Below are 181,306 nucleotides of genomic sequence, written 5' to 3' on the forward strand. Positions count from 1 at the left end.
GATCGCCCACTACATTCACGGCCGCACGACACCAGGTCACTCCGGTCGCACCCAGGACGTCACCAACCCCGCCACCGGTTCGGTCATCGGCAAGGTGGCCCTGGCCAATGTCTCGGAAGTCGACGCCGCGGTGCAGTCGGCAGCGGCTGCATTTGCGGCCTGGTCGGCAACGCCGCCGCTACGCCGCGCCCGCATCCTGTTCAAGTTCCTGGCGTTGCTCAACGAGCATCGCGACACCCTGGCGCGGATGATCACCCGCGAACACGGCAAGGTTTTCACTGACGCCCAGGGTGAAGTGACGCGCGGTATCGAAGTGGTCGAATTCGCCTGCGGCATTCCGCAGTTGCTCAAGGGTGACTACACCGAGCAGGTCTCGACCAACATCGACAACTGGACCATGCGCCAGGCGCTGGGGGTGGTCGCCGGCATCACCCCGTTCAACTTCCCGGTGATGGTGCCGATGTGGATGTTCCCGGTGGCCATCGCCTGCGGCAACACCTTCGTGCTCAAGCCGAGTCCGATCGACCCTTCGCCCTCGCTGTTGATCGCCGAGCTGTTCAAGGAAGCCGGGTTGCCCGATGGCGTGTTCAACGTGGTGCAGGGTGATAAAGAAGCGGTCGATGCGCTGCTCGAACATCCGGATGTGAAGGCCGTGAGCTTTGTCGGATCGACGCCGATCGCCAACCACATCTACGAGACCGGTGCCCGCCACGGCAAGCGCGTGCAGGCGCTGGGCGGGGCGAAGAACCACATGGTGGTGATGCCCGACGCCGATATCGACCAGGTGGTCGATGCACTGATCGGCGCGGCTTTCGGCTCCGCTGGGGAGCGTTGCATGGCGATCTCGGTGGCGGTGTTCGTCGGTGACGTTGCCGACAAAGTCATGCCGAAACTGGTGGAGCGAACCCGCACGCTGAAGATCCTCGAGGGCATGAACCTCGCGGCCGAGATGGGCCCGATTGTCTCGAAAGCGGCGCACCAGCGCATTACCGGCTACATCGAGCAGGGTATTCGGGAAGGGGCTGAGTTGCTGGTCGACGGTCGTGGTTTTGACGGCGCCCAGGCCGGTGCGAATTGCGCCGAAGGGTTCTGGCTCGGCGGCACGGTGTTCGACCATGTCACCGCCGACATGAAGATCTACCAGGAGGAAATCTTCGGTCCGGTACTGGCCTGCATGCGCGTCAAGGACTTTGCCGAAGCGATCGACCTGGTCAATGCCCACGAATTCGGCAACGGCACCGCGTGCTACACCCGTGACGGCCACATCGCCCGCGAATTCGCCAGCCGCATTCAGGTGGGCATGGTCGGCATCAACGTGCCGATCCCTGTGCCCATGGCCTGGCACGGTTTCGGCGGTTGGAAGCGCTCGCTGTTCGGCGATACCCATGCCTATGGCGAAGAGGGGGTGCGCTTCTACACCAAGCAGAAATCGATCATGCAGCGCTGGCCGAACAGCATCGCCAAGGGCGCCGAGTTCGCCATGCCGACCTCCAGGTAAGGATTGACGTTTTTGGGTTGGAGGGCGTGTAGGCGCGGGCTTGCACGCCGTCCGTTGTCCCGGGGGGCGAACTCCTCGCTCCCGATTTTTTCCAAGGTACGCACTATGTCCAATTCACTGTTGTCCCTGCTGAACATTGAACGGCCCATCCTCCAGTCGCCCATGGTCGGTGTCTCCACGCCCAGGCTCGCGGCGGCAGTATCGAATGCGGGTGGATTGGGTTCCATTGGTATCGGGGCAAGCAGCGTCGGGCAGGCACGCGACATGTTGCGCGAGACGGCTGCTCTGACGGATAAGCCGTTTAACGTGAACCTGTTCTGCCATCGACCTGCCGAGCATGACCCTGTTCGGGAGTCGCAGTGGCTGGGCGTTCTTGCACCTTTTTTTAGTGAATTCGATGCGGCTGCACCGACGGCGCTGCGTGAGATCTACACCTCGTTCGTCGAAGACTCGGACATGTTGCAGATGCTGCTGGAAGAAAAACCGAGGGTGGTCAGCTTCCATTTCGGCTTGCCGCCGCAACCGGCCATCGATGCGCTCAAGGAGGCCGGCATCATTCTGCTGTGTTCCGTGACCTGTCTGGCCGAGGCGCAGATGGCAGAGCGCGCCGGTGTGCATGCGCTGGTGGCGCAAGGCTACGAAGCCGGCGGGCATCGCGGGGTGTTCGACCCGCGGGAGGACAGCGAGATGGGAACCTTTGCCCTGGTGCGGCTGCTGAGTGGCGCCTGCGAACTGCCGATCATCGCCGCGGGCGGCATCATGGACGGCGCTGGCATCAATGCGGTGATGCAATTGGGTGCCAGTGCCGCGCAGTTGGGGACAGCGTTCATTCTCTGCCCCGAGTCTGCCGCCAACAGCGCTTATCGAGAGGCCTTGAAAGGTCCGAGGGCCCATCAGACGCGGGTCACCAGCGTCATTTCCGGACGGCCGGCCCGGGGGATGGTCAATCGCAACTTCACGTCGCTGGAGGCCAGTGCCACGGTGCTGCCGGACTATCCGCTGACCTACGACGCCAACAAAGCCCTCAATGCGGCGGCAAACGCCAGGGGCAACACGGACTTTGCCGTGCAATGGGCCGGGCAGGGTGCGCCACTGGCTCGCGAAATGCCTGCTGCGGCATTGGTGAATTGGCTGGTGGCGCAGATGAAGTGCTGCGTCGTTTAGCGGTCAGCACGCGTTATCGTTAACGACCATCGGCGGAACGCCGCCTGAATTACTGACTGCCGGTTGCACGGTTCTGGGAATTGTATTTCGAAAGGTTGTTGAATTCTTCTTCAAGGTACAGATCTGCCGGACTCGGGCCACGCGCCGCAATCAATTCGATGTCCGCAGTTACAGCGATAAGACGTTGGCCAGCCTTGGCGTTCAGGGCCCGGCCAGCGGTGAGTGCCTTTCGTTTTGCGCCTGACATGATGACTTCCTTGTAGTTGTTTGAAACTAATCAATAACGCCAGGTTGTAACTAATTCAATCCTTTCATTTGGCTTAACTGAGACAATTTATGACAACTAAGCCAGCGGTTGGCAGGCCCTCGGTGACTTGTCGGGACAGTCACTGTGCCGGGATGTCAGGAGGCAGCTCACTGCCGCTGTTCGGCCACCAATAGCAACGACTGCGGCACCGGACTTTGCGGGTGTTGCGGCTCCTGCAGGCTGGCCAGGCGATAGCCGGCCATGTCCAGCGCATTGAGCCAGCTGGACAAGGTGCGGAAGTACCACGGCATGGGTTGCCACGGCCCTTTGAAACTGGCGAAAGTCTCTTCCCGCCAGCCGTCCTGATAGTCGCCGGCGGCCACGGCCCAGGGGTGCAGCGTCTGGATCACCAACGCGCCGCCAGGGGCGAGCAGGGCGTTCATGGCGCTCAGCAGGGGGATAATGTCCTGATGCAGCAGGGCGAAGTTGGCGCAGATCAGGTCGTAGTCGCGACCGATGTCTACCCTGGCTTGCACCAATTCTTCATAGGTCGCCCGATGCACCTGCGCAGTGCCCGCTGCTCGTGCCGCCTCGACCAGCGTCGCATCACCGTCCACGCCGACCGCGTCGATGCCGCGTTTTTCCAGCTCGCGCAACAGCCAGCCCTCACCGCAGCCCAGGTCGAGCACGCGTTCGGGTTGGCGGCCGAGCACCGCCAGCACGATGGCCTGGTTGGTGACATTGAGGCGGCTTTCGATGGCGCCGGTGCGGATCGCTTCGATCCAGGCTTGGGCGTTGTGGTTCCAGCTTTGCAGCAGAGTGGATTCCGGGGCGGGCATTTCGTTGTCCGAAGCAGTTGATGGTGAAAGGGCGGGTGAGGCGACGTTGCCCTGTCCGCGCCGGGCTGGCGGCGTCTGGGCTGACGGCGCGTCCGTTGAAACTGTAGTCGCCTCTTCAATGACGCGCACAAGCAAGGGGATTACCTGTGCGCGCAGCTTACATCCAATAACGCCTGACCGCGCCCGGTTGGCCCGGCACTGGATCCTGCTCCGGAAACGTCAATTGCTCAATGTTTCGCAGTTGCTCGGGGCTCGGTGCTTTGCGACAGATATCGGCGTGCTGGCCTGGTGGGTAAGCTCCAACCACCAGAAAGTCATCACTGGCCCTCAGATTGCAGTGGCCGGTGCCGGCGGGCAACAGTAAGACATCGCCGGCGCTGACTTCCAATACCCGACCTTCCGGGCCGCCGAGCATCACGTGAGCGTAGCCGCTGGCGATGCCCAGCACTTCATGGCCCTGGGTGTGGTAGTGGTGGTAATCGTAGATCCCGTCGCGCCATTGCGGCGGCCAGCCATTGGCGTTGAATATTTCCTCGAACAAGGCCGTCGGGTCACTGCCTTCAGCGGCAATCGCCTTGATGTAAATCAGCACCGGCAGGCGAGGGTTGTTCGGCACCCAACCGTTGCGTTGCAGCAGCAGGGTTTGCAAGGGAGTATCGACAGCTTGCGACCTGTCCATCGGAGATCCTCCGCGACTTCAAGAGCCCTTTTTATTTAGAGTCACCATTCAGGAGTGACATTCAGGGCTCTGGGGTCGTTCAACAAATACTCCGAAAAGGTGCAGAAACCCCTGGATCTCTTGAGGAACCGGCTTGTCGGCGAAGGCATTGTGTCAACAACGATCTCAAGCATGCCGCTACGCAGTCGATGCCGGCGTGATCAAGTCCTTCGCCGGCATCGCTGTGTTGTCGGCCATTGTTACTGGCTGGAACGAACGGCCCCGCCGTCAATCAACAGGTTCTGCCCCGTCAGGTAGCCGGCATGGCTGCTGCAGACGAAGGCGCACAGCGCGCCGAACTCCTCGGGTGAGCCAAAGCGCCTGGCAGGAATTTCGCTGCGGCATTCATCGAGGAATGCCTCACTGTCCTGCCCCGACTCATCGGCCGCCGCGACCAGGTTGTCACGCAGCCGATCGGTGTCGAATGAGCCCGGTTGCAGGTTGTTGATCGTCACATTGCGACTGGCAATGGTGTCCTGCCGGGCCAGTCCTGCGATGAACCCGGTCAGGCCACTGCGTGCGCCATTGGACAGACCCAGGCTTTCGATGGGGGACTTCACCGCGCTCGAGGTGATGTTGACGATGCGGCCAAACCCGCGTGCGGCCATACCGTCTACCGTGGCCTTGATCAACTCGATAGGGGTCAGCATGTTGGCATCCAGCGCCTTGAGCCAGACGTCACGGTTCCACTCGCGGAAATCCCCGGGAGGCGGGCCGCCCGCGTTGTTGATCAAAATATCGAAATGCGCATGGGCCTGCAGCGCGGCCGCCCGGCCTTCGGGCGTTGAAATGTCACCGGCCACGGCGATGACCGTCACGTCAGGATTGCTGGCCCTGAGCTGACGGGCGGTTTCATTCAGCGTCTGTTCGCCTCGGGCAGTGATCACCACGTTCACGCCTTCGTTGACGAGTGCCTGTGCGCAGGCCTTGCCCAGTCCTTTGCTGGCCGCGCATACCAGGGCCCAGCGTCCGGCTATTCCAAGATTCATAGGTGTTTTCCTGAAAGAAGGAAGCTCAAAGTAAGTGATTGCCTACGCATGATTCACGGCGGCAGCCAGGTTTGGCGTTTGGGCACTGATGCCCATGAAGCGCCGCACTCGCTCTCCTTCAGGATCGCATCGAATGGTTTCAGGTGCAGCATCCAGTTGGACCTTGCCGTTCTCCATGAACACCACACGGTCGGATATCGACATGGCGAAGTCCATTTCGTGGGTGACAATCACCATGGTCATGCCTTCTTTGGCCAGGTCGCGAATCACGTTCAGCACGTCGTTGACCAGTTCCGGGTCGAGGGCCGAGGTCGGTTCGTCGAACAGCATGATCTGCGGTTCCATTGCCAGGGCGCGGGCGATCGCCACGCGTTGTTGCTGCCCGCCGGAGAGCTGGTGCGGGTACTTGTGGGCATGGGCCAGCAGGCCGACCTTGTCCAGCAGCGCATAGGCACGGTGTTCGCTCAGCTCGCCCGGGATGCCGTGGTAACGCGGCGCCAGCGTGACGTTGTCGAGAATGGTGCGGTGGGGGAACAGATTGAAATTCTGGAACACCATGCCGATGTGCCGCACGCCTTTGCGCAGGCGGGCGCTGTTGGGCTTGTCCGACGGCTCGATGAATTTTTCACCGAACAACAGAATGTCGCCGGTATCGATGCTTTCTAGGCCGTTGACCGTGCGGATCAGCGACGTCTTGCCGGAACCGGACGGGCCAATGATCGAAACCACTTGGCCGTATTCGACATTCAGGTCGATACCCAGCAGCACTTTGTGCGTGCCGTAGCTCTTCTGGATGTTCTTGAGTTGCAGGATCGGCGTGTTGTTGCTGCCGGCCACTTTGGGCGCGTTGTCGGGCAAGGCTTCGGCGCAGGCCTTGAGCTTGGCCACGGCGGCCGCGTCGAGGGTGTGCGGCTTGCGGAAGTTCAGGTCCAGGTAGCGTTCCAGACGCTGCAGGAAATAGCCGAACACGGTGACGATCAGCACGTAATACACCCCGACCGCCGCCAGGGTTTCCATGACCAGGAAGTTGGTCGCGTAGAGGCGTTGGCCGACCGTGAGAATCTCGGTGAGGGAGATGACCGAGACCAGCGACGTCAGCTTGACCACCGTGATGTATTCATTGATCAGCGTCGGCAGCGAGATACGGAATGCCTGGGGGATCACGATCAAGCGCTGCATGCCGAACAGGCCGACACCCAGCGCGCGCCCGGCTTCCTTCTGGCCCTTGGCCACGGAGATCAGGCCGCCACGGTGGATTTCGGCCATGTACGCCGCTTCCGTGACCACCAGGGCCAGCAAGCCGGAGTAGAACGGGTCGGACAGAATCGGGCCGCTACCGGGAAACAATTGCGGCAAGTTGTAGACGAAGACCACCAGCACCAGCAACGGGATGCTGCGGAAGAACCAGATGTAGGCCGCCGCGGGAGCGCGCACCAAGGGCGACTGTGACAGCTTCGCCGTCGCCAGGAGAAAGCCCAGCAGCATGCCGATGAACCAGGCCAGGGCACTGAGCTGGATGACCGTGACGCAGGCCTTCCAGAAGTCCGGCAGGGAGAACAGGGAGAAAAAATACGACCAATCGAATTGCATAGGGCACCTCAATCTGCCGCCCGAATGCGCGGGCGGCAGATGACCGGACTACAAGGACACGTACTTAGTTGGCAGTCGGTTCTTCCAAGCCATATTTCTTCAGAATAGCGGCGTATTCGCCGCTTTTTTTCGTTTCTTCGAACGCTTTTTGCACCGCCTGGAAGGTTTCGTCGTTACCTTTCTTGACGAAGATGCCCAGGGTCTGCTGATAGATCGGGTGCTCGGTGGTGATCACCACGCGACCATTGGTTTTTTCCGCGATCATTTTTGCCGCGCCAGCGATTTCAACCTGGGCCTGAATGTTCTTCGACAACAGGGCCTGGGTCACTTCCGGCGCAGAAGGGTACTCGCTGACGGTGATGGCGCCTTTGTTGTTCGGCACGCAGTACTCATCGGAGAGCTTCTTGAATTCCTTGACCCAGGTGGTGCCCTGTTCCAGGCCCAGTTTCAAGCCGCACAGGTCTTCAGGCTTTTTCGCATTGATTTCGCTGCCCTTGGGCACCATCACCGCGGCGCCCGTGTTGGCATAGGCGATGGTCTGGGCCTGAGTCTGGCGCTCCGGGGTGATGTACATGCCGGAAATGATGGCGTCGTACTTGCCGGAGTTCAGGCCCAGGATCAGGCTTGGGAACTTGGTGTCGACGAACTCCACCTTGGCATTCAGGTGCTTGGCCAGGGCGGTGGCCAGTTCCGGGTCCGAGCCCACCACGTTTTTGTCCTTGTCGTAGGATTCGAACGGTGGGTAGGTGATTTCCATGCCGACCTTGAAGGTGTCTGTTGCTGCCATGCTCAACGAAGCACTGAGCATGCCGGCTGCCAATACGGTCATGCGCAACAGGGTGTTTTTATTATTTGTCATTGTTTACAGACTCCGGCGTAGGTAAGGGTGTGGCTGGAAAGGTTGATCAGGACGGTTGGGCCTGATTTTTTAAATGTCCGAAACTGGCGGGTTTGCGTGCCTTCTCTGGCATTTGTACTTCTCCATTGGCCACCCTCTGGCGCAGGTACTGATAAGTCTGCAGCGCCTGGCCATACATGTGTTCGCCTATCGTGATTTCTTCGTACTCCTGGCCGGCCTGGGCGAAGGCGGGCAGTGGCTTGATCTGGGTGTGATAGTCGCAAGCATAAAACAGCGGGAAGGAATAACGTTCTTCGCTCACGCTGCGTACCCGGTGCGCCGTCGCCACGAATGCGCCGGCCGTCATCACTTCAAGCATGTCGCCGATGTTGACCACAAAGGCATCGGCAATCGGTGGCGCATCGATCCACTGGCCAAGATTGTTCATCACCTCAAGGCCTGGCTTGTCGGCCAGGAGGATGGTGAAACACTCGTAATCGGTGTGTGCACCAATGCCCGGTGCGTCATGGGCGGCCCCGTCGAAGGGGTAGTGGATCAGGCGCAGCTTGGACGGCGGGCGGGTGACCAGGCTGTCGAAATAGTTTTCTTCCAGGCCCAGGGCCAGGGCGAAGCCGCCGAACAGACGCCGACCCAAGGCGAAGATCGCTTCATAGTAGGCCTGTACCGCCGCCTTGAAGCCTGGCAGCTCTGGCCAGTCGTTGGGCCCCAGCAACGGGGTCCTGGCCAGCACCAGCGGGTCATCGGCCGGGACTTCGAAGCCGACGTCGAAGGCTTCCTTGTGGTCCGGCTTGCCCTTGGAATAGACCTCTTCGCCTTCGGGGACAAAGCCCTTGTGGGTTTTCGAGGTGCCGATGTAGTGCTGCATCTTGGTGTCGAAGGGCTGGGCGAAGAAGTCCTTGGCCGCCTTGCGCAGGTTGGTGATCAGCTGCGGATCGACACCGTGATCGGTGATGTAGAGGAACCCGACGTCGCTGGCGGCGCGCCCCAATTGTTCGGCCACGGCCAGGCGGTGTTCCAGCTCAAAGCTGAACAGACCGGCGATATTGACCACCGGGATCTGCTTGAAATTGGCTGTCTGTGTGTCAGTGCTAACGCTGTTGTTTTTATTGTCAGGCATGACGCATCGGCTCCCTAAGGATGGCTTGAGTGGCTGAAACGGCTGAAGTGTTCACGCTCGGTCTTGCCCATCCACACGTTCAACGACCACAGATCGGCGACCGGTACGTTGGTGAAGGGCAAGTGATGCAGGTAGCCGTCGGCGCCGAATTCCGGGGTCAGGGTGCTGACCCGGTAACCGCGGGCTTGTTGCGAGCGCCAGATGCTTTCCCAGTGCTGCTGATGAAAGGCCAGTTCTTTGGCATATTCCGGCGCCGCCGGGTGCGGGACTTGCGGGCCCTGGTCATAGCCGACCCGGGCCTGGATGTGGTGAACCCGCTCGATGAAGGCGCTCAGATCATCAGCCGGGTCATTCAACAGGCGCTCGCAAGTGACCACCCAATGGCTGATGTCGCTGGTGAACAACAGCTCGGGCAGTTGCCGGATCAACTCCAGGGTCACCCAAGGGTTGAACAGCGAGCGCGAGCGGTGGGTTTCGAAACTGCAGACCTGGCCGTGCTTGCGCGCCAGTTCCAGTGCCTGACCGAAGAACTCCACTTGTTGTGCCAGGGACCAGCGATCATTGCCTGCCAGCACGTTGACGAAACGTGGGCTGAGCTCGGCGGCCCAGGCGAGTTTCTGCTCAAGGTCATTGAGGTGAACGGCCGGCGTCGCCGATTGGTCCGGCAGTACGTCGTACGCGGTAAAGACGGTGCTGATGTAGCCGACGCGATTGGCCTGGAGGAAAGCGGCGAACTCGGCCCGTTCCCGGGCGTCCAGTGGCAGGCGTGCTTCCATTCCGTCAAAGCCGGCCTGCAGCAGCTCTTCAAGCGCCTGGGCCTTGCTGGCGGTGTAGCCCCACAGCGTGCGGAAAATTTCCAGCTTCATTGGTGATCCTCAAAAATCCTGGGCCTGCTGCAACTGCACTTCAGCGGAGCCGGACGGCAATCAAGGGCCGGCAACGACAGAGGATCTTCGAGTCGGGTCTCTGCGTGATGGCTCCCACTCAGCGCTGCCGTGGCCTGTTCGCTGTGGGGCCGATGTTAGGCACAGGCGGCGGCGCGAAAGAATCTGAAAGTTCAAATGAATACTTCAGAGTTTCGTCAACAAATAGCTAGCTAATGACCACGATTTTCAGGCGACATTTTGTCGATGAGCAGGTGTCTACGCTCGCTATTGGTGCAAAGTGCCACTGTTGAGGCATCATTTTGAAGAGTCCCAAGCGACAGCGGACCACGCCAATCAGCTCGGGAATCTCTGGTTCGCGACTACGCTGAAAATGGCGGATCGTCGTTCATGGGGGACCCACGCTCGCCTTGCATCCGTCCCGGGAGCGCCTAATGTCATCCATCACCACGCGCCTGGTGGCGCTTTTGGTTCTGTGCCTGACGCTTGAAGTGGCAGCCCAGAGCAATGTCTGCCCCGACGGCGAGAAACAAGTGTGCCTGGATGGCTGCACCTGCCTGCCAGACCTGGAACAACTGATTGGCCCGGTGCCAGATGGCGTCGTCCAGATCGCCGCACCTGCCCTGGCACTGTGGCTGACCCAGGCTCGCACTGAAGCCGCCAAGGCCGGCACCCAACCCATTCCACCGAACATCCGCGAGAAACTGCTGCGCTGGTACGACCCCGGCGTCCTCGATGCCGCGCGCTACACGGTCAGCGACAGTGAACAATTGAACGCCGCCAACGCCATGCTGCAAAACCCCGATGTCGGCGCCGTGACGCTGATTGACATCATCCTCTTCCGCGACGCTCAAGACGCCGAACAGAACTTCGCGCTGTGGGCGCACGAACTCAAGCATGTGCAGCAGTATCAGGAGTGGGGCGTCGATGGATTCGCCCAGCGCTACACACAGGATTTCAATGTCGTGGAGGCGCCGGCGTATGCGATTCAGGCTGAGGTCAGGCGCGCGGTGCGCAAAGGGACCGACTGAAGGGCTGGGGGGCTGTCTGACCACCGGATCGACCTGTCCCCACATCACGTGAGCCATTAAAAAAAGCAGCCCTCAGGCACCGATAACATCGTTTCTCGGGGGCACGGCTTTTCAATATATTGGCCGCCAGATCCGGTGAGTGACTCAACACTCGCCGCCCTCAGTGCGAGTAGTCTTCATGAATAAAAAACCAGGCAGCGCAGCGTTGGTCAATGCGGGTTCGGGGACCCGGGCAGTTTGGGGCGGAGAACAAGTCAGGCATCCCTACAATGCCACTCAAACCCCGATTGTCGTCAGTGCCGCCTATGGTTACGACGACATCGACGTCTGGTACGACGTCGCTCTGGGCAAGGCACCAGGCTTCATCTACAGCCGCATGGGCAACCCGACCGTCGAGACCCTCGAGGCAAAAATTCGCGAGCTGGAACTGGCCGAGTCTGCCGTGGCTTTCAGCAGCGGCATGGCGGCGATCAGCAGTGTGCTTTATACCTTCCTGGCCCATGGCGATCGGGTGGTGTCGACCAAGGACAGCTATGGCGGCACCAACAAGATTTTCGAAGAGTTCCTGCCGCGCACCGGGGTGAGCGTGACATTGTGCGAGACGTTCGATCACGAAGAAATCGAACGTGAAATCGCCAAGGGTTGCCAACTGGTGTACCTGGAAACGCCCACCAACCCGACCCTCAAGGTCTTGGATATCCAGCGTCTGGTCGCCGCCGCCAAGCGTGTCGGTGCGGTGGTGGTGGCTGATAACACGTTCGCCACGCCGTTGAACCAGAACCCGCTGGCGCTGGGTGTGGACGTGGTCATTCACAGTGCGACCAAGTTTCTCAGCGGGCACGGTGACGTGCTGGGCGGCCTGGTGTGCGGCAGCGAAGTGTTGATGGCCAAGGTGCGTCATTACCGGGAAATCAACGGCGCAGCGCTTGACCCGTTCTCCGCCTACATGATCATTCGTGGCATGAAAACCCTGGTGTTGCGCATGCGTCAGCAGCAACGCAGTGCCCGCGCTCTGGCAGAGTACCTGTGCACCGAACCCTTGGTGGAGTCGGTCAATTATCCCGGCTTGCCCGGCCACCCGAATCACGCGGTGGCGTGCGCGCAAATGTCCGGTTTTGGTGCAATCGTCAGTTTTGTAGTGAGCGGCGGCATGGACACGGTCAAGGTGCTCTTGCCACGCCTGCGTTTCGCCCACTGCGCGGGCAATCTCGGTGCGGTGGAAACCATTTATGGCCCGGCCCGGACCACCAGCCATGTCGAGAACACGCTGGAGGAGCGACTGGCCCTGGGCATCTCCGAAGGGCTGGTGCGGATTTCCGTCGGTATCGAAGACACCGACGACCTGCTCGACGACCTCAAACAGGCCTTCGCTTTTGTCAGAAGTTCGGGCAACTCAGCGGTACTGGAAAACACACAACTTTCAATTAATGAAACGTGTGCAGGGATAGCAGGTTGAAGATTTAACGTTAATACCTCACTGCAAGGATTTAAGTGGGGAGTTCATGAAGTGGAATAATAATAAAACCTGATGGCGCCTTATTTTAACTCTGCCCAGTCAATTATCGCAGACGCTAATTCGTGCCCTGATAACTTTCATGAGAACAACCATGTCCATAAAAGAACAACAACTTGATACTCGCTCGGGTTTTAAACAGGAAATGCAGACGCGCCATATTGTCATGTTGGCATTAGGTGGCGTCATTGGTACCGGGCTGTTTCTCACGTCCGGTTATACGGTCAACCAGGCCGGCCCCCTGGGCGCGGTGATCGCTTACATCATCGGCGCACTCATGGTTTACATGGTGATGATGTGCCTGGGTGAGTTGGCGGTGCAGATGCCGGAAACCGGCTCGTTCAGTACGTATGCCACCCGGTTTCTCGGGCCTGGTACCGGGTATACGGTGGCCTGGTTGTATTGGCTGACCTGGACAGTGGCCATCGGTTCTGAATTCACCGCCGCCGGCATTTTAATGGTGCGCTGGTTCCCGGAAACGCCCGTGTGGATCTGGAGTGCGTTGTTTGCCGGTCTGGTGTTTCTAACCAATGTGATTTCGGTGCGCCTGTTCGCCGAGACCGAGTTCTGGTTGTCGCTGGTTAAAGTGGTGACCGTGATCGTGTTCTTGATGATTGGCGGCGGCGCGATTCTCGGTCTGCTGCACATCGAGCAAAGCCACAGCATCGGCTTGAGCAACTTCACCCGTGAAGGGCTTTTTCCGACCGGATTCTTGCCGATTGCAATGACGTTGCTGGCCGTATCCTTTGCGTTCTCCGGCACTGAATTGATTGGTATTGCCGCAGGCGAAACCAAAGATCCACAACGCAACGTGCCGCGTGCCATTCGCACGACCGTGCTGCGCCTGGCGATCTTTTTCGTGGGGACCATTTTCGTTCTGGCGACCCTGTTGCCTCGTGAACAGGCCGGTCTGGTCGAGAGTCCCTTCGTGACGGTGTTCACCTACATCGGGATTCCATACTCGGCCGACATCATGAACTTCGTGATCATCAGTGCCTTGCTGTCGGCCGCCAACTCCGGGTTGTATGCCGCGTCACGGATGCTCTGGACGTTGAGTGACCAAGGGCACCTGCCCAAGCAGTTCTCGGCCCTGACTCGCATGGGCACGCCGCTCAACGCGATTATCGTCAGCATGGCGGGTGGCGCAGCGTCGTTGCTCAGTAGCGTGTTTGCTGCCGATACCATCTATCTGGCGCTGGTGTCGATCTCCGGGTTGGCGGTCGTGGTGGTGTGGATGAGTATCGCGGCGAGCCAGATTGCGTTCCGCCGTCACTATGTGGCCAATGGCGGTGATATCCGCGACTTGAAATTCCGTGTCCGGGGCTATCCGTGGGTGCCGCTGGGAGCGCTGGTCTGCTGCACTCTGGCCTGTGTCGGGATTGCCTTCGATCCTGAGCAACGGGTGGCGTTGTACTTCGGTTTGCCCTTCATCGCCTGGTGCTACTTCGTGTATTACATTACGCGCAAAAGCCGCGAGCGACGCTTGTCGGTTGCCCCCTTGGCACAACCGTCCGATGCGTTCTAGTCAGCGCCGACGGGATGGGCAAGCGTGCTCGGTGGAGGGGGCGTCCAAGAGGTTCAAGCCATGAAACAAAAGACGCTACCCCCATTGAACTGGCTGCGGGCATTCGAGGTGTCTGCCCGCTGTTTGAACTTCACCCATGCTGCCGAAGAACTGTGTTTAACCCAGGGCGCCGTCAGCCAGCAGATCCGCCAACTGGAAAGCCATCTTGGGGTGGCGCTCTTCAAGCGCCTGCCCCGTGGCCTGGGACTGTCGGAGGAAGGCCAGGCGTATCTGCCGGTGGTGCAGGACGCAATCACCCGACTGGCCGTGGGGACCAACGAAATTTTCGGTCAGCACAAACGTCGGCCGATCAAGGTGCGCGGCAGCCTGGCGTTCTTCGTGCACTGGCTGGCGCCCAAACTGCAGGCGTTCAGCCAGGCTCATCCCCATGTGGATATCCGTTACATCAGCAATATCTGGGTCAAGGAGCTGGATGGCGAGGACGACATGGAAATTCGCTGGGGCCACGGTCAATGGCCTGGCCTGGTGTCGCAACGCCTGACCTGGGACACGCTGTTCCCGGTCTGTTCGCCGGGGCTGATGGCGAAGTCGCCGCTGACCGTCCCTGCGGATGTATCGAACCATCCATTGCTGCATGTGCTGGGTTACGAAGAGGGTTGGGGTTACTGGTTGAACATGGTCGGTGCACACGGCGTCGACTTTTCGACCGGCATGCAATTCGACACGTTGATCTCCACGTTGCGCATGGCCGAGTTAGGGCAGGGGATCGCCCTGGCGCGCTCCTCGATGGTCGATGACATGCTTCGCGATGGACGATTGGTCGAGCCCTTTACCCAGCGGATCGAAGCCAGCGAGTCTTTTTACCTCGTACGCGATTCCGGGGCCGAACAGCACCCTGACGCGGCGATATTTTCCACCTGGCTGGTCGAGCAGGCACATCGTTTCAAATGAATGGCCGGAGCCAACCATGCGTTATGTAAGCACCCGAAATTCGGCCGTGCAGGTCGATTTCGAAAAGGTCGTGTTGTCGGGAGTCGCCGAGGAAGGCGGGCTGTTCGTACCGCTCCAATTGCCGCTGTTTGAATCACAGGACATTGCCAATTGGTCGACCCTGTCCTATGACGAACTGGCCTACAGAGTGATAAGCCCGTTTGTGGGTGAGGCGATCGCCGAAGCCGACCTCAAGCGCCTGCTCAAAGAGGCCGGCGGCCAATTCCGTCATCGCTCCCTTGCACCGTTGCACCAGGTCGACCGTAACGAGTGGGTGCTGGAGTTGTTCCATGGGCCGACCCGCTCCTCGAAGGATTTCGCGGCTCAGTTGCAAGCACGGCTGGTGCAGCACTTTCTGCGTCAGCGCGGGCGTAGCGGGGTGGTGATCGGTGCCACCAACGGCGATACCGGGCTGGCGGCCATCGAAGCGTTCAAGCACTGCGAAGAAACCACCGTGATGGTGTTTTACCCGGAGGCGGGCGTGCCTCAGGACCAGCTCCGGGATCTGCAGGCCGTGGCCCACCCGAGGGTTCATCGGTTTGCCGTCAATGGCAGCTTCGACGAGTGCCAGACCATCGTCACCCGGCTGTTGCGGCAGTGGTCATATGCGCAGCACGAGGCGATCAGTTTCAACTCCAGCAACTGGGTCAGTGTGCTGGCGCAACTGGTGTTTTATTTCCATGCGGTGTTGCAGCTGGGAGGCGGTCAACGACCAATCGGTTTCAGCGTGCCAGCCGCGAGTTTTGCCGAGGTGTATGCCGGCTACATCGCGCAAAAAATGGGTTTGCCGATCACCCAGTTGATCGTGGCGACCAACCAGAATGACGCACTGCATCAGTTGTTTCAGAAGAACCACTACAGCCGGTCGCGGGCCAACAAGACGTTGTCGCCGGCCATGGATCTGTCGATTTTTGCCAATCTGGAACGGTTTGTCTGGGAGCTCTACGGGCATGACGATCAGGCGGTGAATGCCCTGATGGCAGGTTTCGAGTCCAACGGCGAGATGGTCATCGCCAACGAGTCGTGGTTGCAGGCACGGATGATCATTGACTCCTATGCGGTCAGTGATGAGCAGACGCTGAAGGAAATCACTTCGCTGTATCGCGACACCGGTTACGTCATCGACCCGCATACCGCCACCGGCGTCCTGGCGGCCAGGTTGTATCGTCGAAGCCTGGTCGCGCCCATGGTGACCCTGGGGGAAATCTCACCGGTCAAGTCAGCGGCGCTGCTGGGTGAACTGGGCATCAGCCTGCCGATGCCGCAACGCGAGGTCGCGGCCCAAGGGCAGGCGCAGCTTTACCGGATTGAGCCGGACGATCTCGATACCATCCATGCGCTGCTGAACGCGCTGTGAAGACACGGCAACAGGAGGCCAAGTGAAGCGAATTCTGGACCCTCTCGACGAACACATCATCGCGCAGCTACGGCTCAATGCCAGGGCCGCGCACGCCGAGTTGGCGGCCAAGGTCAACCTGTCGCGCAATGCGGTGCGCCAGCGCATCGAGCGACTTGAACGTGACGGTGTCATACAGGGATATACGGTAAAAACCGGGGAGGGGCGCCAGGCCGCTTCGGACATTAACGCGGTGATTTTCGTGTACCGCTACGACCGGATGCGCGGCCAGGAAGTACTGCAGGCGCTGCGGGCAATTCCGGAAGTCCTCCAGTGCGATGTGATGAGCGGCGAGTTCGACTTGATGCTGCGGGTCGGCGCGGCGAGCCCGCAGCGGGTGCACAAGGTCTGGACTGAAATCGCCGCATTGCCAGGGGTGGAAAACACCGTGACGTCCTTCGTATTGTCGTCTGTCGTATAGCCCGTTTTCCGTGCTGCCAAAAGCCAACCTGTGTTGGCTTTTTTTATGCCTTCAATGATTTGCAGTTCAGGGATTGCGTTACCTGCGCGCGGGTACATTCCCGGGTAGGAGCCAGCCTGCTGGCGATGGTCGTTAACGATGAGGCGGGTGGCCTGGTTAAACGCGGCGCACTGGAGTCCATCGCGAGCAGGCTCGCTCCTACAGGTTTTGCGTTACCTGTGCGTGAGTAGATTCCTGTGTAGGAGCCAGCCTGCTGGCGATGGTCGTTAACGATGACGCGGGTGGCCTGGTTAAACGCGGCGCACTGGAGTCCATCGCGAGCAGGCTCGCTCCTACGGGTTTTGCGTTACCTGCGCGTGGCTACATTCCTGTGTAGGAGCCAGCCTGCTGGCGATGGTCGTTAACGATGACGCGGGTGGCCTGGTTAAACGCGGCGTATTTGAGTTCATCGCGAGCAGGCTCGCTCCTACAGGGATTGCGTTATCGGTGTTTCCCGGGATTGCGCGAGGATCTTTTTTGATGCCTGAAACTTTGCTCCGGCGCTGGTCAAAACGCCCACAAAATAGAGCAAATTGGCCTATTTCACTGCCCTGGCCTGACCCCTAACCTAGTGCTCAACAACCCATCACCCGGATCAGGGGGCATAACAAAATGACTGAATACAAATTGGCGCTGGTTGGCTTTGGCGGTGTTAACCGGGCGTTGGCTCAACTGATTGCCGAACGCAACGAACAGTGGAAAACCGAGCTGGGCTTCACCCTGAAAATTGTTGGCGTGACCGACTTGTTTCTCGGCTCGATCATTGGCCGTGAAGGATTGGACGCCGGCGTGCTGACCCGATTGCCGGCCGCCAAGGGCGCTTTGGCGCAGCTACCGGGGGGTGAAGCGACAGCCCTCAATGAAGCGGTGATCAAGGACTCGGGAGCGGACATCATTGTTGAAGCCACCTTCACGAACCCGGTAGACGGTGAGCCGGCGACGTCGTTCTGCCGTTGGGCGCTGGAGGGCGGCAAGCATGTCGTCACCACCAACAAGGGGCCCATTGCCTTGCACGGTAGCGAGCTCAAGGCATTGGCCCGACGTAACAACGTCGCCTTCGAATACGAAGGTTCGGTGATGAGTGGCACGCCAGTCATTCGCCTGGCCAGGCAGGCGCTGGCGGGTAGTTCCATAGGTGGTTTCGAAGGGATTCTCAACGGCACGTCCAACTTCGTTCTGACTTCCATGGAAGGTGGTCTCGGGTTTGCGGAGGCCGTGGCCAAGGCGCAGGAGCTGGGTTACGCCGAAGCCGACCCGACCGCCGATGTCGAGGGGCATGACGTGCGCCTCAAGGTGGTGATCCTGGCCAACGAACTGCTGGACGCCAAGCTCACTGTCAGCGACGTCACCTGCAGCGGCATTTCGTCCCTCAGCCTTGGCGACATCGAACAGGCCCGGCAGGACGGCGCTCGCTGGAAGCTGATCGGCGCGGCGAAACGCCAAGCCGACGGTTCGATCAGTGCCAGTGTCGAGCCGCGTCTTTTGAGTAACGATCATCCGTTGGCCAGTGTTTGTGGCGCGACCAATGCCGTGTCTTTTAGCACCGGGCTGCTCGGCGCCGTGACGGTTTCGGGGCCGGGGGCCGGGCGCACGGAAACAGCGTTCGCGTTGCTGTCGGACATCATCAGCATCCATCAATCCCGTGCACACAACCAGGAGTAAGCCTGTGAAACTATCGCGCCTGGCTCTGGATATCGTGGAGCCGCCCATTGAAGTCTTGAACCCGTTTGACGGCTCCGTCATCGGCAGCGTTACCAATGTCTGCGCGTCGCAGGTTCCACAGTTGCTGGAGACCGGGCGTCGGGGTGCCCGGGCTTGCGCCGCGCTGGCGCGTCATCGTCGGGCGCGCATTCTCGAGCAAGCGGCGATCAACATCGAGCATGAGGCCGGCGCGTTTGCCAGGCTGATCGTCGCCGAGGCCGGAAAGACTCTTAAACAGGCGGAAAAAGAGGTCAAGCGCTGCATCAACACCCTGAAGTTGTCGGCCGAGGAAGCCAAGCGCAATGCCGGCGAGGTGGTGCCGTTCGATGCGTATGAAGGGTCCGAATCGCGTCAGGGCTGGTTTTCTCGCGAGCCGTTGGGCCTGGTCGTCGCGATCACGCCATACAACGATCCGTTGAATCTGGTGGCGCACAAGCTCGGTCCGGCCATCGCGGGCGGTAATGCGGTGATTCTCAAACCGTCGGAGCTCGCGCCGTTGTCGGCCATCAAGCTGGTGTCCTGTCTGGTCGCGGCGGGCTTGCCGGAAACAGTGGTGACGGTCGCCACCGGTGGTGCGGAGCTGGGCAAGGCGTTGGTCGCTTCCCGTGACGTGCGGATGATTTCCTTTACCGGCGGCTTCGTCACCGGGGAGCAGATCGCCCGCACGGCCGGATTGAAGAAACTGGCCATGGACCTGGGCGGCAATGCGCCGGTGATCGTCATGGGGGACTGCGACCTGGAGGCTGCCGTCGAGAGTTGCCTGTCCGGCGCCTTCTGGGCGGCGGGGCAGAACTGCGTAGGCACTCAGCGCTTGCTGATTCAGGCATCGATTTATGAAGCCTTTCGAGAGCGTTTCGTCAGCAAGGCCCGAGCGCTGGTGGTTGGCGACCCCTTGCTGGCCGATACCGATATCGGGCCGATGATTACGACGCAAGCGGCACAGAATGCCGAGCAAGTCGTGAACGAGGCGTTGCAAGCGGGCGCGACTTTGCTTTGCGGCCACCGGCGCCAGGGATCGTGCTACGCCGCGACTGTGCTGGAAAACGTCGATCATTCCAGCCGGCTATGGCGCAATGAAGTGTTCGCTCCGGTGGTGGTCCTGCAGTGCTTTGAATCGTTCGACGAAGCCATCGATTTGGCCAATGAACCCGAATACAGCTTGCATGCGGGGATATTCACCAATGATCTGGCGACGGCGATGAGCGCCGCACGGAGGATCGAAGCCGGCGGGGTGATGATCAACGACTCTTCCGATTACCGCTTCGATGCGATGCCGTTTGGCGGTTCGAAGTACGGCAGCCTGGGCCGGGAAGGGGTGCGTTTTGCCTATGAGGAAATGACCCAGCCCAAGGTGGTGTGTTTGAACACCTTGGGTTAGACGATTCAGAAAGGTCTGGTCAGGTCGTAGGGCGTTGGGCAGGTTTGGTCACCTGCCCGACGCTTTTTTATTTAACGGGAACGGGGGCAGGCGGTAGCGCCGCGGCAGCAAGAACTCCGAGCAGGCTTGGATTCTCGACAGGAATGCAATGTATAAAATTAATGAATTTTTATTATCGCTTTTCATGACCTAAGTTGATTCAAGGACATGGAGAACCGCCTTGAAATCACTACCACTCAACTCAGCCGAAAAGTTTGATAACACACGGGCCAATGAGTACGGACGACAGAGCCGTATCGCACTGGCAGGTTATGACGCCTGTCAGGACTTGGCGGCGTGCATGCTCGCGGCAAGCCTTGGCAGTAGGGGCTCTGCAAAAATACTGGTTGTCGGCGCTGGCGGTACGGCGCAAGAGATCATTGCAATGGCCGGGCTTGAGCCGGGGTGGCGCTTCACCGCCGTTGATCCATCCGGGCCGATGCTTGAAGCCGCGAAACAGCAGTTGGCCGCAAACAACCTGCTGGAAAGAACGGATCTGCATCTTGGGCACGTTGAAGATTTGGCGGCAGATGAGTCCTACGACGCAGCCACTTTGATCGGTGTGCTCCATCATCTCGATGGCGATGATGCCAAAGGACAAGTTTTACGATCCATTCAAGCTCGTCTGAAACCAGGGGCTCCGCTGATCGTCGCAGGCAATCAATATGCCTATGCCAGCCAGCCATTACTCCTCGCTGCCTGGGGGCAACGCTGGCGGCAGCACGGAGCCAGCCCGGATGAAGTGAAAGTCAAACTGGGGAAAATTCTTCAAGGCGCCGACCCTCCACATTCTGAGGCGGCGGTTCAAAAGCTGTTGCATGACGCGGGGTTCGGGGACGCTACCCGTTTTTTCAGCAGCCTGTTCTGGAGTGCCTGGTTGACGTGTAAAACAGTCTGAACAGGGAGGTGAGAGGCAGTGACCAGCCGTGCACGGCCAATCATGGTTACAACGCGTGTCGGTCAAATCCGATGCAGTCGCGGATCAGAAGCAAAGCAAGCAGGCGGCAAGTGGAGCGCACTTCGCAGCCGATGATCAGACCGTTTGAACTCTCTCAAATCAGGCGCAATCGTACCCATACAGTGTCAGGTTTTGCCTGTCAGGAGAGGATCAAATGAAACGTACAACGGCATTGATTCTGGCGTTATCAACCACCTTGCTGCTCGGTGGCTGCTGGCCTTACTGGCATGATCATGATGGCCACGGCCATGATCATGGTCGCTACTATGGTGGCGAGCGGGGCGGTGAGGAATACCACCGTAATTAGCCTGTCTGCGCATCAGGATCAAGGTGCGCAAGCAAAGAGGATCGGGTGGGCTAACCAGGTTCGTCCTGACCACCCAGACCTCCGCATTGACAGATACAATGGCGCCGCTTGATCAACCGGCACCCGATGCAATGGGCTGCACCCCGTCCCATCCTGCTTCCCTGCTGGCCCACATGAAGATTGTTGCCCCAGGCCAGACAGAAGGGCCGCTTTTTCAATAAAATCGAACCCTGACTGCCATTGATCTGTGTCTACAGGATCAAGGGCAATTCATACTGCCTGTCTACCACCACTCATTCCTCCAAGATCGACACCCATGCCTGAAGAGTTCGAAGTTCCCAGCCCACATGAGCAGCATATTGAGCACACCACCCATCATGCGCATGCACAAGGCGACGGCTTTGCCAGCAAGATTGCGGTGATGACAGCCATCATGGCGACCGTCGGTGCCTTGATGAGCTACCAGGCCGGCTCAACGGAGAGTGAGGCGGCCATGGACAAAAACAACGCCGCCATCCAGAAGACCGAAGCCGCCAACGAGTGGAATTACTACCAGGCCAAGTCCAGCCGGCAGAACCTGTCGGACCTGGCGAGCCATCTCCCGGGGCTGGATTCCGCCCACTATGCCGCTGAGGCGCGGCGGTATGGGGAACAGAAAGAAGAGGCGCGCAAGAAGGCCGAGACACTCGAACAAGCGGCACGCGAGTGGGACGAGAAGTCAGAGCAGGTGCTGCATCAGCATCACCGCTGGGCCCAGGCAATGACGGCGATTCAAATCGCCATTTCGCTGGCGGCCATTACTTTGCTGACGCGTAAGGAATGGCTCAAGCGGGTCTCGTTTGGTGCCGCCGGCGTTGGCGTTTTGTTGGGTTCGATGGCCTGGCTGCATATCTAAGCGCGGCGACCAGCCGTTCGCTGGCTGAATATTCCCGGGGATTTCGAACGCATGGACGCGATCCACGGTCACTCAGGCAACCCGGCCAGGCGCAGTCCATCGGCGAAGCGTGCAAAATCCTCGGGACGCTGGATCGGCAACCAGCCTTTCAGGTTGCAAAGGCGCAAGGCGGGATCCAGCTCCCGTAGCCGCTGCATTGCCAACCTCGCTTTATCCATTCGTCCACTGAGGGCATGACTGGCCGCCAGCAGGGCCACCGGGGGCAGGAAACTGGGCAGGTTGCCCAAGCCCTTTTCCGCCCAATCCGTCGCGAGATCCAGGCGTCCGGCGAAGAAGTGCGCCAGGGCCATCCCGACCTGCATCCTGAACATTTCCGGGTCCAGCGGACTCAAGCGGACAGCATGGGTCAGGTGCTCGATGGCGGCGTCTGTTTCACCACGCAGTGCGCGCAGGATGCCGCCCAGGAACCAGGCCGGGGCGAGGTTGGGATTGAGCAGGCGTGCCCTGTCGAGCAAGGCAATTCCGCCGTCCACATCTCCGGTGAGATGGCTCAATGCATGACCGCCTCGGGTCAACGCGACCGCATCATCCCGGCCAAGCGTCACCGCCAGACGCGCAAGCCGTACCCCCTCAGCGATCTCTTGCGCCTGATCGGTCATCCAGCCATTGATCTTGCGCCAGAAGTGGCACCAGGCGGCCATGCCATAGGCCGAGGCAAATTCCCCATCGAGCTCGATGGCCTTGTAGAACAACGGCAGCGCCTCGTCGAGGGCTTCCCGGGTGCCGTTGTGCAGTTTTGCCATGGCGCGCAAATAGTAGTCGTAGGCGTCCAGGCTTTCCGTCGGTTTGCGTTTGGCGCGTTCGATTTCTGCCCGTTCGAGTTGCGGTGCAATGGCACCGACGACGCTTTGGGTGATTTGATCCTGCAGCTCGAAGAGGTCATTGAGCGCGCCTTCGAAACGCTCCGCCCAGATATGCGTCCCGCTCGTCGCATCGATGAGTTGCCCGGTGATGCGTACCCTGTTTCCGCACTTGCGCACGCTGCCTTCGAGCAGGTAGCGAACGCCCAGTGCCTGGCTGATGCCCTTGGCGTCCACCGTCTGCCCCTTGTAGGTGAAGCTCGAATTGCGCGCGATGACGAACAGCCAGCGGATACGCGACAGGGCAGCGATGAGGTCTTCCACGATGCCGTCGGCAAAATACTCCTGCTCCGGATCGCCGCTCAGATTCTGGAAGGGCAAGACGGTAATCGAAGGTTTGTCCGGGAGGACGAGCGAGGAGGGCATTTCCTTCGGCGTTGTGGGCGAGTATTCGTCGATGGCAGGCCGGTCAGACTGCCGCGCTTCACCGTTCCCGCCGACCCTGATCTGGCCGACGAAGCGGTAGCCCTTGCGGGCGACGGTGCGCAGCAGGCGCTGTTCCTCACCGGTATCGTCAATGGCCTTGCGCACCGCATTGATGTGACTGGTGATCGTCGACTCCGAGACGATCCGGCCGTTCCATACCGCCTTGAGCAGGTCGTCTTTGCTGAGAACGCGATCGGGGTTGTTGACGAACAGCAGCAACAGATCGAACACCTGCGGCCCGACGGTCACGACTTGCCCGCGCAAGGTGAGTTCCCGACGCTCCTCATCGAGCAGGTAGTCTTCAAACACGAATGGCAAAGTGGGGATCCCCTGGCGAAGCGCCCTCAACTCCGTGTCCCAGGCGGCTGACGATTAGTAGTGGATATTGATGATACGGCAGCGCAAAACCCGCCGCACTGTCTGCGGCCGAGGCAAGCTCGGACTGTGGCGTCTTTGGACGAAAAACCAAGGCTCAGTGGAGGGAAACCCACAGCTGGCACAAGGACTTCGTTCACCCACGCAGGCAACCTTCTCTTACACCGACGCAATGGTTGCAGTCGACACGTGGAGAAAGCCCATGAAGATCGTCGTCATCGGAGGCTCCGGCCTCATCGGATCAAAACTTGTGAAGAACCTGCGCGAGCGCGGCCATGACGTGCTCGCAGCGAGCCCCAGCACGGGCGTCAACAGCATCACCCGCGAGGGCCTGGCCGAGGCGATGGACGGGGCCGATATCGTCGTCGACGTGGCGAACGCGCCGTCGTGGGAGGACCAGGCCGTCCTTGAGTTTTTCCAGACATCGAGCCGTAACCTGCTGGCCGCCGAAGCGGCTGCCGGGGTCCGGCATCACGTCGCGCTGTCGATTGTCGGGACCGAGCGGCTGCCAGAAAACGGCTATTTCCGGGCCAAGGTCGCACAGGAGAACCTGATCAAGGCATCCGGCATTCCTTACTCCATTCTGCGTGCCACGCAGTTCTTCGAATTCGTCGGCGGCATTGCCGATTCGTTTACCGTCGGCGAAGAACTTTGCGTTTCGCCAGCGCTGATCCAGCCGTTGGCGTCCGACGACGTGGTGGCGGCACTCACCGACGTCGTGCTGGCCGCGCCGCTCAATGGCACCGTCGAAGTCGCGGGGCCCGAGGCCATGCCGATTGACGAGCTGATCAGGCGTTTTCTGCGGGCCACTCGGGATACTCGCCGGGTCGTACCGGACGTACACGCGCGCTATTACGGCGCCGTGCTTGACGATCAATCGCTGACCCCCGGCCACAACCCGCGCCTGGGGACGATCCGTTTCGAAGACTGGCTCAACCAGTCAATGGCGCAAGCAAGCCGCTGAAGCCTCCAGCAACAGCTCAGGAAGGCGTCGCCCCGATCATGGGGCGCGCCGTCATCACACCTATCCACGAAGGAGTTTTGCCATGGTTACCCGATATCTATTGGCTGCGGCTTTCGCAGCACTGTCGATCGGCACAGCGTCGGCCACTGAGCCGCCCCCCGGCAAGGTGACCGTCGTGTTTGACCGTCCCATTCCCAACATCCCCGGCAAGAGCATGAAGGGTGTGGTCGTCGAGTATGGGCCGGGCGCCGCATCGCCATCCCACACCCATCCGAAAACGGCCTTCATCTATGCCACGGTGCTGGAGGGGGCGTTTCGCATCAAAGTCAAAGGCCAGCCGGAAAAGATCTACCACGTCGGCGAAAACTTCGTAGAGGAGCCGGGCTCCGTGCACGAAGTCAGCGCCAACGCCAGCGACACCGATCTTGCACGCCTGTTGGCCGTGTTCGTTCTCGACACCGGCGAACAGACGCTGGTCACCCCCATCAAGAAATGAGCGGGTCAACGTGCTCATAAAGGCTCGACAGCAGCGTCAGGGCGGCAGACCAGTGCTGCCCTGGCATTCCTTTGTCCTGGTTTTGGGAAGGGTGCCGGGGGGTAAGAAACAGAGGCAAAGCGTGTATGACGGCATGGTGTTGGACATACACAATGACCCGAACAGGCAACATGACTTTTTCTTCATGTTCAGCAGTCGCGTTGAAGCGCCGTCTACACTCAGACCCTATAAGACACACCTGCCGCAACCGGCAAGTTGCGGTGATAGTTATCGGGTCCTGCCACTGCGCATACACTCCGAGAGCAGTTCAATGAAACTGAATGACGCTCTGCACAGGGATAATAACAATGCGGATTTACTGCGTCTTATAGCGGCATGCGCCGTTATCTGGGGGCATGCTTACGCGCTGGTTCCAGGGTCTACGACGACAGAGCCTATTGGGCAGTTACTTGGATTTGACTATTCGGGATCGCTGGCCGTTGAATTCTTTTTTTTCTTGAGCGGTATTCTTGTAACGAATAGCTGGATAAACAATAGTTCACCCCTTAATTTTATATTGGCTCGGTTTTTTCGGGTGTTCCCGGCCGTCCTTGTCAGCGCGGCCGCTTGCGTGTTACTGCTTGGGCCGATGCTCACCACACTGCCGCTGAATAGTTATTTTTCTAATAGCACCGTTTTTACAGCAATATTTCGCCACCCCTATGTCGAATATTCTTTGCCCGGCGTGTTTGAACATAGCAATAACCCGCTGACCAATGGATCTATCTGGACGATCCGATATGAACTCATTATGTACGCCATGTTGCTGGCCGCAGGGCTCTGCGGAGTATTCCGTCATAAGCTCTTCGCAACGGTGGTTCTAATCTCAATACTTGCCATTTCAATGTTTTTCCCGGAAGAAGTTGAAATGATTGGCCTGATGAACGTCAATATTGGCGGTCGCCTCCCGGCCTTCTTTGCCTTTGGCGCTCTTCTTGCGCTTTACAAAGATCAGGCAAGTATCAATATCCGTATCGTTTCCGGTTTAATTCTCTTTGCCTGGATCTGCCGGCATGGGTCGGCGTTCCAGTTTGTGTTTTATCCGGCATTTTTGATAACGGCGCTTTGGCTGATGACCACCGAGCCAATCAAGGCATTGCGGCTTCCAGGCGACTTTTCGTATGGTGTTTACGTCTTCGGATGGCCAATACAACAGGTCATGGCCGCTGTTTTCCCGAATTTCGGCGTTCATGCAAATCAGGTTGTTACGATCGCTGCATCTCTCGCGTTGGCCAGTATTTCCTGGTTCGTAATTGAAAAGCCCTGTATCCGCTATGGTCGCCAGTTAGGTCGGTATTTTGCTGCGCATAGTAGCCGTGAAGCCAATGCAGAGGCGACGCTGGTGACGGTTCGTAGACCCAGCGAATAACGACTGGCATGTGAGTCGTCACTGCGCCAAGAGGGGGGCTATGTTTTCAGTGTTTTCTAAACCACTTGATCAAAGATCATCGGGCCTGAGTGGGTTTTGCCCCAACACATTTTTTTGGATTAAACACTGGATACTCTCCCGCGGTTAAACAGCCACAACCGATGCAGCCTTCCAGGCTCGTCGACAGCATGGTTAATTGGCCGTTACATCACGCGTTGAAAAATAAAACGTGAGAAACCACAGAATCAGGGCGGTAGCGCTGATCAAGGCGCCCAGCAGGCTTACCGCCATCCAGCCCCATAGCGCATAAACCTGGGTCGCGGCGGCGGCTCCCAGCGCGCTACCGACCGAGTAGAAGCACATGTAGGCGCCGACCATGCGACTTTGGGCGTCGGGTCGTGCAGCAAAAATCAGGCTCTGGTTGGTGACGTGAACCGCTTGCACCGCGAAGTCGAGCAACACGACGCCGCAGACCAGCGCGATCAGGGACGTCTGGGCAAACGTAATGGGCAACCAGGACAGCGTCAGGAGCCCCAGCGAAATACCGGTCACTCGTTGCCCCAGGCCTTGGTCGGCCCAGCGACCGGCTCTACTGGCGGCAAGGGCACCGGCGACGCCGGCCAGTCCAAACAGGCCGATGGCAGTGTGTGAAAGCGACAGCGGCGGGGCGCTCAATGGCAGCACCATGGATGTCCATAGCACGGAAAAAGCGGCAAAGATCAGCAAGGCCAGAAGGCCCCTGACGCGTAAAGTGCGTTCGGTGATGAACAGTTTGAAGAGTGAACGCATGAGCGCCAGGTAGGTGTCCTGGCGCTTTGGCGGCGCAGTGAAAGGCGCCACTTTCCACAGCACCGCCGCGATGGTCAGCATCAATCCCGAGGACACGAAGTAAACGGCGCGCCAGCCCGCCATATCCGCAATCAGGCCGGAGGTAAACCGCGCCAGAAGAATGCCCAGGACAATTCCACTGGTTACCGTCCCGACTGCCTGCCCGCGTTGTGAGGGGGTTGCCAGCACGGCGGCGTAGGCCACCAATACCTGAACGACCACTGCCAACAGGCCCATCATGATCATGGCACCCAACAGGGCCAGCCATTGCTGTGCTGCACCGACCGCCGCGAGCGCCACCGCCGACAGCAGTACCTGCGTCAGAATCAGCCGTTTACGGTTTACCAAATCGCCCAGCGGGACTATGAACAGCAACCCCAACGCGTAACCGACTTGAGTGGCCGTCACCACGACTCCGATCATCGATGAGGCCACGTTCAGGCTCCGGGCCATGGAGTCGAGTAACGGTTGTGCGAAGTAAACGTTGGCGACTGCCAGTGCGCAGGTGACAGAAAACAATAACGTGAGCGACGGCGAAAGCCCTGGATACCGGTCGGACCTGCTGCTGTCGCCGGTATCCGAAGGCGGCAATCGCGCAGGCTGTGTGGAGAACCGTTTGGTGGCTGAGTCGGCATCTGCTGTCATGTACACCTCCATGGCGTTAAACTGGTTTCAATTAAAAACTGGATTCCATTGTTGCGGCATCTGGTTTTTAATTGCAACCACATTGTTCAAGGTCAATAAGATGGAAGAAGACGCCGCACCACAGATCAGCGAATGCCCGGTAGCCAGAGCACTGGAGGCCATCGGGGATCGTTGGTCGCTCATGATCATCCGCGACGCTTTTGATGACATTCGCCGCTTCAGCGAATTTCAAAAGAGCCTGGGCGTGGCCAAAAATATCCTGGCATCGAGACTCAAGACGTTGGTTGAGGTCGGGGTTTTCGATGTGCGACCGGCGTCCGATGGCAGCGCCTACAAGGAGTACGTCCTTACGGAAAAAGGACGGGAAATCTTTCCGGTGGTGGTCAGCCTGCGGCAATGGGGCGAACGTTACCTGTTCAAGCCGCAGGAGACGCGTTCCGTGCTGATTGACAAAGCGACCGGACAGCCTCTGATGCCGATTGATGTCCGCTCAGCAGACGGTCAGAAGCTCGGCCCGTCTGACTGCCACAGAGTGAGACGGGTTGGCGGCGAGTCGTGAACCGACAGCCGACCCGCCTCCCACTGATCGTCAGGCAAATCGAGCTTCATTTGACCTGATTCGATGGATAAAGACCGGCAAGTCGCGCAATCACGACGCCCACGTAAAAAACGCCTGAAAACTCTTCGACCATCACCAATGAACGAGCGTGGTTGGTCAATGGGAGGACATCTCCGTAACCGGTGGTCGTGAGCGTCGTGAAGCTGAAATAGATCAGTTTGAAGAACGTACCGGGCTGCATGAAGTCGAGGCGGCCAGGGCCGAATGAACCCGCGCTGGATATCTCGACCAGGGCATAGATGAAGGACCAGACGAAGGCCAGCATGATGTAACCCGCAAGCGCGCCATGCAGCTTGTCGGCGGTTATGGGCCCGCGCCTGAGAACATAGCGAATCACGCTGCTGAACGAGACGGTAAGAGACACCGTATAAGCGATCCCGGCAAGATCAAGAATCTTGATGCTTTCAGTCCACAACGCTGCCCATAGAAGACCGACCCCAAGCAACGCCAGGCCCAGTTTGAGGATGACTCCCCGCCGAGTCTGCCCGGCCGCGAAGGCACCCACGAGCAGCACGATTGAAGACACAATGCCGAGCAACGTGCGCGCAAATATGCCCTCCTCAAGAAAGGGAAACAGCAGGATCAATCCCAGTAAGAGCAGCAATAGATAGGTGCAGGGCCCTTGCCCTATCAGCAACTGAGCCAGGTCCGCGTCGGTTTCGGCTTTATCCTGCGAATCTGTCATACCGGTTTCCCTGAGAGGTCATGACCCATGGTGGATTCTAGCTACGGCTACCTTTCAGCGCTTTGAGGTTTCAGATCCCATGCCTTGAGTTTTTTTGCAGCGGTTCCGAAAGGCCCCAGTTGGTAAACGGCCGCGCCGACGGGTGAGAAGACAAATGATTGGAATGGCTCGGCATTCATTTTGTCGAGATAGTCACGTGGAGCAACTCCCGTGCTCACATGGGGATTGAAATGCTCGCCAGACATTTTCGGGACGAATGTCGATACGTACTGGATGAGCGCCGCGTCATTGCCGGGATCGTCGTGCGCCGCGGTGAACGCTTCAATCGGGCCGGTTTCTACGGTGAAAGGCTCAACCGCGGCAATGATGTCCTCTTGCAACTTGATGATTTCCGGCGTTGGCCTCGCGCAAATGCCGGCGACCCCGAGCGCTCCAGCGGGCGCGTAATAGTATTTGAACGCCTCCAGTTTCATGGCGCTCACATGGGCGCTCAGGAGAACCTTTTCCGCAGCGGCATAGACCTTGTCCAGATCCTCCGTGCGGACGAAACGCTGAACCAGCGTGATGTGCGGCCGGTGTTCGGCATCCAGGGCGAAACCTTTCGGAAACACGGCGAGCAGTCGGGCGTTATTGGCGTCGGAGTGCTTGAGCATCGTGCTGTCGGGCTCCAGGAGGATGTCGATGGCGGTGACCCTGGACGGCGCGCCGATCGCGGTAAACGCCAGCATACAAGTCACCAGGGCGGCCAGAATCGTTTGTACACCTAGGGTTTTCATCGGTGCGGCTCTCAAGATAGAGGCCGCGCCCAGTGATCAGGGGGCGGCTCCGGAAGGAAGGGGAGCGGCAGCCTGGATCAGGCTGCCGCGGTGTCGCTAGTTAGGCATGGGTATGGTGATGCCTTCCTTCTCCAGGTCCTCCCGTACCGACTGGAATTTCTGGTACTTGGAAATTTCGATCGGGCCGTCGTAGGTCATGCTTTGTATTTTCCGTGGGGGATACTGAACATAGGTTTTCATCAACTTGGCGATGGCTGAGCTGATGGGTACCAGGGTCCAGGTGCGCTCAGTGTAGTTGTTCATGAAAATGTCGTAGCGCTCCTGAGGATCCTGCAGCAGGTCAAACACCTGCGGCACCGTCGCCACGTATTTGGTCGGGCCTTTCCAGCCCTGGTTGGTGTCGACGGCCAGCCCGCCTGTCACGGCGCCATCGTCGCCACGCAGGTTGAACACTGCCTTGTAGTTACCGACACGCGCGGCACCGGGCGACAGCTCGTTCTCGGTGAAATAGAACCACTCTTTACGCGGGTCAGGGCCGGTGCCGAGCAGCACCGGGGTCATATCGTAACTGTCGAAGATGATCGGTTTACCTTCGCGGTCTTTCTCCGGCAGCTTGATGCCGGCCACAGAAGCGAAGGTCGCCATCAAATCGAGGCCACCGATGATGTCGTGATTTTTGGTGTTCGGTTTGATTTTTCCCGGCCAGGCCATGATGGCCGGAACCCGGTTGCCACCCTCGCGCACCGTACCCTTGGTGCCACGGAAAGGCGTGTAGCCAGCGTCCGGGTACACATCCTGCCACGCACCGTTATCGGTCGTGTAAACCACCAGGGTGTTTTTATCCAGTCCCAGTGCCTTCAGCTTGTCCATGATGCGGCCGATGCGGGTATCGAGCTCAACCACGGAGTCGGCGTATTTCGACTTGGAGATCGATTTGTGAACGAACTCCGGCGCCGGCATGTTCGGCTGGTGCACCTTCATGAAGTTGACGTTGATGAAGAAGGGTTTATTGGATTTGGCCGCCGTATCGAGAAACTCCATCGTGGCTTTTTCCACATAGTTGTCGAAGAACGGAATGCCGACCACACCGGGTTTGCCATCTACAACCGGTGTGTCGACGTACTGACCGTTGATCTTGAACTCCTCTACCGCTTTTTCACCGGCTTTTCCCGACAGTGCGCCCCGTGTCACTTTGGCAAACATCGCGCGGGTTTCATCATCCATGTCCGGGAACCATGTAGGGTCCGCGTAGGTGTAGGCGTTCAGGTGATACAGGCCGACGTATTTCATCACGTCGTAACCTTGAGCATTGGGCAGGGCGTAATCATCTTCGCCCAAGTGCCACTTGCCGGTGAAATAGGTGTCGTAACCACCGGTTTTGAGTACCGAGGCCAGTGTCCATTCCGCCGCTGGCAAGCCACCACCCTGACCCTGAAAGGCCACCGTGGTCATGCCGCTGCGGTTGGGGATGCGCCCGGTTTGCATGGCGGCCCGGCCTGGTGTGCAACTGGGTTGCGCATAGAAGGAGAAGAAGGTGGTGCCTTCGGCGGCGAGTTCATCAATGTTGGGCGTCGGCATGCCTCGACCTACACCCCCGCCATAAGGGCCCAGGTCACCGTAGCCGGTATCGTCGGAGACGATGAACAGGATGTTTGGTTTTTCGTTTTGTGCGGCCTGGGCAAAGCCATTCAGCGCCATCAGCAACGAACACATAACGTAAAATCCGGGGCGATTTAGATGCCTTTTCATGTCTGGTTTCCTTTCTCAAAAGTCGATCCTTTGCTCACCCAACAATGCGATGAGTGCAAGCCAAGGACCCTGCGAGGGACCACCCAATCAACAGCCTGGACAGTTCTGGAGACTCGCTAACGTCGAAATAGAAATTCCCGCACACTATTCAGGGTTAACGTCGAAGCCTAGTACGAATGGAATCTTCTGGTATGGCGTTTTGGAGTCATTCGTCGACTTTGTCGCTCACCGTTCGCTCTGCTTGTGCGTTGGGCGTGTTGGAAGCCGTTTGTCAGTGACCGCTGTTGGCTGCTTCCTGTCATCGATTCAACCAAGCCACAAATCAGCTAACCGCTCCGATCAGGCCGCCCAGCGCAGCCCAGCGACACTCAGCAGGATCGAACCGATCCAGAAAAATCGCCAGAACGACACTCCGTCACCCAGCCAATACATGCCAACGATGGCTGTGCCGGCAGCGCCGATGCCGGTCCAGACGGCATAGGCGGTGCCTACCGGCAGAACCCGCAATGCCATCGTCAATAAATACAAACTACCAGCCAGCACCACGAAGGTTGCGGCGAGCAGCCAGGGTCGTTCCAGGCCATTTGCGGATTTCAAGCCGATGGCAAAGGCGATTTCCAGGAATCCGGCGGCGATCAAGAGTAACCAGGAAGAGGTGTAAGTCATTCGACAAGACCCGTGGTGGCAAAAAAAAAGCGAGCCGATGAAGGCTCGCCAAAGGGAGGTAAACGTTAGTTGGCCAACAATTTGCCCTTGAACAGACTGGCCAGGGTTTTCACGGTCAGCACGCTCAGTGCCGCAGTGAGGAACAGCAGGATCGCAGCCGCGATGACCATCAGTGCGGTGTTGTCCTGGGCATGGGCATATTTCAGTGCCGCATTGCTCAGGGCCGCGATGGGAAAGCTGATGGCCCACCACGAAGGGGCAAAGGGCACATCGCGACGGAACACTTTGAAGCTCAACACCACGAACAGGAACAACCCGAAGTAGAACAACACACTGGCAAACCGGTCGATCTCGCCGAACACGTTGGTGTACGCCAGGAAGCCGACTTCAAAGGGCGCAATCAGCACCATCAGGGACGGCACCATGCCTTTGGCCAGGGCGGCTTGATGCACCAGCCGCGAAAAGATCCGGGTGTAGAAAACCAGTGCCAGCACCACACCCACGGCGAGGGCAAACAGGTTGAACTCCGCAGCCCAGGCCATGGGCATGTGCGCACCGGTTACGGCGATGTCGAGGGTGGCAACGCCAGGGATCAGCCAGGCGGGTACTGCATTCGATGGATCCTGGCCACCCGACAACAAGCGTGAAGCCACCAGGCCGGCGAGCAACACAGTCAATACGCTGCCCAGTATCCACAATGCCTGTCCGAGCCATTGGCTGTGGGGTGCTGCTACGGCGGAAAGCAGGAGCAGTGCGATGGTAACGGTGCCGAAAAAGTTGCTGGCGATGGGGTGATTGAATTCGGCCCGTACCGCTTCAGGGTGCTTCCACCACTTGGTCAGGTAACCCAGGGTCAGCAGCACGAATGCAAGGCCGGCAAACGCACCAATCGCTTCACCCAACAGGCCACCAACGCCGTAGAACTGACCGCTCAAGCGCCAGGCCAGACCCAGGCCTGCCAGGCCCATGACTGAACCGAACAGATTGATGGGCAGGTTTTTGATGGATGTCGTGCCACGCGTGACCGATTGAGTTGCAGCGATGGTAGGGGTGTATGCAGTATTCATGGCAGTCTCCCGTTTGACTGAATTTGCTGTTGGAGCTATTTTCAGCCAAACAGGTTGTGGCTGAAATAGTCGCATAGCGACATATTCAGCCAATGATTCGACGAGGACAGACATCATGCGCATCACCCTGCTGGCATTCCCTCGTGTACAGCTGCTGGACGTGGTGGGCCCAGCAGATGTCTTCGCCGAGGCGGCTAAACAGCTGGGCAATCCACGGGCCTACCGGGTCGAAGTGATCGGCACCCACAAAGGGGTGATCAAGGGCTCCAGCGGTTTGAAGCTCAGCATCGACGAGACATTCGAAACCTATAAAGGCAGGATCGACACCTTGCTTGTGGCCGGCAGCCCGCACATCGAGGAAATCGCCTTGAACCCCGAGTTGCAGCGATGGCTGTGCCGGCAGGCGAAAACCGTGCGGCGTATCGGCTCGGTCTGTAGCGGTGCTTTCCTGCTGGCCGCCGCTGGCCTGCTCGATGGACGCCATGTCACGACGCACTGGAATTCCAGCGCGAAACTTGCCAGGGAACACCCGCAAACCCACGTCGACCCCGACAGCATTTTCATCAAGGACGGCAATGTCTACACCTCGGCGGGTGTCACCGCCGGCATGGACCTGGCGCTGGCACTGGTGGAAGAGGATCACGGCAGGGAGCTGGCGCTGAGCGTCGCCCGTGAGATGGTGATGTTCTTCAAGCGACCTGGCGGCCAATCGCAATTCAGTGCGCAACTGGCCGCGCAAACCGCCGAGCGCAGTGTCATCCGAAATGTTCAGGACTATGTTGTCGAACACCTGAAGGCCGACTTGAGCGTGCCCACCCTGGCCGCACGCGCCGGCATGAGCGAGCGCAACTTTGCTCGCACCTTCAAGGCTGAAACCGGCTCGACGCCGGCCGAGTTCGTCGAGCTGGCCCGCATCGATGCGGCCAGACGGATGATCGAGGATTCGGATGTGTCACTCAAACGTCTGGCCGATAACGTGGGCTATGCCAATACGGACGGATTCAGAAGGGCGTTCATGCGGCGTCTCGGGGTCGGGCCGAGTGATTATCGAAAGCGCTTTTCATCCGGCACTCAAGCGCCGTGACAAGCCACTATGACCATCAGCGCGAGAAAACAGGCCAGCTGAATGCTGAAGAAGGTAAATCGCACCGCCACGAACCTGTTGGTCTGCACATGGGACACGTGCACCAGAGACTGAAACACGCGGGCGATCAGGACGAGTATGGACAAGCCGTTCACCGCCGGGCCATTGAGACCCAGGGCTGAAATCACGAACACAATCACGGCAAAGACGGGCAGGTTTTCCACACAGTTGGCGTGTGCCCTTGTCCCGCGTCGGTACCAATCCTGGCCTTCGAGTTGATCGCTGCGGAACGAGGCGATGGGAACATTCGAGAACAGGATGGCGACCCAGCGATACACCCCGACGGTTGCCATCAACAGCAGCAACGTCCAGGCCGCAAAGCCGAGCAGCATCCACATCGGTATCGTCATGGCAGCCATCCTCAGTGGGTCATTTCAACGCATCAGCCCGCCGCCCGTGACCGGCGGGCTGCCGGCCGCGCGCGGTCGATCAATGGCTCATAATGGGGGCCAGGGCGGTCTGGATCCTGGCCATCTGTGCCGGCGTCGTCATGTGCGTCAGCAGCCGGCCGAAGTGCGGGTGCTGCACGCCAGAGATGATGTATTGCCAGCGATAGGCGCTCAGCACGCAGGCTTTGATTTGCGCTGTCTGATCGTCACTGAGCGATCGTGAAAGCTGTCCAGTGAAGTAGTCGGCGTCGGCTGCCGATTGTGCCTGCAGGATTGCGTCGACAGCCGCCACCAGCGCAATCAGATCGTTCACTGCCTGGTCACATTCGGCCGGGGAGAGCTTCGCGTGCTCGGCCTTCCATTCCAGTTCATCGAGTACCACGTGCCGGCTTTCATCCATCCAGTGAAACTTGAAGACGTCCTTGAACAGCGGGCACAACTCCTCGCGCGGGGCGATGCTTTGCGCGTAGTGGGTTTGAACGAACAGCTCGATATGACAGGTCAGCGCCAGCACCGACCAGGTGCTGGCCGCCAGTACCGCGCGCGCCACTTCGTTGGGATCGGCCACTTGACGATACCCGGCAGGCAATTGCGAACCCATCATCGTTTCGATGCGCCGGAACAGCTCCTGGTGCTTGATTTCGTCGTTGGAAAAACGCACCAGCGCTTCGAGTGCCAACTGATCGTCAAAGACATGGGCGCGACCTTGATCGAGCATTTTGGCGCTGATAAAGCGTTCGACCAGGCCAAACAGGTACGCATAGGTTCGGCCCTGAATCTGGCTGAGCAGGCGCGCCTCGTCCGCGGCGAGAAAGGTCAGGCGGTCGACCCGCGACAGCCTGTCGGGCAAGAATTTGCGCGAAAAGTCGAAACGCCGGTCCTGCAGCAAATCGCGATCGATCTGCCATTCGGCTTTTTTCGATGACTTGACCATTTGCGCATAACGGGCGGCGTTGCCCGACTCTGCGCCGGGTAGGGTAGCGACGGTATTCATACAGATCTCCTGCTGCCATCGTCGAATTGGAATGGGGCAAAACGGTTGCTCACGCAGCTCGTGATCAAGGGTGAAACACCTGGGGGATCGTCTCGATCACTGAGTCCGCGTTGGTGCTAATCTAGGCCTCGCGGTCCAGGCGGTTAATGATCAGTCCGCCTGATTACTTGCTCGGGACTCCGGAAAGGAGGGCAGGCAATTGCTGGATGCGTTTTCTGATGTCTTGCGTGTGATTCGCCTGTCTGGCGGGGTCTTCCTCGAGTCGGAATTCACGGCGCCCTGGTGCATCAACGGTCGAATCTCTGCCGACGCCTGCAAGCCGTTCCTGACGGCACCTCGACATATCATTGCTTCGCACTTTGTCGTCTCGGGGCACATGCAATTGCGGATCGACGGTGATGACACCATCGACGTGCGGGCAGGCGAACTCATTCTGCTGGCGCGCAATGACGCTCATACCTTTGGCAGTGACCTGAGCATGGCACCCATGCCTGCGGGCGAAATCATTCAACCGCCAGAAGCCGGCAGCATTTCTCGAATCAAGTACGGTGGTGGCGGCGAGGCGACGCAGTTGTTATGCGGATTCCTCGGTTCCGAAACAGCCTTCAGCCCGCTGCTTTCGTCGCTGCCATCCTTGTTGAAACTGGACCTGCGCGCGACGGCTTCCGGCGCCTGGATCGAAAGCTCATTCCGTTTTGCCGTCAGTGAGATCGCGGCAGGGCGCGTCGGCTCGACAACGGTCATTGCCAAACTATCGGAATTGCTGTTCGTCGAAGCCGTCAGCCAGTATGTCGCGAGCCTCCCGGCCGAGCGGCGCGGGTGGCTGGCGGGTTTGCGCGATCCGCATATCGGGCGTGCACTGGCGCTGCTCCATGCGCGTCCGGTCGAGGGCTGGACGGCAGAAGCGCTGGCCCTCGAAGTGGGCATGTCGCGCTCGGTATTCGCGGAGCGCTTCACGGCATTGGTCGGACAGCCGCCGATGCAATATCTGACCCTCTGGCGGATGCACCTGGCGGCGCAACAGTTGCGCGAAGGTCACGGTAATGTGGCGCAAATCGGCTTTGCCGTTGGCTACGAATCCGAAGCCGCGTTCAGTCGCGCCTTCAAACGCCAGTTCGGCACATCCCCCGGAACCTGGCGCAAGCAATCAGCCTGAACAGACGAAGATCACCCCTGCAGGCCAGTCCCGCCAGTCAGGCAAATACCGCAACGGCATCACTTTTTCGCAGGTTTACGGCTGGCAGGGGTGTGCAGGTACGACATGACGCTTTCAGTCAGTTCGGTTGCCAGTTTGACCGCTTCTTTATTGCGCGCCATCACGCCGGCGACCAGGCCTTCGATCAGGGCCAGCACGGCGATGTTGGAACTGGTCAGCACCGGGTGATCGCAAGGCGCAAACAGCGTGTGTTCGGCAATGCCGGTGAGCGGCGAGGCAGGTGAGTCGGTAATGGCCAGCACCGATGCGCCACGTTCATTGGCGAAGCGTGCCAGTTGCAAAGTGTCGATGGAGTAGCGCGGCAGGGAGATCGCCAGCAACACGTCCTGTTCATCGATCGCGGCCAGTCGGTACGCGGCATTTTCGTTGCCACCTTCCATGCTGATGGCCGTGGCGTCGGCACAGAAGGGCATCAGGGTCGAGGCGGCGAGGCCGGCGAAGTAAACACTGTTGCCGAAGCCCAGGATGTAGATTTTGCGCGCTGTGGTCAGGCGCGTGATGAAGGCTTCGAAGGTGTCGGCGTGGTTGTTGGACGCCGCCGTGGCCAGGTTGCTGCCGGCGCTCTGGAGTTGTTCGTGCAGGCCGAACACGCCGCCCGGGCGAAGGGCCAGTTCGTTGCGCAGTTTGTCGACCGGCGACACCATCTGCTGCAAGGTGGTGACCAGTTCGGCTTTCATTCCGCTGTAGCCACCGAGGTTCAGTGCCTTGGCCAGGCGGTTGACGGCAGCCGGTGAGGTCAATGTTTCGTGGGCCATTTCCTCGATGGTCAAGGTCGCGGCTTTGAGTGGGTGACGCAGGATGAAGTCCGCCACCTTGCGTAATGACGGCGGCAGCTCGGAAACGATTTCCGTCAGTTTGCGCATGACTGGCGCGGCATAGACCGTGGTGTCTTTCGATGGGGTGGGCATATCCAGCTCAACGGTTCCTGAAGGTGGGAGAAGGGCTGTGCCTGATGCCCTGACAAGGTTGGCTTGAGTGTATCCGAAGCAAACCCTGTCGGGGCAGCGCCGATCAGTGGGTGGGCGCCGGCCTTACTTCAAACTCCCGGCCAGAAACTGCTGGAGGCGTTCGGACTGCGGGTTGACCAGCACTTCACGCGGATCGCCGCGTTCCTCGACAACGCCCTTGTGCAGGAACACCAACTGGTTCGAAACCTCACGGGCAAAGCCCATTTCGTGAGTCACCACCACCATGGTGCGGCCTTCCTGCGCCAGGTCCTGCATGACTTTAAGCACTTCGCCCACCAGTTCGGGGTCGAGGGCCGAGGTCGGCTCATCGAACAACATCACTTGCGGTTCCATCGCCAGTGCGCGGGCAATGGCCACGCGCTGCTGCTCGCCACCGGACATATGCGCCGGCCAGGCGTTACTGCGGTGGGCCACACCGACTTTGTTCAGGTAGTGCTCGGCCTTCTCCCGTGCTTCTTTCTTGCCCAGACCCAACACGTGCACCGGGGCTTCCATGACGTTTTCCAGGGCGCTCATGTGTGACCACAGGTTGAAGTGTTGAAACACCATCGACAGTCGTGAACGCATGCGTTGCAATTGCCTGGGTTCGGCCGCCTTCAGCCCGCCGAGCTTGTTGGTCACCAGTTTCAGCGGTTCGCCATCGAGCACAATGTTGCCGGCGTCGGGTTGCTCCAGCAGGTTGATGCAGCGCAGGAAGGTGCTTTTTCCCGAGCCGCTGGAGCCGATGATGCTGGTCACGTCTCCGGCCCGGGCTTGCAGGGACACACCCTTGAGCACCTGGTGGGCGCCGTAGCTTTTGTGCAGGTCCTGAATTTCAAGTTTGTACATGGTTGGAACTCTCTGGCATCAGTCGCTGAGCAAGCGGCCTTGGCGAATAGGGGTGGAACCGGCGACCTTGGCCAGCCACAAACCGGGCTGGGCAAAACGCAGGCGCTCGCGGGCATAGAGGATGCCGTCGGTGCTGGCACGCACCACGCTATGGCGGTCGTTCAGCGGATCGATGACTTCGAACAGTGGATCGCCGACCTTGACCCGCGCGCCCAGCGGTTGCAGGAAGCTCACCACGCCCGGATGTGGCGCATAGGCGTACTGCGCGCCGGCGAAGGGCATCGCCTCACACCGGGACGGTGGCGCTGCCGGCCATTCACCACTGATCAGGCCTTGCTCGGCGAGATAACCGAGAATGGCCTCGGCGTTTTCGACGCATTGCTCGCGTTCGGTGTCCGCCATGCCACGCAATTCGATGGTGGTGGCGGCACACGCCAGGGGAATGTTGGCATCAGGGAACCGTTCGCTCAGGTGTAACCATGGAATCGCGCACGCCTCGTCGAAAGCATTGCCACCCGCACCCTCGGCCAGCAGCGTGACCCCGGCTCCCAGGCGCGCAGCCAGTGACTGCAAGCGCGGCCAGTGTTGCGGCATGGTGTAAAGCAGCATGATCGACTCGAAATCGCAGTGCAGGTCCAGCACCACATCGGCATCACAGGCGTGTTGCAGCAACACTCGCCGCAGACCGTCGAGTTCCGAGGTCGCTGTCGGCAGGTCGTTGAGGACATCCGTCATGGCGCGGCGGATCAAGGCGACGTTGGCGTCGGCATCGTCGCCCAATCGACCTTCGAGCAACGGTGCAACGGCATCGACCAATTCCGGAAAGTCGCGATTGAAGTTCTTGCCGCTGGAGAACTCAAAGCGCCCCTGATGGGTGGCCTGGAACATCTGGGCGATACCGATGGGGTTGGCCATTGGCACCAGTTCGATCACCCCGGTCAGGCGACCCTGTGCTTCCAGCTCCAGCAGGCGGCGCTTGAGTTCGACGGCGACGCGCATGCCCGGCAGTTCATCGGCATGCAGCGAGGCCTGGATGTAGGCCTTGCGCGGTCCGCTGCCGAAGCGCAACAGCGACAGCGTTCGTTCGGTGCCCGAGGCACTCCACGGCAACAGGTATTGAATGTGCTCCATAGCAGCTCCTTAGTGCTTGCGCGGTGCCAGATACGCCAGCCAGCGGCGCTCGGCCAGCTTGAACAGACGCACCAGAATGAAGGTCAGGGCGAGGTAGATAAGCCCGGCGGTGATAAACGCCTCGAAGGGCAGATAGAAACGTGAGCTGACCGTGCGGGCGGCGCCGGTGATGTCCACGAGGGTGACGATGGAAGCCAGGCTGGTGGTTTGCAGCATCATCAACACTTCGTTGCTGTATTGCGGCAATGCCCGGCGCAAGGCCGACGGCAGGAGAATGCGCTGATACAGGGTCAGGCGTGACATGCCCATGGCCCGGGCGGCTTCGATCTCGCCCTGCGGGGTGGATTTCAAACTGCCGGCCAGCAGCTCTGCGCTGTAGGCGCTGGTGTTGATCGCGAAGGCCAGGCAGGCGCAAAAGGTCGCGCTGGAGAGGTAAGGCCAGAGCGCGCTTTGACGCACGGCTTCGAATTGCGCCAGGCCGTAATAGATCAGGAACAATTGCACCAGCATAGGCGTGCCGCGAATCACGTAGGTGTAGAGCCAGGCCGGGAAGTTGATCAGCGGTGAACGCGACACCCGCATCAGCGCCAGTGGAACCGCCAGGACCAGGCCCAGGGCCAGGGAAATCAGCAGGACTTTGAGGGTCAACAAGGCGCCGTTGAAATACAGCGGCAGGTTTTCCCAGATCAGGTTGTAGTCGAGCAGCATGGGCCGGTTCCCCTCACAATTCGGCGGCTTTGAAGCCGGCCGAGTAGTGTTTTTCCAGTGAGCGCAGTCCCAGCAAGGACAGGCTGGTGAGCATGAGATACAACGCCGCGACGACGATAAAAAACGTGAACGGCTCATGGGTGGCGTCTGCGGCGTTCTTGGCTTTGAACATCATGTCCTGCAAGCCGATCACCGAGATCAGGGCGGTGGATTTGGTCAGCACCAGCCAATTGTTGGTGAAGCCGGGAATCGCGAAACGGATCATCTGCGGCACCTGAATCCGCCAGAACACCTGCACGCCGCTCATGCCGTAGGCCAGGCCGGCTTCGGCCTGACCCTTGGGAATTGCCATGAAGGCACCGCGAAAGGTTTCCGAGAGGTAGGCACCAAAGATGAAACCCATGGTGCAAACGCCCGCGATGAAAGGGTTGATGTCGATGTAGTGGGTGTAGCCCAATCCCAATGCCATGCGGTTCACCAGATCCTGGCCGCCATAGAAGATCAGCAGGATCAACACCAGGTCAGGAATACCGCGGATCAGGGTGGTGTAGCTTTCCCCGAGCATGGCCAGCCATTTGAGCGGTGACAGGCGAAAGGCCGCGCCGATCAGGCCCAGGGCAATCGCCAGGGACATGGACGTCAAGGCCAGGTTTATGGTCAGCCAGGCGCCATCGAGAATGCTCGATCCATAGCCGTGGAGCATGATGAAGTTCCTCAAGCGAGCGCCGCGAGGCGCGCAAGACATGCCCCGAAAAACGCCCGCAATGTGCAGGCGTCGGGGCTGGGGTAGGGCTTACTCGCCGTAGATATCGAACGCGAAGTACTTGGCCATCACTTGCTGGTACTTGCCATTGGCGCGAATGGCATCAATCGCGGCGCTCAGGCGCGCAACGTTGGCGGTGTCGCCCTTGCGCACGGCGATCCCGGCGCCTCGGCCGAAGTATTTGGGGTCGTTGATGTCCGGCCCGACCAGCGCGAAGCCCTGGCCCGCCGGTGTCTTGATGAAGCTCTCGTCGGTGGCGACGATGTCGGCGAGGGTGGCGTCCAGACGGCCCGAGGCCAGGTCGAGGAAAGCCTCATTCTGTGAGCCGTAACGCACCACGACGACGCCGGCTTTTTCCAGTTGCTCGGTGGCGAACCGGTCGTAGGTCGAAGAACGTTGCACGCCGACTTTCTTGCCCTTGAGGTCCACCAAAGGGTCATTGATCACGTTGCCGGCCTTCATCGCGAACTTGCCCGGCGTGTGGTAGTACTTCTTACTGAAGTCGACCGACTTCATCCGGTCTTCGGTGATCGACATCGACGACAGCACGGCATCAATCTTGCGCACCTTGAGCGACGGGATCATGCCGTCGAACTCCTGAATGACCCACTCGCATTTGACCTTCATTTCTTCGCACAGAGCGTTGCCGATGTCGTAGTCGAATCCGCTGACGTTGCCCTCTGGTGTCTTGAAGGAAAAGGGCGGGTAGGCGGCTTCGATACCGATACGCAGGCTGTCTTCGCCGGCATGTGCCAGGAAGCTGAAAGCGCACAGCGCCAGAGCACCTAGAAGTTCTGTCTTGTTCATCTTGTTGACTCCTTGGGGGGCATTTGGGGGACGGGTGCCCGCCATCCGGGTTGGCGCGGTGGATCAGTCCTGTGATCGGCGAGGCTATAAATGACACATAAAAAATCCATAATCAACATTACTGAAAAAAAACATATCAACTTGAGGTGTGACAAAACCACCCCGGCGGAGCTGGCCGGGCAGTCATGGACCAGGGCGATGCTTGCCAGCGCGTAACGGTTTATCGATTTTCAAGCCCGATTCAGGAAGCCGGGGACCACCGACATTGAAGTGCTCCGACCGGAGGTCGATGTTAATAAATGTTATTTTGAAAAAATACTTCACATAATCTGTTCATTGGTGGATTATCTGACCTATTCGACTGGTGCTGATCCTGTCTGCCTAAGCCCTGTCTGCAACGCGGCCAACGTCTGCGCCTTGCAGGCGTTAATGCAGTCGCTGCTTTCCTCTGGAGTACCCCATGAATAACAAGAATGTCGGTGTTGTCGGTCTGGGCGCGATGGGGCTGGGCATTGCCCGCTCGTTGTTGCGCAGCGGTTTCAATGTGCATGCCTGTGATGTGCGTACTGCCGTAACCGAGCAGTTTGCCGGGGAGGGCGGCGTGGCGTGTCCGTCGCCGTCGCACATGGCCGCTGAGTGTGATGTGATCATTACCGTGGTGGTCAACGCCGAGCAGACCGAGACCGTATTGTTTGGTGAGGGTGGTGCCGTGGCCTCTCTGCGGCCGGGCAGCCTGGTGATCGGCTGCGCCACGGTCGCTCCGACTTACGCCGTGGATCTGGGGCAGCGTCTGGCTGCGTTGGGCTTGCTGTACCTGGATGCGCCGATTTCCGGCGGCGCGGCCAAGGCCGCCGCTGGCGAGATGACCATGATGACCTCGGGCCCGGCCGACGCCTATGCCAAGGCTGAGTCGATCCTGGCGGGCATGGCCGGCAAGGTGTATCGCCTGGGTGACGTCCACGGCCTGGGTTCAAAGGTCAAGATCATCAACCAGCTCCTCGCCGGGGTGCATATTGCCGCTTCTGCCGAAGCCATGGCGCTGGGCCTGCGTGAAGGGGTCGATGCCGATGCCTTGTATGAGGTGATCACCCACAGCGCCGGTAACTCCTGGATGTTTGAAAACCGCGTACCGCACATTCTCAAGGCCGATTACACGCCATTGTCCGCGGTGGATATTTTCGTCAAGGACCTGGGCCTGGTGCTCGATACCGCCCGGGCCAGCAAATTCCCGCTGCCGCTGTCGGCCACCGCTCACCAGATGTTCATGCAGGCATCCAGTGCCGGCTTCGGCCGTGAGGACGACTCGGCGGTGATCAAGATTTTCCCGGGCATCGAATTGCCGACTGCCAAGCCTGAGTCCGTTTGAGGAACACCCATGACTAACTCCACCGCACGCCCGTTGCTGGGCTGCATCGCCGACGATTTCACCGGTGCCACGGACCTGGCCAACATGCTGGTACGCGGCGGCATGCGCACCGTACAAAGTATCGGCATCCCGAGCGCGGAAGTGGCCGCCGGGCTTGACGCCGATGCGATCGTAATTGCCCTGAAATCGCGTACCACGCCGGTCGCCGAAGCCGTCGAGCAATCCCTCGCGGCGCTGGCCTGGCTACGCGAGCAAGGCTGCGAGCAGATCTTTTTCAAGTATTGCTCGACGTTCGACTCCACCACGGCCGGCAATATCGGCCAGGTCAGCGAAGCGCTGCTGGCCGCACTGGGTAGCGACTTTACCCTGGCCTGCCCGGCGTTCCCGGAAAATGGCCGGACGATCTTTCGCGGTCATTTGTTTGTGCAGGATCAACTGCTCAACGAGTCGGGCATGCAGAATCACCCGCTGACGCCGATGACCGATGCCAACCTGGTTCGGGTGCTGCAATCGCAGACCCGTCTGAATGTCGGCCTGTTGCGCTACGACACCGTTGCCCGTGGCGCTGAACAGGTGCGGGCGCGCATCTCCGAGCTGAGGGCTCAAGGTGTCGGCATGGCCATCGCCGATGCGTTGTCGGACAGCGATCTGTACACCCTGGGTACCGCCTGTGCTGACTTGCCATTGTTGACCGGTGGTTCGGGGCTGGCCTTGGGACTGCCGGAAAACTTCCGGCGTGCCGGCAAGTTGCGCGACCTCGACGCCTCGAAGCTGCCGGCCGTGCCCGGCGGGGAAGTGGTCCTGGCCGGCAGTGCTTCGATCGCCACCAATGGACAAGTGGCAGCCTGGCTTGAAGCCGGTCGTCCCGCTTTGCGGATTGACCCATTAGCCCTGGCGGCGGGTGAACCGGTGGTGGCGCAAGCCTTGAGCTTTGCCCGGGATCACGATCAAACCGTATTGATCTACGCCACCAGCTCACCGGAAGACGTCAAGTCGGTACAGCAGCAACTGGGCGTCGAGCAGGCCGGTAGCCTGGTGGAAAACGCCTTTGGTGAAATTGCCCAGGGTCTGCGCCAGAGCGGCGTACGCCGTTTCGTGATCGCCGGTGGCGAAACCTCGGGTGCCGTGGTCCAGGCACTGGGTGTGCAGTTGCTGCAGATCGGCGCGCAGATTGATCCGGGTGTACCGGCGACCGTCAGCAGTACCGACGAACCTTTGGCGCTGGCACTTAAATCGGGCAACTTCGGTGGCCGCGACTTCTTCAGTAAAGCCTTGAACCAACTCGCCCAGGCCGGAGGTTCGCAATGAGTGGTGCAGTGAGTCACGAAAACGCCCTGCGCGACGAAATCTGCGAAGTGGGCCGCAGCCTCTACCAGCGCGGTTACACCGTTGGCAGCGCCGGCAACATCAGCGCGCGCCTGGACGACGGTTGGTTGATCACGCCGACCGACGTCTGCCTCGGACGCCTCGATCCGGCAACCATCGCCAAGGTCAACCTGGCAGGCGAATGGGTGTCCGGTGACAAGCCTTCAAAGACCCTGGCGTTGCATCGCCAGGTCTACGACCGCAACCCGAATGTCGGCGGCGTGGTGCATACCCACTCCACCCATCTGGTGGCGTTGACGCTGGCCGGTGTCTGGCAGGCGGACGACATTCTGCCGCCTCTGACGCCGTATCAGGTCATGAAAGTCGGGCATATCCCGTTGATTGGCTACCAGCGCCCCGGTTCGCCGAATGTGGCCGAGCAGGTCGCGCGGCTGGCCAACAGCGTTCGCGGCGTGATGCTCGAACGGTTGGGCCCGGTGGTCTGGGAGAGCTCGGTATCCAAGGCCAGCTACGCCCTGGAAGAACTCGAGGAAACCGCGCGGCTCTGGCTGATGAGCCATCCCAAGCCCGAACCGCTCGATCAGGCGGCGCTGGATGAGCTGCAAGCAACCTTTGGTGCGCGCTGGTAAAGCGTTGGCTTGACACGATAGATCGATAACGCAGGCTCCGCCCGGGAGACGCACAGCGACTCCTGACGGCCCCGGCTTGCCTGAAAAAACAATAACAACAGGAAATCCAAGCATGACTCACCTTCACTGCGGCATGTCCAGATCCATTGGCAGTAGCGTTTCATTGACCCGGCGGGGAGGGTGGGTGAAATGAGCCCGTTAATCCTGATGATGACCGCAGGGGCAGGCATTGCGCTGTTGTTGTTCCTGGTCCTCAAGTACAAGTTCCAGCCCTTCGTCGCCCTGATGCTGGTGAGCATTCTGGTGGCGCTGGTGGCCGGGGTGAAACCGGCCGATCTGGTCGCCACCATCGAAGGCGGCATGGGCAAGACCCTGGGGCATATCGCGATCATCATTGCCCTGGGCGCGATGATCGGGCGGATCATCGAACTCTCCGGCGGCGCCGAAGCGCTGGCCAAGACGCTGATTACCCGATTCGGCAACCGGCGCACGCCCCTGGCGTTGACGATTGCCGGCTTCATGGTCGGGGTGCCGGTGTTCTTCGAGGTTGGCGTGATCATCCTCATGCCGCTGGCCTATGGCATTGCCCGGCGCGCGCGCAAGCCGCTGTTGATGTTCGCGCTGCCGATGTGCGCGGCCTTGTTGACCGTACACGCTTTTCTGCCACCGCACCCCGGTGCCGTGGCCGCTGCCAGTCAGTTGGGCGCGGACCTGGGTCGCGTGCTGATGTTCGGGTTGCCGATCACCGCGCTGCTTTGCTATGTCGGCTACCGCGTGGCCGGGCGCATGACCCGCCGGGTGTACCCGATGACCGACGATATTCGTGCCGAGGTCTATGGCCCGCATGTCACCAACGAAGACCTGGCCGCCTGGACCAATGGCAACGACAGGAACCCTGAGCGAGCGGCTGAAGCCGTATCGCACATGGGCCTGGAAGAGTCGACCAGCAGCATCGTTTCCAGATTGCCGCCGGCCCCCGCACCGGGTTTTGGTCTGATCGTCAGCCTGATCCTGCTGCCCATCATTCTGATTCTGCTGGGGACGCTGTCCACCTCGTTGCTGCCTGCCGAATCGACGCTGCGCGGCATCATGACGGTGCTCGGCGCTCCGCTGGTAGCGCTGCTGATCGACACTTTGCTCTGTGCCTGGCTGCTGGGTTCGCGTCGGGGCTGGAGCCGTACCCAAGTGTCTGACGTGATCGGTTCGGCCTTGCCCGGTGTTGCCATGGTGATTCTGATTGCCGGTGCCGGTGGTGTGTTCGGCAAGGTATTGGTGGACACCGGTATCGGCGCCGTGGTTTCCGATTTGCTGCGAACTACCGGTCTGCCGGTGCTGGCGCTGGGCTTTTTGCTGACCATGCTGTTGCGTGCGGTACAGGGTTCGACCACGGTGGCGCTGGTGACCACGGCCGGTATCATCAGCCCGCTGATTGCGACCCTAAACCTCACCCCGAACCACATGGCCCTGCTGTGCCTGGCCATGGGCGGTGGCGGGTTGGCCATGTCCCATATCAACGATGCCGGTTACTGGATCTTCACCAAGCTTTCCGGGCTGAACGTGGGTGACGGCCTGCGCACCTGGACGGTACTGACCACGTTGCTCGGCACCCTGGGTTTCTGTATTACCCTGCTGATCTGGCCTTTTGTCTGACGCTTAATTTCAGGAGCTACCATGCCTCGTTTTGCTGCCAACCTCAGCATGCTCTACCCGGAACATGAGTTTCTGGATCGTTTCGCCGCCGCGGCTGCCGATGGCTTCGAAGCGGTGGAATACCTGTTCCCGTACGACTACAGCGCTGAAGAACTCAAGCAACGCTTGAGCGATAACGGCCTGGTACAGGCGCTATTCAATGCACCGCCCGGTGACTGGGCGGCGGGGGAGCGGGGCACGGTGTCGTTGCCGGGCCGGGAGGTTGAATTTCGTAGCGGTTTTGATCGCGCCCTGGATTACGCCAGCGTGCTGGGCAATTCACGCATCCATGTCATGGCGGGGCTATTGCCCTCCGAGAGTGACCGGGCGCGGCATCACGGCGTGTACCTGGAAAACCTTGCCTACGCCGCCGCCCAGGCCGCCAAGGCCGGCGTCACCGTATTACTCGAACCGATCAATACGCGGGACATGCCGGGTTTTTTTCTGAATCGGCAAGATCAGGCCCTGGCCATCTGCAAGGAAGTGGGGGCCAGTAACCTGAAGGTTCAGTTCGACTGCTACCACTGCCAAATCGTCGAGGGCGACCTGGCCACCAAGTTGCGTCGTGACTTCGAGGGTATCGGTCACATCCAGATCGCCGGCGTGCCGGACCGGCATGAACCGGACCTGGGGGAAGTCAACTATCCCTATCTGTTCGAGCTGATCGATCAGCTGGGTTATGACGGTTGGGTAGGGTGCGAGTACCGGCCGCGTGGCAACACGTCTGCCGGCTTGCAGTGGTTGCGCGACTGGAAGGCGCGCCAGGCGTAACAGCGAAGATCGATCACGGGCTCTGGCGGATGCAAGAGCCCGTTTTTTTTAAGCCGAAATATTCTCGGACGGCAGTAGCAGTTCGACACCCTGCTTGCGAATGCCATCGGCCGCCGCAGGGGTCAATGCGTCATCGCTGATGATCATGTCGAACTGCTCGAGCCCGGCGATCTTGTACATGCTGAAGGTGCCGTATTTCGAGCTGCTGGCCACCAGCACCACTTGCGAAGCCGATTGCATCGCGGCTTGTTTGACCTCCACCTTCAGCGCCGAAGGTGTGGTCAGTCCGCGACGCAAATCCCATGAGCTGGTCGAGATGAACGCGATGTCGGTGACGACCTGACGCAATGTGGCAACCGCCAGGCTACCCACGCACGATTGATTGGAGTGATCCAGTTGCCCGCCGGTATGAATCACCGTGACATGGGGCGCATCGATCAGTGCCTGGACAATGCCGAAATCGTTGGTCACCACCGTCATGCCGGACAGCGCCTTGATGTAAGGGACAATTTCCAGCGTGCTGGTGCCCGCATCCAGGTAAATCGCCATGTCGGCGTGCAACAGGCGCGAGGCCAGTCTGGCCATGGCCTGCTTCTGCGGCAATTCCACCACCGCCTTGAGCTGATGGCTGGGCTCGCTGTGGAGCTGGCTGGCGATCCGCACGCCACCCGTTACCGAATAAGCACGACCTTCCTGCTCCAGCAACGCAATGTCGCGGCGTATGGTCATGTGCGAACAGTCGAACATTTCCATCAATTGATGAACGCTCAGCACCTGATGCTTGCGCAACTGTCGCAGCATCGATTCACGACGCTGTTCAGGGATCATCGGTGCGGCGCTTTCAGCGGCGATGTCCTTTTGACTTGGCATTCGGGCTCCAGAATGAAGAAATCCGCAGACGGGTAAGGCGGGCAAACATAGTAGCGAATCTGCGACCGTATCAGTAGCGCGACGAGGGGATGGCACCTTGCTCAGCGGTGGCGGGTGACTCATGGCGACGGCATTAAAAAAAACGATTGCTGCGAAGTCACTAGAATCAAGGGGACGCAGTGACCAGGCACGCCGACGTGCGGCAGGTTCTTTGCAACGCGCGATCCCTTTTGAGGAACCCACAACGATGTTCAACAAGTGGCTGGATCCGGCGCTATTGCTGCTGACTACCCTGTCACTGCTGGCGGGTGGCATTGCGCAATTTGCTCAGAGGCCTGAGTGGGCGGCGATGTGCTGGCTCTCGGGAAGCCTGGTCATGGCCCTGGTGCTGCTGGTGGAGATCGTCAGGCGCCTGGCCCGGCGCGAGGCCGGTGTGGACTTGATCGCTCTGCTGTCGATCGGTGCGGCCCTGGTGTTTGAGCAGATGCTGGTGGCGGCGGTCATTGCCTTGATGCTGGCTTCCGGGCGTACCCTGGAATTCTTCACTGCGCAACGCGCCGAGCGTGAGCTACGTGCACTGGTCGATCGGGCGCCACGCTTTGCCTGGTTGCAGGAGCTGAACGACTTGCGCCAGATACCGGTCGAGCAGATCCAGCCGGGTCAGACGTTGCTTGTACGTCTGGGCGAGGTGGTCCCCGTCGACGGCCGTCTACTGAGCCCCACGGCAACGCTGGACGAGTCTGCACTCACTGGTGAGTCGTTGCCGGTCACCCGTCGGGAAGGCGAGCCGTTGCGCAGTGGCGTTGCCAATGCCGGCGCGCCGATCCAGTTAATGGCGACGCAGACGGCAGCGCAGAGTACTTACGCCGGGGTCGTGCGGCTGGCCGAGGCCGCACGACGCTCGCGCGCGCCTTTCGTGCGCCTGGCCGACCGTTATGCCTTGCTCTTTGTTCCGCTGACGCTGCTGATGGCCGGACTGGCCTGGCTTTGGAGTGGCGATCCTTTGCGGGCGCTGGCGGTGCTGGTGGTGGCCACGCCCTGTCCTTTGATCCTGGCGGTGCCGATCGCGATCATGTCCGGTATCTCCAGGGCGGCGCGGCGCGGCATCCTCGTCAAGGACGGCTCCACCCTGGAAGCGCTGGCAGGGGCCAAACAGCTGTTTCTCGACAAGACCGGCACCCTCACCAGTGGCCACGCCCGCCTGCAGTCGGTTGAGGTCAATGGCCAGGTCGATCCACTGCATCTGCTGGGCCTGGCCGCTTCGCTGGCGCAGGCCTCGGTGCACCCCATCTCCCAGGCCATCGTCGAAGCCGCGCGTCAGCGCCGATTGCCACTCAGCGCCCCGCAAGAGGTGGCAGAAAGCCCGGGTTCCGGTCTTTGCGGATTGATAGAGGGCCAGCGAGTGCGTCTCGGCACGCTGTCTTTTGCTCAAACCGAGGCGTCGGTCAGCGATTGGGCCACAGCCATGTTGCGCCATATGGACTACCTGGCCTGCGGTGGCAGCTTCGTTGAAGTGGATGGGGCCCTTGCCGGCCTGCTGGTTTTCTCGGACAGCCTGCGTCGGGAAACCCCACAAACCCTTCGCCGGCTGCGCAACAACGGCATCGAGCGGATCGTCATGCTCACGGGGGATCGCCTGGAAACGGCCGAAATGATTGCGCTGTCCGCCGGCATCGACGAACTGCGTGCCGGGTTGACCCCGGAAGAAAAGGTGCGTGCCGTGCAGGAGGGCTGCACGCGCGCCAGCACGCTGATGGTCGGCGACGGCATCAACGACGCACCCGCGCTGGCGGCGGCCACCGTCGGCGTGGCCATGGGGGCCAGTGGTGCCACTGCCTCCGCGGAAGCGGCGGGTGTTGTGCTGCTGGTGGACCGTCTGGATCGTCTGGTCGAGGCACTGCAGATTGCCCGCCGTACACGCCATATCGCTGTGCAAGGCGTGCTGGCCGGCATGGGACTGTCGTTGCTGGCCATGACGGTGGCCGCCCTCGGTTACCTGCCACCGCTCGCCGGCGCCGTGGTTCAGGAAGTCATAGACGTGGTCATCATCTTCAATGCTTTGCGTGCATTGGGGGCGTCGCCAGGACCGGGCCTGCGGCGACTGGCCGGCGAACACATTGATCGACTGCAGGATGAACACCGCCAACTCAACAAAGTGCTGAGTGATCTGCACCAGTTGGCCGGCAATTTCGCCCGGCGACCGCTTGAACAAGCGCAGACCGATCTGCTGGAACTGGTCGACAAACTGCAAGCCTCGCTCGCCAGCCATGAACGGGACGATGAGAACACGCTATACCCGCTGCTGACCCTGAGCATGCCGGGCGAAGACCCCTTGTCGGCACTGAGCTACGGACACCGCGAGATTTTTCGCTGCATCCATTTGCTGACGCGCATGAGCAACGACTTCAGCGCCGACCCGACCACTGTGCCCGCCGAAGAGATTCAGCATCAGTTAATTCGCCTGGATACCCTGGTGCAGTTGCACTTCGACCAGGAGGAGGAACTGTTCCGCTATCTGGACAGGCGCTGAAGGGCCTGGCGGACATTTTGGCGTCATCGCCGGGAGAGAAGAGGACCGGTATTGGCTTATCTGCGGGCGAGCCCCTATATCTCTCACCCGTAGTTCTTAAAATAGCCTGGTGATTTCATTCAAGACCCGATCCTGGGTTTGAGTATCTGGCCTGTGGCGATAAGCGACTGCGAAAAAAGCAACGCCTTCGTAGTCGCAGCGAATCGCAAAAGTCATGCCTTCGCGCAACCCATAGACGGATCGGTCTCCTGCCTCAACAAAATATCTCGCTTTTGTAAGAGCCGCCGTGGCGTGTTCCAGGCATCCCGTTTGGCTAAGTGAGTGTTGTAGCCAACTGGTAGTGACTCGCACGGACGAAGTCGCGCTGTCATCGATAGGTGGTCGGGTCATAGCTTTATTGGGTGCAGTCTCGTGACTGCTGCAAGCGGTCAGTCCCATTGAGATAACACCCAGTAAAAAGCCAAAACGAACGCTCGAATGCTTAAGTGGATTTCCCATGGTGGGGCGCACCTGTGACGACCTGCGATGAATGAAGTGGCAATTACTAACGTAATAGCGGGTTTCTGATCTTTTGCTATCTGTGTTCATTCATCACGACGAGAAGCGGCGGGGGAGGCTGTCCGCTTCTGGCCGATTTGAGCCTGTTTGGAAGGGGAGCCGTCGACCGGTTCTGTTGGCCGGGAAACCACTCAATGTGGTGAGCAGGTTCTCCGCTAAAGGCCGTGTCTGAGTTCATGTGATCTGAAAATCCGGCTTTTTCAACAGCATCGACCCTTGGCTGTCCTTCATTTGCAGTAGCTATCGGCCTTTTGTTGAACTATCGATCCCTCTATTTAGGGAACAGGAATGTTGCTGCGGCGCGTATGCCATGATCTGGTGTATCGGTGGGGTTGGTGACGTATTTACGATAGCCCACTTGAAACTGCACAGGACGGCTACCAATTTTAACAAGTTGGGAAACCATAAAATTCAGCGGCACTGTCCATTCGTTGATTTGACCGTCATAAGTAGATTCACTGTTGATGGCATAGGTGGTATGGGTACTGGTCGTAAAGGAGAGGAACGGCTGCAAATAGGTAGAGTCGACATACTGGCGACCAGATTGCCCGGCAAAAGAATCGAGGTGGTTAACCAGGGCGCCGTACGTCCAGCCATTTTGCTGTCTGAGCAAAATGGCCGTTGGCCCCGCACTCCATTTTCCCGAACCAAGCTCTTCTTTATTAGCCGTGGGTATCAGCACAGCGACACCTGCCCCCCAGATCCAGCCATTTGCCGAGGGTGCTTTGGGCGAGTAAAAAAAACTTTGCAGGGTGTCACCAATTCCCGATGCCCCATTGTCGCCAGGCATGACTGATTGGTAATTGACTACGGGCAAGATAGTGCGAGAGATAATATTCGTATCCGCATCCAGCTCAATCGGGAATACGGGTTGAATATTGGTGATATTGCGTCCGGCATTATTGGGTCCCAGACCACTATCGTGATTGTACTGTATGGGAACGCTGATCAAGTTTGCTACTGGGTTGTTCAGTTTTTTTGCCAGTTCAGCTTGTGATTCTTCAGCCAATACATAACCTGGCGGAAACACAAGAGCCAAACTCATTAACACAGGCAAGAAACGGATAATCGGCATGGGTTGGCCTCTTTGGTTAACATAGCCCTGCAGCAGTCTGTAAGTTTAAGTCCCAACCTTGAATTGATTCGCCGCTTTGCCAATAGGCGATGCCGTCGATACTCGGTGTCTGTAGCTCATCATCCACATGTTGTGGGCGCTGATATTAAAACGACCAATATCATCACCCCTGATGACCAAGATATTGGGCTTCTTATCTGCAGCGTGCACCGCAAAAACTGACAGTGAAAGCAACCCAAGCAAGCCAGTCTGTCGGGGTAAGTACATGGAACAATCTCCTCTCGGCATTTCAAGAAATGCGAGTCCCGAATTGGCCACTCGTAGTCCTGAGAGGCTAGCCAATGATTCGAGGCCTTTCCACAATCGAAGATTTATTTCCTTTTTTACGACAGCAACCTAAGCGTCTTGTTTTCCTGGTAGGGAACGTCCCATCGATCAACATGCAGCAGCCGGATGGGATTAGCATTGGATTCCATTGCGCTTGACGCACCATCCCACCGCCGCGAGAAGACGTGGATTTCAATCCCGTGTTCATACCGTCGAGTTTCAATGCACCTCATAAGGACAGTTAATGGGTGGGCGCACCCCCAGCAGGTACGAAGGGGGTACTTGATATTTATCAAGTCCGCCTACCTACGTTCGTCGAAACTCTTTACCCAAGGGCGTCGGGGCATACAGAGAAGATCAACCCGTAGATACACGGTTTGGCATCCACTAAAAACCGAACAACCTCGGGATTTTTTGACCCTGACTGATGCTGTCAACTCCGGTCGAATAGAAGCGTTGCTTGAGCAATAGCGATTCGTAGCAGGTTAGACCTGTTTCCCGAAAGGCAGTATATGGGTCATACCCTCTCAAGACTGGATGTCTACCTGTCGGGCTAACGTCCGGAAGGAGCACTGATGTATTCGAGCATCTTTTTCGCATGGGGGCTGACGGCCATTACCGTGGTCGTACATGCCGTCGGTCTGGCCTTGATGCTAAGGTTTCTGTCCCGCAGAAAAAATGTACTTTTAAGGCAACTAGGCGCTATTAGCACGCGGTTGGTATGGATTGTCTGCTACATGATCATGCTGCATGTGATCGCCATCTCGATCTGGGGGACATTCTATGTGTGGCAGGGATCTCTGCCTGATTTCGAAACGGCGTTTTACTTCTCTGGAGTGACCTACGCGACCATCGGCTACGGTGATGTGGTGCTGGTGAAACCCTGGCGTCTGTTTGGGCTGATGGAGGGGTTGACGGGCATCATCATGTGCGGCTTATCCACGGGTGTGTTTTTCGCCGAGGTCAATCATATTTACCAATTGATTCATACAAACATCGACGGTGGCGAAAAACCCTAAGGTACTGCGGCCCAGGGCGTGGCTACTATGTGGCCCTGATCAGGGTTGGCTCATTAGCTTGATAGCGCTCGATCGCTGCGTGGGCGGTGAACAACATACGCTCCCCCCCAAGTTTTTCGTCGAGCCCGGCACGTCGTACCATTTCAAGTACACCAGGGTTCAATCCCGCCAGCCAGAGACTGGCACCGAGTTCGCCCAAGTTTTTTTCGCCTTCAATCAGTGCCTGCAGTGCCGAGTATTCGATGTCGGGAACGGCGCTCATGTCCCAGACAACCACATGTGGATGATACTGCGCCTCCAGCGCGATGACCTGCTCCCTCACATAGTCCGCGTTAAGAAAAAACAGACGTCCCTCCGGTCGCACGATCAGCAGCCCCGGGAAAGTCTCGTCATCGGGGTGTTCATCCGATAACGGCCGCAGCACGTCGGTGCCGCGTTTGCGACCAAGGACGTACACATGCGGGCGCGCAGTCTGATAGGCCAAACTGACCAGTGATACGACGATTGCCACCGTGATGCCCTGCAGCGTGCCAAACAACAGCACACCCAACGTGGCGACGAGCGCCCAGTGGAACTCCATCGGGCGCACCTTGCGAATAGCCAGGAATTCTCGTGGTTGAATCAGCCCGACCGAGTAGTAGATGACGATAGCCGCCAATGTGGCGTGAGGCAGATACCCGAGAATTCCGGAAAGCAGCAGCATCGTGGCGAAAGCCATGCCGGCAGTGACAATCGAGACCAGTTGAGACTGTCCTCCCGTGGCGCGTACAACCGCCGTCTGCGAAGTACCTCCCCCAGCGGGCATCGCGCCCAGCAGTGCGCCCCCGAGGTTACCCAGTCCGGTAGCGATCAACTCGCGGTTCGCATTGATCGGGGGGTCGCCTGGCCGGACAAAGGCACGACCTGCCGCAATCGTTTCGGTAAAGCTCATCAGCGCGATCCCGAGCGCACCCGGTGCCATTTGTTCAACCAATGTGAGATCGGGCAGCGTGAATGGGGGTAACCCTTCGGGAATCAAGCCGACTGTCGAAACGCCGAGAGCCTGTAGGCCGAAGTACCATGAGGCGGCGATACTCCCTGCCACCACAACAAGCGGCGCTGGCGAATGTGACCACAGGCGTCCCATTGCGATGAGGATCAGGAACGCCGCTGCAGTAACCACGAGCGTGATCAGAGAGCTCCCGGGCACGTGATGCACAATGTTGAGGAGATCGAGAAAAAAACCTTGTTTGGCAATGTGGATGCCGAGGAGTTTTGGTACTTGATCCAACACGATCACAAGGCCGACACCTGCTTTGAAGCCGCTCAACACCGGGGAGGAAATGAAGTTCGCAAGAAATCCCAGGCGTATCAGCCGCGCCAACAGCAGCATGGCGCCCACCAGCGCGGTCAGTGTTGCCGTTGCCGTGATCAGTTTCCCGGGGTCCCCATCGGGGACCGCCAGGCCGATCTGTGCACCAGCCAGAATCCCCAGCGTGGCGGTGGTGCTAACGCTGAGCACCCGCGACGAGCCCAGGAATGCGTAAATCAACATCGGGACGAGGGCCGTATACAGACCGACGGCAACAGGCAAGCCGGCGACTGTCGCATAGGCCATTGCCTTGGGCAGTACGACAGCCGCGGCCGTGAGACCTGATACGACGTTGAGGCGAAGTGACGCCTTGTCAGAGTGAGCTGTGTTTGAGGCTTTCAGATGCAGTTTCACACGGCCGCTCCTGATGGGGTCTGTTGCCTAGAACGCCCAAAGACGCTTGGCATTCGCGCTGAGGCGGGACTGACTCGCAAGCTTGTTTGAAAGGCCGGTGCAACGCGGACCTTTGATCAGCTCATGCTCTTGGTTAACCTTCACGTTCTCTCTCCTCGGAAACGCCTTTTGCGGAAACAAAAAACTTCACGCCGAAGTGAGCTTCGATACCGCTAAAAATTACAGACAGCTCTGTAACGCGTTCAGGTGTTTTTCGTAAAACCAGTTGTTGTCCACCAGAGCGTAGTACTTGGCGACCGAACCTGATGCCTCTGGCTGAATATCGACAAAGTACGCCGAGTGAGCGGTGAACACCGTGTAGCCCCTATCCTTGCCTGGTTGCTGCGACGCTCCCAGCTCTCCTCCGATTTCCTTTTGGCTCTGCCATTTGGACTCGACGCATTTTGCGAGGACTTCATCGGTCTTTTTTGAATACAGAACCTTGCGCGGACCTTCGTTACGCACCTCATTCACTGTCGGCGCCATACACCCCGCCAAAAGCATCAACACCACACACCCTATTGAAATCCGCATGATTTTTCCTCTCCTCCAGGCTGTGACTTCAGAGTGGTAGGTTCAAGCATCCTGCGCAAATTCAAAGCCGGCAAACATGAGTTTCCCAATCGCTGCTACCAACATATGAAAAGCACCCGGTTAATCCGGTGCTCCTCAGCTAACTGGGTCAACTTGTTCGGGAGGATCGTTGTGCAGGATGGCATCGTCATGCATCGGAGTCTGTGCCGAATTCGTGCTATAGACTTGAGTAAAATCAAACATTCCCAATAAACGCATCGATGCGTTCCCAAAGAGTTAAAAACTCTTGATACGCAACGCGTTCAATTTCCAGTCTCGGTATGCTTTCCATATACACATCCATTTATGTCATCGATGACCGAATCCTGCTGACGCTGGACAGATGCGACGATGCGCGTTTTGCCGTTGCTGCATTCGTGACCGACCGCTTTGGGGCCAGGCGGTTTAAAAACACCGCCCAAAAATCGAAGTGCGTACTCCTCGGACCTGTTCGATAGACAATGCAACTTCACTGGCTTTAGCGGGGGTGGAAATGTTCAGGGAGTAATGCGACCTCCCTGACATGCCTTTCGCCATTACATCTGTCTGTCGTTGCGCGCAGCAACCGCTACGGTGGTCGGGGAATCAGCAAGTGAAACGAATTGTCGTGTCGCGCCATCAAGCGCATCGATGCAACCTGCCTCAATGTCGTAGACCCAGCCGTGCAGATTCATTCGCCCCTGCTCAAGCGCGAGTGCCACCGATGGGTGTGTACGCAGATTCGCCAGTTGCGCGATGACGTTTTCGCGCACGAGGCCATCGAGCTTCGCGCGAGGCGAGTCGAACTGATGCGCCGCGTTAATCGCTTTCGCGGCGTCCGAGTGACGTAGCCAGTTAGCGACAGCCGGAAGATGGTCCAGACACGTGCAGCGTGAAATCGCGCCCATCGCTCCGCAGTCCGAGTGGCCACAGATCACGATGTCCTGTACGCCGAGCACTGCGACCGCATATTCGACGGTAGCCGATACGCCGCCCGGTTCGGGACCATACGACGGCACGATGTTGCCGGCGTTGCGAATCACGAACAGCTCGCCCGGTTCGCGCTGTGTAAGGAGTTCAGGCACAACACGACTGTCCGAGCAGGTGACGAATAACGCTTTCGGATTTTGTGTCGTCGCGAGCTGTTTAAAAAGCTCGACGCGTTGCGGATAGACATCGCGCTGAAAACGCAGAAAGCCGTCAATAATGTCACGCATGGAAATCTCCAAACCCAAGTGCCGAATGAAGGCACGTACTCGTGCCACCGTGGCCATTAGTATCGCAGACCTCAAGCGCAATTTGCTGTACTCGATCAGCGGTGGACTCCGAGCCGAGACTCACGCGGAGGATGTGCGAAGCACCTTGGCAGCTGCCATTTGTCTTTCACTGGGCGGAAAGGTGGTGAATTGCCGCGGTATTTATAAACACCCTATGACCGCATCTGGCCGGTTGTTGCCTGTCGCGATGGGCAGCAATCGACTCCAGAACGGCCCTTCGTCCGCAAAGCTGCACCCCATGCCACTTCAGCAGCGTAGTCTTCGTGGGCAGGCTTTGGATCTTGACGCAGGACCGGCTAACGGGAGTCCCCCATTTCCTCATTTCGCGCCGAACAGCATCGTCCAATAGATGCCGTTGTCGCTACGCGAGTTCGCGGCATAGGCCGCGCCAACCTGGGTAAACATCGGGTTCATCAGAATGGCGCAATGCCCGGGGCTGGCCAGCCAGCCTTCCATAGCCTTGCCCGGCGAACGCTGCCCGGCGGCGATGTTCTCTCCGATCTGCCGGCCACCGTAGCCGGCGGCCTTCGCTCGGTCCCACGGCATATCACCGTTGGGGTCCTGGTGCGCGAAGTAATTGTCGTTGGCCATCGCCCGGCTGTGCCCCTGCGCCGCAGTCCCCAGGGCGGCATTCCAGGTCAGCGGCGGTGCAGCGGCGAAGCGCTGACGACCACACAGGCGCGGTTTCGCCCGTGCCGCGTTGACTTGTGCCAGCAACGTCTTGCCCGCCGCTCGCGGGTCGTCCACTTGCCCATCGAGCAAGGGCTGCGCCAGCACCACCTGCCATTCACTCTCGTCGCGATGCACGCCAATATCGGTGAACCGGGTATCGAGCAGGGCCCCACAGTAGCGGCTCTGGAGCATGTCAAAGGCCTCCTCGGCATCTTCAGCGTCTTCCAGACGGATCGTCCGCACAGACACCGCCTGATAGCCGGAATCCTTCAACGTTTCCCGGGTAACGCCTCCATAGCCGATCGGCAAGGCCAGGCTCGACTTCAGAGCCAGCGGCGTCAAGGCTTGGACCGTGCGCCCCGCGCAGCGCTGCGGTTCGGCGCGGTAGTCGTTGATGTCCTCCACCAGTTGCCTTTCCTCGCCGGCATGGGCGGGACTGGCGAACAGGGGGAGCAAAGGAATAAGGCAGAGCGAGAAAACGCAGGAGGTGCGAACGGTCTGGTGCATGAGGCGGGCAGCTCTGATGGGATGACGACGGTAATGGCGATAGTGGGCTGAGGAATGACCGAAGAGCGTTTCGCTGTATTGGCTCGCAAATGGATTCCAAAGCTGGGCTAAGACTGTGGGCCTCAACACAAGTTTCACGAGCAAAGGGGGGAATTTATTGTTGGAGTCGTGCGTCAGCTCCTGGCCGTTTTCTGCCTGCTGTGAAGGGTGAGTCCACCCATTGCAGTCATTCACGAACGCCTGGGCTCGCATTCACAGGCAGCAGAGCGAATGACTTGAGTCGCCAGTCAGGATCGGAGCGGGTCGCACCCCTTAATAAGCACTCGGGTTGGTGGCAGCCGCTGAGGACAGCTGCGCAGATGATTCGTCATTCGCTTGTTCACCAAGGACGCCGACTATCTCTTCGGTGTGCTCGATGTGGCGGAGTGTGCCTGGCCCTCGAACACTGTGCCCCACACCTTGATGTCGCGAAGCCCTTTCACGCCAACGTCATAGGGGTCTTTATCGAGTACGGCAAAGTCGGCGAGCTTGCCTGATTCAATACTCCCAATCTCGTTTTCCATGCCGATCACATAAGCGGCGTCGATGGTGATGGCGCGGATGGCCTGATCCAGTGTCAGTCGCTCGGTGGGGGCAAACACTTTTGCGCTCAGGGTTTCACGGGACGCGGCGGTCCAGGCCAGGAACAGCGGTTCTGCGGGTGCCATGGGGAAGTCCGAGTGCAGTGCTACCGGCACATTACGCCTTGCCAAACCGCCCAATGGCGCAATGCGCGCGGCGCGATCAAAGCCGAGGCCCGTCTCGGCATAGCGGTCACCCAGGTCATAGAGATAGAAGGGGTTGGCCGAGACCTGGGCGCCCAGCCTGGCTATGCGTCGCGACGTGCCGTCGTCGGCATAACCGTAATGCTCGATAGTGAAACGATGATCTGCGCGCGGTTTTTCGTCCTCCAGGGCCTGCAATGTGTCGAGCACCATTTTGGCGCCACCGTCGCCATTGGTGTGCACATGGATCTGGTAACCGGCGTTCCAGTAGCTGCGGGCAAATTCGGCAAATGCGTCAGGCTGGGTAATCCACTCGCCTTTGTGTCCATCGATATAACCCGGATCGCCGATCTGCATGGCCTGCGAGAACATTGCACCATCGGCAAACAGCTTGATGGCATTGTTGAAGACCAGATGGCGCGTGTTCTGATCCTTCAACTGGCCGACCAGTTTCATCGCCGCGTCGGGGCTCTTCAGGGCGAGGCTGAGCTTGTAGACATCGGGTGTCAGGCGCACCCGAATCGGCGAGTCCGCGGTATCCATGGTGCGCTTGAGGGCGGCCATTTCCATGTCCCAATTCGTGCTGCCGGTGGACAGGTCTGCCACTGTCGTCACGCCATTGTAGGTCAGGTAGTCACGCGTCTTTAAGTAGGCCGGGTCAACTGAAACGGGGTCGAGCAGACTGCCTGCCAGATAAGGCAAGACCACGCTGAACATGCCGTCTTCCCAGAAATGGCTGTCCTTCCAATTGATCTGTGGGTGATCCTTGTACTTGTCTTCGTCCAGCCCCCTGGACCTTAGCAACGCCATCATGGGGGTATTGAAGTACACCTCGTGCATGGAGCGTTGCAGCACCATGATGGGTACATCCCTGGAGATGCCGTCCAATACTTCGCGCGACAGCTCACCGTGGGTGTCTGCGCTGAAACCCCAGGTCATGAATATCGGCGCGTCTTTGTTGCGCTCGGCAAATGCTGTTTCAAGGGCTGCCCGATAGGCTTTCTCACCAAGGGTGGCGGGCGTCTTATGGCCCATCACGTTCCAGGGTTCGGGGGTGATCCAGACGGTCTGAAAGGCGATTGCTCCAAGCATCGGATGCATGTGCGGGTCAATCAAGCCAGGCATCAATACCTTGTCCTTGAACTGGGAGTCGACCTTGTACGGTTTACCCTTCAACCAGGGGGCGAGGTCTTGCAGAGAGCCGACGCTGAGGATCATCCCGTCGCGCACGGCGACGGCAGTCGCGTTTGGTCGTGTCGGGTCCATCGTGACAATCTTTTTCGCGGTGAAGACGGTAATCGCGCCTGGATCTTCTTGCGCCATGACGGTGCTGACCGCCATCACGGCCACCAACGCGCACAGGGTCGATTCAAGGGTCGGTTTCATTGATGCATTTCCTTTGCGGGACAGCCGAGGGACGCGTGCTCGCGTTACATACCCGAGTTTGCGCAATGGTCACTTTCAATGCGCATGAGTATGTATAAGCCCTGCCAGACCAAGCGCCCGACTTGCGACCATGAAGCAAGCATCCGACTCGACACACCCGGTTATCGCGTCTGCCTTCAGAGCGGTATCGCGTCGGTAAACGGTCTTGCCTTCCTTGATCGTCTCAAGCACCTTGATTTCGGCAATTTTCAGCGGATTTACAGTGAGCAAATTACCGTCAAGCACTGCAAAGTCAGCGAGCTTTCCTGCCTCGAGCGAGCCCTTCGATTTCTCTTCGAAGTACTGATAGGCCGACCAGAGCGTATGGGCTTTTAGCGCCACCAATGGAGTGGTTCGATGTTCGGGACCAAGCACCTGGCCGCTACGAGTCACGCGATTGACCGTTGAAGAAATAACCCGCAGCGCATCAGGCATCGCCACCGGCGCATCATGGTGCGAGGTGAAAATCATGCCCCGCTCGATGGCCCAGCCCGTCGGTGAGATGTTGGGCGCACGATCAGGGCCCAATACCGAGTCTCGATGCCAGTCACCCCAGTAATAGGTGTGCATCGGGAAAAAAGACGGAATGATGCCCAGCGCCTTGAATGATTCGACCTGATCCAGGCGCGCGGTCTGCGCATGTATGGCGACCGGGCGGCGATCAGCCATGCCATATTTCTTTTCAGCCGCACGCACAGCGTTGATGAATTGGTCGATGGCGGCATCGCCGTTCACATGCGCCAGAACTTGCCAGTTATTGTTGAAAGCTTGATCTACGAAGCCGTTGACCTGCTGGTCAGTGAACGCAGGGTAGCCGTGATAATCCGGTGGCTGTCCGGCTGGCACTTTGTAATAAGGTTGAGTGAGCCATGCGGTTTTACCCTGCGGCGAACCGTCAAGCGTGAGCTTGATCCCTCCGAGACGGAAGTGACCTGAATAGGTGCGTGACAGCCAGGGCGCCTTCATTGCCTCCGCGCCCACGGTAATATCGGGATAAGCCACTACGTCGATGTCCAGCTTGCCACTGTTGGCCACCGCTTCCATGGTGGTCACCGAAGCGAGCGATGCTTTGCCTTCCTGTGCAGTGGTGTAGCCGAAGCGCTTGTATAGATTGACGCCTGCTGCGAATAGCGCCTTGTTGGCATCCGGACTGAGTTTGCCCATCAGGCCGAAGAGCTGGCTAAAAAAAGCGTTCTCTTCGAGCACCCCATCAGGTTCCTGGCTGCCTTTCTTGCGCCGAATGACGCCGCCGGGAGGGTTTTCTGTGCCCGCATCAAGCCCAAGGATCGCCAGGGCTTTACTGTTCATGGCCCCCAGATGACCGGATTGGTGCACGATCACCACCGGTAACGTGGTCGAGACTTGGTCCAGATCGTCGCGTGTTGGATGGCGCTGTTCTTTGAGTTGTGCATCGTCATAGCCAAACCCGACAATCCAGCCGTACTCGGCGGTGAGCTTCTGGTTCTGCTCGGCCCAGGCCTTTAGCGCAGCCTGCAATTGGGCAATGTCGTTCACACCACCGTCCGGACGCGGCAACAGATTGGCGGAGATCGCCTGAATGCCGGTATTGAACACATGGCCATGCGGATCGATGAAGCCGGGCACCAGGGTGTTGCCAGCCAAGTCGACCAGCTGAGTCTCGGGGCCCTTGTACTTCATGACCTCGTCGCGATATCCGACGGCGAGAATGCGGCCGTCCTTGACTGCAATTGCCTCAGCCTGCGGCTGAAGCTCATTGACGGTGATGATGTCACCGCCTGTGTAGATGGTATCGGCAGTGGCATTCGCCCCAGCCTGCGCCTGCGCCTCCAACGAGTGCGTGACAACCAAGGTCAGTAAGGCGCATCCAATCGCTTTCGCTGTCAGCTTCATTGTTGGCTCTCTCGCACTGAAATGACGAATGTTAGGTATTTCGATGAATACTGGCCGGCTTGTTTGACGGGTTTTGCCGCTCTGTAAAAAATCAGGACTGGATCGCTCCTGATTTTCAGGCAGATACAAGAGTCGTCTTTCGGCGGTGTACTCAAGTGTCGGATCCAACACCCTAGCTCCCGAGTAAGCGATAGGCTTGATACAGATCAAGTAAAGACACTTATGACAGTGAGAGCCTGGCAGCGGCGATGTGCGTAAAAGTGGCAAGTTTTTCGCGTGAGCTAACGAAGCCTGGACCGATTGCGGACATTCACTATCGCCATCTACAACCGCTGGATGTCATCAAGCACAGCCCTGGCAGCACGCGTACCCATTGGTTAATAGCCTGAAATATCCCGATGGATACGGCGCCTGTTGCGCGAGGGCGGGGGGGCTGAGGGGCGTTTGATCCGAATCAAGCTGATTTGCACAAGACGCGTCGATAGTCCGACTATGCTAGAGCGAAGCACGTCATCGAAGATATTCCGTGTTCACTTTCGCTGCACGTGCTGTGTTTCCGGGGCGGGCATCTCCCGGCGCTTGCTGGCGTTTTCCTCTCCACTCGGGAATGGCGAAAACAGGGTGAAAATTATGGTGGCGCTGACCAGGAAACCTTCGACAGCCAAGTCGAGCGACACCGATGTCGGCCTGCTTCCCGAGCTTCGATCACGGGCCGAGCGAGTCGCAGAGGGTCAAGCGCTGCGCGAACGCGTGCCGCGAAGCAGTCATGCCTCCTGGTTGCAACCGGCCAAACGCCGCGACCCCATCGCGATACTCGAACAATCGAGCAAGGGTCGCTTGCCAGAGCTGCTGCCCATTCGCTATGGCCGCATGCTGCACAGTCCGTTTACCTTTATGAGGGGCTCGGCGGCACTCATGGCCCACGACCTCGCGACCACGCCCAGCATCGGCATCCGGGTCCAGGCCTGTGGCGACTGTCACCTGCTGAACTTCGGTTTGTTCGCCACCCCCGAGCGCAACCTGGTCTTTGACATCAACGACTTCGACGAAACCTTGCCCGGGCCCTGGGAGTGGGATTGCAAACGACTGGCCGTCAGCTTTGTCTTGGCTGCACGCGATATTCACCTGTCCGCCGCCGAGGCCCGGGACTCCGTTCTCGAGTGCGTTTGCGCCTATCGGCAACGCCTGCGCGAATACTCCCGGATGAGTCCTATGGAGGTCTGGTACGCCCGCCAGGATGTGGAAACCATCACGGCCATGGCTCCAAAAGGACAAACCAGAAAGAATCGCGAGGAGATCGCCGAAAAGGCCCACGCACATGTAGCAGAGCATCTGTTTCCGAAAATTGTCTGCGAGGAAAGTGGTCACTATCGCTTCATTGAACATCGACCGACCCTTTTCCATGTCGCTGAAGCGCAATTCGAAGCGCACGTTCATGATCGGCTTGCCGACTACCGACAATCGCTGCCTGATGAGCGTCGGGTGCTGTTGGATCGTTACCGCCTGGAAGATTTCGCCATGAAGGTGGTAGGCATTGGCAGCGTCGGAACCCGGTGCTATATCGTGCTGCTCGTGGACAAGGACGGTCATCCGCTGTTGCTGCAATTCAAGGAAGCCTGCCGCTCCGTCCTGGAACCCTATTGCGGCAAGAGCCAATATCAACTGCAGGGCCAGAGAATCGTCGTCGGCCAGCGGCTGATGCAGTCTGCCAGCGACATCTTTCTGGGGTGGGTGCGCGGTCGGCAGCAGCATGATTTTTTCGTACGCCAGTTACGCGACATGAAGTACACCGCTCCGGTGGAAAAATTCTCGGCCGCGCAGCTCAAACGCTACGCGCAGGTGTGCGGATGGACACTGGCCCGGGCACATGCCAAGTCCGGAGACGCAGCGAGCATCAGCGGATATCTGGGTGGGGGCGATGCATTTGAGCTGGCTCTGGCGACGTTTGCCCAATCCTATGCGGATCAGACCGAGCGCGATCATGCGGCCCTGGTCGAAGCTGTACGCGCCGGACGGATTCAAGCGCAGATCAATGAGTAACCCGTTCTGGTCAATGGAGCCCGCTTGCTGGAGAGAGCGGGCAGTCTATGCGCCGACAGAACCCGCAAGCCCTGATACTTCCACGCCGACGTCACGCCAGCCGCCTTACTGGGGCTCCTTGGCCTGGCGTTCATAGGCGCTGAACAGATCGTCTAGCACCGGGAAAATCGCGCTCTCGCCCAGCAACTGCTTGAAGTTGTAACGCGAATGAGCCGCCACATCCGGCATGACGTTGACTATCAGCAGGCGTACGCCCCGGGCCTTCAAGGTGGTGGCCAGGTTGCGGATGGTTTCCGCGGCCGAGTAATCGACATCATCGATCGCCGAACAGTCGATACAGAACCACCGCAAGCCGGGCATGGCCTGCTCGACCAGATGGTTGACTTCTTCGCTCAGCTGGCGGGAGTTGGCGTAGTACATGCTGTGGGTGAAGCGGTAAATCAGCAGGCCGGGTCTTGCCTGGGCACCGCTGGTCAGTACTACTGGATGCAACTTGCCTGACTCGGAAAAGGCCAGCAGAACGTTCTTCGGGTGATAGCCTCTGCGCAGATGGTCGATGATCGACAGCACCATCGCCAGAATGATGCCTTCCTTTACCCCCACGAACACCACGGTCAACAGGGTGATCAGTGCGACCCAGAACTCGTTTCGGCGCTGCACGTAAATGCTCTTCAGGCTTTTGAAATCCGTCAGTTCGATACCGATCATGAACACGACGGCAGCCAGAACGGCCTCCGGCATGTAAGCCAGGGGGGCGGTGAGGAACAGCAGCACGATCAGCACGATCAGTGCTGTCACCAGCAGTGACAGTTGGCTTCGCCCCCCGGCACTATCGACCATCTGGGTCTTGGTCGGACTGCCATTGACTACGAAAGTCCCCGACAGCGCGGCACCGACATTGGCGATTGCCAAGCCGATCAGATCGGTATTTTCACTGAAGGACTCGTTGTAGCGACTGGCGTAGGCGCGAGAGGTGGCGGCACTCTGGGCGAGAATAACCACGAACATGGCAAAGGCCGTTGGCATTAACCGGCTGAGCAATTCCAGGCTCCATTGCACGTTGGGCAGAGCGAAGTGGGGCAACCCGCTCGGCACAGAACCGAGAACCTGCATGTATGCGCCAAAATCAAGCGCCCAGCTCAGAGCGATTGCACCCACCACGGCAATGAGGGCTCCCGGAATCTTGTGCGACAGCTTCCGGCTTCCGACGATCACAATCAGCACCAATAGAGCCACACCCAAGGCATACCCGTTGACCTGATTCAGTCGCTGCAACGTCGACCAGAGCTTACCGAGCACGCCATGGCCATCTCCCGGCAAACCGAGCATGCCATCCAGCTGCCCCAGTGCCACTTGAATCCCCACGCCGGTGAGAAAGCCGACAAGCACGGTGCGTGAGAGGAAGTCCGCCATGAAACCCAAGCCCGCCAGGCGGGCGAGAATCAGCAGCCCGGCAGCCATCAGCGCGAGCAATTCGGCAAGGGCCAGGTATTCGTCCGATCCGGTAGCCGCGAGCCCTACCAGAGCCGCTGAAAGAATGGCGGCTGTCGCCGAGTCGGCGCCAACCACCAGATGTCGCGATGACCCGAAGAGGGCGAACAATATCGTAGGGATGAGCAGGGTATAGAGCCCGGTCACCACTGGGGTGCCGGCGATCTTCGTATACCCCATCACCTCGGGAATCGCGAGCGCGGCCAAGGTGAGACCGGCGATAACTTCCGCGGGAATCTGCTTCAGGCTCAATGGCAGCAGACCTTGCAGGACGGGTAGGTGAAAGCTTTTGTGTTTATCAGCGTCGGCCATTTTGCGATCCATATTCCCGGTTCAGGAATTGCTGGCTTTCTAGTCCCCGAATGTCAGTCTAGGCGGTTCTGAAACATGCACAAACAAGCTCACCCGCTGAATTGCACGACCAGCCAGGCGGTGACCCGCAATAAGCTCCCTGCCTGAGTTCCACCCGACCTCGGGTCCAATGCCTTTACCCTGCAGGATGAGCGTGCATCAGGACTTGTGATCGTTTTCAGCTTTCGAGTGAACTATCTGATAAATGTGATTAACAACTGCGAAGAAGAAGCCCGTGGATAAGCCGCACATGAGTATGCCGATCAAGCCCTCGGTCGGCCCGAACAACCGCCACGGTTTCGCGAGCGTCACGTCGCCGTAACCAATCGTCGCGTAAGTCACCCCAGAGAAGTAGAACGCCGTTTCAATATCGGGCAGGCATTTTTGCCACAGATAGAACATCCCCCAGATCGAGATCTCTGACATATGGAGCAGAATCAGGTAGCAGGCCACCCATACCAGTCTATTAATGATGGCCCAGAGGCGGTGTATATGCAGCGTTTCCAACCGCGCCAGAGCCTTCAGTATCAAAGCCAGGCCGATTGCATGCACCACCACGGTGATGGCCGCCAGCGCCCATGCGAAGAAGATAATTGAAGGCATCGGCGTTCCTCATGGAGGCTGTGACATGGATCGATTACAGCCCTCGCAGATACTCCGGCGAAGAGCATCCAATTGGCGGGTCAACGCGAGAGACCTTGACTGACCAACTGTTGGGCTGACGCTCTTGAGCATAGTGCACTGAGAATCCCTGCTGTTTCCTCGGTGACCCATGCACCTGACGGCGTTGCTCGGTTGTTTGCATCAGGCTGCGCAATTTGAGAGTCGCTTGCGCAATCGGGGAGGTTGGCAGGCGGTGCAATCGCTAGTTTAGGGCACATCCAAAAACAAGACCTTGCTATAGGAAGGCTTATGCAACACAGGCTTGCTGACCCCCTCTGTGTGCTCCGTGCAATCCAGCCAGTGGCGGTTGCTCTCGCCCAGGTTGCTCCACTGCCCGAACCCGGCCCGCCGCGCCGGCCTGAGGGCCACCGCTTTAGAGTCGACTAAGGGAAACCTTTAGCCAGGTTGAAGATTTCCCCCCGGTGGATGCTGTTCGTCTTGATATCGGCGCGACGCCTGCTGGCTTACCTTGCGTACCCAAGTGTCGTGTCCTCGCAGCGGACTGTTCCATGGATCTCGCCTGGCGTTTTACCCCATAACAAAAAGCCAATGTTTTTCGTTTTTAGTTTGATCCTGCTCCTATAAATACAGTGCCCAGGCACATACAGATGTGGAGATGTCAGATGTATCAGGTGAAGCAATCTTGCTGTGGGCTCGGTATTGTCTGCGTGTTGGGAATTATCTGTTCGCCATTGGCAGCCCATGCCGATGTTATTGATGACAGTCGCTTAAAAGTAGATACCCGTAACTTCTACCTGTATCGCAACTACACCAATACCAATGCGCCGGTTTCTGAAGTGGATAGTTGGTCTCAGGGTTTCGATGCGCAGTTTACCTCCGGTTACACCGACACGGCCCTGGCCATCGGTCTTGATGTGGATGCGCAATACGCCTTGCGCCTGGACTCATCGGGCAACGACGGTTCGCTGCCCTACAGCGTCAGTGACCAGCAGACGGCCGATGACTACAGTCGCGCCGGTGCGACCTTCAAAATGCGCTACAGCAAGACCGAGTTGAAGGTCGGCGATCTGCGCCCGCAGTTGCCGGTGGCGTTCGATGACACCAGTCGGCAGCTGGACACCATCTACCAGGGAGCCGTGGTCGAGTCCAGGGAAGTCGAGGGGTTGGCGCTGACCGGCGGCCGTTTCTGGTCGGCCGTGACACGGGAATCTTCCAATCACGAGAAACTGTATAAGTTTGGCTCCACCGATAATCTTGACAGTGACGGCCTGGACTTTGGCGGGGCCACTTACGACATTACCAGGAACCTGCAAGTCAGTTATTTCTATGGTGTCTTGCACGATATTTATAAGCAGCACTATTTTGGCCTGATGCACATGGCTGAGTTGGGTAATGGCTACAAACTTAAAACCGACTTGCGTTACTTCAATAACAATGAAGATGGTCGTGCGTTAGACGGGGCGATCGATAACCGCTCCTACGGTGCCTTGTTCACCTTGCTCAAAGGCGCTCACATGTTGGGTGTCAGTTACCAGCGCATGCTGGGTGACAGCGTATTCCCGACCATGAATGGTTATATCCCGCAACCCTATCTGGTGCACTGGTCGTCCCTCGGGTTCGTCCGTCCGGAGGAAAGGTCCTGGGGGGCGCGCTACAGCTATGACTTTGCCGGGATGGGCATGCCGGGCCTGAAGTTCTACACCCGCTACATCAAGGGCACTAATTGGGATCGCGGCGGCAACCTGAGCGACAACCAGGAAAGCGAGCGCTATCTGGGGCTCAACTACGTGGTGCAGAGCGGGGCGCTGCAAGGCCTCGGGCTGGACCTGCGCAACATCGATGTGAAACAGAAGTACGGCTACGACTACAACGAGTTCCGTGTCGCCACGACCTACACCTGGAAGTTCTGGTAAGCCCGGAACAACCGGCGATCGACCCCATAACAATAAGAGGCCTGACCATGTTCCAATCCATTGTCCTTTGCATCTGCCCCCCAACTTCCCAGTCGGTGTCCTGTGCACCGTCACCCGCCGTGCTGCGCTCATGAGCGGATTCCAAGAGGAGCAAATGCTGATGAATATCCAGGTCGATAACGCGGTCCTGCAACAGAAGAAAACCTACATCTACGAGTGGTACGTGGTGGGCCTGTGCATGGTCGCCTACATCTTTTCATTTGTGGATCGGCAGATCCTGGCACTGATGATCGAACCGATCAAAGCCGACCTGCAGATCAGCGACACCCAGTTCAGCCTGCTTCACGGGCTGGCCTTTTCGTTGTTCTACGCCTTCATGGGCATGCCCATCGCTTATCTGGCCGACCGCTTCTCGCGTCCGAAGATCATTGCCGTCGGCGTAGTGTTCTGGAGCCTGGCGACTGCCGCCTGCGGTACGAGCAAGAACTTCCTGCACATGTTCCTCGCCCGCATTGGTGTCGGCGTCGGCGAAGCTGCCCTGTCGCCTTCGGCCTACTCGATGTTCAGCGACATGTTCCCCAAGGAGAAGCTGGGTCGTGCCGTGGGCATCTACTCGATCGGTTCGTTCGTGGGGGGTGGCCTGGCCTTCCTGGTCGGCGGCTATGTGATCGCCATGCTCAAGGACATGAACACCATCGAAGTCGCCTTTCTCGGCGCGATGAAGGCCTGGCAACTGGCGTTCTTCATTGTCGGGCTGCCCGGCATGGTGGTTGGCTTGTTGATCTGGCTCACCGTGCGCGACCCGGCACGCAAGGGCTTGCAGGTCGATGCGCAGGGGCGGGCGAAGAAGGTCGCGCTGAGCGATGGCTTGCGTTTTCTCGGCCGCCACCGTGCCACCTTCGCTTGCCATTACCTGGGCTTTTCGTTTTACGCCATGGTGCTGTTCTGCATGATGAGCTGGAGCCCGGCGCTGTATATCCGCAAGTTCGGCCTGTCGCCAATGGAGGCGGGCTACATGCTCGGCACCGTGCTGTTGCTGGCCAACACCGCCGGGGTGTTGTTCGGTGGATGGCTCACCGACTACCTGTCCAAAAAAGGTCATCAGGACGCCGCCATGCGCACCGGCGTCATCGGTGCCCTCGGCATGGTGGTGCCAGCCATCCTGTTCCCGCAAGTGGACCAATTGTGGCTGTCGGTGAGTCTGTTGGTGCCGCCGATGTTCTTCGCTTCGTTCCCGATGCCGGCCTCCACGGCGGCGATGCAGATCCTCGCGCCGAACCAGGTGCGCGCACAGGTCTCGGCCGTGTTTCTGCTGATAAGCAATCTGCTGGGATTGGGCCTGGGCACGACGCTGGTGGCGCTGTTGACCGACCGCTACTTCGGATCGCCCGCGGCAGTGGGGTCATCGATGTCGCTGGTGATCGCCGGCGCGTCGGCATTGACCGTGCTGCTGCTCTGGCGTGGTTGCCGCCGTTTTCGAGAAAGTTATGCCCGGGAGTATCCGGCCGGGGCTTGATTGGTCATAGTCCATGATCGGCACTTCGGCCTCGCTCCTTTCTATAGGGAGCGGGGCCGCTACGCTCCGGATCGGGAGAACCCTTGATGTTGAATGACGTACACCTGCTGGAACGGCACAGCCTGCTCAGCTCGGCCGATTACCGTGAGATCAAGGACAAGGTCAGCCATTATCTGTGCCCGCACAGCTTTAACGTACTGCGTGACGAGCCGATCCACACCCGGCTCAACGGCGTATTCTTCGGCGAATCGGCGCTGCTCGACTTGTGCTATGGCGCGCCGGTGGAGATCAGCATCGGCGATATTGCCGATCAGTATCTGTTTCGCATTACCTTGCAGGGGCATTGCGAGGTGGCTCATGGGCGCCGTAGCGCGGCGATGCAGACGGGTTACCTGAGTGTTTCCTCGCCGTTCGCGCAAAGCCGCATCGTGACCGATGGCAAATGCCGCAACCTGATCCTGCGCGTCGACCGTGATGCCCTGGAGGCGCAACTGCAACGACTGCTCGGCCGCAGCCTGCGGCAGTCGGTGATCTTTGATGTCAGCGTCGACCACCTGAGCGCCGGCGCTGTCAGTCTCTATCACACCCTGGACTACATCTGCCGGCTCTACGGCAGCGGTGTCGACGGTTCGCGTCTGGCCAGTGGCCTGTCCGAATACCTGATGCAACTGCTGCTCACTCAACTGCCGCATAACTACTCCGCCGATCTGTTGATGGACTCGCGCGCGCCGCTGCCGCACCACGTGAAAAAAGCCCGCGACTACATCGAGGAGCACCTCGACGAGCCGATCAGCCTGGCGACGCTGAGCGAGTTATGCGGCGTGTCGGTCCGTACCTTGCAAAACGGCTTCAACCAGTTTCTCCAGCAAGCGCCGGTCGAGTACATCCGTGAGCGTCGCCTGGCGGTGATCCATGAATCGCTGAAGCAGGGCCGCGCTGGGGAAACCGTCACCGACATTCTGTTGCGTCACGGCATCAACAGCTTCGGGCATTTTTCCAGTGCCTATCGGCAACGCTATGGCTGCCTGCCGTCGGACACCCTGCGCCGACAGAAGCATTGAGACTTCTGCGCAATCCGTCGATCGGTTGCGCAATCCGATAAGTCGCAGTCGGTACAGCCCGATAGCATCGAGTCTCTTACAAGAGGAGTGACTCCATGAATATTACGGTGCTGGGTGGTGGACACGGCTGTTACGCCGCTGCTGTTGAAATGGCTGAAAAGGGGCATCAGACCCGCCTGTGGCGTCGTGACGGCGCAGCGCTCAAGGAACTGTTGACCATCGGTAGCCTGACCATCAAGGACTACCAGGGCACTCGCCAACTGTCCGTCGGCAAGCCAGGCGACAAGCTGTCGCTGACCGACAACCTGGCCGAGGCCCTGGGCGACGCGCAACTGATCATTATCCCGTTGCCGTCGACCTCCCACGAAGATTTGGCCAGACACGTGGCACCGCACCTGCACGACGGTCAGGTGGTGTTCCTGCCACCGGGCACTTTCGGCAGCTATGTATTCGCTAAGGCCATGGCCGATGCCGGCAACCAGAGCAAGGTCGCGTTCGCTGAAACCGGTACGCTGCCGTACTTGGTGCGCAAGCATGGCGCCAGTGACTTGGTGATCAGCGGCTACGCCACACGCCTGCCGACTGGCGTATTCCCCAGCAAGCTGTCCGGGCACGCCTTCTCGGTGTTGCGCCAGGCCTACCCGAGTGTCGAACCGATTGCGGACGCCCTGAGCGGTGCGCTGATGAACGCCGGTCCCGTCATTCACCCGCCGCTGATCATGATGAACGCCGGTCCCCTGGAACATTTCGAGGCCTGGGACATTCACAACGAAGGCACCCAACCGTCGATTCGTCGTGTGACCAACCAGCTCGATGCCGAACGCATGGCCGTGCGCGAAGCGCTGACCTACGGCGCGCCGCACTTTCCCCTGGCCGATCACTACAACACCACCGAAGGCGACGAGTGGATGTACGGTCGCGGTGCCCACGGCAAGTTGACCGACAGCGGCGACTGGCGCGAAGAAATCGACCTGCGCACACATCGCTACATGCTCGAAGACACGCGCCTGGGCCTGTCCTTCCTGGTTTCCGTCGGCCGCTGGGCCGGTGTGCCGACGCCGGTGGCGCAGGGCCTGCTGAGCATTGCCTCGGTCGTCGCCGGTCGTGATCTGTACGCCGAGGGCCGCACCCTGGAAAACCTCGGCCTGGCCAGGCTTGACCGGGTGCAAATGACCGAGCTTCTGACCAGGGGCTACAACTGATGAACGCTGTGTTGCCCCATGTCAGCGTGGTCGGCGCTGGCCGGATGGGCGAGGGCATCGCCCTGGCCTTCATCCATGCAGGCCTGCCGGTCACCCTCATCGACATCAAGGATCGTGCCGAGGATGAGCGGCACGGCTACTTCGAGCGTGTGCGCGACAACATCCGCAGCGAACTGCAGATGCTGGTACGCCTCGGTATGCTCCAGACGGATCAGGCGGACATCGCGATATCCCGATTGTCGCTGCAATCGCGATCCGAGGCCGCAGAGGCATTGCGCCTGTGCGATCTGGTGTTCGAAGCGGTGCCGGAAGTCGTCGAAGTCAAGCAGCAGACTTTCGCCTGGGTCAGCGAGCATGTACCGGCGTCGACCATCATCGCGTCGACCACCTCGACCTTTCTGGTCACCGAGTTGAGCGAAATGGTCAGCGAACCGCAGCGTTTCGTGAACGCGCACTGGCTCAATCCCGCGTACCTGATGCCGCTGGTGGAAGTCAGCCGCAGCGAAGCGACCTGCCCGCAGGTGGTCGAACGGCTACTGCAATTGCTCAAGCGGATCGGCAAAGTGCCCGTGGTGTGCAACCCAGTGGCGGGCTACATAGTGCCGCGCATCCAGGCACTGGCGATGAACGAAGCCGCCCGGATGGTGGAAGAGGGCGTGGCCAGCGCCGAAGATATCGACACGGCGGTACGCGTCGGCTTCGGTTTGCGTTTCTCGGTGCTGGGCCTGCTTGAGTTCATCGACTGGGGGGGAGGCGACATTCTCTACTACGCCTCGCGTTACCTGAGTGGAGCGCTGGCACCGCGCTTCGAGTCGCCACAGGTGATTGCGGACAATATGCAAAACGGCCGCAATGGCTTGCGCGATGGCCAGGGTTTCTACGATTACCATGACCTGGACGTGGACGCCTACAAACAGCAGCGTCTTGGCGCCTTTGTCCGCCAGCTGGCGGTGTCAGGGCTGACGCCGGCATTCGAAGGCGCCTTGAGGCAGGCTTGAGCATCAGGGGACGGAGGGATGCAAGGGGTCGATTTTTGCCTGTTAGGGGAGGGCAGGGATCGACCCATGGCTGCCGGTCAGTTGTATCTTCGGAACCAAGGGCAATTCGAGGAACCCATGCATGGGGAAAGTTAGTACCTGCTAATTGGATTCCAGGCTCGGATTTCGCGTAGCTGCACGCAAAAAATGCATTGTCAGCAGTCAGTACGAGGCAGCCTGGAAGCACCGGCTTTTTCAACGCAATCGGCCGAAAGCCGTCTTTCAAGAAGATTCATATATGCACTCGTCAAGCTTCCTTGATCAGGTTCAGATTCAACCACAAGAAAGGCTGACGCCTTCGAGGTGGGCGCTTTAGTTCATATATGAGGGAGAAGCTTTCGTAGGCGTCCAGCCAACTCACCTTTCACTCACAGCTACATGGCGCTAGCAGTAATGTCCGATACACTCCTGTGACAGCATTTCTTACAGAACCCAGGTTGTGCGTCCGATTAGCTATTTACATGTGGGGTTTTGATGTGGCGGAAAGTTGATCGTGTCGTCATTTTAAGTCTAATGCTTACAAGCTGCTTTCTACCCGTATCCGCAGAGCCGGCGCCTCCCGATCCTGGTCAGGCGATTGGCCGTTCGTTGTCAATTATTCGTTCAGCAACACCAGAGCAGCCGCAGGTCCTGAAAATTCTTTTTTACGGGCAGTCGATCAGTACGCCGAAATGGACCGACCAGGCTATTGCGACGTTGCGAGCCAAATATCCCGACGTGGCCTTCGATTACCGCAACCTCGCACTGGGGGGGTGGGGCGCCGTTCTCTTGGAGCAGGCGGTTGCTCGCGATGTGGAGGAAGTCTATCCCGATCTGATCGTTTTCCACGCTTACGGCGATCACCGGGCCTACGAACGAATCATACGGACCCTTCGCTCAAAGACGGCGGCTGACATCATCATTCAAACCGACCACGTCGTAAATCCGCTTGAACCCGTGTGTGACGCTGGCTTCCATCTTCAATGGTCGCCGCCCGAGGGCTGTGTGGGCCATTTCTGGTTCAAGCAAAGGAACTGGGAGGAGTTCATGTCGGGTGTCTGGGAACCCGCCCTGGCGGCGAAATATGACCTTGCACTGGAACCGCGCCGACAGCGCTGGAATAGCTATTTGCAGGAACATAATCTTCAAATAGCCGATCTTCTCGCCGATCCCCCGCACCCCAACGCCGAGGGGTGGACCCTCATGGCTAACCTGTTCACCTCTTGGGTCGAGGAACTCGGGGATCGTTTTCAAAATAATGGCTGGAGCACTTCCGGCCAGGTTCGGAGTTTTAATCCGCCGGTCCCTGGCGAAAAGACCCGTTATGAGTTTTATGGGAACCGCGCCGAGCTCATTGCCGCGGGGCCCCTGGACGGAAAAGTGAGTCTCACAATCGACGGAAAGGACCCGCGCGATCTGGACGGCTGCTGGCAGACCAGCCGCGTGACGCGTTTGACGAATGTTCCGGATTGGCCGGCCCTGACAAAAGTCGACGTCCGCCTGTCTTATCGAGAAGCGGATATCTGGACGCTTCGGGTACGGAATCTCGACAGTTCGCAAGAAAATTTCGACTTTGACGTCCAAAGCGCTCGTACAGGGGAAGAGGGAAGCGGCTCGGGCAAGGATGTTTTCACGTCGCGCTCGGGAAACGTCACCATACAGCCGGGCGCCTGGAACCTTTCCTATGCCAAGGCAATCTCCGGGAAAGGACTCGAGGAGGAACAAAGCTTTCAATGGGAGCGACGCTTCGTCTGCGCAGACGAGCTGCCGACTGCCCTGGCAAATGGCTCGGTGCAGCAGCGTCATGTACTGGCAACCGGCCTTCCCAATACACATCACGTTATCGAGTTAACGGTTCCTTCTGATACGCCAGCGATTTCGGAATTGCGCGCTTATCGGCCACCGCTTGTTGACTGAAAATCACGCCGCTCGGACGAGAAGCGTCCGTGCATACAGCTTCCGATGCAGCCGGTGGTCATAACGAATGCAGATGACTGGGGCGAAGCAAACAGGTGGTCATGTGGATTGCAACTTCGCAGTTGTCCCCGAAATGGCACCTTGGGCAGATACGTCGGTATTCCTCAGTCTCAGCTAAGTATTGCCTTGTATCTTTTCTTTCGCGCAAGTTCAGCATCGCTTGTCCCGATCAAAAAACCGGGGGACAACGCATGGTTCCATGACGAAGTGATGCGATGAGTAAAAGGCTATGCGTTTTTATACTCAAACTTCAATTCAATGATCGTGTGAACTCGGCTCCAGGAGCGACTCCTGCTAAATAGAGTTTTTATTTTGGTTTAACTGTTTTTTGACCTTTCGCTGTGCAACCTGCGCCCGCCCGTCATTGCGGTACTGCTGCGGGTTGTCTCCCTACATGACTCATGGCTGTTTATTCAGCGTGATACCCAAATACCCTTATCTGATCAGGAACGTGTTTTCTTAATGAGTACCCATATCAATCTGAACAAGCTGCCGGAAATAACCCTGGCTTTCTGGGTTATGAAAATCTGTGCCACCACCCTCGGCGAAACCGCCGGTGATCTGCTGTCCATGACCCTGAATGTGGGCTACGCCATGAGTTCGCTGATCCTGATTAGCGCCTTTGTGGTGACGCTTGGCTTGCAGCTGTTTTCCAGGCGTCATAATCCGGTGCTGTACTGGATCGTGATTCTTTCCACCAGTACCGCGGGTACGACAATGTCGGACTTTATGGACCGCACCCTCGGCTTGGGCTATGCCTCGGGCTCGCTGATTCTCATCAGCCTGCTGATCACGATTTTTGCCGTCTGGCGCCTGGGCGAAAAAAGCCTGTCAGTGGACAGCATCCACACCACCAAGGGTGAGCTGTTCTACTGGACGGCCATTCTGATTTCCAACACCTTGGGTACGGCGCTGGGTGACTATCTGGCGGATGACTCGGGCCTGGGCTTTGCCGGTGGTGCACTGTTGATCGGCTCGGCGATTATCGCCGTCGTGCTGGCGAAGTTTTACACCCGTATTTCCGGCGTGCTGTTGTTCTGGGTGGCATTTGTTCTCACCCGGCCCTTCGGTGCAACCCTTGGCGACTTCCTGACCAAGCCCCATGAAAAAGGTGGTCTGGACTTTGGCACCGTAGGATCCTCGTTGGTACTTGCCGCGGTCTTGGTAGTCCTGGTGGCCTTCGCCGCAAAAGCCCGCCAAGTGGAAGAAGTGTACGGTTAACGCCTGATAGGCGTAGGCCGTTACCGGTGTGAGGTGATAGCGATAGCTGGACCTTGGCAGTTGACCAGAAAGCCCGCATACGCGGGCTTTCTGCTTTCCAGGTTACATGGCTGCGGGCGTGCCAGGACGATTACGTTGCAGAAGAAAATCCGCTGCGAGGACCGAGCGCAACGTCGAGTTGAAGTGACTGACGGGGCGTTTGGTGCCTCAGCGCCCGCTGATGAAAGGCTTATCTGACCTGCGGATTTCCAGCATCCAAGGCAAAAGTATGTGCGGCCGCCTCTATCCGTTCTTCGAGTTGGGCAATGTAGGCTTTGGCGTCCTCCAGGCTGGGGAATGAAACAGCCGTCTCGCCAAGCCAGACTTTGCAGGCGCTTCCTTGCTCATTGGTCTCAATAGTGATTTTCATTTGCAAACCCTTTGCTGTCGAAGTGGCGGAGGTTAGCGCACTTTTTAGATGATTCAAAATGTATCGAAGGCTCTATATCGGGCGTTTCAAGGTGATTTGATACGGGCCGGTTCGTTGAGCTCTTGAACGTTCTGGAAGGGGCAAACTAATACGGCTGCTCAATCCGATATCTCTACCGTGACTGCAACGCACACGGATGGGCGGGCATTGAAAGACTGAATGAGTGCATGCCTCTAAAATGACTCAGTGCGTGAACTGCACTTTTCGCTCTTTCGATATGTGGTCGGTGAAGGCACAATGCGTGTCCTTTTTTGGCAGGCCCCGCCGGAGGCTCTGAAAATGATCAAAACACCCTATTACCTCATCGATAAGCAGAAGCTTCTGGTCAACATGCAGAAGATCGCCTACGTGCGCGAACAGTCCGGAGCCAAGGCCTTGCTGGCGCTCAAGTGCTTCGCGACCTGGTCAGTGTTCGACTTGATGCAGCAATACATGGACGGCACCACGTCGTCTTCGCTGTACGAGCTCAAACTCGGTCGGCAGAAGTTCGAAGGCGAGACCCATGCCTACAGCGTGGCCTGGGCCGACGACGAGATCGAGGAGATGCTCGAGAACTGCGACAAGATCATCTTCAATTCCATCAGCCAGCTGCAACGTTTTGCCAAGCGTTCAGAAGGCAAAATCCGCGGCCTGCGGGTCAACCCGCAAGTAAGCAGCTCCGATTATCTGCTGGCCGACCCGGCGCGCCCGTTCAGCCGTCTGGGCGAGTGGGACCCGGTGAAGATCGAAGGTGTCATCGACCAGATCTCCGGTTTCATGTTCCACAACAACTGCGAGAACAGCGACTTCGGCCTGTTCGACCAAATGCTGTGCACCATCGAAGAGCGCTTCGGCGAGCTGCTGCACAAGGTCGACTGGGTCAGTCTGGGCGGCGGCATTCACTTCACCGGTGAAGGCTATGCGCTGGACGCGTTCTGCGCGCGGCTCAAGGCGTTCTCGCAAAAGTACGGCGTGCAGGTCTACCTGGAGCCGGGCGAAGCGGCGATCACCAACAGCGCCTCGCTGGAAGTGACCGTGCTCGACACCCTCTACAACGGCAAGCACCTGGCGGTGGTGGACAGCTCCATCGAAGCCCATCTGCTTGACCTGCTGATTTATCGCCTCAACGCCAAGCTGGCGCCGAGCGAGGGTGATCACACCTACATGGTGTGCGGCAAGTCGTGCCTGGCCGGGGACATCTTCGGCGAGTACCAATTTGATCGTCCGCTGGCCATCGGCGATCGACTGTCGTTCATCGACACTGCGGGTTACACCATGGTCAAGAAGAACTGGTTCAACGGCCTGAAAATGCCATCCATCGTTGTGAAACAACTCGACGGTACAGTCGAAGTGGTTCGCGAATTTGGTTATGAAGACTACCTGTCCAGCCTTTCGTAAATCGGACAGATAAAGGAGAGATAACGCAATTGAAAAAGAACGTTCTTATCATTGGTGCAGGAGGTGTCGCCAAGGTGGTGGCCCACAAGTGCGCGCAGCACAACGACGAACTCGGTCGTATTGCCATCGCGTCGCGCAACATCTCCAAATGCCAGGCCATCATCGACAGCATCAAGGCAAAGGGCAGCCTCAAACAGCCTGCTGACATCAAGGCTTTCGCGCTGAACGCCCTGGATGTCGAAGCGACCAAGTCGCTGATCCGCGAAACCGGATCGCAAATCGTCATCAACGTCGGTTCCGCGTTCCTCAACATGTCGGTGCTGCGTGCCTGCATCGATACCGGCGTGGCCTACCTGGACACCGCCATTCACGAAGAGCCGGGCAAGGTCTGCGAGACGCCGCCCTGGTATGGCAACTACGAGTGGAACCACCTCGAAGAGTGCAATCAGAAGAACATCACCGCCATTCTGGGTGTGGGTTTCGACCCGGGTGTGGTCAACGCATACGCCGCGCTGGCGCAACAACAGTATTTCGACCGCATTGATTCGATCGACATTCTCGACGTCAATGCCGGTTCCCACGGCAAGTATTTCGCCACCAATTTCGACCCGGAAATCAATTTCCGCGAATTCACCGGACAGGTCTGGAGCTGGCAGAACAGCCAGTGGACCAGCAACACCATGTTCGAAGTCAAACGCACCGACGACCTGCCGGTCGTAGGGGCGCAGAACCTGTACCTGACCGGCCACGATGAAGTGCACTCGCTGTCGAAAAACCTCGACGTGCCCAACGTGCGTTTCTGGATGAGTTTCGGCGAGCACTACATCAATGTGTTCACCGTGCTCAGGAACCTCGGCCTGCTCTCGGAGCAACCGGTCAAGACCGCCGAAGGCCTGGAAGTTGTGCCGCTCAAAGTGGTCAAGGCCGTGCTGCCTGACCCGAGCTCGCTGGCACCCGGCTACACCGGCAAGACCTGCATCGGCGATCTGGTCAAGGGCACCAAGGATGGACAACCGCGCGAGGTGTTCATCTACAACGTGGCCGATCATGAAGACGCCTTTGCGGAAACCGACAGCCAGGGCATTTCCTATACGGCTGGCGTGCCGCCGGTGGCCGCAGCGCTGCTGGTCGCCCGAGGCGAGTGGGACGTGCAACGTATGGTCAACGTCGAGGAGCTGTCGGCTGAGCCGTTCCTCACGGCACTGGACATGATGGGCCTCCCGACCCGCATCAAGGACGAGAATGGAGACCGTCCCTGGAACGCCTGAAGTTCACTTAGCCTGTGAGCCTCATTGCCCGCTCCAAAAAAAAGCCGCTCACTGAGCGGCTTTTTTCGTTTTTTGTCCCGCCCCGAATAAGGTTTACACCTTCTGACTTCTTTTCAGGAAGGTGCAATAGATCCTGGCACGAAGCGCAGTCAGCGAAATTACACGCTGGCTTTTAAATTGTCGGTCGTCGACCAGGTCGAGGCAGACAACAGCGGTCTTTCCACAGTGGCCCAGGCGGCAGGCATGGGAACCGTGACCGAAGAAATGAACTGGGGGAAATATCCACGGACACAATCCCAGTCCTTTACAAAGCAGTCGCACGCGCGGCTTGTTCGAACCGTTCGCACAAGAAATCCAGCAATGCCCGTACCCGTGGCGCCAGGTAGCGGCTGCGGGGGTAGAGCGCGTACACGGGGGCTTCGTCCGATTGCCATTGCGGCAGCACCAGACTCAAGCGTCCCGCCGCCAGGTCCGCGCTCACGTCCCAGATTGATTTGAGGACGATGCCGTGGCCGTCGATCGCCCATTGGCGGGCCAACGCGCCGTCGTTGGTCTCGCGCGCAGCTTCCAGAGGCACCTTGAACAGCATCACTTCCTCGCCACGGTGCAGGCGCCATTCGCTGGACCAGCCCGACTGGCCGGCGACAATGTGATCGAACTCGGCCAACTGCTGAGGATGCTCAGGCGTGCCCTTGCGTTGCAGATAGCTCGGCGCGGCGCACAGGATGCGGCGATTGGTGGCCAGGGGGCGGGCGATCAATGAGCTGTCCGGCGGCACGCCAAAGCGGATCACCAGGTCGACATCGTCCGCGATCAGGTGCGACAGCGAGTCGGACAGCAGCAGCGCCGGCACGACCTGGGGATAGCGGGCGGTGAATTCATCGAGCCAGGGATTCAGCACATGTCGGCCGAAATCCGAGGTGGCGGACACCCGGATCTTGCCGCGGATTTCCTTTTTCTCCGCCGACAGCGCCGCTCGCGCATCGTCCAGCGCCTGCAACGCCTGGCGGCAATGTTGCAGGTAAATCCGCCCCTCATCGGTCAGCCGCAGCTGGCGGGTAGTGCGCTCGAACAGGCGAGTGGCCAGCGAAGCTTCGAGCTTGAGCAAACGGGCGCTGGCGGCCGCTGGCGACAGCCCCAGCTTGCGCCCCGCAGCTGAGAGCCCGCCCAGTTGGGCCGCTTCGACAAACAGGCGGATGGCTTCGAGGTTGTCCATCATTGTTCCAGTATTTTTGAAAAACCATCAAAGACTAGCCTAATTATCAAATCTGATCAGTAGTCGCAGACTGAGTCCATCCACTTCATTTGGCTCAGGAACGCTCACCATGACGACCCCTTCAACGTTGTTTGAACCCATCGCCTTCGCCGGCCTCAATGCCCCTCACCGGGTCGTGATGGCACCCATGACCCGGGCGCGCAGCAGCCAGCCCGGTGACATCCCCAATAGCCTCAACGCGCAGTACTACGCCCAGCGTGCATCGGCGGCCTTGATCGTGACCGAGGCGGCGCAGATATCCCCGCAGGGCAAGGGTTATTCCTTTACCCCCGGCATCCACACCGAAGCGCAGGTGCAAGGCTGGCAGGGCGTGACCGAGGCGGTGCATGCCGAGGGCGGTCGCATCTTCCTGCAGCTGTGGCACGTGGGGCGCTTGTCCCATCCGGACTTCCATCAGGGCGCACTGCCAGTGGCGCCGTCCGCCGAACCCTTTGAAGGACAGATCTGGAAAGTCGATCCGGTCACGGGGGAGGGCGGCATGTTCGATAGCCCGACGCCTCGCGCGCTGACCAAGGCTGAGATCGCACAGATCGTCGACGACTTTCGTCAGGCCGCGCGCCGGGCGATACGGGCCGGTTTCGATGGCGTGGAGATCCATGGCGCCAATGGCTATCTGGTGGATCAGTTCCTGCGCACCACGTCCAATACGCGGACCGATGAATACGGTGGCTCGCGCAGCAACCGCCTGCGTTTTCTCAAGGAAGTGGTCGACGCGGTCAGCGATGAAGTCGGGGCCGAACGCACGGCGATCCGCCTGGCCCCCTTTCTGACCGCCCGTGGCATGGCTTGCCCGGACATCCTCCCGACCATACTCGAAGCGGCCGAGTACCTGCAGGCCAAAGGCATCGGCTATCTGCATCTGGTCGAAGCGGACTGGGACGATGCACCGGTGTTCACCGAGTCGTTTCGTCAGGCGATTCGCCAGCGTTTCACTCGCCCGATCATCGTCGCCGGCAACTACGACCTGGCTCGCGCCGAGTGGGTCATCGGCAAGGGCTACGCAGACCTCGTGGCGTTCGGCAGACCCTTTGTGGCCAATCCGGATTTGCCCCTGCGTCTGGCGCAGGACCTGCCTTTGGCCCCGCTTGATCCCGCCACGCTGTTCGGCGGCACGGCCAAGGGCTACAGCGATTACCCCGCCATCACCACGGAAGAAACCCCATGCGCTTGCTGATCACTGGCCTGTTGGCCGCCGCTGTCACTGCTTCGGTTCTGGGCCAACAGGCAGCCGCCGCAGAACCCACGCTGATCACCCCCGAGGTGCTGATTGCCGATCCCGGCGCCAAACCTGAACAGGTCCAGGCGCAGACCCTCGCGGCACGGCGTTACGCCACGTTCTGGTCGTCCGGCGATCCGGCGCTGGCCCGCCAGGCACTGGCGCCCGACTTCATGGATCGCGCCTTGCCGCCGGGACGGGCACAGGGCATCGCCGGGCCGCTGGCGGCGTCTACCGCGTTCCATGCGGCGGTGCCCGACCTGAACTGCGAAGTCCGGCAGATGATCGTCAGCGGCGATCGGGTGGTGTCGTTCCTGCGCTTCACCGGGCACTTCACCGGCACGTTCAACGGCGTGAAAGGCCAGGGTCAGGCGGTGAATTTCATTGCCACCGACATCTACCGCATCGCCGACGGCAGGATCGCCGAAAACTGGCACCTGGAGGACAACCTGACGTTCCTGCAGCAGATAGGCGTTATCGCTCCATGACATAGGTGCCGGGTGCAGGGCAGAGGGGCGGGTACTTGCGCGAGCCGAGCTTCTTCGGCGCCGGCCGGCTGTCGCCCGAGCGCTGCCCGATCCATTCGCGCCAGTGCGGCCACCAGCTGCCTGACTGACGCTCCCCGGCGTTCTGCAGCCAGGTTTCCGGGGTCTCGGCGGCGGCAGGCGCGGCGTAGTAGAACGACTTGGGGTTGCCCGGCGGGTTCACCAGGCTTTGCAGGTGGCCGGCGTTGGACAGCACGTAGATTGTGTCCTCGCCAAACAGCCGGGCAGTGCCGTAGCAACCCTGCCAGGGGGTGATGTGATCGGTGGTACCGCCCACCACGTAGGCGCCCACCTGCACCTGGGTCATGTCGATCGACTCGCCGGCAATCTCCAGGGTGCCGGGATTGCTGTAAGGGTTCTGCTGGATCAGGTCGAGGTAGTCCGCGTGCAGTTGGGCGGGCAGGCGCGTGGTGTCGTTGTTCCAGGCGAGGATGTCGAAGGCCGGTGGCTTATTGCCCAGCAAGTAGTTGTTGACCCAGTAGTTCCAGATCAGGTCGTTGGGCCGCATCCAGGCGAACATGCGGGCCATGCCCTGGCCGCTCAGCACGCCCTTGCGCCGGGAGCTGGCTTTGGCCGCGCGCAGGGCGGACGGGGTGGTGAACAGCCCCAGGGTGGTGTCATCCAGCGCCGAGGGCATGTCGAGCACGCACACCGCCCAGCTGGTATTGGCCACCTTGTGGCCTTCGCCACGGGCCGCCAGCCAGCCCAGATAGGCCGCCAGCGTGATGCCGCCCGAGCAGGAGCCCCACATGTTCACATCCGGGCTACCGGTGATCCTGCGCGCCACGTCCACCGCCTGGTCGAGGCACAGCGCGTAATCGGACAAGCCCCAGTCACGGTGCTCACGGGTGGGATTGCGCCAGCTGATGATGAAGAGGTTCACACCGCTGTCCTGGATCCACTGGATCAGGCTTTTCTCCGGGGACAGGTCGATGGCGTAGTACTTGTTGATTTGCGGCGGCGACATCACCAGGGGCCGGGCGTAGATATTTGCGGTGGTGGGCGCGAACTGCAACAGCTCGAACATCTCGTTGCGAAACACCACGGCGCCCTTGGCCGTGGCAATGTTTTCCCCCACCTTGAACGGCGTACTGTCCACCTGTCTCGGGAGCCCGCGGTTGGTCAGCATATCCTCGCCGAACTGGCGGATGCCCCTGGCCAGGCTCATGCCTCCAGTGTCCACCAGCTTGCGCAGCGCCACCGGATTGGTCAGCGGCGAGTTGCTCGGTGCCACTGCATCGGCCAGGAGCGTTGCCACGAACCGGGCCTGGCTCTTTTCCAGCGGGGCCAGGTCGGTGGATTCGATGAAACGGGTCAGCTCACTTTGACCGGCCAGGTAGCTCTGCAGCAGTGCGCGCAGGAAGGCGTTGGATTGCCAGGCCGGATCGGCGAAGCGCTTGTCCTTCGGGTCCGGCGCGATGCTGGAATTGCCGCCGACGATGCCGCGCAGTTCCTTCAGGTAGCCACCCAGATGCGCGCCAGCCTTGAGCGGCGAATTGGCCACGGCCTTGAGCAGGTAACCAGCCGAGCCGGCCAGATCCGCCGCGCGTACGCTGACCAGCGGATTGCCTGCCAGGGTCTGGTTGGCAGCTGTGCCGATCAGTTCTTGTTGCCGGGTGTCGTCCGGGAGATCGCTATCCTTGCGCGCGTGACGCTTTCGGCCGGTCGCCGGAGGGCGCTGGGAGGGGGTAGCGGTCTCGCTCGTTCGGGTGGATCTGCTCATGGCGGCCCTCGTGTCAGGTCTTGTTGTTTTGCACCGACTCTAGGGGGCAACGGGGGTGGTCATTTCGCATCGCACGACAGCGAATTTTCATTTCATGACAAGGGCGATCGCGGGGTGCGCAGAAACCACTCAAGTGTGATTCCACGGTAGTCGATCAGACGCGGACAGCGGCGGACTCAATCCACTCGCCAAGGAGTAGGTCTTGATAAAGGCGTAGTGACGGAAGTTTGTCAGGGCTGAATCCAGAGCCATTGGACCACACCGCATATCCGGTTAGTCTTGCCAGCACCACAGTGCTGAAACTCAACGGGAACTCACTCGGGTGATCAAACCAATAGTGCTACTGCGTCGCCGTTTCACCTCCATACGCTGGCGCACACGGGTGACGCTCTGGGCTGCCGCCACCCTGGCGGGGCTACTCGTCGTGATGTTTGCCCGGCTGGCCGACCTGGCACTGACGCAGTTTGCGCAACAGACCGCCGAACGACCTTGGTTGCCATTTATTTATACGCCCTTGGTCGGCATGTTGGTGGTGTGGTTGACCACCCGCTTTTTTGTCGGCTCCCAAGGCAGTGGCATTCCCCAGGTGATCGCCGCTACGCGCTTGGCGCACCAAGGCAAACCCTTGGACAAACTGGTGTCGCTTCGGATTGCCTTCGCCAAGATAGGCCTTGGCACGCTAGCGCTGACCGGTGGTTTTTCCGCTGGGCGCGAAGGTCCGTCGGTGCAGGTCGCGGCTTCGATCATGCATTTTTTCCACCGTTACCTGCCCAACGCGCGAATCATCCGCAGCGAGGACCTCATTCTGGCCGGAGGGGCCGCAGGCATCGCGGCAGCATTCAATACGCCGTTGGCCGGTGTGGCCTTTGCCGTAGAGGAGCTGGGGCGCAAGCTGGAAACCCGTACAAGCGGGGTCTTGCTCAGCACGATTATCCTGTCGGGGATGGTGGCTATCGCTTTGCAAGGTAACTACAACTACTTCGGTCACTTCGATATTCACGAGATTGGTCTGGATATCATCGTCCCGGTGGTGTTGACCGGGATTGGTTGCGGGCTGTTGGGCGGATTGTTCAGCCGGATGTTGTTATGGCCCCAGCGCCATCATCGATTCGTTCTCTGGGAATGGCGTCGCGTGCATCCCGTCTGGTTCGCCGGCGCGTGTGGAATGATCGTGGCGATATTGGGCTGGTGGAGTGGCGGCATGTCATTTGGCAGTGGATACGGAATCACGTCCCAGATCATCGTGTCCGATGTCGGCTTGCCATGGCATGCACCGATCACCCGTTTTCTCGCGACAGTAGTGACGTACTTCTCCGGTATCCCAGGCGGCATTTTTGCCCCGTCCCTGGCCGTGGGTGCTGCCGTGGGTGCTAACGTCGCGGACTTCTTTGGCCTGGCGACGCAGCCGATCATTGCATTGTGCATGGTCGGTTTTCTGGCCGCGGTCACACAGTCCCCGATCACCTCGGCCATCATCGTGATGGAGATGATCGACAGTCACGGGATGGTCATCAGCCTCATGGCGGTGGCATTGATAGCCAAAGCGGTCAGCGCACGAATGGGGCCCGAGCTGTATCAGCAACTGGCTCGCGGATTTCTGCACTCGTCGGACAATGACGTAATCGCTCGAAAGACTAGCCAATAGGGTGTTCTGGCGGATCCGGGGAAGCGATTTGCGACGAATCAATCCCTGACTCAACGTATATCGGCCCAAGCGGGATCGCTGGAATCATGCGCCACGCTTCAGGGCCCTGGCGCACATTCGGGAGAAGAGGGGGCGATCCAAGTCATACCGTCGCCAATCATCACGCCCCCTGAAAGGCTTCGTTGGAAACCTTTTTTGATAGCGCTGAAGGGTGCACGTGTCAGTAAGACGCGTGCACGGTTTTCCCTTACGGTTCTAACACGGCATTCGGGCGACCAGCGTCATATTCGTCGCAGATCAACGCCTTGGCCGGCAGTGCCCAGGGCAAGATGAGGCCTTAGTTAACCATCACCTCGTCCAGTGCCTGCTCGAGGGTGCTGACCGTGCGTTCGATATTGTGCAGCTTTTCGAGTCCGAACAGACCGATGCGGAAGGTCTGGAAGTCGGCCGGCTCGTCGCATTGCAACGGCACTCCGGCGGCGATCTGCAGGCCGTGGTTGGCAAATTTCTTGCCGCTCTTGATGTCGGCATCATCGGTGTAGCTCACCACGACGCCTGGGGCCTGAAAGCCGGCTGCGGCCACGCTTTTGATGCCTTTACCAGTCAACATGGCGCGCACCCGATCGCCCAGCGCCTGTTGTTCGCCGCGGACCTTGTCGAAACCGTAGGCTTGCGTCTCTTTCATCACTTCGTTGAACCGCGCGAGGGAATCGCTGGGCATGGTCGCATGGTAGGCATGTCCGCCCTGTTCGTAGGCCTGCATGATCTGAAGCCACTTTTTCAGGTCGCAGGCGAAGCTGCTGCTCTGCGTCTGCTCGATGCGCTCGAGGGCCAAAGCACTGAACATCACCAGGGCGCAGCAAGGGGAGGCGCTCCAGCCTTTCTGCGGTGCGCTGATCAGCAGGTCGACTGCGCATTTGTGCATATCAACCCAAATCGTGCCTGAGGCGATGCAGTCCAGCACGAACAGGCCACCCACCGCATGCACGGCGTCGCCGACGGCTCGCAGGTAGTCGTCGGGCAGCATGATCCCTGATGAGGTTTCAACGTGGGGGGCGAAGACAATCTGCGGCTTCTGCGCCTCAATGGCTGCGAGCACTTCGTCCAGGGGGGGAGGGGCGTAGGCAGCCTGGCGACCCGTGTCGACCGGTCGGGCTTTCAGCACCGTGGTGGCTGCCGGGATGTTGCCCATCTCAAGGATCTGGCTCCAGCGATAACTGAACCAGCCATTGCGTATCACCAGGCATTGCTGGTCGGTGGCAAACTGTCGCGCCACCGCTTCCATGCCGAACGTGCCGCTGCCCGGGACCACCGCAACAGCCTGGGCGTTGTAGACCTGTTTCAGGGTCCTGGAAATGTTCTTCATCACGCCTTGAAATGACTGCGACATGTGGTTGAGCGAGCGGTCGGTGTAGACCACTGAGTACTCGACCAGCCCCTCGGGATCGATACTGGGATATAGCTTTGACATGGAGTAACTCCTTTGGCAGAAATCTCAGTGGTATTGACCCTGCCCCAAGCCTTGGCAAATGACAAGATTGCTCGTGATTGAATGGCGACTTCTGTCGAGCGGTTGGCATCATCCGTTAAGAAGGGTGGCAGCCGAACCGAAGCTGGCGGTCAGCATTGGCTGAAATTAGCCGATTAGGGTCTGCTGCGAACGCTCCTGGCCAATTGCTACCCGCCATCCATCCCTCACCGGTTCATCATCTCGCCATGATGCATATCGCCCTCCATCGCGTCCTTGCCATGGTCGGAAAGCTGGGCGTCAAACCACTGGTGAAGCGCCGCTATCAAGGCTGGATTCGAGGTCTTGAAGAGCAATTGGGCGCCGCCTTCGATGTCTGTGTACTCGATCGCAATCTGTCCAGGCTTGGCGGCTTTCAGGTCAGCCAGGCCAGGCATGTCCTGGCCATGGATGTGCGCCGGGCCTGAAAAGTCTCCCTTGAGAAAACGCTCGTGAATTGCCTGGAGATGCTGGCGAATCAACTGGACTTGGGCAGCATCTCCGGGCGGCTTGGCGACCACTTGCTGAATGCCGCCTTCAGCGGTCTTGGTGAAGACATGGGTTGTCGCTGCGAGGCTGAACGGCATGACATCCTGGCCGCGACCCGCCACCTCGGCTTGCCGTTGTGCGTCGACGTCCGAATGCTCCACGGGCTGAGCGTGAAGGTTTGCGGCAAGCGCCCAGAGCACTGTTGAGGCGATGGCGGTTTTTAGCATGGTCTTTCTCCAACAGGGGCAGGGCGTCTAGCGATGCCGGCGCTTCAGTCCAGCTGTCACGCTCGCAACAGCGGGACTTGGGTGTCGGCGACCATCAGCGACTTTTTGATCAGCCACGCAAAGGGCTCGATGAGACCCATGCACACCCACTTACCGGATCAATCCCTCACTCAGCGTATCGGCCCAGGCGGCACTGCTGGAATCATGCGCCACCCTTCGGGGCACTGGCGCACATTCGGGTAGTAGCCTCGGGCGGAATCGCAGTAGTACCAATTGGCGGCGGGAGGAGGGGCGGTTGGCGCTGAAGCCGTAGTCCCGGGAGGTGGGGCAACCATCACTGGAGGTGGGCTGGCCTGGTAGTAGTACACCGGCGGGGCCGGATAGTAATAAACCGGATAGGCGGGGTAGTAATACGGGTTGAAGACGTGCGCGGCTTCCCAGCCCAGGCCCAAACCAATGCCCAGACCCCACCATCCGGCATCCCCGCCGTGACCGCCATGTCCACCGCCATGGGCCTCGGCATTGGTCGGCAAGGCGAGACTGGTCGCCAGCAGGATGATGCCTGCCAACACACATCGGCCGATCAGGCTTGATTTGTTCATTTGAGTTCATCTCGACACCAAGGGGTCGATTTGAGCATAGGAGCCGACAGGGTGGAGAATCTGATCCATATCAGTAAACGGATAGACGGGCGAACAAGGGGATGGATGGTCAATCGCGACCGCATATCGGGGGCCTACGGTTACGCTAGAATCCGCCGGCTTGTGCAGCCTCGGGGCTGCTCGGTAATTTGATTCGCGTCACTGCCTATCAGTGATCGGGTCTAGTGCGAGTGCTGAAGGCTCCACGTTTTCGGAGACCGAATACGATAAAGCCTTCACCCAATCCCCCGGCCACCGATCCGACCGCTCCTGAAACATCGAGTCCTGCCTGACTGAAAATCCAGCTCGCCCCTTACAACCCCCCGCAAGTCGACTTGACTTGCTGAGGGTGTATAGAGCCATGGGCCTGGATGCACTGTGATGAGCACTCAGACAATCTGTTCAAGACTCTTAAGCTTGTATCCGTTCTTGCCGGGAGATGGGCCTAACGGTAGCGGGAGGCAGGTGTACCTGTTTGGGTCGCCGCGAAAAGTGCACCGCGAGCAGTGTCGTAGGTGCTCCACAGGGACGCGTCTTCGACGGACGGGAAGGTGATGGCCTCGCCTTTATCCAGGCCCGCCAGTGCAGCATCCACGCAATCCTCTGCACTCATGATGGTGTCTTGTCCAAGGGCGGACAGTGGTATGCCCGAGACGCCTTCAGTCCAGATTTCTGTAGCAGTCGATGCCGGCAGGACGACCTGGAGCCTGACGTTCGACTTGGCTTTGGCCAGCTCATCCTGAATGCCCCTGCTGAAGGCCAGCACGAAAGACTTGGTGCCACTGTAAACAGAGCTGACTTCCCAGGAGTGGACCGACAATACCGATGCTACGTTGATGATGGTCCCTTGGTTGCGCGCTTTGAAAGCCGGCAGCACTGCTTGAGTCAGCCGTGTCAGCGAAATGATGTTCAGTGCAATTTGCGACAGCGAAACCTCAACCGGCGTATCCGCCAGAGTGCTGAAACGTGCGACACCAGCATTGTTGACGAGCAGTCGTACGCTGTCATCGCTGGCAAGTACTTTTTCCACCTTGGCCACGTCGGCTTCTTTTTCCAGGTCGGCAACCAGGCTCTGGACGCTGACGCCGTGCTTTTTGGACAGTTTTTCAGCCAAGGCTGCCAAGCGATCAGCACGGCGGGCGACCAGAACAAGGTCGTAACCGCGAGCAGCCAGGCGGTCGGCGTAGACGGCGCCAATGCCAGAAGATGCGCCTGTTACAACAGCAGTTTTTTTAGACGAAGACATATTTTAACCTCTAACGTTGAGTGCTCAAGCAATTGATTGAGGGCTCAAGTTTATGTTGGGGAGGGCGGGGCTTGTCAATAGTGTTGTGCTCAACCATTATTTGGGGATGAAAAAAATCTCCAGTAAATCAACCGCAACGACTACCGCCCCAGATAACAGGGCCGAAGAAAAACTGGCCTTTGTGGACCTCGTGTGCACCAACACCGCGCTCAGGCGTGCAGCCCGACGCTTGGGGAATCTGTACGACGACGCTCTGGCGCCCTTGGGACTGAAATCAACACAGGTTTCGCTTTTGACGGAAATCACCAGGATGGCGTCCGCAAACGAGGGCCAGGCGCCCACGCTGCAGGATCTGGCGCTCAAGCTTGCAATCCAGATTTCAGCGCTTACCCACGCCCTTAAGCCTCTAGTGCGAGACGGTTTGGTTGAGCTGAGGATTGATGAGCAAGATAAGCGTGCAAAACGTGCAGTGTTGACGCCATCAGGACTCGAGCTTTTGCATGAGGCAATTGTGTATTGGGCCACCGCCAATGACCGCGTGGAGGAGGTACTCGGCCGTGATTCGGCTGCTTCACTCCGGGCCGCAGCTGATTACGTGGCTTCAGACGAATTCCTCTCGGCCTATCTTGGAGATGATCAGGCGTGAATTCCGGTGTAAGACAGGGGCGGCATTGCGCCGCCCCTGTTCAAGTGAAGGGCAGCAAACGGCCGTGAGAGCCAAGTTTTTTCTTGTGAGTAACGTCGAGGTGCCAGGCAACAGGCAGCCAGTACCGTGACAGCACAGAACAAGGCAATTACAATTTGATTAACATCCCGCGATTTGAGCGATTGACTACCCCATGGAAAGCAAGACTGCGCGCCTCACGGTGCTCATAGATCCCGTCAAGAAAAAAGCGTTCGAGGAACTCTGTGCAGCACAAGACCTGACGTCTTCGCAGGTTGTCCGGCAACTGATTCGTGACTATCTGGCCACTCACGGCGCCAGCTATACGACCAAGAGCAAGCATGCCGTCAGCACCAAGTCATGAGCCAACACTGGCCGTTAGTCTCTAGAGGGTCGATGTACCTTCTACGTGACTGACAGCTTTGGCCAGTGCGGTGTTGAAGTCGGCGTGGTAATGCTCCGGGCCAATTTCTTGCAGGATACCCACCCTGTCTAGCTTGCTGAGCACCTTCTTATTCGCTTCGCAGAGCTTTACCACGATATTGCGCTTGTGCAGCTGCTGAATGACCTCCTCCAGCACTTGCAGGCCCGTGATATCCATAAACGGTACGCGTTTCAGGCGGATAATCAGCAGGCGTGGGTCTGTATGGGTCTGTGCCAGGACACGCTCGAAAGTCTCGGCCGCGCCAAAGAACAGTGGCCCTTCAATCGTATAAATCAGTATCCCCGGCGGCAAGTGTGCATGGCCATTGGCTCTCAGCTCTACTTCAAGCTCGTGCTCGACGACCTGTTGCACCTCCACGGATGAAGCCATGCGACGCATGAACTGCAACATGGCAAGAATGACACCGATATTCACGGCGATAACCAAGTCACTGAACACTGTGAGGCTGAAGGTGATGAGCAGAATCGACACGTCTGCGCGCGGGGCTCGCTGGACCATGCGCTTGAAGTGTCTCAACTCGCTCATGTTGTACGCGACCACGAATAGAATGGCGGCCAGGGCGCACAGTGGGATGTTCGAGGCTAAAGGTGCCAGAAACAGAATAATAAGCACCAAGGTGATCGCGTGCGTAATGCCGGCCAGCGGGCTTGTGCCGCCGTTACGGATATTGGTTGCGGTGCGGGCAATGGCTCCGGTAGCGGCGAAGCCGCCAAACAGAGGCGTGACCAGATTAGCCACTCCCTGACCGATCAGCTCCTGATTGGAGTCATGCTTGGTGCCCGCCATGCCATCGGCCACCATTGCAGACAGAAGCGATTCGATTGCTCCAAGCATGGCGATAGTGAAAGCCGGACCAATCAAATCGATGACCCGAGACAGCGTGATTTCAGGCAGGCCAAACGCTGGAAGACCTTGAGGTATGCCGCCAAATGCGCTGCCAATCGTGGCTACCCCCTCGAAATGAAAGGTTGACTGTATCGCCGTAGCTACCGTCATTGCGACCAGCGGGCCAGGCACCCGTTTGAGGCCGGGTATTTTGGCCGCGGTGATTACCAGAAAAAGACTGAGTGCAGCCAGCAGGGTGGTGGCGATATGAAGATCCGGGAGCGCCTGTAGCAAATGCCAGAGCTTTTCATGGAAGTGCTCTCCACTGATCGTCGGTAAGCCGAAAAAGTCTCTCCATTGCCCGACCCAGATGATCACGCCGATGCCGGCGGTAAATCCGACGATCACTGGATCGGGGATAAACTTGATGATTGCACCAAGCCGGGCGACCCCGAGCAATAACAGCATGGCGCCCGCCATCATCGTAGCGATTTGCAGGCCGTCAACCCCATGCTTGGTCGTGACGCCCGCCAGAATCACGATGAACGCACCTGTTGGCCCAGCAATCTGTAAGCGGCTCCCCCCAAAGAGCGAAACCAGCAGGCCGCCAATGATTGCGGTGTAGATGCCTTGCTCAGGCTTGACGCCAGATGCAATGGCAAACGCCATGGCCAAGGGGAGCGCCACGATCCCGACGATCACGCCAGACACCAGATTGCGCAGCCAGTGCTTTCGACCCAACAACCCCGCCTTCCATGCCTCACCTATCGCAATCACGGCTAGCTCCTCAGTGCATGCATGTGCATAATATTAACATGCAGTGATAATTTAAATACCTTGGAACCACTGCTTCGTACGGCTGGAGATATTGCCTGTAAAGCTCGGACGGAACTGAGTGGGCATACACTGCATATAGAGAATTTTGAGAACGCGCTTAGCGTGGTGACAGACATGAATCGCAAAGATGTGAAAAGCAAGCATGCCGAAGGCGTGACCTTTGACACCCATTTGATCGCAAACCCGACCAATCCCAAGGAGTGGATCGTGTTCTTCAAAAAGGACGCCGGGAGGAGTTATTTTTTGGTTGATGACAATGAAGAGGTCGAGTCTTTCGGACATCTGGATGACTTGATTGCCGAGCTTCGAGACTTGGGCCTCAAGACCGCTGAAATCCATTTTTGACCTTTGGATGACGACTTGGCGACGCTGCCAGGTTCAAGGAGAGAATCGAGGCAACGCATGTTTACCCTCGACCTTCACGTCACCTCGATGGCCGACATCAAGGCCACGCCGCGCACACCCTGCACCCTGTTCAGCGTCGACCCCGAGGCCACGGCCGAAACCCTGACCGGGTGCTGGATCAGATCGATCCGCGTGAGTAGAGCCCCCAGGTCACGCGAGAGTCAAAACGGCAGGGGCGGCATTGCGCCGCCCCTGTTCAAGTGACGGGCCACTGCGGCACAAGCCGAAGCAACCCATCCTCTACCTGCGTTTCACTTCAGGTCGAAGCGATCCAGGTTCATCACCTTGGTCCACGCCGCCACGAAGTCATGGACGAACTTCTCTTGCGCCCCGGCGGTGGCATAGACCTCTGCCAGCGCCCGCAGCTGCGCGTTGGAACCAAATACCAGATCGACACGAGTGGCGGTCCACTTTGGCTGGCCGGTCTTGCGGTCGCGACCTTCGAACTCCTCATTGGCCTCCGAGACCGGTTTCCATTCCACCCCCATGTCCAGCAGGTGGGTGAAGAAGTCGTTGGTCAGCGCTTCCGGCCGCGTAGTGAAGACGCCGTGGGCGGTTTTTCCGACGTTGGTGTTGAGCACGCGCAGGCCACCGATCAGCGCGGTCATTTCCGGTGCAGTGAGGGTCAACAGTTGCGCCTTGTCGATCAGCAACTGCTCGGCCGGTACGCGGTAGCGGGTCTTGAGGAAGTTACGGAAACCGTCGGCAATCGGTTCGAGGAAGCCGAACGACTCGACATCGGTCTGTTCCTGGCTGGCGTCCATGCGCCCTGGCCTGAAAGGCACCGTGACGTTGTGCCCGGCGGTTCGCGCGGCTTGTTCGACACCGGCACCGCCGGCCAGCACGATCAGGTCGGCCAGCGACACTTTCTTGCCACCTGTGTTGAACTCCTTCTGGATGCTTTCGAGTTTCGCCAGCACCTTCGCCAGTTGTTCCGGCTGATTGGCCTGCCAGGACTTCTGTGGCTCCAGGCGCAGGCGCCCGCCGTTGGCACCGCCGCGTTTGTCGGAGCCGCGGAAGGTAGAAGCCGCCGCCCAGGCCGTGGAGACCAGCTCTGACACGGTCAAGCCCGAGGCCAGCACCTTGCTCTTGAGCGCGGCGATGTCGCCGTCGTTGATCAGTTCATGGTCGAGCGCAGGGATCGGGTCTTGCCAGAGCAGCTCTTCGTCCGGCATTTCCGGGCCGAGGTAGCGCGAAAGCGGCCCCATGTCGCGGTGGATCAGCTTGTACCAGGCGCGGGCGAAGGCGTCGGCCAACTGGTCGGGATTGGCCAGGAAGCGACGGGCAATGGGTTCGTAGATCGGATCGAAGCGCAGGGCCAGGTCCGAGGTGAGCATGGTCGGATCACGCCGCTTGGACGGGTCATGGGCATCGGGAATGATGCCGGCGCCCGCGCCGTTTTTCGGTTTCCACTGGTGCGCGCCAGCGGGACTCTTGGTCAGTTCCCACTCGAAGCCGAACAGGTTCTCCAGATAGTTGTTGCTCCATTTCGTCGGGGTGGTGGTCCAGGTGACTTCCAGGCCGCTGGTGATGGTGTCGGCCCCTTTGCCGGTGCCGAAGCTGTTTTTCCAGCCCAGGCCCTGTTGCTCCAGGCCGGCCGCTTCGGGCTCGGGCCCGACGTTGTCGGCAGGGCCGGCGCCGTGGGTTTTGCCGAAGGCGTGGCCGCCCGCGATCAGCGCCACGGTTTCTTCGTCATTCATGGCCATGCGGCCAAAGGTTTCACGGATGTCCAGCGCTGAAGCGACCGGGTCCGGTTGGCCTTCCGGGCCTTCCGGGTTGACGTAGATCAGGCCCATTTGCACGGCGGCGAGGGGATTCTCCAGATGACGCCCGTCCTCGGTACGGCTGGCTTCGTTTTTTCCCGGTTCTGCGACGAGTGGCACATCGCCGGGTGCTTGCACCGGCTTGTTGTCATCTTTGCCGTAGCGCGTGTCGCCGCCCAACCATTTGTTTTCCGAGCCCCAGTAGACGTCTTCATCCGGTTCCCAGACGTCCGCACGGCCGCCGGAAAAACCGAAGGTCTTGAAGCCCATGGATTCCAGGGCGACGTTGCCAGTCAGTACGATCAGGTCGGCCCAGGAAATATTGCGGCCATATTTTTGCTTGATCGGCCAGAGCAGCCGGCGCGCCTTGTCCAGGCTGACGTTGTCCGGCCAGCTGTTGAGTGGGGCAAAGCGCTGCTGGCCGGAGCCGGCGCCGCCTCGACCGTCACCGGTGCGGTAAGTACCGGCGGCGTGCCAGGCCATGCGAATGAACAGGGGGCCATAGTGGCCGAAGTCGGCCGGCCACCAGTCCTGCGAGTCCGTCATCAGCGCGTTCAAGTCATGTTTGAGCGCCACAAAGTCCAGGCTCTTGAAGGCCTCGGCATAGTTGAAACCCTCGCCCATGGGGTCGGACAGGGGCGAGTGCTGGTGCAGGATCCTCAGGTTCAGTTGGTTGGGCCACCAGTCGCGGTTCGTTGTGCCACCGCCGGCGGCATGATTGAACGGGCATTTCGATTCAGTTGCCATGTGTGCGCTACCCTCGGTCGTGTCCATGCCGCCATCCGGCCCGGTGTGGGCAGGAAAACGGCAAGTGAAATCAATGACTCAGGCGGCGGGCCCGGCAGGTCGATCAACGGATCGTCGGGGCTACGCGGGTATTCATGACAGCGGCAGTCGATGTGCCAACAGATCACCCACGGTACGCCTGGTCGGTTTCTGACTCATTCTTGTCTCGATACAGGTCTCCGCCGGCCAGAGTGCACCGGCAGAAGCTAATGCTAGTCGCCCGTTGGCGAGTCAGCTAATAGTCGCAGTATTGGCAGGTGATAGGCGCAATCTCTCAGCCCTTCACAGACTGTTGCAGGCGCCGCCGGGCAATGTGCCACAATAGTTGTTCGTTACGGCATCACGATCAGGCGGAATGAATGGACGGCCTTGGTTTTCGGCACGAGCAGGATCGCTACATTGCGCAGCAGGTGCAAACGGATCGATTGCATCAGCTGTTTCGCCAATCGGTTTCAGCGGTTTTCGGCAGTTTTCTGGCCGTGATCATGTTGTGCTGGCTGTGTTGGGAGCGGTTTGATCACAACGTGGTTTTCTGGTGGATAGCCCTGCTGACGGGGGCGACGTTATTACGCCTGCTGATGTTCGCAGTCTATTTTCACAGCCCGCCAGCGCAGCGCACGCCGCAGCGCTGGGAACGCAGGTACTGGCTGACGCTGATATTGTCCGCCAGCATCTGGGGCGCTGGAGCCCTGGCGGTCATGCCCAGGGACGACCTGTTGGCCCAAGTGCTGGTCATGCTGTTTACCGTCGGCATGTCGGTCAGTGCGGTGTCCTGCTACTCGGCCTACCGCTACATGACGGTGGTGTCGATTTCCCTGGTGCTGATGCCTTGCACCCTGTGGCTGCTGTTCCAGCCGTCAACCCTGCAAACCGGGGTGGCCGTGGCGGTCATGGTGTTCGCCTCATTCGTGTTCAGGGCCACCAGCAGCCTGGCCAATGCGGTGGAAACCGCCTTTCGGCTGACCCGGGAAATGGAACTGGCCCACAGCATTTCCACGCGCGCGGCGCAAACCGATGAACTCACCGGTCTGAAAAACCGGCGGGCTTTTTTCGAACACGCCCAGCATCTCTACAGCCATTGCCGAAACTACCAGTTGCCGCTTTGCGCGGTGATGCTGGACATGGATCACTTCAAACACATCAACGACACCTACGGGCATCAGATCGGTGACCAGGTCCTGCGGCAAATGGGCGTGGTGATCGGTCAATCCTTTCGCGAGAGCGACGTCCACGGTCGATTGGGCGGGGAGGAGTTCGCGGTCTTGCTGCCCAATACCTCCATCGAGACCGCCCAGGCCATTGCCGAGGACCTTATCCAGTCCATTTCCGGACTGATGACCGGCCCGGTTCACTGCATAACGGCCAGTGTTGGTGTCGCGGCCATGGCGCCCGGCGACAATGATTTGCACAGCTTGATGTGCAACGCCGATAAAGCCCTGTACCGCGCCAAGGCCCGTGGGCGCAACCAGGTCGCGGTGGCTGAGTAGCCCTTGACGGCAGTCGAAGCCGATCGGGTTTCGATTGCTGCCATTGGTCAATACGACATTGATCTATAGGCGCATAAGGACTATTTTTGAGTCTGTAGAGTCAAGAAGAGTATCCGACATGTCCGTCGCCGTGCAGACCCAGGGATTCGACAAAAGCCAGTGCGTGACCGGTTTGCGGGCCGCTGTCGGCATCCTGGAAAAATGGGCCGCGTCCAGCGAGCAGGCCTGCCGCATCCTGCGTATTTCCCGCAGTACCTACACTCGCGCCAAACAGCGTGACCCGGATTGGTCGGTGGCGCTGGATGCCGACCAGATGCAGCGCATCAGTTTTGTGCTCAACATCCACGCCGCGCTGCGGCTGATCTTTGATAACCCGGAAAACGTCTACGGCTTCCCGGCGATGGCCAACGACAACGAGTTCTTCAATGGCCGGACCCCGCTCGATGTGATGTCCCAGGGCGACATGATTTCGCTGTACGAGACGTTTCGGCGGATCGATGCGTTGCGGGGCGCGCAATGGTGAGGGTGGAGCAGTTGCCGGCGTTTGCCGGCGAACAACTGCAAGCCTGGCGGCTGGTCAATTCGAAGTTTCCGCCGATTGCGATATTCGATGACGTCGCCGACGCCGATGAGTTTGACGTGCTGTACCAGATCCAGGCACTGACCAATCCGCGGCTGAAAAACGAGGTGGGCCACCTTGAGTTGATACCCAGGGCGGAAATACCGTTCGGCATCCCTGGCTGTTCCTACGCGACAGCGCCCTTTACCCATGTGAATCCGGCGGGCTCGCGCTTCAGCGATGGCCGTTTTGGCGTGTTGTACCTGGCCGATTCCATCGACGCGGCGCTCGCCGAAGTGCAGCATCACCAGAGCCTGTACTGGTCGAAGGTGCACAACCTCAACTACGAGCGCTTTGTATTTCGTGGTTTGTCCTGTTCTTTCGTCGATGCGGCGATGAAAGACGCAACATCCATCCCGATGACCGATCCGCTGTATGCGCCGGACGACTACACCGATTCCCATCGCTTTGGCAGGGCCATCAAGGACGCAGGCTGTCCGGGCCTTCGCTACCATTCCGTGCGGATGCCCGGCAGTCACTGCTGGGCGCTGATGACCCCCAGGCCGGTGTTATCGATTATCCAGACCGCCCATTACGAGATGGTCTGGAACCGGCACATCACCAGCGTCAGCAAAATCAGCGAAGCCTGAACTCAGGCCTTGACCCAGCGTTGGCGGCTCCAGCTGCTCAGCGAATCGACGGCGAACACCAGCAACAACATGGCCAGAATCACCGTGCTGGCTTGCGCTTCCTGGAACAGGCTGAGGCTGACATACAGCATTTGACCCAGGCCGCCCGCACCGACGAAACCCAGCACACTGGCCATGCGGATGTTGTTCTCCCAGCGGTACAGGACGTAAGCCAGCAGTTGCGGCAGCAGGTTGGGCAGGGTGCCGTAACAGAACGCCCACAACGCGTTGCCGCCTTGCAGGCGAATCGCTTCGGCCGGTTGCGGCGGGGTGTTTTCCAGGGCTTCGGCGAACAGGCGACCGAGCACGCCGGTGGTGTGCAGCGCCAACGCCAGGGTCCCCGCGTTGGGACCGAGCCCGGCGGCCAGCACCATCAGCGCCGCCCATACCAGTTCCGGCACCGCGCGCAAGGCATTGAGCAGCAGGCGCGAAGCGCTTTTGAAGGGCCAGCCGAAGCGCCCGGCGGCGGGCAGTGCCAACAGCAGGCCGAACACCGCCGCGAGCAGGGTACCCAAGGCCGACATGGCGATGGTTTCCAGGGCGCCACGGCCGATGGCTTGTAGATGACCCGCGCTCAGGTCCGGGCTGAGAAATCGCTGCGCATAGGCGCCCATCTGTTTCAGATTGCCGCTGGCGCCCAATTCGCCGAGGTCGATGCCCAGGTAGCTGAATGAAGCGACGATGGCGACACCGATGCCAAGCAGCAGCACCAGATTGATCAGGCGATTCATGCCAGCCTCCAGCGCAGCAGGCGGCTGAGTTGATCGGCGAGCAGTACCAGCACGAGGAACGTCAGCAACAGGCTGGCGACTTCACCGCTGGCGAACATGCGCAGCGACAGGTCCATCTGCTGGCCCAGGCCACCGGCCCCGACGAACCCCATCACCACGGAGGCGCGAATCGCGCATTCCCAGCGATACACCGTGTACGACAGCAGCTCTGCCGCGACATTGGGCAAGATCCCGTAGGCAAACGCCGCGAGCCGGCCACTGCCCGCTTGCAGCAACGCGTGGGTCGGGCGCTGGTCGACCGACTCGAAAATCTCTGCATAGACCTTGCCCAACATGCCGCTGTAGGTGATGGCGATGGCCAGCACCCCGGCCGTCGGACCGAGGCCGACCGCACGCACGAACAGCAGGGCCCAGACGATTTCCGGCACGCTGCGCAGGAAGATCAATAACCCGCGCACCGGCCAGCGCAGCAGTTGTGCCCAGGGACCCGGGCGTCCGGCACGGGACGCCGCCGACAGCGACAGCGCCCGGCTGGCCAGCAGGCTGGCGGGGACGGCCAACAACAACGCCAGGGCCATGCCCGCCGTGGCGATCGCCAGTGTCTGCAAGGTCGCTTGCACCAACAGTTGAAGGAATTCTTCGCCGTGGGCCGGAGGCCAGAAGGCGGAGACGAAACGGCCTATCTCGCTTTGACTGTCACCGGCCAGCAGCACGCTCAGGTCCAGCTCGCTGAAATGGATGCCTGGCCACAACAGGGCAATCGCCAGCAGGCTGAGCAGCAGGCGGGGCAGGGCGGCGGGGTCGCGGTTGTCTCGCGTCAGCATCGGGGTATCTGCACGCTCAAGGGCGGCGGAGCAACCGGGGAGAATTGCAGTTGCTCGTTGGCGTAGAGCTTGTCGAGCAGGTCGCGGTCGACCTGGCTGGCCGGCAGGTCAAACAGGATCTGTCCGTCGCGCAAGCCGATGATCCGCGAAAAATGCGCCAACGCCAGTTCCACCGCATGCAGGCTGGCGACCAGGGTGACGTTGTGTTCGCGGGCGTGGTGGCAAAGGACCGACAGCGTGTGCTCGGCCAGCACCGGGTCCATGGCTGACACCGGCTCATCGGCCAGCAGCACCTCGGGCGCTTGATACAGCACGCGGGCAATGCCCACGCGCTGCAATTGACCACCGGACAATTGCTGGCACTGCGCGAACAACTTGTCGCTCAGGTCCAATCGGGTCAACGCCGCGCGAGCGCCCGGAATGTCCAGCGGATGCACCAGGTTCAGCAGGCTTTTGCCCAGCCCCCACTGACCGATCTTCCCGGCCAGCACCGCCGTGACCACGCGTTGGCGGGGCGGAAGCGGTGGTGCCTGATGCACCAGGCCGATCCGCGCGCGCAGGCGCTGACGCTGCCGGGCAGACAGCTGCCAGGCCCGCTCGCCCAGCACCTGCAGTTCACCGCTGCTGGGTCGCAGGGCGGTGGCCAGCAGGTTGAGCAGGCTCGACTTGCCGGCACCGGACGGGCCGATGATGGCCACCTGTTCGTTGGCGCCGATGTGCAGGTCCAGGCCCTGCAACGCATGGACACCGTTACTGTGGGTGAGGCTGACGCCATTCAAGTGCAATGTCATTTGAGCAGGTCGGCGGCGCGCGCGGCTTCCTCGATACCCTTGTAGTTCTCGGGGTTGGTTTCGATGAAGCGGCTGGCGGCTTGCAGGTCCAGAATCTCCTTGTCCGCCGGTTTCGCCGGATCGAGGGCGAGGAAGGCGGTCTTGATCTTCGCCGCGAGGGCCGGATCCAGGGTTCCGCGCACGGTCCAGTTGTAGTCGAAGTAGGCCGGGGTGGTGGCAAACACCTTGACCTTGGTGGTGTCGACCTTGCCGGCCGCCACCAGTTTTTCCCAGACGCTGGCGTTCAACACCCCGGCGTCGACCTTGCCGGCCTGGACCCAGGCCACCGTGGCGTCATGGGCGCCGGAGTAGCCGACGCGACTGAAATAGGTTTCCGGCTTGATGCCATCCTTGAGCATGAAATAGCGCGGCATCAGGCTGCCCGAGGTCGAGGACACCGAACCGAAGGCAAAGCTTTTGCCCTTGAGATCGGCCAGGGATTTGACGGCCGGGTCGGCGGTGATGAATTTGCTGGTGAACTGGGCGTCCTGTTCACGCTGTACCAATGGGATGGCATTGCCGGTTTTCAGGCGCGCCTGCACGAATGTGAAGCCTCCGAGCCAGGCCAGATCGATGCGATCGGTGGCCAGCGCCTCGACCACCGCCGGATAGTCGCTGACCGGTACGAACTCGACCTTCATCCCCAGCTGCTGCTCCAGGTAGGCGCCCAGTGGCTTGAACTTGCGCAGCAGTTCGGTCGGAGCTTCATCAGGAATCGCGCTGACTTTCAAGGTGTCGGCGGCGTGGGTCAGCAGGGTGCAAACAGACAGGGTCAAGCCGACGGCCAATGCCAGGGTACGCTTGAGCATGGAGGTTCTCCGGTGCATTTACGGAAAAATGACGATGCGCCCATTGCCAGCCAATTGCTGCCGGGCGCTTTGTGAGGGTAGACGAATCGGAACGAGAGGAGGGCGAACGTACAGAGCGATGGTCGTTCGGTCAAGGCCCGCTCCTACAGGCAATACTGTTCAGTTAAGAGATAGAGCGAGCAATCAAAAACCTGTGGCGAGGGAGCTTGCTCCCGCTGGACTGCGCAGCAGTCCCATTTTTGGGGGCGCTTCGCGCCCCAACGCGAGCAAGCTCGCTCGCCACAGATGCAGTATTCGTCCTTAACTGAACAGCATTGCGCTCCTACAGCAGACGGCCGTGGAACGCCGCGTCGAAAATTTCCGCCGCGCCGGCCCGGGTGATCGGCAGCGGGTTGCCGCCGGCCGACGGATCGACAACGGCCATGTCCGCGATCAGGCCGGCCTGTTTGTCGTCCACCCCCAGTTCAAACAGGGTGTGGGGCACGCCGATGTCCTTGCGCAATTTGAGGACGAAGGCCAGAAAGCTGTCGAAGCCCGGGGAAGGCAAGCGCAAATAAGCGGCCAGGCGGGTGATGCGTTCTTCAATGGCCGGGCGATTGAATTTCAGCACGTAGGGCATCAGGGTGGCGTTGGTCATGCCGTGGTGGGTGTCGTACAACGCACCAATCGGATGGGCGAGGGCGTGCATGCCGCCCAGGCCTTTCTGGAAGGCGGTGGCTCCCATCGCCGCGGCCGCGAGCATTTGCCCGCGCGCGTCGAGGTCCGAAGGGGTGTGCACCGCCCGCACCAGTGCGTTGGTCACCAGGCGCATGCCTTCGACCGCAATGCCATCGGCCATGGGGTGGAATCCCGGCGCACAGTACGCCTCCAGGCAGTGCGCCAAGGCATCCATGCCCGTGCCGGCGGTGACTTTGGCCGGCATGCCGACGGTCAGGGCCGGGTCGCTGATGACCACGCGGGGCATCATTTTCGGGTGGAAGATGATGCGTTTGGAGTGGCTCGCCTCGTCGATGATCACCGCCGCACGGCCCACTTCAGAGCCCGTACCCGCCGTGGTCGGCACTGCGATGACCGGGGCGATGCGGCTTTCATCAGCGCGGGTCCAGTAGTCGCCGATGTCTTCGAAATCCCAGACCGGGCGGGTCTGGCCGCTCATGAACGCAACGAGCTTGCCCATGTCCAGGCCGCTGCCGCCGCCGAAGGCGATCACCCCGTCGTGTTGGCCGGCGCGCCAGGCGTCGAGTCCGCCGGCCAGGTTGGCTTCGACCGGGTTGGGCTTGAGGTCGCAGAACAGCGCGACGCCCAGACCGGCGGCGCGCAGGGCATCGAGGGCCGCCGTGGTGATCGGGGCCCGTGCCAGGCCACTGTCGGTGACCAGTAACGGTCGCTGGATCCCCTGGCTGCGACAGACCTCGGCCAGCTCGGTGATGCGGCCGACACCGAAGCGAATGCTCGTGGGGTAATTCCAGTTTCCGGTCAGGCTCATGGCTCAGATCTCGTGGCGCAGATGGAAGGATTTGGCACGGGTCAGGTGTTCATAGCCCAGCCGCGATAAGGTCACGCCGCGCCCGCTGTTCTTCACGCCGGTCCAGGCCAGGGCCGGGTCCAGGTAATCGCAGCGATTCATGAACAGAGTGCCGGTGTCGATCTCGTCGCCCAGGCGTTCGGCGGCGGCGAGGTCCTGGGTCCATATCGAGGCGCTGAGCCCGAACTCGCTGTCGTTCATCAAGGCGAGCGCCTCGTCGTCGCCGCTCACCGGTATGATGCCGACCACCGGACCGAAGCTTTCATCGCGCATGACGGACATGTGATGGGTGACATCGACCAGCACCTGCGGCGCCAGATAAGCACTGCCCGGCACATCGATGGGGAAGGCCATCGGATCGATCAGCGCCTTGGCGCCCTGGGCCAGGGCCTCGGCGATCTGGGCGCGCACGAAGACCGCCGCGCCGGGCGTCACCAGCGGCCCGAGCGTGGTGGCCGGGTCCAGTGGATTGCCCAGCACGTACTGACGGGTCAGGTTGGCGAAGCGCTCGATAAAGGGCAGATAGATTTTTTGATCGACATAAATGCGTTCGACGGCGCAGCAGCTTTGCCCGGAATTGAAGAAGCTGCCGTCCACCAGGTTTTCTACCGCATGTTCGAGGTGGGCGTCGGCCCGCACGTAGGCCGGGTCTTTGCCGCCGAGTTCCAGGCCCATGCCGAGGAAGCGTCCCGTGGCCGCGCTTTCCATGGCCCGGCCGGCGTCCACCGACCCGGTGAAATTAACCTGTTGTACCTGTCCGCCGGCAATGATCGCGGCGGTCTGGTCATGGTCGAGCAACAGGTTCTGGAACAAACCGCGCGGCAGTTGGGCGCGATGCATGGCGGCGGCAAACCGTTCGCCCACCAGCAGGGTTTGTGAAGCGTGTTTGAGGATCACCGCGTTGCCGGCCATCAACGCCGGGATAATCGTGTTGACGGCGGTCAGGTAGGGGTAGTTCCACGGAGCAATCACCAGCACCGTGCCCAGCGGTTCACGTTTGATCAGCCGGCGAAAACCGGCGATGGGCGTGGGTTCAACCGCTGCCAGGGCCTGCGGCGCAATGGCGATCATGTAACGCGCGCGTTCCTCGAAACCCCGCAGCTCGCCCGCGCCAAAACGCACCGGACGGCCCATTTGCCAGGCCAGCTCCGGGATGATCTCGTCTTTCATGGCCAGCATCGCGTCCACCGCCGCGCTGCAAAAAGCCGCGCGCTCGCTCAGTGGCCGGCGTTTCCATTGCGCCTGGGCGACCTTGGCCGCCGCCAAGGCCTGTTCGATCTGCGGCGCCTCGGCATATTGGCGCTCGGCGTAAACCCGGCCATCCACCGGCGAAATAAGCTGAATAGTCGAAGACATGTCGGTCTCAATAGCGCTCGAAGCCGCGCTGCAATTCCCAATCGGTCACCCGCCGGTCGTACTCTTTCTGTTCCCATTCGGCGGTGTGCACGTAGTGGTCGACCACTTCATCACCGAAGGCTTCGCGCAACATGCTCGAACCCTGGAGGGCGGCACTGGCCTCGCGCAAGGTCTTGGAGACTTCGGGCAGTTGCTCGTCGAGATAGGCATCACCCTCGAAGGGTGGGGCGAGGTCGAGTTTCTCGTCGATCCCCGCCAGCCCGGCAGCGATCAACGCGGCGAAGGCCAGGTAGGGATTGAGGTCGGCGCCGCCAATGCGACATTCGATGCGGATGGATTTGCTGCCCTCGGCGCACAGGCGAAAGCCGGCGGTGCGGTTGTCGCGGCTCCACACCGCTCGGGTCGGGGCGAAGGTGCCGGCCTGAAAGCGCTTGTAGGAATTGATGTAGGGCGCGAGAAAACAGGTGATGTCGTTGGCGTATTTGAGCTGCCCGGCCACCCAGGAGCGCATCAGTTTCGACATGCCGAACTCGGCCTTGGCGTCGTAAAAAAGAGGTTTTTTGGCGTTCTTGTCCCACAGCGAATTGTGGATGTGGCTGCTGGAACCGGCGGCGTCATAGCGCCACTTGGCCATGAATGTAATCGCCTTGCCCTGCAGTTGCGCGATCTCCTTGCAGGCATGCTTGATGATGACGTGATGGTCGGCCATGGTCATGGCATCGGCATAACGGATGTTGATTTCTTCCTGGCCCGGTCCCCATTCGCCCTTGGAGTTTTCCACGGGAATGCCGGACGCCTGCAGGTGCTTGCGAATCGCCCTCAGCACCGGCTCTTCGCGGGTGGTCTGCAGGATGTTGTAGTCTTCGATGTAGTGACCCGCGGTTTTCGGCTTGTGGTAGTTGCGCTTGTGGATGGCTTCGTAACTTTCGTCGAACAGGTAGAACTCCAGCTCCGAGGCGAACATGCCGGTGTAGCCGCGCTCACGCAGACGCTCGACCTGTTTTTTCAGGATCGCCCGGGGGCTGTGCGGCAGGTCCCGTCGATGGTGATGGTCAAGCACATCGCAGAGCACCAGCGCCGTGCATTCAAGCCAGGGCACTTTGCGCAGGGTGCGCATGTCTGGCTTGAGCACAAAGTCGCCGTAGCCTTTGCTCCAGCTGGCGGCGGCATAACCGGGCACCGGCTCCATGTCGATGTCGTCGGCCAGCAGGTAATTGCAGCAGTGGGTTTCTTCATGGCCGCTGTCGATGAAAAACTCGACCTGAAAGCGCTTGCCGACCAGTCGCCCCTGCATGTCGACCATGCACACCAGGACGGTATCGATTTCGCCAGAGGCGGCAGCACGCTTGAGTTCATCAAAGCTGAGGAGAGGCTCGGTCATCACGGCAAGTCCTGCGCAAATGGTGTTGGGCCTGTCTGAGTTAGCTGTTGCAGACGCTCTCCAGAAAAACCCAAAACCTGCAGATGCGAGCATCGTGAGCAATAAGCTGCACTAAGCTTAGCCTACTGTCGCTTTTCGCAAGTTTCGCTGATCAAAGCCTTATAAATTGGCTTGAACACTGCCGGGAATGGACCCTTCGGTGCAGGCCGGCGCGGGTTCGCGAGGAGAAAAGAAATGGCAAAGAAGAACGAGCACAACACCTACCGTCACCTCAAACAGCAATACCCGCAGTACCTGGACGCCGTGGAGGCGTTGGGTGCGGCCGTGCGTGAGGCGGGGCCGCTGGAGGAGAAAGCGGTCCAGTTGATCCAGCTTGGCGCCGCGGCGGCCATCCATTCCGAAGGCGCCGTCCACAGTCATGCCCGGCGGGCCGCGCAAGCGGGAGCAACGCCGGAGGAAATCCGCCACGCGCTGATCGCATTGACCAGCACGATCGGTTTCCCTACTGTCGTGGCCGCCATCAGTTGGGCGCAAGATGTGATGGACGAGGTGGCACCCTAGTCCCAACTGCCTGGCATCGCGTTTCACCAACAGATTACGGAGTGGGTCGGGCATTGATCGAACGACGGCAATTCAGCGGAGGCATGAAGGGCAAGAACCTTCGCTATCTCAATGAGCACACAGGCGACCTGCGAACGGTTCGAACAGGATTCCTGTTGCTTGAACATTTCTCGTTGCCTGCGTTTACCCAGGCGCTGGATACCTTTGTCACGGCGAATCTGCTGCGCCCGGGGGCTTTTGCTTCGCGAACCTTTGGCCTGAACGACGGCGAAGTGGTCAGCGATCTGGGGTTGGTGATCCGGCCCGATGCCCGGCTCGACTGTGCAGAGATCAAAGCGCTGGACCTGCTGGTCATTTGCGGTGGCTATCGGACGGAACTGAAGGCCAGTGACGGGTTTGTCACCCTGCTCAGAACCGCATCGGAGCAGGGCGTCAGTCTGGCTGGCTTGTGGAACGGTGCATGGTTCCTGGGCAAGGCCGGTTTGCTCGAGGGTTACCGCTGCGCCATTCACCCCGAGCATCGCCCGGCGCTCGCGGAGTTCTGCAAGGCCACGCAGGTCAGCAGTGAGCCCTATATCATCGATCGGGACCGGCTCACGGCGTCCAGTCCTTCCGGGGCGTTCCACATGGCGCTGGACTGGATCAAAGGCCTGCACGACAAGGCGCTCGTCGAGGGCATCGAGGATATCCTGGCGTTCGAGGAGTCTCGTTACCGACGCATCAAACCCACCGAGAACATCTGTGTCAGCGCGCCATTGCGCGAGGTGGTCAAGTTGATGGATGCCAACCTCGAAGAGCCGCTGGAGCTGGAACAACTGGCGGTCTACGCGGGGCGTTCGCGACGACAACTGGAGCGTTTGTTCCGCGAACAACTGGGCACGACGCCGCAACGCTATTACATGGAGCTGCGTATCACGGAGGCGCGCCGGCTGCTGCAGCACACCGAGCTGTCCCAGGTCGATGTGCTGGTGGCCTGCGGATTCGTTTCACCCAGCCATTTCAGCAAGTGCTACAGCGCCTACTTCGGTTACCGGCCGTCGAAGGAAAAGCGCCTCGTCAAATAAAACCCGCTCCTGAATCAGCGCGAACGAGCCTGTCGAATCGGCGCCTCGATACCCGCGATTTTGCGCAACAGCGCTGTGCCGATTTCGTCATCCTCCGCGGCCAAAGCCATCAAGCCAGCCAGCCTTGAACAGACCATCCTGAGCGGTCTGTTCAAGGAGATGACCATGATTCAACTGAGCCTGATCGAAGCCCGAGAGCTGGCCGAATCGATCCTGTTGCACAACGGTTTTAATCTGGCCCATGCGCAAGCGGTGGCGGCGACGGTGATCGCCGGCGAGCGAGATGGCTGCGCCTCCCATGGCTTGTACCGGGTTCTGGGGTGTGTGAATTCCCTGCGGGCCGGCAAGGTGTCGGCCACGGCCGAGCCGCAGGTGATCGACCAGGCGCCGTCGATCGTGCGGGTGGATGCCGGGGGTGGCTTCTCGCAATTGGCGTTCCAGGCGGGGTTGCCGTTGCTGGCGCAGAAAACCCGAGCCAATGGCATTGCCGCTCTGGCGATCAACCACTGCGTGCATTTTTCCGCGCTATGGGTGGAGATCGAGCAACTGACTGCAGAGGGGCTGGTCGCGCTGGCGTGCAACCCGAGCCATGCCTGGGTAGCGCCGGCCGGGGGGCGCGTGCCGGTGTTCGGCACCAATCCCATTGCCTTTGGCTGGCCGCGTGGGGAACAGGATCCCTTTGTGTTCGACTTTGCCACCAGCGCCATCGCCCGCGGCGACATCGAACTGCACCGCCGCGCCGGCAAGGCGATCCCCGAAGGCTGGGGCGTGGACGCGCAGGGCCAGCCGACAACCGACGCCAACGTGGTGCTCGACAGCGGCGCGATGCTGACGTTTGGCGGGCACAAGGGCTCGGCGCTGGCGGCCATGGTCGAGTTGATCGCCGGGCCGTTGATCGGTGACCTGACCAGCGCCGAATCGCTGGCTTACGACGCTGGCAGCAAGTCTTCGCCGTACCATGGCGAACTCATCATCGCACTGGATCCCCGACGCTTTCTGGGCGACTCGACGCAGGAGCATCTGGCCAGGGCCGAAGCGTTGTTTCAGGGCATTGAAGGGCAGGGCGCGCGTTTGCCGTCGCAGCGCCGTTATGCGGCGCGAGCGCGCAGTGTGGTGGAGGGGGTGCAGATTCCCGAGGCCCTGTACAACGACCTGAAGGCACTCCTGACCTGATTGCAACGGCACGCCACTTGTCCCACCAGGCGCGAGCTTGTTCCGGGCGGCGCTCCGACGATAGGGGGCCATTGATTCAGTCTCTTTGTCGACTGACACGCCGCTATCGCGAGCAAGCTCGCTCCCTCAGGTTGATTGAGTTCCGTCAGTGGAGGACGCGCTACAACACGGCCTGCACTCTCGACCCTGACCGCCCACCTTGAAACCACCCAAAACCCTGGGAGCCAGTGTGTGGGCCCGGCACTAATATGATTTGCCATGGTCAATAAAGCCCGCACCGATCCTCATCGGTCGCATGGCTCGACGCCGACCGCGTTCGCCTCGGTATTTTGATCAAGGACAGTGAAAACATGCTCGCCGCCATATAATCCGCACCGCCTTCACCGGGTTCCGTGAATCGGGACTCGCGTTCGTTTGCCCCTCCATCCACATCGAAGATTTAACGCATGTACCTACGCAAAATTGCAGTTGGGCTGTCGGCCCTTGTTTTGCTCTCGTCCGGGGCACAAGCCCGCGGTCTGATGGATTTCATCAAGCTGCCCACCCAGCATCAGGAATCGACATCGCGCTCGGGGTCGATCAGCCAGGCCGCGGCCCTGGACCTTTATTCCAACAAGCAGAAGCAGGCATCGTTTGACGGCTGCGCCGATCTGTTCCCGGCGGCGAAACCGCTCAGCATGGCCACTGTGTCGGCAACGATGAAACCCCTGGCCCTGTGCTCCGACAACTTTGCGGTGCTGTACTCGCAAACCAGCAAGACGCCGCTGATCGTGGTCGAGCGCCTTAACGCCGCGCAGCTGCAGGACGCCAAAGGGGAGGAGCGCACCAATCAGTTCTATCCGGACCCACGCATTCCCAAGAGCGGGCGGGCCGAGTTGAGCGACTACCGTAGCCAGCATCCGGCGGTGGACCGTGGCCATCAATCCCCGGCCGCCGATGCACCGAACCCCAATGCAATGGCGCAGTCCTTTGCGCTGTCGAACATGGTGCCGCAAGACCCCACCAACAACCGCAAGATCTGGAGCAAGGTCGAGTCTGATGTCAGGAAGTTCGCCCAGCGAGCCAATGGTGATGTCTATGTCTTTACCGGCCCGCTCTTTGATTCAGGCCACGCCACCGTAGGCGACAACAAGGTGTGGGTACCGACCCGCCTGTTCAAGCTGGTCTACGACGCATCGTCCAAACGTGCCTGGGCCTACGTGCTGCCCAATGCCGAAACCCGTATCGAGCGGCCGATGGACTATGACGCGTTCGTCAAGAGCACCGGGCTCAACTTGCTGGGCAATCTGCCGGTCTCGGGTTCGGTAGGGCGTACCTGACGGCTGATTTGTTACCTGGTTGCGCCTCATTAATGAGATGACGAGCAGGCTGACCTGCGACGAGTACCGCGAAGAACCTTTTCTGGTTGTGGCTTCACAATCCTTGGTGTTAGCGGCAATACCGGAAAAGGCGGGTGCTCACGCGGGTCAGTGTGCCTTCATCAAAACAGCACAGTCAGCACATCAATTTGCTTGTGGGGCGTCAGAAAAATGTCCAGAAATGTTCTCCCCGTTTTTCACCTCAGGCCGGCGATTGTAGTCGAGCTTGCAGCAGGCCCTTAACTGTTCGCATTACGACGGCGTTGGCTTCTTCCATGTATCCGACCTGCTTGAGCGCCTCTTCCAGTTCCCCACGATCATGTGCTTCCAGTGCGGCCTGACCGCTGCTATGCACCTGTCGATGAGAAACCTCCATGCGCCGGAAGCCGACGTCGCGTTGCTGTCCCTGATTCTGTTCGCCGTAGTACCACTGACCGAACAGGCATTGGGTTTCATCCGGCAACGTCAGTGGCGCGTGGGGTTTTGGATTGAGCAAGCGGTCGTAAACCGTGACTTTTAGCGTCAGCTCTTGCAGGTTAGCCAGTTCTATGTCGGACAATAAGTGCGACTGATCAATCTCTCGCTGCATCTGTTGCGCTTGTCCATACATACCGGTCATGGTTTCAGCGGTCTTCTCAATGACTGCACTGAAATCATTAGAAACTTTGCTCTGCTGCGAAATGGCCTGTTTCGCCCGGCCAATTTCCTCCTGAATCGCCGAGGTTTCCTTGACGATTTCACGGGTGGCTTCAGCCGTTTTTTCCGCCAGCAAGCGCACCTCACCGGCCACCACCGCGAAGCCACGGCCGGTATCCCCCGCGCGGGCTGCCTCAATGGCGGCATTGAGTGCCAGCAGGTTTGTCTTGCGCGCAATGTCACTTATGAGGTCAACGATTCGATCGATCTCGCTGGCACGACCGACCAGATGAGTTATTACCCCTTCGAGCGCTTGGAGGCCGGCGGCCATGACCCGAGACTGGTCCTGCAAATGATCGACTTGCTCGCGGTTATCGATGGCCGCGCTGGCTACCGCTTCGGCACGCTTGTAATTGAGTTTGAGGCGCTGGTTGAGCATCGAGAACGACTCGCTGACCGGCTCCAGCGAGTTGCCACAAGTTAACAAGTGCTGTGCCAGGCCACGAAAAAAATCACGGTCGCGCAGTTCATTCGCACGGATCGCAAGTAGTCCTTCATCGACCATCGCTGGCACCGGCTCAGTTATGGGCGCGACGCTGTCTGCAAGCGCTTTTTTGCGCCAAATGAAATTCATTCCAAATCCCCCAACGACCGCGCGTCAAAAAGCAGAACCATACAAATGAACCCGATTGGATCAAAAGACCAATAGTGCGAAATGCTGGGAGACCACACGGTAGTGGCCTTTTTCCACATTGCCGTTGCCCTATACTTTTTCCGTTTCACCAGAAGCCATAAGTAAAAAGGCTGACTTCGCTTGCCTCAAACCGTGTCGATTTCTTGATAAGGAAGATTTTATGAGCAATATCGAACTTGTACCTGGTGGTAGCTTGATTGTTCCTACCGCGGAAGCGGGTCGTCAGTTAGCCGTGAAAATGGCTCGATTGACGATTAAGACCACCCAGCCTGATGACGCCGTTCGCTCGAGACTGCGGCCGGTCTATGCCGAAGATCCGGCAATGCTGCTGCAGGTGGCACAGATCGTCGCCACCGAATTTGCAGTGATCGCCGCTGCAAACAACTATTGGCGCGAAGTGCATTGATCTTTCCTCGAATGCGATTTTTGAAGTGTGTGAGGCTCCTTTGAGCCTTACGAAAAATATCTAACCAAGTCAGGGCAAGCCTTCCATTTGGGATGTTGTAGAGCCATCCATCAGTAGCAGTGGGCGACTGACCAACTAGTAGGGAGGTCAGTCGCCCATTTTTATCAAAGCGGTGCGCGGCCAATTGACGCCCCGCCGTCGACGAACAAGGTTTGCCCGGTGATAAAGCTGGCCTCTTCCGATAACAGAAAGGCAATACTCGCGGCCAGTTCATCCGGTTTCCCCAGTCGGTTCATGGGTACCATCGCCAGAAAACGCTTTTCTGCCTCGCTACCGGCAGCGGTGTTCTCGCGAAACATTTCGGTCTCCACAGGACCGGGGGCAATCGCGTTGACCGTAATGCCGGTACGTGCAAGCTCCAGGGCCCACGTGCGGGTGAAGCTTATCATCGCGCTTTTCGCCGCCGCGTAGGTGCTGCGTTCGGCGACCCCGAGCACAACGAGACTAGACAGATTGACCACTCGCCCCCAACCGCGGGCACGCATACCTGGGAGCGCCGCCTGTACGGTCTGAACCGCAGGCCGCAAGTTCAGGGCCAATGCATCTTCGAGATCGTCCAGATCAATCTCGCCCAACTTTCCAAGACGAATGAAGCCAACATTATTGACCACGCCGTCGAATGCAAAGCGTTGAGTCAGTTCCGTCAAGACTTGATCGGTGGCATGGCGATCGCTGAGGTCGACCGAAATCAGAGTGCCTGGAAAGCTCGGATCATCGGCTCGACGGGCTAGACCGACCACGTGATGGCCCGCAGCGGCCAAGCGCTCGGAGAGAGCACGTCCTATGCCTTTGCTGGCGCCGGTGATGAGAAAAGTACGTTGTTGCATGGTAAGCCTCCTTAAGGGGCATAGTGGGAAAAGTCAGTCGAAAGTCGCAGGGCGCAGGAACGCTTGCATCGCAAGCCATAACGCTTCGCTCAACAGGGCTAAAACAATCGCGGCACCGCCGATACAGAACAGCAGCACATGGTTTCCATGGGTGTTGGCGAACAAAAAGGAATAGGCGTAGCCGGCGAGCGCCTGGAACAGCGCAAAGATGATGGTGGCCCGGCTCCAGGCGGCACCTTGTGCGACGGGATCGCCGGTCAGTTGCTGCTGCACCCGACCAAACGTGATCGGCACGATGCCCGGTGGAAAACTGCCAATGACCAAAATCGCCAGAAGCAAGAACATCGTTTGGCTGGAAAGCACTAGAACCATGATGGCGAGCAGTTGGCCCATCAACGCCGTTCGATTGCTTGCGGCCAGCCCGATACGATCAGCCAATGCACCATAAGCAACAGGACCGACGATGGCGCCGAGGCCGTAGACCACCCAAAATGTAGCGGCGGCGTGAGTGCCCCATCCGATCCCCCGAGCAATGTAATCAACCAGGAAAATCATCGTTGGAACCAGCGCCACAGCCATCAGGGCGTACTGCACATAAACCAGTCCCAACTCCGACGTACGAGGATTCTTATCTGAAGTGATTGGGGCATCCGTCAAAGTGATTGAAGGCCAGCCTGACCAACTGAGAGCGGTCAGCAGCAAGGCAATCATGCCTAAGCCCATCCAGGTCTGACGTAGGCCCAACCCCAGCAACAGCGGTACCAAAGTACCCGAAGCGGCAATACCCAATCCCAGCCCCAGGAAGATCGCACCGCTGGCCAGTCCTTTACGTGCTCCGGACAAATACGGCAGTACGGCGCCAGCGGCCAACACCATGATCACCCCTCCGGCCAAACCGGATACAAAGCGCCATGCGAAAAACCAAACGATCGACAACGGGATTGCACAAGCGAAAAAAGAAGCCGCGACCAGCAACATCATCCATCGGAGGTTGCGCTTTGCTGAAAGCAAGCGAGCCAGTGGGCGACCGCAGAATGCACCGACCAGATAGCCGACCAGATTCGCCGCCCCGAGACAAAACACCTCATTGGCGCCGAACCAATGCGCGTCTATCAGCGCCGGAACTAACGGGGTATAGGCAAAACGCGCGAGGCCAATGCCTACAAGACTGGCGCACAGTCCAGCGAGAACAGCGTGCAACGGGTGGGGTTGAGTACGGCGCATTGGACGCTCCAGTTTCACGCACAGGAAGCAATAGGTTGAGATCTGTGATTCATGTTTGACAGTCATGTCATGTTTGACAGTGTTGACATGTTTGACAGGAGTGTCAAGATCCTTCCATGCGAGTTCACACGGGAGATTCACCATGGTTGGAATACGTCAGTTCAACGAAGATCAAACCCTCGACCTGGCCATGGAGTTGTTCTGGCGACAGGGATTCGGAGCGACATCAATGCCTCAGCTGTCAGAAGCTACAGGCGTGTTGCGGGGTTCGCTGTACAACGCCTACGGCGACAAGCAGGCGCTGTTCCTCGAAGTATTTGCTCGCTATCAGGCGCGATTTCTGGCGTCCGCGCGCCAAGCGCTGGAGGAACCGAACCTGGAACGAGCACTAAAGGATTTTTTCGCCTATACCATTGCCTCCATGACGCAAGGCAATCCCTCTAGAGGCTGTCTGACAACCAAGACGGCTATTGACGAAACGGCTAATAGCGAGCCAATTCGCCAAGCGTTACGCGATTTGCTTGATGGCTTAGAGGCCTTGCTGATGGAGCGTTTCGCAATGGATCAGGCCTCCGAGTGCCTAGCCTTGGAGCCAACGGCAGCGGCACGCCTGGTCATCACCCTGACGCGGGGCATCGTGGTAATCGAACGACTCTACCAAGACGCAGAGCGGCTGAAAGAAATCGCCAATTCGTTAGTCGAGGTTCTGTTGCATCCTCAAAATAACTTCACAAATACAGCCAACCAATCGTGAGAGGTATCCCATCGATTGCGTCCTGCAATTGACCAACAGTGCAGTTAACGGTGTCTATAACCGATCCACACCTCCCTCACGTTTCCGTGCTGCAGATCCACGTTTCTACGAGTTATTGGAGGCATTCAGACGGATTCAGCGCTCCGAGTCGCTGGGGGGACATCAATTAACGAAGGTAACCATCGCGAAAATCAAAGCCAACGAACATTCCGCCTACTAGTGACGGCAAAGGAGTAATGAACATGTGGTATTTCGCCTGGATGCTTGGGGTCGGTTTTGCATTGCTACTGGCGATATTGAATGCGATGTGGGGCGAGAACGAAGCTGGCCGAGCGTTGAACGACAATGACGAGACACTGTCAAGATGCCGTGTGTCGCTAACCCTCAACCAACCTCACACATTCATCTGCTGAGTTTGGTTATCGCTTTAGCGATCATGCTCGCTTGTACGCTCTATCCCCCAATGATGGCTGCCTCTAATGGAAAGCCTGACCATGCTCTGGCTACGGCATTGTTCACAGCCATGTAGCCTTTGTGAGAGGTGCGGGTTTTGTTCCGCAGATGCTCATCTGGCGTTGGCTTTTCCAGGCTGGACCTGTTTTTTCGCTTGCAGTTGCTGGTTGGTTAAAGTTTCTACATTGAGGATTGACGACAGGAGAAGCAGCACTACCAAGCTATAACTTGATGGCGCTCGCGCAGTCAGTGATAGCTTGGTTTCGTCTGAACTGGCTCATTCAGTACCTTGGCCGAGTATCACTCCGTTCACCTTTTGCCCGTAGAGATTGACCCCATCATTCTCATGAAATTTTAATCGGGTCTGCTCGACAGAGCCGGCAATCATCCTTGGGTCTTTTGGTCGTTCGTGGCTGTTCATATAGGCTGCAACGTGCCACGCCTCATCGGAGGAGAGTGTTCCACCCTTACCTAATGGCATATTCGATTTTATGAAGCCGGCAGCGGTATTGATTCGATGCATTCCCGCCCCCCAGTTGAATGAATCTTTACCCCAAAGTGGTGGAAACACATAGTCGCTTCCTGCTCTCTGGCCTTCACCTTCAGCTCCGTGGCATACAGAACACTGCTTGGCGTAGATAGCCTTTCCCTTGGCGAGATCGAAGCCTCCGGCTGGTTCAGGAATCTCGGGATAAGAACGTCCGGGCAGTTGTTGTCCTGTAGGGGCACCCGTTGCGAGCCAGTATGAGTATGCGGTAAGAGCAGCGATGACTTGACTGTCCGCTGGAGGCGGTTTTCCGTTCATGCTGAACTGAAAACACCCTTGCAAGCGCTCAGCGTAGGTATTGACCTTGTCGTTCTTTTTTCGATAGGCCGGGTACATTGTGTAAGCCCCCCAAAGAGGCGCAGAGTCAGCTTTTCTTCCCTGTTCTAAATGGCAGTTGGTGCAATTTAATCCGTTTCCTACGAACTCGGATGCATTGGCTTTCGTATCTACAAAGATTGCGTGGCCTTGCTGGACTAATCGACCAAAAGCATTGTCAGGTAGTGTCTCCTCCGCGGGAGGGGAAAATCTGGGAGCCTTATTCTGAGTTGGATTAGGGCTTTTGGGTGGCGCGGTTGGTTCTACAATTTCAGTAGCACAAGCCATTGATATGATGTTGAAAGTAATAAGTGCAGCGATGATGGGTTTCATGGCCAGGCCTCTATTTACTGAGATCAGCAAAATATTGGGAAACAGCCTCGACCTCGGTATCGGTGAGTGAGCGCGCAATGTGACCCATGAGATCGTCTTGATCATTTTTTCGAGTTTGCTGCCGCCAGGTATTCAGTTGTGATTTGAGGTACTGAGCCGACTGGCCGGAGAGCGGCGGAAAGGTGGCACCGACACCGATGCCACTTGGACCATGACAAGCTACGCACTCGGGAATATTTCGATCCCATGCGCCTCTCAAGGCCAGGATTTCTCCGGGGCCTTTTGCTGCGTGCGCGCGAGTCACTGGTTTTACCGCTGGACTCGGCATCTTGGCGAGCATCACTGCGAGGGCTTTTGAGTCGTCTTCGCTCAATGCCTGAGCGATTGGCTGCATGATTGGATTGCCTCTAGTGCCTGAGCGGAAATCAGAGATTTGCTTCGTCAGGTAATCAGCAGGCAGGCCTGCAAGTCTTGGAAAACCTGCCGCAGGCATACCTAGACCGTCTGCACCATGACAGGTTGAACAGGCTATGACCCCTGGATTAGGCCCTCCTTGGGAGAATATTTGTTGTGGGTCCACTGCAAAAGCGGGTTCCGTAAATGCACCGGATAAAATACAAACTAATGCCCATCGCGAGATTTTCATCGACTAACCTCATTGTTATTTTCATAACAGGCGTTTTGAGTAATTAGGTTAGTCGTAACATAGGAGGATCTTGTAACTTCTTTTGGGCAGTAATGTATCGACGCCAACGCCGAATTGACCTACGTGCTAACTCAAGACTGACCCATCTCCAAACCTTACAAATTCACTAAACGCAATGGTTCGCGAGGAACAGACTGGATCAGTGACATTTCGGCAACCGGGTCCATTCGGCATAGGCGTTAACGGGCAATTTGGGAGGTTCGACTTTTTAAAAAAGTGGCCAGAAATAGCCATTCTTTGGCATCTATTACAAGAGCAAGCAACACAGCAAACATGTCCCCGCAGTCCTGCACCTGGTTGATATGGCTGAAACCTTGGGCATTTGCAGATATCACCGCATATGCTCGTATGCGCCAAAGACAAGGTAGATGCCCAAGCAACACACGAAGAGGCCGAACAACAAGCGCAAGTGTGGCCCGCTGATATGACTCGCCAGGCGAGCGCCAAACCATGCGCCCAGAAACATGGTAATGGCGATGATGATAGCCGCCGGCACATTCACGTTGCCGTTGCGGTAGTACTCGAACGCAGCGGCGAAACCAATGGGCGGCAGCAATACGGCAAGAGATGTCCCTGTCGCCATGTGCTGGGTAAACCCGGCGCAGTAGATGAGTGCTGGCACGACGATCAGCCCGCCGCCCACACCGAATATCCCGGCCGCGATGCCGCTGGCGGTTCCGATCAATACAAACAGCAACCATGCAGACATTGGCATCTCCTCAAAGGGAACACTGGTTTACTGGTGTGACGATACCATTCGGCCGCGAACCTGACTGACTGGACGTAATAGAGTTGTTTCGTGCTGGGCAGCCAGCCCTCGCTGGCTGCAAGTGTTTCTAATAGGGTAGGCCTTCCTCAATGGGTAGCGCCAAGTCTCGGGACCATTCGTTCCAGGAGCCGAGGTAGAGTCGAACGTTCCTGATTCCGGCTTCTTCCAATGCCACAACGGTATTGGCAGCACGTAGGCCTTTGAAGCAAAAACAACCACAGGTGTATCGGGGGCGATTCCTAGCGTAGCGCACTCCGCGAGAATCTCGCTGACGATTTGAACATCAGCCCCTGAGCGGTCGGCTTCATCATCCGGAACCACTCCAGCCAGACAGAGCCAGGAATGTGGCCCTTACGCGGGCAGATATCTTTTCCAAGGGCGATGAGCTTTCGCCGATCCATTCATCAACCCAGTACGTCGAGTTTCACTAAGTTGGGGTAGCAACTATCCGTTTCATTTCGCCCAGGTCGACGAAGAGGCTGCGTTCTCCATTGGCAGAAGGAAACGTGGCAGGGACAGGCGCGGAAGTTTCACTGGTACTGGGAAGTCCTGCGTTGCGCCAAGGGCTGTAGCCGCCATGCAGAATCTTGATTTTGTCGCGAGGGTATCCGAGATAGCGGAGTAGCACATAACCCTGCAGGACTGTCCAAATCCAGTGGTCATGGATTGCTCAAATACAAGCGCCTCCCTGCCAGACAAGCCTGCCTTCGCAAACGCCTGGGCGAATACTTCATGCAACTTAGCCAGGCCCTCAAGTCTGATGTCAGAAAGTTCGCCCAGCGAGCCAATGGTGATGTCTATGTCTTTACCGGCCCGCTGTTTGATTCAGGCCATGCCACCGTCGGCGACAACAAGGTGTGGGTACCGACCCGCCTGTTCAAGCTGGTTTATGACGCATCGTCCAAACGTGCCTGGGCTTACGTGCTGCCCAATGCCGAAACCCGTATCGAGCGGCCGATGGACTATGACGCTTTCGTCAAGAGCACCGGGCTCAACTTGCTGGGCAATCTGCCGGTCTCGGGTTCGGTAGGGCGTACGTGACGGCTTGATGGGCTGCCCCCCAAAGGTTGGCTGCAACCTTTGGGGGCTTCATTCAGTTCCGGTGGCCGGGTTGATTGTCATTGGCGTGACTCATGGGTTCTTTGGCCAGTCCCACTCACAACAGCAGTCGATGATGCCGTGCTTCAGATACGCATTGATCGTAAGCGCCAAAAACAACTCCAACATGGCCACACCACATGCACCCGTTACGACAAAGCCTGCACAACGAACTGCACGCGCGCCCGTCACTGTATTTCGATGAGCCGGCCCATGTATTTCATCTGGCCTTCCTCGGCAACGAACAGGCATGCAATGCCTTCCTGCAAAGCTGCGGCCTTGACGCCCTCGACCTGAATGCCGCCCAGGGCATTACCCGGCTGGAAGGCCACGCGCTGAAATGGGAGCGCCATGCCGAGTTCTTCACCCTGACCCTGGTGGTCACTTCCTCCCGCGATGACCTGACCTGGACAACCTTGCCCGAGTTGTTGGCGTGCAAGGTCGAAGCGCATTTGCCGGCGCTGATCAACTCGGTGCAGATCGTGGTGCGGGGTGAAGCCGGGCTGGACCTGTCCCGCTATGGCTTCAAGGACCCTTGCGGTTCCTGCGTGGGCGGTGGCGATGCGGTGGTGTGGAGCGATTTTCGTATCAGCGAGGACGGCGCCAACCACCTGTTGTTCGTCAACCGGCGCCTCAACGCTTACCGCCAGGGCCGAATGATTCGCCGCCTGCTGGAGATCGAGACCTACCGGATGATGGCCTCGTTATCCCTGACCATGGCCAAGACCCTGAGCGCGCAGCTCGATGAGTTTGACAAGACCCTGGTCACGCTCTCGGAACGCAACGCCGATCCCCATGGCAGTAATGCAAAGGCGCTGCTGGCGGATATTTCCAACCTGTCGGCGCAAGTGGTCAGCAGTACCGCGAAGACCCGTCACCGCTTCAGTGCCACACAGGCCTATGCGCAACTGGTGTTCGAGCGTTTGGGTGAGTTGCGCGAAACTCACGTCGGCGACTGCCAGCGTCTTGGTGTGTTTATCGATCGCCGCTTCAAACCCACCGTCAGGTACTGCACCGCCACTGAACAGCGCCTGGAGCACTTGGCCGAAAGCGTGGCCAACCTGGGTGATCTGCTTCAGGCACGGGTCCAGGTCGAAATGGAAGAACAGAATTCGGAAATTCTCAAAAGCCTCAACGCCCGCGCCGATGCGCAGATCAAGATCCAGCGCGCCGTGGAAGGCCTGTCGATCATCGCCATTACCTACTACTTGCTGAATCTGCTCAAGTTGGGCTACTCGGGGCTGCACCTGCTCGGTGTCGCCGTGGCGCCGCGCGAGGCCATGCTGGCCATGACGCCGTTGGCAATCGGCATCCTTGCGTTGATCGTGCTTCGCATCAGGAAAGTTAAAGGGCATTGAGGCGATCAGGCCCGCTGCAGCGGTTACCGGTGCACCTGCGGGAGAGGGCAGCTCGTTGACTTGGTCGGGGGCTTTGCGTGAAGGTGGGCGACGGTCGGCAGGCATCCCCTCAGGGTGTGCCTGGCGCATAGGGATCAACCGCTAAACGACCGCTCTCAAGTCTGGAGGCGCTGGGCATTCTTGTCCGCTTTCGGCCTGGGGCACAGAAGAAGGGCTTGAGGAAATCATTCACCGTTCGCGAGCTGAAAAGTATGGACACTGAGGCATTGCTGGCATTTGAAATGCGCAACCGTGCCTGGTTCGAATCTCAAATTGATGCGCGTGACCCTTCGTTTTATTCATTGCAAGGCGTCGCCGAGCACATCGAGAGCTATTTGTCCGACTTTGCTATGGGCGCCTGGCACCCGTTTGTGATCGAGGATTCCAGCGAATGCATCGTGGGCCGGGCCAATTTGAAATGCATCGACTTGTCGCAGCGTTCTGCGCAGGTAGGCTACCGGATCGATCAGCAGGCCTGCGGAAAGGGGCTGGCGACCCTGGCGCTGAGGCATCTGATCGAGCAGGCAAAGGTGCGCTGGGATCTCAACCAGTTGATTGCTTATGTGTACGAAGAGAACCTGGGCTCCCGAAAAGTCCTGGATCGCTGCGGGTTCTTGCCTGATCAATCAGGGCCTGACGACCAGGCCGGGGACGAATGCCGATTCGTTCTTTCGATTTAACTGGCTCAAAGAAATGACCCAAAGCAGACCGACACATCGGTCATGGCGCCCCTTGACCGGGGCGTTTGCATGTCATGGCGGCCATTTGAATTCAGGCGCAAAGCGATTAATATACGATCCATATGCATTTCATATAGTGAATATCATGGGTATCGTAAAAATTTCAGAAGACATGCACGAAAACCTGCGCGTCGCCAGCGATGCGCTGAGTCGCTCGATCAATGCTCAAGCTGAGCACTGGATGCGCATCGGAATGCTCTCGGAGTTACATCCAAATCTTGACCACAGCGAAATCTCGCGCCTGCTGATTCGTGCCGAACTGGCCGGCGGCCTGGATGTAAAACAACTCTGTGCGCTGGCGGATGTCTCGCAAGGCTCGCCATCCCTTGCAACCTGCGGAGCCAAGCCATGAAGGCGAACGTCAAGATCAACACGCCCGCCGACATCGCCAAGTCACGCGCTGCAGGCGCGCTGGCCGCCGAGGTACTGGCCATGATTACCCCCCATGTGAAAGCGGGAGTGACCACCGACGAACTCGATCGGATCTGCCACGACTACATCGTCAACGTGCAACAAGCCATACCGGGCAATGTCGGCTATCACGGCTTCCCGAAAACCGTGTGCGCCTCCGTCAACGAAGTGGTTTGCCACGGCATCCCTTCGAACAAGCCGTTGAAGGATGGCGACATCGTCAATATCGACATCGCGGTCATCAAGGACGGTTGGTATGGCGACACCAGCCGCATGTACTTCGTCGGCGAGCCCAGCGCGCAGGCTCGACGGTTGGTCAAGACCACCTATGAAGCCATGTGCGCCGGCATTCGAGTCGTGCGCCCCGGGGCGACGCTGGGCGATATCGGGCATGCGATTCAGGCGGTCGCGGAAAGGGATGGTTTCAGTGTCGTTCGCGAATACTGCGGGCACGGTATCGGCAAGGTCTACCACGATGAACCGCAAGTCCTGCATTACGGCTATCCGGGCCAGGGGCTGAAGTTGAAGGCCGGGATGATTTTCACCATCGAGCCAATGCTGAACGCCGGAAAGCGCCATGTGAAAACCCTGGCGGATGGCTGGACAGTGATCACCAAGGATTACTCGCTATCGGCCCAGTGGGAGCACATGGTGGCGGTCACCGACGATGGCTTCCAGGTGTTGTCGGCCTGGCCCGATCACAGCGATGAATACCCGGCCATCGGTATCTAGCCCATCCAGTCAATGGAAGACAGCAGCTGTCTTCCATTGGATCTTGGCTGTGAGCGCAATGCTTACAGACCGTGCTGCCCATCAGGCGGCACGATCGCGCCGCCTTTCATCACCACTCTCCGCCTGACCAAATCGAACGATGTATTGGCCAAAACGGCACTCATAAAAAATCCAACCCATTGATAATCAATACAAATTTTTACAAATAAGCTCAACTTATATTTGAAATACAACAAATCGATTTTGATTATTTGTTGGAAGTTGTTTTCATCGGCCCATGAATCATTCCCTTACAAAAACAACGCAGGAGAAGATCATGACCAAAGCCGAATTTCCCTCCCAACATCAACCATTGGCCGTTCCGGCATTGGGTGAACCCTACCTGCTGACACCAGGCCCCCTGACCACTTCAAAGGCCACCAAAGAAGCCATGCTCCGGGATTGGGGCTCATGGGATGGCGCCTTCAATACGCTCACTGCACAAGTTCGCAAGCAACTGCTGAGCATGGCTGGCGTCGAGGACGACAGTTTCGCCTGCGTGCCTCTACAGGGCAGCGGCAGCTATTCGGTGGAAGCCGCCCTGGCGAGCGCCATTCCCCGTGACGGTAAAGCCCTGGTGTTGATGAATGGTGCTTACGGCCAACGGGCGACCAAGACGCTTGAGTACCTGGGGCGCGACTACATCACCCTGGACAAGGGCGATTATCTGCCGCCGCAGCCAGAAGAAGTGGATGCGCTGCTCAACGCCAACCCCGACGTGACCAACGTGTTCATCGTCCATTGCGAAACCAGCTCGGGCATCCTCAATCCCCTGCGTGAAATCGCAGAAGTGGTCGAAACCCACGGCAAGAGCCTGATCATTGATGCGATGAGTTCGTTTGGCGCAGTCCCCCTGAGCGTCGACGACATTCGCTTTGACGTGCTGGTGTCCTCGGCGAACAAGTGCATCGAGGGTATTCCCGGTTTCGGCTTCGTGATCATCCGCCGCGCTGTGCTGGAGGCCGCCAAAGGCCGCGCCAATTCGCTGAGCCTCGATCTCTACGAGCAGTGGGTCTACATGGAGCGTACCGGTCAATGGCGCTTCACCCCACCGACCCACAGTGTCGTTGCCTTTCACAAAGCCCTGGAGCAACACCAGGCTGAAGGTGGCGTGCAGGGTCGTCTCGCACGCTACACCCGCAACCGCGACGTGCTGGTCGCCGGGATGCGCAAGCTGGGCTTCAAGACGTTGCTGGAAGATCGCTGGCTGTCGCCGATCATCACCACCTTCTTCAGCCCGGAGCATGTCAACTTTGAATTCAAGCGCTTCTACGAAGAATTGAAAGCGCGTCAATTCATCATCTACCCAGGCAAGTTGACCGTGGCTGACAGTTTCCGCATCGGCTGCATCGGTCAGATCGATGAACACATCGTCCACCAGCTCCTGCGCGCCATCGCTGACAGCCTTCTTGCGATGGGTGTGGAACTGGAAGCGGCTTAACCCACTTCCCCCTTTCGGGTCGCCGCCACTCTGGGTGTGTCGGGGCGGGTGTTGGGATCGCACCTTCTTTACGGCGACCTCTTTTTTCCATGGATCTGGTCATTCACAGCCGGCAGTGCCGAGCAGGAGCCAGCGATATCGCCTACCCATAATCTGACGTCTGAAGCCAGAAGCCACCAACCCTGAACCTCGCCTGCTGCCATTCAAGCAGTTCGCCGGGACGGGTTGCGGCACCCAAAACAAAAACAAAAACAACTTTTTGCGCTGTACGGCAACCCATACGGGATCAGAAGACCATGAACAACATCACAGGCGCTTCAGCGAGCGGCTGGAAATCAATCCAGCGCTGGCGTGTACAGATTTTCCTCATTACCTGGGTGGCCTACGCCGCCTTCTACTTCACGCGTAAAGCCTTTTCCGTCGCCAAGCTCGGCATCGGCGAAGACCCGACTTTCATGCTGGAAAAGGCCACCATGGCCAACCTCGATGCGCTGTACCTAGCGGCCTATGCCGTGGGGCAGTTCCTCTGGGGCAACTTCTCCGACCGCTTCGGTCCACGTGTCGTCGTCTGCGGCGGCCTGGTGATATCGGCCCTGGCGGCCCTGGTCATGGGGACCTACGCCACCATCCCGATCTTCGTCACCTGCACCCTGATCCAGGGTCTTGCCCAGTCCACCGGATGGTCAGGCCTTTGCAAGAATATCGGCAGCTTCTTCACCACCACTGAACGTGGTCGCGTGCTGGGCTACTGGTCGACTTGCTACGCATTCGGTGGCCTGGTCGCAACGCCCTTTGCAGGCTGGTGGGCCTATTCATACTCCCACGACTGGCGTATGGCGTTCATCAGCAGCGCTGCCGTGGTCATGGTCGTGGCCGTGCTGTTCTTCCTGCTGCAACGCAACACGCCACAAGACGTCGGTTTGCCGCCCGTTGAAATCGTGCCTGACAGCGGTGCCGACGTGCCCCGTGAAAGCCTTCTGGCAGGGCTTCGCAGTGCAGTGAAGAACCGCACCGTGCTGGTGCTGGGCGTTGCCTACTTCCTGCTTAAACCCGCGCGCTACGCCATCCTGCTCTGGGGACCGGTGATTATCTACGATCGCATGCCAGCGATCGGCAAAGTGGCCTCCGCCATCGTGCCAACAGCCTTTGAGTTGGCCGGTCTGGTCGGTCCAATCCTCATTGGTTATGCCTCGGACAAACTGTTCGGTGCCCGTCGCATGCCTGCCTGTGTCATCAGTCTCGCGCTGCTCACGGTGTGCCTGGCGCTGTTCGTGCCTTCGATGCAAAGCGGCAGCCTGTACATGGTGGTCGGCCTGCTGTTCATGATGGGCATGACGCTTTATGGGCCCGACTCGATGATCAGCGGCTCGGCGGCGATCGATTTCGGCAGCAAGGACGGCGCGGCTTCCGCGGCCGGCTTCGTCAACGGCTGTGGCTCGGTGGGCGCCATTCTCGGCGGTCTGCTGCCGGGTTATTTCGACACCATCACGGTGTTCCTGGTGTTCACCGGCGCGGCGCTGGTGGCCAGCGTGATGCTGATTCCGTTCTGGAACAGTCGCCCGAAAACCCTGGAAGTCCTGGACAGCTTTCAATCGGTCGGGCAACCGGCGGTCGTCGGCGCCAAGGCCTGATTCCAGCGCCTCATTTTCAATGTTCCACCTACTGGAGACATCGCCATGAACTACAAGAAACCTACCAAGCTGCAAGCCGTCGTACTCGACTGGGCCGGTACCGTCGTTGACTTCGGCTCCTTCGCACCCACCCAGATTTTCGTTGAAGCCTTTGCCGAGTTCGGCGTGAAGGTTTCCCTGGAAGAAGCGCGGGGCCCGATGGGCATGGGCAAGTGGGATCACATCCGCACGCTGTGTAATGAGCCGCAGATTGCCGAGCGTTTCCATACCGCCTTCGGCCGCCTGCCGACCGACGATGACGTGACGGCCCTGTACGAGCGATTCATGCCGCTGCAAATCGAGAAGATCGCCTTGCACTCGGCGCTGATTCCGGGTGCGCTGGAAGCCATCGAGATCTTGCGCCACGAGGGACTGAAGATCGGTTCCTGCTCGGGTTATCCGGCCGTGGTGATGGAAAAGGTCGTGGAGCTGGCCCGGGAAAATGGCTACGTGACCGATCACGTCGTGGCCACCGATGAAGTGCCTAACGGGCGCCCGCATCCCGCCCAGGCACTGGCCAACGTCATCGCCCTGGGCATTGATGACGTCGCGGCCTGCGTCAAGGTCGATGACACCTGGCCGGGCATCCTCGAAGGCCGCAGCGCAGGGATGTGGACGGTCGCGTTGACCTGCTCCGGCAATGCCCTGGGACTGACCTACGACGAGTTCGTGGCGTTGCCTTCGGACAAGCTGGCCATCGAGCGCGCACGCATCATCGCGATGTTCGAAGGCTCACGCCCGCATTACTTCATCGACACCATCACCGACCTTCCCTGGGTGGTTGAAGACATCAACGCGCGCCTGGCGCGTGGCGAGTCGCCACAAACGTTCTGATCGCACCTGACTGTGACCGGTCGCCGCCACGCGGCCGGTTATAGCGGCGCAAACGAGCAGCCAACTGATAACAACAAGTGAGACCCATCATGATATACGCCCAACCTGGCACCCCCGGTGCTGTCGTGTCGTTCAAGCCTCGTTACGGTAACTTCATCGGCGGCGAGTTCGTCGCGCCGGTCAATGGTCAGTACTTCACCACGACCTCGCCGGTCAACGGCCAGGTCATCGCCGAATTCCCGCGTTCCTCAGCCGAGGATATCGACAAGGCGCTGGACGCCGCCCATGCCGCTGCAGCCGGGTGGGGCGCCACCTCGGTGCAGGCGCGCTCACTGATCCTGTTGAAAATCGCTGACCGGATCGAACAGAACCTGGAAGCCCTGGCACTCACCGAAACCTGGGACAACGGCAAGGCCATCCGCGAGACCCTCAACGCCGACATCCCCCTGGCCGCCGACCATTTCCGCTACTTCGCCGGTTGCCTGCGCGCCCAGGAAGGCAGCGCTGCCGAAATCGACGGCAACACCGTGGCCTATCACATTCATGAACCGCTGGGCGTGGTCGGTCAGATCATCCCGTGGAACTTCCCGATCCTGATGGCCGCCTGGAAACTCGCCCCGGCCCTGGCCGCCGGCAACTGCGTGGTGCTCAAGCCTGCCGAACAGACTCCGCTGGGCATCACCGTGCTGGTCGAGCTGATTGGCGATCTGCTGCCACCGGGCGTGCTCAACGTGGTGCAAGGTTTTGGTCGCGAAGCCGGTGAAGCCCTGGCCACCAGCAAACGCATCGCCAAGATTGCGTTTACCGGCTCGACCCCGGTCGGCTCGCACATCATGAAATGCGCCGCCGAAAACATCATTCCGTCCACCGTGGAGCTGGGTGGCAAGTCGCCGAACATCTTCTTCGAAGACATCATGCAGGCCGAACCAAGCTTCATCGAAAAGGCCGCCGAAGGCCTGGTCCTGGCGTTCTTCAACCAGGGCGAAGTCTGCACCTGTCCGTCCCGTGCGCTGGTGCAAGAGTCGATCTACGACGAATTCATGCAGGTGGTGATGAAGAAGGTGGCGCAAATCAAACGCGGCGACCCACTGGACACCGACACCATGGTCGGCGCCCAGGCGTCCGAGCAGCAGTTCGACAAGATCCTTTCGTACCTGGAAATCGCCCAGCAGGAAGGTGCGCAAGTCCTCACCGGCGGCGCGGCGGAGAAGCTGGAGGGTGGCCTCGCCAGCGGCTACTACATTCAACCGACCCTGCTCAAAGGCCATAACAAGATGCGGGTGTTCCAGGAAGAAATCTTCGGGCCCGTGGTGGGCGTCACCACCTTCAAGGATGAGGCCGAAGCCCTGGCCATCGCCAACGACACCGAGTTCGGCCTGGGCGCCGGCCTCTGGACCCGCGACATCAATCGCGCCTACCGCATGGGGCGCGGCATCCAGGCCGGTCGCGTGTGGACCAACTGCTACCACCTGTACCCGGCCCATGCCGCGTTCGGTGGTTACAAGAAGTCTGGCGTCGGCCGTGAAACCCACAAGATGATGCTCGACCATTACCAGCAGACGAAAAACCTGCTGGTGAGCTACGACATCAATCCGCTGGGCTTCTTCTAACCCCTCTTGAAATGAGGTGAGTCCTTCGCTGCGATGCAGCGAAGGCATCCGCCAGGGCTGGATGCTCCGGTACTTGCGCTGTTGGCCTTGATTGATCCTTTGGAGTCTGCGATGAAAATCCGTTACAAGGTGAGCCTTGTGGCTGCCGGTGTGCTGTTGGTGACGACAAGCCTTCTATCGCTGGTTCAGGTCAGGCAGATACGTACGATTTTGCGTCACCAGGTCGAGGCGAGCATCTCGGAGTCGAGCAATGCGGTGGCACGTCAGATCGAAAACTGGCTGAACGGCAAACTGCGTCTGATGGATCTGGCGTCCCAGGCGATCGACCGCCAGTACAGTGTGCAAACGACTCAACGAATCATTGATTCGCCCACTCTGAAAGACGAATTCAAGTTGGTGTTCGGTGCCCTGGAGTCTGATGGCAAACCCATCAAGAACACGGCGGCCTGGAATCCAAAACCTGATTATGACGGTCGCATCCGCCCTTGGTACGCGACTGGAAAGGCCAGTAGCCAAGCCGTTTTAACCGAACCCTACAAGGATTCCACCACCGGTGAAATCCTGATCTCGGCTGTCGCGCGGATCAGCGACGCGGGGCAATTGCTCGGGGTGTTTGGCGGTGACATTCGCCTGACTACGGTTGCCGACGCCATCAATACCCTGGATTTCGGTGGGGCCGGTTACGCGTTCCTGCTCAGTAAAAGTGGCAACATCATTTCGCATCCGAACGCGGAACTGAACGGCAAGCCCTTTAGCCAGCTTTTCGCAGGCAACGTCCTGCCCCTCGACAGTCAGCTTCAGGAGGTCAGCAGCGATGGAAAGTCGCTGCTGGTGTCGTTCATTCCGCTGTCCGATCTCAAGGGCATGGATTGGTACATCGGTGTGGTACTGGATCAGGACATCGTCATGGCCGCAGCCCATACCCTGAGTTGGCGCGCCGTGATCGGTACAGGCCTGGGCGTGCTGCTTAGCCTGTTGGTGTTGGGCCTGTTGGTAAGGCGGCTGCTGCGGCCTCTGGATCAACTCAAGGATTCGTTGGCAGACATCAATCGGGGCGAGGGTGACCTGACCCGGCAACTACCCGTGGTTGGTCATGATGAAATTGCGCTGGTCGCCGGGGAGTTCAACCAGTTCCTGCAGAACCTGAAAGCGCTCATCGGCGATGTGAAAAACAGCTCGCGACACGTTCGAGAGAGCACTGCCGCGACGTCCTGCGAAGCCGATCAGGCCGCCAATCGCGTGCAAGTTCAACTGCAGGAACTGGATCAATTGGCCACCGCCATGACCGAGATGGCCTCGACCGCCGAAGATGTCGCGCGTAACGCGCAAACCGCTGCCGAAGCGGCCATCGCGGCTAACGAAGAAACAGCAGGCGGGGTCGCTCTGGTTTCCAGGTCTACGGGGGCCATCAAGCGTCTGGCCGAAGAGATGGACGCCACGGGTCATGCGATCAATGAGCTGTCCACGCTCAGTCAAAGCATTGGCTCCATTGTCGCGGTCATCACCAGCATCGCCGACCAGACCAACCTTCTCGCACTCAATGCGGCCATCGAGGCGGCACGGGCCGGCGAATCGGGACGCGGGTTTGCGGTGGTGGCTGATGAGGTGCGCTCACTGGCCTCGCGAACCCAGCAATCGACCCAGGAAATACGCGAGATGATCGACCAGTTGCAGACGGGCGTAAGGCACGCCCAGGTGCGAATGCAGCAGAGCCGCGACACGGCCAGCAAGACTGCCGGGGATGCCGATGCAGCCAATGACACCCTTGAGCGCATACGTGCGGCCATCTATCGCATCAATGACATGAACCTGCAGATTGCCGCGGCGGCTGAAGAGCAAAGCGTCACGACCGAGGAAATCAATCGCAACACCACGAACATCCGCGATATCAGTATCGAAGTCTCCGGCAATGCGGACAAACAGGTTCGCCAATGCTCAGCGATGGTAGACCACGTCGGCCAGCAAGACGAGCTGCTCAGTCGCTTCCGGATTTGAGTTTTGCCATCGCCCGAATGCTTGGGTTGCAACCCCGCGACAGACCACAAAAACAACTATTCCACCGAGGTAAGAAAGATGAGTGCGGCTTCCCTGTATCCCGTTCGTCCCGAGGTTCTGGCCAACACGCTGACCGACGAGGCGACCTACAAGGCCATGTACCAGCAGTCGGTCGTCAACCCCGACGGCTTCTGGCGCGAGCAAGCCAAGCGCCTCGACTGGATCAAGCCGTTCACCACGGTGAAGCAGACGTCCTTCGACGATCACCATGTCGACATCAAGTGGTTCGCCGACGGCACCCTCAACGTTTCCTACAACTGCCTCGACCGTCATCTGGCCGAGCGCGGTGATCAAGTCGCGATCATCTGGGAAGGCGATGACCCGGCGGAGAGCCGCAACATCACCTACCGCGAACTGCACGAACAAGTCTGCAAATTCGCCAACGCCCTGCGCGGCCAGGACGTGCACCGCGGCGACGTTGTGACGATCTACATGCCGATGATCCCCGAAGCCGTGGTTGCCATGCTGGCCTGCACCCGGATCGGCGCGATTCACTCGGTGGTGTTCGGCGGTTTCTCGCCCGAAGCCCTGGCCGGGCGCATCATCGACTGCAAGTCGAAAGTGGTGATCACCGCCGACGAAGGCATTCGTGCCGGCAAGAAGATCCCGCTCAAGGCCAACGTCGACGACGCGCTGACCAACCCGGAAACCAGCAGCATCCAGAAAGTCATCGTGTGCCAGCGCACCGGCGGCAACATCAAGTGGAACCAGCACCGCGACATCTGGTACGAAGACCTGATGAAAGTGGCGGGCACCGTGTGCGCGCCGAAGGAAATGGGCGCCGAAGAAGCGCTGTTCATCCTCTACACCTCCGGTTCCACCGGCAAGCCCAAGGGCGTGCAGCACACCACCGGCGGCTACCTGTTGTACGCGGCCATGACCCACGAGCGCGTGTTCGACTACCGCCCGGGTGAAGTCTACTGGTGCACCGCCGACGTCGGCTGGGTCACCGGGCACTCCTATATCGTCTACGGCCCGCTGGCCAACGGCGCGACCACGCTGCTGTTCGAAGGCGTGCCGAACTACCCGGACATCACCCGGGTGGCGAAGATCGTCGACAAGCACAAGGTCAACATCCTCTACACCGCCCCGACCGCCATTCGCGCCATGATGGCCTCGGGCACCGCTGCCGTGGAAGGCGCCGACGGCAGCAGCCTGCGCCTGCTCGGTTCGGTCGGCGAGCCGATCAACCCGGAAGCCTGGGACTGGTACTACAAGAATGTCGGTAAGTCCCGCTGCCCGATCGTCGACACCTGGTGGCAGACCGAAACCGGCGGCAACATGATGAGCCCGCTGCCGGGCGCCCACGCCCTCAAGCCGGGTTCGGCGGCCCGTCCGTTCTTCGGCGTGGTGCCGGCGCTGGTGGACAACCTGGGCAACATCAGCGAAGGCGAGGCCGAGGGCAACCTGGTGATTCTCGATTCGTGGCCAGGCCAGGCACGTACGCTGTACGGCGATCACGACCGCTTCGTCGACACCTACTTCAAGACCTTCCGTGGCATGTACTTCACCGGTGACGGCGCCCGTCGCGATGCCGACGGCTACTACTGGATCACCGGTCGCGTGGACGACGTGCTCAACGTCTCCGGCCACCGCATGGGCACCGCCGAGATCGAAAGCGCCATGGTCGCCCACCCGAAAGTCGCCGAGGCGGCGGTGGTTGGTGTGCCGCATGACATCAAGGGGCAGGGGATTTATGTCTACGTCACGATCAATCGCGGCGAAGAGGCGGACGACAAACTGCTTGTTGAACTGAAGAACTGGGTGCGTAAAGAGATCGGTCCGATTGCCTCGCCGGACGTCATCCAATGGGCGCCGGGTCTGCCGAAAACCCGTTCGGGCAAGATCATGCGGCGGATCCTGCGCAAGATTGCGGCGGCCGAATACGAGGGATTGGGGGACATCTCCACCCTGGCCGATCCAAGTGTGGTGCAGCACCTGATCGATACCCACAAAACCATGAACGCTTCATAAACAAAAAAGCCAAGTCGGTTATGAAGCGGCGCCCGGTCAGTGATCGGGCGCCGTTTCCTGGTGCATCGCGCCGTCGGGCGGCGACACACCTGAAATAAACCCACCCGGACCAGTGGCATGTCCTTTAGCCGACACAGGCTGGCTTGTTAGCGTTAGTCGGTAATCCATCAGCGGGTTAGAGTCGCCGATACCTTCCTGGCAAAACCGGATGATCCCGATGACGCGCCCGCGCTTTTTACCCGACAACTTCACCCTGACCCTGGTCGGCGTGGTCCTGCTCGCCAGCTTGCTGCCTGCCAGTGGCCAAGTGGCGGTGGGCTTTGGCTGGTTGACCAATATCGCCATTGCCCTGCTGTTTTTCCTGCATGGCGCCAAATTGTCCCGCGAATCGATCATCGCCGGTGCCGGTCACTGGCGCTTGCATTTGCTGGTGTTCGGCCTGACCTTCGTGCTGTTTCCGCTGCTCGGCCTGGCGCTCAAGCCTGTCCTGTCGCCGTTGATCGGTGACGACCTGTACATGGGCATGCTCTACCTCTGCGCGCTGCCGGCCACGGTGCAGTCGGCGATTGCCTTTACTTCCCTGGCACGCGGCAACATTCCGGCGGCGATTTGCAGCGCGGCGGCGTCCAGCCTGTTCGGGATTTTCCTCACGCCATTGCTGGTGACGCTGCTGTTGAACGTGCACGGCGACGGCGGCTCGACCGTTGATGCGATCGTGAAGATCAGCGTGCAACTGTTGCTGCCGTTCGTTGCCGGGCAGATCGCACGACGCTGGATCGGCGCCTGGGTCGGGCGCAACAAGAGCTGGCTGAAGTTCGTCGATCAGGGCTCGATTCTGCTGGTGGTCTACGGGGCTTTCAGCGAGGCGGTAAACGAAGGCATCTGGCATCAGATTCCGTTGCGGGACCTGGCCGGGTTGGTGGTCGCCTGCTGCGTGGTGCTGGGGCTGGTACTGGCGGCGTCTACCGTGCTGGGCAAGGCCTTTGGCTTCAATCAGGAAGACCGCATCACCATTCTCTTTTGCGGCTCGAAAAAGAGCTTGGCCACCGGGGTGCCGATGGCGCAAGTGCTGTTCGCCGGCAGCACCATTGGTGTGTTGATCCTGCCGCTGATGTTGTTCCATCAGATTCAACTGATGGTGTGTGCGGTCCTGGCGCAGCGCTACGCTAATCGCCAGGAGTCGGTGGCTGAACTGATGGGGCAGGTCGATCCTTGAATGACACGGGCCGGGATTTGAATCCCGGCTCAAACATTCGACGTCGATGCACCCGGGGTTCGCGTGGCACCGCTGCGCACTTCCCTGGCGGTGCAGCCGAAGTGCTGGCGGAAGCTTCGGGTGAATTGCGCCTGATCACTGAATCCCCAACGCATGGCCAGTTCACCGATCGACAGGTGGCAATTGGGGTCGTGCAGGCCTCGGTGGACCGCTTCGAGACGGCGCAGACGAATCCATTCCCCGAGGCTGTAGGGCGTGCTGTTGAAGAGTTTGTGCAAATAGCGCACGGACAGTCCGCAAGCATCCGCGATGACTTGTGGCGCCAGGTCCGGGTTGCCCAGCTGCTTCTCGACGTATTGCTCGATGCGTTGCAAATGCATGGCCGCCAGGTTCGAACTTTCACTGTTGAGCACTCGCTCATCGTCGCGCAAGGCCATTAGCAAGGTTGAAAGTGCCTGCTCCAGCAGCATGTGGCGGGCGGGTTCGTCGCATTCGTCGAAGCGGGCGGCGCACATCGCCAGTTGATCGACGAAGATTCGCCCGAGTGCGCGCTTGGCATCGAAGCAGAAGCGGGTGTAGCGCTCGGCCCCGCGCAGTTGCCCATGCAAGGCGCGCTCGGGGAGCTTGAACACCCAGAGGTCGTTGTCGCTGGCGTAATGAAAGCGGTAGGGCGCATCGCCCCGTTCGAAGATAAACCCCCCGGGCTGGCAATGCAGGGCGCGGCCGTCCTGTTCGAAATGCACTTCGCTGCGACGCGGTACGGTGACCAGGTAGCAGGCTTCGCGATCTTCACTGACCTGGGCTTTGCTGCGTGAATAGCCCAGCTGACTGGAGCGCAAGCGTGACAGGGTCAGCGGGGTGCTGCCGGTTTCCCAGATCTGCAGGCTGCCACTGAAGGCGCTGCTGGGGGCGAACTCCAGGGATAAAGGGAAATAAGCGTTGCCGATGGCCTGGGACCAGAGCGGCTGGCGTTGACTGTCGGGCCAGGAACGGGTGGAAAGTTTGTACGCCATGGCGGCCCTCGTATCTTTTTATTATGAGGACGGTGCCGAGGTAACGAACCCTCGGCACCGCTGGTTTGCCATCATTTGCCAATGCTTACGGGCGGTCAATCACCAGGTGTCAGCCGGTAGGTGGCCGAGGGTGCCAGCGTCGCCTGCCAGCCCGGGGGGACGACGATGTTGGTGGTCGTCTCCTCGATCACACAAGGGCCTTGCACGGTTTGCCCCGATTGCAGGCGATCGCCGTTGTACACCGGGGTTTCCTGCCAGCTCGACTGGGCGCTGAACAGCATCGGGCGGTAGCCGCTCGCCTGGGGCGCGACGTTTTCGCCGGGCAGCGGCAACTCCGGCATCGGTGGGCGTTGCAGGCGCGCAATCACCGAGCATTCGAGGTTGACCAGCTCGGCGGGACTTTCAGGCTCACTGTAGGAAAACAGCGCTTTGTGCCGCGTATGAAACGCTTCCCGTAAGGCCACCAGACTCGACGGATCCAGCTGATCGCAGGTCAGCTCGACGCTGCATTCGTGAATCTGGCCGAGGTAGCGGATCTCCAGGTTATACAGGCACTCCACGTTGTCGTCGGCGCCGAAACCATCGTCTCGCAGGTCGGTCATGCCGCGCTCGCGCAGGTCGCGCAGCGTCTGATTGAGTAACGGCAGGTCAACCAGATCGTCGTCCAGGCGCATCGGCAGGGTGGCCAACTGGTCGTATCGGATGTCCGAGAGAATCTGACCGTAAGCGCACAGCCCCGAAGCCACTTTCGGAATCAGCACCACCTGGCTGCCGATTTCCTCGGCCAGACGCATGACGTGCATGCCCGCCGCACCGCCGGCGCCAATCAGGGCGAAGTCCCGCGGGTCGTAACCGCGCTCTACCGAGACCCGGCGAATGCCGCTGACCATGTTCAGATTGACCAGAGTGATGATGCCGATGGCCGCACGTTCGACGCTGATGCCCAAATGATCGGCGATTTTGCTGCGGATCGCGTCGATGGCCGCCTTGCGATTGAGGCGGATACTGCCGCCCAACAGCGCGCCGTCGGCCAGGTAGCCCAGGGCGAGGTTGGCGTCGGTCACGGTGGGCTCGGTGCCGCCCTTGCCGTAGCACACCGGTCCGGGGTTGGCACCCGCACTGCGCGGGCCGACCTGGAGCATGCCGAAGTCATCGAGGTAGGCAATCGAGCCGCCACCGGCGCCGAGGGTTTCCACTTGGATCATTGGCACACCGATGCGATAGCGCAGGAAATCGGTGTCCTTGCTGAAGTTGGTGCGCCCGGATTTGCTCAGGGTGATGTCGAACGACGTGCCACCCATGTCCACGGTGATCACGTTATCGATGCCGAATGGCTGCGCGACACACAACCCCGCTTGCGGCGCGGAGGCCGGGCCGGAGTTGATGGCATTCACCGCACGCTCTCGCATCACCACGCCCGGCGCCAGGCCGCCGTTGGACTGGAAGTAGCGCGTCGGTTGTTGCGCGCCAAGCTCTTCGAACAGCGCGTCGATCCGTTCGATGTAGCGGCCCATGACCGGGCTCAGGTAGGCGTTGACCACCGCGGTCGAGGTGCGGGTGTATTCGCGGATCTGCGGGAACACTTCGCTGCCGGTGCAGACGAATACCCCCGGCAATGCCGCGCGCACCATTGCGGCGGTGCGCAATTCATGGTCCGGGTTGCGCACTGACCAGACGAAGGAAATGGCTACCGCTTTCACGTCTTGTTCGCGGAAATACTCGATGGCCTGGCGAATCGCGTCTTCATCCAGCGCGGCGTGTTCGCTGCCATCGCTGAGCATTCGCCCGCCGATGGGCCGGCGCAGGTGGCGCGGCACCAGCATGAACGCCGGCGGGTAGCTGGCGTCGTAGCGATGCCCGTCTTCCTTGTGGCCCAGGCGGATTTCCAGGCTGTCTTCATGGCCGTCGGTGCACAGCAGGCCAACCTTCACTCCGGTCTTTTCGATCAGTGCGTTGAGGGCCACGGTGGTGCCGTTGATGCACAGGTCACAGTCGCCAATGATCTCGGCCGGCGTGCGGCCGATGGCGTCGGCGATCTGCGCCAGGCCGTTGCGGATCGCGATTGTGCCGTCCTGGGGCGTGGAGGGCGCCTTGAACAGCTGCACGTTGCCGCTGCGGTCGGCGAGGATGAAATCGGTGAAGGTGCCGCCGGCGTCGATGCCCAGACGATATTGTTGCTTGCTCATGATGAGGGATTCCAGATTGCTCAAAGGGGCCGGGCTCGATTAGTTCGCCGCACGGCAGGCGCTGGTCGCGGCGTCATCGACCTGGCCGTTGCTGTCGATCACCACGCCGTATTCCAGCCGGGCGCCGTCGCGGGACACCAGGCCGTTGCGCACATCGTTGACCACGCTGGCCACCGGGCGGCGCAGCGGATTGCCGTAGCCACCGCCGCCGGGGTTGACGTTGATCACCCGTTCGCCCGGCTGCGCGGTGAGTTGCGCGTTGTAGATGAAAGACTGTTCCTCACCGTCGGCCTTGCGGTGGATCAGCCGCCCCAATTTCGGTTCGAGCAGGACGTTGTTCGCGCCCGCAGCACCCGACGTCGGCAGTTGCCGGCCCTCGCCAAAGCCCACCACCGTCATCGCATGGTTCAGCGGTTCGATTTCGATGCGCGTGCCCGAGCCACCGCGAAATTCGCCGGCACCGCCGCTGTCGGTCATCAGGCTGTAGCGATGGATGAGGATCGGGTAGGCGTACTCCAGCAACTCGATGTCACCGGACATCAGTGCGCCGAAACAGCACAGCGGACCGCACGCCGGCCAACCGTCCATGGCCTTGTTCGCACCGGCACCGGAGATGATCGAAGCGAGCACCATGGTCACGTACTCGTCGTTGCCATTGCGCGGGTCGTGGCCGGCGATGTTGATCCCGCTGGCGTGGCCCCAGGAGGCGGTCACACGGTCGGGCGCGGCTTGCTCCAGGGCCTGGCGCACCGCATCGGCCAGGGTTTCCATCGGCGTGGTGGTGCTGTTGACGTGGGGCGCCGGTTCCCGGGCGTTGCACAGGGTGCCCGGTGGGCCCAGATCAACGGACACGCAGCGGTACAGCCCTTCGTTGTAGGGCGGTGGCACCTGGGCGAACATCATCAGCCCCAGGTAAACCCCGGACACCGAGTTGCCGGCGTACGAGTTGATGAAGTAGGGCACCTGGGGCGGGCTTTCGATGAGGATGTGCGCCTCGTCGCCGCGAATCTCCACCTGCGCGGTGATCGACAATTCACCCAGCCCATGGCCCGAGTCTTCCAGCACTGCGGTGCCGGTGTAAAAGCCGTCCGGCACATCACGCAGCAGGGCACGCATGTGCCGGTCCGCCATGTCTTTCAACTCGGCGATGCACGCGCGCACCTGCTCCACGCCGTAGCGATCGAGCAGTTCGAGCAAGTGCCGTTCGCCGACGTTGCAGGCGCCGTATTGGGCGTTGAGATCGCCTTCCTGATAGGCACGGGCGCGCATGTTGGTCAGCAGCAGGTTGATCACGTCCTCGCGGCGCTTGCCCCGTGACCACAGTTTCACCGGCGGGATGCGCAAGCCTTCGGCGTAGATTTCCCTGGCGTCGGGGTTGTAGCCGGCGGGCACCGGGCCGCCGATGTCGGTCAGATGACCTTTGCAGACGGCCCAGAACACCAGCTCGCCCTGGTAGAACACCGGTTTGTACATGCAGCAGTCGAGGATGTGGCTGCCCATGTAGGCGGGATCGTTGTGGTAGATCACATCGCCTTCCTCGACCTCGTCACCGAAGAATCCGGCGACGCATTTCATCGCCGGAATCAGCGAACCGAGGTGAATCGGGATGTCCTGGCCTTGCAGGATCATTTCCGGAAGGTGGTCGAACAGTGCGTTCGAATAGTCGTGAGCCAGGTTGAAAACGCTCGAACGACCGGTTTTCTCAAGGGTGATGGTCATTTCGCGCTGCGCGGTTTCCAGCGCGCCTCGCACGACGGCCAGGGTGATCGGATCTACTGTACTCATGGGTCACCAGAAATCTTGTTGTTATCCAGGTGAAGGTCAGGACGAATGTCTAACCCACGACATCAAACTACGCGCTCGAACCGGTGGTCGGCTTGGCGCAAAGTGCACTGGAAATTGATTGCCCGTGCACTGTTGGTTGGTTTGTGTTCGCCTGAAGATGGTTATTAGAGAACGTAGGGATCAGCCACAACTGGCGCGCACGAACCAGCTGCGCCGGGCGTTGTTGAGCAGTAACCAGTAAGTACTGAAGGCACTGATGAAGGTCACGGGGGCCGACCAGGTAGCCAGTGTCGGATGGCCACAATTGAGCAGCGCAATGCCCAGGGCGGCGGCAAGAAACCAGGCCCCGAGACCGCAGGGATTGAAGGCACTGACCCGATCCACCTGGTATTCGATCCGGTCCTGGAACAGCTGGCTGTAGCGTGGCGAGAAAATGTGCGCCAGGGCGATCGCCACCCAGGCCACCACGAAGATGCTCTGGTACGACAGGGCCTGCAGGATGTAGTCGAAAACGTTCAGGCGCATCAGTGTGTAAACCAGAGCCCCGACGGCAATCGTCCAGGCGATGTAAGGCACTTTCGCCAGACCGATGCCGCCAAAGAAGGCCTGCATGTTGGTGGCCGCGAGGTAGAAATTTGCCGAGTTGATGCGCGTCTGGCTGACCCAGACGAAGATCAGGCCCCAAATCCCCATCAGCTCGATGATCGCCATCACCACCGACACCTCGCTCAGGCCACCGGGGGTGGGAATGGTCCCGGTGAGGAAGATCCCGACCAGGCCATTGATCAAAAAGGTAAAGGTGTAGAAGGGCAGGCCGAAGTTGAAGCGGCCATGGTAGGTGGCGTCTTCCTTGCGGCCGAAACGTGCGTAGTCCCAGGTGTACATCATCAGGATCCACACGCCCATGAAGTAGCAGAAGCAGTCCCACCAGCCGTTCACTACCGGACCGCTCGCCGGGCCCATTTGCAACCAGGCCGCGCTGTAGCCGTATTGCCCGATGGTCACCCCCACCAGCGCGACCAGACCGATCAGATAGAAGGGCAGCAGTACGCCGTTGAGCTTGTCCATCCAGTTTTGCACGCTGCCTACAATCAACGGCACGCTGTACAGCACCACCAACAGGTACGCCTGATTGATCGACAGCGAGGGCACATACTGGTGGATCGCAATGGCAATCACCGAGCCTTCAAACACGCTGTAATAGGTCGCGGTGGCGAAGAAGATCAAGGTGGCGAGGACCGCGCCCTTGCGCCCGAACAGCACCCGCGAAAACAACGCGACCGACAGTCCGGTCTTGATCGCATAACGCGATATCACGCCGTTGATGGCCGCGTAGGTGACGACCGACAACAGCAGGCCGACGATCGCGTTTTGAGTGCCGAAGGTCATTGCCAGCGTGGCAGAAACGACAAGCCAGAACATCGCGCTGCAAATGCCCCACCAGGCCATCGTCAGCGAGCGTTTACTCATGCGGTGTGTGTCGGCAACGGCGGTGACCGAAAAGTCGTTGCTGTTGCCCTGTTTCGGGAGGATGGCGGCCATGGTTCTTCTCTTGTTTTTGGATGAAGAACCCGGATGGTAAGAGGCCTGTGGCGCCGGATGATTGCGGTTGGCGGCCCTGTCTTTTGTCATGGAGTGAAGTGGTGGGGACGATGATCCTGCGTCACCGATCCGACAGTTGCCGGGCCAGTGACGAGGATTGATCCAGATGAAGCCGGTTATCGATTGAAGCGCTCGACCAGCGAGTATTGGGTGGACGCGGTCCGGGTCAGTTCCTTGCTCAGGTCCGTCGATTGATGCGCTTGCCCCGAGGTCTGATCGGCCAATTGGGCGATGGTGCTGATGTTGCGACTGATCTCTTCGGCGACGGCGGATTGTTCTTCCGTGGCGGCGGCAATCTGGCTGGCCATGTCGGTGATATGGGCGACCGCTTCGCTGATTCCGACCAGGGCCTGGTCGGCCTCAAGCACCCTGGCCACGCCTTCCTCGGCCTGCCGGTGACCGGACTCCATGATCTGCACGGCATTGTTGGACGAGGTCTGGAGCTTGGTGATCAGGTCATGGATCTGGGTGGTCGATTGCGAGGTTCGCTGTGCCAGCTGGCGTACCTCATCGGCCACGACGGCGAAGCCCCGGCCCATGTCGCCGGCCCGTGCCGCTTCGATGGCGGCGTTGAGTGCCAGCAGGTTGGTCTGGTCGGCGATGCCTTTGATCACGTCGACCACGGTGCCGATTTCGTTGCTGTCCCTGGCCAGTTGCGCCACGGTCTGGCCGGTTTCGCCGACGACAGCGGAAAGGCGTTCGATGGCTTCGCGGGTGTCCCTGGCGACTTCGCGGCCGCGGCTGGTCAGCAAGTTGGCTTGTTGGGTGGCATCGGCCGTGCGCTGGACGTGGCTGGCGACTTCCTGGGTGGTCGCGGCCATCTGGTTGATCGCGGTCGACACCTGCTCGGTTTCGACACGTTGGCGGTCGAGGCCCCTTGAGCTGTCAGTGGCCAGCAGGTCGGATTGTCCGGCCAGCGCACTGAGTTGCTCGGCTGAATCCTGCAGGCGCGTCAGACAGGTCTTCAGGCGAGCCGTCTGGCTGACGAAAGCGGTTTCCAGGCGCGCCTGGAGCCCACGCTCGCCGCTGTACATCTGGGCGATCAAGGCATCGGAGGTCGACGGTTCAACCATCTGCAACAAACGCTGTGCTCCTTGCTTGTGCCGGTGTGCGGCGAGCAGGCTGATGGGCACGGCCAGGCCTGCGGTCAGCGCAATCGCCACGGGTGCACTGAAGAACAGGCCGCCCAGGGTGCTCGCCAGTCCCATGGCCAGGAACGGCAGGTAATCCACTAGCAGCGGTTGCCAGGTGTCCCGGTGCGCGATGGCCGGTTTGCCCTGGCTGATGCGCTTGTACAAGGCTTCGGCGCGACGGATCTGATCCGCTGTGGGCTTGACCCTGACCGACTCGAAGCCGGTCACTTCGATGCCCTCGAAAATGGGCGTGACGTACGCGTTAACCCAATAGTGATCGCCATTTCTGGAGCGGTTCTTGACGATCCCCATCCAGGGCTGGCCTTGCTTGATAGTGCCCCACATGTGAGCGAACACGGCGGGGGGGACATCGGGGTGGCGGACGATGTTCTGCGGCGCGCCGATCAGGTCGGCTCGATCAAAGCCACTGATTTCGACGAAGGCGTCATTGCAGTAGGTGATGACCCCGCGAACATTGGTCGTCGAGATCAGTTTTTGCTGAGGCGCGAGGGGGATCTCGCGTTGCGTGACCGGCTGATTATTTCTCATTCCGATGACTCCTTGGTTCCTGTAGACAGGCCATCGGCAGTCAGTCGCAAAAATTGAGTCAATAAACTGAATAAAACTCATATATAACAATGAGTTGCATTTGACTTTTAATCTGATTTGTCATGAGTTGCGGCCGGACGTGGCGCGACGCCATTCCAGCCAGTGGAAAGCGTAGACGCAGGGCGGGGGAAAAACAAAAAAGCCCGCTGGGGGGCGGGCTCTCTTTTTGGGGTCAAATCCTTTTGTGAACTCAATTTGCGCTCGCTGATGTGAGCGTTTCGTGAAAAGCATGTCAGCGGATTGGAAAACGTGCGCGCCATGCCAGGGAGGCGACGAGAGGCTTCGTTTGTCCCGCGAACCTTGCCATTGCCCCTGAACCGGCAGCGGACTGGCTTGCTCCTTCAGGGCAGCAAGCAGGTCGCTGCGTGATCAAATGGCCCGCTGATTCACTCGCTGAGTCAGTTCTAGTGCCGACTCCTTGCGCTCCGAGTAGCGATCGACCAGCTCCGGGCGATTGCGCAGCAGCAGGGTGAACTTCATCAGTTCCTCCATGACGTCTACCACCCGGTCATACAGCGCCGACGGTTTCATGCGGTTGTCTGCGTCGAACTCCAGAAAGGCCTTGGGCACGGAGGATTGATTGGGAATGGTGAACATCCGCATCCAGCGCCCCAGCACGCGCAACTGGTTGACCACGTTGAAGGATTGCGAGCCGCCAGAGACCTGCATGACGGCCAGGGTTTTGCCCTGAGTCGGACGAATGGCGCCCATTGCCAGCGGCACCCAGTCAATCTGTGCCTTGAACACCGCCGACATGGCGCCGTGGCGCTCCGGCGAGCACCACACCTGGCCTTCCGACCACGTCATCAAGTCGCGCAACTCCTGCACCTTGGGATGATCGGAGGGCGCATCGTCGGGCAGCGGCAGGCCGGAGGGATCGAAGATGATGGTCTCTGCGCCCATGAGCGTCAGGATGCGTGCCGCCTCTTGCGTCAGCAAGCGGCTGAAGGAGCGTTCGCGGGTCGATCCATACAACAGCAGGATGCGTGGCCTGTGCCCGGGTTGCTCATGTTGCGCGAGCTGCTCGGCGCTGGGTGTGTCGAACAGCGACAGGTCCAGACTGGGAAAGTCGTCCGGGGTTTGCGGGGGGTATTCGTTCATTGCATTTCTCCGATGCGGTCCAGCGCCGGCTTGAGTTCCGTTGGGGCGAGGGTGTCGAAATCGAGGGCGAAGAAGGCTGCGAAGCGACGGCGGATTTGCGCAACCGTCGCGTCAAATGCGGCCTGGATTTGTTCGTCGCTGCCTTCTACTTCAGAGGGGTCGGCCAGGCCCCAATGACTCTTGACCGATGGCCCGAAGTACACCGGGCAGGGCTCGCCGGCGGCCTTGTCGCAGACCGTGATCACGATGTCGGGCGGACTGTCGGTGAAGCTGGAAGAGTCTTTGCTGTAGAGCGCCGAGGTGTCCACGCCCAGACCTTGCAAGGTGCTCACCGCGCGTGGGTTAAGGCGCCCGCTCGGGAAGCTGCCGGCGCTCACGGCCGTCATCCCGTCCGGAGCCAGGTGATTGAACAGGCCTTCGCTGAGCACACTGCGGCAGCTATTGGCGGTACACATGAACAGGACTTTCATTATTTCTCCCAGGCGTGGACGCTCAGTCGCGGGGCCTTTGCGGTTAGGGTCAGCAGCAGGCCTGGCGAACCGGCCGGCCTTCCATGGAAGCGAGTCGCTCGGTGTCGCGCCCGGCCCAGGCCGGATTGGCCTTGAGAGTCACTTGGAGAACGTCCTGAACCCACTGCGGCAATTGCGGGTGTAGGCGGTAGTAAACCCACTGGCCCTGGCGGCGATCCTCAAGCAGACCGCAGGCGCGCAACTGTGCGAGATGGCGGGACACCTTGGGCTGACTGTCATCCAGGGCCCAGATGAGTTCACACACGCACAGCTCACCCTCGGCGCACAGCATCAGCATGATCCGGGCGCGGGTCTCATCGCCCAGGCACTTGAAGACAGCAGGGGGGGACAGGCTCATGGAATGTCGCATCTTATGTGTAAATATGAATATTCGAATATACGTATATGTAGAGTCCGAGTACAGACGCGCGTACGGACAAGATCCAGCGCGTGACTTCAATGATGGCCGAAAAGGCGTATTGCCGAACCGCGCGGGTGCGCGCCAAGACTGGCGTTCCCGGCCCCTGCATTCGGACAGGCCGGGATCGACAGAGGGATCGGTTTTTCAGTCAGCCAGTTCTTCGGGCGAAATCACCCACACGCTGCAGGGCATTTTGTACAGAAGCTCCTCCACTGTGCTGCCGATCAACCGGCCGAGGCCATGGTGACCCACTCGGCCCATGACGATCACGTCAATGTCATAGGCATCGGCGAAGCTGGCAAGCACCTTCGCCGGGTTCCCCATGATCATGTGTTGATTCTCTGGCGGGATGCCGTTGCGTTCGCTCAGCTCGCGGAAGGCTTCGCCTTGCGCGTCGTACAGGGTCTTGGCCTTGCGTGAGGAGAAGAACCCCGAGCCATCGGCAAAACCCAGTTCATCCGCGCTGATGGTGGACAGGTCGTGGGCATAAATCACATCGAGCTGGGCGTTGCAGGTGCTCGCCAGTTTTGCTGCCTCGCGCAGAATCCGGTCGTTGAAATCCTTGTATTGGCCATCGCGGTGGAAAGGGTCGACCGCCGCGACAATCTTGCGTGGCAATGCATGAAGCATATGACTGACAAAATGCAAAGGCACCGGGCACTCGCGCAGCAGGTGGACATCAAGGGGCGTGAACAGCAGGCGTGACAGCCGCGATTCGTGATGCAGGGCCTTGATCAAGGCCGCCATGGGTTGCTCCTTGAGGTGAACAAGGATTTCCTGCAAGGGTTTTTCGACCCAGACCACTTCGGTGGTGACGTGCACCCCGATCTTGCGCAGGGGGCGGGCCTGGTCTTCGAGCCATTGGCGATGGCGCTCGACATAGCCGATGCGCATTTGCTCCCGCGCCTGTTCGTTGACCATGCCGGCGGTCGCCAGGCCTTCCAGGTAATCGAAGGCCACGATGTGCAGTGCCGCGTCCGAAGCCTTGGCCAATGCTGCCGCCCGGTCGAAAGCAGGACTGTTTTCCATCAGGGGTGAAACGACCAGCATGAAACGTGATTGTTCAGACATGACAAATCTCCCAAGCGGACGAGCAGAACGGTGAAGCCTTGTGCTTATCCTGCGCGTGGTCCCGAGGGCCGGGTTGATCTTTGTCAAACGCTTGCGCGGCGCGAAAAGGCTGTCCGACGCCCGGTCGGTCCGCCACGGTTTCCATCCAGCAAAAGTTGACCCTGATCAATCTTTAACCCCTCACGGCGGCGCAGTCTTGGGAGCAAGCCAAATGCAGCGGGACGGCGTCATGAAGGTGGCAATGGCACCTTGTTGGCACGCCGGACGCGCTCGAGATTGACGGAGGAGACCATGATCATTGAAGTGTCCGAAAAGCCGGTAAGCCGCGGCTGGACTGTGCAACTGGACGCCCTGGAAGTGAATTTCAACAGCCTGGAAGAGGCGCAGGCGTTCGTCGCCCAACTGAAGGCCCGTATCGATGCGCCGCATGTCTGGCCCAGCACCACCGGCCACAAGACATTCACTGCATCGACCCAGGGTAGCCGGGCTGTCTGTGCGGTTGAGTAAATCCCGAACATTGAATCGCCCCGTGATGAACCGTTGGCCGGTCCATCACGGGGCGATTTTTTACAATTGAAGACGGTGAATGACCTGACGGCTGTCATCGGGATCATTTTGCGTCTCGAAACCCAGTGCCTTGGCCAGGTCGCGCATCGGCGAATTACTGGCGCTGTCCACCGAGTACATCTGGTGATAACCGTTCCTGCGCGCGGCCTTGATCAGATGCTCCATCAATAAGGTCCCCAGGCCCAGGTGCGTCCATTCATCGGCGACCGTCACTGCGCATTCGCATTCATGTTCGCCCGTGGCGCAATAGCGGCTGACGCCGATCTCGATCAGTTTGCCGTCCTCGTGGACCATGGCGATGTACGCCACGCGATGCTTGTTATCGGTGTCCATCAGTTGATCAAGCATGGCGGTCCCGGGTTCGTTGACCTGCGCAAGAAAACGCATGTGCCGGGACTCGGGCGACAAGCGTTTGATAAAGGCGTATTCACGGTCGCGGTCCTTTTCCGCCAGTGGCCGGATCAGCACGTGGCGCCCGTCCTTGAGGGCTTCGATCCAGTATTTTCCAGTGACTGCGGCGTAGGCGGCCGCCGCCCGATCATTGTGGTCTTTGACCGTAAGCATGGTGGGATCCTCCAGCGGGTTGGCGAGATTGGCGCGCCGTGGCGAACCAAGCGGTTGATTCCTTTGTACGCCGCTGATGGTGCGTGGAACTGATCTGGATCAGAGACTTGTGTCGGCAGGCCTTCTTTGATCGGTGTCTGATGTAGATCAAGCACAGGCGGGCGACAACGAGCAGTCTTGGACTGTGCCGGCGTATTGCGACCGGTGTCGAGCCGAGGTGTGTGATGGGTCAATATCAACGTTTGCTGCTGATCGCCGACCAAACCCTGCATTCGTCTCCCGCCTTGTTGCGTGCCGTGGCGTTGGCCAAGGCGAGCGGCGCCGCGCTGGATGTCCGGGCCTTTGTCGAACCGGCGCCGGTGGTCCATTTGTGGGAAGAGAAAGTCGACGATGCCACCTATCAACGCTATTTGCGCCGGGTGCGCCGCTGGATAGCCGACGAAGTCGAGCGGCTCAGTGGCCAGGGCCTGGAGGCGACGGTTGAAGTGGTCTTCACCACCCATCCGTTGCCAGACATCTTGAGGGCCGTCGAGGAGCTCAAGCCGGACATGTTAATCAAGGATGTCAGCCTGGAACCGGTACTCAAGCGAGTGTTCATCACACCGCTCGATTGTCACCTGCTGCGCGATTGCCCGGTCCCTGTGCACTTGGTCAATCAGATCCGTTACGGGTTGCCGCACCGGGTGCTGGCAGCAGTGGACCCATTCGATCCTTCCACGCAAATCAATGGCCTGAACGACACGATCATTCAAACCGCCCATGCACTGGCCCTGGCGTGCGACGCGCCACTGCACCTGCTTTACGCCTATGACCTGACGCCGGCGTTCAATGGCGATGCGCCGCTGGTCAGTGGTGGGTGGGGCGTGGATTTCGTCGAGGAGTTGCGCGAATCCCTGCACCTGGCCTTTGTCACCCTGGCGGATCGCTACGGTATCCCGCCCGAACGGCGGCATTTCGTGATGGGCCTGCCGGTGCCGGTGATCAGCGAGTTTGTCGAGGAGTACCTGGTCGATGTGGTCGTCATGGGGACGGTGCATCGAGTGGGAATCGACCGGCTGATCGGCAGCAACACCGAGCGCGCCCTGTATTCGGTGCCGGGCAGCATTCTGGCGGTCAGGCAGTCAGTCAAGGCGTAAGCACGATGGCGCCATTGAATTGACCGGCCCTGAGGAACGCCAGTGCCTGATTGGCATCGTCCAGGGCAAAATAGGTGACATCACTGTGCACCGGCGTGTGCTGCAATTCCTTGAAGAACGCCAGGCCGTCCTCACGGGTCAGGTTGGCCACCGAGCGAATGCTGCGTTCGCCCCACAACAACCGATAGGGGAACGTCGGAATGTCGCTCATGTGAATGCCGGCGCAGATCACGCAGCCACCCTTGGTGGTGACGGACAGTGCCATGGGCACCAGCGCACCGACGGGAGCGAAAATCAGGCTGGCATCGAGCAAATGCGGGGGAGGCTGGTCTGAAGGACCGGCCCACTCGGCGCCCAGCGATCGTGCATAGGCCTGGCCACTGCTGTCGTCCGGGCGAGTGAAGGCATACACCTGCTGCCCGCGCCCGCGCGCCACTTGAATGGCCAGGTGGGCGGCGGCGCCGAAGCCATAAAGGCCCAGGTGCCGGGCGCCCCTGGCCATTTGCAGGGCCCGAAAGCCGATCAGCCCGGCACACAGGAGCGGGGCGGCCTGGGTGTCGGAGAGCGCCTTCGGGATGGGGAAGCAGAAGCGCTGGTCGGCCACCGTGTACTCGGCGTAGCCGCCGTCCAGATGACAACCGGTGAAGCGGGCTTGGTCGCAAAGGTTCTCCTGGCCCGCGCGGCAGAAGTCGCATTCACCGCATGTCCAGCCCAGCCAGGGCACGCCCACTCGCTGGCCGATCCACTCGGGTGCGACGTCCGGGCCCAGCGCCACCACTTCACCGACGATTTCATGGCCCGGGACCCGGGGCAACACCGCTTGCGGCAATTCGCCATCGACCAGGTGCAGATCAGTGCGGCACACGCCGCACGCCAGCACTTTGATTAATAGCTGGAATGCAGCGGGGGTCGGAATCGGGCGCTCTTCCCGTTGCAGCGGCTGGCCGGGCGTATGCAGAACCATGGCGCGCATGATGACTTTCCCGGTGTGCGGTGCTATTGCAGCGGGCGATGACAGCCCACGACCAGTTGTTTGAGTCCATCCAGGTTTTGAATCCTGACCTCGCGCCCGTTGATTTCCGCCAGGCCCTGATCACGCAGATGGGCGATGCCTCGGCAGATGGTTTCCAGCCGCAACCCCAGGTAGGAGCCGATTTCCTCGCGGCGCATTTTCAGGACGAAGTTCCTGGGCGAGAAACCTCGCATACTCAAGCGTTGCGACAGGTTCAGCAGAAAGGCCGCCAGGCGCTCATCCGAGTTCATGTTGCCCAGTACCATCAGCATGTCGTGATCACGCACGATTTCCCGGCTGAGGATTTTGTTCAGGTTGTGCTGCAGCGACGGCAGTTCCCCGGCCAGTTTCTCGAGATGCGCGAAATGGATGGGGCAAACTTCGCTGTCCTCCAGCGCGATCGCGTTGCAGGCATGCAAGTCGGTGCTGATCGCGTCCAGACCAAGCATCTCGCCGGGCATCTGGAACCCGGTGACCTGTTCCCGGCCATCGACCGAGAGCACGCTGGTCTTGAAGGAACCGATGCGCACCGCGTACAGCGAGCGCAAGGGGTCACCGGCACGGTAGAGGGCTGCGCCTTTTTTGACCTTGAAACGTTGCGCAATCAGCGTATCGAGACGTTCGACTTCCGAGCCCGTCAAACCAATGGGCAGGCACAACTCGACAACGCTGCAACTGGAGCAGGCCGTTTTCAGTTGATGAGCTTGATAGGGGGGGGGCTTCAGGCATTTCATCCGGTCCTCTGTCTGAACATTCAGGATAGTGCCTGCAAGTTAACGAGTCGGTGACAGGGGCAAGTGACTGCGGGTTAGTCGACGAATGGACTGTTTTGTACAAGTTTTCCTGTCAATTTTACGATGTTGAGATGCAGCTGCTTTAACGCTGCCGACCCGAGTGCTATTTGCTCTTCCAGTATTTCTGCATTTCAAGGAACAGAAATGACGCGGTCCAGGAAATCAACACCAGGCCGGTGAGTGCCTGCAATCCGGTCAAATACTTCAAGTTGCCCACGGGGGAAATATCGCCAAAGCCAATGGTGGTGTACGTGGTGAAGGAAAAATAAACGCAGTCCATGAATGAACCGTCGAAGTTGCCGATCAGGCTTCCCCATTCACCGGCGCGAGCCATCAGGTAATAGACCAGCGCGAAGCACCAGACTTCAACGGCGTGGGCCATCAGGGCGCCGAATACGCCGACGACAATCCTGAACCGGCTCCAGAGCTTGAGGCGTGGCAGCCAGTCGTTCAGGCGCAACAGGCATTCGTAGTGGATCACTACGGCAAGGACGACCACCAGTGTATTGATCAGCGTGACGGCCAGCATGGCGAACCTCTCGCAGCAGGGGTGATCCTCGATTGTTTTTACGCCAGCGCAATACGGCGGCCTTGAGCTATATCAACAACGCCTCTGTGAGCCAGGACCATTGTGCTCAATAACCAGAGGGCACTTGGTTGACCTATATCAGAATCCTCACATGCCAGCGCCGGATACTTGAACCATCGTCCGATGCTGTTCCTGCGTTAGAGGCGAGCTGCGCAACGGACTGCCGATGAGATGAATGTCCGCAGCGCCGGGACGGCGGGGAAGGGGACTCCAAGTCACGGGCGGTTGAATGAAGCCCAATGGATCAAGGGCTTGTGACCAGGCAGATAACGCGCTTCCAGGACGAGGTATGTCATGCTGAAACTCAAACGCATCCTGTTGATAGCACCCAACGAAATGAGCCGCACCCCGGCGTTTGATCGGGCGAACGCCTTGGCCAGTGCAACCGGTGCGTTGTTGCACATCGTCGCGTTCAATTATGTTCAGACGCTGGCGGTGGCCGGCTTGTTTGATCATGACGCGATGTACCAGGCCCGGGAGGGCTATCTGCAGGTGCATCGGCAGTGGCTGGAGCAGCAAGCCCGGCTACAGCGCTGCACGGGCTCGCAAGTCACTACGGAAGTGGTGTGGGCCCCGGCCAGCCTGGCGCATGTGCTTGAGTACGTGAATGACTTCCGTCCGGATCTGGTGATCAAGGACGTTCATCATGTGCCTGCACTTAACCGCGTGTTTCATCGTCCACTGGACTCGCTATTGCTGCGCGACTGCCCCGCGAATCTGCACCTGGTGACCGACGGCAACCATCCAAAGCCGCTGAAAATTCTCGCGACTGTCGACCTGTCCCATCTCGAAGACCTGACCCAAGGCTTGAATGACCGGATCCTCGACGTCGCCTCGACCCTGGCCGCTTCCTGTGGCGCCGCCCTGCATTTGCTCAACGTGAGCCACTGGTCAGTGCTGGGCGATGCCGTGAGAAGCGTGCCGACAATGAGTCTGGATGACAGTTTGCGAGACGCGCTCAACGATGCCCAGGAAGAAGCTTTTGATGTGCTTGCCGAACGTTATGGCATTGGCGAAAGGCGCCGCCATCTGCTGACGGGCATTCCTCATCAGGTGATTACGCGGTTCGCCCGACAAAACGCCTTCGACATGGTCGTGCTGGGCACGCTCTACGAAGGCGGGATCGACCGTTTCATCGGCAGTACCGCCGAGGGTGTGTTGAACCGCGCACCCTGCAGCCTGACTATCGTCAAGCCTTGGCGATGGCTTGACTGAAGCGCTATCCATCACGGCTGCAGGTACAAACATCAACGGTTGTCGATCCTGAAAAGTTGATGACCGCGTTAAAAGGCCACGCCAATTTTTATGCCGTACTCATCCCGGGTCTGTTTGTCGAGGTCGGTCACCGCAAATCGACCGTCCAGGTCGTAATTGAAGCGGTTGTAGTAGAGGGATGCCATGAGCGGAATCGTTCCTTGTTGATTAAACAGGAGGCTCAGCTCGACATAAGGATTGGTGTTGTCTTTCAAGTCCAGCGTCTCGCTGCTGACGCCATGGAGTTTGAGTTGCGAATCACCGCTTATCAGCCGTCGAACCCCTGCCTCAAGACGCAGGGTTGCGGTGCTGAACTGGTGGTTGTAGCCCGCCGCGGCTTTAGCGAAAGAAGTGCGGCTGGTCAGATCAACGTCGTATTTTCTGTTGTCCGGACTGAACCGGTTCCACTTGTATCCCGCGCCCAGCAAGACATCTAAAAAATTGTGCGCATCCAGTGCCGTGCGCCAGCCAAGATCCAGGTCCACCTGGCCATCCTTCACTTTCTGGTTCTGCTTTTCAGAGTACTGGCCAGTGATTTCTGCCAGATAAACAAAGCCGGTCTGAGCGGTCATCTTGTTGCCATAGTTGAGAAACAATCCTCCTTCGGGCATGTGTTCGGTGCTCGAGCTTTTCTGCCCGTCGAATTCGAGAACGCTGTAGCTTCCCAGTAAGCCAAAGGAAAATATCGGATCTGTAGGCGGGGCGGCACTGGAGAAGTTGGGGGTGGTTGCGGCAAGAAGAGAAGTGACAACAGCAGTAAGAATGGTCCTTTTCATAAGAACTCCATCAGTACGCTTCAGGTCTGGGTGACCGACACTTACAACGATAGTCGCTTTTTTTTTTCGCGATCAGTTATTGGAATGGAAACCATTAAAAGTGACAGTCAACGAAGAGCGGGGCTGCGCTGCCCAACAGCGGTTCGTTGTCTGGCGCGTTATGACCGGCGCGACTTGAGGGCGTGTGGTCAGTGCCTGCACTCGGCCAACACCACTTGGCAGGTGTTCGGCGTGCCGCCGGAGTGGCTGGCATAGCGAATGCAATTGTCCATGGATTTCTGGCGAGCGATGTTCAAGGTGTCGCCCCAGGCCAGGCCGCCCTCGCCGGCCGTGGGCAGGGCTTTGGCGTAGCAGTTTGAACCCGTGCTTGAAGTGGCATGGCGAGAGGTGCCTGCTTTGCCCGCACACCCGGTCAACGCAAGGTTGATGGCCAGCAGGGAGAGCAGGGCGCATGACGCGCATTGGCGTGCGGTTATTACTGTCATGGGTGTTCACCTGCAAATTGGCCAGAGGCGTGTGTGACCACGCTCCCCTCAGTTTAGAGGGTGTTGCAGCGACTGGTTGAATTCACGGACCAGTGTCACCGACAGCCACATTGGCGGGGTTGGGCGAGACATCCTTGTCTCTGCTGATACGTTGTTCATTGCCGCGCGCGGCCGTTCGTCATGTCGCCAGGGGCAGGGCGTAACACTCTCGTCAGTCCAGATCCTGCGCCTGATGCCGTTCAGGCACCTGGCTTGCTTCATCCCCCCACGTCCGATTCACTCGCTGGCCACGAATGACCGCTGGCCGTTTGGCTATTTCCTCGGCCCAGCGCTGTACATGGGTGTATTGCTGCGCGTTCAGAAATTCGGCGGCGGAGTACACGTTGTTGCGCACCAACTGGCCGTACCAGGGCCAGACCGCAATGTCGGCGATGGTGTAGCGCTCGCCGGCCAGGTAGGGGCTTTCGGCCAGGCGGCGGTCGAGCACATCCAGCTGACGCTTGGTTTCCATCGTAAAGCGGTTGATCGGGTATTCGAGCTTCTCCGGCGCATAGGCATAGAAATGGCCGAAGCCGCCGCCGAGGTAAGGGGCCGCGCCCATTTGCCAGAACAGCCAGTTCAGGGTTTCGGTGCGACCGGCGGGATCGGTGGGCAGGAAGGCTCCGAATTTTTCCGCCAGGTACAGCAGGATCGAACCGGATTCAAAGACGCGGATCGGCGGCTCCACGCTGCGGTCCAGCAGCGCCGGGATCTTCGAATTCGGGTTGATCTCGACAAAACCGCTGGAAAACTGCTCACCCTCGTTGATGCGGATCAGCCAGGCATCGTACTCGGCACCGGTGTGCCCAAGCGCCAGCAGCTCCTCCAGCAGGATGGTCACCTTCACGCCATTGGGCGTCGCCAGCGAGTAAAGCTGCAACGGATGCTTTCCTGTCGGCAGCGTCTTGTCATGGGTGGGCCCGGCCGTCGGGCGGTTGATGCTGGCGAACTGGCCGCCAGACGGGGCGGTGTGTTTCCAGACTTTGGGAGGAACATAGGACGCTTTACTCACGAATTGCACTCCATGGAGGGTTGCCTGTGATCACTGGATTTCCGACCGTAAGCCTCCCGACAGGACGGCTGTGCCGGTAGGTCGTAACCGCTTCAGCCGGCAGCATACGGTACTCCCGGTCCTTGATGCGATGCCGGTGCCGTCTGGCCGAAACCCGCCACTGCAAGTTAAAGACAACAGACAGAAGCACAAGACTTCCCGCTGAAAAGCCGGATAATGGCGGCCAAATTGTTTAGCTCGTTATTCTGGTAATCGCACATGGAAATCAAGGTCAATTTTCTCGACAACCTTCGACTTGAAGCCAAGTTCGATGACTTCACGGTGGTGGCCGATCAGCCCATTCGCTACAAGGGCGACGGTTCGGCACCGGGTCCGTTCGATTACTTTCTGGCTTCGTCGGCGTTGTGTGCGGCTTACTTTGTGAAGTTGTACTGCGAAACCCGCAACATTCCCACCGACAACATTCGTCTCTCACAGAACAACATTGTCGATCCGGAAAACCGCTACAACCAGATTTTCAAGATTCAGGTCGAGTTGCCGGCGGATATTTCCGCCAAGGACCGCCTGGGCATTCTGCGTTCCATCGACCGTTGCACGGTGAAAAAAGTGGTGCAAACCGGGCCGGAGTTTGTGATCGAGGAAGTGGAAAACCTCGATGCCGATGCCCAGGCGTTGCTGATGCCTGGTTCGGCTGAGCAGGCCGGCACCTATATTGTCGGCAAGGACCTGCCGCTGGAGCAGACCATCGCCAACATGTCGGGCATCCTGGCCGAGTTGGGCATGAAGATCGAAATCGCTTCGTGGCGCAACATCGTTCCCAACGTGTGGTCGCTGCATATCCGTGATGCGCACTCGCCGATGTGCTTTACCAATGGCAAGGGCGCGACCAAGGAAAGCGCGCTGGCGTCGGCGTTGGGCGAATTCATCGAACGCCTCAACTGCAATTTCTTCTACAACGATCAGTTCTGGGGAGAAGACATCGCCAACGCGGCGTTTGTGCACTACCCGGATGAGCGCTGGTTCAAGCCCGGCCCGAAAGATGCGCTGCCGCCGGAAATCCTCGACGAATACTGCCTGGAGATTTACAACCCGGATGGCGAGTTGCTGGGCTCGCATCTGTATGACACCAACTCCGGCAACACGCAGCGTGGCATCTGCTCGCTGCCATTTGTGCGCCAGTCGGATGGCGAGGTGGTGTATTTCCCGTCCAACCTGATCGAAAACCTGTTCCTCAGCAATGGCATGAGTGCGGGTAACACGCTGGCCGAAGCTCAGGTGCAATGCTTGTCGGAAATTTTCGAGCGCGCGGTAAAACGCGAAATTCTCGAAGGTGAGCTCGCACTGCCTGATGTGCCGCAAGAAGTGCTGGCGAAATACCCTGGCATCCTGGCCGGGATTCAGGGCCTGGAAGCCCAGGGCTTCCCGGTGCTGGTGAAAGATGCGTCGCTGGGCGGGGAGTTCCCGGTGATGTGCGTCACCCTGATGAACCCGCGTACCGGCGGCGTGTTTGCTTCGTTCGGTGCCCACCCAAGCCTGGAGGTGGCGCTGGAGCGCAGTCTGACGGAATTGCTCCAGGGCCGTAGTTTCGAAGGCCTGAACGATCTGCCCCAGCCGACCTTTGAAGGTCAAGCGGTGACCGAGCCGAACAACTTTGTCGAACACTTCATCGATTCCAGCGGTGTGGTGTCGTGGCGCTTCTTCAGTGCCAAGGCGGATTTCGAGTTTGTCGAGTGGGACTTCTCCGGCCAGGGTGAAAACTCCAATGCCGAGGAAGCCGCGACCTTGTTCGGCATTCTCGAAGACATGGGCAAGGAAGTGTACATGGCGGTGTATGAGCACATCGGCGCGACGGCCTGCCGCATCCTGGTACCGGATTATTCGGAAATCTACCCGGTCGACGATCTGATCTGGGACAACACCAACAAAGCGTTGTTGTTCCGCGCCGACATCCTGAACCTGCATAACCTGAGCAAAGTCGGCCTGCGAACGCTGGCCAAGCGCCTGGAAGACAGTGAACTGGATGACTACACCGACATCACCACGTTGATCGGCGTCGAGTTTGACGACAATACCGCCTGGGGTCAGTTGACGATCCTGGAACTGAAGCTGCTGATTTATCTCGCCTTGAAGAAATTCGACCAGGCCAAGGATCTGGTGGAGGCCTTCCTGCAGTACAACGACAACACCGTCGAGCGCGGGCTGTTTTATCAGGCCCTCAACGTGGTGCTGGAAGTGGAACTGGACGACGACCTGGAGCTTGGCGATTACGAGGTCAACTTCCGCCGGATGTTTGGCAACGAACGGATGGACGCGGCGATCGGCTCGGTGGACGGCAGCGTGCGCTTCTACGGCTTGACGCCTACGAGCATGAAGCTCGAAGGCCTCGACCGCCACTTGAAGCTGATCGACAGCTACAAAAAGCTGCACATGGCGCGGGCCAATGTGACGGCTTTGTCCATTTGATAGCGCCCTTTGGGAGCTGGCTCGTCGGGTCGCCGCATCGCAGCGATGGTCGTCAAGGGTAACGCGTGTAACCTGGTTAACCGCGGCGCACTTGCGCCCATCGCCAGCAGGCTGGCTCCTACAGGTATTGCGTGGCTTGTATGTCCTGCAAGCCATTCAATTCAATCACGCAGGCCTCATCAAAATCCGGGTTTTCATTGATACCGCCCTTTGCATAACCGCGGGCGTTGCAAATGACCCGGGTGTTGCCCACCCGATAATCGAAGCTCCCATGGGTATGGCCGTGGAGCCAGAGCGCCGGCTGCCAGACCTTGATCCGCGCTTCTAGATCCGAGACAAAACTCGAGTTGATCGGCGAATTGGTAAACGCCGGGCTGATGCTCGACCGTGTCGGGGCGAAATGCGACACCACCACCGTCGGGAGGTGGCTGTCGCGGCTGAAGCATTCCTCCAGCCAGGCGACCGTCTGCAGGAACACCAGCTGGGAGATGGCGGGCGTAAACAGATCCGGGAAGTCGGGGGATACCTTGATGTGGCTGAAGTCGCGGATGAGCTTCGTCGCCATCTCGATACCCTGTGCCCGATCCTCCGGCTTGTCGAACAACCGATAATCGGACCACAGGGTACAACCCAGGAACCGCACGCCTTCGTGGACATATTCCGAGCGTTCCAGCACGTGAATCCTTGTGCCGTAGGTCAATCGGTTCAAGTGCTCGTAGGTGGAGACCAGATCGCTGCCATAAAACTCATGGTTGCCTGCCACGTAAACGATCGGAGCAGGGCAGGATCTGGCCCACTCGATCGCCGCTGCCGGCCGGGCGATATCCCCGGCGAGGACCACGATATCGGCCTCCACCTGGGGGAACGGTATGGCGTTGACGGAGAGGTGAACGTCGGACAACAAGGCAATGCGCATTGATCAACTCCTGCCTGATGGGGCATTCAGTCCACTCAACTTACGCGTTGATCAGCGGCGGCGACAAGCCGGGAGGTCCCCTCTCGATGCCGGTATGGCGATAAGAGGGGACGCGAGCACTCCCTAGGCGAACGCGCTTTGCATGACCAGGTGTTGTTGCTCGAGGTGCATGTTCATGTTGCCGGGCACGGTGGAAGCGCCCGGTGGCGGTCCTTCATCCGTGGAACTGGTCAGTAGTGTCTCCAATGCCGGCGGCTTGGGTTCGTTTGGCATGCAATCACTGGAGCCGCACCAGATGATTGAAGTGGTGCGGCAGATCCGTCAGGCCACGAGCAAACCCTTTGCGATCAACCTTTGGATGTCCAATGCGCAGGAGTCAGCGCCAAGTCCCGCCGATGCTCGCCAGGCAGGCGCGTTGCTGCGTCCGTATTTATGCAGCATCGACGACCTTGACCAAAGCTTTCACCGGTCGCCTGGCCAGAAGCCTGACGAACCGGATGACCCGCGAGATGAATCACGGCGACTCGCACATCGCGCCTTATCCTGTCCAGGCCTGGTTCATGGGCAGCCTCGCGAAGCTGGCGGTCGGGCAGGGCCGCGAGGATTTCGGTTCGTTGTCTACCGGGCAATCCGTCGTGCTGATTCGTCACGACAATGCGCGGGAATTGATGGACGAACTCGTCAGGGAAACGCCGAAGGTTTTATGCAGGGTCTGTTTGCGTGAGTGATGAATTGAGGTCGCTGAAGATCAAGCTGTGGGAGCGAGCCTGCTCGCGATGGCGTCTTCGCTGGCAAGCCAGCTCCCACAAGGACCGTAGCCGGGCCCGGTTTTTGAGGCCGCTGAAGATCAAACTGTGGGGCTGAGCCTGCTCGCGAAGTACCTGGCCTGTTTACTTCAGGTACCAGCCCCAGGGTTGCTCACTGACGTACTCGGTGATCTGTTTGACCTCCAGATAATTGTGCAGCCCCCATTGCCCGAGCTCACGGCCGATCCCGCTGTGTTTCATGCCGCCCCAGGGCGCTTCGACGAAGGTCGGTTGCGAGCAGTTGACCCAGACAATCCCGGCGCGTAACTGGTTGGCGACCCGTGCGCTGCGTTGCAAGTCGGCGCTCATCACCGCGGCGGCGAGGCCGAAGCGGCTGGCGTTGGCCATTTGCACCGCTTGTTCTTCGGTGTTGAAACGCTTGATGCACAGCACCGGGCCGAAGACTTCCTCGCGCCAGAGGATGCTGCTGTGTCCCGGTTCGTCGAAGATCGCCGGCTCGATGAAGTAACCCTCCGGCAAATGCGCCGGCCGCCGGCCTCCGGTGAGCAGGCGCGCGCCACTGGCCAGGCCTTGATCGACAAAGCCGAGCACCTTGTCGTACTGGCCCTGGCTGACCAGTGGCCCCAGCAGCACGCCAGGCTCAAGACCGGGGCCGATGGTGATCTTGCGGGTTGCTTCGACCAGGCGTTCGATCAACCTCGGGGCGATGCTGTCCTGCACCAACAGACGCGAGGTGGCGCTGCACACCTGGCCCTGGTTCCAGAAGATCCCGAACAGAATCCACTCCACGGCGGCTTCGACATCCGCGTCGTCGAAGACAATGAACGCTGACTTGCCGCCCAGTTCGAGGCTGATGTTCTTGATGTCGCGGGCCGCCGCCGACATGATTTTAGCCCCGGTGGGCACGCTGCCGGTGAAGGCCAGTTTGTCCACGCCGGGGTGCTCGGTAAGCGGACTGCCAGCCTCGGTGCCGAGCCCGGTGACCACGTTCAGGACACCCGCTGGCAGGCCGATGCGGTCGGCGGCGGCGGCCAGTTCCAGCGCCGTCAATGGCGTCAGCTCGGACGGCTTCAACACCAACGTGGCCCCCGCCGCCAGGGCCGGAGCCACTTTCCAGGCGGCCATCAGCAGCGGGTAATTCCACGGGATGATCTGCCCGGCCACGCCAATCGGTTCGTGGCGAATACGGCAGCGGAAACGGGCGTCCGGCAGGGCCAGTGGCTGGTCCTGCTGTTCGTCGAGTTCACGGGCCAGACCGGCGTAATAGCGAAAACAGCCAATCGCATCGCCGATGTCCCATTGCGCTTCGGGCAACGGTTTACCGTTGTCGCGCACCTCCAGTTCCGCCAGCGCTGACTGGCCACTTTCCAGTTCATCGGCCAGGGCCTCCAGCCACTGCGCTCGCTCGGCACCGCTGGTTTGGCTCCAGCCATTGTCGAAGGCGCGCCTGGCCGCGCGCACGGCGTGGTCGACGTCTTCTTCAGTGCCGGCCGCCACGCGGTGGAATGTTTGCTCGGTGGCCGGATCGACGACCTCCAGATAGCCGCCCAGGTCCGGGCTGACCCACTCGCCGTTGATGTATAGCTGATCACGCATGGTGCGACTCCTGGACGCCGGTCTGGCGGTTTTGCAGAGAGCGGGAAGTGAATAACAGTGCCAGGGACAGACAGATGATCACCGTCGAGATCGCGTTGATCTCAGGGGTCACGCCGCGGCGGATGGAAGAGAAAATGTAGATCGGCAACGTCGTCTCGGAACCGGCGACGAAGAAGGCGATGATGAAGTCGTCGAAGCTGAAGGTGAACGCCAGCAGGAACCCGGCCATGATCGCGGGGCTGATTTGCGGCAGGGTCACCCGCCAGAAGGTTTGCATGGGCGGGGCGTACAGGTCGGCGGAGGCTTCCAGCAGCGCCTTGTCCAGAGAGTCGACACGGCTGCGCACGATCACCATGACCAGTGCCATGGTGAACAGCGAGTGCGCGGCGATCACAGTGAAGAAGCCCATGTTCAACCGTGGCACGCTGGGCATCCAGCTCGCCAGCAGCGGGTTGATCAGGTCGAACAGGCTGATGAAGGCGATCAGCGTGGAGATGCCGATGACGATGCCCGGGACGATGATCGCGCAGTAGGTCAGGGCATCGAACAGCAGGCGAACCTTGCGTCCGGCACGCTGCAGACCGAACACCGCGAGGGTGCCGAACAGCGTCGCCATCACCGCCGAGCACAGGGCAATGAAGGCGCTGTGACCGAGGGCTTCCATGATGAACGGGTTGTCGAAGGCGCGGCCAAACCATTGCACCGAGCAGCACTCGAAGGCCAGGCCGCTGCGCCCGGCGTTGAAACTGAACAGGATGATCAGGGCAATCGGCGCGTAGAGAAACAGGTACAGCGAAGTCGAATAGCTGCGCAGCCACATGTCACAGGCCTCCGTCGGCAGGGCGGCCGCCGTAGCGCGCCACGAGCTTCAAATACAGGCCGATGATCAGCAACATCATCGCCACCAGGGTCATTGCCAGCGCGCTGCCGAATGGCCAGTTGCGCGACTGCAGGAACAGGTCGACCAGCGCGTTGCCGACGAAGAACACCTTGCCGCCACCGAGAATGGCCGGGATCAGGAACTCGCCCATCAGCAGGATAAACACCAGCATCACCCCGGTGATGATCCCCGGCGCAGAGAGGGGCAGGGTGATCCTGCGAAAGCTTTCGAAGGCACTGGCGCCCAGGTCCGCCGAGGCCTCGAGCAGGCGCTTGTCGAGTTTCTCCAGGCTGACGTAGATCGGGAACACCATCAGCGGCAGGTAGCCGTAGACGATGCCGATCAGCACGGCCCAGGGCGTGTTGATCAGTCGTACATCTTCCAGGCCAAGGCTGGCCAGCAACGCCGGAATGCCCTTGCCGCTGAGGATGAAAATCCACGCGTAGGTGCGGATCAGGAAACTGGTCCAGAACGGTACGATCACCAGCGTCAGCAACAGCGAACGGTTTTTGCTGACCTTGACGGCGAGGAAGTACGCCAGCGGGTAGGCCGCCACCAGGCACACCAGGGTGCCCAGTGGCGCCAACACCAGCGTGTTGCCGAACGCCGCCGCCCGCGAACCGAGGTTCAGGTAGTTGGCCAGTGTGAAGCCCCCGGCATACCCGCCCACGGCGCTGCGCTCGCCGAAACTGAAGACCAGGATGATCACCAGCGGCATCAGTAACAGCAGCAGGAACCACAGGGTCGAAGGCAAGAGCATCAGCAGGGTGATCCGCCGGCCGAGGTTGTGCCTTGGGCGCACCTCGACTGACAGGGCACTGCCTGGCTGCACCGTTTGCGGGTGGGCGGCGGCGTTCATGGGCGACTCCTCGTTGGCCATGGCAAATGATCAGGCGGATTTGAAACGGGCCATCAGTTCGGCGCGGGCCGGGCTGGTGAGCGTCGCTGCCGCACCGAATTCCAGTGGGCTGAGGGCTTCGGCGGCCGGGTACATGATCGGATCATTGAGCATGGCCGTCGGCAGCAGCGCATCGACCCGCTTGTCACCGCTCGGGTAGCCGTGGCTCAGCACTTCGAGCTTGTTGTGCTGCGGGTCGAGCAGGTAGTTGATGAAGGCGTAGGCGGCGTCCTTGTGCTCCGAGTTTTTCGGAATGGCGAAGAAGTCGCTCCACAGCTCACCGCCTTCCTTGCCCAGCTCGAACTGCATCTGCGCGTTGTCGCGATGCAGCTGCGAGGCGTCACCGGTCCACGACATGGCCAGCCAGGCATCGCCGCTGCGCATCGACGGCTGGATGTCTGAGTTGATGGCGAACAGGTGTGGCTTGACTTCGATCAGCAGTTTTTCGGCATCGGCCAGTTCTTTCGGGTCCAGGGAGTTGAAGCTGTAGCCGAAGCTTTTCAGGGCGTTGCCGATGGCGGTGAGTTGATAGTCGTGGACCATGGTGCGGCCGCTGGCGGGGCCTTGGGCGGCGGCCCAGAATTCTTTCCAGCTGGTCGGGCCGTTCTTCAGCTTGCCGGTGTCGTAGAGCATGCCGGTGGTGCCCCAGTTCTTCGGCACCGCATAAACCTTGCCGTCGACCGTGCCCTGGGCCATGAACTTCTGCTGGAACGCCGAGGCATCGAAATTGGGAATGCGCGACAGGTCCAGCGGTTCGATCAGACCCAGGCCGACGTAGGTGCTGATGGTGTAGTTGGTCGGCACCAGCACGTCCCAGCCACTGCCGCCGGCCTGCAACTTGGCGAGCATTTCTTCGTTGGAGCCGAACACGCTCATCGACACCCGTGCCCCCGTGGTCTTGGCGAACGCGTCGAGGTTTTCCTGACTGTGGTAGTTCGGCCAGGTCGCCAGCGACAGGCGATCCCCGAGCTTGCCTTGCTCGGCGGCCTCGGCTGAGGAGGTCAGCAGGCCGGGCATGTGGGTGGCGACCACCGCCGCGGCGATTCCGAGGCCGGTGCGGCCAAGAAAGTCGCGGCGACTGATCGAGCCGTTCTGCCAGCTGCGCAGGGTTTTGATAAAGGTCTTCTGGTCCATAGCACGCTCCCCATCCGGTTGATGAAACGAATCGACGACTTACAACGCCATGGCCAGGCCATTGGCGTGATCCCAGCCGACGCGCACTGCCGCGCCGTGTTCGAATGCATTGGTGCCGTGGTCCTGCTGGCGCGGCACGCGCACACAGACCACGCCGAAGGCCTGGGTGCGCACGCGGTATTCGGTGGTGTTGCCCAGGTAAATGCGGTCCTCCACACAGCCGTGCAGGGTCACTTCCCGCGCCATGTCGGCGCTGGCACCGGCGATGCTGATCAGTTCCGGACGCACGGCGATGCAGCCTTCAGAATTCGCGCTCAGCGCCTTGCCGGTGGGCGTCAGCGGGCTGGACAGTTCCAGACCCTGCTCGGTGCGCAGAACCACCGAGCTGCCGTTCAGATGGCGGACGGTGCCGTTGAACAGGTTGGACTCGCCGATGAAGTCAGCCACGTAGCGGCTGGCCGGTGCCTCATACAGCTGTTCCGGGGTGGCGGTCTGGATGATCGAGCCGTTGTGCATCACGCTGATGCTGTCGCTCATGGACAGGGCTTCTTCCTGGTCGTGAGTGACCAGCACGAAGGTGATGCCCACTTCGCGTTGCAGGCGCAGCAATTCCGACTGCATCTCCTTGCGCAGCTTGCGGTCAAGCGCCGCCAGTGGCTCGTCGAGCAGCAACACGGTGGGCTTGTTGACAAGCGCCCGGGCCAGGGCCACGCGCTGTTGTTGACCGCCTGAAAGCTCACTCGGCTTGCGCTGGCCGAAGCCGCTGAGGCGCACCATTTCCAGGGCTTCATCGGCCATGCGCAGCTGTTGTTTTTTGTCGGGGCGCGGCGTGCGATAACGCAGGCCATAGGCAATGTTCTGCGCCACGGTCAGGTGCGGAAACAGCGCGTAATGCTGGAACACCATGTTCACCGGCCGCTCGAAGGCCGGCACGCCGGCCACGCTCTTGCCCGCCAGGCGCACTTCACCGCTGGTGGGCTGTTCGAAACCGGCGATCATGCGCAAGGTGGTGGTTTTGCCGCAGCCCGAGCCGCCGAGGAAGGAATGGAACGAACCGCGCCGCACGGCGAAATTCAAACCATTGACGGCCTGCACCTGGCCATAGCGTTTGACCACATTGCAGAATTCGATATCGCTTGGCAGGTTGTCGTTCACGAGGCGGGCTCCCTTGCAGTGATGAATCATTGCGTCGGGGGCCAAACTAACAATGAGGGTTTTGCGGCGTATATATCCCTTGGGGGATAGAGTCGTTTTCAGGTGTCAGACGTCGACGACCAGTTCCTGGCCAGTGAGGTCGCGGATAAACAGCCCGAGCAATTCCGACTGGCTGCCGATGCCGAGCTTGGCGTAGATATTCTTGCGATGGATTTTCACCGTGCCCGGGCTGATGTTCAGTTGTTCGGCGACCGAGGCGCTGGAGTGACCGCGCAACAGCAATTGCACAATCTCCTGCTCGCGCCCGGTGAGGATGTGCGCGCCGAACTGGTCGAAGGCTTCGCGGATCTTGAAGTCCAGATCCTGCGCAGGTCGCGGTTGCTGGGCCTGACGCAGGCGCCAGGCTTCATTGATGACCTGCTCGACCACCGCTTGCGCGCACTCGACCAACTGCATTTCGTCACGGCTGAATGCGCAACTGGCCGAGGAGCGCATCAACGACAGCACCGCCGTCGCACCGGCCCCGAGGTCGACGAAAAACGCCACTTCCTCTGCCAGACCGGTTTGCTGGTAGTAGGTCAGGTAATACTCGCCGAGGTAAAAGTGGTCGGGCGCAAACTGGCGCAATCGCCACAACCCGGGCGCCTGCCCACGCGTACAGGCCAGGTAGAACGGATCAAGCAAATACGGCCCGCACTGATAGTCGTCGACATACACCGCGCGCTTGTCCGCCGAGAAGGTGTCGAACAACGCCAAGGGTCGGTGATTGCCTTCGTAGACGAACAAGACGAAATGATCGACCGGGCATACTTGCCGCAACCAGTGGCTAAGGCCCGACAGCCGCGCATGCCCGGCGGGCAGGTCCAGCAAGTGGGCGACACCGGTGGTCCAGAGTTTCAGTTCCTTGGGGCGCATGGTGACTTCAGGCAGGGGTGGATCGCGACAAGATGCACAAAGTACGCCATGGCGGCGTTGGCCTTGTGGAGCAGGGCAGGTCATGGAAAAAGCGCTGAGAAAATGCACCGCAACGGGGCCGGGTGTTACCGAGTGCTACAACTTCGGTTAATGATTCACCCCGTCGCGCAGGGGACGGCAAACATCGGGCTGACGAAAAGTGTCGGTTTTGGCGCCGGCCGATTAAAGATCAAGTGTGGAGACAGCTGCCGCTGTGTCGGGGTTTTGTACCTGTTTGATCCAGGTATCCAGTTCCTTGACCATCTTGTTGACCTCGCTGTCTTGCTGTTCCGAAGGGCGAATAATTGCGTTCCAGGCAATGTCCAGACCGTCATTCAGGGCGGCCCAGGCCAGTTCCCCGCGCTCCAGGCTGGGGGTCACCAAATCCCGTTGCAAGATGCTGATTCCGTACCCTGAGCGAACCAGTTCGACGATGGCTTCGATCAACTCCACGGTGATCATGCGCCGCGGCAAGATGCTGGCGGGGGCGAAGAAGCGATCATATTCCCAGCCACTGGCGCGATCGGTCGAATAGGTCACCAGGTTGTAGGTCTTGAAGTCTTCGGCATAAATATTCTTTCTTCCTGCCAGAGGATGATCGGTGGCCATGATCGCAATCAAGTCGTCGCGAAACAGCGGCAACTTGGCGACACCGCTGGGCACCATGCCGTCATCAATGATGGATACATCCAGCCGGCCCTGCATCAAGCTCGCGTAAACGTCGTTGCGCGGCACGGTCACCAGGGTGATTTCGATGTCCGGACGCAAGTTCGAATAATGCTTGATGAACTTGGGGATCCAGCGGAACGGGCCGTAGGAGGTGACGCCCATGCGCACGAAAGCGGTGACACCGCCGGCCATGGATCGAGCTTCGGACTCGGCCTCGTTGAGAATCGCGATGATGTCTCTGGCGGCGCGCTCCAGGCGCACGCCTGCGGGGCTGAGCCTCAGTTTGCCTCCCGAACGTTCTGTCAGGCTCACGCCGATGCGCCGCTCCGCCTCGCGCATACGGTGACTGACGGCGGAAGGGGTCAGCCATAAGCGTTCGGCAACGGCGGTCACTGAATCGACTTCCGACAGGGTTTGCAGCATCACGAGGTGATCCAGGGTAAGTCTCATAGGTGGGCGCGACCTGAAAATAATTCACAAATTTGCGTAAAATAATGAGCGTGACTTGTTTTTTGCTCCGGTGCAATCTGGTTTCAGCAACAACAGCCCACCGGAGAACAACAAACATGACAACGCTTGCCTTCACCCCTGCAGTCGCTCTGGGCGATATTGTCGACCTTGAGCGTTATCCCATCACCGATCGAAGCCATCCGGCGTATCAGCAACTGGTCACCCGCAGCCAATCGTTGCTCGGCGAGGAAGGCGTTGCGATCTTCCCGGGGTTTGTCCGTGATGATGTGGTCGGCACCCTGGCGGATCAGACCCTGGCGCTGCACCCGCGAATGTTCCATTTCCGTGAAAACCACACGGTTTATTTCAAGCCCCAGGACGAAAGCGTTGACCCGGCGCATCCACTGCGGCGGTTGATGAGCACCGAGAAAGATACGGTCGCCTACGCCGATATCCCGACAGACCATCTGATCCGGCAGATTTACCAGTCGGACGAAGTGCTTTCGTTCATTCGCGATGTACTGAATCTGGACGTGCTCTATCGCCATGCGGATCCGTTGGCCGCACTTAACCTGCAGGGCTTTACGGCGGGGCAACAGCTTGGCTGGCACTTTGATCGTTCCGACTTCAGCGTGACGCTGTCTCTGCAGGCGGCGACTGCCGGTGGCGACTTTGAATATGTACGCATGCTGCGTAACGAGAACGACGATTGCTATGACGCGGTCGGGCAATTCCTCGACAACCCGGCCACACAGAAAATAGAAGTTCTGCCGCAGGTGCCCGGGACCCTGACATTGTTCCGTGGTCGTTACTCGCTGCACCGAGTGACGCCGGTGGTGGGGGATAGGCTCAGGCTCAACGCGGTATTTGCCTACGTGGATCAGCCCAATGTCGAGTTCAGCGACTATGCGCGCAAATTGTTCTACGGACGTACGTCGGTAGAGCCGCTGGTATAGGTTCGGCACCCCTTACAATAAAAACAATCGATTCACTTCTTCGCTTCACGTGTTTGCACAGGCACTTGCCACCTTCGATCGGTGGTCTCGTTTGCCGTTTGTGCCGCACGCAACAGCTCGCTGCCCCCAATAATAATTTCGGAGCGTCTGATCATGAAATACAGGAAGAATTTGCTGGCCTCGTTACTCACTCTTGGCGTGCTCGTTGCCAGTGCTTCAAGCCAGGCGGCAGGGTGGTGTGACTCGGGCAAGCCGGTGAAGTTTGCCGGTCTGAACTGGGAGAGCGGGATGCTGCTCACCGACATCATGAAGATTGTGCTCAAGGAAGGTTACGGCTGTGCAACCGACGAGTTGGTCGGCAATACCATCATTCTTGAGACCGCTCTGGCCAGCAACGACATCCAGGTATTCGGCGAAGAGTGGATGGAGCGCAGTGAGGTCTGGAAAAAGGCGGCGGCGGCCGGCAAGGTCATTGCGATTGGTTCGCCGATCATCGGTGCGGTCCAGGGCTGGTACGTGCCGCGTTATGTGGTCGAAGGCGACGCGAAACGCAACAAGCCGGCGCGGGCGCCAGACTTGAAGACGGTCGCCGACCTGAGCAAATACCCCGAGGTTTTCCGTGACGCGGAAGAACCGTCCAAAGGCCGCTTCTACAACTGCCCGGCGGGTTGGATCTGTGAGCAGGAAAACACGGAGATGTTGAAAGACTACGGTCTTGAAAACACCTTCATCAACTTCCGCCCTGGAACCGGTGCTGCCCTGGATGCCGCGGTACTGTCCAGCTACAAGCGTGGTGAACCGGTGCTGTTCTACTACTGGTCGCCGACGCCACTGATGGGACAGATCGATGCGATACGGCTGGAAGAAAAGCCGGGTGTCGACAAAAACGTGGTGACCAAAGTCGGCATTTCCAAAGCCTTCAATGAGCAGGCCCCCGAGCTGGTTGCGGTGTTGGAGAAGGTCAATATTCCCATCGAACTATTGAATCAGAACCTGGCGAGGATGACCAAGGAACGCATCGAGTCGCCCAAACTGGCCAGAATCTTCCTCAAGGAACACCCTGAGGTGTGGCACGCCTGGGTGGATGAAGCCGTCGCCAGCAAAATCCAGGCAGCGCTTTAATCGGCAATGAGGGCAAGGATGCCCGGCGCCTTTAACGTTCTTGCAAACACCCATCACTACTGCGTTTTCTCGCTTCTGTTGCCAGAGGCGGTCTTTTTTTGCGTGCGGAATTTTATGAACAAGATCAAATCACGAGCGGCTGTGGCCTTCGCGGCGAACCAGCCCCTGCAAATTGTCGAAGTCGATGTGGCACCTCCGCAGGCTGGAGAGGTGCGGGTCCGGATCGTGGCAAGCGGTGTCTGCCATACCGATGCCTTTACCCTGTCCGGTGCCGATCCGGAAGGGCTCTTTCCGGTGATTCTCGGTCATGAAGGCGGCGGTATCGTCGAAGCCGTCGGTGAGGGTGTGACCTCCCTGGCGGTGGGCGATCATGTGATCCCGCTGTACACCCCGGAATGCGGCGAGTGCAAGTTTTGTAGATCCGGCAAGACCAACCTCTGCCAGAAGATCCGTGCCACGCAGGGCAAAGGCCTGATGCCGGATGGCACCAGTCGCTTTTCCTACCAGGGCCAACCCATTTTTCACTACATGGGCACTTCGACCTTTTCCGAATACACCGTGTTGCCGGAAATCTCCCTGGCGAAAATCCCCAAGGATGCGCCACTGGACAAGGTCTGCCTGCTCGGTTGCGGCGTGACCACCGGCATCGGTGCGGTGCTCAACACCGCCAAGGTGCAAGAGGGCGCCAGCGTGGCCATCTTCGGCCTGGGTGGCATCGGCCTGGCGGCGATCATCGGCGCCACCATGGCCAAGGCCGGCCGCATCATCGCCATCGATATCAACCCGGCTAAATTCGAGATCGCCAGGCAACTGGGCGCCACCGACTTCATCAACCCCAAGGATCACGCCAGGCCCATCCAGGAAGTGATCGTCGAGATGACCGAAGGTGGCGTCGATTACTCCTTCGAGTGCATCGGCAACGTCCAGTTGATGCGGGCGGCGCTTGAGTGCTGCCACAAGGGATGGGGTGAGTCGGTGATTATCGGCGTCGCCGGTGCCGGTCAGGAAATCAGTACCCGTCCGTTCCAGTTGGTGACCGGTCGCGTCTGGCGCGGTTCGGCTTTTGGCGGCGTTAAAGGGCGCAGCGAACTGCCCAGCTATGTCGAGAAGTCCCGGACGGGCGAAATCCCGCTGGAGACCTTCATCACCCACACCATGGGCCTGGAAGACATCAACCGGGCCTTCGACCTGATGCATGAAGGCCGCAGCATCCGCACCGTCATTCATTTCGATCGCTGATTCAACCGGCCTGGCGCGGGTCCTGGACTGACGGCGCCCGGTCGACAAACGCACTACCCACCCACCGTGTTTTTACCCGAGAGAGCATCACAATGAGCATCTTTACCCATGTCACTGTCGGCACCAACGATCTGCAAAAAGCCCGCGACTTTTACGACAAAGTACTCGGCGCCCTGGGCCAGAAGCGCCTCGCCGACCTGGAGGACAATGGCTCGATCTGGGGCCAGGACGCGCCGTCCTTCTTCGTGCTGAAACCGGCCAACGGCGCCCCGGCCAGCGTGGGCAACGGTGTCACGGTCAGCTTTGAAGCGCCGGATCGCGCCGCGATCGATGCCTTCCACGCCGCCGCGCTGGCCAATGGCGGCACCGACGAAGGTGCACCGGGTCCTCGTGGCTGGGCACCGAATGCCTATGCGGCTTATGCCCGCGACCTCGACGGCAATAAGCTGGCGGCGTATTGCTTCAAACCTGCCTGGTAAGCTTCGGGGCGAGGCTTGATTCAAGCCTCGCCTTTCACGACTCGACGAAATCGACCCTTGGTCGCCTCTCCACTGCTCAGGCCTTTTAAGGTGTCTACTGCTTATCAGGGCCTGCAGATACAGAGAGGAGCGCATGATGAGCAACGAACAGATGGCACCTGAAACGAAGGGGGTTGCGGTGCAGTTACTCGCAACGATCGACCTGGGGCCCGAGATCGAGGGCATGGCCGGGCGCCAGCTTAGAATGCGGATGGTGACCATCGAGCCTGGAGGCGTGTTCGGGCCGGTGCACAACCATATCGATCGGCCGGGCATCGTCTACATATTGCAAGGAACGATCACTGACCATCGCAATGGAACGGCCACGGACTATGGTCCGGGAGTGGGTTGGCCCGAAGACCGGAACACCACTCACTGGCTTGAGAACAGGGGAACAGTCGCGGCGTGTGAGATCTCGGTCGATATTGTCAGGCAAACGTAAGCTCAAGCCGGACATCCTCACGGGCAAGCCGACGGGCGTTTGCGGCGGCACCGCTTAAGTCGGCTTCATCACTCTTCTTCTCTCAACACATTGATCCGCCCCGATTTCTCTGCGGCCAGCAGCTTGGCGTGGTCTTTGGCATTCTGATCGGCATAAGCGAGGGCAAATTTGCCGATGGCCTGGTCGAAGGAATCCGTCTTGCCCAGGTAGCCGCTGATGAGCGCGGCATCCCCTGATTTGGCGTGGGCACGGGCCAGGGTCAGGCCGCACAATTCGGCGTACAACTTCATTCGCACGGTGGATATGTTCTCGATGGGCGCTGACATTTTCATGTCACGCAACTGACGGACAAAGAAGTAGCGACCGTTCTGGCCGCGTGTCCAGCCCAGGAAGATATCGCTGGACGACTGCATCAGGCGCTGCCCGGTGACGACGCGCTGGCCCTGATTCTCGTACTCGCTCTTGCCCGCATGGGGCGCCAGCACCGAGGGACAGGCTTCCTTGAATTGCAGGAGCAACGGGTGATTTTCCGCGGAAAAGAACAGGCCGACGAAACAATAGGTCCCGACGCTCCCGATCCCGACGGCCTTGACGGCAACATCTTCGAGGCGATAGCGATCGAAAAGCACGCGCCGTTCATGGGGCAGCGACAATCGATAATCCTGCAGGGCCAGGCGCACGTTTCGCATGAAGCCTTTTTCATGCACATGAAAAAGTACCGGGGGTTGATCGATCAGGCGCCGCCGTCCACCGACTTCGCTGCTGATCTTGGGATAGAGGTAATCGCCGACACGCAGCCTGGCCTTGGAGATTATTTGCTCGCGAAATTTCCTGGTTTCTGAATTGGGCGCCATATCGACAATCGATTGGGCATCCATTCGGTCATACCAGACATCCAGTGGACTCATCCTGGAGAGTTTGCGCAGCCGTTCTCGGTAGGCACGAACACTCTCGACGGCGATGGCCCGCGCGTCTTTATCGCTGAGGCGGTTATCCCGAGCGGCCACGGCAAAACTGATCGCCAGGCGTTTGACATCCCACTCCCAGGGGGCGGGCAGGGTTTCGTCGAAATCGTTGATGTCGAATATCAGATTGCGCTCAGGTGTGGCGAACAAACCGAAGTTCATCAGGTGACAATCGCCGCAGGCCTGCACCTGAATGCCGGTAGTCGGGGTCGTGGCCAGGTCATGCGCCATCAAGCCCGCAGAGCCACGCAGAAACGTGAAGGGACTGCGCACCATGCGGCCGTAACGCACCGGCACCAGATTGGGCAGTCGATGGCGATTGGAGATTTCGAGGAGTTCGATGGGGTCTCGGTGTTTGCGCGGCGGTTTCCATACGGCGTGATCGGCATGGGGCACGTGTTCGCGTATTTGTTCACCTGCGTACAGACGCTCCTTGCGCGAGTGGAAGACCAACTCGTCCCAGCGGTCTTCCGAGTGTCCTTTCTTGCTGTGGGCAGAGCTTTTTTTGCGGGGAGGCATGTCCACTCCTTTGCTCAACGAAGTCAGACTCGCTTGGGCACCGGATCTGGTAATGCGACTGCTCCATCAGCCCACAGAAAGTGCGTGTGCCGGTTTCCTGAAAAGTGCCTAAGAATATTGTTTCAGCGTAGCAGTTCCCAAGCTTGATCAAGGCGTGGCCGGTAGAGAAGCGGGATTATTTCTTCCACTGACGGGGTCGCCTTATTTTTGCGGATCGCTTCTAAGGAATCGCGTAGAGCTTGAACAGTTTTTTCGCCATGTCACTGATGCCTCCCAGGTAGGTGTTGCAGGCCTGTTCGATCTCGCCCGACTTGTACATTTCGCTGAGAGCGGTATCGACCAGCAAACGGAAGTTTTCATCGTCTCGATCCACTGCCATCGCAGTCGGCGAATACTCGAAAACCCGATCCAGCAGGACCAGTTTTGCAGTGGATGGGTGCGTGACCAGGAGGTTGCTCAGCAGCATGCGTTCGGCGAAGAAGGCATCGGCCTTGCCTTCGGCGACCAGGTTGACGCCTGCCTCAATGTTCTTGGCGGTGATCAGGGTCGCCACCACGCCGAGCAAGCGCATTTGCTGGCGAATCCATGCCTCGGTGATTCCGCCGGCGATGGTGGCATAGGTTTGATCGGACAACCCATGGTTGACCGTCGCACGCCAGGTCGGCCCGGTACGGGCAACATTGCCGTTGAGGACATTGAGCAGGGTCTCGGGTGCATCCTTGCGCACCACCACTGAAAGGCCGGCGGTGTAGACCGGTATCGAGTAACTCACATGCTTGCGTCGCGCCAGCGTGGGCGGGGTGGGCGTACAGAGGATGTCGACCTTGCCCGTGCTGACGGCCGTCATCTCGTCGTCGACGGAGACCGGTTGGTAACGCACCTGCATGTCGGGCAAGCCTAACTCGGCTTTGACGTGGTCAGCGATTTTCAGACAAAGCTCGATCGCATAACCGCTGGCCTTGTCGCCGGCCTGGGCACTGAACGGGGCCAGGTCCGGCAGGTAGCCGAGGGTGAAGGTGTTGCTCGTGCGCACCCGTTCAAGGGTACTGGCATCGGCCACTACCGGCCCCACGGCGAGCAGGCTTGCAAGTAGCAAGTGGGTGGCTTTGATCCGTTGTACATTCATATCCTGGCGCCCCGCATTCGAATGTCTGTGTTGCCTGGTAGTTACAGCTGAGGATTGCCGGCACTGGTCTGAGCCGCGGGAGTCGGAGCGACAAAACGCTTGGAGAGGAAGCCGTAGAGCAGGTAGCCGAAGGTAAGGACAATGAGGCCACCGAATACCGCATCCTTGCCGCAGGCATAAAGGGCGTACAACGAATAGGCCACGGCGATCAGTAAGAGCGCGGTATTGCGCGTATAGATCCCGGCACTGACCCTGGCCTTGTACATCATGACCAGCAGGCCCGTGGCGGCTGTGACGTAGGGGATGAGATTGGTCACGGCCGCCAGGCTGACGAGCTTGCCGAACTGGGCGCTGGCATTGGGTGAAATGGTCGACAGCGCCATCAGGGTCTGCAAGACGCCGCAGACCAGCATGCCGATGATCGGCGCATCCCGGGAGGTGACCTTGCTGAAAAATTTCGGGAACATGCCTTGGTCCGCGGTCATCTTGGCCGTCTGCGCCAGGGTGAATTGCCAGCCCAGCAGCGATCCGACACAGGCCATCACGGCCAGCGCCATGACGATGTTGCCGACCGTGGGGTTGAACATGTGGGCATAGACGAGGGCGAAGGGCGCGGACGAGTTGGCCAGTTCGGCGTTGGGTATCATCCCCTGGATCACTGTTGTCGACAGGATGTAGACCACTGCTGCACCCAGCGTGCCGAACAGGCACGCCAGCGGTACGTTGCGCTTGGGATCTTCCACCGCATCGGAAGCCTGGGCCGCCGACTCCATGCCCAGGAAAGCCCACAGGGTCAAGGGAATGGCTTTACTGATGGCCTCGGAGATCGGCAGGTTGTTCGGGTTCCAGGCGGCGACCAGCATGTCGGTCTTGAACCAGTACCAGCCGATGATGCTCAAGCCGGCCACCGGGATGATGACACCCCAAACGGTAATCGTACCGATCCTGCCGGTGATGCCGGGGCCGCCGAAGTTGGCGATGGTGGTGAGCCAGAGCAGGGCGACCGTGCCGATGAACAGGGGAATCGCGCCACTGCCAAGCCAGGGCACGAACGATGTCATGTAACCCACCGCCGAGATCGCGACGGCCACGTTGGCGATGCCCAGGGAGAGAAAGTACAGATACGAACAGAGGAAAAAACCCGATTTGGCATGCGCCTCTTCGGTGTAGGCCGACAGCCCGCCTGAGCGCAGGCAGTAGATGCCGCACTGGGAAAAGCAATAGGCGATGGACATGGAGCCAACGGCGGTGACCAGCCATGACAGCAACGAAACAGCACCGAGTTGGGCCATGCTCGTCGGCAGCAGGATGATGCCCGAGCCCATCATGTTCACTGTCACCAGTGTGGTAAGCCCCACGAGGCTCATTTTTTTGCTTGAGTCGGCCATCGAAAACTCCTTGATCTGCCCTACGCGTTGACCCTGGTGCCGATAGTCGTACTCAAGGTCCGGAAAGTGCCCATCGAACAGTTCTGTCGCCAACTACATTGAAGATGGCTTTTGGCGTTCTGAACAGAAAAATGAAGGCGCCAACATGACATGGCTCCAAAACCGGAAGCTGGAGACAACACATTGGTTTTTTTTTGCCGGTCAATCGTCTGATTTAGATCAATCAGCGAACATTCAGCGAGGACACGCATTGGCGGGCGACGTACTCGAAGATTTCAATCCACAGATCACGCGCATTGCCCAGTTGTGCGATCATGGCGCCGGCCAAAATCTCGACCCTGTATCTGCACAGCCTGACGGGCTGGTTCCTCTTGGGTATCTGCTTGATAGGTCGACCTATTGCTACTGGAGGCGACGGTTGAATGAGGGAACATGCATCAACTAAAAACTAACCACAGAATGTGGCAGTTCGAACCGATATTGCTGATGTGCACACTCTACCTGCTGGCTACGAGTGTGGTCGCTGCACCGCAGGTGCACGAAACAATGACGATCATGGTCGAGGATGCGGCCGCCCCCTGGTCGAAGCGTGACGGCACAGGTTACGCCAACGACGTGGTGGTCGCCGCCTTCAAGGAGATGGCGGTCGACGTGCAGCTCAAAGTCGTGCCCTATGCCCGTTGCAAATACATGGTGCTCAATGGCACGAGCGTGGCCTGTTTCAACATGAGTTGGCTGCCCGAATTCGAGGGCAGGATCAAAATGGCCTCGCAACCCATCTACACGGTCAACAATGACATGTTCGAATCGATCAACGCCCCCTTGCCGAAGTCGCCCAAAAGCCCCTGCACCTTGCCGCCCGGCACGGTAGTGGGCACCGTCAGAGGCTACGAATATTCGCCACAGGCCACCGCGCTGCAATCCGCCGGCGTGGTGTTCGAGAATGCTGACTCCGATGTGCAGAACCTTCGCAAACTCGCCGCCCGGCGCTTGTCGGCTGCCCTGATCGTGACCAATGACCTGGAAGCCAAGGAACAGAAGGCCAGACAGGCAGGTACCGAAGATGTCGTCCGGTTCGCCTTCAATTGTGGGCTGTCCGCTGCAACCATAGGCTTTAGCCTGACCCACCCGGACGGATTGCGGGCGCTGAAGATGTATGACGAAGGCTACCGGCGCATCGAGGCCAATGGCGTGCTCAAGCAAATCCATATGCACTGGTTTCCATCGCAGCCTGTTGTCCGTCCCTGAAAGCTCAAGCGCAATCGCCGGGATTTTTCGGTCATCGGCGATTTCGCGGCGGATCACCCGGCCCTAGCGAATACCGGCACCCGCCATGGACTCGGGCACCCACTGCGCCGTCGATAGCGGCTCGATGTAGCGAATCCCGCCATGAGGACCTACTACGCCATTGATGTTGTAGGTGCCGAGCGACAGATCGTAGGTCATGAACGGGGTGGCATCCGGGACTTGCTCGTCGTAGCTCTGGCTGAGGAAGGCGAAGGAGCCACGGTAAAGCTGGCCACTGGTGTCGTACTGATCGGAGGCCACGGCGGCCCAGGTGTCTTCATCCAGGTAAAAGCGCCGCTTCTGGTAGATGTGCTTTGCACCGGGCTTGAGGTTGCCCTCGACGACGTAGACGCGGTGCTTTTCCCAGCGCACGAAAGCCGGGGCAATGAAGTTGGGGGTGGTCAACGACTTGGCGTCATGGGCATAGGTCAGTTTGTAGGTGTTATAGGGCACGATCATTTCTTGCTTGCCCACCAGTGTCCAGTCGTACAGTTCCAGTGCACGGGCGGTACCGGGATTCGGCGTGTCATAAGCCAGGATCGAAATCTGTTTGACCCGGCGTTGGGCCGGCATGTACTGCCAGGCGCGGCCAGGGCGCTGCAGCGGGTTGGTGGCGTTCTTGAGCATGATCGACTCGCCGGCACGCCGCGCAGGTCCGGTATAGGACAGTTTCATCTGGTAGTAGATGTCGGAGTTGTTGATGGGCTTGGACATGTTCTCGTAAATCGGGAAGGAGACAAATGCCTCGCCGCTGACCGCCAGGCTTGCTACTCCCGCCGAGTCGACGCTCCAGGAGTCGTATTTGGAGTGGATGTTGACGCCCTGGAAGCGCAGCAGGAAATTCCACATCGCTTCGGCGCCCGACTGCGGGATCGGGAACGGTACACCGGGCAATACATTCTCAAAAGCGATCCCGCCGTTGAGGGAACGGGCGCCGGTGGCGTTCTTGCGGCTATTGTCCAGTACCGCCTGGGGCAGTGCTGCGGTACGGTGGGTCGGGTAGACGTCGATACGGTAGTCGGGGTAGCGCCGGGCCAGCGCGACGGTGGTGGCGGTCAGCATGCCCTTGTACTGGTCGACGTTTTTGCCATTGATCACCAGCAGCGGTTTCTCGTCGGCGTAGGGGTCCGGACGCATGCTGTCACCGGTCTTGAAGCCGGAAGGGGCATGGGTCAGGCCACCGCTGTAGGGCGGAATCGAACCATCGGCATTACCGGCTTTCTCAGCACCCACCGGTGTGAGGCGGGTGCCCAGTTCGGCGGCTTGCTGACTTGAGACATAGGCCTTTGCATCAATGGTCAGCGCCATGAACAAAGAGACAGCCAGAAGCTTTTTCACGAATTTCATATTGTTATTCTCCGGCCTGGCGTACCAGGCAACTCGTGACTCAGGCGCAGCGGTCGCATCCGTCGGTTCAAGGCAGTACGTTGGGCACTCAGCCATCGGGCTGGCAGTGCACTCAAACGGACGCGCTGAACCATTGCGTTGCGCCGGCTTTCAATTCTCCCGTCTGGTCGTTTTTGCCTTGTGGGCACCCGACGGGCTCAATCGCCAACTCCTTTTATGGCTGACATTAAAGAACCCCTGGAAAGGGGACGCTTTTCATTTGACGACAGCCCCTTGGCTATTGATGACAGACCGACCAATTCCGCGGGCAGGGCGGCCGGGGTGGGGCTTCGGTCAGGGCTGCCGTATTTTTCGACGTGGCCGGACGAGAGCTGTCGGCTTATGCGGTCGTTGCTGGTGGATGCGTCTCAAGCGTTGGTCGGGTTCGGCTGTGACGCTGAGTGGGTAGGGTGGTGATTGGCTTTGTATTAAGGCAGGGAGGTTTCTATAAAACGTGTCTGATGAGAGAGATGATCATGGGCGAGCGGGGGCAGGCTCCAGTCCGGTAGCTGCCCCGCGCCACATCTTCCGGTTAAACGATGTTCAACGCCTTGAGAATCACCAGCGATTGCCCGGCAAAGGCTTGGGCCTGTTCAGTCAGCTCGGCGATATTGGCTTCGGCCGTAGTCAACGGCTGATCGCCAGCAGATCGGTTTTGCATGTTGCCGAACGTATTCGTGTGCACAGCGACTTCAGCACGTTATCCCCACACTGATGACCCCAGCGGTCGTTGATGTATTTGAAGGGGCCCGCGATAGCGGAGTGGCAGTCACTTCAAAGGCGTCTGTCAGGCCGTCATCGCTGGCAAGCCAGCTCCCACAAGTCCGATGGCATTACTTGATTGTGTGAACGATCCAAAAACCTGTGGGAGCGGGCCCCGGCTTCGCAAAACCCTCAAAGCAATCGTTCGATGTCAGAATCTGCGCAACTTGAACGATTTGGAGAACATGATGCTTCGTGTGTTTGAACGAAGGCTCGATCCCTTTCCTCCTGACGAGGTACCACCGCCACCCGACGGTCTGGCTCGCTTCCTGTGGGCCTGTACGCGGGGTGCACGCGGTTACGTCCTTGCGCTTGCGCTGCTCAGTGCCGGCGTGTCCATTTACGAAGCCTGGCTGTTTTCCTTCCTTGGGCAGGTCGTGGACCTGCTTTCGACCTGGCAGGCCGGCGCAGAAGCGGCTGCGCAGGAACGTCGTGTGTTGTGGGGGATGGGCATCGTCATGGTGGCCAGTGTCGGGCTGGTGGCGTTGCGCACGATGGTGCAGCACCAGATATTGGCGATTAACTTGCCGTTGCGGCTGCGCTGGGACTTCCATCGCCTGATGCTGCGGCAAAGCCTTTCGTTTTTTTCCGATGAGTTTTCCGGCCGGGTCACTACCAAGGTGATGCAGACTGCGCTAGCGGTGCGCGACGTGCTATTCACCCTGATCGAGATCGCACCCGGGATCGGGGTGTATTTCATTGCGATCATTGCACTGGCCGGTGGCTTCGCCCTGAAACTGATGCTGCCTTTCGTTGCCTGGGTCGTGTTGTTCGCGCTGGCCATGTGGTACTTCGTGCCCCGTCTGGGGAAAGTCGGGCAGGAACAGGCCAATGCGCGGTCGATGATGACCGGGCGCATCTCGGACGCCTACACCAACATCACGACGGTGAAGCTGTTTTCCCACTCCAATCGTGAAGCGCACTTTGCGCGTGCGGCGATGGAGGACTTCAAGCAAACCGGCTTTCGCCAGATGCGCCTGGTCAGTCAGTTCGAAATCGTCAACCAGGCATTGGTGGTGGCGTTGATCATGGCAGCGGGTGGTTATGCGCTGTGGCTATGGCACCAGGGTGAGATCGGCGCAGGTGCCGTGGCGGCGATCACCGCCATGGCATTGCGTATCAATGGCATGTCGAACTGGATCATGTGGCAAATGACCTCGCTGTTCGAGAGCATCGGCACCGTGCAGGATGGCATGGCGACCCTTACCCGTGGCCCAAAGGTGCAAGATGCACCGGACGCAAGCGTGCTGGTGACCTCCGGCGGCGCGGTCACCTTCGATAAGGTGAGCTTCAATTACAATGGCGAACGCCAGGTGCTCGATGGCCTGAGCCTGAACATCCGTCCGGGCGAAAAAATCGGCCTGGTCGGCCGCTCTGGCGCCGGCAAGTCCACACTGATCAACTTGCTGCTGCGCTTTTACGACGTCGACAGCGGGGAGATTCGCATCGACGGCCAAAACATCGCAACAGTGACGCAGGACAGCCTGCGCGGCGCCATCGGCATGGTCACGCAGGATACTTCCCTGCTGCACCGTTCCATTCGCGACAACATTGCCTACGGACGTCCCGACGCGACCGACGCGCAAATCCGCAGGGCCGCGGCCAATGCCCAGGCCGATGAGTTCATAAGCCAACTGAGCGACCGGCAAGGTCACACCGGCTACGACACCCTTGTGGGTGAGCGGGGCATCAAGCTGTCGGGCGGCCAGCGCCAACGGGTCGCGATTGCCCGGGTGATGCTCAAGAACGCCCCGATCCTGCTGCTTGACGAGGCCACCAGCGCACTGGACTCGGAAGTCGAAGTGGCCATTCAGGAAAGCCTCGATGAAATGATGCAGGGCAAGACCGTGATCGCGATTGCCCATCGACTGTCCACGATTGCGGCCATGGACCGGCTCATCGTCATGGATGAGGGACGCATCATCGAGCAGGGCACCCACACCGAATTGCTTGGCAAGAACGGCGTCTATGCGCGGCTGTGGCAGCATCAGAGCGGAGGGTTCCTGGGCGAGGATAAGGGAGTGGTCGAGACTATGGATCAAGCGTGAGCGTGAAGGGGGACGCAGTGGGGCGTGAGCACACACTCAGCCAGGATCTTACCGTCAGCTTTTGGCCGATCGTGTTGAAAAGGTCGGTCCTTCCAGGCTGCTGCCGTACTGGCGGCATACGCTGCAAGAGGCAAGGCAGGGGGCGGATCCTGAGAATTCCATGTCTCATGCGCGTAGCGCGTTTTTGTCGGGCGGGTTAATCGATATTCGGTATCGGCCATTTCACGTGTGGCAGGGTTTCATATTCGGGCTTTGCAAACAGATAGCCTTGATAGTAGTGAATGCCCAGGGCCAGTAACTGCTGTAATTCAGCATTGGTCTCTACGCCCTCTGCAATCACTTCAATATTGAGTGCCTTGCATACACCGAGAATGCCTTGGACGATTGCCTGTCGCACCGGATCCGTGCAGATGCTACGCACCAAGGCCATGTCCAGTTTGATGATGTCGGGTTGAAACTCTGCCAGCAAATTGAGCCCCGAGTACCCGGCACCGAAATCATCTATCGCTGTCTTGAAGCCTTTAAGACGATATTCTCGAATGATGCTTTTCAGATGTTGCTTGTCCACCAGTTCTTCGTTTTCGGTGATCTCAAAGATCAGCCTTTCTGTGGGAAATCCAAACCTGCGGGCAGCTTCAAGCGTCGCGCGAATGCACGTGGCTGCTTGATATACCGCATTGGGCAAGAAGTTGATGCTGACAAAGCAGGGGATTTGCAAACGTGAAGCAAGCTCAACAGCCTTGACCCGACAGGCTTGGTCAAAGGCGTAACGATTCTGTTCGTTCACCTGACCAAGAATGGCTGCGGCACCACTGCCATCGCAACCACGTACCAAAGCCTCGTAGGCAAAGATACTGTTGTCGCGCAGATCGACGATTGGCTGGAAAGCCATGCTGAACTCAAAATCCAGTTCTTTACCATCCCTGCAGGCACTGCAAGGAGGGACTGGTCGTGTTTTTTCGTTCATTCAAAACCCGTTTTTCAATGACTATTAATGTGTCGATCAAGCCGCGACTTTGCACAGGGCTGCAAGGCTGAATTATCGTGCCAATGCCGACGAGAAATGGCTGATCGCGTGTACGACTTGTCGAGCACTATCCTGAATATCCAGAATCACTTGACCCGCTTCGCCGGCTAATTTGACGCCTTGTTCCGCCTTGTCTTTACTCGCCTCCATCCTGGTCACGGCCCCCTTGGCCAATTCACGATTGTGCTGCACCACCTCGACAATCTTGATGGTGGCCTGGCTTGTGCGCGAAGCCAGATTGCGCACTTCGTCGGCGACCACCGCAAAACCACGACCCTGCTCTC

The 181,306-nt window shown here is 59.5% G+C and carries 161 protein-coding genes and 7 pseudogenes (1 of these 168 cut by a window edge); 79 read left to right on the forward strand and 89 right to left on the reverse strand.

The genetic code is table 11. The features are described 5' to 3' along the window. Positions 1-1,498, forward strand: the 3' portion of a protein-coding gene (locus F7R06_RS17035; protein ID WP_090323192.1) for a CoA-acylating methylmalonate-semialdehyde dehydrogenase. 20 nt of this gene lie to the left of the window's left edge; the window shows 1,498 of its 1,518 coding nt (coding positions 21-1,518); the start codon falls outside the window, past its left edge; the stop codon is at positions 1,496-1,498. A 105-nt stretch (positions 1,499-1,603) separates the two neighbouring features. Next, positions 1,604-2,662 carry an NAD(P)H-dependent flavin oxidoreductase gene (locus F7R06_RS17040; RefSeq protein ID WP_090323190.1) on the forward strand — a complete coding sequence of 353 codons (1,059 nt, stop codon included), beginning with the start codon at positions 1,604-1,606 and terminating at the stop codon, positions 2,660-2,662. A gap of 49 nt (positions 2,663-2,711) precedes the next feature. Here the strand turns inward: F7R06_RS17040 and F7R06_RS17045 are convergent, their stop codons facing one another. The 8 genes from F7R06_RS17045 to F7R06_RS17080 all read right to left on the reverse strand — a co-directional run bounded on the left by F7R06_RS17045 (position 2,712) and on the right by F7R06_RS17080 (position 9,887). Next, positions 2,712-2,909: a hypothetical protein gene (locus F7R06_RS17045; protein ID WP_090323189.1), complete on the reverse strand. Its 198-nt coding sequence runs from the start codon at positions 2,907-2,909 to the stop codon at positions 2,712-2,714. Positions 2,910-3,076: 167 nt separating this feature from the next. Next, positions 3,077-3,748 carry a class I SAM-dependent methyltransferase gene (locus tag F7R06_RS17050; protein ID WP_090323187.1) on the reverse strand — a complete coding sequence of 224 codons (672 nt, stop codon included), beginning with the start codon at positions 3,746-3,748 and terminating at the stop codon, positions 3,077-3,079. A 157-nt stretch (positions 3,749-3,905) separates the two neighbouring features. Further along, a complete protein-coding gene (locus tag F7R06_RS17055; protein ID WP_090323186.1) occupies positions 3,906-4,427 on the reverse strand; it encodes a cupin domain-containing protein in 522 nt (173 codons plus the stop codon). Between the two features lie 239 nt (positions 4,428-4,666). Further along, positions 4,667-5,455, reverse strand: coding sequence for an SDR family oxidoreductase (locus F7R06_RS17060; RefSeq protein WP_090323185.1), 789 nt, complete (start codon positions 5,453-5,455; stop codon positions 4,667-4,669). Between the two features lie 42 nt (positions 5,456-5,497). Further along, positions 5,498-7,045, reverse strand: coding sequence for an amino acid ABC transporter permease/ATP-binding protein (locus F7R06_RS31245; RefSeq protein ID WP_090323183.1), 1,548 nt, complete (start codon positions 7,043-7,045; stop codon positions 5,498-5,500). 64 nt (positions 7,046-7,109) lie between these two features. After that, entirely contained in the window at positions 7,110-7,904 is a 795-nt protein-coding gene (locus tag F7R06_RS17070) for an ABC transporter substrate-binding protein (protein ID WP_090323182.1), read from the reverse strand. Positions 7,905-7,950: 46 nt separating this feature from the next. After that, positions 7,951-9,021 carry an isopenicillin N synthase family dioxygenase gene (locus F7R06_RS17075; RefSeq protein ID WP_090323180.1) on the reverse strand — a complete coding sequence of 357 codons (1,071 nt, stop codon included), beginning with the start codon at positions 9,019-9,021 and terminating at the stop codon, positions 7,951-7,953. Positions 9,022-9,035: 14 nt separating this feature from the next. Continuing rightward, on the reverse strand, positions 9,036-9,887 hold the full coding sequence (locus F7R06_RS17080) for a sugar phosphate isomerase/epimerase family protein (protein ID WP_090323178.1): 852 nt from the start codon (positions 9,885-9,887) through the stop codon (positions 9,036-9,038). Between the two features lie 452 nt (positions 9,888-10,339). On the opposite strand from F7R06_RS17080, the gene F7R06_RS17085 reads away from it, so the two are divergent. From F7R06_RS17085 to F7R06_RS17130, 11 genes are all read left to right on the forward strand, one after another. Continuing rightward, complete coding sequence (locus tag F7R06_RS17085; protein ID WP_090323176.1) at positions 10,340-10,936, forward strand: eCIS core domain-containing protein; 597 nt, start codon at positions 10,340-10,342, stop codon at positions 10,934-10,936. 178 nt (positions 10,937-11,114) lie between these two features. Next, a complete protein-coding gene (locus F7R06_RS17090) occupies positions 11,115-12,392 on the forward strand; it encodes a cystathionine gamma-synthase family protein (protein ID WP_090323175.1) in 1,278 nt (425 codons plus the stop codon). Between the two features lie 151 nt (positions 12,393-12,543). Then, positions 12,544-13,974: an amino acid permease gene (locus F7R06_RS17095; RefSeq protein WP_090323173.1), complete on the forward strand. Its 1,431-nt coding sequence runs from the start codon at positions 12,544-12,546 to the stop codon at positions 13,972-13,974. A gap of 60 nt (positions 13,975-14,034) precedes the next feature. Then, the gene (locus F7R06_RS17100) at positions 14,035-14,925 is read left to right on the forward strand and encodes a LysR substrate-binding domain-containing protein (RefSeq protein WP_090323172.1); all 891 of its coding nucleotides are present in this window, start codon (positions 14,035-14,037) and stop codon (positions 14,923-14,925) included. A 16-nt stretch (positions 14,926-14,941) separates the two neighbouring features. Further along, positions 14,942-16,321, forward strand: a complete 1,380-nt coding sequence (gene thrC, locus F7R06_RS17105) for a threonine synthase (protein WP_090323170.1) — start codon at positions 14,942-14,944, stop codon at positions 16,319-16,321. Between the two features lie 22 nt (positions 16,322-16,343). Next, a complete protein-coding gene (locus tag F7R06_RS17110; protein ID WP_090323168.1) occupies positions 16,344-16,781 on the forward strand; it encodes an Lrp/AsnC family transcriptional regulator in 438 nt (145 codons plus the stop codon). 651 nt (positions 16,782-17,432) lie between these two features. Then, a complete protein-coding gene (locus tag F7R06_RS17115; RefSeq protein ID WP_090323167.1) occupies positions 17,433-18,482 on the forward strand; it encodes a homoserine dehydrogenase in 1,050 nt (349 codons plus the stop codon). A 4-nt stretch (positions 18,483-18,486) separates the two neighbouring features. Then, positions 18,487-19,899, forward strand: a complete 1,413-nt coding sequence (locus F7R06_RS17120; RefSeq protein WP_090323165.1) for an aldehyde dehydrogenase family protein — start codon at positions 18,487-18,489, stop codon at positions 19,897-19,899. Positions 19,900-20,119: 220 nt separating this feature from the next. Then, positions 20,120-20,836, forward strand: coding sequence for a class I SAM-dependent methyltransferase (locus tag F7R06_RS17125; RefSeq protein WP_090323164.1), 717 nt, complete (start codon positions 20,120-20,122; stop codon positions 20,834-20,836). 214 nt (positions 20,837-21,050) lie between these two features. Further along, entirely contained in the window at positions 21,051-21,203 is a 153-nt protein-coding gene (locus F7R06_RS30775; protein WP_159437813.1) for a hypothetical protein, read from the forward strand. A 316-nt stretch (positions 21,204-21,519) separates the two neighbouring features. Beyond that, a complete protein-coding gene (locus F7R06_RS17130) occupies positions 21,520-22,098 on the forward strand; it encodes a DUF4337 domain-containing protein (protein WP_090323161.1) in 579 nt (192 codons plus the stop codon). A 68-nt stretch (positions 22,099-22,166) separates the two neighbouring features. On the opposite strand, the gene F7R06_RS17135 is transcribed toward F7R06_RS17130, so the two are convergent. Then, positions 22,167-23,762 (reverse strand): winged helix-turn-helix domain-containing tetratricopeptide repeat protein, encoded by a 1,596-nt coding sequence (locus F7R06_RS17135; RefSeq protein WP_090323159.1) that lies wholly within the window; start codon positions 23,760-23,762, stop codon positions 22,167-22,169. Between the two features lie 259 nt (positions 23,763-24,021). Here F7R06_RS17135 and F7R06_RS17140 point away from each other — a divergent pair, with 259 nt between their 5' ends. The 3 genes from F7R06_RS17140 to F7R06_RS17150 all read left to right on the forward strand — a co-directional run bounded on the left by F7R06_RS17140 (position 24,022) and on the right by F7R06_RS17150 (position 26,687). Beyond that, positions 24,022-24,783 (forward strand): SDR family oxidoreductase, encoded by a 762-nt coding sequence (locus F7R06_RS17140; protein WP_090323157.1) that lies wholly within the window; start codon positions 24,022-24,024, stop codon positions 24,781-24,783. A gap of 82 nt (positions 24,784-24,865) precedes the next feature. Then, a complete protein-coding gene (locus F7R06_RS17145) occupies positions 24,866-25,279 on the forward strand; it encodes a cupin domain-containing protein (RefSeq protein ID WP_090323156.1) in 414 nt (137 codons plus the stop codon). A gap of 310 nt (positions 25,280-25,589) precedes the next feature. After that, positions 25,590-26,687, forward strand: a complete 1,098-nt coding sequence (locus tag F7R06_RS17150) for an acyltransferase family protein (protein WP_159437811.1) — start codon at positions 25,590-25,592, stop codon at positions 26,685-26,687. A 192-nt stretch (positions 26,688-26,879) separates the two neighbouring features. Here F7R06_RS17150 and F7R06_RS17155 read toward each other — a convergent pair whose 3' ends face one another. After that, entirely contained in the window at positions 26,880-28,160 is a 1,281-nt protein-coding gene (locus F7R06_RS17155) for an MFS transporter (protein ID WP_090323153.1), read from the reverse strand. A gap of 100 nt (positions 28,161-28,260) precedes the next feature. On the opposite strand from F7R06_RS17155, the gene F7R06_RS17160 reads away from it, so the two are divergent. After that, a complete protein-coding gene (locus F7R06_RS17160; RefSeq protein ID WP_090323151.1) occupies positions 28,261-28,719 on the forward strand; it encodes a winged helix-turn-helix transcriptional regulator in 459 nt (152 codons plus the stop codon). 46 nt (positions 28,720-28,765) lie between these two features. Here the strand turns inward: F7R06_RS17160 and F7R06_RS17165 are convergent, their stop codons facing one another. The 5 genes from F7R06_RS17165 to F7R06_RS17185 all read right to left on the reverse strand — a co-directional run bounded on the left by F7R06_RS17165 (position 28,766) and on the right by F7R06_RS17185 (position 33,722). Next, positions 28,766-29,464, reverse strand: coding sequence for a potassium channel family protein (locus F7R06_RS17165; protein ID WP_090323149.1), 699 nt, complete (start codon positions 29,462-29,464; stop codon positions 28,766-28,768). A gap of 47 nt (positions 29,465-29,511) precedes the next feature. Then, positions 29,512-30,240, reverse strand: a complete 729-nt coding sequence (locus F7R06_RS17170; protein WP_090323147.1) for a 2'-5' RNA ligase family protein — start codon at positions 30,238-30,240, stop codon at positions 29,512-29,514. A gap of 96 nt (positions 30,241-30,336) precedes the next feature. Next, entirely contained in the window at positions 30,337-31,953 is a 1,617-nt protein-coding gene (locus F7R06_RS17175; RefSeq protein WP_245706706.1) for an arylsulfatase, read from the reverse strand. A 375-nt stretch (positions 31,954-32,328) separates the two neighbouring features. Continuing rightward, positions 32,329-32,655 (reverse strand): DMT family transporter, encoded by a 327-nt coding sequence (locus F7R06_RS17180; RefSeq protein ID WP_090323144.1) that lies wholly within the window; start codon positions 32,653-32,655, stop codon positions 32,329-32,331. A 65-nt stretch (positions 32,656-32,720) separates the two neighbouring features. Then, positions 32,721-33,722, reverse strand: a complete 1,002-nt coding sequence (locus F7R06_RS17185; RefSeq protein WP_090323142.1) for an SLAC1 anion channel family protein — start codon at positions 33,720-33,722, stop codon at positions 32,721-32,723. A 115-nt stretch (positions 33,723-33,837) separates the two neighbouring features. Between F7R06_RS17185 and F7R06_RS17190 the strand changes: the two genes are divergently transcribed. Continuing rightward, positions 33,838-34,806 carry a GlxA family transcriptional regulator gene (locus F7R06_RS17190; protein WP_090323141.1) on the forward strand — a complete coding sequence of 323 codons (969 nt, stop codon included), beginning with the start codon at positions 33,838-33,840 and terminating at the stop codon, positions 34,804-34,806. On the opposite strand, the gene F7R06_RS17195 is transcribed toward F7R06_RS17190, so the two are convergent. Continuing rightward, positions 34,794-35,216 (reverse strand): MAPEG family protein, encoded by a 423-nt coding sequence (locus F7R06_RS17195; RefSeq protein WP_090323139.1) that lies wholly within the window; start codon positions 35,214-35,216, stop codon positions 34,794-34,796. The genes F7R06_RS17190 and F7R06_RS17195 overlap by 13 nt on opposite strands. A gap of 79 nt (positions 35,217-35,295) precedes the next feature. Then, complete coding sequence (locus F7R06_RS17200; protein WP_090323137.1) at positions 35,296-36,249, reverse strand: diiron oxygenase; 954 nt, start codon at positions 36,247-36,249, stop codon at positions 35,296-35,298. A gap of 199 nt (positions 36,250-36,448) precedes the next feature. On the opposite strand from F7R06_RS17200, the gene F7R06_RS17205 reads away from it, so the two are divergent. Then, positions 36,449-37,405 carry an AraC family transcriptional regulator gene (locus tag F7R06_RS17205; RefSeq protein WP_090323136.1) on the forward strand — a complete coding sequence of 319 codons (957 nt, stop codon included), beginning with the start codon at positions 36,449-36,451 and terminating at the stop codon, positions 37,403-37,405. A 59-nt stretch (positions 37,406-37,464) separates the two neighbouring features. Here F7R06_RS17205 and F7R06_RS17210 read toward each other — a convergent pair whose 3' ends face one another. From F7R06_RS17210 to F7R06_RS17235, 6 genes are all read right to left on the reverse strand, one after another. Then, the gene (locus F7R06_RS17210) at positions 37,465-38,373 is read right to left on the reverse strand and encodes a MurR/RpiR family transcriptional regulator (protein ID WP_090323134.1); all 909 of its coding nucleotides are present in this window, start codon (positions 38,371-38,373) and stop codon (positions 37,465-37,467) included. A gap of 123 nt (positions 38,374-38,496) precedes the next feature. Next, complete coding sequence (locus F7R06_RS17215) at positions 38,497-39,261, reverse strand: ABC transporter ATP-binding protein (protein WP_090323132.1); 765 nt, start codon at positions 39,259-39,261, stop codon at positions 38,497-38,499. Positions 39,262-39,279: 18 nt separating this feature from the next. Continuing rightward, entirely contained in the window at positions 39,280-40,392 is a 1,113-nt protein-coding gene (locus F7R06_RS17220) for a succinylglutamate desuccinylase/aspartoacylase family protein (RefSeq protein WP_090323130.1), read from the reverse strand. A 9-nt stretch (positions 40,393-40,401) separates the two neighbouring features. Then, positions 40,402-41,100, reverse strand: coding sequence for an ABC transporter permease (locus F7R06_RS17225; protein WP_090323129.1), 699 nt, complete (start codon positions 41,098-41,100; stop codon positions 40,402-40,404). Between the two features lie 13 nt (positions 41,101-41,113). Further along, on the reverse strand, positions 41,114-41,803 hold the full coding sequence (locus F7R06_RS17230) for an ABC transporter permease (RefSeq protein WP_090323127.1): 690 nt from the start codon (positions 41,801-41,803) through the stop codon (positions 41,114-41,116). 90 nt (positions 41,804-41,893) lie between these two features. Then, positions 41,894-42,670: an ABC transporter substrate-binding protein gene (locus tag F7R06_RS17235; protein ID WP_090323126.1), complete on the reverse strand. Its 777-nt coding sequence runs from the start codon at positions 42,668-42,670 to the stop codon at positions 41,894-41,896. Positions 42,671-43,130: 460 nt separating this feature from the next. Between F7R06_RS17235 and ltnD the strand changes: the two genes are divergently transcribed. The 5 genes from ltnD to otnI all read left to right on the forward strand — a co-directional run bounded on the left by ltnD (position 43,131) and on the right by otnI (position 48,451). Continuing rightward, positions 43,131-44,036, forward strand: a complete 906-nt coding sequence (ltnD, locus tag F7R06_RS17240; RefSeq protein ID WP_090323123.1) for an L-threonate dehydrogenase — start codon at positions 43,131-43,133, stop codon at positions 44,034-44,036. 9 nt (positions 44,037-44,045) lie between these two features. Continuing rightward, positions 44,046-45,344 (forward strand): 3-oxo-tetronate kinase, encoded by a 1,299-nt coding sequence (gene otnK, locus F7R06_RS17245; RefSeq protein ID WP_090323121.1) that lies wholly within the window; start codon positions 44,046-44,048, stop codon positions 45,342-45,344. 8 nt (positions 45,345-45,352) lie between these two features. Beyond that, on the forward strand, positions 45,353-45,991 hold the full coding sequence (gene otnC / locus F7R06_RS17250; RefSeq protein ID WP_174552499.1) for a 3-oxo-tetronate 4-phosphate decarboxylase: 639 nt from the start codon (positions 45,353-45,355) through the stop codon (positions 45,989-45,991). A gap of 189 nt (positions 45,992-46,180) precedes the next feature. Next, positions 46,181-47,641: a GntT/GntP/DsdX family permease gene (locus F7R06_RS17255; protein ID WP_090323116.1), complete on the forward strand. Its 1,461-nt coding sequence runs from the start codon at positions 46,181-46,183 to the stop codon at positions 47,639-47,641. A gap of 21 nt (positions 47,642-47,662) precedes the next feature. Further along, on the forward strand, positions 47,663-48,451 hold the full coding sequence (gene otnI / locus F7R06_RS17260) for a 2-oxo-tetronate isomerase (protein WP_090323115.1): 789 nt from the start codon (positions 47,663-47,665) through the stop codon (positions 48,449-48,451). A gap of 48 nt (positions 48,452-48,499) precedes the next feature. On the opposite strand, the gene F7R06_RS17265 is transcribed toward otnI, so the two are convergent. Next, a complete protein-coding gene (locus tag F7R06_RS17265) occupies positions 48,500-49,321 on the reverse strand; it encodes a DeoR/GlpR family DNA-binding transcription regulator (RefSeq protein WP_090323113.1) in 822 nt (273 codons plus the stop codon). Between the two features lie 247 nt (positions 49,322-49,568). On the opposite strand from F7R06_RS17265, the gene F7R06_RS17270 reads away from it, so the two are divergent. Next, a complete protein-coding gene (locus F7R06_RS17270; protein WP_090323112.1) occupies positions 49,569-51,851 on the forward strand; it encodes a heavy metal translocating P-type ATPase in 2,283 nt (760 codons plus the stop codon). A gap of 829 nt (positions 51,852-52,680) precedes the next feature. Here the strand turns inward: F7R06_RS17270 and F7R06_RS17275 are convergent. Next, on the reverse strand, positions 52,681-53,484 hold the full coding sequence (locus tag F7R06_RS17275; protein ID WP_090323110.1) for a hypothetical protein: 804 nt from the start codon (positions 53,482-53,484) through the stop codon (positions 52,681-52,683). Positions 53,485-54,386: 902 nt separating this feature from the next. On the opposite strand from F7R06_RS17275, the gene F7R06_RS17285 reads away from it, so the two are divergent. Next, complete coding sequence (locus tag F7R06_RS17285; RefSeq protein WP_090323107.1) at positions 54,387-54,830, forward strand: potassium channel family protein; 444 nt, start codon at positions 54,387-54,389, stop codon at positions 54,828-54,830. Between the two features lie 25 nt (positions 54,831-54,855). Here F7R06_RS17285 and F7R06_RS17290 read toward each other — a convergent pair whose 3' ends face one another. From F7R06_RS17290 to F7R06_RS17315, 6 genes are all read right to left on the reverse strand, one after another. After that, positions 54,856-56,535: a SulP family inorganic anion transporter gene (locus tag F7R06_RS17290; protein ID WP_090323105.1), complete on the reverse strand. Its 1,680-nt coding sequence runs from the start codon at positions 56,533-56,535 to the stop codon at positions 54,856-54,858. A gap of 219 nt (positions 56,536-56,754) precedes the next feature. After that, positions 56,755-57,108: a hypothetical protein gene (locus F7R06_RS17295; protein WP_090323104.1), complete on the reverse strand. Its 354-nt coding sequence runs from the start codon at positions 57,106-57,108 to the stop codon at positions 56,755-56,757. Positions 57,109-57,683: 575 nt separating this feature from the next. Further along, positions 57,684-58,343: a carbonic anhydrase gene (locus tag F7R06_RS17300; RefSeq protein ID WP_090327402.1), complete on the reverse strand. Its 660-nt coding sequence runs from the start codon at positions 58,341-58,343 to the stop codon at positions 57,684-57,686. A gap of 378 nt (positions 58,344-58,721) precedes the next feature. Beyond that, positions 58,722-59,582, reverse strand: coding sequence for a CAP domain-containing protein (locus F7R06_RS17305; protein WP_090323102.1), 861 nt, complete (start codon positions 59,580-59,582; stop codon positions 58,722-58,724). A 395-nt stretch (positions 59,583-59,977) separates the two neighbouring features. After that, entirely contained in the window at positions 59,978-61,732 is a 1,755-nt protein-coding gene (locus F7R06_RS17310; RefSeq protein WP_212613246.1) for an amidohydrolase, read from the reverse strand. A 75-nt stretch (positions 61,733-61,807) separates the two neighbouring features. Next, on the reverse strand, positions 61,808-63,811 hold the full coding sequence (locus F7R06_RS17315) for an amidohydrolase (protein WP_212613247.1): 2,004 nt from the start codon (positions 63,809-63,811) through the stop codon (positions 61,808-61,810). Positions 63,812-64,273: 462 nt separating this feature from the next. Here F7R06_RS17315 and F7R06_RS17320 point away from each other — a divergent pair, with 462 nt between their 5' ends. Beyond that, complete coding sequence (locus F7R06_RS17320) at positions 64,274-65,683, forward strand: DUF2252 domain-containing protein (RefSeq protein ID WP_090323099.1); 1,410 nt, start codon at positions 64,274-64,276, stop codon at positions 65,681-65,683. Positions 65,684-65,788: 105 nt separating this feature from the next. Here the strand turns inward: F7R06_RS17320 and F7R06_RS17325 are convergent, their stop codons facing one another. Both F7R06_RS17325 and F7R06_RS17330 read right to left on the reverse strand, forming a co-directional pair. Further along, entirely contained in the window at positions 65,789-67,486 is a 1,698-nt protein-coding gene (locus F7R06_RS17325; RefSeq protein ID WP_090327396.1) for a SulP family inorganic anion transporter, read from the reverse strand. Between the two features lie 198 nt (positions 67,487-67,684). Beyond that, positions 67,685-68,128: a potassium channel family protein gene (locus tag F7R06_RS17330; protein ID WP_090323097.1), complete on the reverse strand. Its 444-nt coding sequence runs from the start codon at positions 68,126-68,128 to the stop codon at positions 67,685-67,687. A 683-nt stretch (positions 68,129-68,811) separates the two neighbouring features. Between F7R06_RS17330 and F7R06_RS17335 the strand changes: the two genes are divergently transcribed. The 7 genes from F7R06_RS17335 to F7R06_RS17365 all read left to right on the forward strand — a co-directional run bounded on the left by F7R06_RS17335 (position 68,812) and on the right by F7R06_RS17365 (position 78,055). Continuing rightward, on the forward strand, positions 68,812-70,062 hold the full coding sequence (locus F7R06_RS17335) for an OprD family outer membrane porin (protein WP_090323096.1): 1,251 nt from the start codon (positions 68,812-68,814) through the stop codon (positions 70,060-70,062). A 160-nt stretch (positions 70,063-70,222) separates the two neighbouring features. Next, complete coding sequence (locus F7R06_RS17340; RefSeq protein WP_090327394.1) at positions 70,223-71,578, forward strand: spinster family MFS transporter; 1,356 nt, start codon at positions 70,223-70,225, stop codon at positions 71,576-71,578. 86 nt (positions 71,579-71,664) lie between these two features. After that, entirely contained in the window at positions 71,665-72,639 is a 975-nt protein-coding gene (locus tag F7R06_RS17345) for an AraC-like ligand-binding domain-containing protein (RefSeq protein WP_090323094.1), read from the forward strand. Positions 72,640-72,734: 95 nt separating this feature from the next. Next, positions 72,735-73,841, forward strand: a complete 1,107-nt coding sequence (locus tag F7R06_RS17350) for an NAD/NADP-dependent octopine/nopaline dehydrogenase family protein (RefSeq protein ID WP_090323092.1) — start codon at positions 72,735-72,737, stop codon at positions 73,839-73,841. Further along, complete coding sequence (locus tag F7R06_RS17355) at positions 73,841-74,839, forward strand: 3-hydroxybutyryl-CoA dehydrogenase (RefSeq protein WP_090323090.1); 999 nt, start codon at positions 73,841-73,843, stop codon at positions 74,837-74,839. The genes F7R06_RS17350 and F7R06_RS17355 overlap by 1 nt, the downstream gene beginning before the upstream one ends. Before the next feature lie 513 nt (positions 74,840-75,352). Further along, positions 75,353-76,774, forward strand: a complete 1,422-nt coding sequence (locus F7R06_RS17360; RefSeq protein ID WP_090323089.1) for an SGNH/GDSL hydrolase family protein — start codon at positions 75,353-75,355, stop codon at positions 76,772-76,774. Positions 76,775-77,314: 540 nt separating this feature from the next. After that, complete coding sequence (locus F7R06_RS17365) at positions 77,315-78,055, forward strand: COG4705 family protein (protein ID WP_090327391.1); 741 nt, start codon at positions 77,315-77,317, stop codon at positions 78,053-78,055. A 229-nt stretch (positions 78,056-78,284) separates the two neighbouring features. Here F7R06_RS17365 and F7R06_RS17370 read toward each other — a convergent pair whose 3' ends face one another. Then, the gene (locus F7R06_RS17370) at positions 78,285-78,464 is read right to left on the reverse strand and encodes a hypothetical protein (RefSeq protein WP_090323087.1); all 180 of its coding nucleotides are present in this window, start codon (positions 78,462-78,464) and stop codon (positions 78,285-78,287) included. Between the two features lie 339 nt (positions 78,465-78,803). On the opposite strand from F7R06_RS17370, the gene F7R06_RS17375 reads away from it, so the two are divergent. Both F7R06_RS17375 and F7R06_RS17380 read left to right on the forward strand, forming a co-directional pair. Continuing rightward, positions 78,804-79,901: a carboxynorspermidine decarboxylase gene (locus tag F7R06_RS17375; RefSeq protein ID WP_090327389.1), complete on the forward strand. Its 1,098-nt coding sequence runs from the start codon at positions 78,804-78,806 to the stop codon at positions 79,899-79,901. A gap of 29 nt (positions 79,902-79,930) precedes the next feature. After that, on the forward strand, positions 79,931-81,169 hold the full coding sequence (locus tag F7R06_RS17380; protein WP_090323086.1) for a saccharopine dehydrogenase family protein: 1,239 nt from the start codon (positions 79,931-79,933) through the stop codon (positions 81,167-81,169). 304 nt (positions 81,170-81,473) lie between these two features. Here the strand turns inward: F7R06_RS17380 and F7R06_RS17385 are convergent, their stop codons facing one another. Then, the gene (locus F7R06_RS17385; RefSeq protein WP_090323084.1) at positions 81,474-82,385 is read right to left on the reverse strand and encodes a LysR family transcriptional regulator; all 912 of its coding nucleotides are present in this window, start codon (positions 82,383-82,385) and stop codon (positions 81,474-81,476) included. Positions 82,386-82,494: 109 nt separating this feature from the next. On the opposite strand from F7R06_RS17385, the gene F7R06_RS17390 reads away from it, so the two are divergent. Both F7R06_RS17390 and F7R06_RS17395 read left to right on the forward strand, forming a co-directional pair. Beyond that, a complete protein-coding gene (locus tag F7R06_RS17390; RefSeq protein ID WP_090323083.1) occupies positions 82,495-83,619 on the forward strand; it encodes an alkene reductase in 1,125 nt (374 codons plus the stop codon). Beyond that, positions 83,607-84,149: an ester cyclase gene (locus F7R06_RS17395; protein ID WP_090323081.1), complete on the forward strand. Its 543-nt coding sequence runs from the start codon at positions 83,607-83,609 to the stop codon at positions 84,147-84,149. Before F7R06_RS17390 ends, F7R06_RS17395 begins: the two co-directional genes overlap by 13 nt. Here the strand turns inward: F7R06_RS17395 and F7R06_RS17400 are convergent. Further along, positions 84,136-85,929, reverse strand: a complete 1,794-nt coding sequence (locus tag F7R06_RS17400; RefSeq protein ID WP_090323080.1) for an alpha/beta fold hydrolase — start codon at positions 85,927-85,929, stop codon at positions 84,136-84,138. The genes F7R06_RS17395 and F7R06_RS17400 overlap by 14 nt on opposite strands. Positions 85,930-86,251: 322 nt before the next feature. On the opposite strand from F7R06_RS17400, the gene F7R06_RS17405 reads away from it, so the two are divergent. Beyond that, positions 86,252-87,574, forward strand: a complete 1,323-nt coding sequence (locus F7R06_RS17405) for a chloride channel protein (RefSeq protein ID WP_090323078.1) — start codon at positions 86,252-86,254, stop codon at positions 87,572-87,574. 337 nt (positions 87,575-87,911) lie between these two features. On the opposite strand, the gene F7R06_RS17410 is transcribed toward F7R06_RS17405, so the two are convergent. From F7R06_RS17410 to F7R06_RS17425, 4 genes are all read right to left on the reverse strand, one after another. Next, entirely contained in the window at positions 87,912-89,045 is a 1,134-nt protein-coding gene (locus F7R06_RS17410; protein WP_090323077.1) for a pyridoxal-phosphate-dependent aminotransferase family protein, read from the reverse strand. Between the two features lie 224 nt (positions 89,046-89,269). Further along, positions 89,270-89,797: an aspartate carbamoyltransferase gene (locus F7R06_RS17415; RefSeq protein ID WP_090323075.1), complete on the reverse strand. Its 528-nt coding sequence runs from the start codon at positions 89,795-89,797 to the stop codon at positions 89,270-89,272. Between the two features lie 170 nt (positions 89,798-89,967). Then, on the reverse strand, positions 89,968-90,399 hold the full coding sequence (locus F7R06_RS17420) for a hypothetical protein (RefSeq protein WP_162842375.1): 432 nt from the start codon (positions 90,397-90,399) through the stop codon (positions 89,968-89,970). Between the two features lie 484 nt (positions 90,400-90,883). Next, positions 90,884-91,684, reverse strand: coding sequence for an SDR family NAD(P)-dependent oxidoreductase (locus tag F7R06_RS17425; RefSeq protein ID WP_090323074.1), 801 nt, complete (start codon positions 91,682-91,684; stop codon positions 90,884-90,886). A 106-nt stretch (positions 91,685-91,790) separates the two neighbouring features. Here F7R06_RS17425 and F7R06_RS17430 point away from each other — a divergent pair, with 106 nt between their 5' ends. Both F7R06_RS17430 and F7R06_RS17435 read left to right on the forward strand, forming a co-directional pair. Further along, positions 91,791-92,330 carry a MarR family winged helix-turn-helix transcriptional regulator gene (locus tag F7R06_RS17430; RefSeq protein ID WP_090327383.1) on the forward strand — a complete coding sequence of 180 codons (540 nt, stop codon included), beginning with the start codon at positions 91,791-91,793 and terminating at the stop codon, positions 92,328-92,330. Between the two features lie 193 nt (positions 92,331-92,523). Further along, a complete protein-coding gene (locus F7R06_RS17435; RefSeq protein ID WP_047530236.1) occupies positions 92,524-92,712 on the forward strand; it encodes a ribbon-helix-helix protein, CopG family in 189 nt (62 codons plus the stop codon). Positions 92,713-92,733: 21 nt separating this feature from the next. Here F7R06_RS17435 and F7R06_RS17440 read toward each other — a convergent pair whose 3' ends face one another. After that, on the reverse strand, positions 92,734-94,395 hold the full coding sequence (locus tag F7R06_RS17440) for a SulP family inorganic anion transporter (protein ID WP_090323072.1): 1,662 nt from the start codon (positions 94,393-94,395) through the stop codon (positions 92,734-92,736). 174 nt (positions 94,396-94,569) lie between these two features. Here F7R06_RS17440 and F7R06_RS17445 point away from each other — a divergent pair, with 174 nt between their 5' ends. Both F7R06_RS17445 and F7R06_RS17450 read left to right on the forward strand, forming a co-directional pair. Further along, positions 94,570-94,800 carry a hypothetical protein gene (locus F7R06_RS17445; protein WP_090323070.1) on the forward strand — a complete coding sequence of 77 codons (231 nt, stop codon included), beginning with the start codon at positions 94,570-94,572 and terminating at the stop codon, positions 94,798-94,800. A 57-nt stretch (positions 94,801-94,857) separates the two neighbouring features. Beyond that, positions 94,858-95,064 carry a hypothetical protein gene (locus tag F7R06_RS17450; RefSeq protein WP_090323069.1) on the forward strand — a complete coding sequence of 69 codons (207 nt, stop codon included), beginning with the start codon at positions 94,858-94,860 and terminating at the stop codon, positions 95,062-95,064. Positions 95,065-95,111: 47 nt separating this feature from the next. Here F7R06_RS17450 and katG read toward each other — a convergent pair whose 3' ends face one another. Continuing rightward, positions 95,112-97,370 (reverse strand): catalase/peroxidase HPI, encoded by a 2,259-nt coding sequence (gene katG, locus F7R06_RS17455; protein ID WP_090327379.1) that lies wholly within the window; start codon positions 97,368-97,370, stop codon positions 95,112-95,114. Between the two features lie 398 nt (positions 97,371-97,768). Here katG and F7R06_RS17460 point away from each other — a divergent pair, with 398 nt between their 5' ends. The 3 genes from F7R06_RS17460 (at position 97,769) to F7R06_RS17470 (ending at position 100,105) form a co-directional block, all read left to right on the forward strand. After that, positions 97,769-98,896: a GGDEF domain-containing protein gene (locus F7R06_RS17460; protein WP_090323067.1), complete on the forward strand. Its 1,128-nt coding sequence runs from the start codon at positions 97,769-97,771 to the stop codon at positions 98,894-98,896. A 118-nt stretch (positions 98,897-99,014) separates the two neighbouring features. Then, on the forward strand, positions 99,015-99,419 hold the full coding sequence (locus F7R06_RS17465; protein ID WP_090323065.1) for an antitoxin Xre-like helix-turn-helix domain-containing protein: 405 nt from the start codon (positions 99,015-99,017) through the stop codon (positions 99,417-99,419). Further along, complete coding sequence (locus F7R06_RS17470) at positions 99,413-100,105, forward strand: RES family NAD+ phosphorylase (RefSeq protein ID WP_090323064.1); 693 nt, start codon at positions 99,413-99,415, stop codon at positions 100,103-100,105. The genes F7R06_RS17465 and F7R06_RS17470 overlap by 7 nt, the downstream gene beginning before the upstream one ends. A gap of 2 nt (positions 100,106-100,107) precedes the next feature. Here the strand turns inward: F7R06_RS17470 and phnE are convergent, their stop codons facing one another. From phnE to F7R06_RS17505, 7 genes are all read right to left on the reverse strand, one after another. Then, positions 100,108-100,875, reverse strand: coding sequence for a phosphonate ABC transporter, permease protein PhnE (gene phnE, locus F7R06_RS17475; RefSeq protein ID WP_090323062.1), 768 nt, complete (start codon positions 100,873-100,875; stop codon positions 100,108-100,110). Continuing rightward, entirely contained in the window at positions 100,872-101,699 is an 828-nt protein-coding gene (locus F7R06_RS17480) for a PhnE/PtxC family ABC transporter permease (RefSeq protein WP_090323060.1), read from the reverse strand. The genes phnE and F7R06_RS17480 overlap by 4 nt, the downstream gene beginning before the upstream one ends. After that, complete coding sequence (locus F7R06_RS17485; RefSeq protein ID WP_090323059.1) at positions 101,693-102,490, reverse strand: phosphonate ABC transporter ATP-binding protein; 798 nt, start codon at positions 102,488-102,490, stop codon at positions 101,693-101,695. The genes F7R06_RS17480 and F7R06_RS17485 overlap by 7 nt, the downstream gene beginning before the upstream one ends. After that, positions 102,487-103,338, reverse strand: a complete 852-nt coding sequence (locus F7R06_RS17490; protein ID WP_090323057.1) for a putative selenate ABC transporter substrate-binding protein — start codon at positions 103,336-103,338, stop codon at positions 102,487-102,489. Before F7R06_RS17490 ends, F7R06_RS17485 begins: the two co-directional genes overlap by 4 nt. A gap of 322 nt (positions 103,339-103,660) precedes the next feature. Beyond that, entirely contained in the window at positions 103,661-104,824 is a 1,164-nt protein-coding gene (locus tag F7R06_RS17495; RefSeq protein ID WP_090323056.1) for an iron-containing alcohol dehydrogenase, read from the reverse strand. Positions 104,825-104,827: 3 nt separating this feature from the next. Beyond that, positions 104,828-106,219 (reverse strand): aldehyde dehydrogenase family protein, encoded by a 1,392-nt coding sequence (locus tag F7R06_RS17500; protein ID WP_090323054.1) that lies wholly within the window; start codon positions 106,217-106,219, stop codon positions 104,828-104,830. Between the two features lie 7 nt (positions 106,220-106,226). Then, positions 106,227-107,600 (reverse strand): glutamine synthetase family protein, encoded by a 1,374-nt coding sequence (locus F7R06_RS17505; protein ID WP_090323053.1) that lies wholly within the window; start codon positions 107,598-107,600, stop codon positions 106,227-106,229. A gap of 234 nt (positions 107,601-107,834) precedes the next feature. Here F7R06_RS17505 and F7R06_RS17510 point away from each other — a divergent pair, with 234 nt between their 5' ends. The 4 genes from F7R06_RS17510 to F7R06_RS17525 all read left to right on the forward strand — a co-directional run bounded on the left by F7R06_RS17510 (position 107,835) and on the right by F7R06_RS17525 (position 111,717). Then, positions 107,835-108,161, forward strand: coding sequence for a carboxymuconolactone decarboxylase family protein (locus tag F7R06_RS17510; RefSeq protein ID WP_090323051.1), 327 nt, complete (start codon positions 107,835-107,837; stop codon positions 108,159-108,161). An 83-nt stretch (positions 108,162-108,244) separates the two neighbouring features. Then, complete coding sequence (locus F7R06_RS17515) at positions 108,245-109,225, forward strand: GlxA family transcriptional regulator (RefSeq protein WP_090327378.1); 981 nt, start codon at positions 108,245-108,247, stop codon at positions 109,223-109,225. 165 nt (positions 109,226-109,390) lie between these two features. Further along, positions 109,391-110,398: an Ldh family oxidoreductase gene (locus tag F7R06_RS17520; RefSeq protein WP_090327375.1), complete on the forward strand. Its 1,008-nt coding sequence runs from the start codon at positions 109,391-109,393 to the stop codon at positions 110,396-110,398. 446 nt (positions 110,399-110,844) lie between these two features. After that, positions 110,845-111,717 carry a DNA/RNA non-specific endonuclease gene (locus F7R06_RS17525; RefSeq protein ID WP_090323050.1) on the forward strand — a complete coding sequence of 291 codons (873 nt, stop codon included), beginning with the start codon at positions 110,845-110,847 and terminating at the stop codon, positions 111,715-111,717. A 241-nt stretch (positions 111,718-111,958) separates the two neighbouring features. On the opposite strand, the gene F7R06_RS31490 is transcribed toward F7R06_RS17525, so the two are convergent. After that, complete coding sequence (locus F7R06_RS31490) at positions 111,959-112,375, reverse strand: CZB domain-containing protein (RefSeq protein WP_425530743.1); 417 nt, start codon at positions 112,373-112,375, stop codon at positions 111,959-111,961. 6 nt (positions 112,376-112,381) lie between these two features. Further along, positions 112,382-113,026 (reverse strand): annotated as a pseudogene (locus F7R06_RS31495) (methyl-accepting chemotaxis protein); the annotation flags it as partial. 220 nt (positions 113,027-113,246) lie between these two features. On the opposite strand from F7R06_RS31495, the gene F7R06_RS17535 reads away from it, so the two are divergent. Next, positions 113,247-113,492: a hexameric tyrosine-coordinated heme protein gene (locus F7R06_RS17535; RefSeq protein ID WP_090323047.1), complete on the forward strand. Its 246-nt coding sequence runs from the start codon at positions 113,247-113,249 to the stop codon at positions 113,490-113,492. Between the two features lie 164 nt (positions 113,493-113,656). Here F7R06_RS17535 and F7R06_RS17540 read toward each other — a convergent pair whose 3' ends face one another. Then, positions 113,657-114,379, reverse strand: a complete 723-nt coding sequence (locus F7R06_RS17540; protein WP_090323045.1) for an SDR family oxidoreductase — start codon at positions 114,377-114,379, stop codon at positions 113,657-113,659. Between the two features lie 33 nt (positions 114,380-114,412). Then, positions 114,413-115,603, reverse strand: a complete 1,191-nt coding sequence (locus tag F7R06_RS17545) for a YbfB/YjiJ family MFS transporter (protein WP_090323042.1) — start codon at positions 115,601-115,603, stop codon at positions 114,413-114,415. 142 nt (positions 115,604-115,745) lie between these two features. Between F7R06_RS17545 and F7R06_RS17550 the strand changes: the two genes are divergently transcribed. Both F7R06_RS17550 and cydX read left to right on the forward strand, forming a co-directional pair. Further along, a complete protein-coding gene (locus F7R06_RS17550; RefSeq protein ID WP_090323040.1) occupies positions 115,746-116,357 on the forward strand; it encodes a TetR/AcrR family transcriptional regulator in 612 nt (203 codons plus the stop codon). A gap of 242 nt (positions 116,358-116,599) precedes the next feature. Further along, positions 116,600-116,770 carry a cytochrome bd-I oxidase subunit CydX gene (gene cydX / locus F7R06_RS31500; RefSeq protein WP_090323037.1) on the forward strand — a complete coding sequence of 57 codons (171 nt, stop codon included), beginning with the start codon at positions 116,600-116,602 and terminating at the stop codon, positions 116,768-116,770. A gap of 317 nt (positions 116,771-117,087) precedes the next feature. On the opposite strand, the gene F7R06_RS17565 is transcribed toward cydX, so the two are convergent. The 3 genes from F7R06_RS17565 to F7R06_RS17575 form a co-directional block, all read right to left on the reverse strand. Beyond that, positions 117,088-118,005 (reverse strand): c-type cytochrome, encoded by a 918-nt coding sequence (locus F7R06_RS17565; protein ID WP_090323035.1) that lies wholly within the window; start codon positions 118,003-118,005, stop codon positions 117,088-117,090. Positions 118,006-118,015: 10 nt separating this feature from the next. Further along, positions 118,016-118,651 (reverse strand): c-type cytochrome, encoded by a 636-nt coding sequence (locus F7R06_RS17570; RefSeq protein WP_090323033.1) that lies wholly within the window; start codon positions 118,649-118,651, stop codon positions 118,016-118,018. 391 nt (positions 118,652-119,042) lie between these two features. Beyond that, positions 119,043-119,420, reverse strand: a complete 378-nt coding sequence (locus F7R06_RS17575) for a sulfite exporter TauE/SafE family protein (protein WP_090323031.1) — start codon at positions 119,418-119,420, stop codon at positions 119,043-119,045. Between the two features lie 810 nt (positions 119,421-120,230). Here F7R06_RS17575 and F7R06_RS17585 point away from each other — a divergent pair. From F7R06_RS17585 to F7R06_RS17640, 13 genes and pseudogenes are all read left to right on the forward strand, one after another. Beyond that, positions 120,231-120,521 (forward strand): annotated as a pseudogene (locus F7R06_RS17585) (DNA/RNA non-specific endonuclease); the annotation flags it as partial. 197 nt (positions 120,522-120,718) lie between these two features. Next, a complete protein-coding gene (locus tag F7R06_RS17590; protein WP_090323028.1) occupies positions 120,719-121,936 on the forward strand; it encodes a DUF3422 domain-containing protein in 1,218 nt (405 codons plus the stop codon). 215 nt (positions 121,937-122,151) lie between these two features. Further along, positions 122,152-122,655, forward strand: a complete 504-nt coding sequence (locus F7R06_RS17595; RefSeq protein WP_281198271.1) for a GNAT family N-acetyltransferase — start codon at positions 122,152-122,154, stop codon at positions 122,653-122,655. 145 nt (positions 122,656-122,800) lie between these two features. Next, the gene (locus F7R06_RS17600) at positions 122,801-123,067 is read left to right on the forward strand and encodes a ParD-like family protein (protein ID WP_090323025.1); all 267 of its coding nucleotides are present in this window, start codon (positions 122,801-122,803) and stop codon (positions 123,065-123,067) included. Continuing rightward, positions 123,064-123,858: a type I methionyl aminopeptidase gene (gene map, locus F7R06_RS17605; protein WP_090323023.1), complete on the forward strand. Its 795-nt coding sequence runs from the start codon at positions 123,064-123,066 to the stop codon at positions 123,856-123,858. The genes F7R06_RS17600 and map overlap by 4 nt, the downstream gene beginning before the upstream one ends. Before the next feature lie 316 nt (positions 123,859-124,174). After that, positions 124,175-125,338 carry a 2-aminoethylphosphonate--pyruvate transaminase gene (locus tag F7R06_RS17610; protein WP_090323021.1) on the forward strand — a complete coding sequence of 388 codons (1,164 nt, stop codon included), beginning with the start codon at positions 124,175-124,177 and terminating at the stop codon, positions 125,336-125,338. 296 nt (positions 125,339-125,634) lie between these two features. Beyond that, positions 125,635-126,969 (forward strand): MFS transporter, encoded by a 1,335-nt coding sequence (locus F7R06_RS17615; RefSeq protein ID WP_090323019.1) that lies wholly within the window; start codon positions 125,635-125,637, stop codon positions 126,967-126,969. A 45-nt stretch (positions 126,970-127,014) separates the two neighbouring features. After that, positions 127,015-127,842, forward strand: coding sequence for a phosphonoacetaldehyde hydrolase (gene phnX / locus F7R06_RS17620; protein ID WP_090323017.1), 828 nt, complete (start codon positions 127,015-127,017; stop codon positions 127,840-127,842). 89 nt (positions 127,843-127,931) lie between these two features. Continuing rightward, a complete protein-coding gene (gene exaC, locus F7R06_RS17625; protein ID WP_090323016.1) occupies positions 127,932-129,452 on the forward strand; it encodes an acetaldehyde dehydrogenase ExaC in 1,521 nt (506 codons plus the stop codon). 111 nt (positions 129,453-129,563) lie between these two features. Continuing rightward, a pseudogene (locus F7R06_RS31505) lies at positions 129,564-130,589 on the forward strand (HAMP domain-containing protein); the annotation flags it as partial. Positions 130,590-130,901: 312 nt separating this feature from the next. Continuing rightward, a pseudogene (locus F7R06_RS31510) lies at positions 130,902-131,447 on the forward strand (methyl-accepting chemotaxis protein); the annotation flags it as partial. Positions 131,448-131,525: 78 nt separating this feature from the next. Next, positions 131,526-133,481 carry an acetate--CoA ligase gene (acs, locus tag F7R06_RS17635; RefSeq protein ID WP_090323012.1) on the forward strand — a complete coding sequence of 652 codons (1,956 nt, stop codon included), beginning with the start codon at positions 131,526-131,528 and terminating at the stop codon, positions 133,479-133,481. A 217-nt stretch (positions 133,482-133,698) separates the two neighbouring features. Then, positions 133,699-134,697, forward strand: coding sequence for a bile acid:sodium symporter family protein (locus F7R06_RS17640; protein ID WP_090327373.1), 999 nt, complete (start codon positions 133,699-133,701; stop codon positions 134,695-134,697). Between the two features lie 29 nt (positions 134,698-134,726). Here the strand turns inward: F7R06_RS17640 and F7R06_RS17645 are convergent, their stop codons facing one another. The 9 genes from F7R06_RS17645 to F7R06_RS17685 all read right to left on the reverse strand — a co-directional run bounded on the left by F7R06_RS17645 (position 134,727) and on the right by F7R06_RS17685 (position 146,127). After that, entirely contained in the window at positions 134,727-135,710 is a 984-nt protein-coding gene (locus F7R06_RS17645) for an AraC-like ligand-binding domain-containing protein (RefSeq protein ID WP_090323010.1), read from the reverse strand. 95 nt (positions 135,711-135,805) lie between these two features. Beyond that, positions 135,806-137,896 (reverse strand): caprolactamase subunit alpha, encoded by a 2,091-nt coding sequence (gene capA / locus F7R06_RS17650; RefSeq protein WP_090323008.1) that lies wholly within the window; start codon positions 137,894-137,896, stop codon positions 135,806-135,808. A gap of 39 nt (positions 137,897-137,935) precedes the next feature. Further along, on the reverse strand, positions 137,936-139,681 hold the full coding sequence (gene capB / locus F7R06_RS17655) for a caprolactamase subunit beta (RefSeq protein WP_090323006.1): 1,746 nt from the start codon (positions 139,679-139,681) through the stop codon (positions 137,936-137,938). Positions 139,682-139,861: 180 nt separating this feature from the next. Then, on the reverse strand, positions 139,862-141,223 hold the full coding sequence (locus F7R06_RS17660; protein ID WP_090323005.1) for a purine-cytosine permease family protein: 1,362 nt from the start codon (positions 141,221-141,223) through the stop codon (positions 139,862-139,864). A gap of 176 nt (positions 141,224-141,399) precedes the next feature. After that, positions 141,400-142,965 (reverse strand): methyl-accepting chemotaxis protein, encoded by a 1,566-nt coding sequence (locus F7R06_RS17665; protein WP_090323003.1) that lies wholly within the window; start codon positions 142,963-142,965, stop codon positions 141,400-141,402. A gap of 429 nt (positions 142,966-143,394) precedes the next feature. Next, positions 143,395-144,126 (reverse strand): arsenical resistance protein ArsH, encoded by a 732-nt coding sequence (gene arsH / locus F7R06_RS17670; protein WP_090323001.1) that lies wholly within the window; start codon positions 144,124-144,126, stop codon positions 143,395-143,397. Continuing rightward, positions 144,123-144,596: an arsenate reductase ArsC gene (locus tag F7R06_RS17675; RefSeq protein WP_090322999.1), complete on the reverse strand. Its 474-nt coding sequence runs from the start codon at positions 144,594-144,596 to the stop codon at positions 144,123-144,125. The genes arsH and F7R06_RS17675 overlap by 4 nt, the downstream gene beginning before the upstream one ends. A gap of 49 nt (positions 144,597-144,645) precedes the next feature. Continuing rightward, positions 144,646-144,993, reverse strand: a complete 348-nt coding sequence (locus F7R06_RS17680) for a metalloregulator ArsR/SmtB family transcription factor (RefSeq protein ID WP_090322997.1) — start codon at positions 144,991-144,993, stop codon at positions 144,646-144,648. A gap of 207 nt (positions 144,994-145,200) precedes the next feature. After that, positions 145,201-146,127, reverse strand: coding sequence for a universal stress protein (locus tag F7R06_RS17685; protein ID WP_090322995.1), 927 nt, complete (start codon positions 146,125-146,127; stop codon positions 145,201-145,203). Between the two features lie 291 nt (positions 146,128-146,418). Between F7R06_RS17685 and F7R06_RS17690 the strand changes: the two genes are divergently transcribed. Continuing rightward, complete coding sequence (locus F7R06_RS17690; protein WP_090322993.1) at positions 146,419-146,634, forward strand: SPOR domain-containing protein; 216 nt, start codon at positions 146,419-146,421, stop codon at positions 146,632-146,634. A gap of 60 nt (positions 146,635-146,694) precedes the next feature. On the opposite strand, the gene F7R06_RS17695 is transcribed toward F7R06_RS17690, so the two are convergent. Next, positions 146,695-147,258, reverse strand: coding sequence for a GNAT family N-acetyltransferase (locus F7R06_RS17695; RefSeq protein WP_090322992.1), 564 nt, complete (start codon positions 147,256-147,258; stop codon positions 146,695-146,697). 224 nt (positions 147,259-147,482) lie between these two features. Between F7R06_RS17695 and F7R06_RS17700 the strand changes: the two genes are divergently transcribed. Then, the gene (locus tag F7R06_RS17700) at positions 147,483-148,394 is read left to right on the forward strand and encodes a universal stress protein (RefSeq protein ID WP_090322990.1); all 912 of its coding nucleotides are present in this window, start codon (positions 147,483-147,485) and stop codon (positions 148,392-148,394) included. On the opposite strand, the gene F7R06_RS17705 is transcribed toward F7R06_RS17700, so the two are convergent. From F7R06_RS17705 to F7R06_RS17715, 3 genes are all read right to left on the reverse strand, one after another. Next, complete coding sequence (locus F7R06_RS17705) at positions 148,384-149,367, reverse strand: zinc-dependent alcohol dehydrogenase family protein (RefSeq protein ID WP_090322989.1); 984 nt, start codon at positions 149,365-149,367, stop codon at positions 148,384-148,386. The two genes, F7R06_RS17700 and F7R06_RS17705, sit on opposite strands and share 11 nt — an antisense overlap. A gap of 23 nt (positions 149,368-149,390) precedes the next feature. After that, the gene (gene fnr, locus F7R06_RS17710; RefSeq protein ID WP_090322987.1) at positions 149,391-150,140 is read right to left on the reverse strand and encodes a fumarate/nitrate reduction transcriptional regulator Fnr; all 750 of its coding nucleotides are present in this window, start codon (positions 150,138-150,140) and stop codon (positions 149,391-149,393) included. A 163-nt stretch (positions 150,141-150,303) separates the two neighbouring features. Then, complete coding sequence (locus tag F7R06_RS17715; protein ID WP_090322986.1) at positions 150,304-150,729, reverse strand: potassium channel family protein; 426 nt, start codon at positions 150,727-150,729, stop codon at positions 150,304-150,306. 354 nt (positions 150,730-151,083) lie between these two features. On the opposite strand from F7R06_RS17715, the gene F7R06_RS17720 reads away from it, so the two are divergent. Continuing rightward, positions 151,084-152,004 (forward strand): universal stress protein, encoded by a 921-nt coding sequence (locus tag F7R06_RS17720; protein ID WP_090322984.1) that lies wholly within the window; start codon positions 151,084-151,086, stop codon positions 152,002-152,004. A 68-nt stretch (positions 152,005-152,072) separates the two neighbouring features. On the opposite strand, the gene F7R06_RS17725 is transcribed toward F7R06_RS17720, so the two are convergent. The 3 genes from F7R06_RS17725 to yghU form a co-directional block, all read right to left on the reverse strand. Continuing rightward, a complete protein-coding gene (locus F7R06_RS17725) occupies positions 152,073-152,819 on the reverse strand; it encodes a hypothetical protein (RefSeq protein WP_090322983.1) in 747 nt (248 codons plus the stop codon). A 188-nt stretch (positions 152,820-153,007) separates the two neighbouring features. Next, positions 153,008-153,304: a DUF4189 domain-containing protein gene (locus F7R06_RS17730; protein WP_090322981.1), complete on the reverse strand. Its 297-nt coding sequence runs from the start codon at positions 153,302-153,304 to the stop codon at positions 153,008-153,010. A 211-nt stretch (positions 153,305-153,515) separates the two neighbouring features. Continuing rightward, entirely contained in the window at positions 153,516-154,355 is an 840-nt protein-coding gene (gene yghU, locus F7R06_RS17735; protein ID WP_090322980.1) for a glutathione-dependent disulfide-bond oxidoreductase, read from the reverse strand. Between the two features lie 258 nt (positions 154,356-154,613). Here yghU and F7R06_RS17740 point away from each other — a divergent pair, with 258 nt between their 5' ends. Continuing rightward, positions 154,614-156,818: an OsmC domain/YcaO domain-containing protein gene (locus tag F7R06_RS17740; RefSeq protein WP_090322978.1), complete on the forward strand. Its 2,205-nt coding sequence runs from the start codon at positions 154,614-154,616 to the stop codon at positions 156,816-156,818. A 118-nt stretch (positions 156,819-156,936) separates the two neighbouring features. Here the strand turns inward: F7R06_RS17740 and F7R06_RS17745 are convergent, their stop codons facing one another. Both F7R06_RS17745 and F7R06_RS31130 read right to left on the reverse strand, forming a co-directional pair. Next, the gene (locus tag F7R06_RS17745) at positions 156,937-157,734 is read right to left on the reverse strand and encodes a metallophosphoesterase (RefSeq protein ID WP_090322977.1); all 798 of its coding nucleotides are present in this window, start codon (positions 157,732-157,734) and stop codon (positions 156,937-156,939) included. Between the two features lie 123 nt (positions 157,735-157,857). After that, on the reverse strand, positions 157,858-158,007 hold the full coding sequence (locus tag F7R06_RS31130; RefSeq protein ID WP_245706705.1) for a hypothetical protein: 150 nt from the start codon (positions 158,005-158,007) through the stop codon (positions 157,858-157,860). On the opposite strand from F7R06_RS31130, the pseudogene F7R06_RS31515 reads away from it, so the two are divergent. Together F7R06_RS31515 and F7R06_RS17755 are read left to right on the forward strand one after the other, a co-directional pair. Further along, positions 157,961-158,059: pseudogene (locus F7R06_RS31515) on the forward strand (hypothetical protein); the annotation flags it as partial. The gene F7R06_RS31130 and the pseudogene F7R06_RS31515 overlap by 47 nt on opposite strands. A gap of 40 nt (positions 158,060-158,099) precedes the next feature. Then, the gene (locus F7R06_RS17755; RefSeq protein WP_139204797.1) at positions 158,100-158,462 is read left to right on the forward strand and encodes a nitronate monooxygenase; all 363 of its coding nucleotides are present in this window, start codon (positions 158,100-158,102) and stop codon (positions 158,460-158,462) included. A 162-nt stretch (positions 158,463-158,624) separates the two neighbouring features. Here the strand turns inward: F7R06_RS17755 and F7R06_RS17760 are convergent, their stop codons facing one another. The 7 genes from F7R06_RS17760 to F7R06_RS17790 form a co-directional block, all read right to left on the reverse strand. After that, positions 158,625-160,097, reverse strand: a complete 1,473-nt coding sequence (locus tag F7R06_RS17760) for an aldehyde dehydrogenase family protein (protein ID WP_090322974.1) — start codon at positions 160,095-160,097, stop codon at positions 158,625-158,627. After that, complete coding sequence (locus tag F7R06_RS17765; RefSeq protein WP_090322972.1) at positions 160,090-160,917, reverse strand: ABC transporter permease; 828 nt, start codon at positions 160,915-160,917, stop codon at positions 160,090-160,092. The genes F7R06_RS17760 and F7R06_RS17765 overlap by 8 nt, the downstream gene beginning before the upstream one ends. A 1-nt stretch (position 160,918) precedes the next feature. Continuing rightward, positions 160,919-161,836 (reverse strand): ABC transporter permease, encoded by a 918-nt coding sequence (locus tag F7R06_RS17770; protein ID WP_090322971.1) that lies wholly within the window; start codon positions 161,834-161,836, stop codon positions 160,919-160,921. A gap of 30 nt (positions 161,837-161,866) precedes the next feature. Then, positions 161,867-163,009 (reverse strand): ABC transporter substrate-binding protein, encoded by a 1,143-nt coding sequence (locus F7R06_RS17775; RefSeq protein WP_090322969.1) that lies wholly within the window; start codon positions 163,007-163,009, stop codon positions 161,867-161,869. A gap of 39 nt (positions 163,010-163,048) precedes the next feature. Continuing rightward, on the reverse strand, positions 163,049-164,164 hold the full coding sequence (locus tag F7R06_RS17780; RefSeq protein ID WP_090322967.1) for an ABC transporter ATP-binding protein: 1,116 nt from the start codon (positions 164,162-164,164) through the stop codon (positions 163,049-163,051). 105 nt (positions 164,165-164,269) lie between these two features. Beyond that, a complete protein-coding gene (locus tag F7R06_RS17785; RefSeq protein WP_090322966.1) occupies positions 164,270-165,079 on the reverse strand; it encodes a response regulator transcription factor in 810 nt (269 codons plus the stop codon). Between the two features lie 222 nt (positions 165,080-165,301). Beyond that, positions 165,302-166,237, reverse strand: a complete 936-nt coding sequence (locus F7R06_RS17790; RefSeq protein ID WP_090322964.1) for a LysR family transcriptional regulator — start codon at positions 166,235-166,237, stop codon at positions 165,302-165,304. 116 nt (positions 166,238-166,353) lie between these two features. On the opposite strand from F7R06_RS17790, the gene F7R06_RS17795 reads away from it, so the two are divergent. The 5 genes from F7R06_RS17795 to F7R06_RS17815 all read left to right on the forward strand — a co-directional run bounded on the left by F7R06_RS17795 (position 166,354) and on the right by F7R06_RS17815 (position 170,514). Beyond that, positions 166,354-167,193: a HalD/BesD family halogenase gene (locus F7R06_RS17795; protein ID WP_090322963.1), complete on the forward strand. Its 840-nt coding sequence runs from the start codon at positions 166,354-166,356 to the stop codon at positions 167,191-167,193. A gap of 153 nt (positions 167,194-167,346) precedes the next feature. Next, complete coding sequence (locus F7R06_RS17800; RefSeq protein ID WP_090322962.1) at positions 167,347-168,315, forward strand: ABC transporter substrate-binding protein; 969 nt, start codon at positions 167,347-167,349, stop codon at positions 168,313-168,315. 114 nt (positions 168,316-168,429) lie between these two features. Next, positions 168,430-169,554, forward strand: coding sequence for an S-(hydroxymethyl)glutathione dehydrogenase/class III alcohol dehydrogenase (locus F7R06_RS17805; RefSeq protein ID WP_090327371.1), 1,125 nt, complete (start codon positions 168,430-168,432; stop codon positions 169,552-169,554). Positions 169,555-169,646: 92 nt separating this feature from the next. Next, a complete protein-coding gene (locus tag F7R06_RS17810; RefSeq protein WP_090322960.1) occupies positions 169,647-170,033 on the forward strand; it encodes a VOC family protein in 387 nt (128 codons plus the stop codon). Between the two features lie 136 nt (positions 170,034-170,169). Further along, positions 170,170-170,514: a cupin domain-containing protein gene (locus F7R06_RS17815; protein ID WP_090322958.1), complete on the forward strand. Its 345-nt coding sequence runs from the start codon at positions 170,170-170,172 to the stop codon at positions 170,512-170,514. Positions 170,515-170,582: 68 nt separating this feature from the next. On the opposite strand, the gene F7R06_RS17820 is transcribed toward F7R06_RS17815, so the two are convergent. The 3 genes from F7R06_RS17820 to potE all read right to left on the reverse strand — a co-directional run bounded on the left by F7R06_RS17820 (position 170,583) and on the right by potE (position 174,512). Next, positions 170,583-171,755 carry a DUF2252 domain-containing protein gene (locus F7R06_RS17820; protein WP_342671324.1) on the reverse strand — a complete coding sequence of 391 codons (1,173 nt, stop codon included), beginning with the start codon at positions 171,753-171,755 and terminating at the stop codon, positions 170,583-170,585. 463 nt (positions 171,756-172,218) lie between these two features. Beyond that, positions 172,219-173,124: an amino acid ABC transporter substrate-binding protein gene (locus tag F7R06_RS17825; RefSeq protein WP_090322955.1), complete on the reverse strand. Its 906-nt coding sequence runs from the start codon at positions 173,122-173,124 to the stop codon at positions 172,219-172,221. 41 nt (positions 173,125-173,165) lie between these two features. Beyond that, on the reverse strand, positions 173,166-174,512 hold the full coding sequence (gene potE / locus F7R06_RS17830) for a putrescine-ornithine antiporter (protein WP_090322953.1): 1,347 nt from the start codon (positions 174,510-174,512) through the stop codon (positions 173,166-173,168). Between the two features lie 432 nt (positions 174,513-174,944). On the opposite strand from potE, the gene F7R06_RS17835 reads away from it, so the two are divergent. Next, positions 174,945-175,760, forward strand: coding sequence for a substrate-binding periplasmic protein (locus tag F7R06_RS17835; RefSeq protein ID WP_090322949.1), 816 nt, complete (start codon positions 174,945-174,947; stop codon positions 175,758-175,760). Between the two features lie 63 nt (positions 175,761-175,823). Here the strand turns inward: F7R06_RS17835 and F7R06_RS17840 are convergent, their stop codons facing one another. Together F7R06_RS17840 and F7R06_RS31255 are read right to left on the reverse strand one after the other, a co-directional pair. Then, a complete protein-coding gene (locus F7R06_RS17840; protein WP_090322948.1) occupies positions 175,824-177,146 on the reverse strand; it encodes a DUF1329 domain-containing protein in 1,323 nt (440 codons plus the stop codon). Between the two features lie 571 nt (positions 177,147-177,717). Further along, positions 177,718-177,846, reverse strand: coding sequence for a hypothetical protein (locus tag F7R06_RS31255; protein WP_281198537.1), 129 nt, complete (start codon positions 177,844-177,846; stop codon positions 177,718-177,720). Between the two features lie 289 nt (positions 177,847-178,135). On the opposite strand from F7R06_RS31255, the gene F7R06_RS17850 reads away from it, so the two are divergent. Continuing rightward, positions 178,136-179,995, forward strand: coding sequence for an ABC transporter ATP-binding protein (locus F7R06_RS17850; protein ID WP_090322945.1), 1,860 nt, complete (start codon positions 178,136-178,138; stop codon positions 179,993-179,995). Positions 179,996-180,191: 196 nt separating this feature from the next. On the opposite strand, the gene F7R06_RS17855 is transcribed toward F7R06_RS17850, so the two are convergent. The 3 genes and pseudogenes from F7R06_RS17855 to F7R06_RS31520 form a co-directional block, all read right to left on the reverse strand. Beyond that, positions 180,192-180,962 carry an EAL domain-containing protein gene (locus F7R06_RS17855; RefSeq protein WP_212613248.1) on the reverse strand — a complete coding sequence of 257 codons (771 nt, stop codon included), beginning with the start codon at positions 180,960-180,962 and terminating at the stop codon, positions 180,192-180,194. A gap of 72 nt (positions 180,963-181,034) precedes the next feature. After that, positions 181,035-181,244: pseudogene (locus F7R06_RS17860) on the reverse strand (pili assembly chaperone); the annotation flags it as partial. Further along, positions 181,223-181,306 (reverse strand): annotated as a pseudogene (locus F7R06_RS31520) (methyl-accepting chemotaxis protein); the annotation flags it as partial. The pseudogenes F7R06_RS17860 and F7R06_RS31520, both read right to left, overlap by 22 nt.

This window comes from Pseudomonas moorei, assembly GCF_008801475.1.
Lineage (GTDB): Bacteria > Pseudomonadota > Gammaproteobacteria > Pseudomonadales > Pseudomonadaceae > Aquipseudomonas > Aquipseudomonas moorei.

Excerpts from the sequence above, each read along its gene's own strand:
- F7R06_RS17070 (WP_090323182.1), bottom strand. The coding sequence starts at position 7,904 with ATGACAAATAATAAAAACACCCTGTTGCGCATGACCGTATTGGCAGCC.
- F7R06_RS17815 (WP_090322958.1), top strand. The coding sequence starts at position 170,170 with ATGAGCAACGAACAGATGGCACCTGAAACGAAGGGGGTTGCGGTGCAG.
- F7R06_RS17665 (WP_090323003.1), bottom strand. The coding sequence starts at position 142,965 with ATGAGAAATAATCAGCCGGTCACGCAACGCGAGATCCCCCTCGCGCCT.
- F7R06_RS17505 (WP_090323053.1), bottom strand. The coding sequence starts at position 107,600 with ATGACCGAGCCTCTCCTCAGCTTTGATGAACTCAAGCGTGCTGCCGCC.
- otnK (WP_090323121.1), top strand. The coding sequence starts at position 44,046 with ATGACTAACTCCACCGCACGCCCGTTGCTGGGCTGCATCGCCGACGAT.
- F7R06_RS17060 (WP_090323185.1), bottom strand. The coding sequence starts at position 5,455 with ATGAATCTTGGAATAGCCGGACGCTGGGCCCTGGTATGCGCGGCCAGC.
- F7R06_RS17090 (WP_090323175.1), top strand. The coding sequence starts at position 11,115 with ATGAATAAAAAACCAGGCAGCGCAGCGTTGGTCAATGCGGGTTCGGGG.
- F7R06_RS17390 (WP_090323083.1), top strand. The coding sequence starts at position 82,495 with ATGACGACCCCTTCAACGTTGTTTGAACCCATCGCCTTCGCCGGCCTC.
- F7R06_RS17140 (WP_090323157.1), top strand. The coding sequence starts at position 24,022 with ATGAAGATCGTCGTCATCGGAGGCTCCGGCCTCATCGGATCAAAACTT.
- F7R06_RS17345 (WP_090323094.1), top strand. The coding sequence starts at position 71,665 with ATGTTGAATGACGTACACCTGCTGGAACGGCACAGCCTGCTCAGCTCG.
- F7R06_RS17740 (WP_090322978.1), top strand. The coding sequence starts at position 154,614 with ATGGAAATCAAGGTCAATTTTCTCGACAACCTTCGACTTGAAGCCAAG.
- phnX (WP_090323017.1), top strand. The coding sequence starts at position 127,015 with ATGAACTACAAGAAACCTACCAAGCTGCAAGCCGTCGTACTCGACTGG.
- F7R06_RS17500 (WP_090323054.1), bottom strand. The coding sequence starts at position 106,219 with ATGTCTTCGACTATTCAGCTTATTTCGCCGGTGGATGGCCGGGTTTAC.
- F7R06_RS17745 (WP_090322977.1), bottom strand. The coding sequence starts at position 157,734 with ATGCGCATTGCCTTGTTGTCCGACGTTCACCTCTCCGTCAACGCCATA.
- F7R06_RS17160 (WP_090323151.1), top strand. The coding sequence starts at position 28,261 with ATGGAAGAAGACGCCGCACCACAGATCAGCGAATGCCCGGTAGCCAGA.
- F7R06_RS17225 (WP_090323129.1), bottom strand. The coding sequence starts at position 41,100 with ATGCTGCTCGACTACAACCTGATCTGGGAAAACCTGCCGCTGTATTTC.
- F7R06_RS17330 (WP_090323097.1), bottom strand. The coding sequence starts at position 68,128 with ATGCCTTCAATTATCTTCTTCGCATGGGCGCTGGCGGCCATCACCGTG.
- exaC (WP_090323016.1), top strand. The coding sequence starts at position 127,932 with ATGATATACGCCCAACCTGGCACCCCCGGTGCTGTCGTGTCGTTCAAG.
- F7R06_RS17435 (WP_047530236.1), top strand. The coding sequence starts at position 92,524 with ATGGAAAGCAAGACTGCGCGCCTCACGGTGCTCATAGATCCCGTCAAG.
- F7R06_RS17185 (WP_090323142.1), bottom strand. The coding sequence starts at position 33,722 with ATGAATACTGCATACACCCCTACCATCGCTGCAACTCAATCGGTCACG.
- F7R06_RS17810 (WP_090322960.1), top strand. The coding sequence starts at position 169,647 with ATGAGCATCTTTACCCATGTCACTGTCGGCACCAACGATCTGCAAAAA.
- F7R06_RS17450 (WP_090323069.1), top strand. The coding sequence starts at position 94,858 with ATGTTTACCCTCGACCTTCACGTCACCTCGATGGCCGACATCAAGGCC.
- F7R06_RS17570 (WP_090323033.1), bottom strand. The coding sequence starts at position 118,651 with ATGAAAATCTCGCGATGGGCATTAGTTTGTATTTTATCCGGTGCATTT.
- F7R06_RS17485 (WP_090323059.1), bottom strand. The coding sequence starts at position 102,490 with ATGACATTGCACTTGAATGGCGTCAGCCTCACCCACAGTAACGGTGTC.
- F7R06_RS17375 (WP_090327389.1), top strand. The coding sequence starts at position 78,804 with ATGATCAAAACACCCTATTACCTCATCGATAAGCAGAAGCTTCTGGTC.
- F7R06_RS17800 (WP_090322962.1), top strand. The coding sequence starts at position 167,347 with ATGAAATACAGGAAGAATTTGCTGGCCTCGTTACTCACTCTTGGCGTG.
- F7R06_RS17690 (WP_090322993.1), top strand. The coding sequence starts at position 146,419 with ATGATCATTGAAGTGTCCGAAAAGCCGGTAAGCCGCGGCTGGACTGTG.
- F7R06_RS17480 (WP_090323060.1), bottom strand. The coding sequence starts at position 101,699 with ATGCTGACGCGAGACAACCGCGACCCCGCCGCCCTGCCCCGCCTGCTG.
- F7R06_RS17510 (WP_090323051.1), top strand. The coding sequence starts at position 107,835 with ATGGCAAAGAAGAACGAGCACAACACCTACCGTCACCTCAAACAGCAA.
- F7R06_RS17770 (WP_090322971.1), bottom strand. The coding sequence starts at position 161,836 with ATGAACGCCGCCGCCCACCCGCAAACGGTGCAGCCAGGCAGTGCCCTG.
- F7R06_RS17470 (WP_090323064.1), top strand. The coding sequence starts at position 99,413 with ATGGTGAGGGTGGAGCAGTTGCCGGCGTTTGCCGGCGAACAACTGCAA.
- F7R06_RS17180 (WP_090323144.1), bottom strand. The coding sequence starts at position 32,655 with ATGACTTACACCTCTTCCTGGTTACTCTTGATCGCCGCCGGATTCCTG.
- F7R06_RS17730 (WP_090322981.1), bottom strand. The coding sequence starts at position 153,304 with ATGACAGTAATAACCGCACGCCAATGCGCGTCATGCGCCCTGCTCTCC.
- F7R06_RS17170 (WP_090323147.1), bottom strand. The coding sequence starts at position 30,240 with ATGAAAACCCTAGGTGTACAAACGATTCTGGCCGCCCTGGTGACTTGT.
- F7R06_RS17200 (WP_090323137.1), bottom strand. The coding sequence starts at position 36,249 with ATGAATACCGTCGCTACCCTACCCGGCGCAGAGTCGGGCAACGCCGCC.
- ltnD (WP_090323123.1), top strand. The coding sequence starts at position 43,131 with ATGAATAACAAGAATGTCGGTGTTGTCGGTCTGGGCGCGATGGGGCTG.
- F7R06_RS17400 (WP_090323080.1), bottom strand. The coding sequence starts at position 85,929 with ATGAGCAGATCCACCCGAACGAGCGAGACCGCTACCCCCTCCCAGCGC.
- F7R06_RS17270 (WP_090323112.1), top strand. The coding sequence starts at position 49,569 with ATGTTCAACAAGTGGCTGGATCCGGCGCTATTGCTGCTGACTACCCTG.
- capA (WP_090323008.1), bottom strand. The coding sequence starts at position 137,896 with ATGAGCAAGCAACAATATCGTCTGGGCATCGACGCCGGCGGCACCTTC.
- F7R06_RS31245 (WP_090323183.1), bottom strand. The coding sequence starts at position 7,045 with ATGCAATTCGATTGGTCGTATTTTTTCTCCCTGTTCTCCCTGCCGGAC.
- F7R06_RS17615 (WP_090323019.1), top strand. The coding sequence starts at position 125,635 with ATGAACAACATCACAGGCGCTTCAGCGAGCGGCTGGAAATCAATCCAG.
- acs (WP_090323012.1), top strand. The coding sequence starts at position 131,526 with ATGAGTGCGGCTTCCCTGTATCCCGTTCGTCCCGAGGTTCTGGCCAAC.
- F7R06_RS17175 (WP_245706706.1), bottom strand. The coding sequence starts at position 31,953 with ATGTGTTCGTTGCTGATGGCGCTGAATGGCTTTGCCCAGGCCGCACAA.
- F7R06_RS17410 (WP_090323077.1), bottom strand. The coding sequence starts at position 89,045 with ATGTCAAAGCTATATCCCAGTATCGATCCCGAGGGGCTGGTCGAGTAC.
- F7R06_RS17130 (WP_090323161.1), top strand. The coding sequence starts at position 21,520 with ATGCCTGAAGAGTTCGAAGTTCCCAGCCCACATGAGCAGCATATTGAG.
- F7R06_RS17610 (WP_090323021.1), top strand. The coding sequence starts at position 124,175 with ATGACCAAAGCCGAATTTCCCTCCCAACATCAACCATTGGCCGTTCCG.
- F7R06_RS17855 (WP_212613248.1), bottom strand. The coding sequence starts at position 180,962 with ATGAACGAAAAAACACGACCAGTCCCTCCTTGCAGTGCCTGCAGGGAT.
- F7R06_RS17725 (WP_090322983.1), bottom strand. The coding sequence starts at position 152,819 with ATGAAAAGGACCATTCTTACTGCTGTTGTCACTTCTCTTCTTGCCGCA.
- F7R06_RS17535 (WP_090323047.1), top strand. The coding sequence starts at position 113,247 with ATGAGCAATATCGAACTTGTACCTGGTGGTAGCTTGATTGTTCCTACC.
- F7R06_RS17305 (WP_090323102.1), bottom strand. The coding sequence starts at position 59,582 with ATGCACCAGACCGTTCGCACCTCCTGCGTTTTCTCGCTCTGCCTTATT.
- F7R06_RS17370 (WP_090323087.1), bottom strand. The coding sequence starts at position 78,464 with ATGAAAATCACTATTGAGACCAATGAGCAAGGAAGCGCCTGCAAAGTC.
- F7R06_RS17460 (WP_090323067.1), top strand. The coding sequence starts at position 97,769 with ATGGACGGCCTTGGTTTTCGGCACGAGCAGGATCGCTACATTGCGCAG.
- F7R06_RS17100 (WP_090323172.1), top strand. The coding sequence starts at position 14,035 with ATGAAACAAAAGACGCTACCCCCATTGAACTGGCTGCGGGCATTCGAG.
- F7R06_RS17695 (WP_090322992.1), bottom strand. The coding sequence starts at position 147,258 with ATGCTTACGGTCAAAGACCACAATGATCGGGCGGCGGCCGCCTACGCC.
- F7R06_RS17310 (WP_212613246.1), bottom strand. The coding sequence starts at position 61,732 with ATGAAACCGACCCTTGAATCGACCCTGTGCGCGTTGGTGGCCGTGATG.
- F7R06_RS17055 (WP_090323186.1), bottom strand. The coding sequence starts at position 4,427 with ATGGACAGGTCGCAAGCTGTCGATACTCCCTTGCAAACCCTGCTGCTG.
- F7R06_RS17760 (WP_090322974.1), bottom strand. The coding sequence starts at position 160,097 with ATGCGTGATCAGCTATACATCAACGGCGAGTGGGTCAGCCCGGACCTG.
- F7R06_RS17150 (WP_159437811.1), top strand. The coding sequence starts at position 25,590 with ATGAAACTGAATGACGCTCTGCACAGGGATAATAACAATGCGGATTTA.
- F7R06_RS17235 (WP_090323126.1), bottom strand. The coding sequence starts at position 42,670 with ATGAACAAGACAGAACTTCTAGGTGCTCTGGCGCTGTGCGCTTTCAGC.
- F7R06_RS17295 (WP_090323104.1), bottom strand. The coding sequence starts at position 57,108 with ATGCGGATTTCAATAGGGTGTGTGGTGTTGATGCTTTTGGCGGGGTGT.
- F7R06_RS17230 (WP_090323127.1), bottom strand. The coding sequence starts at position 41,803 with ATGCTCCACGGCTATGGATCGAGCATTCTCGATGGCGCCTGGCTGACC.
- F7R06_RS17395 (WP_090323081.1), top strand. The coding sequence starts at position 83,607 with ATGCGCTTGCTGATCACTGGCCTGTTGGCCGCCGCTGTCACTGCTTCG.
- potE (WP_090322953.1), bottom strand. The coding sequence starts at position 174,512 with ATGGCCGACTCAAGCAAAAAAATGAGCCTCGTGGGGCTTACCACACTG.
- arsH (WP_090323001.1), bottom strand. The coding sequence starts at position 144,126 with ATGAACGAATACCCCCCGCAAACCCCGGACGACTTTCCCAGTCTGGAC.
- F7R06_RS17490 (WP_090323057.1), bottom strand. The coding sequence starts at position 103,338 with ATGCTCAAGCGTACCCTGGCATTGGCCGTCGGCTTGACCCTGTCTGTT.
- otnI (WP_090323115.1), top strand. The coding sequence starts at position 47,663 with ATGCCTCGTTTTGCTGCCAACCTCAGCATGCTCTACCCGGAACATGAG.
- F7R06_RS17335 (WP_090323096.1), top strand. The coding sequence starts at position 68,812 with ATGTATCAGGTGAAGCAATCTTGCTGTGGGCTCGGTATTGTCTGCGTG.
- F7R06_RS17275 (WP_090323110.1), bottom strand. The coding sequence starts at position 53,484 with ATGCCGATTATCCGTTTCTTGCCTGTGTTAATGAGTTTGGCTCTTGTG.
- F7R06_RS17685 (WP_090322995.1), bottom strand. The coding sequence starts at position 146,127 with ATGTCTGAACAATCACGTTTCATGCTGGTCGTTTCACCCCTGATGGAA.
- F7R06_RS17145 (WP_090323156.1), top strand. The coding sequence starts at position 24,866 with ATGGTTACCCGATATCTATTGGCTGCGGCTTTCGCAGCACTGTCGATC.
- F7R06_RS17220 (WP_090323130.1), bottom strand. The coding sequence starts at position 40,392 with ATGGAGCACATTCAATACCTGTTGCCGTGGAGTGCCTCGGGCACCGAA.
- F7R06_RS17285 (WP_090323107.1), top strand. The coding sequence starts at position 54,387 with ATGTATTCGAGCATCTTTTTCGCATGGGGGCTGACGGCCATTACCGTG.
- F7R06_RS31130 (WP_245706705.1), bottom strand. The coding sequence starts at position 158,007 with ATGCCAAACGAACCCAAGCCGCCGGCATTGGAGACACTACTGACCAGT.
- F7R06_RS17700 (WP_090322990.1), top strand. The coding sequence starts at position 147,483 with ATGGGTCAATATCAACGTTTGCTGCTGATCGCCGACCAAACCCTGCAT.
- F7R06_RS17550 (WP_090323040.1), top strand. The coding sequence starts at position 115,746 with ATGGTTGGAATACGTCAGTTCAACGAAGATCAAACCCTCGACCTGGCC.
- F7R06_RS17515 (WP_090327378.1), top strand. The coding sequence starts at position 108,245 with ATGAAGGGCAAGAACCTTCGCTATCTCAATGAGCACACAGGCGACCTG.
- F7R06_RS17720 (WP_090322984.1), top strand. The coding sequence starts at position 151,084 with ATGCTGAAACTCAAACGCATCCTGTTGATAGCACCCAACGAAATGAGC.
- F7R06_RS17215 (WP_090323132.1), bottom strand. The coding sequence starts at position 39,261 with ATGTACAAACTTGAAATTCAGGACCTGCACAAAAGCTACGGCGCCCAC.
- F7R06_RS17360 (WP_090323089.1), top strand. The coding sequence starts at position 75,353 with ATGTGGCGGAAAGTTGATCGTGTCGTCATTTTAAGTCTAATGCTTACA.
- F7R06_RS17785 (WP_090322966.1), bottom strand. The coding sequence starts at position 165,079 with ATGCGCCCCAAGGAACTGAAACTCTGGACCACCGGTGTCGCCCACTTG.
- F7R06_RS17790 (WP_090322964.1), bottom strand. The coding sequence starts at position 166,237 with ATGAGACTTACCCTGGATCACCTCGTGATGCTGCAAACCCTGTCGGAA.
- F7R06_RS17040 (WP_090323190.1), top strand. The coding sequence starts at position 1,604 with ATGTCCAATTCACTGTTGTCCCTGCTGAACATTGAACGGCCCATCCTC.
- F7R06_RS30775 (WP_159437813.1), top strand. The coding sequence starts at position 21,051 with ATGAAACGTACAACGGCATTGATTCTGGCGTTATCAACCACCTTGCTG.
- F7R06_RS17705 (WP_090322989.1), bottom strand. The coding sequence starts at position 149,367 with ATGCGCGCCATGGTTCTGCATACGCCCGGCCAGCCGCTGCAACGGGAA.
- phnE (WP_090323062.1), bottom strand. The coding sequence starts at position 100,875 with ATGAATCGCCTGATCAATCTGGTGCTGCTGCTTGGCATCGGTGTCGCC.
- F7R06_RS17540 (WP_090323045.1), bottom strand. The coding sequence starts at position 114,379 with ATGCAACAACGTACTTTTCTCATCACCGGCGCCAGCAAAGGCATAGGA.
- F7R06_RS17430 (WP_090327383.1), top strand. The coding sequence starts at position 91,791 with ATGAAAAAAATCTCCAGTAAATCAACCGCAACGACTACCGCCCCAGAT.
- F7R06_RS17600 (WP_090323025.1), top strand. The coding sequence starts at position 122,801 with ATGGGTATCGTAAAAATTTCAGAAGACATGCACGAAAACCTGCGCGTC.
- F7R06_RS17675 (WP_090322999.1), bottom strand. The coding sequence starts at position 144,596 with ATGAAAGTCCTGTTCATGTGTACCGCCAATAGCTGCCGCAGTGTGCTC.
- F7R06_RS17415 (WP_090323075.1), bottom strand. The coding sequence starts at position 89,797 with ATGCTAAAAACCGCCATCGCCTCAACAGTGCTCTGGGCGCTTGCCGCA.
- map (WP_090323023.1), top strand. The coding sequence starts at position 123,064 with ATGAAGGCGAACGTCAAGATCAACACGCCCGCCGACATCGCCAAGTCA.
- F7R06_RS17445 (WP_090323070.1), top strand. The coding sequence starts at position 94,570 with ATGAATCGCAAAGATGTGAAAAGCAAGCATGCCGAAGGCGTGACCTTT.
- F7R06_RS17545 (WP_090323042.1), bottom strand. The coding sequence starts at position 115,603 with ATGCGCCGTACTCAACCCCACCCGTTGCACGCTGTTCTCGCTGGACTG.
- F7R06_RS31255 (WP_281198537.1), bottom strand. The coding sequence starts at position 177,846 with ATGCAAAACCGATCTGCTGGCGATCAGCCGTTGACTACGGCCGAAGCC.
- F7R06_RS17190 (WP_090323141.1), top strand. The coding sequence starts at position 33,838 with ATGCGCATCACCCTGCTGGCATTCCCTCGTGTACAGCTGCTGGACGTG.
- F7R06_RS17420 (WP_162842375.1), bottom strand. The coding sequence starts at position 90,399 with ATGAACAAATCAAGCCTGATCGGCCGATGTGTGTTGGCAGGCATCATC.
- F7R06_RS17075 (WP_090323180.1), bottom strand. The coding sequence starts at position 9,021 with ATGCCTGACAATAAAAACAACAGCGTTAGCACTGACACACAGACAGCC.
- F7R06_RS17840 (WP_090322948.1), bottom strand. The coding sequence starts at position 177,146 with ATGAAATTCGTGAAAAAGCTTCTGGCTGTCTCTTTGTTCATGGCGCTG.
- F7R06_RS17320 (WP_090323099.1), top strand. The coding sequence starts at position 64,274 with ATGGTGGCGCTGACCAGGAAACCTTCGACAGCCAAGTCGAGCGACACC.
- F7R06_RS17385 (WP_090323084.1), bottom strand. The coding sequence starts at position 82,385 with ATGGACAACCTCGAAGCCATCCGCCTGTTTGTCGAAGCGGCCCAACTG.
- F7R06_RS17465 (WP_090323065.1), top strand. The coding sequence starts at position 99,015 with ATGTCCGTCGCCGTGCAGACCCAGGGATTCGACAAAAGCCAGTGCGTG.
- F7R06_RS17565 (WP_090323035.1), bottom strand. The coding sequence starts at position 118,005 with ATGAAACCCATCATCGCTGCACTTATTACTTTCAACATCATATCAATG.
- F7R06_RS17715 (WP_090322986.1), bottom strand. The coding sequence starts at position 150,729 with ATGCTGGCCGTCACGCTGATCAATACACTGGTGGTCGTCCTTGCCGTA.
- thrC (WP_090323170.1), top strand. The coding sequence starts at position 14,942 with ATGCGTTATGTAAGCACCCGAAATTCGGCCGTGCAGGTCGATTTCGAA.
- F7R06_RS17350 (WP_090323092.1), top strand. The coding sequence starts at position 72,735 with ATGAATATTACGGTGCTGGGTGGTGGACACGGCTGTTACGCCGCTGCT.
- F7R06_RS17340 (WP_090327394.1), top strand. The coding sequence starts at position 70,223 with ATGAATATCCAGGTCGATAACGCGGTCCTGCAACAGAAGAAAACCTAC.
- F7R06_RS17660 (WP_090323005.1), bottom strand. The coding sequence starts at position 141,223 with ATGGCCGCCATCCTCCCGAAACAGGGCAACAGCAACGACTTTTCGGTC.
- F7R06_RS17045 (WP_090323189.1), bottom strand. The coding sequence starts at position 2,909 with ATGTCAGGCGCAAAACGAAAGGCACTCACCGCTGGCCGGGCCCTGAAC.
- F7R06_RS17300 (WP_090327402.1), bottom strand. The coding sequence starts at position 58,343 with ATGCGTGACATTATTGACGGCTTTCTGCGTTTTCAGCGCGATGTCTAT.
- F7R06_RS17080 (WP_090323178.1), bottom strand. The coding sequence starts at position 9,887 with ATGAAGCTGGAAATTTTCCGCACGCTGTGGGGCTACACCGCCAGCAAG.
- F7R06_RS17085 (WP_090323176.1), top strand. The coding sequence starts at position 10,340 with ATGTCATCCATCACCACGCGCCTGGTGGCGCTTTTGGTTCTGTGCCTG.
- F7R06_RS31490 (WP_425530743.1), bottom strand. The coding sequence starts at position 112,375 with ATGACCGGTATGTATGGACAAGCGCAACAGATGCAGCGAGAGATTGAT.
- F7R06_RS17495 (WP_090323056.1), bottom strand. The coding sequence starts at position 104,824 with ATGAGCCTGACCGGAAACTGGAATTACCCCACGAGCATTCGCTTCGGT.
- F7R06_RS17525 (WP_090323050.1), top strand. The coding sequence starts at position 110,845 with ATGTACCTACGCAAAATTGCAGTTGGGCTGTCGGCCCTTGTTTTGCTC.
- F7R06_RS17835 (WP_090322949.1), top strand. The coding sequence starts at position 174,945 with ATGCATCAACTAAAAACTAACCACAGAATGTGGCAGTTCGAACCGATA.
- F7R06_RS17210 (WP_090323134.1), bottom strand. The coding sequence starts at position 38,373 with ATGCCCACCCCATCGAAAGACACCACGGTCTATGCCGCGCCAGTCATG.
- F7R06_RS17820 (WP_342671324.1), bottom strand. The coding sequence starts at position 171,755 with ATGGTGCGCAGTCCCTTCACGTTTCTGCGTGGCTCTGCGGGCTTGATG.
- F7R06_RS17195 (WP_090323139.1), bottom strand. The coding sequence starts at position 35,216 with ATGACGATACCGATGTGGATGCTGCTCGGCTTTGCGGCCTGGACGTTG.
- F7R06_RS17155 (WP_090323153.1), bottom strand. The coding sequence starts at position 28,160 with ATGACAGCAGATGCCGACTCAGCCACCAAACGGTTCTCCACACAGCCT.
- F7R06_RS17165 (WP_090323149.1), bottom strand. The coding sequence starts at position 29,464 with ATGACAGATTCGCAGGATAAAGCCGAAACCGACGCGGACCTGGCTCAG.
- katG (WP_090327379.1), bottom strand. The coding sequence starts at position 97,370 with ATGGCAACTGAATCGAAATGCCCGTTCAATCATGCCGCCGGCGGTGGC.
- F7R06_RS17645 (WP_090323010.1), bottom strand. The coding sequence starts at position 135,710 with ATGGCGTACAAACTTTCCACCCGTTCCTGGCCCGACAGTCAACGCCAG.
- fnr (WP_090322987.1), bottom strand. The coding sequence starts at position 150,140 with ATGAAATGCCTGAAGCCCCCCCCCTATCAAGCTCATCAACTGAAAACG.
- F7R06_RS17095 (WP_090323173.1), top strand. The coding sequence starts at position 12,544 with ATGTCCATAAAAGAACAACAACTTGATACTCGCTCGGGTTTTAAACAG.
- F7R06_RS17265 (WP_090323113.1), bottom strand. The coding sequence starts at position 49,321 with ATGCCAAGTCAAAAGGACATCGCCGCTGAAAGCGCCGCACCGATGATC.
- F7R06_RS17590 (WP_090323028.1), top strand. The coding sequence starts at position 120,719 with ATGCACCCGTTACGACAAAGCCTGCACAACGAACTGCACGCGCGCCCG.
- F7R06_RS17825 (WP_090322955.1), bottom strand. The coding sequence starts at position 173,124 with ATGAATGTACAACGGATCAAAGCCACCCACTTGCTACTTGCAAGCCTG.
- F7R06_RS17425 (WP_090323074.1), bottom strand. The coding sequence starts at position 91,684 with ATGTCTTCGTCTAAAAAAACTGCTGTTGTAACAGGCGCATCTTCTGGC.
- F7R06_RS17765 (WP_090322972.1), bottom strand. The coding sequence starts at position 160,917 with ATGTGGCTGCGCAGCTATTCGACTTCGCTGTACCTGTTTCTCTACGCG.
- F7R06_RS17680 (WP_090322997.1), bottom strand. The coding sequence starts at position 144,993 with ATGAGCCTGTCCCCCCCTGCTGTCTTCAAGTGCCTGGGCGATGAGACC.
- F7R06_RS17255 (WP_090323116.1), top strand. The coding sequence starts at position 46,181 with ATGAGCCCGTTAATCCTGATGATGACCGCAGGGGCAGGCATTGCGCTG.
- F7R06_RS17325 (WP_090327396.1), bottom strand. The coding sequence starts at position 67,486 with ATGGCCGACGCTGATAAACACAAAAGCTTTCACCTACCCGTCCTGCAA.
- F7R06_RS17775 (WP_090322969.1), bottom strand. The coding sequence starts at position 163,009 with ATGGACCAGAAGACCTTTATCAAAACCCTGCGCAGCTGGCAGAACGGC.
- F7R06_RS17355 (WP_090323090.1), top strand. The coding sequence starts at position 73,841 with ATGAACGCTGTGTTGCCCCATGTCAGCGTGGTCGGCGCTGGCCGGATG.
- F7R06_RS17755 (WP_139204797.1), top strand. The coding sequence starts at position 158,100 with ATGCGCAGGAGTCAGCGCCAAGTCCCGCCGATGCTCGCCAGGCAGGCG.
- F7R06_RS17805 (WP_090327371.1), top strand. The coding sequence starts at position 168,430 with ATGAACAAGATCAAATCACGAGCGGCTGTGGCCTTCGCGGCGAACCAG.
- F7R06_RS17115 (WP_090323167.1), top strand. The coding sequence starts at position 17,433 with ATGACTGAATACAAATTGGCGCTGGTTGGCTTTGGCGGTGTTAACCGG.
- F7R06_RS17795 (WP_090322963.1), top strand. The coding sequence starts at position 166,354 with ATGACAACGCTTGCCTTCACCCCTGCAGTCGCTCTGGGCGATATTGTC.
- F7R06_RS17850 (WP_090322945.1), top strand. The coding sequence starts at position 178,136 with ATGCTTCGTGTGTTTGAACGAAGGCTCGATCCCTTTCCTCCTGACGAG.
- cydX (WP_090323037.1), top strand. The coding sequence starts at position 116,600 with ATGTGGTATTTCGCCTGGATGCTTGGGGTCGGTTTTGCATTGCTACTG.
- F7R06_RS17520 (WP_090327375.1), top strand. The coding sequence starts at position 109,391 with ATGATTCAACTGAGCCTGATCGAAGCCCGAGAGCTGGCCGAATCGATC.
- F7R06_RS17050 (WP_090323187.1), bottom strand. The coding sequence starts at position 3,748 with ATGCCCGCCCCGGAATCCACTCTGCTGCAAAGCTGGAACCACAACGCC.
- capB (WP_090323006.1), bottom strand. The coding sequence starts at position 139,681 with ATGAGTACAGTAGATCCGATCACCCTGGCCGTCGTGCGAGGCGCGCTG.
- F7R06_RS17640 (WP_090327373.1), top strand. The coding sequence starts at position 133,699 with ATGACGCGCCCGCGCTTTTTACCCGACAACTTCACCCTGACCCTGGTC.
- F7R06_RS17575 (WP_090323031.1), bottom strand. The coding sequence starts at position 119,420 with ATGTCTGCATGGTTGCTGTTTGTATTGATCGGAACCGCCAGCGGCATC.